Below are 218,863 nucleotides of genomic sequence, written 5' to 3'. Positions count from 1 at the left end.
GGGCGGGGTGGACCCCAAGCGCTACCTGCGAGAGGCCGCGCTGGCGGCCCTGCGCGGGGAAGCGATTCCCCTGCCCAACCAGCTCGCGCAGTCCGCTGCGGGCTGACTCGCCACGGCACTCATTCCCACCTGTCTTGAGCTGACCGGGCGCCGCGCTGGCTGTCGCACCGCGGTGAGCGCTCCCTCATGCCCCGCGCTCGTCGTCAAGCTCCTCGACCACGGGGCTCGGCGAGCATTTACGCCCATCTCAGCTCTTCCAGCCTCGCCGCCAGGTACGCCTCCAGGATTCGTGCATTTCGGAATGCCTCTCCGTTCAGGTTGACCAAGGCGAAGGCGTCCCGAATCTCCTGCTCGAGCGTCCCGCAGTTGTCGCTCCTGGTTCTTGAAAGAATTCCATCCACGCGACCATTGAAGGCGTCTATAACGAATCGGATTGCGGCCTCCTTCCGTTTGGCTTCCGCATAGTCACACTCCGCGGCGTGGCCTTCCTCCACCATTCGCCGGGACTGCTCCCGGGCCGACTTCAACTTGACTCCTGCCTCCAGATGGCCGAAGTCCGAAGCCAGCTCATCGAGAAGGCTTCGCGTCGGAACGACGTACTTGTCTCCATAGCCGTCGATCACGTTGCGGATCGCGCGAATGGCCTGCTCCAACGCATCCTTCTCTCGCAGGGCAATGTATGCATTTCCCGCAATCCGCTCAGCGCCCTTGTGAGCTTCGTCCAGGATTCTCCGCGCATCCTGGGTTGCCTTGCCGAGGATGGAGTCCGCTTCTGACCGCAGTTCCTTGAGCTTGTTGCTTGCCTCACGAAGTTCGATTTCGCTTCGGGCTCTGGATGCCGCGGAAAAGGTCTCGGCTTGCTGTTTGAGCGCACTTGCCAGCTTGATCGCCTCGTCGAGAGCTCGTTTGGTGTCCTGTTCCGCGTTCGCGAGCCCTTGGAACCTCAACAGTGGTTCGAAGGTCGCCATCGCCTTTTTGAATTCCTCTTCAAAATGGGCGCGTACCCTCTCTGCTTCGGCCTGCGCGTTTCCCCGCTCGCGCGACAACTCCGCGTCCACGTCCTCGAGTCTTTTGCTGACCTCCTGCCTGAGACGCTCCCGTTCGGCAAGGGAGTCGGCCCGCACCTTCGTGAGTTCCTGCTCGACTTCCGATAGTGACCGCTGGGTCTTTTGCCACCGCGCGCGCAGCACGAACGCCCAAATCGCGACCGGGATGAATCCGAAACCGCATGCGAAGAATATCAATCCCAATAGGATTTCCATGATGAGCCTCTCCGAAGGTGTCTACTCGAGTTCCTCGAGGAGCCGATTCGCGGTTTCGATGACCGACTGAAGCGAACTGGCGGGTTCGGTGAAGAGAACGTCTGAAGGAGTGAAGGCGATGATGGGTTGGAATGCGCCGGTGCGGCGAGAGGCCTTGAAATTCGTTCGAGTTTGCAGTCCGTCCAACGCATCCGATGGATCGAGGGTGTCGAACGGTAGACGCTCCATCTGCTTTCGATGAATGATCGTGGAGAGTACGGGGGAAAGCGCCGGGAGCCCGTCAGCCGAATACGCCGTCACGAGGACTGCCTTCACCGGCAGGAGCGCATGAACCTCACGAGCCACTCGCAAGACCAATGAGCACACGTAGTCCTGGTAGAGCTCGACGAATTGGATGCGGGGCATGGCCTTCGTCGACAGCTTGCCGGTCGAGGTCAATGTTTGAACCTCAGGAGGTAGAATGGCCGAACCCTGGGCCGTAATCCTTGCCTCCACCAGATGGGGCGAGTGGATGTCGAAATCCACTGCAATTCCGCCAGGAGGTGCCATGGAGTGATAGGAAATCTCCCGTAGGACGCGCCGGTAACTTTGAGAGTCCCCCTGAAGGATACCTTGCGCCAATGCAACGGAATCGGCCTGCTCCAGGGCTTCCTCCTGGAATGCCCGTTGTGCGGAATGGAACCGGTCTGAATCCTCCGCCACGGCAGACCCCATGTTCGGCAATTGTGCCGAGGGGACCTCAAACAGGGTGAGTAGACGGGTTCGACGGTCGGCTGAGCGTTCCGCCCAGTGGGTGAGGGTCACCGGTGCAGGAGGCAGACTGGCCGCGAGCGCTCGCCAATCGATAGGAGCGCTACATGCCTTGTGCGCCGACTTCAGTTCCTCGATCCGCGTCTTGCTCTCCTCCGCGGATTCGCGCGCAAGGCGCAGCTGATTCTGTCGCTCTTGTTCCTTTGCCTCCCTCTTTCGCGTCGACGCGTAGGAATAGCGGCCCATCATTTCCCCCTTCGGTCGCCAATCGGCTGATGCACCCTCAGGCTCCAGGCTACCTCTCCACCGGACCAGCGCACAGCCCGGGCCAGCCCGTGGATGCCGTCCGAGCTGTAAAAAATGCAGGCGGCCGAGGGGCGAACGCGTCCAGACGATTTCGAACGACCGGCCGATGATTCTGGCGGCCGGAGGCAGTCCATGAGGCAAAACAGCGCAGCCTGGACTGAACCCCTTTCGAAGGAGCAATTCCATGCGAAGAGTCGTGGCCGGAGCTTTCGTCAGTCTCGATGGCGTGATGCAGGCGCCGGGTGGTCCAGAGGAGGATCCGACCGGTGGCTTCAAGTTCGGCGGCTGGGTGGTGCCGTATTGGGATGACGCCATTGATGCGTCGCTCGGCGAAGGCTTTTCACAGCCCTTCGACCTTCTTCTCGGCCGGCGCACCTACGACATCTTCGCGGCGCATTGGCCCTACATCGAGACCGATCCCACGAAGAGCACCTTCGACGCGGGGAACGCCCAGGTCGCGGAGACGTTCAACCGCGTGACCAAGTACGTGGCCACCCACTCTCCCGAGACGCTCACCTGGAAGAACACGCAGTGGCTCGGCAAGGACGTCGCGGACGCGGTGCACGCGCTCAAGAAGCAGGAGGGTCCGGTGTTGCTCGTTCAGGGCAGCAGCGAGCTGCTCCAGACGTTGCTCGCCCATCAGCTCGTCGATGAGCTGCGTCTCCTCATCTACCCGGTGCTGCTGGGCCGAGGGAAACGGCTGTTCGGGCCCGGCATCGCCCCCGGCGCCCTGAAGCTCACCAGGTCCGCGGTCGCCCCCACGGGCGTCGTCATCGCGACGTACGAACGTGCCGGGGAGGTGAAGAGCGGGTCATTCGCGTTGGACAAGCCGACCGAAGCGGAGCTTGCCCGGCGCAAGACGCTCACTTCCGGCGGGTAGCGCGTCGAGCCGATTCAGAAGGTGGATGCGCCGGGCTCCGCGACCGGAGCGCGCTGACGGCGTAGCTGTGGTTGGGGCCGCACGTTTCTCCGGCGGCCCCTCGCGTTCATACCGCGCCGCGGCACGTCTCAGTTGGACTCGGGCTCCGGAGCGAAGCGGTCACAACTGACGCGCACCGCGTCGAGGCGCCCGTAGAGACCATGCGCCCCGTCCTCGGGACCCGCGGTGAAGAAGAGCGTATCGGTGGGCTGGTTCGCCACGCCACTGCCGAAGGCCAGTCCCCACAGACCATCGATCTTGATCGTATTGCCATCGGGCCCCTCCAACCGGCCCTCGCAGTGACCGGTCTGCGGATCATAGACGTTGATGATGCCGTCGCCGGAGTTGGCCACCAGGAGCTTGCTGCCGAACTTGCCGAAGCTGGCCGGAGCCAACGCCAGACCCCAGGGAGCGTTCAACTTGCCGCGCGAGATGAGGCGCCGGACGAAGCGGCCATTGGCATCGAAGATGCTGACGTAACCCAGCCCCTTGCCGGTGAGCTCCTCATCCCGGGTCCGGTCCTGTTTGGCGTAGGTGACGTAGAGGTTGCCATTGATGTTCTGGATGCCGAAGGGCGCGAAGCCCGAGGGAATGAAGGGGTCCGTGAAGGAGCCCGGCAGCGTGGCGGGCGCGAAGGTGCTGTCGAAGACGTCGATCTTCCCGTTGCGGAAGTCCGTCGCGTACAGGAAGAACCCCGTGCCATTGGGCGCGAGGGCGAGGCCCTTGTAGTTGGCGCCGGTGCTGGAGTTGTCCACGACGGTGAAGGAGTTCGTGAGATTGATGGCCGGAGCCCAGGCGGTGATGGAGCCCTGCTCGGTGGCGAAGATGAAGAAGCTGGTAGCCGAGACGTCACCCTGGGTGACAGCGAACTGGCCGGTGCCATTGAAGACGATGCCGGTGGGCCTGCCCGGTCCGGTGTCTCCCGGAGGAGGCGGGACGGTCACCACGAGCGGGTTGGGCACTCCGTCGCCGTCATAGAGCGTGGAGAGGCCGGTCCCGTTGTCGTTGACCCAGACGAGACCGAACGGGTTGAACGCGATGCCCCACGCGTTGACCAGGTTGGGATCGGTGTTCGCCGCGAACCCATCCCTGTCGGCGACGAGGTTGCGTTGCTCATAGGCATTGGGTTGCTTGCACGAATCGTGGGCGGAACTGGCCGCGGGTGCCAGGGAAGCGGCGAGCGCGAGTGCCAGCACAGGGCTCCGCCAGGAGCCCGGAAGAAATGAAGCATTCATTGTGTGTCCCCCCTCCACGAGGCCGCCAGGACAGCGGCCTCGTCGGACGGGAACGTGGGAGCCGATGCGAGGAGCGACAACCCACCCCGGCGGCCGTGAAAGCCGAGCACTACTGTCCCCCTCTCCCCTCGCCCCCCTGCCCCACCCCGTGCCCTCCCGCCCACCAGGCACACGAACGAGCGAACGGAGGCCCGTGCTTGTTGCCCTGTCCCCGAGTGCACATCTCCGAGGCGTTGACGGCTGCGTGAAAGCAACGGGTCCTGGATCCGCCCGCGGCCCGTACAAGGGAGCAACGAGCGATGCGACGAGCAATCGTTAGCGCTGGACTGCTGTTCGGACTGGCCGGCTGCGCGGGAGTGCAGCAGGCACCGCCCACCAGGCAACTGGTGGACTCCGAGGTCTCCATCCGCCAGGCGGAGGCAGCGGGGGCCGAGTCGGTAGCGGATGCGGCGCAGCACCTGCAGTGGGCGCGGGAGCAGGCGAGCGAGGCGCGCCGGCTGCTCGAGCGCAACGAGCGGGACAAGGCGGCGCTCTTCCTGAAGCGCGCCGAGGCGGACGCGGAGCTGGCCCTGGCCCTGGCGCGTGAGGCACCGGCCCGGGCCGAGGCCGATCGGTTGCTCCAGCAGGTCCAGCAACTCCAGGGCACGGTGCAGTGACAGCCACACGTAAGGAGAAGGTCATGCGGGGATGGAAACATCTGACGTGGGGCGTGCTGGGTGCCGCCGTGTTCGCGGGGTGCGCGGCGAGCACGCCCCGAGAGCTGCTGGATGCGCGCTATGCCTATCAACGGGCCTCCACGGGGCCGGCGGCGCAGTACAGCCCGGATGCCCTCGTCGAGGCGCGCGAGGCGCTCAACGAGGCCAACCGCTCCTTCGAGCGGGAGCGGGACTCGGAGAACACACGCACGCTGGCGTATGTGGCGCTGCGCAAGGCGCAGATCGCCGAGTCGCAAGCCCGGGCCGTGGTAGCCGAGCAGGAGCGTGTGGCGGCGGAGCAGCAGCTCGCCATGGCCCAGACATCGGATGCAGAAAGGACGCGGCAGGAGCTGGACAAGGCCCGCGCGGAGCTCGCCGAGGCCCAGCGCCTGCGCACGGAGGCGGAGCAGCGGCAGGCCCAGCTGCAGCAACAGCAACAGCAGGAGGCCCAGGCGCAGGCCCAGCGCAAGCAACAGCAACAGCAGGAGGCCCAGGCGCAGGCCGAGCAACAGCGGCTGGAGCAAGCCCGGCGTGAGGAGCAGGAGCGCCAGGCGCGGCTCGACGAGGCCCAGGCGAAGATGGATCAACTCAACGCCCAGCTCGAGCAGGAGCGCCAGGCGCGCCTCCAGGCCGAGCAGCGCGCCGCCCAGGCCGAAGCCGAGGCCCGCGCCCAGGCGCAGGTGGCCAGCGAGCTGCGCAACATCCGGCAGGTGCAGGTGAAGGAGGAAGCCCGCGGGCTGGTGCTCACCCTCTCCGGCAGCGTGCTCTTCCGCTCGGGGAGCGCGGATCTCCTGCCCGCGGCCAAGCGCAGGCTGGACGAGGTGGCCGAGGCGCTGAAGAAGACGCAGAGCCCGCTCCTCATCGAGGGCCACACCGACAGCCAGGGCCCCACGGATCTCAACGAGGAGCTGTCCTACGAGCGCGCGGGAGCGGTGAGGGACTACCTCGTGGAGCGCGGCGTGGACAGCGCGCGTGTCCGCACCGACGGGCGCGGCGAGGAGCAACCCGTCGCCTCCAACAAGAACGCCGAGGGCCGCGCGAACAACCGCCGGGTGGAGATCGTCATCGAGCGCGGTATCGGCGGAGGCGGTGAGCAGCAACAGCAACAGCAGCAGCAGCAGCCCACTCCGGAGCGCTGAGCCGGGAAGAAACACCCGCCGGACATGACAAGGCCCCGTTGCCTCCTGGAGGCAGCGGGGCCTGGTGCTTCCCGCCGGGCGCGCGTTACGGCTTCGCCGGAGCGGCCGTCAGCTGCGACGGGTGGGTGGGCACCTGGATTTCACCGGAGACGACCTTGGCGCGCAGCTCCTCCACCTTCTGGAGGGCCTCGGCCTTGCCCGGGAAGTCCACGCGGACGGGAGCGTAGGTGACACCGCCCTCCTTGAGGCCCAGCGTCACGTCACCGCCCTCCAGCTTGCCCTGGGACAGGTCGCGCACGGCCTCGTAGACGCCCAGGTCCACGCGCTTGAGCATGGAGGTCAGCACGGCCTCCGGGGCCAGGTGCGACTGGTCCGAGTCCACGCCGATGACGAACACCTGCTTGCCGGCGGCGCGCGCCTCCTTCACCGCCTGGATGACGCCGAGGCCGTCCGAGCCGGCCGCGTGGTAGACGACGTCCGCGCCCTTGTTGACGAGGTCCTGGCCCACCTGCTTGCCGGCGGCCACGTTGTCGAAGGTGCCCGTGTAGTTCACCAGCACGGTGGCCTGGGGCTTCACCGCGGCCACACCAGCGCGGAAGCCCGCCTCGAACTTCTTGATGAGGGGCACCTCCATGCCGCCCACGAAGCCCACCTTGTCGTTCTTGGAGGCCAGGGCCGCCAGCGCGCCCACCAGGAAGCTGCCCTGCTCCTCGCGGTACATCACCGTGCGTACGTTGGGCAGCGTGTAGACCTTGCCGTCCGCGGACACCAGCGGGCTGTCGATGAGGAGGAACTTCGCGTCCGGGTTGCGCTTCGCCACCGTCTCCACGGCGTTCTCGAGCATGAAGCCCACGCCGATGGACAGGGACACGCCCTCGTCCACCAGCGTCTGGAGGTTGGGCTCATAGTCCTCGGCAACCTTGCTCTGCAGCACCACCGGAGCGACACCCACCGGGGCGATGCCGCGCGTGGCCAGGTCCTGCTGGAGCGTCTCCTTCAACTCGTCCGGGGTGGCGTCCTTGTAGCTGCCCCCTTCCATCTTCTTGCCCGCGCCCCACAGTTCCAGCCCGCGCAGCGCCGAGTCATTGAAGGAGTGGTCACCGCGGCCGCCCACGTCCGTCACCAGGCCCACCTTCAGCGTCTTCGCCTTCGGCGCGGTGGCGGCCGGAGCATTGCCGGGAGCGCCCTCCGGCTTCGCCGCCTCCTGCTTCTTGCAGGCGGACACGAGCACCAGGGCGGACAGCAGGGACAGTCGCAGGAAGGGGCGGGAAGTGGCCATGGCGCGGGCTGTAGCAGAGCCGCGCCCGCCCCTCAAGTCACGCCCCGGGAGACGTCAGGCCAGCAGGGCCGCGCCGATCAGCCCGCTGTCGTCACCCAGCTCGGCGTCGGAGATGAGCAGCCCCTCGCGCGAGGTGGTGGAAGCGAACGCCTGCACGCCCTCCACCACGCGCCGCCGGATGCCGGGGCAGTGCGTCAACACGCCACCGCCCAGGATGAGCCGCGCCGGGTTGAGCACCGTCACCTGGTTGGCGACGGCGATGGCCAGCATGAGGCTGGCGCGCTCGTAGATTTCACGCGCCTCGGCGTCGCCCGCGTCCGCCGCCTGCTCCAGCGTCACCGGCGTCACCCGGGCCGGGTCTCCGCCCGTCAGCTCCATCAGCACGTGCGAGCGGCCCGTGGCCAGCAACTCGCGCGTCTGCGCGATGAGGTTGTGGCCACCCGCGTACGCCTCCAGGCAGCCCAGCTCGCCGCAGCCACACCGCCGCCCGTTGGGCACCACCTTGATGTGGCCCAGCTCGCCGGCCACACCGCCGCCGCCGGTCACCAGCTTGTTCCCGGCGATGATGGCGCTGCCCACGCCCGAGCCCACGAACACCGTGTACATGTCATGCGAGCCGCGGCCCGCTCCGGCGTTGAGCTCACCCCAGGCGGCGGCCGACAAGTCATTCACCACCCGGACGGGGTAGCCCAGGCGCGTGCGGAGCAGCTCCCCCAGCGGCACGTTGCGCCAGCCGAGGTTGGGCGCCACGGCCAGCACGCCCGACTCCCCATGAATCTGTCCGGCCGCGCCCACGCCACACCCCTGCACGGGCATGCCCGCAGCGTCCACCGCGGCCTTGGCGGCGTGGGCAATGGACTCCACCACCGCCGAGGGGCTTCGCTCGCCGAGCGCCATCTTGGCGGAGGCGATGATGTTGCCCTTCGCATCCACCACCGCCGCGCGGGCGAAGGTGCCTCCCAGGTCGATTCCCAGTGTGGGCATGCATGTCCTCCGGTCGGGCAATCAGCCCTTGAGCTTGGAAACGAGCGACGAGACGAGCGCGGCCACTTCCTTGCGCCGGGCCTCGTCCTTGAAACTCCCGTCCGCGTTGAAGGCCTCCGTGGCCCGCGGCAGGTGCACCTGGGTGGGCAGCACGTGCGCACCCGTGGAGGCCAGCACCTGCCTCAGGTGCGGCTGCATGCGTGCGGTGCCGAAAACGCCCGGCGTCGCCCCCATCACCGCCGCCCACTTCTCCGTGAAGAGGCGCTCGGGCGGACGCGACACCCAGTCGATGAGGTTCTTCAACCCGCCCGGGATGGAGGAGTTGTACTCGGGGCTGGCGATGAGCAGCCCGTTGGCGCGGGCCAGCCGGTCCCTCAGTTCCTTCACCAGCGGCGGCCAGCCCTTCGCCTCCACATCCTGGTCATAGATGGGAAGCTGCGCGAGCACCTTGGGGTCCACGACATCGACCTCGGCGCCCTGCGCGCGGGCTTCCGCTACCGCCAGGTCCAACAGCTTCTTGTTGAAACCCCCCGTGCGCGCGCTGCCGCACAGGGCCAGGATATGGGGAGTCGCCATGGGGGGCCTCTCTAACTCAGGCGACCTCGCGCTGCACCTTCTCCACCGTGCCCTCGATGAGCTGGCGGATCTCCTCCAGCCGCTCGGCCGTCTTCGCCTCGAAGCGCAGCACCAGGATGGGCTGGGTGTTGGAGGCGCGGATGAGGCCCCACCCGTCCGGGAAGGTCACCCGCACACCGTCCACGTCCACCAGCGAGTGGCCCGCCTTGCGCAGCGTCTCGGTGGCGCGCTTGACGATCTCGAACTTCTTCTCCTCCACCGTGTCCACGCGCAGCTCGGGCGTGGCGAACGTCCTGGGCACGTCCCCGAGCAGCTCGGACAGCTTCGCCTTCTCGTGGGTGAGGATCTCCAGCAGGCGCGCCGAGGAATAGATGGCGTCGTCGAAGCCGAAGTAGCGGTTCTTGAAGAAGATGTGGCCGCTCATCTCGCCGGCCAGCTCCGCGTGCTCCTCCTTCATCTTCGCCTTGATGAGCGAGTGGCCCGCCTTCCACATCACCGGCTTGCCGCCGTGCTTCGCGATGTCGTCGTACAGGGTGTACGAGCACTTCACCTCGCCGACGATGGCGGCGCCCGGGCTCTCCTTCAGCACGTAGCGGCTGAAGAGGATCATGATCTGATCGCCCCAGAGGATGTTGCCCTGGTCATCCACCACGCCGATGCGGTCGCTGTCGCCGTCATAGGCGATGCCCACCTCGGCCTTCTCGCGCTTCACCGCCGCGATGAGGTCCTGCATGTTCTCCACCACGGTGGGATCCGGGTGGTGGTTGGGGAAGGTGGCGTCCATGTCGCAGAAGAGCGGCACCACCTCGAAGCCCATGCTCTCGAAGAGCGGCACGCCCACGGCGCCACCGGTGCCATTGCCCGCGTCGATGACGATCTTCATCCCCTTGCGGCCCACCTTCACCGTCTGACGGACGAAGTGGTAGTAGGGCGTGTGGATGTCGAAGGGGCTGACGGCGCCCGGCGTGGCGGCCGTCTCGAAGTCGCGCGCCTCGATGAGCTTGCGCAGCGCCTGGATTTCAGGGCCGTGGAAGGTCGTCTTGCCCGCGCCAATCTTGAAGCCGTTGTACTCGGGCGGGTTGTGGCTGCCGGTGATCATCGCCAGGCCGTCCACCGGCAGGGTGTTGGCGGCGAAGTAGGTCAGCGGCGTGGGCACCACGCCCACGTCGAGCACGTTCAACCCGGTGGAGGTGAGGCCACGGCAGAGGGCGTCGCGGAAGCGTGTGGAGGACTCGCGGCAATCGCGGCCCACCACGATGGAGCGACCACCCTTGCGCCGCACCACGGTGCCGAGTCCCTTGCCCAGCAGTTCCACCACCTCGACGGTGAGGTCCTTGTCCACCAGGCCACGGATGTCGTACTCGCGGAAGATATGCGCGTTCATGAGGCTGTTTCCTGATGCCCTCGAAGGGGGAGGCGGGGTCGAGGGCGGCGCACTGTATACACAAGCCCGGGGCGGGGGGGTATTCAAGCGGAGCCCCTGCCCACCGCTGAAAGCTTCCCTCCCCGGGCGCCCGGGGAGGAGCGGGCCTCCCCGCCCGGGTGCACCCTCCGTGTAACCCCTCGTGACTTCAGGAGGGCCGGGGAGAGGAACCGGCCCGCCCGAGCGCTGCTACGGCCTGCTCCTCGGGTCCGCCGGATCGCTCCCGGCGTCCCGCTCGTCCCCGTCCAGGAAGCCGTCCCCGTCCCGGTCGATGCCCATCCGCTCGCCCGCGCCCGGGGGCGTGCAGGTGTACGTCAGCTCCAGCCCACCGAGGATCGCCAGCTGCCGCAGCGCCGCCTCCGGCACCGCCGGGAGCCTCCTCCGGTCCGGCACGAACCTGCCCGAGCCGGCGTAGAAGAAGCCCTGCTCGCGCTGATTCAGCGATGTCTTGGCGATCAGCTCGCACTCCCCCGCGTTCGCGCGGGCCAGGAGGAGATTCAACCGGGGGTTCACCGCCGCGGCGTTGGCGCGGGTGAGCGTCACCTGCTGGCCCACGATGGGCGCCAGGTTGCTGTCGAAGGCGAGCATGAAGCTCTCGAGCTTGCGGCGCATGGCATCACCCTCGGCGTTGGCCGGGAGGCCCGTGACGTTGTCCGGCCCCTGCGTGAAGGCCATGACGCGGTTGAAGCGGAACATGGTGTCCACGCTGCCGTCATGGATGAAGCCAAAGCCTCGCACCTGGTCACCCATGAACTCGTTGTCGCCCGGGTTGAAGATGGGCGTCTGCGGCATGCCGAACATGCCGACCTTCTGGTACATGTTGCGCAGGTGCGGCACCTTGAGCACCTGGGCCGCGAAGGGGAACGCGCTCCGGCCGTCCGCTCCGAAGAAGCCGGGAATCTTCGCGCCCGGGTTCGCGCCGGGCTTGATGACGTGGCACGACTCGCACGTGATGTGGAAGACGATGTTGGAGGGCACGTCGAAGAAGAAGCCGCGTGCTTCCCGCTGCTCGGGCGTCAGGGAATTGTCGAGCGCGCGGACGGGGTTGGGCGGATACATCACCTGCAGCATGAAGTCCGTGAAGGCCTGCATGTCGGCCTCGGGGATGGGCGCGTGGCGCCCGAGCAGATCCTCGAACGCGCCGTTGAACTTCTTGAATGCGGCCTCTTCGTTGAAGGAGCCGCTGTCCGGCTGGGCGCTGGGCTCGTCGTTGCCGCCGGTGCGGTCGCCGCGCCAGTGCATGGGCCCGTGGTTGGCCATGCCGCGCAGGCTCTGGGTGGCCATGGGCCCCTTCAGGGGATGGAAGTCGGGGTTGATGATGGGGCTGCCCACGAAGGGGCCGGGGTTGGTCTCCACGCCGTTGTCCGGGTTGCCCAGGTCCCATGCCAGGCTGTCGAAGTCACCGAAGACGTGGCACGTCGCGCACGACGAGTCACCGTGGCTGGAGCTGAAGGACGCGTCGTACAGGAAGCGCCGCCCCTTCACGATGCTCGCCGGCTCGGGGTTGTACATTCCCACGTGGCCGATCTCCGCGCGACGGCGGGTGTCGACCACCGAGATGGAGTTGTCGAACCGCGTCATCACATACAAGCGGCCGTGGCGCTCATCGAGCACCAGCCCCGTGGGGCCACCGCCGGTGAGCCGGATGTGGTGGGCAGCGTTGGGGACGAAGGTGTCGTTCTCCAGTTCCGCCGTGTTGAAGATGCCGACCTTGTTGGAGCCCAGCGCGGCGACGAAGAGCGTCCTGCCATCGCCGGAGACCACCATTCCCGTGGGCAGGGCCAGGCTCTTCTTGTTCTCGTCGTTCGGGAGGGGCGCGCAGCAGGCATCGTAGTTGATGTGCTTGTTGAGGTGGCGCGGCGTGACGCCGGCGCGGCTCAGCACGGTGATGCGGTTCTCGTGGAAGCGCCCCTTCACCGAGTGGCCCGAGAATTCGCCATTGCCCTCGAAGCGCTTCTCGTTGAAGGCCTCCGTGTTGGAGACGTAGACCTTCCCGCTCACCGGGTTGACGGCCATGTTGTAGAGGATGGTGCCCACCCCGGCGAAGAAGCCGGACGGGCCCGGGAGCTGCGCCGGGGGGTTGGCCATCGCGTCGATGACGAAGACATCCTTGTCCGGCAGCGAGAACCGCACGGAGTTGTCCCAGATGCGCTCCAGCTCATCCACCCAGTGGGCCCCGTTGTATTTGACGATGAGCCCCACCTCGGGCTGCGGCCGCCCGTCCACGCTGGTGTTGGGCGCGGGCAGACCGCCATTCGCCTGACCCCCATCCGGCACGAGGATATGGGAGAGCGTCGTCGTCCGGTTGCCGGAGTGGAAGCCGGCGGCGTAGACGCGCGAGCCATCCGGTGTCACCGCCAGCGAGCGGGGCGTATCGCTGAAGAGCGTCAGGATGGTGCTCGGCATGCCGCTGGCCGGGCTCGCGTTGAATACCCAGACATCGGCACGGCCGATACCGGGCGTGGTGAGCTGGGGATCGTACGGGACGTTCTGGCCACGGTGCGCCGTGGTGATGAAGGCGCGGCTCCGGCCCGGCCCCGCGAAGACGATGTCTCGCGGCTCGTCACCCACGAGCAGGGTGCGGGTGACGCGCCCGGCGTTTCCATTGCCGCTCAGCTCGACGACGCTCACGCTGTCCGAGAGGTGGTTCACCACCCAGACCTCGGTGTTGCTGCGCGCCGCCACGGCGACGGGCTCCAGCCCGACGGGCACCGAGGCGCGGTGCGTCAGGCCACCGCCATGGACGCGGAAGATCTCCAGCCGGTTGTCCGGGGTGTTGACGGCGAAGAGCAGCTTTCCGTCCGGTGACAGCTCCAGGGGACGCACCTGTCCACTCTCGAAGAGGGCGAACGAGGACTCCGCATGCGCGAGGCCCGCCGTGAAGAGACAGACGGCCATGGCCGCGGCGGAAAACCAGGAAGCCACTGGGAAATACGTTGCGTGATGCCGTTCCATCAGGATCACCTGCACGAATGTGAGTGAATGGAGGTCCAACCCACCCGTGGAACGGGCCCCCCCTCACCGTGCAGTGAATCACTATTTCAACATTTGAACCATGTGAGGAAAAGCCCCTACGCGACCTTGGAGTCCGCCCCCGTGGAGGGGAACTTGAAGGTGGCGGTGGCGCCCAATCCCAGCCCCTCGCTTTCCAGCGTCAGCTTGCCGCCCATGAGCTGCGCCGCGAGCGCGCTGGAGTGCAAGCCGATGCCATGGCCTTCCTTGCGGGTGGTGAACCCCTGGGTGAAGAGCCGCCCGTGCACCTCGGGGGCGATGCCCCTGCCATTGTCGATGACCTGGAAGAACACCCACTCCCCTTCCGCATACAGCCGGACGTGGAGCAGGCGTTCCCCCGGGAGCACCTGCTCCATGGCCTGCCGGGCGTTGCTGATGAGGTTGAGGAGGATCTGCAGCAGCCGGTGCCTGTCCACCTTCATCCTGGGCAGCGGCGCCAGCTCCTTCGTCACCCGTACGCTCCACTGTTGCAGGACGCCCGCCTGCAGACGCAGGACCTCTTCCATCACCTCGGCCAGGTCGCACTCCTCCACCAGCAGCGTGGCCTTCGCGTAGGCCTGCTGCATCTGGATGATGGTGCGCACCCGATCGACGTTCTTCGCCAGATCCTCCATGCCCCGCTGCAGGGAGACACGCTCCTGGGTCAGCTCGCCCGCGAGGCCGGAGAGGTAGGTGAACAGCTGGAGACCGCGGGGATCCTTCGTCAGGAAACCCGCGAGGTCGTCGCGGTGCTGAGACAGGAGGCCGACCACCTGCTCGACACGGCCCATGCGCGAGGCCTCGACCGTGCGGCGCAGGGCATCGCTGTCCACCACGAGGCTCGTCAGGGCGTTGCCCACGTCATGCAGCACGCTGGAGGCGACCTCGGCCTTGCCCACCATGCGCGCCGTCTCCACCAGGTTCGCCTGGGCCAGCTTCAGCTCGCGCGTGCGCTCCTCCACGCGGGACTCCAACTCCTCGTTGGCCTGGCGCAGGGCGGTCTCGGCCTGCCGCACCTCGGAGTAGAGCCGCGCGTTCTCCATGGAGATGGAGGCCTGGGAGGCCAGGTGCTGCAACAAGGTGATGCGGCTGGGATTGAAGGCCTCGGCCGTGAGGGCGTTCTCCAGGTACAGCACGCCGTAGAACACCTCCCCCCGATTCAATGGCAGACACAGCACGGAGCCGGCCTGGCTGGAGGTGCCGGCCGGGCTGGAGGAAAAGGCGTGGGGTTGGGAGGCGTCCTCGAGGAGCACATGCTCCCCGGTGCGCCGCACATAGGTGATCAACGTCCAGGGCAGCCGCCAGGAAGCCTGCTCCGGGGACACCGCGCGCACCTCGCCCTCGAAGGACTCCACCTGCGCCGCCACCGTCAACGTCTCGCCTTGCAGCAGCAGGAGGGCGCCCCGCTGGGCTCCCGCGTTCTCCATCGCCACGCGCATGAGGGTGCCCACCAGCCGCTCCAGGTCCATCTCACTGGAGAGCGCCTGCTGCGCCTTGACGAGGCTGAGCGCGTCCAACAGCTTGGAGCCCGTGTCATAGCTGGTGGTGCCCTGGCCACTCAGGACGAGCCGGGAGATGTCCGGCCACTGCTCGTCCAGGTGCCGTACTTTTCCCTCGGCGCCCCACTGGAGATAGGCGTCGCGCGCCTGGCGGGCATAGGCCAGGGCGATGAGAGAGATTCCCGCATCCTTCCAGAAGCGCGAGGCCAGCTCGCTCGCCACGGCGACATCGTGGATGAGGCCATGCTCGCGGGCGGCGTCGATGGCCTCCTCGTAGCCGCGCAGGGCCAGCTCGAGTCTGCCGTGCAGGCGGTGCAGCTCCGCCGCCACCATCCGCTCGGCCGCCCGGAACGTCTCCGGACAGCTCGTGGCCCACTCCTCCAATTGCCGCCGGTGCTGTTGGATGTCCTTGAGGTATTGCTCCCGCAGCGGCGGCGCGGCGTCCCGGCAGCACGCCGCCAGCGTCAGGGCCCTGTAGAGGTGATGGTCCAGCAGTTGGATGCGGCCGAGCACCGCCCAGAGCAGCCCCTGGGCCTTGTCCGCCGCCTGGCGCGCCTCCTCGTAGGCACCCGCCATGAAGCGGGAGCGCGTCTTGATGACGGGATACGAGCACTTCAGCGGGGCCATGCCGGAGAGCAGCAGGCGCTCGATCTCCTCCTCCTGGAATCCCTCCCCGTTCAGGGTGCCGAAGGACTCGGTGAGCCCCCGCATCTGCCGCGAGAAGGCCCCGAGCAGCCCGGTGATGTTCGACGCGTCCCGGAAACCGGCCCTGCGCGCGAATTCGGCATGCGTGACGGCCTCGCGCTCCACCTCGGCCAGCTCGGCGCCCATGGAGAGCTGGAGCCAGGCGATGAAGATGCAGCAGTAACCGGCGATCTGCAGGTCCCCCGACAGGAGCGCCTGCTGGAAGGCCTTCTGGTAGAGCTCCTTCGCCTCCCGCAGCGGCCGGACCCAGAGACTCACGTGTCCCTGGGTGAAGAGGACCCGGGCCCGGTAGGCGGAGATGTCGTTGCGCTCGACGAACTCACACGCCAGCCTGCCAAAGGCATATCCCCGATGGGGGTCCTTGAAGAGGCAGCTCGTCACGAAGCCATACCAGACATAGGCGGAAGCGGACTCGTCGGTGCTGCCATGGCGTAGCGTCAGCGCCACCATGTGGCACAGGTGCAGGGCCAGGAGCGTCTCGCTGGTGAAGAAGGCCGGCGCGAACAGGGCCCCGAGCAGCCCCATCACCGTCTTCACCTCCGGGTCCGTCATGTGGGGCAGCTCGACGAGGCCCTCGATGGAGCGGCCGCCCAGCAGCGACTCCACCTCCTGCCTGGCGGCGTTGACCTCGTCCCAGGTGGGCCGCGCGGGGATGCGGAGCCCGAAGCGCTCCAGACACTCCAGCAGACAGACGGCGGCGGCCTCGGGCTGATTGGAGATGAGGAGGATGTTGCTCTCGAGCCGGTAGACCGCCGCCAGCTCCTGGTGCGAGAGCGGCCTCGCGCGAAGCTCCGAGACGATGCGGCGGGCCTCGGGGCCATTGCCGCACAGCAGCTCGCTGCTGGCCTGTCCCAGGCGCAGCTTGAAGGCCAGCTCGGGCGCCGTCTCCCACAGGTCCCCGGGCATCAGGCGCAGGGCCATGGCGAAGTAGCCGATGGCCGAGCGGTGGGCGGAGGAGGACTGGGCACGGAAGCCCGCCTCGGCATTGAGCCGCGCCAGCCGGGTACGCTCCTCCTCGTCCCCCATCAACTCCACGCCCGCGTTGAGCTGCCCCACCACGTCGAAGAGGCGCTCGCGCAGCTCGCCGGGCGGGAGACGGCCCCACAGCAGCCTGCCAATCTCCAGGTGGACGGCCTTGCGCTCCGGCTCGGCCAGCAGGGCGTAGGCGGCCTGCTGGATGCGATCGTGCAGGAAGCGGTAGTGCTGGGCGCCACTCTGCATCACCAGCTCTTCCTGGAGCGCCGGCTCCAGGCCGAGCTCCACCTCGGAGACGTCCTGCCAGGTGAGGAGGGCCAGCATCTCCAGCGGGAAGGTGTTGCCCACGCACGCGGCCAGACAGAGCAGACGCTGGACCGGAGCGGGCAGTTTGCGCAACCGGCCGGCCATGAAGTCCACCACGTTGTCCGCGTAGGCCATGGCCCGCACGGCGTCCGCGTTCCAGAGCCAGCCGCCTCGCGGCACCCGCTCCACCAGCCCATCCTGATAGAGCGTCTGCAGGAACTGGAGGAGGAAGAAGGGGTTGCCTCCCGTCCTGGCCTGGAGGAGCTCCGACAGCGGCTCGAGCACCTCCTGGCCCGCGCCGGGCAGGGCATCCGCCACCAGTTGGCGCGTCTGCCCGGGCGAGAGCGGCCCCAGCTGAAGGTCCGAGAACCGGGCGCCCTCCTTGCGCGCCTCCTCCAGCACCAGCGCCAGCGGATGCGAGGGGCCCACCTCGTTGTCCCGGTATGCGCCAATCAGCAGCAGGGGCGGCGTGTCCGGGTGGGTGACCAGGAACTTCAGCAGTTGGAGGCTGGCGAAGTCCGCCCACTGCAGGTCGTCCAGGAAGAGCACCAGCGGCCGCCCCGAGGAGGCGAACACCCCGAGGAAGCGCTGGAAGAGGCGGTTGAAGCGGTTGCGCGTCTCGGCGGGTGGCAACTGCGGCGCGGCGGGTTGCTTGCCCACCACCATCTCCAGCTGGGGCACCACGTCCACCAGCACCTGGCCGTTGCCCTCGAAGGCCTCCGCCAACCGCTGACGCCAGGCCGCCACCTCCTCGTCACTGCCCGCCAGCACCTGCTGCACGAGCGCCCGCGTGGCCTGGGCCAGCGTGTCGTAGGGCACGTCGCGTTGCAGCGCGTTGAACTTGCCGCGAAGGAAGAAGCCCCGGCGCTCCAGCACGGGCCTGTGCAGCTCCTGGACGATGGAGGACTTGCCGATGCCCGAGTAACCCCGCACCAGCACCCACCCGGGCCGTCCATCCCGCACCACGTTCTCGAAGGCCCCCAGCAGCGTCCGCACCTCCGCTTCGCGGCCGTAGAGCTGTTGCGGAAGCTGGAAGCGGGCGGGGAAGTCCTGGAGGCCGAGCGGGAAGTCCTCGCTCACGCCCCGCCGCAACGCCTCCTGGCACCGCTCCAGGTCCGCCTTCAGTCCCTCGGCGCTCTGGTAGCGCTCGTCCGCGGCCTTGGCCAGCAGCTTGAGCACCACCGCCGAGAGCATGGCCGGAATCGTGGACACCCACTGGCTCGGGGACACGGGCGTCTGGGAGATGTGCGCGTGGAGCCACTCCAGGGGATCCTTCCCCCGGAAGGGCAGGCGCCCCGTGAGGAGCTGGTAGAGCGTCACTCCCAACGAATAGAAGTCCGTGCGGTAGTCCACCGCCCGGTTGATGCGCCCCGACTGCTCCGGGGACATGTACGGCAGCGTGCCTTCCACGAGGGAGACGGTGGAGCCCTCCACGTGCTCCACCTGTCGCAACGAGGCGAGGCCGAAGTCGATGAGCCACACCTCCCCTCCCGGTGACAGGAGGATGTTGGCGGGTTTGATGTCCTTGTGGATGACGCCGCGGCGGTGCATCTCCGCCAGCGTGGCGGCCAGGGGAATCGCGATGGAGAAGAAAGCGGAGAGCTCCAGGGGCTGACCCAGCTGCTCCGAGAGGGCCTTTCCCCCCACGTCCTCCAGCAGCAACACCGGCCGCTCCCGGAGCACCTCACAGCCCCGGGCGGCGAGCACCCCGGGCGTCCCCCGCAGGCGCTGCAACACGTCGTACTCACGCTGGTAGCGCGCACGCTCGCGGGGGCCGAGGTGCTCGTTGCGCGGAGTCTTGACGATGACGGGTACCGCGTCAGCCTCGCGCAACGCCTGGAACAGCAGGCTGCTGCTCGTCATCTGGAAGAGGCCGAGGAGCTTGTACCCGGGGATATCCATCATGGTGGTGCGGCGGGTTTTTAACACCTCGACTGAACCGCCCAAAGACGGACCCACCCGCCGTCGCTCGCTCGACAGCGCATGGCCTACTCAGTGTAGGAGTACATCCCCCCGCACCGTATGGCTTCAGCCTACGGGGAAGTCCCTAGCCGGCGCGCTCGCGGGCCTCCTGCTCGCGATCGAAATCCACGAGGGCCTGGATGATGCGCTCGCGGGAGTCGGTGAGCAGCAGGTAGCGCGCGTAGTCATGGCCCCGGGCGAGGTGCTCCAGGACCGGGTAGACGGGCCGCGTGCGCGTCCAGAAGTCCTGGCCCAGGAAGATCATCGGGCTGATGACTCCCACGGTGTTGTAGTGGTTCTGGCAGGCGTCCTGGAAGATCTCCTGGATGGTGCCGGCACTGCCCGGGGAGTAGACGACGCCGCCCCTGGCGATGGTGAGCAGACCATCCTCGCGCACGCTGTTGGCGAAGTACTTGGCGATGTGCGTGGCGAAGGGATTGGGCGGCTCGTGGCCGTAGTGCCAGGTGGGAATGCCCAGGCTCTCGCTGACGACACGGTCCGCGTCCCGGAGGGGCCAGGTGGCGCGCACCTCGAAGGCACGCGAGAGCCACTCGCGGTCCTTGTAGCTCGGGGCCTTGGCGAGGAGCTCGAGGGCGGCGGACAGCTCGGCGTCGGTGCGCCGGGCGAACCAGGCGCCCACGTGCGTGGCCTCCATGGCGCCCGGGCCGCCGCCGCTCACCAGGAAGAAGCCGAGGCGCGCCAGCTCACGGGCCAGCTCCACGACCGCTCGGTAGTCTGGCTGGCCCCGGAGCATGGAGTGGCCGCCCATGATGGCCACCACCCTGCGCGGCCGGCCCTGGCTGTGCTGCGCGAGCACCTCCTCCATGGCATCGGTGATGGCATGGTCGTGGAGCCGCTGCGCCAGCGTCTCCAGCAGCGAGGGGGAGTTGGCCGCGCCGCGCGAGTTCCAGTGGGCATAGATGCGGGCGTCCGGTGTGTCGGCGTAGCTCTCGGGATGCGTGGGGTCGAAACCGGCGTACAGCTCCTCGGGAGAGTAGAGGCCGCCCCGGTAGGGCGAGTAGGGCAGCCCCGAGAAGGGCGGGAAGACCATGGCCCCGTGGGCAATCACGGCCTGCAGCGCCTGCGTCTCGAGCTGGCAGCCCAGGAAGACGGTGCCCGTGAGGTCCGCGCCCAGCAGCACCCGTGACTGTTTTGTCAGGTCCAGCCCTTGAAGGATGACGTTGGCGAGGCTCTTGCCGCCCGACAGGTGCTGCTCGAATGCCACCAGGGTTTCAATCTCGACCACGAGGAACTCCCGAAGATGAAGGGGGACTCGAAGATAGCAAGTCCGAGCTTCTGGCAGACTCGAACCATGCCGAGAATGCTCTCCGTCTGGGTTCCGCTCGCCCTGGTGCTCACACTCGCCTGCGCGACAGTCCCGCGCCCCGCTCCACCCGTCGCCAGGCAACAGCCCCACGCCATCACCCTGCACGGTGACACGCGCCAGGATGAGTACGACTGGCTGCGCGAGAAGGACAACCCCGAGGTGCACGCCCACCTCGAGGCCGAGTCGGCCCATGCCCGGGCCTTCATGCAACCCACCGCGGACCTCCAGGAGCGGCTCTACCAGGAGATGCTCGGGCGCATCCAGCAGACGGATGCCAGCGTCCCCTACTCCAAGGACGGCTACCTCTATTACTCGCGCTCCGAGCAGGGAAAGTCCTATGCCATCCACTGCCGCAGGCATGCCAGCCCCGGCAGCCCCGAGGAGGTGCTGCTCGATCTCAACGTGATCGCCGAGGGGCACCGCTACTTCAAGCTCAAGGAGTTCCAGGTCAGTGACGATGGCCAGCGGCTGGCCTTCTCCGTCGATACCAGCGGAGCGCGTGATTACACGCTCTACATCAAGGACCTACGCTCCGGCGCGCTCCTGCCCGAGCGGCGCGAGCACGTCGATGACGTGGCCTGGGCCGCCGACAACCGCACCCTCCTCTACACCACCGAGAATGCCGCGAAGCGCTCCCACCAGCTCTGGCGCCATGTACTCGGCGAGGAGCGGGACGCCCTCGTCCACGAGGACACCGATGAGCGATTCAACGTGTACCTGTGGCGCTCGCGCTCGCGCGAATACTTCATCATCCTGAGCCGCAGCCGCGACACGAGCGAGGTGCGGGTGCTGCCCGCCCATGCCCCCGATGCCCCGCCACGCGTGGTGGCGCCTCGCGAGCAGGGCCACAAATACTCCGTGGACCACCGGGGCGGGCTCTTCTACATCCGCACCAACGCCGGAGCCCCCAACTACCGGCTCGTCACCGCCCCGGTGGACGCTCCCGGGCCAGAGAACTGGAAGGAGTTCCTGCCCCACCGCGACGCGGTGATGGTCGTACAGTTGGAGGTCTTCTCCAGCCACCTCGTCACCCGCGAGCGCGAGGGAGGCCTGGAGCACCTGACGGTGACCGACCTCGCCTCGGGGGAGCGCCACCGGGTGGCCATGCCCGAGCAGGTGTACGAGGTGGAGTTCGCCCAGAACGAGGAATGGAACACCCGGAGCCTGCGCTTCCGCTACGAGTCCCCCATCACGCCGGCCTCGACCTTCGACTACGACATGGCGACGCGCGAGCGGGTGCTCCTCAAGCAGGAGACGGTCCTCGGAGGGTACGAGCCCTCGCGCTACACCACCGAGCGCCTGCACGTGACGGCGGCGGACGGCACGGGCATCCCGGTCAGCCTCGTCTACCGCAAGGATTTGAAGAAGAACGGCAGCGCGCCCATGTACCTCAAGGGCTACGGCGCCTACGGAGCCACGCCCTCCCTGGGCTTCTTCGCCAATGACCTGTCCATGCTCGACCGGGGAATGGTGGTGGCCACCGCCCACGTGCGCGGTGGCGGGGAGTTGGGCGAGGCCTGGCACGACGGTGGCCGCCTGCACCGGAAGATGAACACCTTCACCGACTTCATCTCGGTGGCCGAGGCGCTCATCGCCCGGGGCTACACCTCGAAGGAGCGGCTGGCCATCTGGGGCGGCAGTGCCGGGGGGTTGCTGGTGGGGGCCGTGCTCAACCTGCGCCCGGACCTCTTCCGGGTGGCCCTCGTGCACGCACCCTTCGTGGACGTGCTCACCACGATGCTCGACCCGTCACTGCCGCTCACCGTCCCCGAGTACGAGGAGTGGGGCAACCCCACGCTACCCGAGGACTACGCGTACATCCGGCAGTACTGCCCCTATACCAACGTGAAGGCACAGCCCTACCCGGCGCTTCTGGTGATGGCGGCGCTGAACGACAGCCAGGTGATGTACTGGGGGCCCGCCAAATGGGTGGCCCGGCTGCGGGCCCACAAGACGGACTCCCATCCCGTGCTCCTCCAGATGGACATGGCCGCGGGACACACGGGAGCCTCCAGCCGCTACGACCAGCTGCGTGAGACGGCCTTCACCTTCGCCTTCGTCTTCACACAGCTGGGACTGGAGCGCTGACGGCTTCCAGCAGCTACTGCTCAGCCCACCTGAGCGGATAGAGGGCTCGATGATTCACGCGTTCCTGACACACCGCCAGGTGATACTTGCCGCCGATGGTGATGAAGGCATGCCTGGTGGAGAAAGGAGTATTCGCGAGCCATGACTCCGCATCTTCCTTCGTATTGAATGCGGCCACGGGTGGGGGCAGTCCCTCCTCCAGATGACTTCCGATGAACTCCTCAAGGGTTGGAATCGGAAGAAAGCCAGGCTCCCTCCGCTCGCGGCTCCGCTTGACGGAGTAGTACTGATTCCCGATCAGCACCCTGGCGCCATAAGGTGGGACAGGTTGCTCGTCCAGCCATGTCTCCGCTTCGGAATCCGTTTTGAAAGCAGCGATGACGGGCGGGAGGGTGTCGGCCTCCCAGTAACGAAGATACTCTTCGAGGCCCTTCTTCTGGCCGGAACTCTCGATGAACGAGAGTGCATCCATGACCGCGAGGAGAATCTCCTTCTCCTCGGTGGAGGAGGACTCCCTTCGGATGCGTTCGAGGAGTTCTAGGACCTGAACGAACAAAGGAGCAGGTGGATGGACGGAGGGTCTGCTCGTGCGGAATTCGTCGAAGCGATAGAGCTGGCCGGTGAAGTAGACGAAGGCAACCGCGCCATTCGCAACATCGAGGAGCTCGCGCTCCTCCTCGGACGGACTGTCCTCCTGATACCTGCCGAGCAGCGGCATCGCGTCGCCCGGGAAGTATTCGATGATCATGGGATGGACTCCTCGAAATCAAACGCCGAGGGAGCATCGGAGGATGCGACGAGGAGGATGGGCGCGAGGATGATGACGCTTCCGCCAGAGAAGGCCACGGCGAAAGCCACTCCAGCGATGACGACAACGGAACCGGCCAGAAGTTCCGCCCTGTGGCGCTTCACCCAGTCGACGGCGGCATCAATGGAAACGAACCTGTGAACGCTTGCTCCCTTGCGTTTGGCTTCATCCCAACAAGCGTTCCGCTGTGCGGCGCATGTGTCACCGCAGTATCTGACCTTCCCCTGCTTCTCGCCGTACTGGTCGATGTAATGCTCCCAGTCTGGGGGAATTGAGCTCCTCATGCACAACTCCCAGCACTTGTCATAAACAGCCTGACATTTATCGCCCGTCACGCTGTTGCCAGCACGTCGGCCCGCGAGCACGACCATGCCGTCGAGGTCAGCGCTGCTCGCCGCACTCGAGTATTCTGGCAGCTCAAAACTGGATGCTGGCCTCCAGGAATGCGTCACCTGCCCGTCAGGTGCCTCCTGGATGACGAGTACGTATCTGGCCAGAGCCTCAGGGCCCACGGGCCCTGGGTTCATGGGCCGGGTCACACTGCAAGAGACAAGGAGAAGGCTGAGGCTCGATGCGACGAGCCTCTGATGTGCTGTGACCTGGGTGCTCATGTGGAGTAGCCGCCCGTCATCGGCGTGGAGGCCACTACCACGGCCGGGTAACACCGGCCACCGCTTTCCCCCGGACGGATTTACGGTCCGGATTGAGGGCCGAAGGACTCGGCGCCGCGAGGCTGTCGTCCGTAGGCCTCGCCCGGATTCAGCGGCGCCAGCCAGAGCAGGTCGATGGCCGACTTCCCATCCTCCGCGAAGAGGGACACCTCGGGCCGCTGTGGATCCATCGTCGCACCCAGGTGCCCCGTCCCCGGAGCCCCCTGGCGGAAGGTGACGGCCTGTCCAGGCGCGACGGTGAGCGCGGGCAGCGTCCACTGTCCGGGCACCCGCGTGAAGCCCGAGAGGTACAGGCCCCCCACGGACACCGGCGCGGAGCCCCGGTTGTAGAGCTGCACCCAGAAGGCACCCGACGCGTCCCGGCCCACCCGGTCGATGACCAGCGCACCACTCCCGAGCGACTCGATGTCATGGATGTGCTGGAGCAGCCACTTGCGGCGCTCACGCACGAAACGGTGGAGGTGTTCGGAGCTGCGCGCGACGTGGGGAGGACTGACGTACGGGTCCACCGTCTTGCCGTCCGGCCCGGGCACGATGAACGGAGCGAGCAGCGTGTGCATGGCGTCCACGCGTGGACCGATGTTCTCCTCGGTGAACCACGTGTCGAGCAGCTTGCGCAGCCGCTCCACGTACCGGGCCCGCAACCCCGGATCATCGTAGATGCGCGTGGAGAGCGTGCTCCAGGCCGGCTTCATGTCCTGCATGTCCGGGAAGGTCCGGCGGAAATCGGCCAGCTCGTACACGTGCGGATCATAGGCGGTGAAGCTGAAGAGCGGATGATCCTCCTTCACTCCCTGGCGCTCGGGGTTGGTGCGGTTGTAGAGCGACAGCGCGTTGTTCAGGTCCCACGGCACGTACGTCCACTTCCCCATCTCGCGGTCGTAGATGAGATAGCTGCGCGAGTCGCCCTGCAGGTCGTTATTGATGAACGTCTCCAGCGCCAGCCAGGTGAGGTAGTCCTCCAGCTCCAGCCGCTCCTGGGCGAAGGCCGCGAAGCGGTGCGGCGGCGTGCGGTTGATGCCCTCGAGGAAGCTCCACAGCCGGTCCCACGGCTCCTTCTCGTTCGTCTTCTTGTCCCAGCGCTCCTGGTACTGCTCCTGCGGCGGCGGGCGCATCTCGCAGTCGTGCATGCCGCAGCGGTAGAGGTCCCCGTCGTCATCGAAGTCGTGGGCCTCGAGGAAGTCCTTGTTGATGGACTCCAGCTCGGTGAAGACGCCCTCGTACTTCGTGATGACGCGCCCATCGCCCTGGACGAGGTGCAGCGTCACGTGGACGTAGCGCGCCCGAGGCACACGCAAGCCCACGCTCGCCGCCAGGTCGTACCAGAGCTTCTCGGTGAGGTAGCCGCCGTCCTTCCACGTCGCCAGCAGCTCGATGTTCTTCTTCCCCTCGAAGCGCGCCTCCTTCTGCTCGAAACGCACGTCCCAGGACTTCTTCACGACGCGCGCGTCCGTCTTCGTGGAGCGCCCACGGAAGCTCAGCAACGCCGGGTACTCGCGGCCCTCGTGGGTGAAGCGGCCCTCCACCTGGAACTTCTGTGACGGAGGATCCGGAATGCGAGCCCACAGGGCATCATAGTCCCGCTGCGACAACGTCAGCTCATAGGTGGAGATGGACGTCTGCAGCGCCGGCCACCGGGGCTTCGTGGGAGAGGGCCTCGAGCCCGTCTGGCTCCCCCCGTCCGGAGTGCCCGCGTCCGGTGGAGTCCCGGCATCCGGCGTTCCCGCATCCGGTGGAGTGCCCGCATCGGGGCGGCCCGCGTCCGGCACCCCGGCGTCGGGCTGTCCGGCGTCGGGCTGCCCGGTATCATCGATGATGCCGGTGGGGTCCTTGCGCGCGTCAGTTGAGGGCTCGGTCGAGCCACAGGCGCCCAGAAGGAAGAGAAGTCCGGTGAGCAGCGCGATTCTCATGCGCTCCACCCCAGAGCAAGTGATGCGCCAGGGCAGAAGTCCTGTCCGCGACAGGAATCAGGGCCCCCCGCGGGTGGGACCTGGGAAGTGGACTACCCAGGGCGGGTGGAGCGCAGGCCCTGGAGAGCACTCACGGAGACGCGGAGTGACGCGCCGGTTCCCTCGCCTCCATGCGCATGCGCTGGATGAGCGATTGGTAGTACCGGTGCAGCGAGACGTTGAGCGGATCCACGCGGAGCGCCTCGGCGTAGCGCGCCAATGCGCCATCGAGCACGTTCTGCGCCTCCAGGAGGATTCCCTCATCGAAGATCGCACGCGCGCGGGACTCGGCGTCCGGACGAGCCGCGAGGAAGGCCTGGCGCAGACGCTCCACGGCATTCAGTTGCACTCCGGCGGCGATGCAGCGGGCTACGCCGTAGAAGTTGCCTCGCGAGGCATCGAAGCGTGCGCGGGCCAGGGGCTCGCCGAGCGTCTTCCGGGCGGTGTCCACCTTCTCCCGGAGGGCCGCGAGCGCCTGGCGCTGTCCGGCCGGCAGGGGCCGCTGCCAGAAGGGCTCCAGCCGGCGCTCGGCCTGGACCACGCGCCGCATCACCTCGGCGAAGTCCGCATGCGGGTGGACGGCCAGCAGGGTGTACGGATCCTGGCTGCACGTGGCGGCACGCGACAACAGTTGGGCGAGCTCCGGATCCGGCGTGGGCTCCGCGGGAGGCGGGGCCAGCGCCTGGGCGATCAGCCGGCGCACGTCGTCCGAGGGCGCGGAGAACTGGAGGATGTAGCCCTGGCGGCCGCCCCAGGTGCGCGCCTCCTCCGCGGGAAGCAGGCGCACCACGTCGCAGGCGCAGGCGAGCACCCAGCCATTGAGCGAGAGCTCCACCTCGATGCGAGCCCCGAGCCGCGGCAGCGGCCCGTCACAGGCGATGCGCAGCCCCTCCTGGCTCACGTCGTTCACGAACACCGGATGAAGCCCCCCGCCCTCGGGGTCCTCGACCCGCACGTGGAAGGCGGGCGGAGCCAGACAGCCGAAGGCGGGCCGCCGCATGGCCTCGCGCAGGGCGGAGCGGAAGGCGCGGGCGGTGGTGAAGCGCTCGTCCGGACGCAGGGACATGGCCTGCATCAACACCGCGGACAGCGCCGGCGGCACGCGCGACTCGAGGATGTGCGGCGGCAACGGCTTCGTGGGCTTGTGGACGAGGAGCATCTCGCCCATGCGCCCACCACCGCCGAAGGGCAACCGTCCGGTGAGCAGCCGGTAGCCCAGCACCGCGAGCGCGTACAGGTCCGCGCGGCCATCCGGCTCGGCGCGCACCCACAGCTCGGGCGCGAGGTAGCCCGGGCTGCCCACGACCATGCCCGCGGCGAGCTCTTCCTCGGAGAAGGCGGCGGCCAGGGTGGCGGACATGCCGAAGTCGAGCAGCTTCACGCGCCGCTCACCATCGCGGCCGGTGGTGAGGATGAGGTTCTCCGGCTTGACGTCGCGGTGGACGACACCGGACGCGTGCGCGGCCTCCAGGCCCTCGAGCACCTGCGAGAGGAGGAACACGACCTCGGCGGAGGGCAGCGGCAGCGGCAGTTGCGACAGGGCCGTGCCATTGACGTACTCCATGAGGAGGCAGTGGTGGCCGTTGGGCGCCTGGCGCACGTCGAGCACCCGGGCCACGTTCGGATGGATGATGTGCTGGGCGGAGCGGGCCTCCGCGTAGAAGCGGGCGAGCACCGCGGGATTGCTGGCCAGGTGCGGGTGAAGCACCTTCAGCGCGAAGTGCGCACCGCTGGAGGGGTGTTCTGCGAGGAACACGGTCCCGAGCGCCCCGGTGCCCAACTTGCGCACGAGGACGAGGGGCCCGTAGCCCATCCCGGACAGCGCCTCGCCGTCACTCGGAGGACCCTCGGGCCGGATGCATGAAACAGTCGTTGGATGATCATTGAAGCAGTGGTTGCAACCCATCGCCGCCCCCCAGCGGCGCTCGCCTGAACGGCTGCGCCTCCTGGAGTGTTGCAACCTGCATGCACCCTTGATTCGTCACGCAATCAACGTGACAAGCGCCGGAAGTACCGTGGCGCGCGGTTGGAAAGACGGAGTCGTCCGGTAATTCCTGCAAACGCGGCCCTGAAAGAACGGGGGTCCCTCCTCACTCTCGAGAGAGGAGAGCGAGGCACGGGACCACAGGACCGGATTTCAATGGATGACTGTGGAGAGGGACTCGAGGGCAGGTAGGCGGGTGGGAGGCGTGTGGTGCACGTGGTCGTAGAAGCACCCGGGCCCGAGCTGTTCAATCAGCTCGCGCTCCCGCGCATCTCCCTGCTCGGTACCGGAGTCGGAGGGCAGTTCGTATGGCTGGACGAGGACGAGTGCCTCACCGAGCGGCTTACGGCAGTCCTCGGGCAGTGAAGCAAGGCGTTCGCCGAACATGCGCACGAACGGAGGACCGAAGAAGTTGCGCCAGAAGAGGCCGGAGAGACCCGCGCTGTAGTTGCGGACGGTGAATGTCGCGGTCGAACCAAAGCCGTCCTCGTCGGGGACCAGACGCCGGGTCTTGCGCTCGACGTCCTCGCCCAAGGAGGACTGCGCCACAGGGGACTCCACGAGGCGCATGATTTCGGCGACCTGCTCTGCATGACCGGTACGCCAGGAGGGCTTGGACGCCAACTTCGCGGAGGCACGCCACAGGATACTCCCGTTGTAGCAATAAGGCCGGGAATCATCAGTCGCGGGAAAGATGCAGATGAAATCACTATCCGTCTGGGCAGCGACACAGAGGGACTGATGCTCTTCGTAGGTGGCGATGAGCACGTCGTAGTCGATGCGGTCGGGGTCAAGCGTCTTCTCAAACGATGGGAGGTGCTCATACCGCCTGGGTACGAACCACTGGTACTTCTCGAAAACGAGCTGGAGAAACTCCCGGATCACCGCACTCGACGGGCAGCCCGGCGGAAGGTCGATATTCGACTTGAGATAGCGAAAACGAGGCATGGAATGGATCTCAAGGGAAAAATTTCACGCGCGCCTTACCACCACTCTCCAGCTTCTGGAGGATAGAGAGGAGAGGCTCTGTCAAATGTGTCTTCCCCGAGGGGTGCTTCGCGGAACGACCCCACAACTCGAGGTGCCCTCCGTATTTCGTCACGTATTCGATCATGGCCTTGAGATTCCCCGTGTAGGCCAGTTCCTGGCGGCCCTTCGCCTCGATGAACTCGTAGGGCTGGCCCCACACCATCTCGCTGGGGTTGCCGCGCACGGAGTCCGGGATGAAGCCCACGGCTCCTTTTCCCGGTGGAGGCATCATCACCGCCGTGTTCTTCGCGTAGCCCTTCGCCTTGAGGATGCCATCCTCGAAGACGTTACCCGCCTGTTTGTTCGCGAGAATGGAGCGATAGAGCCGCTCCCACTCAGGGTCCACGGTGGAGGAGAAGCTCCGGTATTTGCGCGGGTGTCGGAACTGGTAGTCCACCCAGCACTGGGCCATGTGCTGGGGCGTCCCTGGGAACAGCCGCGTCCCATCCGGAAGCGTGCGCATCCCCAGCACGGGCAACACCTGCCCATGCCCCAGCGCATTCGCGGCCATGCGAAGGGGCTGCTCCAGCGTCCCAGCCACCCGCTGGAGGAAGGCCAGCTCCGCGTCGGTCAGCGTTCCGCCCCTGTCCGCGGCCCGCTGGAGGACGCGCTCGATCTCCTTCACGTCCTCGGGGTTCAGGTGAGAAGCAACACGAGAGAGCGCCCGCACCTCGTCCAGGCTCCTCCCCGTGACGAGCGCCACCCGCTGGAGCGCGGCCTCTCCTCCCTGCTTCAACAGCTTGCCGTTGGCGAACGGCAGCAACACCCCCAGCAGATGGATGAAGCGCTCGGGATTGCTGAGCGGATGCCCGGTGAGGCTGTAGCCGGACATGGCCGCCGACAGGTCCGTCACCTCTCCCAGGATGGGCGTGAGGCCAACGGCCAGCTCCACCACCAGTTCCTCCGCCGTGTACACATCCCCGGGCGGCGGCGTGTAGTCGAGGTGAGGAGGAGCCCTCTTGCCCAGCTCGATGGCGGTGGCCAGGGCGGAGCGGCTGGCCAGCAGGTAGAGCGCGACTTCCGAGGGGCTTCGCCGCAAGAAGTCCGGGTCCTGCGTATGGCTGTAAGCCCAGGCGAGTGTGGCCCGAACGAGCGCATCCAGGGACTTCTCGCGCAGCGGATGCTCGGTGAGAAGGTGGCCGGGAGCGATGCGCCGCAGGTGCGTGGCATGCGTCTCCATCAGACGCATTCCCCACTGCAGGTACTCCTCCAGCTTCTCCTCCACCGCCTTCCAGCGTGCTTCCTCCTCCTCGGGGCTCAGGAAGCCAGGAGAAGGGACTCGCGATGCGGGCAGCGGCTCCGGGCGGCTCCAGTCGCCGCCAATGGCAGGCCCCGGAGCCGAAGTCAGGGCCCACGCACGAGCGCGCGGAACCTGCCCGGCGCGAGGCCCCGTGCAGGCCAACAACAGGAGCAGCAGGACGCTCGCCCATCTCCACCCAGGTGCGTCCCGTCTCCCGCGCATCACGGCCGTCCTACAGGTACTTCTCGCGCTTGCGGGCCTTGAGGGCCTCGACCACCTTGCGCACGTCCTGGCTCTTGTCCTTGGGCACCACCAGCACCGCGTCGCCCGAGTCCACCACCACCATGTCCGTGAGGCCCACCACCGTCAGCGGACGCTTGTCGGCCAGCACCACGCAGCCCTTGCAGTCCACCACCACCGCCTCGCCACCCGAGATGACGTTGCCGTGCTCGTCCGCGGGCCGCACCTCGGGGATCGCCGCGAAGGAGCCCACGTCGCTCCAGCCGAAGTCTCCCGGCAGCACCGCGATGTTGCTCGCCTTCTCCATCACCCCGTAGTCGATGGAGATGGAAGGCAGCTTCGGGAACACGCGCTTGAGCACCGCCGCGAAGGTACGCTTGCCGGCCGCTTTGCGCAGCGCGTCCAGCCCCTTCTGCATCTCCGGCATGTGCTTCGCGAAGGCCTCCAGGATGACGTCCGCCCGGAAGACGAAGATGCCCGCGTTCCACAGGTACTCGCCCGACTCCACGTAGCGCCGCGCCGTCTCCGTGTCCGGCTTCTCACGGAAGGCCTTCACCTGGCGGCCACCCCCCTCCAACCCGCCGCCCACCTGGATGTAGCCGTAGCCCGTTTCCGGACGGTTCGGCTTGATGCCCAGCGTGACGAGGTGGCCCTTCGCCGCCACCCGCGCCGCCTCGGCGATGGTCTTCTTGAAGCCGGCCACGTCCGCCACGTGGTGGTCCGAGGGCAACACCACCAGGATGCCCTCCGGGTCCTTCGCCGCCACCTGCACCGCCGCCAGGGCGATGGCCGGCGCCGTGTTGCGCGCCACCGGTTCCACCAGGAGGTTCTTCTTGGGCAGGCCCTTCACCAGCTTCGCCGCCTGCTTCGCGTGCAGGGGACCGCAGACGATGAGGGTGTCCTTCACCGACGCCAGGCCCTTGAGCCGGACGGCGGTGTCGGTGATGAGCGGATTCTTCGAAGCCAGGGGAAGGAACTGCTTGGGACGCGCCTTGCGCGACAGGGGCCAGAAGCGGGTACCAGAGCCGCCGGCCATGATGACGGGATGGAGGGTCATGGGCGGCGCACCATAGCGTTTCGCCCGCCGCTCGCCAGGGGCTCGCTCGCCCGGCTGCCCCACGAACGTCGGCAGGAGTTTTGACCCCGCCCCGAAAAGCCAGTCTCATGCCGGGCGCGTTGGAGTCCAAGCACACATCGGTCGGTTTGACGCTCGCCCTCACCCTGGCGCTCGCGGTTGGGCTGTCGCTCGCCCCGCTCCCCGAGGCGTGGCGGCCCATCCCCAGCCTCTCCCAGGGGCCGGTGGTGCCGCAACTCATCGCGCTCGTCACCACCTCCAGCGCCGCCGCCAAGCGCAAGGCCATCGGCGTCGAGCCCGACACCGGCCCCGCCCCCGAGGTGCCCGAGCTTCCCGAGGAGGAAGAGGAGACAGAGATCGTCGAGGCCGACACCACCTCCGGCTCCGATGGCGGTACGCCGGCTCCCCCGCCCGTCGTCGCCGACGCCTCCGACACGCTGGGGCTGGCGAACCTGGGCCCCGCCACGCTCACCAAGGCCACGCGCATGGAGGCCCTGCGCGAGAAGATGGGCTCCAAGCACGTGGACCTCGACCCGGGCTGCCGCCGCATGGGCGCCTCCGGGTGCGAGGAGAGCGGGCTGGAGCCCTTCTTCAAGGCCCTGCGCGCGCTGCGCAACGGCAGCCGCACCCAGCCCGTGCGCGTGGAGCACCTGGGTGACTCGCTCATCGCCTCGGACCACATCAACGACGTGGTGCGCCAGCGGTTGCAGGAGCGCCACGGCTCGGGCGGCAAGGGCTTCCTCTACATCGACCGCCCCACCCGCTCCGGCCGCGGGGTGCGCGCCGGCCAGGCCTCCGAGGGCTGGGAGTTCATCCGCATCATCGACCGCTCGCCGCCCCGGGACCGGCTCCCCTTCACCGGCGTGGCCTTCACCGCGGGCGCCAAGAGCTCCCAGGACGTGCGCTTCGACATCGGCGATGCGCGCACGGCCGAAATCTTCTTCCTGGCCCAGCCGATGGGTGGCTCCGTGCAGGTGCTCGTCGACGGCAAGCAGTTGCAGCGCCTGCAGACGCGCTGGACTCCGGCCGAGGTGGCCAACGCCCGGGTGAAACTGCCCGAGGGCGCCAAGACGCTGACGCTCAAGACGCGCGGCAAGGTGGAGCTGCACGGCGTCTCGCTGGAGAACGGCGAGCCGGGCGTGGTGTACGACACCCTCGGCCTGCCGGGTGCCTACGCGGGCGTGTTCCTGCGCACCCACCCGCCCTACTTCCGCGCGCAGATGCGCCAGCGCAAGCCCTCGCTGGTGGTGCTCATGTTCGGCGGCAACGAGGCCTTCCGCCTCTCGCGCGACTGGACGAAGCCCGAGGAAATCAAACAGGAGGCCGAGCAGCTGGTGAAGCTGGTGCGCGAGTCCGTGCCGGATGCCGCGTGCCTCGTCTGGTCTCCCATCGACGCGGCCGTGCGCACCATGGGCGGAGAGCTGATTCCGCGCCGGGGCTCGCGCATGGTGGCGGACATCTTCCGCGACGCGGCCAAGGAAGGCGGCTGCGCCTACTGGGACGCGCTCGAGGCCATGGGCGGCGAGGGCTCCGCCATCCGCTGGCTGTCCGCGGGCCTGCTCAACGAGGACCTCATCCACCCGCGCGCCCGGGGCTCGGACCTGCTGGGCCACCTCTTCGACCTGTCCATCCAGCGCGCCTACGCCGCGAGCAGCCCGCCCCGCCTCGCCGCCGAGCCCTCGGGCCTGCAGAACGGCGAGAAGTCCCTCACCGCCACCTTCCGGCGGCTGGGCAAGCTGGAGAAGGGCGAGGACGCGCGGCTGGGCATCCTCCAGATCGGGGCCTCGCACACGGCCTCGCACTACTTCACGGACGAGATGCGCAACGCGCTGGCGAAGCGTTTCGGCGACGCCGGGCGCGGCTTCATCTCCGCGGGCAAGCCGTCGGACCGGCTGAAGCCCGCGGGCATCTCGCGCGAGCTGACGGGCGAGTGGACGGTGGAGGACGCGCTGCAGGCCACCCCTCCCGGACAGGCCTGGGGCCTCGGTGGCACCCGGGCGGTGGGCGCTCCGGGCGCCTCGCTGCGCATCCGCTTCTGCGAGGGCTGCACCGCGGCCACCACGCCTCCCGCGCGGCTCTCGCTGTACTGGCTGGACGGTCCCGGCAGCGGGCGCATGGAGGTGAAGGTGGACGGCAGCGCCATGCCTCCCGAGCCCGCTCCGCCCGAGCCCTTCACCGCGCCCACGGTGCGCGTCCGCTCCTTCCCCGTCACCGGCCCGGCTCACGACATTGAAGTGCTCAACCAGGGTGGTGGCCCGCTCACCGTGCTCGGCGCGGCGCTGGACCTGGAGCAGAAGGGCATCGCCTATGACGCGGTGGGCCTGCCGGGCTCCACCGCCTCCACGCTGGCCGGCATGGACCCGCAGGCGCTCTCCGCGCAGCTCTCCTCGCGCAAGCCCCAGCTGCTCGTCTTCTGGTACGGCACCAACGAGAGCGGCCAGAGGGAGCTGGACGCGGAGAAGCTGCGCACCGAGTACGGCGCCCTCATCTCCCGGCTGCGCAAGGACGCGGGCGGCGCCGAGTGCCTCGTCATCGGCACCACGGACCGGCTGCAGCCGGGCGCTGACGGCAGCTGGGAGGAAGCGCCCGCCCTGGCCCGCGTGGTGACGGCCCTTCCCGAGATGGCGCGTGCCCAGGGCTGCGCGTACTGGTCCCCCCGGGCCGCCATGGGTGGGGACTGGAGCATGCTGCGCTGGCAGCGCGAGGGCCTGGGCCACTCGGACGGCATCCACCTGACACCCGAGGGCTACGAGAAGCTCGCGGGCTCGTTCCTCTCCGACCTGCTCGCGGCCTACGAGGTCTTCAAGACCCAGCCGCCAGCGCTCGCCGCGGAGGGCGGCTGACGTGTATTTCCACAGCCTCCAGTTCCTCTTCTTCCTCACCCTCACCTTCAGCCTCTACTGGGCGCTGCACCGCTACAAGTGGCCGCGCCTGGGCGTGCTGATGGTGGCGAGCGTCTACTTCTATTCGATGTGGACGCCGTGGCCCCTGGTGCTCTTCCTCGGGGCCACCGCCATCAACCACCTGTGCATCAAGGGCTTCCGGCGCTCGCAGTCGCCCGGAGTGCGCAAGGCGCTGTTGACGTTGTCCATCGTCAGCACGCTCGGGGTGCTGTGCACCTTCAAGTACGCGGACATGTTCCGCGAGACGGCGGTGGCGCTGCTCGGTCCGCTGGGCATCCACGTGCGCACCCAGCCCTTCAGCCTGCTGCTGCCCGTGGGCCTCTCCTTCTTCACCTTCCAGGCCCTCAGCTACGTGGTGGACCAGTACCGGGGTGAAATCCAGAAGGAGCACTCGTTCTTCGAGCACCTGCTCTACCTGCTCTTCTTCCCCCACCTGGTGGCCGGCCCCATCGTCCGCGCCTCGCACCTCATCGAGCGCTTCGACGACACGCCGTCGCTCACGGCCGACGAGGGAGGCCGCGGCCTGTATCGCATCGCCGTGGGCCTGGCCAAGAAGCTCATCATCGCGGACGTGCTGGGCTCGGGCCTGGTGGACCCCGTCTTCGCCTCGCCCGAGGCCTATACGTCCGCCGAGTGCTTCGTCGCGGCGGTGGCCTACAGCTTCGAGCTCTACTTCGACTTCTCGGCGTACTCGGACATCGCCATCGGCACGGCGGCGCTCTTCGGCTTCAAGTTCGCGGAGAACTTCAACCGCCCCTACCTGGCGACGAACCTCTTCGACTTCTGGGCCCGTTGGCACATCAGCCTGTCCAACTGGCTGCGCGACTACCTCTACCGGCCGCTGGGTGGCAACCGCGTCTCCAAGCCGCGCGCGCTGCTCAACCTGATGATCACGATGGGCCTGGGCGGCCTGTGGCACGGAGCGGACTGGCGCTTCGCCATCTGGGGCCTCGCGCACGGCGCCATGGAGTGTGTCATCCGCGTGTGGTGGTGGATGACGGGCAAGCCGCCGAAGGAAGGCAAGATGGCGGTGGTGCGCGCGGGGCTCGGCTGGGTGGCCACGTTCAACGTGGTGGTGCTCACGCGCATCGTCTTCCGCTCGCCGAGCCTGGCGCACGCGGGGGAGATGTACCTGCGCCTGTTCGAGGGCAGCCTGGGCCTGGCCAACGTGAGCACGCTGGTGTGGACGATGCTGGCGGTGGCGGCGGTGAGCCACGTGACGCCGCTGAGCCTCTTCCACAAGGCTGGAGACCTGTTCGTGCGGATGCCCGTACCCGTGCGCGCGGTGGTGCTGGTGCTCGTGGGCCTGGGCGTGCGGCACCTGACGTCCGTCGAGACGCGCCCGTACGTCTACTTCCAGTTCTGAGGTGCGCCCGGGGCCCCACGGGGCGGCGCACCTGCTCGTGTCACCGCTGTGACTCTCGTGACGCAGTCCGCGCCAGGGCGCTGCCCGGGAACGGATTTTCCATGGAGTTCACGGTCAATCTGTTTACTGTCAACAATAGGTAGGTTAACCAGTGAGCACATGCACCTACCTGCCACTGGAACAATCCTCCTCTGGTGTCTCCTCCTGGCAACACCGGCAGCAGCCGAGACACCGGACAGACACGAGCTGGCGCTGGGTGGCGTGCTGTTCACCCAGCTGTCCTTCGCCCGGCTCAACTCGCCCTATGTCGGCCTGGAGGCGGCCTACCGCACTCCGCTGGCCACGGAGGGGAGATGGAACCACGTGCTCGTGGGAGGTGGGCTCCGGGTAGCGCGCAAGCCCGCGCTGCCGGAGTTCACGGACATCACCCTGCCGCTGGAAGTGTTCCTCCAGGCGCGGCTCCGGGCCCGCGTGGGCCCCTGGGAGCCCTCGGTAGGACCCGAGTTGGGACTGAGCGGAATGTCCGTGCTCTACCGCCGCATCATCCCCGCCGAAGGTGAGGACCCCCAGGAGCAGTCGCGGCTCAGCCCGTTCTACTTCGCGATCGGCGCGGCCCCCCTGCGCTTCCACTTCGGGCGCTTCACCGTCAGCGCCCTCGAGTTCCACGTGGGCACCGTCTCCTTCCCACACAACTCGGCGGTCCGCCTGCAGCTCGGTCTGCTCCATGGAGGAATCCAGCTATGAGCATGTACCCTCACGGCAGGTGGGCGTGGCTGCCCCTGCTGTTCGTCCTGACCTCCTGCACCGAGAGCTCCGTCCTCGCCGACCCGAAGCTCCAGGAGCTCCGCGCCATGACGGAGCAGGTGGATGGCGAGCGCCTCATGGGCGACGTGCGGGCGCTCCACGCGGCCCACCTGTCGGACACGCCCCTGGACCACACCGTGTGGAAGAACCAGGAGCTGCTGGCCCCCCACTGGCACAGCCATACCCGGCTCAAGAGCGGCGAGCTCATGGAGTCGCGCCTGCGCGGACTCGACCTCACGGTGTCGCGGCAGAACACCCCTCACGAGCGTCTGCCCACCTCGAACGTGATCGCCCGGCTGCCGGGAGTGACCCGGCCGGAGGAAGTCGTGCTGGTGGGCGCCCACTTCGATGCCTTCCACGGCGGCGCGGATGACAACAGCACCGGAGTGGCCGGCATCCTGGAGCTGGCCCGCATCCTCTCCCAGTACCGGTTCGACCGGACGATCCTCTTCGTGGGCTTCGATCTCGAGGAGATAGGGGGCTACGGCAGCTACCGGCTCCTGAGCAGCAGGACGGGCAGCTCGGAGAAGCTGGTGGCCAGTCTGGTGCTCGACTGCATCGGCTACTACGACACCACCCCGGGCTCCCAGGCCACCCTGCCCGGATTCCCCTCGCCGCGCAGCGCCGACTTCCTCGCCGTCATCGGCAACGACTCCTCGAGCCGCATGGCCTCCGAGTTCTACGCGCTCAGCCGGGAGCTCTCGCTCATCCACACCGTGCCGATGCTCGCCACCGGCAACGGGCTCAATCCCCTGAGCGAGCCCCTGCTGCGCAGTGATCACGCGCTCCTGTGGCTCGCCGGCGAGCGCGCGCTCTTCGTCACCGACACCGCCGTGTTCCGCAATCGCCACTACCACCAGGTCACGGACACGCCCGAGACGCTGCACCCCGAGCTGTTCCGCAAGGCGGTCCAGAGCACCCTCGCCGCCGTCGCCTATTGGGCAGGAGGCCCCCGATGAGCCGCACGCACAGCCGCGCCCTCCTGCTGGTGCTGGGGCTGGTGGGCCTGATGGGGTGGCCGGCGGGCGCCCGCGCCGAACAGCCGGCGCGCGAGCTCCCCCTCCACGTCTACTTCACCACCGGCGCGACGGTGTACCTGTCCGACGCTCGCACCATGGGCGGCGTGGGAGGCGGCTTCGGTATCCGCGGCACGCTGAACGAGCGATTCTTCCTGCAGGCCGAGCTGAGCTCCCTCCTGATCGCGGGGACCGTGACGAATCTCCGGGTGGGCGCGGGCCTCCAGCGTCCCGGCCTCTACACCCCCGCCGTGCTGCTCACGCTCGGTGCGCTCTTCGGGGACCGGATGGCGTTCCTGACGCCCTCCCACCCCACGCCGGTGCGGGGCCCCGCGGTGACGCTGGGCGTGACGGTGGCACCGTTGCGTTTCACCCACGGCTGGGCCCAGGTCTCCCTGCTCCAGCTCGGAGTGGGCGTTGGCAGTGATTTTCCCGGACTGGGGCTCTCCTACCACCTCGGGCTCGCCGAGGTGGGCCTGTCCTTCTGAGCCAGACCGTCCCCCCTTTTCACCCTTTCATTGGGAACACGAGCGATGGAGCGAGGCAACAAGGCCCTCCCCGAGTATTGCGACAACCTGGTGGACATCCTCCAGGAGCGGACCCGGCAGCGGGGAGACGCGCTGCTCTACCGCTTCCTGGAAACAGGTGACCTGGATGGCTCCATCGAGGAGTGGAGCTACCGCCGGCTGGACACCCACGCGCGCGCGGTGGCCGCCCAGCTTCAGGCGAAGGGCGCCGCTGGCGAGCGTGCCCTGCTGCTCTACCCGCCCGGCATGGAGTTCGTCGCGGCCTTCATGGGCTGCCTCTACGCGGGCGTCATCGCCGTGCCCAGCTACCCGCCGGATCCCACCCGCCTGGAGCGCACGCTGCCCCGCCTGCGCGCCATCGCCGAGGACAGCGGCTCGCGCTTCGTCCTCACCACCTCCGGCATCCTCGACATGGCCGGCTTCATGCTGCCCCAGGCCCCGGAGCTCGCCGCCCTCGAGTGGGTGGCCACCGACGCGCCCTCCGAGGCGCTCGCCTCCGCCTGGAAGCGGCCCGAGCTGTCCGGTGGCCTGCTCGCCTTCCTCCAGTACACCTCGGGCTCGACTGGCAACCCCAAGGGGGTGATGGTCACCCACGCCAACATCCTCCACAACGAGGCGCTCATCACCCGGTGCTTCGGCATCGATCCGGCGGTGAGCTCGGGCATGGGCTGGCTGCCCATGTTCCATGACATGGGGCTCATCGGGAAGGTGCTCCAGCCGCTCTACATGGGCTTCCCCTGCACGCTCATGTCGCCGCTGGCCTTCCTCCAGCGCCCCATGCGCTGGCTCGAGGCCATCTCCCACTTCCGCGCCACGTGCAGCGGCGGCCCCAACTTCGCCTACGAGCTGTGCGCGCGGAAGGCCACCGCCGAGGACAAGGCCCGGCTCGACCTGAGCAGCTGGGACCTGGCCTTCAACGGCGCCGAGCCCGTGCGCCGCGAGACGCTGGAGCGCTTCGCCGAGACCTTCGGTCCCAGCGGCTTCCGGCGCGAGGCCTTCTATCCGTGCTACGGCCTGGCCGAGGCCACCCTCATCGTCACCGGCGGAACCAAGGGCCAGCCGCTCGTCCACCGCGGCCTGGACACCGGCAAGGGAACCCCGCCCATGCAGCAGGTGTCCTCGGGCCAGAGCGCGCCGGATCAGCGCGTCCTCATCGTGGACCCGGACACCCGCACCGTCCGCGGCCCGGACGAGGAGGGAGAGATCTGGGTCTCCGGGCCCAGCGTGGCGCGCGGCTACTGGGGCCGGCCCGAGGAGACCGAGCGGGCCTTCGGAGGCCAGCTGACCTCGGGTGAGGGCCCGTTCCTGCGCACCGGGGACCTGGGCATGCTCTCGCCCGAGGGCGAGTTGTACGTCACCGGCCGGTTGAAGGATCTGATCATCCTGCGCGGCCGCAACCTGCACCCGCAGGACCTGGAGCTGAGCGCCGAGCGCGCCCACCGCGCCGTGCGTGCCGGCTGCTGCGCCGCCTTCGCGGTGGACGTTCAGGGCGAGGAGCGGCCCGTGCTGGCCGCCGAGGTGGATGCGCGCGACGGCCTCGATGCCACCGCGGTGGTGGAGGCCATCCGCCGCGCCGTGTCCGAGGAGCACGCGGTGCACCTGCACGCCGTGGTGCTGCTGCGGGCGCGCACCATCCCCAAGACGTCCAGCGGTAAAATTCAGCGCCGCGCCTGCCGCGAGGGCTACCTCGCGGGCGAGCTGGAGGTGGTGGCCGACTCGGTGGCGAGCGAGCCCGCGGCCGCCCCCTCCGCGCCCACCCTCCCCATCCGGGAGCTGCTGACCTCCGCCGAGGAGCATGAGCGCCTCCCGCACCTGGAGCGCTTCCTGCGCGACGAGGTGGCGCGCGTGCTGCGCATGGATCCGTCCACGCTCGCGGGCGGCACGTCGCTGGCGGCGCTGGGCCTGGACTCGCTGATGGTGATGGAGCTGCAGGACAGGCTGGAGAAGGAGCTGGCCATGTCCCTGCCCGCCGCCTTCCTCTGGCAGCACCCCACCCTGTCCGCCACCGCCGCGCACCTGCTCGAGGCCTGGAAGGGCGTCCCTCCCTCGGCGACGGCGCCCGTCACCCCGCCGCCGCGGCCCGTCCCGCGGGGCACCGCGCCGCGGCTCTCCTCGGGCCAGCTCCGGCTGTGGTTCCTGGATCGCCTGGCCCCGGGAACTCCGCTCTACAACGTCCACTTCGGCCTGTGGCTGTCGGGCCCGCTGGACGAGGCCGCCCTGCGCCGCAGCCTGGACGCGCTGCTGGAGCGCCACGAGGCGCTGCGCGCCACCTTCCCCGAGGTGGACGGCCAGCCTCAGCTCGTCCTCCAGCCGCCCACGTCCCTCCAGGTGCCCCGTGTGGACCTGCGCTCCCTGCCGGCCGCCGAGCGCCAGGCCGAGCTGCACCGCGTGGGCCTGGAGCAGGCCCGGGCTCCCTTCGAGCTGGCCCGTGGACCGCTCGTGCGCGCCACCCTGGTGTCGCTCGGTGACGAGGAGCACGTGCTGCTGATGACGCAGCACCACATCATCACCGACGGCTGGTCCATTGGCGTGCTGGCCCGGGAGCTGGCCGCCCTCTACCGCGCCGGAACGGGCGCCTCCCCCGCGCCCCTCGCGCCGCCCGCCCTGCGCTACACGGACTGGGCGCACTGGCAGCGCGAGCTCGGGCCGCAACTGGACGGACAGCGCGCCTATTGGGGGCGGAAGCTGGCCGGCCTGCCTCGGCTGGAGCTCACCACGGATCGCCCGCGTCCGCGCGAGCCCTCCTTCCAGGGCGCCGTGCACGCCTTCACCCTGCCGCGCGAGCTGGTGGACGGCCTCAAGGCCCTGGGCCGGCGCGAGGGCTGCACCCTCTTCGTCACCCTCGCCTCCGCCTGGGCCTGCCTCCTCCACCGCTACAGCGGGCAGGAGGACTTCGGCGTGGGCACCGTGGTGGCCCACCGTGAGCGGCCCGAGGTGCGCGACGTGGTGGGCTTCTTCGCCAACACCCTCGTGCTGCGCTGCGACGTGGCCGGCGCCCCCTCCTTCCGCGAGCTGCTGACCCGCACCCGCGAGACGTTCCACGAGGCGCTCGCCCACGGGGACCTGCCCTTCGAGGAGGTGGTGGGCGCGGCCCGTGCCAGCCACGGCGCGGACAATCCGCTCTTCCAGACGTGCCTCATGTTGGAGAGCCTGCCGCCCACGGACCTGAGTGTCCCGGGCATGACGTGGCGGCCCGTGCTGCCCACCCCGGATGGCGCGGTGGAGGGCACCTCGAAGTTCGATCTCCAGCTCGCCCTCGCCGAGGGCCCCGAGGGGCTGTCCGGCGCGCTGGAGTACCGGGTGGATCTCTTCGACACGGCCACCGTGGCCCGGCTCGCCGGCCACTTCGAGCGGCTGCTGCGCGGCGTGCTCGAGGCCCCGGAGCGGCGCGTGGCCGAGCTGCCCCTGCTGTCCTCCGAGGAGCGGCGTCGTCTGCTGGTGGAGTGGAACGAGAACTCCCCGGCCGGCGCACCCGCGCCCTGCATCCACGAGCAGTTCTCCGCCCAGGCCGCCCGCACGCCGGACGCCGTGGCGGCCGTTTTCGAGGACGAGTCCCTCACCTACGCGGAGCTGGAGCGGCGCGCCAACCGGCTCGCCTGGCACCTGCGCTCGCTGGGCGTGGGCCCCGAGACGCGCGTGGGCCTGAGCGTGGAGCGCTCGGTGGAGATGGTGGTGGGCATGCTCGGCATCCTCAAGGCCGGCGGCGCCTACGTCCCGTTGGATCCGGACTACCCGCGCGAGCGGCTGGCCTTCATGCTGGAGGACTCGGGGGCGAAGGTGCTCGTCACCCAGCGGCATCTGGCCGGCACCCTGCCCGCGCGCGACGTCCAGACGGTGGCGGTGGACGAGCCCGGCACCTTCACCTCCGGAAGCGACGCGCCCCCCGCCCCGGGCACCGGGCCCGAGGGGCTCGCCTACGTCATCTACACCTCCGGATCCACCGGCCGGCCCAAGGGCGTCATGGTGCCCCACGGCACCGTGGCCAACTTCTTCTCCGCCATGGACACGCGCCTGGGCGGCCCGCGTCCGGGTGCCTGGCTGGCGCTCACCAGCATCTCCTTCGACATCTCCGTGCTGGAGCTGCTGTGGACGCTCACCCGCGGCTTCAAGGTGGTGGTGCAGGGCGAGACGATGAAGGCCCCGCGCCCGCGCGCGCACGCCAGCTCGCGCCCGCTGGACTTCAGCCTCTTCTACTTCGCGGACGACTCGGAGCAGGCCGGGGGTGATAGGTACCGGCTGCTGCTGGAGGGCGCGAAGTTCGCGGACCGCCACGGCTTCGCCGCGGTGTGGACGCCGGAGCGGCACTTCCACGCCTTCGGCGGCCTGTACCCCAACCCCTCGGTGGCCGGTGCCGCCATCGCCGCCGTCACCGAACGGGTGGGCATCCGCGCCGGCAGCGTGGTGCTGCCCCTGCACCACCCGGTGCGCGTGGCCGAGGAGTGGGCCCTGGTGGACAACATCTCCCGCGGCCGCGTGGGCATCTCCGTGGCCTCCGGCTGGCACGCCAACGACTTCGTCTTCGCCCCCGAGCGCTACGAGAAGCGCAAGGACCTGATGCTCGAGGGACTGGAGCAGGTTCGCCGGCTGTGGCGCGGGGAGACGCTGCGCTTCAACGGCGGCGCCGGCACCCCGGTGGAGGTGAAGCTGCGCCCCACCCCCGTGCAGCGCGAGCTGCCCTTCTGGCTCACCGCCGCCGGCAACCCGGAGACGTTCCGCGCCGCGGGCCGGCTGGGGGCCAACGTCCTCACCCACCTGCTGGGACAGACGCCGGAGGACCTGGCGCGCAACCTCGGCATCTACCGCGAGGCCTGGCGCGAGGCGGGCCACGCGGGCGAGGGCCATGTCACGTTGATGCTCCACACCTACGTGGACACCGACGCCGCCCGGGTGCGCGCCCGGGTGGACGCCCCCTTCCGCCAGTACCTGAAGAGCTCGTTGGACCTGATGCGCGGGCTGGGACGCACGCTGGGCATCGACATCGACGCGGCCAGCTTCCAGGAGGCGGAGCTCGACCGGCTGGTGGCGCACGCCTTCGAGCGGTACTTCGAGTCCAGCGGCCTGTTCGGCACGCCGCGGGCCCTGCGCGAGCGGGTGGCCCAGCTGCGCGAGCTGGGCGTGGATGAGATCGGCTGCCTCATCGACTTCGGCATCCCCGCGGACCAGGTGCTGGAGAGCCTGCCCCACCTGGACGAGCTGCGGCGGCTGGTGGAGCGGGACGAGCGCCGCGGCGGCCGCGCGAGCGCCCCGGTGGCCGCGCAGCTGCGTGCCCATGGCATCACCCACATGCAGTGCACGCCCTCCTTCGCGCGGGCGCTGTCGCTGGACGCGGAGGCGGTGGCGTCGCTCGGCCTGCTCAACAGTCTGATGGTGGGCGGCGAGGCCCTGCCGTCCGCGCTGGCCGGGGCGCTGACGCAGGCGGTGTCTGGCGGCGAGGTGCTCAACATGTACGGGCCCACGGAGACGACCATCTGGTCCTCCACCCACCGCGTGGGCGCCACGGACGCGGCGGTGGTGCCCATCGGCACGCCGCTGCTGCGCACGCAGCTCTACGTGCTGGACGCGCTCCTGCAACCGGCGCCCGTGGGCGTGCCGGGCGAGCTGTACATCAGCGGCGCCGGCGTGGTGCGCGGCTACCTGGCGCGGCCCGAGCTGTCCGCCGAGCGCTTCCTGCCGGATCCATTCAGCACCGAGCCGGGGACGCGCATGTACCGCACTGGCGACCGGGCGCGTTGGCGCGCGGATGGCACGGTGGAGTTCCTCGGCCGCGTGGACCACCAGCTCAAGGTGCGCGGCTTCCGCATCGAGGCCGGTGAAATCGAGGCCGCCCTGGAGGCACACCCGGCGGTGCGTCAGGCCGTGGTGGTGGCGCGCGAGGACGAGCCGGGCGACGTGCGCCTGGTGGCGTACGTGGTGCCGGCCGAGGCACAGGCCGCGGAGGCCGGAGCGCTGCGCGACTTCGTCCAGCAGCGGCTGCCCGAGTACATGGTGCCCTCGGCCTTCGTGGAGCTGGCCACCCTGCCGCTCACCCCCAACGGGAAGGTGGACCGCAAGGCACTGCCCGCGCCCTCGACGGCCCGCGCCGCGCGCACCGCGTACGTCGCGCCCCAGGGCCAGTTGGAGCAGCAGGTGGCCACCGTCTGGCAGGAAGTCCTCAAGGTGGGCCAGGTGGGTGTGCACGACAACTTCTTCGACCTGGGCGGCCACTCGCTGCTGCTCGTCCAGGTGCACGCGAAGCTGCGCACGCTGCTCGGCCGGGACATCCCCCTGCTCAAGCTGCTGGAGCACCCCACCGTCAGTGCCCTCGCGCGCTTCCTGCGTGAGGACACGGGCGGCCAGGAGACGGTGGACGCCGCACAGGATCGGGCGAAACGGCAGCTGGAGAGCCTCAAGCGCCAGCGCCAGCGTCAGAAGGGACGGGGTTGAGAGACATGGACAACGACACACTGCCCGCCGGCGAGGACACCCTCGCCGTGGCGATCATCGGGATGGCCGTGCGCGTCCCGGGTGCTTCCGATGTGGACGGCTTCTGGCGCAACCTGCGCGAGGGCGTGGAGTCCATCCGCTTCTTCTCCGACGAGGAGCTGAAGGCGCTCGGGGTGGACCCCGCCTCGGTGCACAGCCCGAGCTTCGTCAAGGCCGCCCCCGTCCTGGACGACGTGGGCCGTTTCGACGCGGCCTTCTTCGGCTACTCGCCCCGCGAGGCGGAGCTGATGGACCCGCAGCACCGCCTCTTCCTGGAGTGCGCGTGGAAGGCGCTGGAGCACGCGGGTGAGCACCCCACGCGGCACCCGGGCGCCACCGGCATCTTCGCCGGCTCCAGCCTCAGCACCTACCTGCTCTTCAACCTCGCCACCCGGCCGGACCTGGTCCAGGCCGAGGACACCTTCCCGGTGATGGTGGGCAACGACAAGGACTTCCTCGCCACCCGCGTCGCCTACCACCTGGGCGCCAAGGGGCCCGCCGTCACCGTGCAGACGGGCTGCTCCACCTCGCTGGTGGCCACCCACCTCGCCTGCCAGGCGCTGCTGGGCTTCCAGTGTGACGTGGCGCTCGCGGGCGGCGTCTCCGTGCACGTGCCCCAGCGCACCGGCTACCACCACCAGGAAGGCGGCATCACCTCGCCGGACGGGCACTGCCGCGCCTTCGACGAGAAGGGCCAGGGCACCCTCTTCGGCAGCGGCCTGGGCATCGTCGTCCTCAAGCGCCTGGAGGACGCGATCGCCGACGGCAACACCGTCCACGCCATCATCCGCGGCTCGGCCATCAACAACGACGGCGCCATGAAGGTGGGCTACACCGCCCCCGGCATCGAGGGCCAGGCCGAGGTCATCGCCCGCGCCCAGGCCGTGGCCGAGGTGTCCCCGGACTCCATCTCCTACGTGGAGGCCCACGGCACCGCCACCCAGCTCGGAGATCCCGTGGAGGCCGAGGCGCTCACCCAGGCCTTCCGCGCCGGCACGCAGCGCAAGGGCTTCTGCGGGCTCGGCTCGGTGAAGACGAACATCGGCCACCTGGACGCCGCCGCGGGCGTGGCCGGCCTCATCAAGACGACGCTGGCCCTGGAGCACCGGGAGCTGCCGCCCAGCCTGCACTTCCAGAAGCCCAACCCGCGCATCGACTTCGCCAACAGCCCCTTCTACGTCAACGCCACCCTCCAGCCGTGGCCCGCGGGTGGGACGCCCCGGCGCGCCGGAGTCAGCTCGTTCGGCATCGGCGGCACCAACGCCCACGTCGTCCTCGAGGAGGCCTCCGCGCCGCGCCCCGGCTCCCCCGCGCGCCCCTGGCAGCTCCTCCCGCTGTCAGCGAAGACGCCCTCCGCGCTGGAGTCCCTCACGGCCTCGCTGGCCGCACACCTGAAGGCGCACCCGGAGCAGGACCTGGCCGACGTGGCCTTCACGCTCCAGGTGGCGCGCAAGGAGCAGGAGTACCGCCGCGTCCTGGTGTGCACGGACCGCGAGGATTCCCTGCGCGTGCTGGAGACGAAGGATCCCCAGCGCACCTTCTCGCTGTCCCCGGGAGCGCGGCCGGCCCCGGTGGCCTTCCTCTTCGCCGGTGGCGGAGCCCAGTACGTGGACATGGGCCGCGGCCTCTACCAGTCCGAGCCCGCCTTCCGCGAGGTGGTGGACCGCTGCGCCGAGCTGCTGCGGCCCCGGCTGGGCTTCGACCCACGCACGGCCATGTACCCGGATGCGAGCAAGCAGGAAGAGGCGCAGCAGCGGATGAAGCGGCCCTCGGTGGGGCTGCCCGCGCTCTTCACCATCGAGTACGCCATGGCCCGGCTGTGGGCCTCCTGGGGCGTGGAGCCCGAGGCCATGCTGGGCCACAGCATGGGCGAGTACGTTGCCGCGTGCCTGGCGGGGGTGTTCTCCCTGGAGGACGCGCTCGCGCTGGTGGTGCTGCGCGGCCAGCTCTTCGAGCAGCTCCCCGGCGGCGGCATGTTGAGCGTGCCCCTGCCCGAGGAGGAGGTGCGCGCGCTGCTCGGCCCGGAGTTGTCCATCGCCGCCATCAACGGGCCCTCGCAGTGCGCCATCGCCGGCACCACGGCGGCCATCGACGCGCTGGCCGAGGAGCTCACCCGCCGCGAGGTGGAGTTCCGGCGGATTCAGATCGACGTGGCGGCGCACTCGCACCTGGTGGAGCCCATCCTCCCGCGCTTCCAGGCCTTCGTGGCCTCGTTGAAGCTCCAGGCGCCCTCGGTGCCCTTCGTCTCCAACGTCACCGGGACGTGGATTTCACCCGAGGAGGCGACGAGCGCCTCGTACTGGGCGAGGCACCTGCGGCACACGGTGCGCTTCGGCGAGGGCCTGCGCGCGCTGCGCGAGCAGTCCGCGGAGCGCGTCCTGCTGGAGGTGGGCCCCGGACGCACGCTGAGCACGCTGGCGAAGCTCCAGACTTCCGGAGGCAAGCCCGCCATGGCGCTGGCCTCCATGCGCCACCCGCAGGACGCCCAGGGCGACGCCGAGCACCTGTGCACCACCCTGGGCCGGCTGTGGCTGGCCGGGGTGGAGGTGGACTGGGCGAAGGTGCACCAGGGCGAGCGGCGCCGCCGCGTGCCGCTGCCCACCTACCCCTTCGAGGGCGCGCACTACTGGCTCCAGCCCGAGGCCCCCAGCACCCGCCGCCGGGGCACCGCGAAGAAGAGCGCGGACGTGGCGAGCTGGTTCCACCAGCCCACCTGGCAGCGCGCCGCGCTGCGCGGGGAGGCGCCGGCCACCGCGGAGACGAAGCAGGGCTGGCTGGTGTTCCTCGACAGCGGCGGCGTGGGCACGGCCCTGTGCGAGCGGCTCGCCGGCCAGGGACACGCGCTCACCACCGTGCAGCCCGGCCCGGGCCTCGGCCAGGAGAGGCAGGGGCACTACACGCTGGAGCCCCGCCGCCGCGAGGACTACGTGGCGCTGCTGCGCGAGCTGAAGGAGCAGGGCCGCAAGGTGGAGCGCATCGTCCACCTGTGGGCGCTGGACGCGCCGCCGGACTCCGGGCCCGAGCGGCTCGACGACGCCCGGGTGAAGGGCTTCGACAGCCTGGTGCTGCTGGCGCAGGCGCTCGCCGAGGTGGAGGTGCCGGGCCCCGTGGTGCTGGACGTGGTGGGCCGCGGCGCGCTGGAGGTGGAGAGCGCCGACGAGGGCTCGCCGGAGAAGGCGCTGGCCCTGGCCGTCTGCAAGGTCATCCCCCAGGAGAATGACACGGTGGCGTGCCGCTACGTGGACCTGGGAGGCCCGGGGCCACGCGCGGCCGGAGCGCTACACCGGGAGCTGACGGTGGGCTCGCGGGAGCCGGTGGTGGCCCTGCGCGGGCCGCATCGCTACGTGCAGGCGTACGAGCCGGTGCGCCTGGAGAAGAGTGAGGCGCCGGCCCGGGTGCTGAAGCAGCGGGGCGTGTACCTCGTCACGGGCGGCCTGGGCGGCGTGGGCTTGATGCTCGCCGGACACCTGGCGCGCACGTACCAGGCGCGGCTGGTGCTGGTGGGCCGCACCGCCCTGCCGCCGCGCGAGGAGTGGCCGCAGTGGCTGGCCCGCGACGAGAAGGACGCCACCCGGCGCCGCGTGCGGGCCGTGCAGGAGCTGGAGGCCGCGGGCGCGGAGGTGTGGGTGGCCCGCGCGGATGTGGCGGACGAGGCCAACCTGCGGGCGGTGGTGGACGAGGCCCAGGCGCGCTTCGGCCGGCTGGACGGCGTCATCCACGCGGCGGGCCTCGCCGGACAGAAGGCGGTGGCCCTCCTCTCCAGCATCACCCCGGAGCTGAGCGAGGAGCACTTCCACGCGAAGGTGCGCGGTGTGCTGGCGCTGGAGCGGGTGGTGAGGGACCGGGCGCTGGACTTCTGCCTGCTCATCTCCTCCAACGCCTCCGTGCTGGGCGGCCTCGGCCTCACCGCCTACGCCGCGGCCAACGGCTTCCTGGACGCCTTCGCCTCCAGCGGCGCGCGCGAGGGACACACCCGCTGGGTGAGCACCAACTGGGACGGATGGCCCTCGGCGACGGACGAGGGGCCCGCGGTGCGCACGAGCATCGACCAGTTCGCCATGTCCGCCCCCGAGGCCCTGGACGCCTTCCAGCGCGTGGTGGAGTCGTCCCTGTCCGGCCAGGTCGTCGTGTCCACGGGAGACCTGGAGGCGCGGCTGGCGCAGTGGGTGCGCCGAGAGGGCGCCTCGGCCGCGGGCGCGCAGACACAGGGCACGCTGCACGCGCGGCCCGCGCTCGGCACCGAGTACGTGGCGCCGGGCTCGGAGCTGGAGGGCACCCTGGTGCGCATCTGGCAGGAGACGCTGGGCCTGGAGCAGCTCGGCGTCCACGACAACTTCTTCGACCTGGGTGGCAGCTCGCTCATCTGGCTCAAGGTGGTGGGCCGGCTGAAGAAGGAGCTGGGCCGGGAGGTACCGCTCACCTCCGTCTTCGAGGCTCCCTCCGTGGCCGCGCTGGCGAAGCTGCTCGGCGAGGGACCCGCGGAGCCCCAGACGTACGACGCCCAACAGAGCCGCGGCGCCGCCCGCCGCGAACGCCGCAACCGGCGGGGCTGAGTCCCCCCGGAGCCGCACCCCCTTCACACACTTCAAGCAGCCGCGGAGCAGACGCAGGTGGAAAAGTTCTCCTCAGGGAATTTCGACGACGCGGACATCGCCATCATCGGCATGGCGGGCCGCTTCCCGGGCGCGGGTAACGTGGAGCAGTTCTGGGCCAACCTCCGCGACGGGGTGGAGTCCATCCGCTTCCTCACCGAGGAGGAGTGCCGGGCCGGCGGCGTGGAGGAGTCCCTGCTGAAGGAGCCCTCCTACGTCCGCGCCTCCGCGTTCCTCGACGAGCCGGAGGGCTTCGACGCGCCCTTCTTCGACATGCCCCCGCGCGAGGCGGAGATCACCGACCCGCAGCACCGCGCCTTCCTGGAGTGCGCCTGGGAGGCCCTGGAGCATGCGGGGTACGCGGCCCGGGAGTACCCGGGGTCCATCGGCGTCTACGGCGGCGCCACCCTCAACACGTACCTGCTGCTCAATCTGGCGCGCAATCCCCAGGTGCTGCGCTCGCTGGAGCCGGTGCAGCTCAACATCGGCAATGGCGGCGACTTCCTCACCACGCGGGTGGCCTACAAGCTGAACCTCAAGGGGCCGTCGCACGCCGTGCAGAGCGCGTGCAGCACCTCGCTGGTGGCCGTCCACGTGGCCTGCCAGAGCCTGCTCAACGAGGAGTGTGACATCGCCCTGGCCGGCGGCGTCTCCATCAACCTCACCCAGCGCTACGGCTACCGCCATGTGGAGGGAGGCATGGCCTCGCCGGACGGGCACTGCCGTCCCTTCGAGGCGAAGGCCCGGGGGACCCTCTTCGGCAGCGGCGTGGGCATGGTGGTGCTCAAGCGCCTGCGCGCCGCGGTGGAGGATGGAGACACCATCCACGCCATCATCAAGGGCTCGGCCATCAACAACGATGGCTCGCTCAAGGCGGGCTACACCGCGCCGGGCCTGGAGGGACAGGCCCAGGTCATCACCGAGGCCCTGGGCGCCTCCGGCCTGCGCGCCGAGGACATCTCCTACGTCGAGGCCCACGGCACGGCCACGCCGCTGGGAGATCCCATCGAGGTGCAGGCCCTCACCCGCGCCTTCCGCGCCACCTCCCGGCGCACGCGGCACTGCGCGCTGGGCTCGGTGAAGAGCAACATCGGCCACCTGGACGCGGCCGCGGGCGTCACCGGCCTCATCAAGGTGGTGCTCTCGCTGCGGAACCAGCAGCTTCCGCCCACCCTGCACTTCGAGCAGCCCAACCCCGCGCTCGAGCTCGACGGCAGCCCCTTCTACGTCAACGCCACCCTCCAGCCGTGGCCGTCCGGAAGCACGCCCCGGCGCGCGGGCGTCAGCTCCTTCGGCGTGGGCGGCACCAACGCCCACGCCGTCCTCGAGGAGGCACCGCGGCCCCAGCCCGGCTCGGGCGGCCGCGAGTGGAAGCTGCTGCCCCTGTCCGCCCGGACGCGCACCGCCCTGGACGCCGCCACGGAGCGGCTCGCCACGTGGCTGGAGCACAACCCCACGTGCGACCTCCAGGACGTGGCCTGGACCCTCCAGGCCGGCCGCGAGCGCTTCGAGCACCGCCGCTTCCTGCTCGCCCGCGACGTGGCCGAGGCGGTGTCCGGCCTGCGCCACCCGGAGCAGTCTCCCGCCACGGCGCACGCCCGGGGCGAGCGCTCCGCCGTCTTCCTCTTCCCCGGCCAGGGCACCCAGCACGTGAACATGGGGCTCGCGCTCTACCGCGCCGAGCCGCTCTTCCGCGCCGAGGTGGACCGGTGCGCCACGCTGCTCACCCCGCACCTGGGGCTGGACCTGCGCACGCTGTTGTACCCCGCGCGGCCCGAGGACACCGAGGAGTGCGGGAAGAAGCTGGCGCAGACGGCCCTCACCCAGCCCGCACTCTTCACCATCGAGTACGCGATGGCGAAGCTGTGGATGAGCTGGGGCGTGGAGCCCGAGGCGATGATCGGCCACAGCATCGGCGAGTACGTGGCGGCGTGCCTGGCGGGCGTCTTCACGCTGGAGGACGCGCTGCGGCTGGTGGCGGCGCGCGGGCGGCTGATGCAGGGGCTGCCCTCGGGCGCCATGCTCGCGGTGCCGATGGCCGAGGAGGAGGTGCAGCCCTACCTCCATGCCGAGCTGTCGCTGGCGGCCGTCAACGCGCCCATGCAGTGCGTCCTGTCCGGCACGCACGCGGCGGTGGAGAAGGTGCAGCGGCAGCTGTCGCTGGCGGGCGTGCGCTGCCAGCCGCTCGTCACCTCCCATGCCTTCCACTCCTCGATGATGGAGCCCATCCTCCCGGAGTTCATGGCGCAGGTGGCGTCCGCCAGGCCCCGCGCGCCGGAGCGGCCCTTCATCTCCAACCTCACCGGCACGTGGGTGACGCCGGAGCAGGCGCGCAGCCCCGAGTACTGGGCGCAGCACCTGCGCCGCGCGGTGCGCTTCGAGGCCGGACTGCGCGCGCTGCTGGCCGAGCCGAAGCGGGTGCTGCTGGAGGTGGGCCCGGCCCAGGTGCTGACCCGCCTGGCGCGCCGCCACCCCGCCCACGACGCCTCGCGCGTGGTGGTGCCCTCCATGCCCTCGCCCCAGGACACGCCTCCCGCCGCGCCGCTCGCCTACGAGGCGCTGGGACGGCTGTGGCAGGCCGGGGTGACACTGGACTGGGAGGGCTTCCACACGGGCGAGCGCCGCCGCCGCGTCGCCCTGCCCACCTACCCCCTCGAGCGCCAGCGCTACTGGGTGGAGCCCACCACCTCGCCCGCTCCGCTGCTGGACGCCGCTCCCCAGGCCCCGGCCCATCCGGAAGCCCCGGCGCCCGCGGACCCCGCGCCCCAGCGGACGCTTCACCCCCGCCCGGAGCTGCGCACCCCATTCGTCGCCGCGGGCAATGAGCTGGAGCGCAAGCTCGCCACCGTCTGGCAGGAGGTGCTGGGCGTGTCCTCCATCGGCGTGGAGGACAACTTCTTCGACCTGGGCGGTGACTCGCTCCTGGCCATTCAGATCAGCGAGCGGCTGAAGAAGGACCTGGGCGCCGACGTGGCCGTCTCCGGGCTCTACGAGGGTGTCACGGTGCGGGCCCTGGCGAAGCTGCTCAACCCGGAGCCGGCCACCCCGGCCGAGGACTCCGAGTCCGACGAGCGCCAGCAGCGCCGCAAGCAGAACCTGGAGCGTCAGCGCTCGCGCCGCCGTAGCGATGACGAGGACGAGGGCTGAGCACCATGAAGGCCATCCTGACGAACTTCGGCAGCACCGGAGACATCCAGCCCTTCGTGGCCCTGGCCCTGGAGTTGCGGCGCCATGGCCACCACCCCGTGCTCGCCCTGTCCCCCGCCTTCGCGGACCACGTGCGCCGCCAGGGGCTGGACTTCGCGCCCATCGGGCCGGACCTGCGCACGGTGCAGGACTCCATCAACCATTCGATGATTTCCAGCCCCTCCGTCACCGGCTCCGCCTCGCGGCTGCTCGGCCTCTTCGGGCCCCTGGCCGAGGCGCTGCCGCGGATGTTCGAGGAGCTGCGCGAGGTGAGCCGGGGCGCGGACGTGCTCATCAGCGGCCGCATGCAGCCGGCGGCGCGCATGGTGCACGACCTGACGCAGGTGCCCTTCGTCTCCATCCACGTCGAGCACAGCGGCGGCACGGAAGGCGGCAGCGGAGGCAGCCCGGCCTTCCAGGAGGCGGTGCGCGCCACCATCAACCCGCTGCGCGCCCGGCTGGGACTGCCGCCCTTCCCCAACCCGCTGGTGGACGGCAACTCGCCCCAGCTCGTGCTGTACGCCAACAGCCGTCACGTGCGCCAGGTGCCCGCTGGCCTTCCCTCGCACTTCCACTTCACCGGCTACTTCTTCCTGGAGGACGAGGCGTTCACGCCGGAGCCCGCGCTCGCCGACTTCCTGGCCGCGGGCGAGCCCCCCGTCGTCATGACCTTCGGCAGCATGCCGTACGAAGACCCCGAGGCGATGACGGACATCTTCCTGGGCGCCGCCGAGCGCGCCGGACGCCGCGCCATCATCCAGCAGGGCTGGGCGAGCCTGGCCCGGCGCACCCTGCCTCCCACGGTGCTCACCGCGGGCGTGGTTCCCCACTCGTGGCTCTTCCCGCGCGCGGCGGCCGTGGTGCACCACGGCGGCGCGGGCACCACCGCCTCCGCCTTCCGAGCCGGCGTGCCCCAGGTGCTGGTGCCCCACGCGTATGATCAATTCGTCTGGGCGGACATCGCCCACCAGCTCGGGTGCGCCGCGCCACCGCTGCCGCTGCCCCAGCTCTCCGCCCAGAGCCTGGGAGAGGCCCTCCGCGCCCTGCTCGCCTCGCCGCGAGCGCGCGAGACGGCCACCACGCTCGGAGAGCGCATCCGCGCCGAGCAGGGCGTGCTGAAGGCCCGCCAACTCATCGAGGCCCTCGTGGAACGGGTGGGACTGTCCTCCCCGGCGCGCGCGGACCTCTCCACCGACGACGATTCCGCCGAGGACGCCTCCGGGCAGGCCCTGCGGCGCAAGAACCTTCTCCAGAGACAACGAGCGAGACGACAGGATGACTGAGCGAACGGAGCAGAACGTGGACACCGCTGGCACGACGGGCCTGGAGATCGCCATCGTGGGCCTGGCCTGCCGCTTCCCGGGAGCCGGGGACGCGGAGTCCTTCTGGCGCAACCTCCGCGAGGGCGTGGAGTCCATCACCCCGCTGAAGGACGAGGAGCTGGAGGCATCCGCCATCGACTCCTCCGTGAAGACGGACCCGAACTACGTCAAGGCCGCCGCCTTCATCGAGGGCGCGGACGAGTTCGACGCCGCCTTCTTCGGCTTCACCCCCAAGGAAGCGGAGGTGATGGACCCGCAGCACCGCGTCTTCCTGGAGTGCACCTGGGAGGCGCTGGAGGACGCGGGCTATGACCCCGAGCGCCACAAGGGTGGCATCGGCGTGTACGCCGGCTCGAGGACGAACACCTACGTCTTCAACCTCTTCTCCAACCCCGCGGCCACCGGGGGGCTGAATCCCTTCGAGCTCGGCCTGGGCAACGACCTGGGCTTCCTCACCACACGCGCCTCGTACCGGCTGAACCTGCGCGGCCCGGCCTACTCGCTGCACACGGCGTGCTCCACGGCGCTGGTGTCGGTGCACCTGGCCATCCAGGGCCTGCTGGCCAATGAGTGCAACCTGGCCGTCGCGGGCGGCGTGGCCATCAACGTCCCGCAGAAGGCCGGCTACCTCTACCAGTTCGGCGGCATCACCTCGCCGGACGGCCACTGCCGCGCCTTCGACGCGAAGGCCCAGGGCACCGTCTTCGGCAGCGGCATCGGTCTGGTGGTCCTCAAGCGCCTGGAGGACGCGCTGCGCGACGGGGACACCATCCGCGCCGTCATCAAGGGCTCGGCCATCAACAACGACGGCTCGGCCAAGGCCAGCTTCACCGCGCCGGGCGTCAACGGGCAGAGCAAGGTCATCAAGGACGCGCTCGCCGCCGCCGAGGTGGACGCGCGCTCCATCTCCTACGTGGAGGCGCACGGCACCGGCACGGCGCTCGGAGACCCGATTGAAATCCGCGCCCTCACCAAGGCCTTCCGCGCGGACACCGGCGACAACGGCTTCTGCGCCATCGGCTCGGTGAAGACGAACGTGGGCCACCTGGACGCGGCGGCGGGCGCGGCCAGCCTCATCAAGGTGGTGCTGTCCATGCAGCACCGCGAGCTGGCGCCCAGCCTGCACTTCGAGAAGCCCAACCCGCAGATCGACTTCGAGAGCAGCCCCTTCTTCGTCAACACGGCGCTGCGGCCGTGGGCCCGGGGCGAGACGCCCCGGCGCGCGGGCGTGAGCTCCTTCGGCGTGGGCGGCACCAACGCCCACCTGGTGCTGGAGGAGGCACCGGCCGCGAAGGCCACCGCCCCCGGCCGGCCGTGGCAGCTCCTCGTGCTCTCCGCCAAGTCGCCCGCCGCGCTGGAGGCCGCCACCACCCGGCTGGCGGACCACCTGGAGAAGCACCCGGAGCAGGAGCTCGCGGACGTGGCCCACACGCTGCAAGTGGGCCGCCAGGGCTTCAAGCACCGGCGCGTGTTGCTGAGCCAGAACCGGGAGGACGCGGTGCGCGCGCTGCGCTCGGGTGACGCCGGACGGCTGCTCACCGGCGTGCAGGAGACGAGCAACCGTCCCGTGGCCTTCCTCTTCCCCGACTCGGACGCCCGGCTCGCGGAAGCCGCCGCGGAGCTGCACCGCGCCGAGCCGGCCTTCCGCTCCGCGTACGACACGTGCGCCGAGCGGCTCGCCACCGGACTGGGCGTGGCCCCCGGCGCGCTGCTCACGTCCGCGCAGACTTCCGAGCTGGCGCTGCCGGCCCTCTTCGCCTTCGAGTACGCGCTGGCGAAGCTGTGGATGGCCTGGGGCCTGAAGCCCGAGGTGCTGCTGGCCCACGGCGCCGGTGAGTACGCGGCGGCGTGCGTGGCCGGAGTGCTGTCGTTGGAGGACGCGGCCGCGCTGGTGGTGGCCCGGGCGAAGTCCGCGGCGGCCCCGGCGGTGAAGACCCAGGCGCCCACCGTGCGCTACGTCACCAGCGCCACCGGCACCTGGGTGGAGGCGGCGGACGTGTCGCGCCCCGGCTACTGGAGCACGCCGCGCGGCACCTCCCGTCTCGCCGAGGCCCTGAGCGAGCTGCGCAAGGAGCCCGCCCGCGTCCTGCTGGAGGTGGGCTCGGGACAGACGCTCGCCGCCCAGGAGCCGCGGGCCGCGCGGACGCTCGCGGGAGCCGCCTTCCTGTACGAGACGCTCGGCCACCTATGGCTGAGCGGCGTGGAGGTGGCATGGAGCGTCCTGTACTCGGGCGCCCGGCGCCGGCGCGTGTCCCTGCCCACCTACCCCTTCGAGCGCCAGCGCTACTGGATTGGCCCGGGCGAGAAGAGCAACGCCCAGGCCGCCTCGGGCCCGAGCGGCAAGCAGCAGGACGTGGCCAACTGGTTCCACGTCCCCACCTGGCGCCGCACCGCGCTGCCCGCGCTCCGGCGTGAGTCGCTCGCCGGCCAGCGCCACTGGCTCCTCTTCACCGACTCCCTGGGCGTGGGCGCCGCACTGGCCTCGGCCCTGGAGAAGGAGGGGCAGCAGGTCATCCGCGTGAGCCCCGGCACCGCGCTGCGCCGCGAGTCCGAGAACGCCTATACGATCGACCCCCGCGATGCCGCGCAGTACGTGGCCCTGCTGGAGGACCTGGCAGCGCGCGAGGTGCGCCCCGCGGTGTTCGTCCACCTGTGGAGCCTCACCGCGGACAGCGCCGCCTCCTCCGGACCGGCGTTCTTCCGGGAGCTGCAGTCGCTCGGCTACTACAGCCTCCTCTTCCTCGGCCAGGCCATGGCCAAGGTGCTGCCGGAGCAGGTGGTGCGGCTGGAGGTCATCTCCAACCGCCTGCACGACCTGGACGGTGAGCGGCACGCGCTGCCGGAGAAGGCCACGCTGCTGGGCCCCTGCAAGGTGATTCCGCAGGAGCAGCAGAACGTGACGAGCCGCTGCCTGGACGTGGAGCTTCCCGCTCGCGGCAACGAGGCCGTGCTGGCCGGGAAGCTGCTGGCCGAGCTGTGCACGCCCCCCACGCACCTGGTGGTGGCGTGGCGTGACACCCGCCGCTACGCCCAGGCGTACGAGCCGGTGCGGCTGGAGTCGGGAGAGCCGGCCTTCCCGCTGCGCGAGCGCGGGGTGTACCTCCTCACGGGCGGCCTGGGCGGCGTGGGTCTGCTGCTCGGCGAGCACCTGGCGGAGACGCAGAAGGCCCGGCTGGTGCTGGTGGGCCGCACCGCCCTGCCCGAGCGCGCCACCTGGGACGCGTACCTGTCCAGCCATGGCGAGAAGGACCGGCTGTCCCAGCGCATCCGCCGCGTCCAGGCGCTGGAGGCCAAGGGCGCCGAGGTGCTGGTCGTCACCGCGGACGTGTCCGACGCGGGCCAGCTCCGCGCGGCCGTGAAGCAGGCCGAGCAGCACTTCGGCGCGCTGCACGGCGTGCTGCACGCCGCGGGTATCACCAGCGGCCCGTCGCTCTACAACCCCTTCACCGACGTGGGCCCCACCGAGTCCGAGACGCAGTTCGGCCCCAAGGTGTACGGCACCTACGCCCTGGAGGAGGCCCTGCGCGGCCTGCAGCTGGACTTCGTCCTGCTCTTCTCCTCCAACGCCTCGGTGCTCGGCGGCCTCGGCTACCTCACCTACGCCGCCGCCAACGCCTTCATGGACGCGTTCGCCTCGCACCTGCGCACTCGCGGCTCCACCCGCTGGCTCAGCGCCTCGTGGGACCCCTGGCCCGAGGAGACGAAGCACTACAACGCCCGCACCAGCATGGACCAGTACGCCATGACGGTGCAGGAGAGCGCCGAGGCCTTCCGCCGCCTCGCCACCCACGGCCTGGATGGCCACGTGTCCGTCCCCACCGGTGACCTGACGCACCGGCTCGGGCTGTGGATCAACCGCGGCGCGGCCTCCCGGCAGGCGGCGTCTGGCTCCCGCGCCCGCCGCGCCAAGGGCGTCTACAAGGCCCCCACCAACGAGACGGAGCGCCTGGTGGCCGGCATCTGGCAGGAGGTGCTCGGCGTGGACCAGGTGGGCGTCCACGACGACTTCTTCGAGCTGGGTGGCCACTCGCTGCTCGCCACGCGCGTGGCCGGACGGCTGAGGACCTCGCTGGGCGTGGACCTGCCGCTGTCCAAGATGTTCGAGGTCTCCACCGTGGCCGGCCTCTCCGAGCTGGTGGCCAAGCTCCAGGCCCAGCAGGAAGACGAGCGCATGCGCGAGCTGCTCGAGCAGGTGTCCGGCCTCTCCGACGAAGAGCTCGAGCAGGAACTGGCCCGGCGCGCCGCCTCGGCCTCGGAAGACTGAGCCCCGCCCCCCTCCCCTTCGTCACCTCCTCGCCTCTCCTCCGCGTTCCATTTTATGAGCGACATCCTCAAGGACCTCAGCAAGCTCACTCCCAAGCAGCGTGCTCTCTTCGAGCTCATGCTGAAGGAGAAGCGCCGTCCGCGGCAGAGCATCGCCCGCCGCCAGGACACGGGTCCGGCCCCTGCCTCGTTCTCGCAGCAGCGGCTGTGGTTGTTGGATCAGCTCGAGGAGAGCAGCTCCTTCGCCTACAACGTGCACATCACGGTGCTGTTCTCCGGGCCGTTGGACGTGGGGGTGCTGGAGCGGGCGATCAACGAAGTGGTGCACAGGCACGAGGCCCTGCGCACCGTCTTCGCCGTGGTGGAGGGGGCCCCGGTGCAGCGCGTGCGGCCCGCCGAGCCGGTGACGATCCCCATCGACGACCTGACGGCCCTGTCCGGCGCGGAGCAGGACGCCGAGGTGGAACGCCGCACGAGCGAGGAGTCACAGAAGCTCTTCGACCTCTCGCGCGGGCCGCTGCTGCGGGGCAAGGTGCTGCGGCTGGCCGGGCAGAAGCACGTGGTGCTGGTGACGATGCACCACATGGTGACGGACCGCTGGTCGCTCGGCGTGCTGGTGCGCGAGCTGATGGCGCTCTACGAGGCGTACGCGCTCGGGCGGCCCTCGCCGCTGCCGGAGCTGCCCATCCAGTACGCCGATTACGCCGTCTGGCAGCGGGAGCAGTTCCAGGGTGAGGCCCAGCAGCGAGAGCTGGCCTACTGGAAGAAGCAGCTCACGCCGCTGCCGCCCCCGCTGGAGCTGCCCACGGACCGGCCCCGGCCGCCGCTGAAGAGCTACCGGGGCGCGCGCGCGTTCGTGAAGCTGCCGGCGAGTCTCACCCGCGCCCTCAAGGCGATGAGCCAGCAGGAAGAGGCCACGCTGTACATGCTGCTGCTCTCGGCCTTCCAGTCCGTGCTGCACCGCTACACGGGGCAGACGGACCTGTCGGTGGGCTCGCCCATCGCCAACCGCAAGCTGCCGGAGCTGGAGCTGCTCATCGGCTTCTTCGTCAACACGCTGGTGATGAGGACGGAGCTGTCGGGCAACCCCACCTTCCGCACGCTGCTCCAGCGGGTGCGCAAGACGTGCATGGAGGCCTACGCCCACCAGGACGTGCCCTTCGAGAAGCTGGTGGAGGCGCTCCAGCCAGAGCGCCACCTGAGCCGCAACCCGCTCTTCCAGGTGATGTTCTCCTTCCAGAACACGCCCCGGCAGGACCTGGCGGTGCACGGGCTGAGCTCGCAGTACCTGCTGGTGGAGCCGGGCTCGTCCAAGTTCGACCTCCTGCTGGAGCTGCGCGAGGAGACGGAGGACGAGATCACCGGCTGGTTCGAGTACGACACGGACCTGTTCGAGACGGCCACCATCCACCGGCTGCGCGAGCACTTCCTCCACGTGCTGGAGCGGGTGGCGGTGAGCATGGAGGACCGGCTCTCGGAGCTGCCGCTCATGGGCTCGCAGGAGCGCCAGCAGGTGCTGGAGGGGTGGAACGGCGCGCGCGAGGAGTACCCGCCGCGGGCCTGCATCCACACGCTCATCGAGGAGCAGGTGGAGCGGACTCCGGACGCGGTGGCGCTCACCTTCGAGGGGCGGAGTCTCACGTACCGGGAGCTGGACGCGCGCGCCAACCAGCTCGCCTGGCACCTGCGCTCGTTGGGCGTGGGGCCCGAGGTGCGCGTGGGCCTGTGCGCGGAGCGCTCGCTGGAGATGGTGGTGGGCCTGTTGGGCACGCTGAAGGCCGGCGGCGCCTACGTGCCTTTGGATCCCGGCTACCCGCTGGAGCGGCTGACGTGGATGCTCGAGGACGCGCGGCCCGCCGTGCTGCTGGCCCAGGAGCACCTGCTGCCGAAGCTGCCCGCGCATGAGGCCCGGGTGGTGTGTCTGGACAGCGATTGGGCCCGGGTGGCCGAGCAGCCCGTGGAGCGGCCTCCCGCGCTGGCCACCGCCAGCAACCTCGCCTACGTCATCTTCACCTCCGGCAGCACCGGCCGCCCCAAGGGCGCCATGAACGAGCACCACCCCGTGTGCAACCGCCTGCTGTGGATGCAGCAGGAGTACCAGCTGGGCGCCGGGGACACCGTCCTGCAGAAGACGCCCTTCAGCTTCGACGTGTCGGTGTGGGAGTTCTTCTGGCCACTGATGGTGGGCGCGCGCCTGGTGCTGGCGCGGCCGGGCGGACACCAGGAGCCCGCGTACCTGGTGGACCTCATCTCCCGGGAGGGCATCACCACGCTGCACTTCGTGCCCTCGATGTTGCAGGCCTTCCTGGAGGAGCCCCGCCTGGAGCGGTGCGCCAGCCTGCGTCGGGTGATGTGCAGCGGCGAGGCCCTGCCCGTGGACCTCGAGGAGCGCTGCCTGCAGCGGCTGTCCTGGGCGGGGCTGCACAACCTCTACGGCCCCACCGAGGCGGCCGTGGACGTGACGTACCACGCCTGCGAGCGCGGACATGGCAGGCGCTCGGTGCCCATCGGGCGCCCGGTGGCCAACACGCAGATGCGCGTGCTGGACGCGAACCTCCAGCCGGTCCCGATGGGCGTGGCGGGAGAGCTGTACATCGGCGGAGTGCAGGTGGGGCGCGGCTACCTCCGGCGCCCGGAGCTGACGGCCGAGCGGTTCATCCCGGACCCCTTCAGCCAGACGCCCGGAGCACGGCTCTACCGCACCGGAGACCTGGGCCGCTGGCTGTCCAATGGCGAGCTCGAGTACATCGGCCGCGCCGACTTCCAGGTGAAGGTGCGTGGCTTCCGCATCGAGCTGGGAGAGATCGAAGCCGTCCTGGAGCAGGACGCGAGCGTGCAGCAGGCCGTGGTGGTGGCGCGCGAGGACGTGCCCGGCAACAAGCGGCTGGTGGCCTATGTCATGGGACGCTTGGGCCAGAAGGTGGACGTCCGCGCGCTGCGCGAGCACGCCCAGGGGAAGCTGCCCGAGTACATGGTGCCTCCCGTCATCATGGTGTTGGAGGCGCTCCCGCTGAGCCCCAACGGCAAGGTGGACAGGAAGGCGCTCCCGGCCCCCTCGTTCGAGCGCGCGGAGCGCCGGTACGTGGCCCCGTCCACGCCCACCCAGCAGCTCCTCGCCACCATCTGGGCCGAGGTGCTGCGCGTGGAGAAGGTGGGAACGGAGGATGACTTCTTCGCCCTCGGAGGCCACTCGCTGCTGGCCACCCAGGTCGTCTCCCGCGTGCGCTCCGCCCTCGGCGTGGAGCTGCCCCTGCGCGCCATCTTCGAGGCCCCCACCGTGGCCGGCCTCTCCCGCCGGCTCCCGGCGACGGGCCGCACCCAGGCACCGCCCCTGGTGTCCGTGTCCCGTGACGGAGCGCTGCCCCTCTCCTTCTCCCAGCAACGTCTGTGGTTCCTCGATCAGCTCGAGCCGGCCAGCGCCACCTACAACATTCCCTCCGCCTTCCTCGTCTCCGGACAGCTGGACGTGGAGGCCCTGCGGCGCGCCGTCGAGACGCTCGTCGCCCGTCACGAGTCGCTGCGCACCACCTTCCACACGGGTGAAGAACAGCCGCTCCAGCGCATCCACGCGCCCTCTTCGTGGACCCTGCCCGTGGTGGATCTCCGCTCGCTCGCCGAACCCGAGCGTCAGGCAGAGGCGCGTCGGCGCTCCGAGCAGGAGGCCCAGCGCGGCTTCTCGCTAGAGCACGGTCCGCTGCTGCGCACCACGCTGCTGAAGCTCGCTGAGCAGGAGCACCTGCTGCTGGTGACGATGCACCACATCGTCTCCGACGGCTGGTCCATGGGTGTGCTGGTGCGTGAGGTGGCTTCCTTCTACGAGGCCTTCTCCTCCGGCCGCACGCCTCAGCTGCCCCAGCTGCCCGTGCAGTACGCCGACTACGCCTCCTGGCAGCGCCAGTGGCTGCGTGACGAGGCTCTCCAGTCCCAGCTCTCCTACTGGCGTCAGCAGCTTGCCGGTGCGCCTCCCGCCCTGGAGCTGCCCACCGACAGGCCTCGCCCCTCCGTCCAGTCCTACCGCGGTGCTCAGCTGCCCATTCAGCTGCCCCGCCCCCTTTCCGACTCCCTCCTGGCCCTCTGCCAGCGCGAGTCCACCACCCCCTTCATGGTGCTGCTGGCTTCCTTCCAGCTGCTCCTCTCTCGCTACTCCGGCCAGGACGACATCTGCGTCGGTACCCCCATCGCCGGCCGCGACCGCTCCGAGCTCGAGGGCCTCATCGGCTTCTTCGTCAACACCCTCGTCCTGCGCTCTCGCGTGCAACCTCGTGCTTCCTTCCGCTCGCTGCTGGCCCAGGTGCGCTCCTCCACCCTGGCCGCCTATGAGCACCAGCACCTGCCCTTCGAGAAGCTCGTCGAGGAGCTGCTTCCCGCTCGTGACCTCAGCCGCAGCCCTCTCTTCCAGGCCCTCTTCACCCTTCAGAACGCTCCTCTCGACGCTCTGCAGTTGCCTGGCCTGAGCTTCCAGCCGCTGCCCGCCGACAGCGCCACCTCCAAGTTCGACCTCTCCCTCTCCCTCACCGAGTCCCCCGAGGGCTTCTCCGGCGTCTTCGAGTACAACACCGACCTCTTCGACTCCTCCACGCTCCAGCGCATGGCCGGCCACTTCCAGGTGCTGCTGGAGTCGGTGCTCACCAACCCCGACGCGCCCCTGGCGTCCGCTGCCATCCTCTCCTCGTCCGAGCGTCACCAGCTCCTCGTGGACTGGAATGCCACCGGCGCGGACTTCCCCCAGGATGAGTGCCTGCACCACCTCTTCGAGGCCCAGGTGCGGCGTACCCCCGAGGCCACCGCCGTCATCTCCGAGCACGGCCGCCTCACCTACCGGGAGTTGGAAGCTCGCTCCAACCAGCTCGCCCGGCGTCTGCGTGCCATGGGCGTCGGCCCCGAGTCCCGCGTCGGCCTGTGCGTCGAGCGCAACCCCGACATGCTCGTGGCCCTCCTCGCCATCCTCAAGGCCGGTGGTGCCTACGTCCCGCTGGACCCCACCTACCCCAAGGAGCGCCTCGCCTGGCTCCTCGAGGACGCCCAGGGCCCCGCCCTCCTCGCCCACTCCCACCTGCTGTCCGCGCTCCCTCCGCACTCCATCCCCACCGTGTGCCTGGACTCCGATGCGGACGCGCTCTCCCGTGAGTCCACGCAGCCCCTGGCCGACTCGCCCCTGCCCGGCAACCTCGCCTACCTCATCTACACCTCCGGCAGCACCGGCAGGCCCAAGGGCGTGAGCATCTCCCACCGCAACGCCGTCGCCTTCCTGCACTGGGCCCTCTCCGTCTTCCAGCCCCAGGAGTTGCGCGGTGTGCTCGCCTCCACCTCGCTCAACTTCGACCTCTCCGTCTTCGAGCTCTTCGCTCCCCTGGCTTGCGGCGGTGGCGTGGTGCTCGCTCGCAACGCCCTGCACCTGGCCGAGCTGTCCACCGCCTCCGCGGTGACGCTTCTCAACACCGTCCCCTCCGCCATGGAGCAACTGCTGCGCATGGGCGCGGTGCCTCCCTCCGTGTGCACCGTCAACCTCGCCGGTGAGGCCCTGCCCCAGACGCTCGCCTCTCGCGTCTACCAGGTGCCCACCATCCGCCGTCTCTACAACCTCTACGGCCCCTCCGAGGACACCACCTACTCCACCTTCACCCTGGTGCGTCCCGGTGAGGTGCCCCCCATCGGCCGTCCCATCTCCAACTCCCAGGCCTACGTCCTCGACGCCCACCTGCACCCGGTGCCCGTGGGCGTGCTGGGCGAGCTGTACCTGGCCGGCGAGGGCCTGTCCCGCGGCTACCTGCACCGTCCGGAGCTCACCGCCGAGCGCTTCCTGCCCAACCCCTTCGGCCCCCAGGGCAGCCGCATGTACCGCACCGGCGACAGGGTGCGTCTGCGTCCCGACGGCGTGCTGGAGTACTTCGGCCGCGTCGACTTCCAGGTGAAGGTGCGTGGCTTCCGCATCGAGCTGGGTGAAGTCGAGTCCTCCCTGCGTCTGCACCCCTCCGTGCGCGACTGCGTCCTGCTGGCGCGCGAGGACTCCCCCGGTGACAAGCGTCTGGTCGCCTACGTGACGGGCCGTGATTCCCAGCCACTCAGCCCCGCTCCCCTGCGCGACTTCCTGCGCCAGCGGCTGCCCGAGTACATGGTGCCCTCGGCCTTCGTGGTGCTGGCGGCCCTGCCCCTCACTTCCAACGGCAAGGTGGACCGCAAGGCCCTGCCCCCGCCCGAGGCGTCCACGGAGACCCACGACTTCATCGCGCCGAGGGATACGCTGGAGCTGGAGCTGGCCCGGATCTTCGAGGAGCTGCTGGGCGTGCATCCCGTGGGAGCGCGCGGCGACTTCTTCGCACTCGGTGGCCACTCGCTGCTGGCGGTACGGCTTCAGGCGCTCGTCCAGGAGCGGACGGGCCACGCCCTGCCCCTGGCCTCGCTCTTCCAAGCGCCCACGGTGGAGCAGCTCGCCACGCGGCTGCGGCGGGGTGAGGCGGGCCCGTGGTCGCCGCTGGTTCCCATCCAGCCCAGGGGCTCGCGGCGTCCCTTCTTCTGCGTGCACCCGGTGGGCGGCAACGTCCTGTGCTACGCGGAACTGGCGCGCCAGCTCGGGCCGGATCGGCCCTTCTACGGGCTCCAGTCCCAGGGGCTGGTGTCCTCGAGCCCGCCCCCGTTGGAGCGCATCGAGGAGATGGCCGCGCTCTACGTGGAGGCCGTGCGCACCGTGCAGCCCGAGGGCCCCTATCTGCTGGGTGGCTGGTCCCTGGGTGGCGTGGTGGCCTTCGAGATGGCGCGGCAGCTCGAGCAGCGCGGTGAGCGCGTGGAGGTGCTCGCGCTCATCGATCCCAGCCCCGCCATGGCCTCCGCGACACCAGTCCCCGAGGACACCGGAGCCCAGGTGGCCTCGCTGTTCGCCATGGACCTGGGGCAGCTCGGGCGCATGGAGCTCCCCGCGGAGCTGCTGGCCCAGGGCGACTCCGAGGCCCTGTTGCGGCACCTGCTCGAGGAGGGCCGGAAGGCTGGGCTGCTGGTGCCGGAGGTGGGGCTCGAGCAGCTCCGGGCACTGCGGGACGTCTTCACCCACAACCTCCGCGCGCTCCACCAGTACGTGCCGCGCCCCATCGGAAGCGGGCTCACCGTGCTGCGCGCGAGCGAGTCCCCAGATGGGGACAGCCAGGATCGGGGTTGGGGAACACTCGCCCGGTCCGGCGCGCAGGTGCTGGAAGTACCCGGAGACCACTACGCCCTGCTGCGCGCGCCACACGTCCAAGTGCTCGCGGAGAGACTGGCCGGGCTGCTCGCACGAGCCGACGCGCTCCCGGGCGCCACGCGGGAGGAGCGGGGCTGAGTCCCTGACGAGGCGAGGATGGGGGTGCCGCGGCCCCTCCGAGGAACCGCGCCGGCTACGCCGCCCAGCGGCGCACGATGCGGTCCGTGGCCTCGGCCTGGGCCGCATCCGCCAGCAGCTCCATGCCCATGCCGCGTGCCCCCAGCCGGACGCGCCCACTGCCGGCGGCGGGTCCCGAGCGCACCTCGTCCGCGTGCCACAGCTCTCCCCCGCTGGCGAGCACCACCTGCCGCATGCGCACGTCGAACTCCGGCTCCGACAGCAGCCGCATCTGCTCCACGAGCAGCTCCACCGTCACGTCCGCCTCGGGCTTCCGCGTCCCCGGACCCGTGAGGACACGGAAGACCTCGGCATAGCGCTCGGCCGGGAGGAACGCGGCGTAACCGGGCCGGAGCACCGCCACCCCGGGCTCGGCCTTCTGAGTGGAACGCGTGCGCTCCGGGGCACGCCAGGCCGGGAGCACCGACACCTCGTGCACCCGCGGCGTGCCGTCCACCGAGCCCGCGAAGGGCGACTGCCGGTGCAGGTCCAACAGCGAGGCGAGCAGGCCCGCGCGGCCCGCGTGGCGCACGGTGAAGGCGCGGTCGCCCTCGACGCGCACCTCGCCCCAGGCCGGCAGCGCGGAGATGCCCTTGGAGCCAATGGACGCCAGCGACACCTGCACTGGCTCGCCGAAGCGCGGCTGCCACATCAGCCGCTTCGCGGTGAGCCAGAAGCGCCCCGTGCACCGCAGGTAGTAGTAGAGGACGAGCGCCCCGCCCGCGAAGAGCATGGGCGCGGGCCTGCCGAACCGCTCCAGCCCGTAGCGGTTGGTGATGGCCAGCAGCGCGAACACCCACGTGCCGGGCCAGGAGAGCAGATTCCTCAATCCCTGCCGGCCCTCGAGCAGCACCGGCTCGTCACCCCCGGGCGCCTCGGGACGCGGCTCGCTCAGCAACGTCTCCAGGCGGCCGAGCACCTCGCCCAGCGATGCCCCACCCCGCCGGGTGAAGTGGGAGAGCCGCTTGCGCGCGAGCACCTCCAGCCGCTCGCGCTGCCGCAGCAGTCCCGGAGAGCCGCCGGCGTCCCGGGCCAGCAGCTCACGCAGGGACGGCTCCAGCCGCAACGCCTCACGCAGCCAGTCCGGTTGCGCGCGCATCAGGCGCTTCCAACGCGGCGAACGCATCACCCGCAGCAGCCCGGTGTAGCAAGCACCCCCCTGGGCCATGAGCTCCCCGGTCTCGCGTACGCCGGACCCGGAATCGTCCTCGAAGAGAGTGCCGGTATCGGAGTGGGCGACGACGTTAGGGGATGCCTGGAGCATGCCGTGAGTCCTCTCGACAGTTCCCCTACCCAACGGCCTGGACCCGGGGTTTCCATCCAGGTCACGAATCCTTGACAGCGGTGCCGCGCCTGGGGGGCGAACAGCCAAGCATAACGCCCCCTCCTGACCGCCCGCCAACCCGAGCGACCGTGACGCACGGCGTCAACCGTCAGCCCCCGCGGCGCCGCATGCCCCCGTCCGTGGACGGCTCGTACTGAAGGAGCGGCGGCACCAGCGGCAGGCGGAGCTTGAAGCAGGTGCCCTTCCCCTCCTCGCTCTCCACCTCGATGCGGCCCCCGTGCGACTTCACGATGCCGTGCACCACCGACAGCCCCAGCCCCGTCCCCTCGCCGGCGGGCTTGGTGGTGAAGAAGGGCTCGAAGAGGTGGCGCTTCGTCTCCTCGGACATGCCCGTGCCGGTGTCGCTCACCTCCACGTGGAGGGAGTCCCCATCGCGGCGCGTGCGGATGCGCACCTCTCCACCAGAGGCCGTGGCCTGCCCGGCGTTCACCAGCAGGTTCACCAGCACCTGGACGATCTGCCTCGGCCGGCCCACCGAGTGGCCCACGCCTCCCAGTTCCTTCTCCACCCGCACATGGCTCAGCTGGCCGTGGGCGATCCGCAGCGCCGTCTCCACCTCGGTGTCGAGCTCGTACGAGGTGTGGGCCTCCGGATCTCCCCGCGCGAAGCGGCGCAGGTCCCCGACGATGGTGTTCACCCGCTTGATGCCGTCCAGCGTGGCCGGGAGCACGTCGTCCACGTACTCCTTCATCACCTCGGGCAGGTCCGGCTCGTCGCGCAGGTCCCGGAGCATCGAGTGGACGTTGCTCGTCACGAAGCTCATCGGGTTGTTGATTTCATGCGCCACGCCCGCCGCCAGCATGCCCAGGCTGGACAGCCGCTCCTGCTCCAGCGCCCGCTGATGCAGTTGCTGCAACTCCTGGTGCGCGGCCTCCAGCTCGCCGTGGGTCCGCGCCAACGCCTGGTGGGTCTTCTCCAGCTCCTCGCGCTGCCGCAGCACCTGCTCCAGCACCCCGCGCAGCGCGGTGATCCGCTTCTCCGACACCAGGAAGCCGAAGACGGCCAGCAGGAGGAACGCCGCGGACGTGCCCGGCTCGGCGCCCGAGCCCAGCGCCACCCCGGCCACCCCGGCCAGGTAGATGACCGTGCGAAGGCGGACCCACCGGTCCATCCCGGAGAACAGCAGCAGGCTGTAGGGCACGAACACCCACGCCAGCGGATGCCAATGCGTCGCGGTGCCCCCCACCAGGCTCCCCGCCAGATTGGCGAGCATCCGCACCGTCTCCGCCATGGCCCGGCCGCCGCGCCGGGACACCCACTCGACGAGCCACACGTTGACGAAGCCGAGCACCACCCACACGCCCGCCAGCGCGAGGAGCACGGGCCACTGGCCCCAGAACCAGATGAACAGCGCCACGTTGAACACGACCGGCCCCAGGCCCGCGACGAGCTGGCTGCCCCGGTCGAATGGCTCCGTATCCGCGTCCACCGAGGCCTGCTTCGCGTGGGCGTCCATGGGTGCCGCGGAACGGCTCAGGGTCCCGACGAGGTGGCCGGTCCCGGGCCCTGTCCCTGTCCGCCTAGCAGGGCACGCACGTCGGCCACCAGGCGATCGTCGTCCCAGGGCTTGCTGATGAAGTGGGAGATGACCCCGGACTCGGACCCACCCGACAGGTCCGCGTGCCCGGAGATGAGGATGCGCGCGGCCCGGGGCGCGATGCGCAGCACCTGCCCGAGCAGTTCCAGCCCGTTCATCCCCCGCATGCGGAAGTCGGAGATGACGACGTCCGCCTCGAAGGTGGCCAGCTTCTCGATGGCCTCCTGGCCATTGAGCGCCACCTCGATGGAGAAGCCCTCGCGCCTCAGCAGGCGGCGGAGGGCTCCAACGACATGCACTTCATCATCGACGATGAGAATCCTGGCCATGGGGGCTCCGAGCCGCACCGGCACGTGCCTGCACCCTACACCAGATGCGGGAAGTGCTCGTGCCGGGACACTGGGTGGACAGGACGGCGGACGCTCGAGTGCCGGCATGCCGCAAGAGCGGCCAGCCGGAGGGCTTCAGGGAGACAACATGGGGCGTGAGAAGGGCAGGCATGGGACAGCGGCCACGAAGACAGGGAAATCCTGATGTCAGGAACTCCTCCGGGTCCCGATGATTCCTGGCCCGGCCCTCAAACAAGGAGACTCCCGAAAGAATAACAGAGACCGTCCCGCGCGGCGCGAGATCAACGTGTTTTCGGAGTGGGGCCACCGGACAGTTGGGAGGCCAGCCGCAGCAAGTCCCTCAGGATGCGGCCGGTGGCCCCCCAGATGACGTGGGTGCCATAGGTATAGAAGTCCACGTCGTACTCCACGCCACGCACATGGCGGCGCTCGGTGCGGCGGATGGCCGGGTCGAGGAGGACCTCCAGGGGCACCTCGACGATGAACTCCACCTCGTCCGGGTTGGGCCGGTACTCCAGGCCGTGGGGGATGACGCCCACGAAGGGCTGGATGCGGAACTCGGTGAGGGTGGGCACCTCGTCCAGGGGGCCGAGCACGCGCACCCCGGACACGTCGATGCCCAGCTCCTCGCGCGTCTCGCGCAGGGCGGTGTGCAGGGGGGAGGGGTCCTCGGGATCCCTCGAGCCACCGGGGAAGGAGTACTGGCCGGCGTGGTGGCGCAGCGTGGTGGGGCGCTTGGTGAAGAGGACGTGGGGGGCACCGTCGCGCACGAGGAGGGGCACCAGCACCGCGGCCTCGCGCATCACGACCCCGGGCAGGTTCAGGGCCCGGGGGGCCCGGGTGGCCAGGTGAGTCTCCAGCGCGTCGAAGAGTGCGTCCACGGCTCAGTCCGTTCCCTGCCTCTCCACGGGGACCGTCAGAGGCTTGTTGGGGGTATCCACATTCTCCACTCCGGACAAGGGGCGGAGGATGCCCTGGTTGAGCAGCACCAGCAGCACCACGCCCAGCACCACCCGGTAGACGATGAAGACGAGGGTGGAGCGCTTGCGCAGGTAGCTCAACAACCAGGCGATGGCGGCCCATCCCGAGGCGAAGGCCACCAGCGTGCCCGTCACCAGGGCCATGGTGGAGGGGCGCTCGGTGGCCTCCAGCAGGTGCTTGAGCTCGAAGATGCCGGCCAGGGAGGTGGCGGGGATGGAAAGCAGGAAGGAATAGCGCGCCGCGTCCTCGCGCCGCAGGCCCAGGGACAGGGCGCCGGTGATGGTGGTGCCCGAGCGCGAGGCGCCGGGAATGAGAGCGAGTGCCTGCCACAGCCCGACGATGAGGCCATCGCGCCAGCGCATGTCGTCCAGGGTGCGCTTGTGGGAGGCCATCCGCTCCACGACGAAGAGGATGAGGGCGAGGACGATGAGGCTGCCGGAGATGACGTAGAGGGAGCGGAGGGAGCCCTCGATGGTCTTCTTGAAGGCCAGGCCGCAGATGCCGATGGGCAGGGTGCCGATGAGGACGAACCAGGCCAGGCGCGAGTCGGTGGTGCCGAAGGGCTCGCGCCGCGCGAGGCCCTGGAAGAAGGCGCGCAGGAGGGTGACGATGTCCTTGCGGAAGTAGATGAGGACGGCGGCCACGGTGCCGAGCTGGATGACGGCGGAGTAGGCGGCGCCGGGGTCGGGCCAGCCGAGGAGCTCCGGGACGATGCGCAGGTGCGCGGTGGAGCTGATGGGGAGGAACTCGGTCAGTCCCTGGACCAGCCCGAGGACGATGGCTTGAAGGAGGCTCATACGTGTGGGGAAGTGGATGTATGCGCTACCCTGCGGGGCAGCAAGAGCCTTCGTCGCTGGCTGTCGTCCGGGAACGTCCATGCCCCCTGCCCCCCCCTGTCCCTGCACCTCCGGCCTGCGCTACCGCGAGTGTTGTGCGCGTTACCATCGAGGAGAAGCGGAGGCACCGGACGCCGAGGCGCTGATGCGCTCGCGTTACAGCGCCTTCGCGCTGAAGGAGGTGGAGTACCTGTGGCGCACGCTGCACCCGGAGCATCCGGACCGGGCGAGGCCGAAGGAGGAGATGCTGCGCGAGCTGCGGGCGGTGGCGAGCGGGCACAAGTACCCGAGGTTGCAGGTGCTGGACCGCCAGCCGCCGGACGAGACGGGGAAGGCGGTGGTGCTCTTCTACGCGCGCATCTTCGAGAAGGGGAAGGACCGCTCGTTCGTGGAGCGGTCGGAGTTCCGTCACGATGGGACGGGGTGGCGCTATCTGTCGGGAGACGGCTTCCCGGCGAGCGAAAGCCCCCGGCCCCCCGAGACCCTCACCCTGGCCAATTTCCCCTCTCCCACCGGGAGAGGGACGGGGTGAGGGTATCAAGGACCCCGGGTTGCCCCCGTGCCCCTACTCGGCGGGAATCGGGAGGGCCCGAAGCACGCGGTTCTCGCCCACCTGGATGCGCAGCAGCAGCACGGAACCGGGCTTCTGGGCCCTGACGATCTGCGCGAACTCACGCGGGTTGCGAACCTGTTTGGCGGCGGCCTCGACGATGACCATGCCGGGCTGGAGGCCGGCGCGGTCCGCGGGAGAGCCCGGGTCCACGGCGACGACCATGGCGCCCTGCCGGACGCCCGGGGCCATGCGCGGATCCACCTCCTGGAGCCGCAGGCCCAGCTTGCGGCCGGTGTCCTCCTCGCGGCCCTGCTCGGGGCTGACGTCATTGCCCTCGAGGTCCGGGCGCTCGCCGAGCTTCACCGGCACCTCCTGCTGCTTGCCGTTGCGGAAGACGGTGAGCTTCACGGTCTCGCCGGGCGCGCGGAAGCCGATGTCCCGGGTAAGGCCGCGCGAGGACTCGACGGGCGTGCCGTTGATGGAGGTGATGACGTCATCCTGCTTGATGCCGGCCTTCTCGGAGGGAGTGTCCTCCTGTATGCCGGTGACGATGGCGCCCTTGCGTGCCGGCACGTTGAGCGCCTGGGCGAGCTCCGGCGTCAGGTCCTGCACCGACACGCCCAGCCAGCCGCGGCGGATCTTCCCCTTCTGCAACTGGGGCAGGAGCGCCTTGGCCATGTTGGCGGGGACGGCGAAGCCGATGCCCGAGCCGCCACCGACGATGGCGGTGTTGATGCCGACGACCTCGCCCTTCATGTTGAAGAGAGGCCCGCCCGAGTTGCCCGGGTTGATGGCGGCATCCGTCTGCAGGAAGTTGTCATAGGGGCCGGCCTGGATGTCGCGCGCGCGGGCCGAGAGGATGCCGGCGCTGACGCTGGAGGTGAGGCCGAACGGGTTGCCGATGGCCACCACCCCGTCACCCACGCGGATGTCATCCGAGTTGCCGAGCCGGGCCACCGGCAGGTTGCGGACGTTGCCCTGGAGTTGGATGAGGGCCAGGTCGGTGAGCGGATCCCTCCCGAGCACCTTGGCGTCGAACTCGCGGCCATCGGTGAGGCGCACGCGGATGTCGATGGCGTTCTCCACCACGTGGTTGTTGGTGAGGATGAGCCCGTTGGAGTCGATGATGAAACCCGAGCCCTCGCCCTGCTGGACGCGCTCCTCGGGGACGCCGCCGGGCGGCATGCCCTGGCCTCCGGGGGCGCCGAAGAAGCGCTCGAACAGGTCGCCCGGGATGCCCTCCATGGCGGGGGCGCGCGCCTGGACCTGCACGTTGACGACGGTGTCATTCACGGCCTCGACCAGGTCCGCGATGGACTGCATGGGCCCCGAGCCGCCCACCGCAGCGGGTTGTTTGGGAGCAGGCTGGGGCTGTTGCGCCTGCTGAGCCTGGCCGGCGCCTCCCGTAGCCGGAGCCTGGTCCTCGGAAGGAGACGCGGGAGCTCGGGCCTCGGGTTGCTCCGCCGCGGGCCGCGCGGGCGCGGGTTCCCGGGTGCGCGCCTCACACCCGGTGGCGACCACCAGCATGAGGGCATTGAACAGGACGAATTGCTGCCAGAAGGCCGAGCGGGCGTACTTCATCGAAGGGCATCCTCCCTTCGAGGGAAGATGAGGACCCCCCGCCGACTGACAACCACACGGCACGAAGGAGCGGACGGGCCGGGCAACCCTCGGCCGCTCCCTCCCTACAGCCCCTGCATGTCGTAGCTGGAGGGCACGTCCACGTGGAAGGCGAGGTCCACGGAGCGCTGCTCCGAGGGGGCCAGCGTCAGCTTCCAGGTGACGATGCCATCCATCTCCGCTACCGCGTGGCCGGGCGTCGTCTTCTTGGCGTCCAGCGCCACCGTGACGTCATCGAGCTCGGAGACGGGGATGTGCTCGGCCACCTCCACCACCTCGGGGCGCTGGCGGTAGTTGGCCAGGTTGAAGCGGTAGGCATAGTGGAAGCGGCGCCGGCCGCCGAAGAGTCCCTCGTCGCGGGCGATCTCCTGCACCACCACGCGCTCCACACGCAGCGACTCCTCGAGGCCGAAGGTGAGCTGGAAGGCACCGCCCTGGGGCACCTGCTCCAACTGCTGGCGGCCGATGAAGCCGGAAGCACGGAACATGTCCACGGGGCCCGGCAGCAACGGGAAGGGCGCGCCGTTGAAGAGGCTGGCCACGCGGAACACCACCGGGTGCAGCTTGGGCACGGTGCGCCAGGTGAAGGAGGACTTCAGCTTCGTGCGCGCCACGCGCAGCCGCACGGCCGCGCCCTCTCCGGGCACCTGGGCCAGCTCGGGCACCAGCAGTTGCACGGAGATGCCCTGCGAGGCCGCCTGGAGCGCACCGTCCGTCTCCCCCGGCGTCTGTCCACCGGCCTGGGCGTGCTGCTGCACCTCTTCGCGGCGGACCAGCACCTTCTTCTCGGCGCGGCGCTCCCAGGCCTTCAACGTGAGGGGCTTCAACTCAGGCGGCGTCGCGTTGTCCCGGGGCCGGGCGGTGGAGAGCGACAACCGCACCCCGCGCCAGTCCTCGCCAGTGGACTGGCTCACGGTGGCGAAGGTGGAGAGCTCCACCTGGCCCGCGGCCTCGTCGGCGCGCGCCTCGTAGGAGGGCGTCCAGCCCGCGCCGCCCACCACGTACTGCAGTTCCACACGGGCACGGCCCTCGGAGGGACAGGCCAGCCGCACCTCCACCCGGCGCTCCATGCGCGCGGCCGAGGCGGAGAGGAACGACTCCCGGCCCCGCAACGAGTCCAACTCCCGCTGCACCTCGCGCATGCGGGCGGCCCGGGCGGACAGCTCGGAGGCGGCGCGCAACCGGGCGTCCAGCGCGGTGTCGAAGGCCTGGGTCCACGCACGGGAATCCGGTTTCGGCTCGGTGAGCTCGCGCGTCACCCGCTTCACCGTCACCTCGGTGAGGCTCTCACCGAGCTGCTGCAGCGACTGGGCACGGGCGCGGGCGTCCACCAATTCCGACATCTCGCGCTCCAGCGTCTCGCGCTTCTTGCGCAGGGCTTCCAGCTCCGGGCCGAACTCCTCCTGGCGCGTGCGCTCCTCGGCCACGAGGCTCTCCACGGTGGCGTCCTCGGAGCGGGCGCGGAAGCTGGAGGGGTCCGCGGCGGGCGGCACGGACTCGAAGACGGCGAGCGGGCGGCCGGTGCAGGCCACCGTCTCCACGCGCGTCACCAGGGCGCGGTCCGGGTAGACGACGACGGAGGACACCTTCGCGGGGGCGGCGAGCGCCAGCATCATCAAGGGCAGGGTGTGCATGGTGGCTCCTCGCTACTGGGACTGCTCCAGGCGCCAGCCCTTGGGGTGGCGGACGGTGTACAGGAAGGACACCACCTTCTTCTCCGAGGGCGGCACCGACAGGCGCCACACCAGCGTTCCCTTCGCCGGGTCCTGCTCGGCGTAGGGCTCGGTGCGCACCAGCTTCACTTCCACGTCCTCACTGCGCGACAGCGGCCACTGGTCATGGAGCTGCACCGGCAGGGGGAAGGGGTACGGGTTGGCCACCTCGAGGGTGACGAGGTACTCGGTGACGTCGTCCTTGCCGATGAGGCCCTTCTCGCTCGTCATGAGCTTCACGTTGCGCACGGGGCGCACCGCGGAGTCGATGCCCAGGGGCAGGGTGAAGGGCTCGCCCGGAGACACCAGGGTGAGCCGGGCCTGGCCCGCGGGGTCCGCTCCGACGAAGAGCTGCGCGTCCCCACCGGGCATCACCTGGCGCGAAGGGCTGCTCAGCTCCGCCACGAGGAAGGCATTGGGGGTGAGGGCGGGGTACAGCTTGCGCTCCACCTGCACGGGCCACGTCTCGGTGAAGAGGGGCACGCGCCGCTCGCCCTTGCCGCTGAGCACCGTCTCGCGGCGCTGCGAGGGGAAGGCCAGCGCATAGCCGCCCGCGAGCGAGGCCGGCAGACGCGGATCCACCACGGGCCGCCGCCAGCCCTCCGGGGGCGCGAGGCCCACGGGGACATTCTCCGCCACCGCGCCAGGAGCGGACCCGGCGAGACTCTCGAAGGACCGCGAGGCACCGCCCTTGCCCCCGGGCCGGTTCGTCGCGATGCGCCGGACGTAGTCCTGATCGACGTTGACACCGGTGCTGGTGGAGCCGACGTCGATCGTCGGCGGCGCGCCGGAGATCGTGATCACCTCGGACATGCTCTCGGGCAGGAGCTCCGCGTTCACCCGGATGATGCGATCCTGCCGCAGCTGGATCTCCGAGCGCGTGAGCGGCTTGAACGACTCCTTGTCGAACCGCAGGGCATAGACTCCCGGCGGGAGCTGGGGGATGCGGTATTGGCCCTGGGCATCCGTCACGACGATCTGCTCGCCCACGAGATTGGGCGAGACGGCCGTGATGACCACATCCGCCACGGGCCGCTTCGTGTCCGCGGCCACGACGATACCGGTGATGGTGCTGTTTCCCGACGAGGCCTGGGCCCGCGACCGCTCGTCCGCGGAGGACTGCGGCGCCGGTGCGGGAGCCGGCTGCGCGGGCGGAGTGGTCCCGGAACCGGCATTGCCGATGAGCGAGAGGAGGCGGGCGCGCATCCGCAGGTCTTCGTTGGGCGCCTCGGGCGGCTTGGGAGGAGCGGGCGGCGGGGGGCGCCAGGAGTCGGGAACGGAAGCGGGCGTGGGGATGAAGCGCTCGCGCTGGCCGATCTTCCAGGTGGCGAGCTCCGGCGCGGTGGTGGCGGTGGCGGGCAGGGCGGTGCTGAGCGTGAGCGCCGCGTCCTCCCAGTCCTCACCGGACTCCTGGCTGACACGTCCGGAGAAGGCCACCTGCACGCGGTTGGACTCCGGCTCGAGCCTCAGCTCGTAGGCGGGGTACCAGCGCGCGTTGCTGGTGACATAGGTGAGGGTGAGGGTCGCGGAGCCCTGGCCCGAGACGGTGGGAGCGACCTCCAGACCCTGGCGCCGGGGCTCGCCGCCGAGCCGCCGCGCTTCCTGGACATGGCGGGACAGCTCGCGATCCAACGCCTCCTCGCGCTGGGACACCTCGCGCAGCTTCGCCTGGAGGCGGGCGGTGGTCTCCACCACGAAGTCGGTGGCGGCGCGCCAGCCGGAGGCATCGAGCCGGGAGGGGCCCTGCGGTGCGCCCTTGGCGTTGGGAGGCGGAACGGTGGACAGCTCCTCGTCCGTGACGGAGGGGCGCACCTGGCCGAGCGCGGTGAGCTGGGCGGTATACGCCTCGCGCTCGGCGCGGACCTGGGCGAGCTGATCATCGAGCCGCTCCAGCTCGGTGACGAGCTTGCTGGCCGCGGTGGCGGGGAGCGCCTCGGACTCGACGGAGCGGATGTCCACCCGTGTCACCTCGGCGCCCTGGGCCTCCACGCGGATGGAGGCCGGGTCCACCGAGCCATACAGCAGGGGCAGCTCCACGCGCTGGGTGCCGGAGAGGGCCACCCGGGCCGTGCGCACCACCCGGGCCCGATCGCTATAGACGGTGACCGAGGTGACGGGCGCATCCACCGCCGTGAGCCACAGCGAGCTCAGGACGGACAGTCCAATAACGGGCATTCACCCGTTGTAGCGCCCCCGCCTCGGTGCCGTCACCTGCTCGCGGCCCGCCTCACGCGGAGTGCGGGTCGCAGCGTCTTAGAGGGCGGCGGAGGAAGTGGCCACGGCCGCCATGGGCTCCTCGGACTTCGAGGGCTCGAGCACGCGCCCCGGCTCCACGAGCACGCCGCTCTGGGCCACGCGGCGGAAGTAGTGGCAGGCCGGAGTGGCCCGGCGCTCGAGCGTCTCGAAGTCCACCGAGTAGAGGCCGAAGCGGGGCCCCCAGCCCTCGAGCCACTCGAAGTTGTCCATGAGGGACCAGTAGAGGTAGCCGCGCACGTCGGCGCCCTGGCGGACGGCGCTGAGCATCTGGCTCCAGTGGTTGTAGAGGTACTGGGGCCGCCGGTCGCCCTGACGGTCGTCGATGCCGTTCTCGGTGACCCAGATGGGCTTGCCGTACTTCTGGTGCAGCTCGACGAGCAGGTGGGAGAAGCCCTCGGAGTAGTCCTCCCAGCCGATATCGGTCAGGCCGCGGTTGTGGACGTCGCGGTACTGGAACTGGAGGAAGGGAGGCTTGGGGACGAAGCGCAGGTGGGCACGCGTGTAGTAGTTGATGCCCATGAAGTCCACGCTGTCGCGGCCGCCTTCGATGCGCTGGCGCGTGGAGGCGAGACCGGGCATCTGGATGCGCAGCTCGCCATCGGTCAGGGCGCGGTGGAAGGCGTGGTTGTAGTTGTCGAAGGCCAGCCGGGTGAGGGCTCGGTCCAGCGGGTGCCACCAGCGGTCCGGCCGGAAGGCGAGCATGTTCTGCGAGATGCCGACCTCACACCGGCCGCACTCGCGGAGGATCTCCTCGCGGGCGGCGACATGCGAGCGCGCGATGTTGCCGAGCGCGAGCATGGACTTGTGCCCATCCGTGAGGCCGGGGGGGATGACGCCCTGGATGTAGCCGCCGAGCAGCAGCACCATGGGCTCATTGAAGGTGATGACGAGGGCGTCGAGGCCCTTGAGGATGCGCGCGCAGATGCGGGCGTAGCGGCGGAACTCGACGACGGAGGAGGGCTCGTGCCAGGGGGTTTCCCGGTGGAACCACTGGGGATGGGTGAAGTGGTGGAGGGTGACGACGGGCCGGATGCCGGCGTCCTTCATGCGCAGCAGGCGCTGGCGGTACTGGTCGACGGCGGCCTCATCCACCTGGCCGCGGACGGGCTCGATGCGGGCCCATTCCAGCGAGATGCGGAACGCCCCGCTGCCCACCTCCTTGGCGAGCTGGACGTCATGGTCGAAGAGGTTCCAGTGGTCCACGCCGCGGCCGCAGCGGTGGTTGGGGTCCTTGCACTTGCCCTGACGTTCCCACTCGGACCAGTCGTTCTCGATGTGCCCTTCGACCTGATAAGCGGCGGTGGCCACCCCGAAGGTGAAGCCGCGAGGAAATTCATTGGTGCCCATGAAACACAAGGTATGGGCCCGACTGACGAGCGGGAAGTGATTCCCCGGTTTTGGAATCACGACACGCGGGTGAGACGAGCCCGCTGCGTTGACTGGTGGGAAGGCGCGGACGCGGACGGGTCAGGTCCGGAAGTCTATCCAACAATTCCAGCGCCTGAGAAACCACGCGGGCGGGAAGCCACCGCGCCGTGGCCCCGGGACCACACTCCGCCCCCTCCAACCCCACTGCGCCCCCTGCCCCTCGCCCTCCGGGAGAGGGACGGGGTGAGGGTGCCCGTCTCCGTGCTCCCACCTGTGCCCCAAGAAACGACTCTGGCCCACACCTTGCTTCAGGGCCGAGCACCCAACCCTCCACCCTGGAGACACCATGATCCGAGCCCTCCTCCCCGCGCTGTTGCTCCTGACCGCCCCCGCCCTGGCCCAGCCATCCGAGCCTGCATCGAAACACCCGGGCTGTTTCGTGCTGCTGGACCTGAAGACGGGGGAGCTGAAGCGCAATGACGCGAAGCGCTGCGAGAAGCGCACGTCACCGGCGTCGACCTTCAAGGTGCCGCACGCGCTCATCGCGCTGGAGACGGGGGTGGTGAAGGACCCGGCGGCGATGCGCAAGTGGGACGGACAGAAGCGCTCCATCGCCGACTGGAACCGGGACCACTCGTTGGAGTCCGCCATCCGCTACTCGGCGGTGTGGTTCTTCCAGGGGACGGCGAAGGAGATTGGCCGCGAGCGGATGAAGGACTGGCTGCACCGCTTCAACTACGGCAACGAGGACGTCTCCGGTGAGCTCACGGCCTTCTGGCTGGAAAAACCCCTGCGCATCTCCCCCGAGGAGCAGGTGCGATTCCTCGCGAAGCTGTACCGGAACGAGCTGCCGGTGAGCGAGCGGACGCGGGAAACAGTGAAGCGGATGCTGGAGTACACGCCGAAGACGGTGACGGAGAGGACGAAGCGGATGGCGGGCCCGTGGAGCACGGGGGCGGTGGTGAGCGGAAAAACAGGCGCCACGCACACGAAGGAGGACGGGGACGTGAGCTGGCTGGTGGGGCACGTGCGCTCACCGAAAGGCGAGTACGTCTTCGCGAGCCTCGTCACGGGCGAGCACCTCGAGGGCCCCGTGGCGCTGCACGCGGCCGCGGACGAGCTGCAACGGCTCGGCGTCCTCGAGGAACAGGACCACCCCTACTGAGCGGCGAGTCACCCATACGCGAAGCACGGCGGCGGGCCGTCTCCTGAACGGGAGGCGGCCCGGCCGAGCACAGAACCCTTCCGCCCCACCGGACGGCTCGCGTAGGGTCCGAGCCATGGCGGATTTCGACCTCGTGGTGATCGGCTCCGGCCCCGCTGGCGAGAAGGGCGCGGTGCACGCGGCGCTGCACGGCAAGCGGGTGGCGGTGGTGGAGCGCGAGCCGGTGCCCGGCGGCACGGCGGCCAACACGGGCACCCTGCCCTCCAAGACGCTGCGCGAGACGTCGCTGTACCTCTCGGGCTTCCGCCAGCGCGGCCTGTACGGGGTGGATGCGCAACTGCCGCACGAGACCACGGTCTCGGACTTCCTCTACCGGGAGCGTAGGGTGAAGGGCAGTGAGCGCCACCGAATCCTCGAGGACTTGAAGCGCCACGGGGTGGAGCTGGTGTACGGCAAGGGCACGCTGGCGGACGCGCACACGGTGGTGGTGAGCCGCGAGGGCCAGCCGGAGCGGCGGCTGACGGCGGACGTCATCCTGGTGGCCACGGGCTCCTCGCCCTACCGCCCGCCGCTGTACCCGTTTGGCGATCCGCGCGTGCACGACTCGGACGAGCTGCTCGACATCCAGGTGCTGCCGCGCGCGCTGGTGGTGGTGGGCGCGGGCGTCATCGGCTCCGAGTACGCGTGCATGTTCGCCGCGCTGGGCATTGCGGTGACGCTGGTGGACCCCAAGCCCGAGCTGCTGCCCTTCCTGGACGATGAGCTCTCCGCGCTGCTGAAGAAGCGGATGGAGTCGCTCGGGGTGAAGATGCGGCTGGGGCACACGGTGGAGGCGGTGGAGGTGCCACCGGACCTGAAGGCGCCCATCCGGCTGACGCTGAAGGACGGCGAGCAACTGGAGGTGGACCAGGTGCTGGTGGCCTCGGGGCGCTCGGCGAACACGGCGGGGCTGGGGCTGGAGGCGGTGGGCGTGAAGCTGGGCGCGCGAGGCCAGGTGGAGGTGGGGCCCGAGTACCAGACGGCGGTGCCCGGCATCTACGCGGTGGGGGACGTCATCGGCTTCCCGGCGCTGGCGTCCACGTCCATGGAGCAGGCGCGCATCGCGGTGATGCACGCGTTCGGGCTCGAGGCGAACCGGATGGCGTCGGTGCTGCCCTACGGCATCTACACCATCCCCGAGGTATCCATGGCGGGCGAGACGGAGGAAGCGCTCCGGGCCAGGGACATCCCCTACGTGGTGGGCCGGGCCGCCTTCTCCACCAACCCGCGCGGTCAAATCATCGGCGAGAACCACGGGCTGCTGAAGCTGCTCTTCCGCCGCGAGGACCTGCGGTTGCTGGGGGTGCACGTGCTGGGTGAGCAGGCCTCGGAGCTGGTGCACGTGGGGCTGCTGGCGCTGATGACGGGCGCCAGCGCCCGGCTCTTCGTGGAGACGTGCTTCAACTACCCCACGCTCTCCGAGGCCTACAAGACGGCCACCTACGACGCGCTGGACAAGGTCAGGTCCCTTCTTGCCAGGAGCCCAGGTACTTGACCTGCGCGGGGGTGAGCTTGTCGATCTTCACCCCCATGGCATTGAGCTTCAGCCGGGCGATCTCCTGGTCCAGGTGCTCCGGCACCGCGTAGACCTTCTTCTCCAGCTTGCGGTGGTTCTTCACCATGAACTCGCTGGCGAGCGCCTGGTTGGCGAAGGACATGTCCATCACGCTGGAGGGGTGGCCCTCGGCGGAGGCGAGGTTGATGAGACGGCCCTCGCCCAGGACGATGATGCGCTTGCCGTTCTTGAGGGTGAACTCCTCCACGAACTCGCGGAGGATGGCGCGTCCCTTCGCCATCTTGTGCAGCGTCTTCAGGTCGATCTCCACGTTGAAGTGGCCCGAGTTGGAGACGATGGCGCCGTCCTTCATCTTCTCGAAGTGCTCCTGGCGGATGACGTCGATGTTGCCCGTCACCGTGCAGAAGAAGTCGCCGATGCGGCACGCCTCGCTCATGGGCATGACGCGGAAACCGTCCATGACCGCCTCGAGCGCGGTGGTGGGGTCCACCTCGGTGACGACCACGTCGGCGCCCATGCCGCGGGCGCGCATGGCCAGACCCCGGCCGCACCAGCCGTAGCCGGCCACCACGAAGACGCTGCCGGCCAGCAACCGGTTGGTGGCGCGGATGATGCCGTCGATGGTGGACTGGCCCGTGCCGTAGCGGTTGTCGAAGAGGTGCTTCGTCTTCGCGTCGTTGACGGCGATGATCGGGTACTTCAGCACGCCCTCCTTCGCCATGGCGCGCAGGCGCACCACGCCCGTGGTGGTCTCCTCGGTGCCACCGATGACGTGCTCCAGCAGCTCCGTGCGCTCGTTGTGCAGCACGCCCACCACGTCCGCCCCGTCATCCATGGTGAGCTGGGGCCGGGTGTTCAGCGCCTCGTGGATGTGGCGGTAGTAGGTGTCGTTGTCCTCGCCCTTGATGGCGAAGACGGAGATGGCGTGGTCCACCACCAGCGAGGCCGCCACGTCGTCCTGGGTGGACAGCGGGTTGGAGGCGCACAGGGCCACCTCCGCGCCGCCCTCCTTCAGGGCGATCACCAGGTTGGCCGTCTCCGCCGTCACGTGCAGACACGCCGCCAGACGCACGCCCTTCAGGGGCTTCTGCTTCGCGAAGCGCTCGCGGATCCGGCTCAGCACCGGCATCGTGCGGCCGGCCCACTCGATGCGGCCACGGCCCTTCCCGGCCAGGAGGGGGTCCTTGATGTCCGCGTGCACCGGCGCCTGGTTGACCTTCGCCCGCTTCTTGAGGCTCACGACCTTCGCCATGGGAATCCTTCCGGGGTGGAGAAAATGAAAACGCGCGTGAGCCTTACCGGGGCTCACGCGCGTTTCAACCACTAGGGACGTTCAGCGTCGACTCAGACGGCCTTCAGCCGGGAGGTACCGGCCGGGCCCGCCACGGCCTCGCGCAGGGCGTCCTTCTTGTCGGTGCGCTCCCAGGAGAACTCCTTCTCGGAGCGGCCGAAGTGACCGTACGCGGCGGTCTTCTGGTAGATGGGCCGCAGCAGGTCCAGGTACTCGGTGATTTCCCGCGGCTTGAGGCCGAACGTGCGGCGGATGGCCTGCTGGATGCGCTCCTCGGGCACGGTGGCCGTGCCGAAGGTGTCCACCAGCACGCTCACGGGGTCCGCCACGCCGATGGCGTAGGAGACCTGCACCTCGCAGCGGTGAGCCAGGCCCGCGGCTACCACCGTCTTGGCGATGTGCCGGCCCATGTACGCCGCCGAGCGGTCCACCTTGGACGGGTCCTTGCCCGAGAAGGCGCCGCCACCGTGACGGCCCATGCCGCCGTAGGTGTCCACGATGATCTTCCGGCCCGTCACGCCCGAGTCGCCCATGGGGCCGCCGATGACGAAACGGCCGGTGGGGTTGATGTAGATCTTCGTCTTGGCGTCGATGAGCTTCTTGGGCAGCGCCTTGGCGATGACGTCCTCGCGGATGGCCTCGTGGATGCGCTTGTTGGAGACGTCATCCGAGTGCTGCGTGGACACCACCACCGCGTCGATGCGGGCCGGGCGGCCGTTGCGGTACTCGACGGTGACCTGGCTCTTGCCGTCCGGGCGCAGCCAGTCGTGCGTCTTGCGGCGCACGTCCGCCAGGCGCTTGGTGAGCGCGTGGGCGTAGTGGATGGGGGCCGGCATGAGCTCCGGCGTCTCGTCGCAGGCGAAACCGAACATCATGCCCTGGTCGCCGGCGCCCTGCTCCTTCTTGTTGTCCACGCCCCGGGCGATGTCCTGGCTCTGGCCCTCGATGGCCACCATGACGCCGCAGGTGTTGCCGTCATAGCCCATGGAGCTGTCGGTGTAACCGATGCGGCAGATCGTGCTGCGGACGATCTTCGGGATGTCGACGTAACAGTTGGTGGTCACCTCGCCGGCGACGATGGCCAGGCCCGTCTTCACCAGGGTCTCCACGGCCACGCGGCCCTGGGGATCCTTGGAGAGGATGGCGTCCAGCACGCCGTCGGAGATCTGATCGGCGATCTTGTCCGGGTGCCCTTCAGTGACGGATTCAGAGGTGAACAGGTAGTCGGTCGGCATGTCGTCTTCGGCTTCGGAGGGGGTACGGCCCACGTCAACGGCTTAGAAGAGCAGGGACACTAGACGTTGGGCTCCAGGAGAGTCAAACCCGGAAGACAGGGGGAAAATTCGCCTGAAAGGGGTGTTTCGAGCACACCGTGCAGGCGGCCTGGCCCCCGGGCCCCGCGCCGGGCGCCGCGTGAATTTCGCGCGCTCCCAACCGTTCCATTGCGCTACAGAGGCAGCCCTCTGAAGGAAGGACTTGAATGAACGCCCGTCTCCGCTCCCTGACCCTGCTGGCCACCCTCGCTTTTGCCCTCCCCGCGCTCGCCGCGCCCAACGAGCCCGTGGCCAAGCCGGTGAAGACCGTCGTGCAGTCCGTGCGCTACAGCAAGGACGACACCGCCCTCAAGCAGCTCGCCAACGAGGAGCAGGGCCGCTTCCTGCTCGGCGAGGACTGGGAGAAGGGCACCGACGCCCAGCGCAAGGAGTTCACCAAACTCTTCCACAGCCTCTTCGCGAAGATCGCCTTCCCCAAGGTGCGCGAGAACTTCAAGAACCTCGCCTCCATCACCTATGACGACCCCGCCGTGGAGGGCGACAAGGCGAGCGTGAAGTCCACCGTCGTCATCGAGCACCCGCTGAAGAAGCAGGAGATGAAGCTCCAGTACATCGTGGTGAAGAGCCAGGGCGGCTGGAAGGTGCTGGACGTGGCGGTGCTCGGCGACTCCATGCTCACTGGCATCCGCGACGACCAGGTGCGCCCCATCTTCCAGCAGGGCGGCTGGGACAAGCTGCTGGAGCTGATGCGCGCGAAGGAAGCCGAGCTGAGCAAGAAGTAGCCGTATTCCACCTCCGGGAGCCGGGCAGACGGGCGCCCGGAGGTGAAGCCGGTTGTACTCGGGAACAGGTGAAGTAGAGAGGACGGACCGATGTCCCGTCCCCTGCCCCAGCCCGTCCCCGTGCGAGAAGGACGCTCCTCCCGCGAGGTGGACGCCTTCTGTGTGGAGTTCGCCCCACGTGCCCCGGGCCACCCCGCCGTGAGGGACCTCCAGCACCTGCTGGCCGATGTGCCCTCGGAGGGCCTGGAGGCCCGCCTGGAGTGGGTGGAGCGCTGGGTCGCCTGGCTGAGGGACCCCATGCCCGCGCTCGGCTTGATGGAGCCCATCGAGCCCGAGGCGCCCGCGGCGGTGACACGCCTGGCCCTGTGGGTCCGTGTGTTGGAGGCGAGAGCCTCGGCCCGCGAGCCCGTGGCCGTGCTGGTGCGCGAGGTGACGTCCGCGACGAGCGGATTGAAGCTCTTCTCCCAGGTGGGCCTGCCCACCGGACTGGGTTTCCTCGACGAGGTCTCGGACCGGCTCGCCCGCCGCTTGTTGCCCCCGCCGCCCGAGAACCACCAGCTCTCGGAGCTGCTGCTGCGGCTGTTCCCCGACCCTGGAGACGCGGACTGGCTGGAGGGCCTGCCGCCGGAGCTGCTGGCGCGGCTCTCCGCCCTGTTGCAGAGCGGCACCCAGCCTCCCGTGCGGGGGCCACTGATGATGGTGCGCACCTCGCTGGTGGATGCGCTGGGCCTGCTCGCCGTGCAGACAGCGGCCCTGGGGCTGGCCGAGGACGTGAGGGACCGTTGTCCGGAGGTGTCCTTCCGCTCCTCGCCCTTCCTGAAGCTGCGCCGCGTGTGCGAGGGCGTGCTGGCACGCGACGCCGCCCCGGACTCGCTGCGGGAGCTCGGGGACGTGGTCGAGGAGTGCCGGCAGGTGGTGGACATCGTCTCCAGCCACCTCGAGCAGTACGGGGTGAGCGTGGACCTGGTGTACCGGCTGGAGCGCATCCGCCGGAGCCTGGAGCGGATGGAGGCCATCGCCCGGGTACTGGGCGCGGAGCCGGGTGAGGCGCGCTGGCGCGAGGGGCTCGTGCTGATGACGGACCTGCTGCGCCGGGCGCACACGGACCGCTCGGTGCGGGCGGTGGTGGCGGGCAACGCACGGCTGCTGGCTCGCAAGGTCATCGAGCGCGCGGGCCACTCGGGCGAGCACTACATCACCACCACGCGGGACGAGTACCACCACATGGTGCACTCGGCGGCGGGGGGCGGGCTCATCACCGCCGTCACGGCCATCCTCAAGCTGTACGCGGCCACGCTCGCGCTGGCGCCCTTCTTCTACGGGCTGGTGCTGGCGGGCACCTACGTGGGCAGCTTCCTGATGATGCAGGTGACGGGCTCCACGCTGGCCACCAAGCAGCCGTCCATGACGGCGGCCGCGTTGGGGAGCGCCATCGGCCAGACCGGCTCGGGCGGGCGGCTGTCGCACCTGATGGAGCTGATTCCCCGCATCACCCGCTCGCAGATCGCCACGGCGCTGGCGAACATGGGTACCGTGCTGCCGGCGGCGGTGGGGCTGTCGATGCTCTTCGCCTGGTGGAAGGGGCACCCGCTGCTCAACACGGCACAGGCCCACTACGTGGTGGACGCACTCCACCCGTGGCGCAGCGGCACCATCTTCTACGCGGCGCTGACGGGGGTGCTGCTGTGGCTGTCCAGCCTCGTGGCCGGGTGGCTGGAGAACTGGGCGGTGTACCGGCGCATCCCCGAGGCGCTCGCGCACCACCGGACGCTGCGGCGGGTACTGGGCGACGCGGGGGCGAAGAAACTGGCGGGCCTCTTCTCGCGGAACATCGCCGGGTTGGGGGGCAACGTGAGCATTGGCATCCTGCTGGCACTGCCCCCGGTGGTGGGCCACTTCTTCGGGCTGCCCCTGGACGTGCGGCACGTGACGCTGTCCTTCGGGCAGCTGTGCCTGGCCGGCTACGCGCTGGGGCCCACGGCGGTGCTACAGCCGGACTTCCTCGCGGCCCTGGGGGGCATCGGAGTCACCCTGGCCATCAACTTCGCGGTGTCCTTCTCGCTGGCCCTCGGCGTGGCCCTGCGGGCGCGGGACGTGCCGGTGAGGGACGTGGTGCGGCTGGTGCGGCTGATGAGCGCGCGCTTCCTGCGTGAGCCCCGCGCCTTCCTGTTACCCCCCAGGGCCTGATCGCGGGCCGGAGTGAGGGATTTCCACGTGCACCCTGGCTGAAATCCCGGTCCCAGAATCCGGGAATATTTCGACCCTCAGCCCAAGCCCCTCCGAGAGGGAAAGGGGGGTGCGGCAGCCGGGCAGCCGAGGGATGTCAGCGTGCTTCTGATGCGGTCGGTTCTCCGGTAGGGTCCGCGACCGCATGAGTGACTCGACCCACAAGACGCCCCGCTTTGCTCTCGCCTACGCCAGGATGCTGGTGCGCAGGCCCGGGCTCGTCATCCTCGCGATCCTCGCGCTGACCGGCGCGGCATTGTGGGGAACCACGAAGCTGACCATCAATTCGAACCAGCTCGACCTCATCTCGCAGGATCTGCCCGAGGTGAAGGACGTCAAGCGCGTCATCGACATGGTCGGTGGCAGCGGCTACCTCATCATGGGCCTGCGCGCCGACGACGAGGCCACGCTCAAGAAGGCCGCCGACGACATCGCGGCCGGGCTGCTGGCGGACAAGGAGAACGTCCGCTTCATCACCTACAAGGTGCCCGTCGAGTTCGTGCAGCAGCAGATGGGCCTCTTCATCAAGACGGAGGACCTGGCCGAGGGCAAGCGCCGCATCATGGCGTACCTCAAGGATCAGCTGCGCCGGAACAACCCCTTCTTCATCGAGATCCAGAAGACCGAGCCGGTGAAGCTCGAGATGCAGGACCTCGTCGACAAGTACAGCAGCGTCGGCAAGAAGAGCATCCGGGATGACTACTACATCTCCAAGGACCGGAAGATGATGCTCATCCTCATCAAGCCGATGTGGGACTCCAACCAGCTCGGCAAGACGAAGGTCTACGTCGAGAAGCTGCGCAAGGACCTCGCGGCCTACTCCAAGAGCGAGAAGGCCGGCGGCGTGGAGCTCGTCGAGGACTACGACAAGATGGGCGACAAGACGCTGGTGGCCTACGGCTTCACCGGCTCCTACAAGACGGCGGTGGACGACTCGTACGCCATCGAGGAGTCGCTCGAGCCGGTGTCGCTGCTGGCGTTCGCGGCCATCTTCTTCATCACCATCCTGGCCTTCCGCAAGATCGTGCCCACGCTCATCGTGTCCATCGGCACGGTGATTGGCACCATCATCACCATGGGCTTCACCTACGTCACCGTGGGCGAGCTCAACATGATCACCAGCATCCTCGGCGCGCTGCTGCTGGGGTTTGGCATCGACTACGGTCTGCACTTCATCTTCCGCACGCGGTTGGAGCTGGGCCAGGGCAAGCCGTATGACCAGGCCATCCAGGACGCGGTGGTGAACGCGGGCCGGCCGGCGCTGGTGTCCGCGGTGGTGACGGCGGGCTCGTTCTTCGTGCTGATGGTCAGCGAGTTCCGCGGCTTCAGCCAGTTCGGTTTCCTGGCCGGTTGCGGCACCTTCATCATCGGCGTGCTGCTCTTCGCCTGGAGCCCGGCGCTGCTGGCGCTGGCGGGCCGCATCAACCCCGAGCTGCCCAAGAAGCTCATCGGCGAGATGAAGCCGCCGGCCACCCAGAACGCCACCACGGGCAAGGAGCTGCGCATTCCCAAGCCGGGCCTGATGCTCGCCATCAGCACCGTCATCGTGGCCATCCTGTGCGTCTTCGCCGTCCCGTGGAGCGACGTGGACGTGCCCACGGACAAGCCCGCCTCCTTCGCGGACCGCATCAAGGCCGGCATCCGCTTCAACTACAACAGCCGCGCCCTCATCCCCGAGGGCCAGTCGTCGGTGAAGCTGCAGGATGAGATCAGCCAGCGCTTCGACATGTCCGCCGATCCCATCGCCGTCTACAGCAAGACGCTGGAGGAGGCGAAGGCCATCTACGACGAGCTCGAGGATCCGGAGAAGCGCAAGACGAAGTACTCGGCCGTCGATCAGGTGGTGAGCATCTACACCTTCGTGCCGCCCCCGGAGCGCGCCGCGGCCAACACGAAGATCCTCCAGGAGTGGCAGGAGGAGCTGAAGGACATCGACGTGGCGGCGCTGCCTCCCGAGGTGCAGGACAAGGCGGCCCTCTTCATGAAGATGCTGGAGGCCCGGCCGTATGACGTGCACGGGGTGCCGGAGATCTACGCCTCGCAGTTCCGCCACCTGCCGGAGACGAAGCCGGAGAACCACGGCTACCTCACGTTCATCTACCCGAGCGTGGACCTGTGGGACGGCAAGAAGATGCTCACGTTCGTGGACCAGACGAACCACATCCCCACCCCCGAGGTGAAGGACGCGCAGGGCAACGTCATCGCCGAGGCGCAGGTGCGCCGGGCCGCGGGCGCCGCCCAGCTCTTCGCGCGGCTGGCGCGCATCGTGCTCGGCGACGGTCAGCTCACCGTGCTCCTGGTGACGCTCTGGATTCTGGTCATGCACTACCTGGACTTCCGCAACGTGAAGCTGGCGCTGGCCTCCGTCATCCCGCTCACGGTGGGTCTGGCGATGATGCTGGGCTTGATGACGATGTTCGATCTGCACCTGAACTTCATGAACATCATCATCCTGCCCATCCTCCTGGGCTTCGGCGTGAGTCACGGCCTCTACCTGCTGCACCGCTTCCTGGAGGGCACCTCGCCCGTGGTGGCGCTGCGCAGCGTGGGCGCCGCGGTGGCCTCGTCCACGCTGACGACGGCCGCCGGCTTCGCCGCCCTGATGGTGGCCAGCCACAACGGCCTGAAGTCCATGGGCGTCGTGGCGTGCATCGGCCTCATCACCACGCTGGTGGTGTCCTTCACGGTGCTCGCCGCCGTGATGCAGGTGCTGTGGGACCGCCTGCCGCCCAAGCTGAAGAACGGCGTGGTGCACACCCCCGGCGGGCAGCCCTCCGGCCAGGACAAGTCCGAGGCGGCCTGAAGCACTCCCGCTGAGACAGGGACCCGGAAACAACCGGGTCTCGTGAAGTGAGAAAGAGCCCGGGTTCCGGAGAAGGTGACACGAATTGTCCCTTCCTGGCCCGGGCTCGCTACATTACCGGCGTGCCCACTTCCGGTAACCCTTCCATCCTGGCCATTGATCTCGGGACATCGGCCGTGAAGCTGGCGGCCGTCACCCTCCGCGGAACCATCCTCGGCGGAGAGGTGGAGCCACAAGCAGTCCAGTTGCTCCCCGAGGGTGGCGCCGAGCAGGACCCCGAGGCGTGGTGGTCCGCCATCGTGCGTGCCACCCGCCGCCTGCTGGACAAGGGAATCGTCTCCGCGGACGACATCGTCGGCATCAACATCAGCTCCCAGTGGTCCGGCACCGTCGCCGTCGACGAGCGCGGCAAGCCCCTGCATCCCGCCATCATCTGGATGGACTCGCGCGGCGCCCCCCACGTGCGGCGCGCCGTCCACGGCTTCATGCCCGTCGAGGGTTTCGGCATCTCCCGCCTGGTCACCTGGGTGCGGCTGACCGGTGGTGCGCCCACCCTCTCGGGGAAGGACCCGTTCGGCCACATCCTCTACCTGAAGAGCGAGCACCCGGAGCTCTACCGGAACACCTACAAGTTCCTGGAGCCCAAGGACTGGCTCAACCTGCGGCTGAGCGGCCGCTTCGCCTCCTCCTACGACACCATCACCCTGCACTGGGTCACCGACAACCGGGACCTCCAGCGCATCCACTACGCCGAGCAGTTGCTCCAGCTCGCGGGCCTGCCGCGCGAGAAGCTGCCAGACCTGGTGCCCGCCGCCAGCGTGCTCGGCCCGCTCCAGCCCGAGGCCGCCCGCGCCCTGGGATTGAGCGAGAAGGTCCAGGTCATCACCGGGGCCCCGGACATCCTCGCCGCCGCCGTGGGCTCGGGCGCGGTGCGCGATTTCGAGGCCCACCTGTGCGTTGGCACCTCCGCGTGGATCGCCTGCCACCTGCCCTTCAAGAAGACGGACGTCTTCCACCAGATGGGCACCCTGCCCTCCGCGCTCCCGGGACGCTACATCCTCACCAACGAGCAGGAGTCCGCCGGCCTCTGTCTGTCCTTCCTCAAGGACAACATCCTCTTCGGCCACGAGGAGCTCGCCCGGTACGGCGATGCCAGCCACCCGGGCCAGGCCCCGGCGGACCTCTACAAGTTGCTCGAGAAGGCGGCCGCGAGTGTCCCCGCGGGCAGCGACCAGCTCATCTTCATGCCCTGGCTCAACGGCGAGCGCAGCCCCGTGGATGATCACCACCTGCGCGGCGGCTTCTTCAACCAGTCCCTCAAGACGACGCGCGGACACATGGTGCGCGCCGTGCTCGAGGGCGTGGCCTACAACTCCCGCTGGCTCTTCAGCTACGTGGAGAAGTTCGTCGGCCGCAGGCTGGACTCCCTCCGCCTCATCGGTGGCGGGGCGCGCTCCCGGCTGTGGTGTCAGATCATCGCCGACGTGCTGGACCGGCGCATCCAACAGGTGGACGAGCCCGTGCTCGCCAACGCACGCGGCGCGGCCTTCCAGGCGGCACTGGCGCTCGGGCACCTCACGGTGGACGAGATTCCCTCGCTCGTCCCCGTGGCGAACACCTTCGAACCCAATCCCCAGAACCGGGGGCTCTATGACGAGCTCTTCGGCGAATTCGTGAACCTCTACAAGTCCAACAAGGCCATCTTCGCACGGCTCAACCGCGCCCGGAGCGCCTGAGCCGACCACGGGAGCACACCAACCATGGATCTGCCCGAGCTCGGAAACAACCTCCTCAACCGTGTCCCGCCCCGGCTGCTGTCGACGGCGGAGCGGTACCTCAAGAACATCCCCCTGCTGCGCGAGCGGCTGGAGAAGGAAACGGACTCGATGCTGGCCGGGATGGAGGGCGGACTGAAGCCCTACCGCGGCCAGACGCCCACCTTCGACACGCTTCCCTCCAAGGGCCTCTCGCGCGAGGACGTGCTGAAGCAGATGGAGGAGCTGCGCGCGAAGGAGGAGGACCGCTGGAAGGACGGCTACGTGTCGGGCGCCGTGTACCACGGGGACTCCGGGCACATCGACTTCCTCAACCGCGTGTATGCCATCAACTCGCAGGCCAACCCGCTGCACGCGGACCTCTGGCCGAGCGCCACCAAGTTCGAGGCCGAGGTGGTGGCCATGACGGCCCACATGCTCGGCGCCGCCGAGGCCAACGCGGGCCGGGCTCCCGAGGAGCACATCTGCGGCGCGCTCTCCTCGGGCGGCACCGAGAGCATCATGCTCGCGATGAAGACGTACCGGGATTGGGCGCACGACACGAAGGGCATCACCCGGCCCGAGATGGTGGCTCCCTCCAGCGCGCACCCGGCCTTCGACAAGGCGGCGCACTACTTCGGTATCAAGATGGTGCGCGTGCCCGTGGGGCCGGACTACCGCGCGGACGTGAGGGCCACGCGCAAGGCCATCACCCGCAACACCATCGTGCTCATCGGCTCGGCGCCGGGGTTCCCGCATGGGGTCATCGATCCCATCGAGGAGCTTTCGGAGCTGGCGCGCAAGCGGGGCATCGGCTTCCACACCGACGCGTGCCTGGGCGGCTTCGTGCTGCCGTGGGCGCGCAAGCTGGGCTACCCGGTGCCGGAGTTCGACTTCCGGCTGCCCGGCGTGACGACCATGTCCGCGGACACGCACAAGTTCGGCTACGCGGCCAAGGGCACGTCCGTGGTGTTGTACCGGGGCACCGCACTGCGCTCGTTCCAGTACTTCACCGCCACCGAGTGGCCCGGCGGCATCTACTTCTCCCCCACCTTCTCCGGCAGCCGGCCCGGGGCCCTCATCGCGGCCGCCTGGGCTTCACTGGTATCCACCGGTGAGGAGGGCTACCTGGATGCCACCCGGCGCATCCTCGATGCGGCGGACGTCATCAAGCGCGGCATCCGCGCCATCCCGGGCATGCACGTGCTCGGCGAGCCGCTCTTCGTCATCGCCTTCGGCTCGGACGACGTGAACATCTACAAGGTGATGGAGCACATGGGTGAGAAGGGCTGGAGCCTCAACGGGCTGCACAAGCCCGCCGCGGTGCACCTGTGCGTCACCCAGCGGCACACGCAGCCCGGGGTGGCCGAGCGCTTCCTCGAGGACCTGAAGGCCGCCGTCGAGCACGTGCGCGCCCACCCGGAGGAGAAGGGCACCATGGCCCCCGTCTACGGCATGGCGGGCACCGTGCCCTTCCGCGGCCTCTTGAGCGACCTGCTCAAGAAGTACATGGACCTCATCTACAAGGTCTGAGCGCTCGCGGTAGTGTTGCGCTCATGCGGAAACTGCTCCTTGTCATGGCCCTGGGGGCCACGGGTTGTGTGGCCCCCCACGCGCAGTACGCCTCCACGAATCTCGAGCGTCAGGCGCCGTTCGGGGTCGTCGAGCTCGATTCAAGCCACCGGTACATCATCGACCCTCGCACGGAGAGCTGTTTCCTCCGTGTCGCCGGTGCGAATTCCAATTTCGCGCTGGTTCCCGTCTCGTGCGCGAAGCTGAAGAAGAACGTGCCCGAGGCGGTGGCCTACATCACCTGGGAGCCGTCGGACGCGGCGACGCCGTGACCTCGGGCCCAGCTGTCACAGAAGTGTCACGAGCGCGTGAAGCCGGAGCCCCTACAGTCCGCGCATGCCGCACATCCTGATCGTCGATGACGAACCGGACCTGGCGGGGCTGTTGGCGTACAACCTCGGGCGGGCGGGCTTCACCACCACCCAGGCGCATACAGGAGCGGAAGCCCTGGCGCGGGTGCGCGAGGGCCTCCCGGACCTGGTCTTGCTGGACCTGATGCTGCCCGACATGGATGGAGCGGAGCTGTACCGCCAGCTCCGGGCGGACCCGGCCACGCACTCCCTGCGCGTCCTGGTGCTCTCCGCCCGTCCGGATGCCCACGCCCGTGTCCAGGGGGTGGAGGTCATCCTCAAGCCCTTCAAGGTGCAGGAGGTGGTGGCGCGGGTAACAGCGCTGCTACGAGCTCCCTGAAGCCTAAACACATCTTTCATGCTGGTACTTATGCGCAGGTGTTGTAGTCACGCCCTCGCAACGGATGGGTGACGGGACGCGTCAAGTCCGGCCCAGGAGAAGCGCGATGCTCGAGAAGCTGATGCCCAAGTCGGACGAGTTCTTCGACGACTTCGATGCCCAGTGTGCTGTCACGGTGGAAGGCGCCCGCATGCTGCATGCCCTGCTGAGCGACTTCCGGGACGTGGGCGCCCGGGTGCAGGCCCTGAAGGACATAGAGCACAAGGGCGACGAGGTGACACACACCGCCTTCAACCGGCTGCACAAGCAGTTCATCACCCCGTTCGACCGTGCGCAGATCCACACCCTGCTGTCGCGCATCGACGACGTGCTGGACCTGGCCAACGCGGCGGCGAGCCGCATCCACTACTACGAGATCCAGTCGAGCCTGCCGGACGCCACCGAGCTGGCGCGGCTGCTGGTGATCAGCGCCGAGAAGGTGCAGGAGGTGGTGGCGGCGCTGCGGCTCATCAAGAAGCCCGAGCAGATCCTCGCCGGCTGCAAGGAGATCAAACGGCTGGAGACGCAGGCGGACGAGGTCCTGCGCGCGGGGCTGGGCCGGCTCTTCAAGAGCGGCGCGGACCCGCTGACGATCATCAAGTGGAAGGAGATCTACGACCTCATCGAGACGGCCACGGACAAGTGCCAGGGTGTGGCGAACGTCATCGAAGGCGTGGTCCTGGAGCACTCGTAATGCTGCTCACGGCTGTCGTTCTCATCGTCGCGGTCGCGCTCATCTTCGATTTCATCAACGGCTTCCACGACGCGGCCAATTCCATTGCAACAGTGGTGTCCACGCGCGTGCTGTCGCCGAACCTGGCGGTGGCGTGGGCGGCCTTCTTCAACTTCATCGCCGCGTTCGGCGGTGGGGTGCAGGTGGCCAACACCATGGGTAAGGGCATCATCGACTTCGACATGCTGCGGGCCGCGGGCTCGGAAGCGGTGCTGCTGGTCATCTTCTCCTCGCTGATGGGCGCCATCGCGTGGAACCTGCTGACGTGGTGGTGGGGCCTGCCATCCTCGTCCTCGCACGCGCTCGCGGGGGGAATGATTGGCGCCACGCTGCCGGTGCTCGGCATGAGGGGGCTGGTGGGCGCGGGCATCGCGAAGATCGCCGCCTTCATCGTGCTCTCGCCGCTCATCGGCATGATTCTGGGCACGGCGCTGATGGTGGTGAGCACGTGGACGGTGCACAAACAGACGCCGCTGAAGGTGGACACGTGGTTCCGGCGCCTGCAGCTCGTGTCGTCGGGCATCTTCTCCTACAGCCACGGCACCAATGACGCGCAGAAGGTGATGGGCATCATCGCGGTGGTGCTCTTCGGCACCATCTGGAAGGACCGGCCCTTCCACATCGACTGGTGGATGATCATCTCGTGCCACGCGGCCATCGCGCTGGGCACCTTCTTCGGAGGGTGGCGCATCGTGAAGACGATGGGTCACAGCCTCACGAAGCTGGCGCCCATTGGCGGCTTCGCGGCGGAGACGGGTGGAGGTGTCACCATCATCGCGCTGGCGAAGCTGGGCATCCCGGTGTCCACCACACACACCATCACGGGCGCCATCACGGGCGTGGGCTCCACCAAGGGCTGGCGCGCGGTGAAGTGGGGCACGGCCGGCCGCATCATCTGGGCGTGGGTGTTCACCATCCCCGCCTCGGCGCTCATGGCTGTGCTCGTCTATGGACTGTCCCGGCTGGTGGTGATGGCGGTGGGGTGAGCTCCCCGAGAGGCGGGAGGCACCGTCCTCCCGCTTCCCGAAGTCACGCCCCAGCTCAGCTCGCCACGACCTCGGTCGAAGAGTCGCCCCCGTCGGGCACCGGCGAGCTCTGACGCTTCACTTCATCCTCGTACGCAACGAGCACGAGCGCCCGCAGCTTCTCGATATCGCTCGGGGCGTTGAAGTACACGCGGCTCTTGCCGATGCTTTCGGGAGTGGCTTCCACCTCGAAGCCCTTCGCCAGCATCAAGGCCTGCTCGAGGGGAACACGAGACACAAGGGACTTCTTCTTGCCATTGGTGAAGGCACGCAAGAACCAGGAAGTCACCTTGCCCAAGTTGATGCCGAAATAGCTCGCCGAGTCCTTGTAGCCAACGGTCTGCTTGATGGGCGATTCCGCGCAGATCCGCTGGACGATCCGGAAGATCTCCAGTTCCACCTCGGTCGTCTCGATCTGAGCACCGGAGGACGGTTCGACCGCACTGGCAGCCGCCTGGAGCGATTCCGCGGCGGACGGTGGAGCGGGCGGAGCAGCAACAGGCGTAACCACCTGGACATTGGGCAGAGCGATCTCCTGCTGAATCGACTTCGTCATCATGTCGAGCAGGGTCGTCTGGATGGCCTTCTTGACGATGGGGATGAACCGCTCCACCACATTCTTCGTCACACGGCCCGAAACGAGCTCCACCTCGGCGAGCAGGAACCGGACGAAGCTCTCGGAAGGATTGCGCAGCAGCTCATTGATGAGTGCCGTCACCTTGCCCACGAAGATGATCTCCTCCGCATGCCCCTGGATGGACTCGGAGTTGAATGCCTCCTTCGTGAAAGGCCGGAGGAGTTCGACCTCCCGCTCGGTGAACGAGAGGATGTTGAACTCCATGAACGGCACGGAGTCCATCATGTTCTGCGCCTGGAGGTCCGTGAAGAACCGGTAGCGAATGCCATTCGTCACGACACCGATTCGCACCGACGGCGTGGCGTTGAAGTACCGCGAGAGCTGTCCATCATGGTCCTCGGGTGCAGCATCCGCGGCCTTGCACTCGATGAAGAGCGCGGGCTGCCCCTTGAGGTGGAGCGCGTAATCGACCTTTTCGAGCACCCCACCCCGCTTCTTGGCGAAGTCCGCCACGTATTCTGGCTGGGTCTCCGTGGGATCGTAGACGTCGTAACCGAGCACCTGGAGGAAAGGCAGGATGAGGGCCTGTTTCGTGGCTTCTTCGCCCTTGATGAAGGCCTGCCGCTTCTTCACCTGCTCCGAGAGCTGCCTCAAATCCTCACTGAGTCCCATTCGTTCCCCCTCACGCCTTGGTGCAGGCGCAAACGTGTCACAGCGAACACTCGGGACCTTACTGCACCAGACTCCAGGCCCCAAATGACGCCAGTCGCAATGAGGGCGATGAGGGGTCTAAGGTTGCAGCCCCGAGAATCGCAGCACCGCCGCGAGGAACTCGCTCAAGCGCGAGAGGTCATTGGCCGCCGAATGGACACGACCCCAATCCACCTCGGCGTATTCGTGCACCAACAGGTTGCGCAATCCCACCGCTTGACGCATGCGGCGGGCGAGTGCCGTGTCGATGACCCCCTTCTGGGCGAGCAACTCGAACTCCTCGCCCGCCGACTCCGGTGCGCCCCAGGCGTTCTCGGCAATCAGGTGTTCCGCCAGGTCCCGGCACTCCTCGACGGCGAGGATCAAATAGAAGGCACAGAGGTCGCGCCTCGGCCGCTCCGCCATGAAAACCTCGGGAGTGACCGTGGCCAGCGGAGCGATGAGCGACAGGCGCTCGCGCAAGCGCTCGGCTTTCTTCAGAACGACCGCTTTCATCGGCGCTGCCCCGATTGTTCTCCCTGCTCCCTCAGGAATTTCCGGAGTCCTGCCTCCGTGTAGCGGCGGAACCTCGGCTCGAAGTCACGCCACTCCCGCATGGCTTGCTGCCGAAACTCAATCCATTCGTCCTTATCCCCCAAGAGGAGCACCCCCTTGGAGATCTCATGACGCAACAAGGCGGAGCGCACCTGGGGCAACAGCACCACGTCTACCCGGCGCCCTGTCGCCTTCATCAGGTCCGCTACGAGGCCGCCCAGTTCCCAGGCATCCGGCGCCGGCTCCAGCCGAAGTGCCAGATCCAGGTCACTCGACGGCTTCAGCGCCCCCCGGGCTCCCGAGCCAAAAAGCACGGCGAACGCAACATCCCCCCGGACCGCGAGGCTTTCGCGAAGTTTCTGGAGCAGGGCGTCCATGATTCCCAAGGATAAGGATACCGTCTCCCATCTTCCACCTCCTCCTCTCCTCAGGCCCCTCCCATTCTCATTCCGCACGCCCCATCCAAGGCGTGGTGTAGAAACGGGCGCCCCTCTGGAGAGGAAACCGACGATGAATCGACTCGCGCTCGTTCTGGGACTCGTGCTGCTCGCCGGCTGTGCCACCGTGAAGAGCAGCCGCGTCCGCCCCGACTACGAGACCGTGGACAAAACCCAGGTCAAGCGGCTGGCCGTGGTCACCCAGCCGCTCCCCGACGGCAAGCAGGAGGTCGGCGAGCTGTGGAGCCTCATCGCCCGCCGCTACGTCAACCAGAACCGCGACTTCATCGCCAAGGCCAACCTCGCCCTCGCCGGTAACCCCGAGGACACCTCCCACAAGGGGCTGTGCGTCGAGGGCGTCGAGGGCATCCTCTGGCTCGCCCCCAACGTGAAGCGCTCCGGCAATGGCGTGGAGGCCGACGTGAAGGCCCAGTTGCTGCGCTGCCGTGACGGCCAGGAGGTCTGGGCCGCCGAAGCCGCCGGAAGCTGGCCCTCCGAGGACGAGCGCTACAAGGAGCTCACCGCCCAGTACACCAACGAGCTCGGCGCCGAGGTCGCCCCCTACGTCGGCCCCACCTTCCGCCTCCTCAGCGCCACCCTCGACACCCTCCCCCGCCCCACCCTCAATGACGCGGATGTCGATGAGAAGATCGAGCTCGGGGAGTAACCCTCCATGGTGGACCAGGACACCGCTCTCCTCCGGCTCGGCATCTCCTTCGGGCTCGGCTTCGCGCTCGGCTTCGAGCGCGAGGTCCGCGGGCAGAGCGCGGGTCTGCGCACCCATATCCTCGTCTGCCTCGGCTCCTGTCTCTTCACCCTGACGAGCTTCTTCGCCGAGCAGTCCCTCGGAGCAGACACGCACCAGGAGGTCCGGGCCGACGTCACCCGCATCGCCAGTCAGATTGTCGTCGGCATCGGATTTCTCGGTGGCGGCGCCATCCTCCGCCATGGCGCCAGCATCCGCGGACTCACCACCGCCGCCAACCTCTGGCTCACCGCCTCCGTGGGCCTCGCCGCCGGCATGGGCGCCCCCGTGCTCGCCCTCGCCACCACCGGGCTCGCCCTCTTCGCCCTCGTCGGCCTGCGCTTCCTCGAGCACGCCATCCACCGCTTCCGCAAGCGGCATGGGCTCCTCGCCGATCATGATCTGGCCGCGGAGGACAGTCCAAACCCGGAGAAGCCACGGAAGTAGACCCTCACCCCAGCCCTCTCCCAGAGGGAGAGGGGGCTTCACGCGGATTCAACCTGGGGGGCTCGATACCCTCACCCCGACCCTCTCCCGAGGGGAGAGGGGTGGAGTCTCAGGGGTGGGTATTCACGGCTGCTCGCCCAGGCGACGGTCCATCTCCGTGCGGATGAAACGCTCGATCTCCTCCGCCGTCGTCAGCTCCATCGCCGTCTCGAGCAACTGCTCCGCATCCGCACGGCTCGACTCCCGGATGATGCCCTTCACCGTGGGAATCTGCCCCGCCGTCATCGACAGCTCGTCGAAGCCCAGCGCCAGCAGCACCAGCGCGTAGATGGGGTCGCCCGCCATCTCGCCGCACATGGCCACCGGAATGCCCGCGCCCTTCGCCGCCGACACGATGTTCTTCAGCGAGCGCAACACCGACAGGTGCAGGGGCTTGTACAGGTACGCCACGTCCCGGTTCTGCCGGTCGATCGCCAGCGAGTACTGGATGAGGTCGTTCGTCCCCACCGAGAAGAAGTCCGCCTCCTGCGCCAGCCGGTCCGCTATCAGCGCCGCGCTGGGCGTCTCCACCATGATGCCCACCTGGAAGCGCTTGCCGAGTGGAACGCCCGCACGCCCCAGCTCCGTGCGGCAGGCCTCCAGCTCGCTCCGGGCCTCGCGCAGCTCGCTCATCCCGCAGATGAGCGGGAACATCATCCGCATGTTCCCGTGCACGCTCGCCCGCAGCAGCGCGCGCAGCTGTACCCGGAACAACTCCCGGTTGGCCAGGCAGTAGCGGATGGCCCGCAGCCCCATGGCCGGGTTGGGCTCCTTCTCGTGCTTCGTCTTCCCCGGCACCTTGTCCCCGCCCAGGTCCAGCGTGCGGATGGTGACGGGCCTGCCGCCCATCGCCTCCAGCACCTGCCGGTAGGCCCGGTACTGCTCCTCCTCCGTCGGCGGGCTCTTGCGGTCCAGGAACATGAACTCGGTGCGGTACAGGCCGATGCCCTCCGCCCCGTGCGACAACAGCGAGGAGATCTCCTCCGGGAACTCGATGTTCCCCACCAGCCGGATGCGGAAGCCATCCGTGCTCTGCGCCGGCAGATCCTTGGCCTCCAACGCCCGGGCCTCCATCTCCGCGTGGCGGCGCATCGTCTCGTGGAAGAGCGCCAACTGCTCTTCCGTGGGGTTCACCAGGACGAGGCCACGCGAGCCATCCAGCGCCACCAGGTCTCCTGGCGAAATCTGCTCGCTGGCCCGGCCCGCGCCCACCACCGCCGGCGTGGAGCGGGCGCGCGCCACAATCGCCGTGTGGCTCGTCTGGCCGCCCAGGTCCGTGACGAAGCCCGCCACCCGCCCGCTGCGCGCCATCATCGCCGTGTCCGCGGGCGACAGGTCATGCGCCACCACCACCGCGTGGTCCGGCAGCGATACCTCCTCGTCCACCACCTGCCCCATCAGGTTGCGCACCACCCGGTCCGCCACGTACTCCACGTCCGAGCGCCGCTCCCGGAAGTACTCGTCCGGAATGTTGTCGAAGAGGTGCTTGAGCTTGCGTGCCACCCGCCGCACCGCCCACTCCGCGTTGATGCGGTCCTCCACAATCAGCCGGTTCACCTCGTCCACGAACATGGGATCGTGGAGCATCAACCGGTGCGCCTCGATGATGAGGCCGTGCTCGGGACCCTCGGAGCGCGTTATCTGCTCCTTGAGCTCGGAGAGCTGGCGGTCGGACAGGTCCAACGCCGTCTTCATCCGCATGCGCTCGGGATCGACCTCGGCCTCGGCCAGCCGCAGCTTGGGGGTGCGCACCCGCTTGCGGTCCAGGATGTAGGCGTGGCCCACCGCCACGCCCGGAGAGGCGCCGATGCCCTTCAGACTCAACGTGGGGGTGGCCTGGCTGCTCACGGTCCCTTCTTCGTCTGCGGCGGCTCGCCGCGTACCTGGCTTCACTGCGACTCGCCGAACCTGTTGGCGATGAGCTTCTGGATGTCCTGGAGACACGCCTCGGCGTCGTCTCCCTTGCACGTCACCGTCACTTCCATGCCCTGGGCCGCCGCCAGCATCAGCACGCCCATGATGGACTTGGCGTTGGCTTTCTGGCCCTCGCACAGGAGCGTCACCTCGCTCTTGTAGCGGTTGGCCACCTGGACCAGCTGCGCCGCCGCCCGGGCATGCAACCCCAGGGCGTTGATGATCTCGAATGTCCCTTCGGCCACGCTCGACATTGCCAGTCCCTGTTCTCCTCTTCCTCTACAAAAAGGCACCCGCCACACAGGCCAGTCCCGCGGCGAGATAGAGCACCACGTAGTTCGGAACCCGCCGGGCAACCAGGAGGTAGGACACCACCCCCAGGGCCAGGCAGCCCGCGGACAGCAGGGGCGCGAAGCGGCCGCCCGCGTTGGCCCCGAAGGTGACGGCCAGCCAGGCCGCCAGCCCCCCCGCGCACGCCGCCGCCACCGCCCGCAGCTTCGCTCCCCGGGTGGGAAGATTCGCCCTCGCCACCGCCTCCACCAGCCTGTCCCCCAACGTCAATCCCAGCAAGTACAACCGGGCCCGGAGCGTCAGGTGGACGAGGTTGTAGAGGACGAGGAAGAGCACCGCCGCCCACGCCGCCAGAATCGGCACCAGCGCCGCGCACACCGCCCCGGTGGCCGGTTTGAGCGACAGCCAGAAGAAACCATCCCCCAGCGCCGCCAGGGGCCCCATGAGGGCCGCCTTGAAGGCCACCACCCGGTCCGGCGGCTCCTCGCCCCGGGCAATCCGCTGCTCGTGGTAGAGGACGCCCCCCACGATGGCCGCCGCCACGTACGGGTGGGTGTTGAAGAAGACGAGGTGGCGGCGCACCGCCTCCTCGAGTGCCTGCTTGTCCGGGTAGAGCCGCTCCAGCGCCGGGTAGATGGCGTAGGCCAGCCCCAGGTTCTGCATGCCCTGGGGATTCCACGAGGCCTGCAGGAAGAGCGAGCGCAGGAAGACGCGCAGCAGCACTCCTCGGGTGAGGGGCGGGCTGACGACGCTCACAGGCACCCCCGGAGCAGGACGAGCAGCACGGCCAGGGTGACGAGCCCCGCGCCCAGGCCCGCGAAGAGGGGGGCCCGCCGGGCATGGCTGCCCCGCGCGGCGATGGAGGCCGCCACCGAGGCCATGGCCGGGTAGGCCCACGCCAGGCCCCGCAGCGCCGGCAACGGCAGCCGCTCCAGCAGCGGCCCGAGGAAGAAGCCCACCAGCGCGCACGCGGCGGTGATCGCCCCGAAGAGGACGAAGTGCGGCCACATGCCCCAGAGGTTCTGCTGCATGGCCCGGGTGAGCTGGCCCGCCTCGGCCGAGGCCATGGCCTTGCGCGCCAGGCGCGACGAGTAGCGCTCCAGCACCCGGTCCACCAGCAGGCCCACCCGCGCCAGCCCGATGAAGAGCAGGATGGCGATGGACCAGAGGGCCGGCGTGGAACCGGCGCCGGTGGCCGCCGCCATGGTGGCCGCGGCGGCGGAAGTACCGGTGGCCGACAGCGTGTCGTTGTCCGGCAACGAGGCGCCCAGGTTGGCCGTGCCCAGGTGGAAGAGCTCCAACAACATGCCGATGAAGAGGCCGGAGGGCACGTCGTTGAGCAGCAGCCCCATGGCGGTGGCCGCCACCAGCGGGCGGGAGAACATGGCCTGCAGGAAGGCCTTGCGCTCCACCGCGACGAGGCCGCCCCAGACGCCGGCGAGCGCGACCTGGGTCCAGCCCACGCTCACGGCCTCACCCCGCCTTTCCCCAACGCTCTTTGAGGTCCGCCAGCTCCACCGGCTTCTCCGCCGGCACCGCCCGCGCCTCCACCTTCACGCCCTCGTCCGCCAGCCGCTGCAGCGCCTGCAGCTCCGACTCGGCCAGGAAGACGGAGGGCGACACCTGCCGCCGGCCCGTCCCGAAGTGCACGTTGCCCAGGTTGAGCTGCTCCACCTTCAGCCCGTGCGCCTGCGCGAAGGGCACCGCCGCCACGTCGCGCAGCAGCACCAGCGTCTTGACGGAGTCCTTGGAGAGGCCGGCGAAGTCCACTTGCGCCAGCGGGAAGATCTGCACCTCGATGGCGCTCTGCACCGCCAGGGCCATGGCGGCGCGCACCAACGGGCTGCTGGCCGCCTCGTCGTCAGCCACGACGACGCGAGAAACCTTCAAATGCGGGAGCCAGGCCTCGACGACCTGTCCATGAATGAGGCGGTTGTCGACGCGGACCAGGGTGATCACAGCAGTCTCGAATCGCCCACCCTCGGGGGGCCGTCAAGTTCGCGGCGCGGGAGGTTGCGGCTGACGCTGCTGGGCCTCGCGCAACAGGGCTGAAGCACAGGTGATGTTGCGCTGTCCATAGGACGCCAGCTGGCTGGCCATCTCCGCCAGGGGCAGGTCCTCGGAGCGCAGGGAATTGGCCTTGAGGAGCATGGGGAGGTTCACGCCCGCGAGCACCTCCAGCTTGCCCGACTGACAGCGCTCCGAGCACATCATCAGCGACTCCTTGCACGGAGTACCGCCGAAGAGGTCCGCCATGACGATGACGCCGTCGCCCTGATCCAAGGCGGCCACCGCCTGCCGCATCTTCGCCCGGAGCTCCTCGACCGAGGTTCCAGGCTCGATGTTGCAGGTCGCCACCGCGGGCAGCTTGCCCACGATCTGCTCAGCGGTCGCTACCAGCTCGTCCGCCAGACGTCCGTGCGATGCCACTACGAGGCCGACCATGATCACCTCTCACCAGCCCCCCCAGGGCTGGACCTGACTACGCCTGAATGGTGCGATGCGCAACCCCCACCGAAAGTTTCCGTTGGCACCCAAGCCACCACCCCACTCCCACCCACCTTCCCTTGCAGAAGGAAGGTAAGTCAGCTTCCGGCCCCCCGCCCGCAATTTCACCTTCTTTCGGACGAGCCGCTGTCGTCTGCCAGACGAGGAGGCAGGGACAGGCGGGAGGAGCGCCGGGCCGCTCGCGCATCTTGCCACCCATCAGGAGGAGATGCGCGGGAGGGGGTGTGAGCGCGCGGAGGCTCAATCCTCACCCGGCCCTCTCCTGGCGGGAGAGGGAGGAGTCAGCCGACGGGGAACCACCCGCTCAGCTTGAGGGCAAAGGTGTGCCCACCGGGTGAAGTGAGCGCATCACCGAGGAACCGGTGCGACAGCGGATTGCTGCGAGCCAGGGGGTTGGAGCGGTCCTGCTGCCACACGAGGAAGAGGGTGCTGCCCGGCAGCCACTCCCAGCGCAGCACCACGTTGCTGCGGAAGGAGCGCAGGTTGAAGTCCGGGTCGCCCAGGCGGAAGGTGGAGCCGCCGTCCACCAGCTCCACGCCCCCGTCCGCCAGGCGCGAGAAGGAGCCGTAGCGGCGCAGGGTGCCACCGGCCCGCTCCAGCTCGCCGAAGCCGCTGAAGACGCCGCTGGAGGCGAAGGGCTCGGCGTAGGCCTCGATGCTCAGGTCCGGGGAGAGGAAGAGGTTGGCGCGCAGCCGCAGCGCCACCTCGCGACGCTGCACGGAGCCGAAGACATAGCGCTTGCCGAACGTCTCGGCGCCGCCTCCCTCCAGCGTGTCCACGTACTGCATCCCCTCGGTGTAGAGGGAGACGACGGGCTCGAGGCCCAGGCGCAGGCGCTGGTGAGGCTGCAGGGTGAGCGAGGCGGACACGGAGCCGCCCTGGCTGCCCTGCTCGAACGCCCAGAGCGCGCCGGTCACGCTCCAACGCGTGGTGTCATTGAAGCTGTTCTCGAGGGTGAGCTCCCCGTCCACGCCCTGCGCCGTCCGCATGAGCGGCCCGCCCCGGGTGAGAGAGTCCGAGAAGGCCCGCGGCAGGTACGTCACCCGGAACTCGCCCGCCCAGAAGTTGGGGAAGGTGGCCGCACCGGTCAGCACCAGCTCGCTGGACTGGCGGGTGAGGCCGTAGTTCCAGTTGGAGACGGCGGACAGTCCCAGCTCCCAGTTGCGCAGCAGGCGGCCCGGGTTCGTCTCCCGGTACGTCAGGCCCAGGCTGGCGTCGAGGTCGTCCGCGGTGTTGAGCCGGCCCAGGTCGTTGAGCTCGAAGCCCGGGGAGAGCGCGTTGGCGCTGGCGTTCCACAGCCAGTGCTCGCCACTCACCCGCTCCACCTTCGCGCCGAGCGTATAGCCGGACAGCGCGGTGGCCTCGGGGTCCACGCTCACGTACGACTGGTCCGGCCGTTGGAAGAAGCGGGCGCTGGACTCCTGGAGCCGGGTGATGGCGGCGGCGTCTCCGCGCACCAGGCTGCCGCCCGCGTAGCCGGAGACGAAGTACTCGCTGCCCACGCGCAGCCGGAAGTCCGCGCCTCCCGAATACGCCTCGCGGGCCAGCTGCCGCGTGAGGCCCTGACCGCCACCGATGTGCCGGTACATCGTGGTGGCGGTGGCCCCCACCACCGAGCCGCCAGGGCCCAACTCCTGCTGCGCGCGCAGCACGCCGAAGCCAGTGCGCGAATCGAGCTTCACCCGGCCCTGCGCTCCGGTGGCGAAGTCATAGGTGTCCGCGAACGCGTCCCCGGTGAAGGCCCCCAACGCCCCCAGCGACAGGCCCGAGGACAGCCGCCCGGTGAGCTTCGCCGCACCCCAGATGGTGCTGGTACGCGGGGACTCGACGAAGTCCGCGGACGCCGAGAGCCGCGGCGCGCCCCCCACGCGGCGCGAGTAGAAGTAGGCGGGCCCGTAGCCGCTGCTGTTGTTGAGGAGCTGGCCCCCCTCGGTGAAGAAGGGGCGGCGCTCCTCGAAGAAGTTCTCGAAGGCGGTGAGGTTCACCTGGGCCGGGTCCGCCTCCACCTGCCCGAAGTCCGGGTTCACCGTGGCGTCCAGCGTGAGGTTGGGCCCGAGACCGATCTTCGCGTCCAGGCCCACGCGGCCCGAGTAGGGAGGGCGCTTGTCGAAGGGCGTGCCAGCGCGCGGGTTGGCGCCCGAGGCCGCCTGGAGATCCCCCGCGAGGTAGGGCACCACCTCGATGCGGCGAGAGGGCGCCACGCCCCGGATGCCCGTGAGCTCGCCGAAGTGGGAGGACCAGGCGGTGACGTCGCGCGGCACCACCACCCAGAAGGCGTCCTCGTTGCGGCGGGGGATGTAGCGGTTGATGTTGAGGCCCCACACCTGTTCCTCGGCGGCGTTGAAGCGCAGCTGCGAGAAGGGGATGCGCAGCTCGGCCACCCAGCCCCCGGACGTCTGCGTGGTGCGGGCCTCCCAGACGGGGCTGTAGGAGGCGTCGCGGACGTACTCGTGGTCCTGCGGGTGGTACCAGTCCACACGCACCCCGGCGGCGGTGACGGCGAAGCTGTAGGCGGTGCGCCGGTCCCGGTACGTGTCCAGCGAGATGATGAGGCGCTCGGCCGAGCCGCTCTCGTCGCGCCGGGTCATCACCGTCTCGATGTCCTCGGGCTTGTCGCTGGCCATGCGCGCGCCCACATAGAGGGCCTCGGCGTCGTAGACGAAGGCCACCTCGGTGCGCAGCGTGGACGGCTTGCCCAGCTCGGGCTCCTTCTGCATGAAGTCGCTGGTGAAGGGGATGCGGCGCCAGATGCCGTCATCCAGCACACCGTCCACGCGCGGGCCCTGCTCCACGCGCACGGCCTCCAGGCGCCGCCCTTCCCCGGCCGTGGAGGGCTGGGCCCGGGCGGAGAGGCTCTCAAGGAGCAGGACGGAGAGTGCGGCGAGCGCGAGGACGGAGCGCGGCATGGCGCGCCCTACTCCTTCTCGACGTCGCGATCCCACAGCTGCACGCGGGGATGGTCCCCCACGAGGCGCTTGCGCAGCTCCTCGGCGATGGCCACCGAGCGGTGCTTGCCGCCCGTACACCCCAGCGCCACCGTCAGGTACGCCTTGCCTTCCTTCTGGTAGCGCGGGAAGAGGAAGCGGCAGAGGTCCACCACCTTCTCCACGAACTGCTGCGTCTCCTCGCGGTCCAGCACGTACGACGCCACCCGCGGATCCTTGCCCGTGAGCCCCTTGAGCTCCGGAACGAAGTACGGGTTGGGCAGGAAGCGCACGTCGAACACCAGGTCCGCCTGCGGCGGCACCCCGTGCCGGAAACCGAAGGACATCACGGACAGGGACGGCCCGCTCGCCGGCTCCGGGTTGAAGCGCGCCTGCACCATGCGCTTCAGGTCGTGCACGTTGAGCACCGACGAGTCGATGACCTGATCCGCCAGCTCGCGCAGATCCTTGAGGGCCTCGCGCTCGGCTTGAATGCCCTCGGACACGCTGCCGGTGGGCGCCAGGGGGTGACGGCGGCGCGTCTCGCTGAAGCGGCGGATGAGGCTCTCGTCGCTGGCGTCCAGGAAGAGCACCTCCACGTGGTGCCCCGCCCGGCGCGCCTCGTCGAGCACCCGGGGCGCCTCGTGCAGGAAGATGCCCTCGCGCGCGTCCACCACCAGCGCCAGGTGGGAGAACTGCCCGCCTCCGGCCAGTTCCGTCAGCTTGGGCAGGAGCAGCACCGGCAGGTTGTCGATGCAGAAGAAGCCGACATCCTCCAGCGCACGGATGGCGGTGGACTTGCCCGAGCCGGACATGCCCGAAATGATGACGATGTGCTTGGCGGGGGCCGTGTTCACTCGACTTCCTCACCCATGGAGCGGCGCATCGCCCCTTCGGCGATGGCGCGGTTGAGACGCTCGGCGAACTCCCTCGCCGAGTGGTGACCCTGCTGCTTGAGCAACTGGTTGCGCGCGGCCACCTCGATGATGGTGGTCATGTTGCGGCCGGGGCGCACCGGCACCACCGACAGCGGGATGTCCACGCCCACGATGTTCATGAAGCGGTCCTCCACGCCCAACCGGTCATACTCCTGTTGCGGGTCCCACTCGTGCAACTCGATGACGAGCTCTATCTTCTTGCGCTCGCGCACCGAGGCCACGCCGAACAGGTCCTTGATGTTGATGATGCCCAGGCCGCGGATCTCCATGTGGTGGCGGATGACGGGGTTGCCCGCGCCGTACACCACGCCGGGCCGGCGCCGCGTCACGTCCACGATGTCGTCCGCCACCAGCCGGTGGCCCCGCATCACCAGGTCCAGGGCGATCTCACTCTTGCCGATGCCGCTCTTGCCCAGCAGCAGGATGCCCACGCCGAACACGTCCATCAACACGCCGTGCAGGCTGCTGGCCTCGGTGAGGGCCTCCTCCAGGAAGGCCTGCACCTGCTGGATGAACTGGCTGGAGAGCAGCGGGGTGCGCATCAACGACAGCCCGGCCTTCTCGCACGCCTCCCGCAGGGCCGGCGGTGGGTCGATGTCCTTGGTCACCACCACGCAGGCCAGCTCCTCCTGGAAGAGCGAGTCCAGCACCTCGCGCTGCCGCTCCTCGGGGAGGGTGAGCAGGTAGGACACCTCCGTGTTGCCGAACACCTGCACCCGGTGTGGATGGAGGTGCTCGGTGAAGCCCGTGAGCGCCAGCCCCGGCTTCTGGATGCGCGAGGAGTTGATACGGTGTTGCACCCCGCGCTCGCCCGCGACCAGGGTGAGCCGGAGGTCGTACTCGCGATCCTCGAGAAGCTGTGAGACCCGGATTGAGTTCATCGGCACGTGTGGAATATCACCCCCGCCGGACTTTTTGCGTGGTGATCCCTCATGTCCGCCTCCCCGTCCCCCCCTGAAACGCCCGCCGAGCGGCTCCTCGCCCGGGCCGTCCTCGTCCTGCTGCTGGGGGTGGGAGCCACACTGCGAGTGTGGCTGGCGCTCGGGGATGATGGCGTGGCCTGGCCGGATGAAATCTACCAGAGCCTGGAGCCGGCCCACCGGCTCGTCTTCGGCTACGGGATGCAGGCCTGGGAGTTCCTCGAGGGGGCCCGCAACTGGACCCTGCCGGGGCTGGTGGCCGCCCTGTTCAAGCTGTCCGGCCTGCTGGGCCTGGAGGAGCCGCGAGGGTACCTGGGCCTGACGAAAGGGGTCTTCGGGCTGGTGGGGGCCGCCACGGCCTGGGGGAGCTGGAAGCTGGCCCGGGCGTATGGTGCCTCGCCGCTGGCGGCCAGCGCGGGGGCCTCGCTCTTCGCGCTGGCGGCCGTGCCGCTCTACTTCGCCCCCCGGGCCATGAGCGAGAACGCCTCCGCGCTACCGGCGGTGCTGGGGCTGGCGCTCGCGCTCGCGCCGGGAGCCTCGCGCCGCGCGGGGATGGTGGGGGCCTCGCTGCTGGGGCTGGCCGTGTTGCTGCGCCTGCAGAATGGCATCTTCTGCGTGGGCCTGCTGGCGGTGCTGGCGGCACGGCGCGATTGGCGGGCCGCACGGGACGCGCTGGCCGTGCTCGCCGGGTGGGCCTTCCTCTTCGGACTGCTCGACAAGCTCACCTGGGGCCGCTGGTTCCACTCGGCCCTGGTGTACCTGGACTTCAACATCGTGAAGGGCGGGGCCGCTGTCTGGGGCACCGAGCCCTTCAGCTTCTACAACCGCGTCCTGTTCCGGGCCATGGGCGGCGTCACCCTGGTGATGGCGGGACTGGCGCTGTTCGCGGCACGGAGGGCCCCGGGCCTGTTCGGGGTGGCCGCCGCCTTCTACCTGCTCCACGCGCTGCAACCCCACAAGGAGCTGCGCTTCCTGCTGCCCGTGCTGCCCGTGTTCGCCGCGCTCGCCGGCGTGGGGCTGGACACGGTGCTGCGCCACCTGCCGCCCTCCCCCGTCCGGATCGCCCTGCCGCTGGCGGTGGTGGCGATGGCGGGCGTCTCTGGCCTGCGCGTGGGAGGGCTCACCTTCCAGGACATCGGGCAGTACCCGGGGCCGAAGTCCCTCCAGAACGCCTGGGATGACTTCGGCCCCGCCAACCGCCTGCTCATCACCGCCGGCAAGCTCCCGGACGTGTGCGGTCTGAAGGTGGAGGCGGCACACCTGGCCTGGACGGGTGGCTACAGCTACTTCCACCGCGACGTGCCGCTCTACACGCACCTGGGGCCCGGGCGCGAGTCCCAGCTCTACAGCCACGTGCTCACCGGGTCCGGCGCCGTGGCCAATGGCGAGGTGGTGGCCTCCGAGGGCCCCTTCGTCCTGGTGCGTCTGCCGCACGGCCGCTGCACGCCGGATCCGGCCTGGTCCTCGCGCCTTCCGTGAGCCAACGTTTTCCCACCGGGAGCATTTCCCCCCGGACACGGCGCTGCTAAGCCGGGCCGCCTATGTCCGACTGCATCTTCTGCAAGATTCGCGACGGTCACATCCCCGCGAGGCTCGTCCACCGGGATGACCACTGTCTGGCCATCGAGGACATCAACCCCCAGGCCCCCACGCACCTGCTCATCATCCCGCTCGAGCACATTCCCACGATGAATGACGTCACCGTGGAGCATCGCGAGATGGTGGGCCACCTGCACCTCACCGCCGCGAAGCTGGCGCGCCAGCGAGGCCTCGCCGACAGCGGCTACCGGCTCGTCTTCAACACCCGCCGCGACGCCGGCCAGACGGTGTTCCACATCCACCTGCACCTGCTCGGTGGACGCCCCATGGAGTGGCCTCCCGGGTAGTGGCGTTGGCCCCGGGTATCAGCGCGTGCCTCAAATATCCGGGTCACACGTCCAGGGCTCTTTCTCGGAGTAGCGGTGACACTTGTAATGGGGTCCGCAGTCATCGGGGACGGCCGGGTCACAGGATTTCCTGCACGCCCCCACGTCGCAGACGAAGCCTTCGGGACAGGCGGAGGGGTTCGCCTCGTCACAGTAGAGAATGCATGTCCCCCAGGCTTCGTGCGGGTGGCTGAAAGTATTGCGGATGGAGCACTTCTGCCCCTCGGGACAGGGCGTCTCCTGGCAGTTCTGGCCATGCACCTGCGCGCACACCGACACGCCCTCCTTGAGTCGGATGCAGTCCTGCCCCTCGGGACACGCGCGGCCCTCACACGTGGGTAGACAAGAAGGACCATCAAGGCCATCGCGGCAGAAGAAGCCCACCGGACAGCTCCCGGGCTCTTCCACCCGGCACGGCCGTCCGCAGTGGTCCGCCTGACACAAGAGCCCCCGTTCACATGCCGCTTCACGCGAAGTCATCATATCCGCGCAGGGCTCGCCCTCCTTGCGCACCCCCACCAGCGTGCACTGACGAAGCCGGGGTCCGCCCTTCACCGTCTCCACCGTGCGGCACACCATGTCCTCCGTGCAGTGCTGGTCCGTCATGCACCGGCTATCGGTGCAGTACATCCACATCGAGCGTGGGTTGAAGAAGCAGGCGAGTGGTTGCTCACAATCCTTGCGGCCCTTGCAGGGACGCTCGTAGCTCAGCAGGCTCTGGCGCTCTCCTGGAGAGAGCATCGGGACGGCCTTTGCTTCGGGTGCCGGACGCAATCCTCTCAGCATGGCCGTATGGAGGGCCCAGGCCAGCGGCAGGAGCAGGATGAGGCCCAGCAGCGGGGCCAGGAGCGCACGCCAACGCATCACGGCTCGGCCCTGAACTGACATGCATGGGGGCACCTTTGCAGCTCCCACTCAACAGGATCTCGGCACTTGCGCACCCACTCCTCCTTACTCAAGAGGCAGTCGTGCCGGTGCAGTTCCTCCGCGAGGTCCTTCGCCATCGCCCGGTCGATGGTGCCCCCTTCCCTCCAGGTCTCCGGGCACCCCGCCCCCACCGCCAGCACCACCGTGAACGCGAACACCCGTTGCCAGCGCATGTGTCCTTCCCATGGAGGAGGTATCGGTCCCACGCGCCGGCAGCATAGCCCTTCGCTACACCCCTAACGCGGAATCTCCGTCGCGGAGACAGGGGGCTCGACCTGGAGCTTGCGCTGCTCCCTCCGCAGGAAACGCTCGAGCCCCACGCGCGTCACCACCCCCACCTGCCCGTCTCCCCGCACCGGCAACGCGTCCACCAACTGGATGTCCATGGCCGCGAGCGCCTCGCCCACCGTCGTGTCCACGGACACCGCGGGTGCCTGGTCCGCCAGCGACGCCACCGTGGACTCGTCCCCCAACTGCCGCCAGCGCTCGCCCAGCGTGCTCGCCGTCACCACGCCCACCAGCTGCCCTCCCTCGTCCCGCACCGGCAAGGCCGCCACGGGCGCCGTGAGCAACCGCTCACGCAACGCCGAGGCTCCCAACTCCGGCCCCACCGGCTCCATCCACACCACCAGCGCCCTCACCGGCGCTCGCCGCAGCGTGTGCGGATCCACTCCCGCCTTCCGCTCCACCAGCGTGTGGCACAACGCCGAGGCCAGCGTGCACGTCACCATCAGCGGCAGGATGATCGCGTAGTTGCCGCTCAGCTCGTACACCATCATCAACCCCGTGAGCGGCCCACGCGTGAGCGCCGCCACCGCCCCGCCCATGCCCACCATCGCGTAGGCCCCGCTCGGCGCGGTGATGCCCGGCATGGCCGCGTGCAGCACCTCCCCGAACGCGCCTCCCGCCAGCGCCCCCATCACCGTCATGGGGAAGAACGTCCCTCCCGAGCCTCCCGAGCCCAACGTGAGCGCCGTGGCCACCAGCTTGAGCGCGAAGCCCGAGGCCAGCATCACCAGCGGCAGCACCCGCAACGCCGCCTCGTTGATGGACTCGTGCCCCGTCCCCCACACCACCGGATGCACCAGCGCCAGGCACCCCACCAGCAGTCCGCCCAGTGCCGCCCTCAAGGGGAGCGGCTGCCGTCCCAGGAAGGCGCTCACCCGTCCCGGCTTCTTCCCATGGAAGAAGTCCTCCACCCCGTGCAGCAGCCGGATGAAGACGTACGCCAGCAGCCCCGTCACCAGCCCCAGCACCGCGTAGAAGACGATCTCCCAACCACTCACCATGCTGTAGGACACGCGTTGAATCATCGCCGCGTTGCCCATGACGCCCCGGCCCACCATGGTCGCCGTGACGCTGGCGAGGATGATGGGAGAGAAGACGCGCAGCTGGAACTCGCGCAGGATGATCTCCATCGCGAAGATGGCGCCGGCGATGGGCGCGTTGAAGGAGGCGGCGATACCCGCGCCCGCTCCACTCGCCAGCAGGATGGCCAGCTCGCGCCGGGTGAAGCCCAGCGTACGCCCCACCGTCGAGCCGAACGCCGCGCCTCCAAACACGATGGGCCCCTCGCGTCCGGCCGAGCCGCCCGTTCCGATGGTGATGGCGCTCGCCACCAGCTTCAGCACCCCGTCCCGCCCGGACAGCCACCCCTCGCGCTCCACCGCCTTCACCACCTCGGGCACGCCGTGGCCATGGGTCTCGGGCCGGTTGCGCAGCACGTGCCCCACCACCAGCCCTCCCACCATGGGCAGCAGCGGCACCAGCCATGGCTGCACATGCATGAAGCCGAACTCCCCACCCCGCATGTGGCCCACCACCGAGTTCACCGCCGCCACCGCCACCAGCGGGTAGTAGAGCGACAACGCCCCCAGCACCAGCAGCCCCAGCACCTTCAACCGCCGCTTCACCTCGTCCCGAGGGCCCCCGGGCAGGATGAGCCGCGCGAGCACCAGCGCTCCCATCCCCAGGGGGACGCCCACGATGAGGTACTCGAAATGCCAGCGCGCCTCGGAGAAGGCCCGGGCCAGCGCCTCGCGCGTGCCGGACTCCGGCAGGAACGCGTTCAGCACCCGGGGGAAGCCCAGGGCCACCCCGCTGACGAGCGCGATGAGGTTGGCGAAGAGGCCCGCGGCCAGTCCGCTGTAGAGGCCCACCACCGCGCCCGCCACGGGCAGCACTGAGGGCCCCGGCAACCGGAGGCGGTTGGTGATCGCCAACAGCCTCAACACCTGGCGCTCCAGCCCGCCGCGCACCGTCCTGCCCGACTGCGTAGAAGAGTCCATCTCCGCGACGCCCACCTTCGAGTCAAAGCCGTCAGCGTCGCACGCGCCCTCGCCTCGGACACCTGTTCTGGCGTCCCGGTGTGGAGTCTTCGACGCAGGACAGAACGGCCGGGCGGGCGGGCGTGCCCTCCTGCCCGGTGTGCTCGCTCCCCTCCCCATCCCTACCTTCGAGGGACAACAGGACACGCATGTCCGTCAGGAGGGTGACGATGAAGCGCTGGGGATGGACGATCGTTCTGGGGCTCGGTGGAGCGCTCGCCACGGGTTGCGTCTCCCGTCAGGAGGAGAACGCGCAGCAGGTGAGCAAGCCCTACGAGCCCATCAATCAAAAATACAAGAGCCCCTCCGCCTCGGAGGCCGAGAACGCCCCGGGAGGGACGGGTGGAGCGGGTGACCAGGGCGTCGCCATGCCCGAGAACTGGCGGGACCACCCGGCCAGCATGGACAGCGAGGACCGGGGGCCCTACCAGCTCGGCGGTCCGCAGCCGGTTCCCCGTGAGCGCAGGCCCGCTCCCCTCGGCGTGGGTGGAGGCCCGGACAACGCCCGGAGGCTGGCGCAGGAGCAGCTCAAGACCCAGTGAGGTCCTAACGCCCCTCGGCCGTCCACCGCGCACGCGGGGCGAACAGGCGCGCTCCCGAGGGCGCGCTCGCCATCTCCATGGGCACACCATAGAGGGCCTCGAGCCGCTCGCGCTGGAGCACCTCCGGCGCGGGCCCCCGGGCCAGCACGTGCCCATCGCGCAGCAGCAACACGTGCGTGGCGAAGGCCGCCGCCAGGTTGACGTCGTGGAGCACCGCCACCGCGCCCAGGCCCGCGTCCACCCGCGCACGCACCCGCTCCAACGCCCCCACCTGGTGCGCCACGTCCAGGAACGCCGTGGGCTCGTCCAGCAGCAACAGCTTCGGTTGCTGGACCAGCCCGCGCGCCAGCAGCAGCATCCGGCGCTCTCCTCCCGACATCGCCTCGCAGGAGCGCTCCGCCAGGTACGCCACCCCGAGTTCCTCCAACACCTCGCGCGCCACCGCCTCGTCGCTCGCCGAGGTGAGGCCCCACAGGCCCAGGTGCGGACTGCGCCCCATCAACACCAGCTCCAGTCCGCTGAAGCCCTCGGCGGGCTCGAAGCCCTGCGGCACCCACGCCACGTTCCGGGCGAGCGCCCGCGCCTCCCACTCGCTCCGCTCGCGCTCCAGCAGGCGGATGCGGCCGCGCGTCCAGGGCATGGCCCCCAACACACTCTTCAGAAGCGTGCTCTTGCCGGTACCGTTGGGCCCGAGCACCACCCACAGCTCTCCCGCCCGCACCGCGCAGTCCACGTCGCGCAGCACCGGAGCCGGCCCATAACCGGCGCTCAAACCCTGGATGTCGAGGAGCGTGTCCACGGCGCGTCGGAAGGGCCCCGCCTCAGGAGCCCTTCTTCCTTCTCTGGATTTCCCGCTGCAATGCCCGCACCTTGCCGAGCAGCTCGGCGCTCTCGACGTCCCCCATGCCCACCACCTCGGACTCGAGGTCATCGTAGCGGCTGCACAGCAGATCGAGGCTCTCGCACGCGTAGACGCGGGTGAGCGCCTTGTAGGCCGTGCGCGTGCGGGCCCACTCCTTCTGCAGCAAGGACTGGCGCGAGGACGGACGCTTGCGCTGGACCTGACGCTTGCTCGAAGCCGAAACCGTGGCGTTGGACGGAGCGAGCGGAGCGAGCAGCGCCTCGTCCGCGGACAGCTCGATCTCGGGAGAACCCGTGTCCCCCGTGGGAGCCGCGCTGGGAGCCGCGGCGAGCGCCTCCACCGGAACAGCGGCCGGAGCCGGAGCGGGAGCAGCCGTGCCAGGGTTCTCCGTGTTCGCGGAAGCCGTCCGCGCGGAATCCGTCGCGGCGGCGGGCTCCCCGGCCGCGGGAGCCGGAGCGGACGAAGGCTCGGAAGGTGCCGGGGTCTGGGCCTGCTTCTTCCCCTGGAAGAGCGGACGCGCGGGCGGAGGTTCCACCGGCACTTCTTGGCGAGGCGGCTCCAGGAAGACGGCGGCGCTCAGGCCACCGCCCAGCAGCAGGAGCACCACCACGGCGAGCCACCCCCACGGGAATGGCCGTGCCGGCACGGACGTGCGGCGGGTGATTTCCGGCCGCGCTGGCGGCTCCGCCTCGTCGCGTCGGCCGCTCGAGTCCTCGCGCTCCTCCTGATTCCGGGCGGTGACGGCCATCATCCTCGACGTGGAGGTGGTCGGGCGCGGGGGCACCACGGGAGTGCCCGTCGACGTCACGCGCCGCCGGGGCCGCCGCGTCTTGCCCCCTTGGGACACCTCGTCGTCCGGGTCGCGGGTCAGCGACTCATCGAGCACCACGCGCGGCTGGGTGTCCTGGCGATACACGTCCTGCAGGACCACGCGCGGCTGGGTGTCCTCGTGACCCGAGGGCATCTGCATGCGCGGATTCGTGTCCGCCAGGCCCACGTCCACCTCGTCCCCGAGCGCAGCTCCGGTCTCGGAGGCGGAGGCGCCCTCCTCCTCCTGCTCGCCCGTCTCGTAGGACAAGGGAGGCGCCGGGCGGGAGTCCTGTGACTCCTCGATGGCGCTCAGGTCCTCATCCGAGCGGAGCGGCTCGGACCACATGGGCGTATCCTCGATGGGCACCGGCGCGAGGTCCTCCGGAGGCGCCTGCTCCAGCATCGGCACGGCATGCGGTGCGCCCGGCGCGGAGGACACCACCAGCTCGCGCGTCGGGGCCATGGACCCGGAGACCGGGATGGCCGGTGTGAGCGGGACACGTGGCGAGGACGGCACCGCTCCCATCTGAACGGAAGGCCGGAGAGCCGGGCCCGTGGCCCGGGCCGCACCCGAGCCGGGCTCCTGGGAAAGCACCGGAGGAGCGGCGGAAGCACGGACGGGAAGCGGAGCGGGCGCGGGACTCCTGGGCACGGCCGGCGCCGTGAGCCCCGAGATGTCCACCGTGGGCGAGCCTCCCGGTGGCGAGTGCCGATCCTTCCGCGACTCCTCGATGGCCTCCACGGCGACGGCGGGCCGGGTGGGCTCGTCCATGGCCGAGGCGGGCACGGCCGGGCGCGTCTCGCCGTCATCGCGCACCGGAGCCCCCTCGCGCGTGCGCGGCGTGGGACGGAAGGAGAGCGGCTCGAAGGAGCCCTCCGGCCGGCCCGACTTCGACGACGGCTCGGCCGAGAGCCTCGGCGCGGCACCCTCGGGCGCGCCCACCCCTCCGGACTCCGGCTCGAGCGGACGCGCCGCTTCCCGGAGACTCGCCAGCAGCCGCCGCTCGCCCTGGTACTCCGGGCCGAACAGCTCGTGCATGTACCGGCTGACGTTCTCCGGACCCGAGGAGGGATCCAACTCCAGCAGGCACGCGTTCAGCTTGCCGCGCAGCTCCTCCGCCGATTGGAAGCGCTGGGCCGGATCCACCGCGAGCGCCTTCATCACCAACTGCGTCACCGCGGGCGGCGCGGACGGCACCACCTCGCCCAGCGGCTGCACCTCGGGCTGGGCCACCGCGGACATCAGCTCGCCCGGAGGCAGCAAGTCGAAGGGGTTCTTCCCCGCGATGAGCTCGTACAGACACAGGCCCACCGCGTACAGATCGCTGCGGCGATCCACCGGCTGGTGCCGCGCCTGCTCCGGCGACATGTAGAGGAACTTGCCGAGGATGATGCTCGGGTTCGTCTTCGCCGCGCTCAGCCGGCTCTTGGCCAGGCCGAAGTCGATGACCTTCACCTCCCCCTCGTAGGAGATGAGGATGTTCTGCGGCGAGATGTCCCGGTGCACGAGGTTCAGCTCGCCCTCGTCATCTCCCTTCTTGCGGTGCGCGTAGGCGAGCGCGTCCAGCACCCGGCCCATCACGAACAGCACGAAGGTGAGCGGCAGCGGCTTCTGCCTGTCCCTCGCCCGCGCCGCCACCTTGCGCAGATCCTTGCCGTCCACGTACTCGAGGGCCATGTACGCATCGCCCTCGTGCAGCCCCATGTCCAGCACCTGCGCGATGGAGCCGTGTGACAGCTTCACCAGCGTGCGCGCCTCGCCCACGAAGCGCTCGACGAACTCCGGATCCTCCGCCAGCTGCGGCAGTATCTTCTTGATGACGCACAGCTTCTCGAAGCCCTGGGCGCCCTCCAGCCGTGCGAGGAAGATTTCTCCCATGCCGCCGGTGGACAGCTGGGTCAGCAGCGTGTAGCGGCCGAACGGCACGGGCCGGAACGGACGCAGTCGAGCGGTCGAGGACGACGGGTTCATGCCGGACGCTGGGCGCTATGCTCGCAAGGGGGGCGCCCATGCTCGCATTGTTCCGGGTCCGAGTGCGAGTCTCCGCCGAACCATCCCCACTACATTTCCCTACCTCAGCCCACACCGGGATTGGTGAGCTGGGGGATGTCCTCGTCCACGACCTCGAAGGCGGCGACCTTGTCGCGGGGGGAGCGGATGAGGCGCTCGCCGAGGGGGACGACGTCGAAGCGGGCGCCGATCACCGCGAGCGTCTTGCCGGTGATGAGCACCTGGCCGGGCGAGGCGGTGGAGGCCAGCCACGAGGCCACGTTCACCCCGTCGCCCACGGCGGAGAAGGAGGGGCGGGACTCGGGGCCCACGAAGCCCGCCAGGACGCGGGCGGTGTTGATGCCGATGCGCAGCTCGCAGCGCTCCTCCGCGGGGCGGCGGGCCATGTGGCGCTCCCAGTCCTCGCGAAGGGCGAGCGCGGCCCGTACGGCGCGCACGGCGTCGTCCGGCTTGGAGGCGGGAGTGCCGAAGAGGGCGCGCAGCGACTCACCGAAGAAGGTCTCCAGGACACCCTCGAAGCTGAAGACGAGCCCACCCAGGCGCGAGTGGAAGTCGTTGAGCAACTCGGTGGTGCGCAGGGCACCGAGTTTCGCGCCCAGCGCGCCGAAGCCGACGAGCTCGGCGTGGACGATGGTGAGGTTGCATTCCGCCAGCGCGGGCAGCCTGCCACCGGAGCGCTGGACCTCGGGCGTGCGCCGCTCGGCCACCTCGGGCCCGAGGAAGCGCTCCAGGTGGTGACGCAGCGGAGAGGCCCCACTGCCCGAGGCGGCGGAGAACTTCTGCACGCCGGTGGCCACCAGGTGCGCCACGGCGGTGCAGGTGTCGAGCATGATTTCCAGCTCGGTGTCGTTCGCCGCGGAGGTGTTGACGTAGAGGACGCCGGAGAAGGGAGGCTCGAGCCCGATGGGGATGCAGAGCACCCGGTCCACACCATAGAGGATGACGCTCTCGCGGCTGGCGAAGCGGCGGTCATCGCGCACGTCGCCCACCACGAGCGCGCGGCCCTCGCTGAGGGCCTGCTCGATGATGCCATCGGAGACGGGCACCTCGCCCTTGGCGAGCTTGCCGCGGTGGCGCACGGCGGCGGGCACGAAGACGCCGGTGGGGTGGCGCAGCAGCACCACGGCGGTGGTGGCGTCGATGCGCTCGAGCACCCGGTCCATGGTGGCCTCGAGGAAGGCCGTCAGGGTGGCGGAGGTGGCGAGCGCCTCGGCGGTGTGGAAGAGGAGGAGGAGCGTCTCGTAGGCTCCCCGGGGGGCGGTGGGCGCCGCCGGGAGGATGGGAGCGGCGGTGGCGGGAGCAGTGTCGAAGGGGCTGGAGAAGTTGTCGAGCGCCCGCAACAGGTCCACGTTCTTGATGTTCTTGGCGAAGATGACGGAGGGCCCCACGTCATCGCCATGGCCGAAGCGGCGCACGCCTCCGGCGCCCAGGTCCACCATCTCGGTGGCGGCGTTCTCCACCTGGTTGGGCTGGCGCACCGAGAGGGTGTTCTCGCCCAGGGAGATGGTGTCGCCGGGGAGCAGGGCGATGCTGCCTTGCAGGGGCGTGCCGTTGACGCGGCTGCCGTTGCGGCTGCCGAGGTCCTCGATGCGCAGGGTGTCGCCCTCGGCCACGAGCCTGGCGTGCCGTCGTGACACGAGATCCCCGCCGAGGACGATGTCGTTCTCATCCGCGCGGCCGAGGTGCGTGACGCCCTCGGGAAGCTCGTAGGCAGTGTCGAAGTAACCCGGGCCGTTGATGATGATCTGCCACATCGCGGCGGGGAGATTACACGACCCGGGCGCGCCATTCGCCTGGAGGCGGCGATTGACACCCGGAGTCAAATCCGCCCCAGGGTGGGTGGAGCCACGCCGTCAGCGGGGCCGGTGGATCCACACCGAGTCATCCACCCGCGCCACCCGGAAGCTCTGTAACGGACGGGTGGCGGGACCGAGCAGGACCCGGCCATCCTCGCCGAAGCGCGAGCCGTGGCAGGGGCACTCCAGGAGGGCCTGCCCGGGGACGTGGGTGACGTGGCAGTCCCCGTGCGTGCAGATGTGCCAGACGGCGGAGAAGCAGCCCGACGCGGTGTGGATGACCACCACGTCGAGCAGGGCCTCGGGGACGCGCACCACCGCCGAGCCCCCCGGACGCCTCAGCGCCGGGTACTCGGTCAGCTTCACCTCCACCCAGCCCTCCTCGGGACGGCCGGGGGTGACGCCGCAGGCCTCCGCGTCGGAGAACGGGAGGACGGTGGCCTCCCGCCACTCGGGACCACAGCCGGAACAGAGCGCGGCGAGGGCACAGGTGCCGTGCAGCAGCGAGCCGAGCACGGCTCGCCGGTCCATTCCGGGGGTCTCGGGAGGCGGGGGCGCGTCCATCACTTCCACTCGCAGATGGGAGAGCCGTTCACCACCGCGACGGCGTCCAGGTCGAACCCGCCGGAGGTGAAGCCGTAGCCATTCAGCCCACTGTCCCGGATGCGGATGAAGCGGGCCCGGGCCACACCGAGGGTGGACAGGTCGAAGCCGTCCCCTCCCGCCACGGACGGATCCGTGGGGCTGATGCCGTTGTCCGGCGTGGAGAACACGGGCTTCACGCCCGCGCAGCCGGGGTAGCCCTGGGTCCCATCCGAGGGGTCACAGGGGAACTCCCGCCACGTCTTGCCGTCCTCGCTCACCGCCACGAAGGCCGTCTCCGCGTAGTTGCTGAAGGCGTTCTCGAAGACGAGCAGGTCCACGCCGGGCCCGTCCACCACGCCGATGTCGGTGAACTCGAGGACGATCTCCCCCCGCTCGCCGAGCGAGAGCACGTCCAGCGAGCCCATGCCGGAGCCGCCACCACGGGGCGGTCCGAGCACGATGGTGGGGTAGCCGTCCTGGCCGAAGCCGGCGGAATCACCGGGTGAGAAGGAGAACACCTTGTCGGCGAACGGGTTGTTCTCACTCGCGCAGACCACCGGGGCCGGGGGGTCCTTCTCCTCCTCGGAGGGACCCCCGCAGCCCGCGGCGAGCAGGCACATGGAGAGACAGGCGCGCCAGCGCGCCAGGGTGCCGTGCATCCTCATGGCCCTTAGCGCTGCTGCAGACGGACGAGCCGGCGGCCGTTCTTGTCCTTCACGCCGACGAGCAGATCCTCGCCCATGGGAGCCATCGTCACCACGTTGGTGCAGGTGTTGCTGGTGGTGAGGACGGGCGTGAGGTCACCCGCGGTCACGGTGCTGGGGGTGATGCCGCCCACCGTCAGCTCGATGCGCGAGACCTCCTGGGTGGCGGTGAAGGTGCCACGGTGCAGAGCCACACCCTTGCCGAACCCCGCGACGCCCTGGAGATCGCTTTTCGCGTAGATCTCGATCGCGTTGGGGTTGGTGAGCGCGAAGGCCGTCCCGCCCGAGATGGCAGGCGAGTACACCGCGGGAGCCACGGCGGTCAGGTAGTTGATGCTGTCCCACGGATCAGACGTCGAGGTATCGGAGGCCGCGTAGCCGAGCACGGCCACGTTGTCGCTCGTGACGGCCGAGTAACCACTGAAGGCACCCGAGACCGGGAAGGTCGCCAGCTTCGAGCCCTGGAAGGGCTTGGTGTCCGTCCGCAGCGCGTAGATGGCGGTGTCACTCCCGGCCACGCCCTCGATGCCCACGCCGTTGATGAGGAAGGCACCGGGAACGGCGGCGGCGGAGAAGTTGCCCGCGGCGGAGACGTAGCTGGTCTCGGCCGGAGTGACCGTGTCGTAGACGAGGACCTTGCCCGGGAAGCCGGCCTCGCCCTTGGTGTAGCCGGTCAGCAGCCGGGTGCCATCATTGGTGAGATAGCCGCTCGGGAACGCGCCCATCTCCGTCTCGGGGATGACGGCCTGGAGGGGCGTGGTGCTGGAAGCGATGGCCGGCCAGGTGCCAAGCGCGTAGAGGCTGTCGTCGGCGCCATTGAAGCCGTACAGCTTGAAGTCGCTGCCATTCTTCACGGCGGTCACCGCGCCGATACCATCGGGGAGCGTCACGGACTCGGCGATGGCGAAGCCCGCCTGGAGCTGCAGCGTGCCGAGCTTCGCGTCATGCACCAGGTCCGCGCACGTGCCCGCATCGGTACCTGCGTCCGTCCCCGCATCGGTGCCCGCATCCGTTCCCGCGTCAGTGCCGGCATCAGTGCCCGCGTCGGAGATGTCCCGCTGCACACAGCGGTTGTCCACGCACTCGTAGCGCTTGCCCTCTGCGGGAGCGCCCTGCTTGTTCGCGCAGTCGGTCTGGTCGACGCACTCCTCTTCGCAGCCCGTGACCAGCAGCCCCAGCGACAGGGTGCCCAGCACCACCACGAAGCGGCCGAACCGGCCCGAACCCATCGTTCCCATCTTCATTCGCGTCCTGCTCCTCGCCCCCTCGGGCGGAATGCCTTCGAGAGGAGTGGGAGCGGGATGCGAACCGGACACGGCCTGACAGAGGACGCACACGGCGGCGCACCCGCTGCCTCCCCTCGGAGGCCTCGGTGTTGTCCGTGCCACCGGCACGGGTCCTCGGCAGGTTTTCGGACTCACGGGCAGCGAGGCCTCGCGAGGAAGCCACCTTGTCTACTGGCCGTCGCTTCCCAGGCCTCGGGAGAGGACCAGTGCATCCTGACGGTTTTCGTTCCCGTTCACCGCTGCGGGGCAGTCCCGGACTCACACCGGGTTCCCTCGAGTCCCCACCGGCAGGTGGAGGAACCGAAGACGGTGGGCGGGATATGGCGGCGGGGCATCTCTTGTCAACTGCGAGTACCGCGGGCGGGATTCGAACCCGCAACCTCTGCGTTCTGAGCGCAGCACCTCTACCAGGTTGGGCTACCGCGGCATGTGCTTCCACTGCTGGGACTGCGAAGAGCGGTCGGCGGGAGTCGAACCCGCGTTCTCCTGAGTGGCGCTCAGGGGCCTCACCTCTCGGCCACGGCCGCATGTTGCGCTCCAATCGCATCCAAGAGCGTGTGCTGCTGCGTGTACCCCGTACGGGAGTCGAACCCGTCTTTCCGCATTGAGAGCGCGGTGTCCTCGCCGATAGACGAACGGGGCAGGAGAGCAGGACCCGGAACGACAAGAGGCCGGGTCCCTTTCTGGGAGCCCGGCCTCTGAGTCCCACGCCTCGTCTGGTGGGACGAGGTCGCGGAAGCTTCAGAGTCCGGGCGGTAGACCACCCTCCAGCTCCAGGCCGGAGAGGTCCAGAGCGGTATCCAGACCGGGACGCGTCAGCGCGTCGATGCCAGCGTCAGTGTCGTTGAGGTGCTTGAGGTTCATCGGGCTGTTCTTCGTCACCGTCGTCATGGTCACCGCTCCTTTCACCTAGAAAAGACGCTGCACGAATCCATTCCTGACAACGCCCGCTCGCGCCTGGAGCGATTGACAAAACGGCCTGCCCCCACTACCGCTCGCGAGCAGGGAGCTCTCTTGACGCAGCGTTCGCAGCACTTCGCCGTTCTTGCTTCTCCAGGGTGGGTTGCCCTGCTCGTCGCGTGGTCGATCCTCGACGGCACGGCGTGGGCGCAGGCCACCGTCGTGCAGGCGCCCATCGGGGGCCACTCCCTGCTCCTTCCCAACCGGGTCGTCTGCGGCCCGGCGTCGGAGGGCTGGACGGTGGGCGAGGATTCACGCTCCGTCCGCCCACCCCGGGCAGGCAGTGAACGCGTGGGCCAACCGGTGACGCTCCAGGTGGCGCCCGCCGCGAGCGGCTGCTCGGGCACCCAGGAGACGCTCACGCTCGTGGCGACAGGGGCCTTCCCGGAAGTCGAGCCGGCGAGCGTACTGCTGGCCGCGGACGAGGGGCGGCTCGAGCTGCGCGGGCGAGGGCTGGCGGGAGCGCAGGTGTTCTGGCCGGGCCCCACTCGCGACGCGCGAATGGAACACGAGACCTGCCTCAACACCGGGCCCTCGGAGACTCCGCAACCCTGCGTGTTGCCGGTGCGCCGCGGTGTGCCGGCGGACGTGCCACTCTTCCTGCTGCCGGCGGGGGCGCGCTTCGGTGAAGGCGTCCTCACGTTCAATGCCTCGGGCCGGCGGCTCGAATCCTCGGAGCTGCAATTGCGCCCGAGCCGCGTCATCCTGTCCTCGGTCCTGCCGGGAGTGCCCGCCCTGGATCTCTCCACGGGAGAAGGCCGTCTGGCGCTGCCACACCCCGAGGCCATCTCGTCCGTCGACTGTGGCCCCGCCCGCTGCGAGCTGAACGAGGGCGGCGTCTCCGTGCGCGCCGTGCCGGGCCTCGTCACGAGTCTGGGCCTCCGGGTACGCCTGGTGCCCCGGGTGTTCGTCGCGCGGGGCGAGGCACTCGACAGCAGCGCCTCCACGGTGCTGCAACTCCTGCACTGCCCGGTGGAGCTCGTGTCGGGACCGCCGCTGAGAAGCGCGGAGGACATGCGGGTGGTGGTGCGGGTGGACCCGCGCTGCGCGTCCGAGGCGCGGACCTTCCACTGGCGCGCCAACGGCGAGCCCGCCGGGGTGACCCAGGTGGTCCGGGAGGAAGAGGCGACCTTCGTGTTGCTGCGGGTGGGGCGCCTGGGCGCGGACCGGTTGACCCTCACGGCCACCCGCTCCGAGGTGGACCCGACCGTGATCGCCACCACCGCGGCGGACACCGTCACGGCGCCCTACCCTCGCGCGAGTCTTCAGCTTCCCGGTTTCGGCAAGATCGACTTCATTCCCACCAACCGGGAGGCGGACCTCTCGGTGGCGTCTCCGGGTGAGCGCGCGAGGCTCGTGCCGCTGTCCGTCGAGGGGGCCTACTCGGTGCGGAACGACCAGGGGCGCTTCCGGGTGCGAGGGGATGAGAACAACAGCGGCTTCGTCCCGCTGCGCTTCGGCTACCGCGTCGAGGGGTTGCCGCAGGCCTTGCGCTCGGTGGACCTCGCCGTCGTGTACGAGCGGACCCAACGGGCGCTGCGGGAAGCCTCGGTGCCCGCGCAGCTCAGCGCGTCGGCCGAGTCCGAGGAGCCACTCATCGAGTTCCTGTGTGCCGACAAGGACGGGAATCCCCAGCGCATCCATCCTGGCAAGCCGACGCGCATCCCCTTCGACGCGCGTGACAGTTGCCGCATCATCATCCACCGGGAGCGGCTGAAGCCCGAGGATGGCTTGCAGGAGATCATCCTCGAGGTGGAGGTCACTTCCGCCAGCGGCTCGGCGCGAGAGGCCGCGCGGGTGAACGAGCGCATGGTGCTCCAGCCAGGCGGCGAGCCCCGGACGTTCTGGCTCAAGAACGTGCTCGAGCAGTTCGACCGCATCGTCGTACGCGTCAGCCACATCGTGGACGAGTCGCGCTACCTGCTGGCGGCGCCCTCGTCACGGGCCAGCATGCCCTCGGTGCAGTGGTCGGCGACCGTCGAGGGCTCGCGGCTGCGCCTGTACGCCACCGCCACCATCCCCAGCGGCCTCTACCGGCTGAATCAGCCGACGGGGCAGCTCACGCTGAACTTCGGCCTGCTGTCCCGGCTCACGTTGTTGGACGAGCATGGCAAGGAGGGACTGCTCGGACTGGAGTTGGGGCTGATGGGCGTGGGGCTCGTGCAGACGGGAGGACTGCTGAACGACTATCCCCCCACGCTGGCCGCCGTCGCGGGATTGGGTATCCGCGTCCCGCTGGGAGGAGGCTCCACGGGTGGGCAGGCCGCCTTGAGCATCCACGCCTGGGGAGCCTACGAGTTCCGCGAGGCCTACTTCATCAAGCTCCCGGACGGCTCCATCGGAAGGGAAGTGGGCCGATGGGCCCTCATCTTCGGACCCAGCATCTCGCTGGGAAACATCGGCATGAACCTCTGAGTACCGCGGGCGGGAGTCGAACCCGCAACCTCTGCGTTCTGAACACAGCGCCTCTACCAGGTTGGGCTACCGCGGCATGTGCTTCCACTGCTGGACTGCGTGTGCCGGAAGCGGGAGTCGAACCCGCAACCTCCAGACTCTCGATCTGGCGCCTCTACCAGGTTGGGCTACTCCGGCATGGGACTGCTGGGACTGCGAAGAGCGGTCGGCGGGATTCGAACCCGCGTTCTCCTGAGTGGCGCTCAGGGGCCTCACCTCTCGGCCACGGCCGCATGTTTCGTGGAGCGCTCCTGCAGGGAATCGAACCCTGTTCACACGGTAGACGGCCGTGCTGCGATCCAATCGCATCCAAGAGCTTGTGCTGCTGCGTGTACCCCGTACGGGAGTCGAACCCGTCTCTCCGCGGTGAGAACGCGGTATCCTGAGCCAGTAGACGAACGGGGCAGGAGAGCAGGACCCGGAACGACAAGAGGCCGGGTCCCTTTCTGGGAGCCCGGCCTCTGAGTCCCTCGCCTCGTCTGGGACGAGGTCGCGGAAGCTTCAGAGTCCGGGCGGTAGACCACCCTCCAGCTCGAGGCCAGAGAGGTCCAGAGCGGCATCCAGACCGGGACGCGTCAGCGCGTCGATGCCAGCGTCAGTGTCGTTGAGGTGCTTGAGGTTCATCGGGCTATTCTTCGTCACCGTCGTCATGGTCACCGCTCCTTTCATCGAGAAAAGACGCGGCATGAATTCGTTCCTGACAACGTTCGCGCACTCGCCTCGCCAGCCCCTCAGCCCGCCGTGAGCCGCCCGCTGCGGTACAGGAGCGCCAGGAAAAGCGGTCCGCCGAGCAGCGCCGTGACAGCGCCCACGGGAATGGACTGGTTGAACACGGGGTAGAGCAGCCGCGCCAGCAGGTCCGCGAGCGTGAGAAACGCCGCGCCCCCGAGTGCCGAGAGCGGCACGAGCAGACGCTGGTCGGGCCCGAGGGTGAGCCGGAGCAGGTGGGGCACGAGCAGCCCCACGAAGCCGACGAGCCCCGAGAGCGTCACGACCCCCGCCACGCTTGCGCTCGCCGCGAGGAGCAACCACCGCCGGGTCCGGACCACGGGCACTCCGAGCGAGGCCGCGTCCTCGTCCCCCAGGGTCAGCAGGTTGAGCCGTCCCGAGAGCGCGATCATCACCCCGATGGCCACGGCCTGGAGGAGCGCGGACAGCACGAGCGTCCCGGGCTCCTCCGAGCCGAGGTCACCGGCGAGCCAGGAGAGGATCGCCTCCAGCCTGTCCCGGCCGGCGAGCGTCTTGATGAGGGTGATGGCCGCCGCGGCGAAGGTGTTGAAGATGACGCCCGTGAGGAGCACCGCATGGGGAGCCCGGCCACCGTGCCCCCGGCTGATGGCGAGCACGAAGAGCATGGCCGCCACGGCTCCGAGAAAGGCGAACAGGGCGGGCGCGGAGAGGCGGGTCAGTCCCCCACCCAGCCCCGGGGCCACATCCTCCACGCTGGCCAGACCCAGGGCCAGGGCCAGGGTGGCCCCGAGCGCCGCGCCCCCCGAGACGCCGAGGATGAAGGGATCCGCCAGGGGATTGCGCAGCACGCCCTGTAGCGTGGAGCCGGAGGCGGCGAGCCCCGCCCCGACGATGGCCGCCAGCAGGACATGCGGCAGCCGGACGGACCAGAAGACATGGCTATCCGTGGAACCAGGGTGGGCGAAGACCTCGAAGAGAGACACGGGCCACTCCCCGAAGGAGACGGCCGGCACGAACGAGGCGAGCAACAGGACGAGGAATGCACCGCACAGCCCGAGCACCCGGGCGGGAGTGAATCCCTTTCTCATGATGTGACGCGGGCCCATCCCTCGTGCTCCACGTTCAGCGCGGGGTGCCCGCGTCGGGCTTCTTCGCCGCCGGATGCAGCAGCGCGAACAACTCCTCCAGCCCACGCCCCAGTGAGGGACCCGGCTGCAGCAGCGCCATGGACGGCACCTCCACCCACCGGGCTTGGGAGAGAGACGGGAGCGCGGCCACCTTGTCCTTGCCCACGTCTACATCCGCGGCATCCACCACCACCTCTGGCCGCGAGCCCACCGCGCGCTCGAGCGAATAAACGGCGTACGCCGAGCCCGCTTCGGAGGCGACGTTGATGGCTCCGGCATCGCGCAACAGTTCATCCGCGAAGGAGCCCGGCCCTGCGACGACGAGCGGCTCGAAGCCATAGACGAACAGGACTCGGGGCGCCCGGGAGCCCTTCGCCCGTTCACGGATGCGGGCACGGGTGGACTCGATGCCCTGGACGAGGGCCTCAGCCTCCTTCTGCTTCCCCAGCGCCTTGCCCACCGCGCGCATCGCCTCCAGCGTGTCCGCGACGGTATGGAGCGGCAACAGCAGGATGGGCACTCCCACCCGGGCCATCGTCTCCACGGCGCGCTGATTGCCAGGACCGGGCTGGACGAGCACGAGGTCCGGCTCGAGACCCACCACCCGCTCGATGGATGGGTTCACGAAGCCTCCCACCCGGGGAAGGCCGGCGACCTCCTTCGCCTCATCGAAGGTCGAAACGCCCACCAACGTGCTCCCGGCGCCCAGGGCGATCACCGTCTCCGTGAGCGACGGAACGAGCGTCACCACGCGCTTCACCTTCTCGGGGGGCTTGGGGCCCAGGAAGCGAGGCCCTCCCTGGGGAGGAGCCGCGTGCACGGCGGTGACGAGGCACAGCGCGGCGAGCAGGACGAACGGAGCGAGACGGGTCTTCATGAGAGGCTCAAGGAATCGCGACGACATCACCGACGAGGGAGGGCCCACGGCTGCGCGGACAAGCGAGGATGGGGGGCTCGGCACCGGGGCCCAGCCCGCGCCGCTCCACGAGCGAGTCACCCACCACCTCGACGACGAAGACGCGGCCGCCGTTGTTATCGCCCACGTAGGCGCGGCTGCCCACCACGGAGAAACGGCCCGCGGACGGGAGCGGGCACGAGGTCCCCGCCGGGCACCGCAGCGCGAGCGAGGCCACCACGCGGCCGTCCGTGCCGAGCAACACCAGGCCCGTGCCCTGAACGTCGATGAGGTTGAAGTTGCGGTCATAGACGCCCGCGCCGCCGCAGCTCACGAGCAGCCGCTCGCCCACGGGGACGAGCCAGAACGGGTTGAGGCAGTCCGTGCCGAGCTCGATGGGCTCCACCACTCCGGTGGCGGGGTCGATGCGGGCCAGGAACCCGGGGCCTCCGACGGAGAAGTCCCGGGTGTCCAGGTTGCCGAGCGCGGCGTACACCCGGCCCTGGTGCACGGCGATGCCCGCGGGCGAGGGAGCGGTGGTGCGGCCCGGGAAGGGCTTCAGGGCCTCGCCCGTGGGCAACTGGAAGGTGTTCGTGATGGTGGGCGCGGTGGGGTCGGCCACCGAGACCCGGACCACCTTGCCACCCGCGGACGCATCCGTCTGCAGGTTGCCCAGCAGCGTGACATAGACGTCCGAGCCCTCCAGCACGAAGCCATACGGGTTGGTGTTCGCGCCGAAGTTCACGCTGCCCACGTCGGTGAGCGGGATGCCGTTGGGGAAGCGAGGGCCCGTACCACCGGCGGGCTCCCCATCGCGCCGGAGCACCTGCAACGTGTTGCTGGTGGAGTTGAGGACGAAGACGTAGGGCTCGCGCACGAGGAGGTGGTTGGGAACCAGACCCGTGGCGTTCCAGGCGGGCAGCTCACCATAGCCGGAGAGCCAGGCCTGGCGCAGCCGCATGGACGCATCCAGAACCAGCAACACGTCCTGCATGCGCGCGACGGTCTGGGGACTGGTCCCCACCGCCACCGAGGGCCCCTTCACGTCCGGCCCGGCCTGGATGCCCACCACCTGCCCGGTGTTGAAGCACGCGGCGATGACGTCATAGGTGCAGGTGCCGCCCCGGCAGCTCCGCGAGTCCGCGCACACGTTGCCGCAGGCACCGCAGTGGAAGGCATCCGTGTCCAGGTCCACGCACGAGCGGTCACAGCGCTCGGAAGCCGCCAGCGAACAGGCCGCCTTGCACTGCCCCTGCTCGCACACCTGGTCCGGAGCGCAGGCCGTGCCCCCCTCACCCGCGCAGCCGCCACAATGAGCGGGGTCCGACGCGGTGACGACACACTCGCCTCCGCACGACGTAGCGCCCGAGCGGCACTGACAGCCGCCCTCGACACACACTTCCGTGGAGGAGCAGGCCACGCCACAGGCTCCACAATGAGACGAGGTGCTGGAGAGGTCCACGCACGTATCGCCGCAGCGCGTCTGCCCCTCGGAACACAAAGCCCCTTCGTCCGGACACCCCATCAACAACAGGGACAGTGTCACCAGGAGCAGCGCCGTGGATGCCCCCTCTCCCCCTGGGAGAGGGCTGGGGTGAGGGTCTTTGATCATGGTGTCTCCGTCCCAGAGAAGTTCCCGGCCACCGACAGGTACACGGCGCGGCCGGGGAGCGGGTAGCCGACGAAGTCCTCGGCGCGTGCGTCGAAGAGGTTCTTCACCTCGCAGGAGACCGTGAGCTCCGGGCGCGAGCCGAAGGTGCTGGCCAATCCGGCATGGACGAAGGCGCGCCCGGGCAGCGACATCGAGCCATCCCGGGTGAGCGCATGGGCCGACTGGGCCACCACCTCCATGCGCCCCGTGAGCCACCGGGGCCCGCCCATCACCCGGGCCGCCAGCTTGTGCCGGGGCCGGTAGGGCAGCTCGCGCAGGTAGAAGCGCTCATCCCGCTGCAGGTCACTCGACACGGTGAGCGTGTAGCTGAAGGCGCCGGAGAGCAACGGATGCGGACGCCACTCGCCCTCGGCCTCGAGCCCCACCACCCGCGCGCTGGCGAAGTTGTACGGCCTGGCGGCGCCGGGCGGGTAGGCCTCGTAGGAGATGAGATCCTCGTAGAGGCTCGCGAAGCCGCCCACCGAGGCGAAGGACTCGTCCGAGCGGTGCACCACCGCCGCGTCCGCGTACAGGGCGCTCTCGGGGCGCAGGTCCGGGTTGGGCAGCAGCGTGCCCTGACGCACGTACAGCTCCAGGAACGAGGGAGCACGGTGGGCCCGTCCGGCGTTGGCGCGCAGCTCGAAGTCCGCGGGCAGCTCCACGGTGACCCCCACCTTCGGGGACAGCAGCGTGTACGGGCCCGCACGATCCACGCGCAGCGAGGGCGCGATGGTGAGCTGCCCGTCCCACAGCAGCACCTCGTCCATCGCCATCACACTCGCGCGCAGCCACGACGGGTCACCCCCGGAGGCCTCGTTCGTGTCGGCGGCGGTCACGGACTCACCGCCCACGCTCAGCACCGCGGACAGCGCGTGCCACCCGCCCAGCAGCACCTGCCCCTCCAGCTCCACCCCGCCCAGCTGCTGCACCTGCGGCTCCGACTGGCTCCACGAGCCACCCGCCAACGCGATCCGGTCCCGGCGGTAGTACGCACGCGCGTTCGTCCGCACGCCACCCGGCAACGTGCCCATCACCCGCAGGCTCGCCGAGCCACGTCCTCCCGACTGCCGCGCATCCACGCTCGGGTTCTGCGAGGTGCCCGCGAGGCCCCGCTCGTCGAAGGACAGCTCCCCCAACAGGTCCGCGGAGAACCCTCCGCCCAGCTCGCGCCGCAGCCGCAGCAGGCCCCCTGCCCCGCGTGCGTCGTTGTTGGTGCGCCGCTCCTCGACGAGCGCATCACCGGGCAGCGTGGGGCTCGGATCGAAGAGGTACGGGAAGCGCCCGCTGGAAGTGCCTCCGTGGACGAGCACCAGCGCCTCGCCGCCCGCCAGCGGCCCCGAGGCGGACAGCCACCCGAGCGCCGTGTCCCAGCTCCCGTACGAGAGCTCACCCGCCACGCGTGCCTCCGCACCGGGACGGCGGGTGATGATGTTGACGACGCCGCCCAGGCCTCCCGAGCCGTAGCGTGCCCCCGCGCCGCCGCGCAGTACCTCGAAGCGCTCGGCCATGGCCGCGGGCACGCGCGACAGGTCCGCGATGCCCCCGGGCCCATTGAGCGGAACACCATCGAGCAGCACCAGCGTCGCGTTGGAGGACGCACCCCGCACCACGAGGCTCTTGCTCTGCCCGTAGCCGCCCACGTCCTGCAGCGTGACGCCTGGAGCGGTGGACAGCATCGCCGCGGTGTCCCGGGCCGCGCCGCCGAACTCGTCCACCTGAATGACGGTGAGGGCACCGCTCGGGTCCCTCCGTGACGCAGAGTCCGGGGACGCGGGAGCCTCGGACGTCTCCACCACCTGCACGGTGGGAACGCGGAAGGGCTCGCCCCCGGGCGCGTCCGGGGCCGGAGTGGCCGGAGTCTCCTGGGGAGGCGGCGCCGCCTGCTGCGCAAGCGCGGAACCGCTCGTGCTGAGCGCCAGGCAGAGCAACCGCCCGGCGAGGTGCGACCGCCGCATGACCCCGCCTTCCGCTCTCTCCGTCGAAGAGAGAAGGCCAACGCGGGCAGCTCGCGCCCACACCCCTGGGCAGGTCTCCTGGCTTCCGGGCTCTGGCCGAGACGCACGCCGCGTCTCCCAGAAGGGCTCCTCCACCTTCCCCTGGCCCCAAGGCCGGAGTGGCGACTGCCGAGGACCCCTGCCCTGACCTCAGGGCTGCCCGATCACAGTGGCGGGACCGCGCCGGACTCGCACCGGCTTCCCTCTTGAAGGCCCGGCATGGGCACCCAAGGGCAGGCCCTTCCTAGGGGCTCAACCCCCGCGCGTCAAGCCACCCTCGGTGACGTGCGGGGTCGCCCGGGCTCCGCGGGAGTGGCGCGCCAGCCAGTCGAGGATGAACTGATTGAAGGCGGAGAAGTCGACGAAGGTGGCCAGCACGTCGCCGAAGCGCAGCGAGGCCCGGTCGAACAACGGCGTGGGCCGGCCAGGAATCAACAGCGTGCCGTTGTGCCAGGTGCCGTTGTGGCTCCCGTCATCGGCGACGTACCAGACGCCCGTGTGCTTCTCCTCGCTGAAGGTGGCGTGTACCCGCGAGACCGTGGGGTCCTCGACGACGATGTCGTTGTCCGGTGTACGTCCCAGCGTGATGCCCGGAACCGGCGAGGTGAGGCCCTGTGGACGCTTGCGCACCTCGAGCACGAGGGGCTCGGCGAGCGTGGGCCGGCGCAGCGAGAGGCCCGTCATGGTGCTTCGGGTGAACAGGGGACGCACTCCCATGGGAGGCGCCTCCCACACCAGCACCGGCCAGCGCACGGCGTGTCGCACCGAGTGCGGGTCATCGAGGAACTGAGAAGCGAGGGCGGAGAACTTCAGATGCACGGGACTGCCCTCCAGCACGCGAGGGGATACGGGAGAGGGTGTGCATGGAGGGTGATCCGAGCCAGTCCCCCCTCGGCCGGTGAACACGAGCGGGACAGTCACGCTGGAAGTGCGCGCCCGTCCCGTACTTCGGACACATGAGGCGTTGCTGTACGCCTCGCGCGAGCGCGCTCCGAGGAAAACACCGCTGGCACGGCATCTGCTCTGTGCAGCGGACAACCGCGCCATGGAGGCGCGAAGGAGAAGGACAAAGGTGGTCGAGATGCTGACGGCGGGGAAGCGGTTGGCGGTGTTCTCCATCCGCGAGGGCAAGGGCGGGAGCATCTGGGTGCGGGCGGGGAGCGCGTTCGTGAACAAGGACGGCTCGCTCAACGTGCTGCTGGATGTGTTGCCGCTGGACGGGAAGCTGCACGTGCGCGAGGCGGGGGACAAGAAGGACACGATGCAGGCGGGGGGTGGTGGGCGCTACGGCCTGGACGGCGGGCTGGACTCGCTGCCGGTGGGAGGCCACTCGTGAGCGGACGGGTGATGTGGGTGGCCGCGGTGCTCGGGCTGTTGTGGCTGGGGCCCGGGAGCGCGCAGGCCGCTCAGGCGAAGACACGGACGCAGTACACGGGGGTGGTGAACCTCAACGAGGCGACGGTGGCGCAGTTGGATCTGCTGCCGGGCGTGGGCGAGAAGGCCGCGCAGCGCATCGTCACCTGGCGCGGGAAGCGGGCGTTCAAGCGCATCGAGGAACTGGTGCGGGTGAAGGGCTTCGGCAAGAAGCAGTTCCTGAAGCTCAAGCCGTACCTGACGCTGCAGGGCCCGACGACGCTGAAGGTGGAGAAGGTGCCGGTGCGGGCCGACGAGGTCCGCATCACCGGCTCCGTGGCGAAGCACTGAGGGTACGGAGAGAGAGGGTGCCCGTCCCCCGGGCATCCTCCCTCCCGTGCGTTGCTCACCGGCCGGAGGCGCGGGGCAGCGAGATGACGTCGGCCTTCTCGGTGAGGGCCATCCCGGGCGTGAGCTGCAGGGGTTGGACGGGCGCGGAGGTCAGGGTGGTGGCCTCGCGCATGGCCTCGATGAGCTGCTGCCGGCCATGGGGATAGGGCGCTTCCGGGCCGGTGAGGGACATCAACTGCCCCTGCAGCACCTCGCCCGAGGGCGTGCGCAGCTCCCGGTCATGCTGGAGCAGTCCCATGATGATGGCGTCCAACGCGGGCGAGATGCCGGGCACGGAGTGGGAGGGCGGCAGCAACTGCTGCCGGGTGGAGGCGAGCATCAGCTCCGCCTCGTTCTCTCCCTGCAGGACGCGCTGGCCGGTGAGGGCCTCGTGGAGGGTGAGGCCGAGGGCGAAGAGGTCCGTCCGGCCATCCAGGGGCTTGCCGTAGGCCTGCTCCGGCGCCATGTAGCCCGCCTTGCCGCGCACCGTCTGCGCCTGCGTGAGGGCGAGCTGGTTGGCCGCGCGCGCGATGCCGAAGTCCGACACCTTCACCTCGCCGATGCGCGAGAGCAGGATGTTGGGCGGGTTGAGGTCGCGGTGCACCAGGCCGAGCGGCTCGCCCTTGGGGCCGGTGCGGCCGTGCATGTACATCAGCGCGGCGGCGACCTCCACGCCGACATAGGCCACCGCCGCTGGGGACAGCCGCTTCCAGTACACGCGCCGCAAGAGCGAGCTGAGCGGCATGCCGTCCACGAACTCCATGGCCAGGAAGACGGTGCCCTGGTGCCGTCCCAGGTCGAGCACCTGGACGATGTTGGGGTGGATGAGCAGCGAGCCCAGCTCGGCCTCGCGCCGGAAGAGGCCGAGGAACTCCTCGTTGTCCGCGTACGCCGGGAGGACGCGCTTGATGGCCACCTGCTTCTCGAAGCCGCCCTCGGGGCTGTAGGTGGCGCGAAACACCTCGGCCATGCCGCCCACGCCGAGCCGCTCGTGGAGGAAGTACTTCCCCATCACGTCCTTCTCACGGATGGCGCGCAGCGCGTCCTCGGCCTTGCCCACGATGACGCTGGCCAGCGTCGCCGCCAGCGGCCCGTAGCAGAAGAGGAACACGCAGCGCAGCAGCACCATGGGGAACGTCAGGGTGTTCAGGGGCTCGGGAGGGAGCCGGGGCAGGGCCACGAACAGGTACAGCACCATGTACTCCAGTGCCACCAGTGCCGCCGCCGCGTAGGCCAGCTTCCGTCCCGCGCGGAGCGCACACACCACGATGAGCGCGCCCCAGGCCGCCAGCGGTGGCGCGGTGAGCGCGTACACTGCGCCATGGGAGTACACGTCCATGACGAATACCGCCGCCGGAATGGACACGGTGATGGCGCTGTCCACCCACTGCATCGCCGGGTGGAAGCCGCCCCGCCGCAGCTCCCGCAGCATGAACGTGTAGTAGAGGCTCAGCCCACCCGTCAGGCCCGCGATGCCCAGCGCCAGCCTCCAGCCGATCACCGGGACGAGCAGCACCGCGGCCACACAGCTCAGCAGGGTCATCGCCCGCATGAAGCGCGCGATGGACATCTCGCGGGGGACGACGTCCTGATCCAGGTACTCCTGCAGCAGGCGTGCGGAGTGCGATGCGCGGGGGGCGGCGGCGTCCATTGAATGCCAGTCTAGCGGACCTGTGAGGTGCGTGCCCGGACCCCACTCCGCCCGCCACGCTCAGCGATTGCGCCAGTAGCCCGGCCGGCGCCGCATGTGCGCGAAGGCGAGAATGCGCAGCTCCTCACCCAGCTCCAGGTAGATGACCGTATAGGGGAATCGCCTCAACGAAACCCTGCGAGCCCCCACGGACTCAGCAACCCCCGGGACGGAGCTGCCCACGCCAGGATGCTGGTGGATGAGGCGGAAGCATTCACGCGCCTCGTCGAGCAGTTGCCGGCCGAGCCCCGGGCTTCTCTCCTCGTACCAGGTCATCGCCGCACGCAGCTCTTCTCGTGCGTCGGCGGAGAACGTGAGGGGTCTGCTCACCGTCGCTGGAGCTCCGCCTCGAGCTCATCGCAGACCGTCTCCCAGCCTCCAGCCGATGGAGCCCCGGCACGCGCCTCGCCCGCCCGCCGCTCGATCTCCCGGGCCCACTCAGTCTCGGCGTCGGCGTCGGGCCCTCCCTCCAGATGGGCCAGCAGCTCACGGAGCACGAGCGCCTGCTCCTCGGGGGAGAGTCGGAGAGCTTCCTCGATTACCCGCTGGGCCCCGTGCGTCATGCTTGAACAATAGTGCTGGCCTCGCGCCGGGTCGAGGTGTCCAGGGCATGGACACACGGGACACCTCTCCTGGGAGAGGTGTCCTCCGCCACGGCTCAGCCGAACGTCACGTTCATCAGCTTCACGATGGGCTCATCCCCATAGAAGTCGATGATGTTCACCGACGCGTATCCCTGCTCCATCCGGAACAGGTTGGCGTCCGGCATGCCCAGCGCCTCGGCCAGCAGCGTCCGGTTCACCCCGCCGTGCGACACCAGCACGAACGTCTCGCCCGCGTGCCGCGTCCGCAGCTCCCGGCCCGCCGCCAGCACCCGCTCACGCATCTCCGGGTAGCTCTCCCCTCCCGGGAAGCGCACCCGCGTCGGATGCGCCATCCACTCCGCGTACACCTGGGGGTAGCGCTGCTCCGCCTCCTCGTAGCTGAGCCCCTCGAAGAGACCGAAGTCGATCTCCCGGAACGCCGCCTCCGTGTCCACCGTCATCCCCTTCAGCTCCGCCAGCGGCGCCGCGCTCTCCCGGGCCCGCTGCCGGGGGCTCGTGTAGATGCGCAACAGGGGCGCCTCGGCCAGGAACCGCGCGGCGCGCTCGGCCTGCAACCGGCCCGCGGACGACAACCCCACGTCCAGCCGCCCGTAGCACCGGCCCCGCATCTCCTCCACGGGCTGCCCGTGGCGCACCAGCACCATCCGCGTCATCCCCTTCGGAAGCCGCCAGTCCATCACCCCTCCCCCCGCCCGAGCAGCACCACGAACACCCACGTCCCACATACCTCCGTGTTCGCTCCCATCTTCTCTCCCGTCATCCCCCCATCCGTTGCATGCACCAGGCGCCTTGGCTCGCCCACACCACTGTCACCCCACCCAGTATCACGCCTGCCCGCCCTCCGGGCACACCCACCGCCCATGCGAGGCTCACTCCGCGGGCGTCGCACCTACCCGCGCCGACACGTCCGTCCAGGCGGCGACCGCCCCCCGCACCACGGCCATCAGGGCCGAATCCACCCCGCCCCAGGGCACCAGCCTCCCCGCCACCAGCCCCAGCACGAACGTCAGCGCCAGCATGCGGCTCCCCCACGCACGGCGCCCCCGGGCCTTCGGCGCCGGACCGCTTCCCTCCACCGCCCGCTTCAGCGCGGCGCCCTCCTCGTCCAGCACCAGCACGCGGACCTTGATGCCGCCAGAGAGCAACGTCTCCACCAGGGTCTCCAGGAAGCCCTCGTAGTGCTCCGGCGACAGGTCCAACGCCATGCCATGGTGGGACGCGTAGCGCAGGGCCACCGACTCGTAGCAGCGCAGCTGCGCCTCCTGCTTCGCGGTGTCCACCCAGCCGCAGACGATGGAAGGCGCTGACCCCTCTCGCGCCACGAGGGAAATGGACTGCCGGGCCAGGAGTCCTCCCGCCGTGCTGGGCCCCTCGGGCTCGTCCACCCGGAGCACCCGGTAGGGCGCGCGGCCGAAGAACCGCCGGGAGAATGTGTCCCGCAGCAGGTCCGCGATGAGCACCGCCTTCGTCGAGAACACCGTGCGCAGCTCCGGCTCCTCGTCCACCGGGGCGATCAGCTTGCCCGTCGTGTCCTCATCGACCACGGGCGGAGCCGTGCGCGTCGCGTCCGTCAGCTCCAGCTCCGGATAGCGCCAGGGCGCCTCCCCCGTCTGCTCCAGCATGGAGAAGTCGAGCTTCCGCTCACGTCCGAGGTTCATCTTCCTGTCCGCCATGGGCTACCCCCTTGCTGTCCCTGGAGTCCGGGCGCGGCAGGATACGAGGAAGACCCACCTTTGGGTACCCACCGGGCCTCCATCCGCTATAACGGATACACTGCTTGACAAACGGAGGGGCGCCGGGCACTTTGTGAATCGTTCATGCCCGCCCCCCGAGCCCCGCACATGAAGGTGTGTTGCCGCCGGTCCATGGGGGTGGGTGCTCGCCCGCCGGAAGCCTGAAGGCCGCCGGTCACGAGTTCTTGGAGAGCCCACCACCCCGCGAGGGACGGTGGGCTTTTGAGTTTGTGGGGCCGCCGTCCTCGCCCGCACCGAGGTACCTCATGAAGCCGCCGTCCACCCGCAGGCTCACCGCCGCCCTGCTGTCGCTGCTGCTGTCCGCCGTGCCCGCACTGGGAGGCTGCTCGAAGCCGGGGGCCGCGCAGGGCGAGCCCATCACCCTGCTCAACGTCTCGTATGATCCCACGCGCGAGCTCTACACGGAGCTCAACGCCGCCTTCGCGAAGCAGTGGGAGGCGAAGCACGGGACGAAGCTCGTCATCAAGCAGTCCCACGGCGGCTCCGGCAAGCAGGCGCGCGCCGTCATCGACGGGCTGGACGCGGACGTGGTGACGCTGGCGCTCGCGTACGACATCGACATGCTGCACGACAAGGCGCAGCTCATCCCAGCGGACTGGCAGAAGCGGCTGCCGAGCAACAGCTCGCCGTACACGTCCACCATCGTCTTCGTGGTGCGCAAGGGCAACCCCAAGGCCATCCGCGACTGGGAGGATCTGCTGCGCGAGGGCGTGAGCGTCATCACCCCCAACCCGAAGACGTCCGGGGGCGCGCGCTGGAACTACCTGGCGGCGTGGGGCTACGCGCAGCGCAAGGCCGGCGGTGACGAAGCGAAGGCGCGGGAGTTCATCTCGAGGCTCTTCAAGAACGTGCCGGTGCTGGACTCGGGGGCGCGCGGCGCCACCACCACCTTCGCCGAGCGTGAGCTCGGGGACGTCCTCATCGCATGGGAGAACGAGGCGTTCCTGCTCACCGAGGAGGTGGGCAAGGACAAGTTCGAGATCATCGTCCCCTCGGTGAGCATCCTCGCCGAGCCGCCGGTGGCGCTGGTGGAGAAGAACGTGGACCGCAAGGGCACGCGCGCCGCGGCCGAGGCCTATCTGCAGTACCTCTACACGGACGAGGGCCAGGAGCTGGCCGCGAAGCACCACTTCCGGCCCCGCTCGCAGACGGTGGGCGCGAAGTACGCCCACCGCTTCCCCGCCGTGAGCCTCTTCACCATCGACGAGGTGTTCGGCGGCTGGAAGCAGTCGCAGAAGCAGCACTTCGACGATGGCGGGTCGTTCGATCAGCTCTACGTCCCCCAGGCGAAGTAGTCCGGAGCCGCGCACGCCATGCACAGCAGCGCACGACGCCGCGTCCTGCCAGGCTTCGGGCTGACCCTGGGGCTCAGCTGGTTGTACCTGGGCCTCATCGTCCTCCTTCCGCTGTCCGGACTCTTCCTCAAGACGTTCTCCCTCTCCTGGGCGCAGTTCTGGGACACGGTGGCCTCGCCCCGGGTGCTGGCCGCGTACCAGCTCAGCTTCGGGGCGGCCTTCGCCGCCGCCCTGCTCAACGCCGTCTTCGGCCTGCTGGTGGCCTGGGTGCTGGTGCGCTACCGCTTCCCGGGCAAGGCGCTCGTGGACGCGCTGGTGGACCTGCCCTTCGCCCTGCCCACCGCCGTGGCCGGGCTGACGCTCACCACCCTCTACTCGCGCAATGGCTGGTACGGGCAGCACCTGGAGGCGCTCGGCTTCCAGGTGGCCTTCACGCCGGTGGGCATCGTCATCGCACTCACCTTCATCGGGCTGCCCTTCGTGGTGCGCACCGTGCAGCCGGTGCTGGAGGACATCGACGCGGACGTGGAGGAGGCCGCCGCCACGCTCGGCGCCACGCCCTGGCAGGTGTTCACCCGCGTCCTCTTCCCCAGCGTGATGCCCGCCCTGCTCAGCGGCTTCACCCTCGCCTTCGCCCGCGCCATCGGCGAGTACGGCTCCGTCGTCTTCATCTCCGGCAACATGCCCATGAAGACGGAAATAGCGCCGCTGCTCATCATCACCCGGCTCGAGCAGTACGACTACGCGGGCGCCACGGCCATCGCCGGGGTGATGCTGGCGGTGTCGTTCGCGATGCTGCTCGCCGTCAACCTGCTGCAACGCTGGACCCATCGCCGGTTCGAAACCCGGCCCGGGACTGGATAGACGCGCTCCATGCACCCCACCTCGCACGCTCCCCGCCGCAACCGGCGCCTCGTCTCGGGGCCAGCCCCCGTGCGCTGGCTGCTCATCGCCGTGGCGCTCGCGTTCCTCGGCTTCTTCCTCGTCGTGCCGCTGGTGGCCGTCTTCACCTACGCCCTGCAGAAGGGCGTGGGCGCCTACTTCGACGCCATCCTGGAGCCCGAGTCCTGGAGCGCCATCCGCCTCACGCTGCTGGCCGCCGCCATCGCCGTGCCGCTCAACCTGGTGTTCGGGCTGGCCGCCGCGTGGCTCATCGCCCGCTTCCGCTTCCCCGGCCGGGACGTGCTCCTCACGCTCATCGACCTGCCCTTCAGCGTCTCGCCCGTCATCGCGGGGCTCATCTTCGTGCTGCTCTTCGGCAGGCAGGGGTGGCTGGGGCCGTGGCTGGCCGAGCACGACATCCACATCATCTTCGCCGTGCCGGGCATCGTGCTGGCCACGGTGTTCGTGACGTTCCCCTTCGTGGTGCGCGAGGTGCTGCCCATCATGCAGGCGCAGGGGCATGACGAGGAGGAGGCGGCCCTGTCGCTGGGCGCGAGCGGCTGGCGCACCTTCCTGCACGTGACGCTGCCCAAGGTGAAGTGGGGCGTGCTCTACGGCGTGCTGCTGTGCAACGCACGGGCGATGGGCGAGTTCGGCGCCGTGTCCGTCGTGTCCGGGCACGTGCGCGGGGTGACCAACACCCTGCCGCTGCACGCGGAGATTCTCTACAACGAGTACAACCTCGCCGGTGCCTTCGCCGTGGCCTCGCTGCTCACGGTGCTCGCGCTGGTGACCCTGGCCGTCAAGAAGTACGTCGAGTGGAAGGCGGAGTCCGCATGAGCGTCGTCGTCGAGCAACTCACCAAGCGCTTCACCGCCGGGGGCACGCCCGCCGTCTCGGACGTGTCCTTCCACGCTCCGTCCGCGGCCATCACCACCCTGCTCGGGCCCTCGGGCGCGGGCAAGTCCACGCTGCTGCGCCTCATCGCCGGGCTGGAGCTGCCGGACTCTGGCTCCGTGAGCATCGAGGGCGTGGAGTGTACGCACCTGCCCGTGCAGAAGCGCGGCATCGGCGTCGTCTTCCAGAGCTATGCGCTCTTCAAGCACATGACGGTGCGGCAGAACATCGCCTTCGGGCTGGAGACGCGCAAGCTGCCGCGCGGGGAAACCGAAGCGCGCGTGGACGAGATGCTGAAGCTCGTGCAGTTGGAGGAGCTGGGCAAGCGCTACCCGGGACAGCTCTCGGGAGGACAGCGGCAGCGCGTGGCCTTCGCGCGGGCGCTCGCCATCCAGCCCAAGCTGCTGCTGCTGGACGAGCCCTTTGGCGCGCTCGACAGCCGCGTGCGCGTCGAGCTGCGCGAGTGGCTCCAGTCCCTGCACGAGCAGACGGGGGTCACCACCCTGCTCGTCACGCATGACCAGGAAGAGGCGCTGGAGATCTCCCAGCACGTGGTGGTGCTCTCGGATGGGCGGGTGGCCCAGGCGGGGCCGCCGGAGGAGATCTACGACCGGCCGGCGACCCCGTTCGTCGCCTCGTTCGTAGGAGGAACCAGCGTCCTGCGCGGGCGTGTGCGCGCGGGCCGGGCCGAGGTGGGCACGCTCGTGGTGGAGGCGCCCCAGAGCGCCCGCGAGGGCGAGACGGTCCAGGCCTTCGTCCGTCCGCATGACATCAAGATCGCCAAACCCGCGAACGGGAGCAACGAACTCACCACGGGCCGGGTGGAGCGGCTGAAGTCCGTGGGCGGCTACGTGAAGGTGCTGCTGAAGCTGCCCTCGGGAGAGACGGTCACCGTCGAGGTGCCGCGTGCCGAGTTCGACGACCTGGGCGTCGTCGAGGGAGACCACGTCCACGCGGACGTACGCATGGCCAAGGTGTTCCTCGGCGACTTCGCCATCTGAGCCTCAGTTCGCGGCGGGCGCCGTGGCCGGCTGCTCCTCACGGCGCAGCCGCGCGTCGAGCACGAACGTCCCGAAGGGTACCAGAGACGCGAGGAACGCGCCCAGGATGCGCACGAGCGGCCAGCGATGCACCACGGCCACCTCCACGAGGAACAGGAGGTAGAGCACGAACAGCATTCCGTGCGCCCAGCCGGCCATCTTCACTCCCAGGGGCATGCCGGCGAGGTACTTCAGCGGCATGGCGATGAAGAGGAGCAGGACGAAGGAAAGTCCCTCGAGCAGGGCGATGGCGCGGAAACGGCCGAGGGAAGTGTTCTTCAGCATGGGGGCCTCGTTCTTTCATCCCTCGCTTCGCATCCCTTTGAGCCAGGGTCAACGCGGCAACGTGTCGCACCTCCGTCGCCTCGACGTACGCTCAGCGGGCAGGGGCCCTACGGCTCACCAGCGATTCGGCGTGAAGAGGCAGTCGATGAGCTGCGCTTCACCGATACTGAAGTTGGCCATCCGTGGCACGAGGTCCGGCACAGAAGTGAAGAGGACCTCATTGGACAGGCGGGTGTAACCGAAGGTCGACTCGATGAGCCGGGCGAGGCGTGTCTCGCGCGACTGGTACTCGGGAGGAAAAGGCGGAAAGCACAGCCAGTGGTCCCGCGGAAGACCGGAGCCCTTTTCCTCCAAGTGGGCCGCGTAGATGGCGTACACCGGCGCGAGCTGACTCAACAGACACACGACACTGTCGTAACGGGGATCGCCCGGGAAGAATCCTGGTTGGGATACACGGCAACCGTAACAAGGATCATTCAGGGGCACTGTTGTGTCCCAGAGAGAGCAGTCAGGGAACTCCCCGCGCACCCGCTGATAGAAATCCTTCCAGGTCTGGGAACCCGCCGCATTGGCCTCGAGTAGCCGGGTGAGGCGCTGGGCCTCTTCCGTGACGTTGTAGCCAGGATCCGCAGTGTGGAGACCAACGGGGTAGTAGCGGTGAACGAGTTGGACGAGCGCGTCGGCCGTCAATTCCGGCTTCATGAAGGGGATCGCCTCGATTCGAACCCACGGGAGAGAACAACCTGCCTTACCTTCATTGGAGACGTTCGGGAGCGTCCATGGTCAGGGGAACGACCTCCTGGAGACGATGACCCGCTGGAACTTGGTGACCGTGGCGCCAGGAATGGGGCCGTATACTAGGTCTCTCAGAATGCTCTGCATGTGAACCCTGAACTGCTGGCAGGCCAGAGCGGTCGGTTGCTGCTCCCGCAGGACGCTGCGTGCGGCCTGGTCCGCCGCCTTGGCGGCCTCCACCTGTGCGAATTCATCCAGGACCCACCCCTTCACATTCCTTTCTGGGACACCCACCTCGATGTCGCAGGTGGCGGCTGCGGAGAACATGGGGGAGATCTTGCCCAGCAGGACGAGCACCTGGGCGACCTTCCACCCTCCTGTTTCAAGGCCGTCACCGGTGTAGCGCACGACGTTTTCAAACTGGAAGGTGGATGGCGGGATATGGCCGCCGACGCACGCGAGTTGTACGGCACCGAGAACGCTTAGTACCCACGAGATGCCACGTACGGCGACCGAGAGCCGGATGTGCATGAGCGTTCCTTTGCCGCCGCAGTGTATGCCGTCGGCCTCGCACTCACTCCCCCAACCTCAGCCCCCAACTCCAGCAGCAGTCGCGGCCCCAACAGCTCCAGCACCCGCGCGCGGCCCGCCGCCATCTCCCCATGGTCCGCCATCACCGCCGCCACCCAGCAGCGGCGGCACCCGCCTGCCCGTCAGTGCGGCGAACCGGCGGCCAGCCCCTCCAACCTCCCCAGGCCCCCCTCCCGGCTCCGGTTTTTCGTCCAGAACCGCCTGACACCGTTCCGCCGCCCTGGTATCCGGCTCGGGGATGACGGAAAGTATGGCGTCAAACGAAGGCATGGCGTCTCCCCTGGTGGGAGCGCGCACGCCCTGGCCCGCCCAAGCTCGCCGGGCAATGGATTTTCCAGGCAGGTAAGGCCTGGATGTACTACCTGTCCAGGATGGAGTACACGACAGGAAGGTAGAATTTGGGGGACACTGTAGACATGAAGCCCACTGAAGAGGCCACCGACCCAACCCACGCGGACAAGTCCAAAGGCCCTCCACTTGGAGAAGTGCTGGAATTCATGCGCCTGCTGTGGGCGGTGGATCACGGCCTGCAGTCCACGTCGAAGCGCATGGAGTCCACGCTCGGACTGACCGGTCCGCAGCGGCTGGTGCTCCGGCTGGTGGGGCGTTTCCCCGGCATCACCGCGGGCCGGCTCGCGCAGATCATGCACGTCCACCCGAGCACGCTGACGGGGGTGCTCAAGCGGATGGAGAAGCGCGGGTTGATCGAGCGCAAGTCGGATCCGCTCGACGGGCGCAAGGCGCTCTTCGCCCTCACCGATGCGGGCCGCGGGATGGACGTGCCCTCCGAGGGCACCGTGGAGAGCGCCGTGGAGCGGGCCATCTCCCGCATGCCGCGCCCCCGCCTGCAGAACGCCCAGGAGGTGCTGATGGCGCTCGCCCAGGAGCTGGGCGCCGGTGAGCCCCAGCCGGACAACCCCAACGGCGGCATGGCCCGGGACCACGAGCACGTGGCGGCGGGCGGCGAGGGGGAGACGGCCTCTCCGAAGACCGCCAGCCGCTGAACCCCGCGGCCTCCTGGTAAGCCGTCAAGCTTCCACCGGCGGACACCCGGCACCGGAAGCACCCCCCCCGGAAACCGGGGGGACGCGCCGCGCGCTCGGGCCTGCTACAGATTTGGGAAATAGGCGGCCCGGCCATGGGTTGCCACGCGACCGAGCGGACGTGACAGCGTGAACCTCGAATCCCCGCAAACCCCAGGCGCGGAGCTCCCGCCTCCGCCTCCCCCGCAGCCCCCTGCTCCGCCTCCGGCGCCCGAGGCGGAGCCGCGCTCGCCGGGCGTGGAGCGGTTGCTCGCCGCGGTGCGTGCCCGCCAACGCCGCCAGCTCTGGCTGCGAGGCGCGTTGCTGGGCACCGCCACCGTGCTCGTCCTGGCCGTGGCCGGTGGCTTCCTGGCCCTCGCCGCCCCGGCGGCCGGCCGCTGGGTGCTGCTGTTGTCCCCGGTGGCGGGCGCGCTCGTGGCGTGTGCCTTCGGCGTGTGGCTCTCCCTGCGCACCGTGGGCGATGACCAGCGCACCGCGCGCCTCATCGGCGAGCGCCAGCCGCAGCTCTCCCTGGACGTGCTCGCCGCGGTGGAGCTGTCGCGCGAGCGGGGCCCGCAGCCCCAGCACTCGGCGGTGCTCGCCGAGGCCTTCCTCCGGCAGATGGATCTGCGCGCCGCCCAGGTGGACCCGGGCACGGTGGTGGACTCCACCCGCCTCAAGCACACGGCCCTCGCGGTGGGCGGCGTGGCGCTCGCGCTGGTGGTGGTGCTGGGCCTGGCCGGCTCCTCCTGGCGCGCCGGGTTGGACAAGGCGCTCGCGTCCGCGCGGCAGATGGTGCAGGCCGAGCAGCGCGAGCCCATCACCGGCGACATCGAGCTGACGTACCGCTACCCGGCCTACACGGGGCTCGCCCCGCGCACCGTGCCGGGCACCAATGGGGAAATCAGCGCCCCGGCCGGCACCGAGGTGCAGCTCAAGACGCGCTCGGACCGCGAGGTGGAGCGCGCGGAGATCACCGTCAATGGCGAGACGCTCCCGCTCACCGTCAACGACAAGCGCGAGCTCACCGGCAGCTTCGTGACGAAGAAGGGCGGCAACTACCACTTCGTCTTCTACGGCACGGGCCGCAAGGCCATCGCCACCGGCCCGGACATCCCGCTCAACGTGGAGGCGGACACCCCGCCCCAGGTGACGCTGCTCACGCCCGCGGCGGAAATCGAGATCGACCCGGGCCAGCAGGTGACGCTCAAGTACGAGGCCAGCGACGACTACGGCCTCAATGGCCTGTCGCTCGTCTTCCGCACGCCGGGGGCGAAGGAGGAGACGCGCCTGCCGCTGCCCCGCGAGGATGGCCGGCGCGACAAGGGCACCTATACGTGGGACCTGAGCTCGCTGAAGGTGGAGGCGGGAGACCGCATCTCCTACTACGTGGAGGCCAGGGACAACGACGCGGTGGAAGGCCCGAAGCGGGGCGTGAGCCGCACGCAGGTGCTGCGCGTCTACAGCGCCGCCGAGCACCGCCGCGCCGCCCTGCAGAAGGCCGAGGCGCTCTGGGGCCGCATGGTGGACCACCTGGCGGACCGGATGGAGGGCCCGGACCGGGACAAGACGAAGGACGTGCAGAAGGTGACGGCGGCGCAGACGGTGGACACCAGTGGCCAGACGCTGGTGTCGGACATGCGCGCGCTCGCCCAGGAGCTGGCCCGCGAGCGGGACAACCCCGCCGAGCTCGTCGCCGCGCTCTCCAACGTGGCGCAGACGCTGGGCCCCAAGGTGCGCGCCACGGCGGACCTGCGCCGCATCTACCTGCGCACCCAGCAGCGCCGGACGGGCGGCGATGACTTCGGCACCGGGGCCCGCCTGGGCGTGCTGGTGGAGGAGGAAATCGCCGAGCTGGAGAAGGACATCCTCTACCTGGAGTCGCTGCTGGACCGGCAGAAGCTGGAGGCGCTGCAGGAGCTGGCCAAACAGCTGGCCTCCGAGCGGCGCGAGCTGGCCAACCTCATCGAGCAGTACAAGCAGAACCCGGATGAGCAGGTGCGCGAGCAGGTGATGGAGCAGATTCAGCAGGTGCGCAAGCGCATCGACGAGCTGATGCAGCGCATGGCGGAGATGCGCCAGGGCATCCGCGACGAGCACCTCAACGCCGAGGCCCTTCAGGAGATGATGAAGGACCAGGACATGCAGAGCGCGCTCGACGAGGTGGAGCGGCTGATGCGCGAGGGCAAGACGGACGAGGCGCTCGCGAAGCTGCAGGAGCTGTCCATGCAGATGGACGAGATGCTCAACGGCCTGAACGACGCGCAGGACGAGTTCGGCAACGAGCAGTACCCGGAGCTGGCCAAGAAGTTCGGCGAGTTCATGGACGAGCTGCAGAAGACGGCGCAGGAGCAGCAGCGCGTGGCGGACGCCACCAAGGCGCTGCGCGACCAGGCGCGGCAGCAGAACAAGGACCGGCTGGCGGAGAAGGGCCGGGCGATGAAGGAGGACCTGCAGCGCCAGCTGGAGCAGGTGCAGAAGGACTACCAGGAGCTGCGGCCGGACGAGCTCAACAGCCGGGCGTCGCGTCCGCTGGAGGAGGCGCAGGCGGAGCTGGAGAACGCGAAGAACGCGCTGAAGGTGGACGACTTCGACCTGGCGGCGGAGGCGGCACAGCGGGCGTCGGAAGCGGCGCAGCAACTGGCCAGCTACGGGGAGCAGCAGCGCGCGCTGGACGAGCTGTACGGCAACCCGGACGACGTGCGCCAGCAGTCGGCGAAGCTGGCCGAGCAGTTGGAGAAGGACGCGAAGACGGTGGAGGACGTGAACCGCAAGCTGCAGTCGCTCTTCCCGTCGCCGGGCTCGCAGATGGGGCCGCAGGAGAAGCAGCAGCTGCAACAGCTGGCCCAGCAGCAGCAGTCGCTGGAGCAGAAAGCGCGGGAGCTGCGCCAGCAGATGCAGGACATGGAGCAGATGGCGCCCGTCTTCGGCCAGGAGGCGGGTGACCAGATGGACGAGATTGGCCGGCGGATGGGCGAGGCGACGCAGCGGATGCAGGGTAAGGACGCGAACCGGGGCTACGGCGAGCAGCAGGCGGCGCTGGAGGGGCTGAAGCAATTCCAGCAGCAGATGAAGGAGAGCCAGCGGGGCCGGGGCAAGGGACGCGGACTGCCGTTGCCGATGGGCATGGGCCGCCAGCAGGGCAACGGGAGGGACCCGCGCGACAAGGTGGAGATTCCGGACGAGGAGGCCTACCAGGCGCCGAAGGAGTTCCGGAAGGATCTGCTGGACGCGATGAAGGAAGGGACGCCGGAGAAGTACCAGGACCAGGTGAAGCGCTACTACGAGGAGCTGGTGAAGTGAGGAACGAGAGCTCCAACCACTCCCTCTCCCGCCGGGAGAGGGTCGGGGTGAGGGTATCGAGCGCCCTGGGCTTCCGCCCCGTGCTGCTGGCACTCACCGTACTGCTCACCGCGGTCCCCACGTGGGCCCAGGACGCCCTGAAGGCGGAAGCCAAGGAGCGGCTGGGGAAGGTGGAGGCGGCGCTGGACGCCTGGGACGTGCCGGGAGCGCGCCGGGAGCTCCAGGCGCTGGAGGGAATCGTCCCGGAGGACGTCGAGCCGCTCAAATACTTCCAGGGCCGTGTGGCCTTCGAGGAGGGCCGCTACGACGAGGCCATCGAGCTGTTGCAGGCGGCGAACATCGAGGACAAGCCGGGCAGCTACCTGCGGCTGGCGAAGGACACGCGGGCGATCGTGAAGGACTACGCGCGCGCGGAGAGCGAGCACTTCATCTTCTTCTACCCGAAGGGGAAGGACGAGGTGCTGGTGCCGTACGCGCTGGAGACGCTGGAGTCCATCCACCGCGCCCTGGCCGAGGACCTGGGGCACCGGCCGCCGGGAGGCAAGATTCGCGTCGAGGTCGTCAACAACGCGCGCGAGCTCTCCAAGGTCAGCACGCTCACGTACCAGCAGATTCAGACGACGGGCACCATCGCCATCTGCAAGTTCAACAAGCTGATGGTGACGAGCCCCAAGGCGGTGGCGCGGGGTTACGACTGGCAGGACACGCTGTCGCACGAGTACATCCACCTGGTGGTGAGTCAGATGAGCCGCAACACGGTGCCCATCTGGCTGCACGAGGGACTGGCCAAGTTCCTCGAGTCGCGCTGGCGGGGCGCGCCGGGGCTGGCGATGACGCCCTCGACGCAGGCGCTGCTGGGGCGGCGGGTGAAGGAGGACAAGCTCATCCCCTTCGAGAAGATGCACCCGTCCATCGCGATGCTGCCCACGGCGGAGGACGCGGCCACGGCCTTCGCCGAGGTCTACTACGCCATCGACTACGTGCACGAGACGCAGGGCAACAAGGGCCTGCGGGAGATCATCCTCGGCCTGCGCGATGGGAAGGCGGACCGCAAGGCGGTGGAATCCGCCACGGGGATGCCCTTCGCGCTGTTCGAGAAGAACTGGCTGGCGCACATCAAGAAGCAACCGTTCCCCCAGGAGCTGCTGCCGCGCGAGGAAGTGGTGCTGAAGGAGAACGCGAAGGACCAGGACGAGAAGAAGAAGGGGCGGGAGATCTCCTTCGGGGACTTCGCGGAGGTGACGGAGGTGCCGGCGCGCAAGTTCGCGCACCTGGGCGAGCTGATGCGCGAGCGCAACCGCATCAAGGCGGCGGCGGAGGAGTACTCCAAGGCGCACCGGCTGGTGGGCGACAAGTACGAGTCCGTGTCCAACAAGTACGCGCTGGCGCTGCTGGAGCTGCGGCGGCTGGACGAGGCGGAGAAGGTGCTGCGGGGCTCGCTGCGCGTGCACCCGGGCTCGCCGAGCACCAACGTGCACCTGGGCCGCATCCTGCTGTTCCGCAAGGACTACCCGAAGGCCAGGCAGGCCTACCTGGAGGCGCTGGCGGCGGACCCGTTCGACCCGGAAATCCACATCGCGCTCATGCGCATCCACGGGGCCCTGGGCGAGACGGCGCTCGTCACGCGAACCAAGGCGGCCAGCGTGGTGCTCACCGGCCTCAAGCCCGAGGACGTGGAGCAGGTGTCCCGCGAGTTCATGCGCGAGGACAAGGAGCTCGTCGAGACGGGAGACGTGGGTGCCTCGGCGGGCAAGAACACCGCCCCCGCGCCCGCCTCCCCCGCGAAGGACGGCGGCAGGTAGCCGACATCGGACCACGAAGAAGCACGAAACCGTTCCTCCATACGTGCGGGTCCTCTAGTGTCCCGCCGCATGAATACCCGGCCCTCGACCTTCGCCCTCGCCGCCGCCGTGTTCCTCCTCGCCTCCAGCGTGGAGGCCAAACCCTACCGGGCCATGGTGACCCGCACCGCCGAGACGACGCGGAGCGGGAACCTGGAGCTCGGCCTGCGCTACCAGGGCTTCTTCGCCCTCGAGTCCGAGCGCTCCCTGCCCTACCAGCAGCTCTCCCCGAGCATCCGCTGGGGCATCCTCGACAACCTCGAGGCCAACGTCTACTTCGAGGTCCTCGGGCTCGGCCTGCCCGGCGACAGCGACTTCCAGCTGGCCTTCGGTGACATCCCGCTCGGCCTGCAGTGGACGTTCCTGGAGACGCGCCCCTTCGCCCTCGCCGCCTACGCGCGCGTCACCTTCCCCACCGGTCCGAGCACCGAGGACGCCATTCCCCCCAGCCTGTCCGACGGCACCTGGGACTACGAGGGAACGCTCGTGGGCGAGCTGCGGGTGAGCAAGGATCTGCGCTTCATGCTCAACGCGAGCTACCTGCACCAGGGAACGCGCGACCGGGGCGCGCTCGCGGACTTCGATGTCCCGGATGCCGTCCAGCTGGGCCTTGCGGGCACGTACAACATCGACAACTTCACCCTGGTGGGCCTGGAGGTCATCGGCCGCGTCTACTTCGAGCGCGCCATCACCCCGGTGTGGACGGACAACGCCAACCAGGTGGAGATCATCCCCGTGGTGCGCCGCGAGGTCTACCCGGGACTCGTGCTGGAGGCCGTGGCCGGCATCGCGGTGACTCCGGACCTCTCCGACATCTACCGCTTCCGCGCGCTGATTGGCGGCACCTACGAGTTCGACCTCGCCTCGGGCCCGCGCCTGCCCAAGGACGATGACAAGAACGACAAGAAGCCCGCGCCGAAGAAGAAGCCCTCGACGCGCAAGCGCTGACTCAGGCCTCGACGCCCACGCCCACCAGCGAGCCCGGCTTGGGCGCGGCCCCCTGCGGAGCCCGGACACGGCGCGGCTCCGGAGCACGCTGAGGCTCGCGCCAGTCGAAGCGGCCCTTGAGCTTGATGAACCAGCTCTCGAAGTAGCGGTGGCTCAGCGTGGCGGCCACCACGCTCGCCGCCAGCGTCAGCACGAAGTAGACGGCCACGCCCTGCCCCGGCAGCGCCTTGCGCACCACGTTGAGGGCCAGCATGTGCAGCAGGTAGACGCCGTAGCTGACCGTGCCCACGTAACGCACCCAGGCGTGGCCCAGCACCGGCGCCAGCGGATGCTGCTCGCGGATGCAGGTGGCCACCACCAGCGCCGTCATCACCAGCGAGACGAGCCAGTTGGGCGCCTCGTGCCACACCACGACGCCGGCCAGCAGCACCACCATGAGCGGCACGCTCCACACCTGACCCAGCACCCGCGACACCCAGGCGAACCCCTTGGGCGAGTGCGTCAGGTGCGCGGCCAGGCACCCCATGCAGATGGACGCCGAGATGCTGGTGAGCACGCGCCCGCCCAGGTGGCTCGCGTCCAGCAGCCCCGCGGAGACGGCCCACGGCGCGCCCATCGCCACCACGAGCAGCCCTCCCATGAAGAGCACCGGCGTCCACGTGCGCCGCGACAGCGCCATCACCAGCGGCCACAGCAGGTAGAACTGCTCCTCGGTGGCCAGCGACCAGGCGAAATAGAAGATGACCCGCTTGTCCGCGGCCGGCGGGACGAACCAGTTGGACGTGTACGTGAGGAAGGCCGGCAGGTTGGCGAAGAAGTCCCCGCGCACCACCGCGTCCTTCTCCGACACGAACACCAGCGCCGCGTACAGGCCGAGCACCGTGTAGTACAGCGGGAAGATGCGCAACGCGCGCCGGGCGAAGAACCCGCGCAGCGAGATGTGCCCCGCCTTGTCACGCTCGCGCAGCAGCAGCGTGGTGATGAGGAAGCCGCTGATGGCGAAGAAGAGCGAAACGCCCAGGTAGCCCCGGCCCACCAACCCCTGGTGGCTCCCCGCCACGTGGTAGGCCACCACCGCCACGATGCTCAAACACCGCAGTCCGTCCAGTCCGGCGAAGAAGCGGGCGTTCAGGAAGTCGTTATGGGCGGTTCGCATGGAGTTCCTGTTTCGTTGGTTCTCCTTGTTTAGCAGCATTGCCAGATTCTGGAAGAGTGGAACTTAAGCCCAGGTGCGAAATTTCAACTGAAATACATAGGTGTACATACGACACCGGCTCCGATGCACCGACTCAGGGCTTCGAGGCACCTACCTGGAGCCGCTGGCCGGAGGCGAAGGTGCTCCAGTCCGGGCAGTGCACCTGCCGGGGCGCATAGCGCTCGTGCCGGGGGCCCTGGGGGGAGTGGTACGCGAGCTGCGCCTCGAGCTGGGCCGTCAGCACCTGGAGCAGCGCGGCCGGAATGGGGGCCTCCGGCGAGTAGAGGTCGCGCACCTCGCCCGGGTCCTCCTCGAGGTTGTAGAGCTCATAGTGGTGGGAGGACCGGTCCAGCGTGAGTTTCCACGGCCAGCACACCACCCCATCCCCGAGCCGCAGCCCATGCAGGGTGAAGAAGATGCCCGGGTGCGGGGCGCCCGGACGCTCCAGCTCCGTCAGCGGCCGGCCCTGGAAGGACGGGTGCGGCTCGAGGCCGAGCAGCTCCAGCACCGTGGGCATGACGTCCAACTGGGAGAGCGGCACGTCCACGTCCCGGCTCGCGACGCGCCGGGGCCAGTGGATGAGCAGCGGCACGCGCAGCTGGATGTCCGTCAGGGACTTGCCGTGGGTGATGCGGCCACCCTCATAGAAGTGCTCGCCGTGGTCCGAGGAGAGGATGATGAGCGTGTCGTCCAACTGTCCGCTGGCCTCGAGGTGGCTCAGCAGACGGCCCACCTGCGCGTCCACGTACTCCAGGGCGTTGTCGTAGCGATTGAGCACCACTTCGAGCTCCTCGCGCGGGTAGTGCAGGAAGCCGAAGGTGCTGGGGTTGGGCTCGGAGGGCTGATGGCGTCCGGTGAAGCCCGGCGGAAGCGCGTACGGGAAATGGGTCCGCTGGAAGTTCACGTACGCGGCCCAGGGCGCCTTCGACTGCTCGCGCAGCCACTCGAGGAAGACATCCACCGTGAGGTGATCCGGAAGCTTGCGCTCATCGCCCTCGCCCATGTGCGGGCCGGGGTGGTCGTTGGAGTCCCGGTAGAAGGTGGGCGTCCCCGTGTTCTGGAAGCGGCGCATGCCCTGCCAGTTCTCGTTCTGACTGGAGACGGTGGCCGTGCCGTAACCGAGCGAGTGGAAGGTGTCGTGGAAGAGCATCCGTGGGTAGTTGATCTGCTCGTACTGCTCCAGCCATGGCCGGCGGCGCGGGAGCAGCGAGGACAGCAGCGCCATCTGCGAGTAGCTGGACGCGGGGGCGGTGCTCCACACGTGACGGAAGCGCAGGCTCCGGCTGGCGAGGCGATCGATGTTCGGCGTGGCGGCCCGCGAGTAGCCGGCGTAGCCCAGGTGATGGGCCGGCACGGACTCCAGGAGGATGAGGAGGACGTTGGGCCGGGGTCCCTTCCACGCCCGGGCGGACGCGAGCCACGCCTCGCCCGCGGAGAGCGGCGGACCGGGCGGCACGGACGGAGGAGGCCGCGCGCCCTTCCGCGCGGAGGCACTGGTGTCCCCTCCGAACGAGCTCAGGAGCGTCAACTCCGGACAGGAGTCCCCCACGGACCGGAAGCCCGGCGTGGTGGCGAGGACGAACAGGACGGCACCGCCGCCCAGGCCCACGGCCGCGAGCAGCGCGGGCGGGTACGGCCGCTGCGTCGCGGAGCGCCGGATGAGGAGCAGGAACAGGAGCGCCGCCACCACGAGGGCGGACATGCCGAGGGAGTAGACCTCGGCCCGGTGTCCCACCAGCGCGGCGTGGAAGAACTGCGAGGGACTGGCGAGGAACATCTCCAGGCCGGAGAACGTCGGCAGCGCGCCCGTCAGGACACGCACGCCCGTGGCCATCACGTGGTGCGCGGCGGTGAGCGTGAGCCCCGCCGTCACGAGCCCCGCGGCCACCGGGCGGCCGCCCCGCAGGTGGAGCCAGGGAGACGTGAGCACTCCACCCAGCAGACCCACCAGCGCGAAGACGCCCGTGGACACCAGTACGGCCGCGGCCCCCGCATCCTGGCCCATCCACGCCACGATTCCCTGCCCCAGCACCGCCAGCACCAGCCCCAAGCCGGCCCCGACCTGGAACGAGCGCGTACACCACACCGCCCGGGAGGGCCTCTCGGATGCGAAAACCGTCGGGGTCGTCATCGCGTGGAAACCAGACCAGTATGGCCCATGGGCACGTCGGATACCATCCGCGCCCATGACCGAGCGAGTCCTCAAATGCCCGCAGTGCAATGCGCCGATCGCACCTGCCCGCTTCGCTCGCTCGGTTGTCTGCTCCTTCTGCGGCGCCACGGTGCAGGTGGACCCCACGGCGGTCTCCACCGCGCGATTCCGGGAGACCCTCCAGGCGTGGAACCAACCGTCCAACCATGGCTACACGGCCTGGTGGACCCTCGGTGACAGCCATTGGGCGCCCGGACAGCTCATCGCACGCGGTGAGATTTCGACGGTCTATGTCGCGGAGAGGGCTCGCTGGCCCACCGAGCGGGTTCTGCTGAAGGTGCTGCGCGACCAGGACGACGCGCCCTTCTTCGACCACGAGTGGGACATCCTCGAGGAGCTTCAGCGGAGCACCGCGGCGGGTGCCTCGACCTTCACCACCCGCCTCCCACAACCGGTGGCCCGGGGAGTGCTGCGCGATGGGCCGCACGCCGGATCGCGCGCCATGGCCCTGCGATGGCATGGGAGCTTCGTCCACACCTTCGCGGCCGTGCGAAACGTGTACCCGGGAGGTGTCGACCCGCGCGTGTCCGTGTGGATGTGGCGCCGGATTCTCGAGACGCTCTCGTTCCTCCACAGCTCGGGAATCGTGCACGGCGCGGTGCTCCCGCAGCACCTGCTGGTCGAGCACGGAGAGCATGGGGTACGGCTCGTGGGGTTCAGCTGCGCGGGCCGCGCTGGGGGGCAGCTGCGCGGGGTGTGCACCCGCTTCAAGGACTACTACCCCGCGGACCTGCTGCGCTCGGAGACGCTCACGCCCGCGGCCGACCTGAAGATGAGCGCGCGATGCATCGCCGCGGTCCTCGGGGGAGATCCCTCGCGAGGCTCGGTACCGGGCTCGGTGCCGGGTGCGCTGGCGGCGCTCATCCGGCGCGTCGCCGCGGGGGACGGGGCCGGGGAAACAGGGGAGGACGCCTGGACACTTCGCGAGCGCGTTGGTGAAGTGGGACACGCGGTCTTTGGCCGCCCGAGCTTCAATCCGCTCGTGATGCCGTGAGGGCGAGGCCGCTCGCGGAGACGAAGGGGCACAGACGATGGGACACGGCAATTACAGCAGCGAGGCACACGAGGCACTCCTTCGCGGGCGCGCCCAGCTTCCGGCGCAGCAGGTCTTCCAGCAGAAGTCCTGCCACCCGCTGATGAACCCGAAGGGGGTCCGCATCCGTGAGAGCCGCGACAGCGCCGAGCATCCCAACTCGCTGGGCATCGTCTTCGCGCTGGATGTCACGGGCTCGATGGGGACGATTCCCAAGCTGCTGGCCACGCAGCTGCTGCCGAAGTTCATGAAGGTGCTCACGGACTGCCGGGTGCCGGATCCGCAGCTGCTCTTCATGGCCGTGGGCGATGCGACGAGCGACAACGCGCCGCTCCAGGTGGGCCAGTTCGAGTCCACCGCCGAGCTGATGGACCAGTGGCTGACGTGGAGCTTCCTCGAGGGAGGTGGTGGAGGAACGGGCCACGAGACGTATGAGCTCGGCCTGTACTTCCTGGCCCAGCACACGGAGATGGACTGCTGGGTGAAGCGGAAGAAGAAGGGCTACCTCTTCATGACGGGCGACGAGCTGCCGTACCCGCACCTGTCCAAGCACATCGTCGAGGGAATCGTCGGAGACAGGATGGACGATGACCTGAAGACGGAGGCGATCGTCGCCGAGCTGCAGAAGACGTTCGTGCCGTTCTTCGTCATCCCGGACCTGGAGCGCCGCAACAAGTGTGAGCGGCGGTGGAGGGACCTGCTCGGAGACCACGTGCTGTGCATGGAGTCGCCGCAGGACATCTGCTTCGTGACGGCGGGAGCCATCTGCCTCTACGAGGGGTTGGTGAAGGACGTGGACGGGCTGAGCGACGTCCTGCGGGAGGCGAACGTGCCCGGAGACCGGCTGGCGGCGACCATCCGGGCGCTGACGCCCCTGGCCGAGGCGATGGGACGCACCGGGGGCCCCGCCCTGTCCGGCACTCCGTCGGAGGGAGGGGGCCTGCAGAAGCTCATCCGTAGCGTCTTCGAATGAAGGCGCCGAGCGGGCGGCGGGCCTCCATCGTCATCGACCTGGGTTTCGGTGACTGCGGGAAGGGGCTGCTGACCGACTTCCTGGTGCGACGGACGGGAGCATCCGTCGTGGTGCGGTACAACGGCGGCGCGCAGGCGGGACACAACGTCGTCACGCCTGACGGCCGGCACCACACCTTCGCGCAATTCGGTGCGGGGACGTTCGTTCCGGGTGTCCGGACGTTCCTGTCCCGGCACGTCATCATCCACCCCACGGCCCTGCTCGTGGAGGGCGAGGCGTTGCGTACCAAGGGCGTGGGAGATGTGTTCTCGCGCATCCGCATCAGCGAGCGCGCACGCGTCATCACGCCCTTCCATCAATCCGCCAACCGCCTGCGCGAGCTCGCCCGGGGTGAATCGAGGCACGGCAGTTGCGGTGTCGGCGTCGGGGAGACCGTCCAGGATGCGCTGGAGCATCCGGAGGAGACGCTCCACGCGGAGGACCTCCGCGATGCGGCACGGTCGCGGAGAAAGCTCCAACGCATCCGCGAGCGCAAGAACGAGGAGCTGCGCGCGCTGTGGAGCGCCCTTCCCGCCCAAGGACCGGCCGGGCGCGAGCGCGCCATCTTCGAGCACGAGGGCGTCATCGACGCGTGGCTCGAGCAGGCGATGCACCTGGTGAAACTCGGCATGGTGGTGCCTGATTCGACGCTGAGGGACTGGATGACGGAGTCTCCGGCCACGGTGTTCGAGGGGGCACAGGGCGTGCTGCTCGACGAGTGGCACGGCTTCCATCCGTTCACGACGTGGTCGGACTGCACCGCCGCGAACGCGCTGGCCCTGATTGCCGAGAGTGGGCTGGACATCGAGGTGGAACGGCTCGGAGTCCTGCGCAGCCACATGGCCCGGCATGGCGCGGGGCCATTGCCGACGGAGACGGAGTTCCTGCGGCCCGTGCTGTCCGAGCACAACGCCCACAATGCATGGCAGGGGAACGTCCGCTACGGCTGGTTCGACGCGGTGCTGGCCCGGTACGCGCTCGACGTGGTGGGCGGAGTGGATGCACTGGCCCTCACCCACATGGACCTGCTGAAACAGCTGCGCACCTGGAAGGCCTGTGCTGGCTATCAGCGGGAGCCGATGCCCGGAGACTCCGAGCTCATCGCGCACCGTGGCGGGGCCGGGCTCGTCACGCGGCTGGCCGTTGCCCCAACCCCCGCACTCGACAGACAAGCGCGGCTGGCCGGGTGGCTGAGGGACGTGAGGCCATCAATCGAGGAATGTGCCGCGAACGAGGACGCCGTCCTGGAGCACCTCGAGCGGCTCCTGGGCAGAACCGTGGACCTCAAATCGCACGGCCCCCGGGCCAGCGACGTCTCGCTTCGAAGCCGAAGCTCCGCCTGAGAATAAAGTGAGCGGGCTACACCTATTATGAATAAAGCGTTCATCGTTCTCGCTGTTCTGCTCTGGCCTCCGGCCGCGCATGCGCAACCCCAACTCTCTTGGGGCGGGCAGCACGCTGGCGCGCGCACCCAGTTCAACCAATCATGTGGCGCGGCCTGTAGCGCTCCGGTCAATGCGAGTACCGGGGAGATCCTCGCGCCGGGTGCGGTCCGGGCTGGACAGGTACTCGAGAAAGTCATTCGAGCCACCGAGGCCATCCAAGGCTTCATCACCGTGAGCAGGTTCCTCGACGAGGCCCAGAAGAAAGCCGTCGAGGAGATCCTGGTCGCGTGCGTCAAGGAGGCCAACACCCAGGTGGATGATGAGCTCTTCGGAAAAGGGCGCTCCCTGCCTGATTCCGAGTGCAGCAAGGAACCCACTGTCCGAGAGAAGCTCGCCCCCACCTGGCGAAGACATCTCGGAAAGCTCAAGCACGCCGCAGCTTTCGAGTGCATCCAACGCCGGCTCTCGGAAAAGTTCCCCGACAACTTCTCCATCGAGCCGCGTCTTCGGAAAGACGATCTCACCAAGGAGGTACTGCTGACGGACAGGTGGGACGGCTCGTTGCTACCGGACATCGTCATCCATTTCACCCGGAATATCACCCGGATTCAGTGCATCTACGATCTCAAGTTCCCCTGCGGCTACGATGTGGGTGCCAATCCATGGACCGCTGAAGTCGTGGCACAGATGACGTCATATGCACGCCTCGGCGGTGAGTGCCTTCCCGCGCTCATCACTCCTCAGCGCGCCATCGTTCGCCAGTAGATGAGCCCATGACATCCATTCGCCCACGAGTCCGAATCCCAGGACCCATCCCCTATACGTCTTGGGCGCCCGAGACAGGAGAGGTCACGAACCATTGGGACCGCCTCATCGCCCGTGATGTCGTGCGCCTCGTCTTCTTCGTGCCCCGCGACCACTTCGACATCGCCGCTGGGGTGTCCCACGCGCTCGACAGCTACCTGCACGCTGTCAGCGCCTCCCCGGCTGCTCTGTCGCAATACACCTGCTGTGACTGGGAACCCAGCGAGCTCGATGAACGAGGCTTGGAGCTCATCCGGGCCACCCTGAACCCGAAGGAGCGCCGATACGCGGAGGACTACACGCGCGACGAGTCCTCCCAGGCCTTGAAGGACGGTGCGGATCCCTACTTCAGCATCTACGGCACGCAAGACAGCGGCTTCTCCCTCGAGTACCACGCCCGCGTTCCCTGGCGACAAGCTTCACCCGATAGAGCAAGCGTCCTCCGCGTCACCCTGCCCACGGAGTACCTCGAGGAGCGCGGTGCCAACTCCGTACGGGAACTCGCCCTCGAGCTGGCCTCTCGCCTTCCCTTCGCTTCCGGGCATGCCGGGCTCGCGCTGGACGTCGCGTATCCCAGACTCGGCCGGCTCGACGCCCTGCGCCCGCTGATCTTCCGGCACCCCGGCTTCGACATTCGCGACGCTGGCATTCGCGACGAGCTGGGCGTGAAGGTGGATGGCGTCCACTGGATGAATTTCCTCGGAGAACCAGTGCTTGGCGCACTGGGAGGAGCCCCGGGCCTTCGCGCCCGGCTCCACTCCCCTTCCACGGATGTGCAGGCGTTGAACAGCCAGCGAGTCCTCGTGACCCTGGGGCCAGAGCCTGAAGCGGGGGACACCGCTCACGGTCAGTCGCTCCCCGCCTATCGCGAGCTCGCATGGGTGTTGGAGCCCTGGCAGGAGCCATTTCCCTGGGACCACCTCGGCAATCAGGGCAAAGCCGCTGATGAAGAGGAGTGGCGCCGTTGGTGGCGCCGGTTCCTCGACTGAGACGCCCGCCCACACCCGGGAACGCTCGTGTACAGTGCGCGCCATGCGCTCCGCACCACAGCCCACCGACCTGATTGGCCTCATCGGAAACACCCCCATGGTGAGGGTGACCCAGCTCGATACCGGCCCGTGTGAGCTCTACCTCAAGCTGGAGAACCACAACCCCGGCGGCTCCATCAAGGACCGCATCGGCCTGTCCATGGTGACGGCCGCCGAGCAGGCCGGCCAGCTCGGTCCCCACCAGAAGCACCTCGTCGAGGCCACCGCCGGCAACACCGGCCTGGGCCTCGCGCTCGTCGCCGCCCAGAAGGGCTACCGGCTCACCCTGGTGATTCCGGACAAGATGAGTCAGGAGAAGGTCCTCCACCTCAAGTCGCTCGGCGCCGAGGTGGTCATGACCCGCTCGGACGTGGAGAAGGGCCACCCGGACTACTACCAGGACATGGCCGAGCGCATCGCCCGCGAGCTGGGAGGCTTCTACGTCAACCAGTTCGCCAACCCCGCAAACCCCCTCGCCCACGAGACCACCACGGGCCCGGAGATCGCCGCCCAGCTCGACAACCGCCTGGATGCCATGGTGTGCGGCGTCGGCTCCGGCGGCACCATCGCGGGCCTCTCGCGCTACTTCGCCAAGGCCATCCCCTCGTGCGAGATGGTGCTCGCGGACCCCGAGGGCTCCGTGCTCACCGAGTACGTGCAGACGGGCAAGATGGGCAAGGCGGGTTCCTGGGTCGTCGAGGGCATTGGCGAGGATTTCCTCCCGCCCAACGCGGACCTCACCCGCGTGAAGAAGGCCTACACCATCTCCGACAAGGAGAGCCTCGAGACGGCGCGCCTGGTGCTCAAGAAGGCCGGCATCCTCGCGGGCTCCTCTTCCGGCACGCTCATCGCCGCGGCGCTGCGCTACTGCCGTGAGCAGACCACGCCCAAGCGCGTGTGCACCTTCGTCTGCGACAGCGGCAACAAGTACCTCTCCAAGATGTTCAACGACTTCTGGATGGCGGACCAGGGCTTCCTTCCCCGCCAGGCCCACGGCGACCTGCGCGACGTCATCACCCGCCGCTACGCCGAGCGGGCCGTCGTCACGCTGACTCCCAATGACACGCTGCTCGTCGCCTACGGGCGCATGAAGCTCTACGAGGTCTCCCAACTGCCGGTGCTCGAGGGCAACAAGGTCGTGGGGATGATCGACGAGTCGGATCTGCTGCTCGCGGCCATCGACGACGAGACGCGTCTGCGCCTGCCGGTGCGCGACATCATGACCACGCGCCTGCAGACCGTGGATGTCCGCACGCCGGTGCGCGAGCTGCTCCCGCTGCTCGACAAGGGCTTCGTGCCCATCGTCGTGGATGGCGAGGAGTTCGTGGGCCTCATCACCCGCATCGACCTGCTCAACCACCTGCGGCGCAAGCTGCGCTGAGCGGGCCGTACGAGGTACCTCGTACACGGCGTAAACCCTGGCGGAGAAGGAGCCCGCTCTCACGGAGAGCGGGTGGTCCTCCTCGGCGCGTGGGTGGTATGTGCTCCGCCCTTTTCTGGAGGAGACACCCCATGCGAACCCTGAGCATCGCCCTGCTCGCCCTGGCCATCACCGGCTGCGAGACGACGTCGGGCACTGGCCGGAAGACCGCCGCCGAGCGTGCCGCGGAGCTCCAGCGCTATCGCGAGCAGAAGGCCGCCGAGGAAGAGGCCCGTCAGAAGGCCATCGCCGAGGGCCGTGATCCGGAAGAGGCCGTCAAGGCGATGAGGGCCGCCCAGGCTCCGGCCACCCCAGAGACGCCCGCCTCCCCCGAGACGCCCGCCTCTCCGGCCATTGCCGGGATGCCCGCCACTCCAGCCGTGGCGCCCGCGGCTCCCGCGCTGCCGGTGGGGCCGCGCATGGGTCTGTTCGGCCTCCGCGCTTCGCTGTTCGGCAGCACCCTGGCCACGGGCGACTCCGCGGGCACCAGCTCCACCGTGGGCGTCCGGTACTTCTTCACCGAGACGGTGGGCGTCGACCTGGATGCGGGTTTCGCCTACGCCTCCGCGGGGGAGACGTCCGTCACGGGCCTGTCGCTGGGCCTCGGGCTGAACGCCTATGGCGGCGCCCCGGGCTCGGCGCTCCGTCCCTTCTTCTCGCTGGCGGGCTCGCTCAACCAGGTGGGTGCCGCGAACACGAGCACCAGCGTGCTGACGCTCGCGGCCGGTGGCGGCCTGGAGTACTGGATCGCGCCGCAGCTCTCCGTGAGCACCAGCCTGATGCTGGGTCTGGCCGTCGTGCCCAACGCGGAAACCCTCGCCATCGGCACTTTCCGGCCCGGGCTCGGTGTGACGCTGTATACCGAGTAAGGCGTGTCATACTGACCGCCCCCCATGCTCTCCCGGCCGCTCGAGAATGGAACCCGGACGTGGACGTCCCCCAACGGGGAGCTGCGTCAGTGGAACCCCGCTCCCCATGTCCTCGTGTTGAGGTTCCGCGGCGCCCTGTTCGACGCGGAGTTCTGCCGGGTCGCCGTGGCGGTCATCAATGAGTTCGCCGCCAGCAACCTGGGGAAGATGGACATCTTCCACGACTGGGAGGGCATGGTGCTCTACACCACCGATGCGCGGACCGAGCTGACCGAGCTGGGCCTGCGCCTCATGCCGCGGCTCAACTCCCTCAATGTGCTGTTCAGCACGAGCTTCGTCGAGATGGGCGTGACGATGGCCAACATCACGTTGGGGGGCATCCGCATGTTCGCCCAACGCGAGGAGTTCGAGCGGGCCATCCGCCAGGCCGTGGAGTCCCGGGGCGGTACGTACACGCCGCTGCCGCCCGGGTGACTCACCGCGGCCGATGCCGGGATGCCGTGCAGAGGAGAACGCCATCGCCGCCGTCCGCCGTCCGCGGCCCTCGTGGCATGTCGGGCAATCAACCCTCACATCCCCGGCATGTGCGGCCACCGCTCCCTGGAAGCCACGTGCGGCACCAGCCTCCCGCGCATGAATCGAATCCTCGGGAAGCGGGCCGTCGTGTTGGGGGGAGCGGGATTCCTCGGATCGCACCTGTGCGAGCGGCTGCTCGCGGATGGCGCCTCCGAGGTCATCAGTCTGGACAACTTCGTCACCGGTGATGAACGCAACCTCGCCGGGCTGCGGATGAACAAGCGCTTCATCTCGTTGCACCACGACATCACCGAGCCATTCAGCTTCCACGGGCCGGTGCACTACGTCTTCAACATGGCCTCGCCGGCCTCGCCCATCGACTACGCGCGGTTGCCCATCGAGACGCTGCGCGTGGGCGCGCTCGGCACGGAGAATGGTCTGCGGCTGGCGCACCAGCAGGACGCGGTGTTCCTCCAGGCCTCCACGTCGGAAATCTACGGGGACCCGCTGGTCCACCCGCAGCGCGAGGAGTACTGGGGCAATGTGAATCCCATCGGCCCGCGCTCCTGCTACGACGAGGCCAGGCGCTACGGCGAGGCCCTCGTGGCGGCGTACCGCCGCGTGCACCAGGTGCGGACCCGCATCATGCGTATCTTCGACACGTATGGGCCGCGCATGCGGCTCGATGATGAACGCGTGGTGCCCGCCTTCGTGGGGCAGGCGCTCCGGGGCGAGGACTTCACCCTCTTCGGAGATGGGAGCCAGACACGCTCGTTCTGCTACGTGTCGGATCTCATCGACGGCATCGTGCGGCTGGCGATGTCGGACGTGGAGGAGCCGGTGAACATCGGCAACCCGCGCGAGATGACCCTCCTCCAGTTCGCCGAGGCGGTGCGCGATGCCATGGGTGGAAACAGCCGCATCACCTTCGAGCCGCTGCCCAAGGACGGTCCGAAGCAGCTCCAGCCGGACATCACCCGGGCGCGAAAGCTGCTCGGCTGGGAGCCACGGGTGCGGCTGGAGGATGGCCTGAGGGAGACGATCCGGTACTTCCGAGACCTTGCGGAGCGTCCGAGTGCTCCGTACACGTCCCATTCCCTGTCGGACGCGGGTTCGCCCGAGCATGACCTCTTCGCGCAGAACATGAGGCTCTAGAACGCGCTACGCTCGCTCCTGGGGTACGAACCGGGCGGCCCTCCGGGCACCGAGAGCTACGACTGAAAGGCGGGCATGGACTTCAAGGCGTGGGTGTCACTCTCGGCGCGCCTCTTCGAGGGCGCGGGCGTGGCGGTGATGGTGGTGGGCACGCTCGTGTCCATCGTGCTGGTGCTCGCCCAGTACCGCCGCGGGGGCGGTGAACACGCCTTCCGCACCATCCGGGAGAAGGTCGGCCGCTCCATCCTGCTCGGGCTGGAGCTGCTCGTCGCCGCCGACATCATCCGCACCGTGAGCGAGGAGCCCACGTTGCGCGGCGTCATCGTGCTCGGGCTCATCGTGCTCATCCGCACCTTCCTGAGCTTCACCCTCGCCGTGGAGCTCGAGGGGCACTGGCCGTGGAAGAGCGCGGAGCTCCGCGCGATGCAGCAGCAGGGACGGCTCACGCCTTCCGGCGCACAGCCCCACTCCGGGCAGGAGGCCCGGACTTCCGAGCCACGGCCTCCCCAGGAGCCCTGAGTTCTCCGGGCGTCAGGCCGCGGACCGGGCGGCCGAGGCGCGAGCGGCGGCCACGGCGGCCTCGAGGTCCAGCTTGCCGCTGGTGCTCACCTTCCCCTTCAGGTCCGGATCCACCTCCACCGTCTTCACCAGCAGGTCACGCACCTCGGCGGCCGTGAGCTTCGGGTTCTCCGCGAACATCAGCGCCGCGGCGGCCGCCACGCGCGGGGTGGCCATGGAGGTGCCGCTCATCTCCTCCCAGCCGTTGCCAGGCACGGTGCTCAGCACGTCCTCGCCCACCGCGGCCAGCTCCACCACCTTGTCGCCATGCGACGAGTAGCTCGCGAGCTTGTCGTTGTTCTTGTCCATGGACGCCACGGTGATGACGTTGGGCAGGTCCACGTTGGCCGGGAAGTCCGCCACCTTGTTCATGTTGCTGCCGTGGCCGTTGGCGGTGGCCGCCACCAGCAGGATGTCCGCGTCCGCCAGCTTCTGCACCGAGCTCTTCCAGCGCTCCTGCGAGGCCACGTCCCGGAACTCGTCACCGAAGCTCGCGTTCACCGCGCGGATGTTGGCGCCCTTGGACTTCATGTCCACCACGTAGTCCACCGCGCGCTCGAAGTTCGTCAGCAGATCCTCTCCGTCGTAGAGGCCTCCCACCGACAGGATCTGCGCCTTGCCCGCGGCCACGCCGGTGTTGCCCTCGCCGTTGTCCTCGGCGGCGATGATGCCCGCCACGTGCGTGCCGTGATCCGTGCCCGCGCCCTCCATCGGATCTCCCGAGCCGAAACCCACGTTGAACCCGTGGATGTCGTCCTCGATGCCGTTGCCATCATTGTCGAGGCCGTCCCCCGCCACCTCGCCCGGGTTGGTCCACATGGAGCCGTCCAGGTCCGTGTGCTTCGTATCCACGCCTCCGTCGAACACGGCGATGACGGGCGCGCCCGTCGGCGTGGGCCTGGGCTCCACCGGGCCGGTGGGCTCCGTCTTGCGCGCGGTGGACGCAGGCGCCACGAGCGCGTCCCCCAGCAAGGGGAGCTGCTGCGGGCCCGGGCGCTGCCCAGTGGGACGGTCCACGAAGTTCGAGCGGGCAGGTGCCGGATCGAATCCATCCACCGGGCGGTGCACCTCCGCGCGCGCGGCCACGGGCGCCGCCGGGGCGGCCTGGGGAGACGTCACCTCGGAGGAACGCGAGGCCTTCACTGGAACGGACGGGCTGGAGATCTTGGAGAGCGTGGTCATGGCGTGTAGGCCTTTCTGCTGAATTATCGGCGCATGACGCAGGGTGTTGCTTTTCTCCCTACGAATTCTCCGCCCCCACCACACTGCTGATCCAAGAAAAACAGGGAGCTTCTCAATACTTGGGACTTCAAGGAAGGCGTACTGTCTAGAGCCGGAAACTTCCGCTCGACAGAGGCCGCCTCATGCCGTTCTCCCTCCGTCCCTCTTCCTCCCTGTCGCGCTCGACGCTCCTGCAGATGGGGGCGCGAATCGCGGGAGTGGTCGCCCTGGCCACGCTCTTCAGCTACCTGCACGTGCTGCAATCGGTGCGGGCCGAGAACCTCGCGAGGCTGGAGCGGTACGTGGTGGAGCGCAGCCAGCGCGAGCAGGGCATCTTCGTGCTGGCGCAGGACAACCACGCCGTCCTGCAGAAAGCCTTGGAGGAGAGGCTGCGCGCCCTGTCTCCCGAGGAGGTGGGCGCGCGTTTCGACAACCTCTTCGTCCGGCTGTCCGACGGCAGCGTCCGCAACCGCCCCGAGCTCTTCGACGGTACGAGGATGCCGGGCCTCATGGTTCCCCAGGGGGTCGTGCTCGACGAGGGGCTGCGCCGGAGCATCCTGGCCGCATATGACGTGCTCGCCCAATACGGGCCCGCCCTGCACACGCGCTTCACCAACACCTACGTCGTGCTGCCGCAGAACGCGCTGGTGCTCTACTGGCCGGAGCGCCCCACGTGGACCCAGGATGCCAGGAGCACCATGTCGTTCCTCGGGCTCGAGCTCTTCGGGATGAGCCAGCCCGGGAAGAATCCCCAGCGGAAGACGGTCTGGAGCGGCATCTACTCGGATCCGGTGGACCGGAGCTGGATGGTCTCTGTCTCCACGCCGCTGGACCTGGAGGGCCGGCACGTCGCGACGATCGGCCACGACGTACTCATCCAGGAGTTGATGACGCGCACCATCAACGACCATCTCCCGGGCGCGTACAACCTGCTCTTCCGCGACGACGGTCAGCTCATCGCCCACCCTCGGTTCACCCGGGAAGGCGACACGGGCGTCTATTACATCCCGGGCAGCGCCGGGCGGAACGGCGAGAAAGCCCCCAGCGTCACCGAGGAGCAGCAGCGCGACCTGCGGAGCATCTTCGAGCGGGTACGCCACGGTCCGGCCGGACAGACGGTATCGGAGCTGCCGGAGCATGAAGCGTACATCGGAATGTCACGGCTCTCGGGTCCCAGCTGGAACTTCGTCACGGTGCTGCCCGAGCGCGTGGTGTCCCAACCCGCGCTCCGCGCCGCGCGCCAGGTGCTGGTGGTGGGCCTCGTGGCATTGGTGGCGGAGCTCGCCATCATGTCCTGGGTGCTCCGGCGGCACGTCACCCGCCCGCTGCTTGCATTCACCCAGGCCGCGGAGCGGGTGGCCGCCGGCGACTTCCACGTGGAGCTGGACACCTCGCGCGAGGACGAGCTGGGGCAACTGGCGCGGGCCATCCGGTCCATGGCCGACAAGGTCCAGCATCGCGAGGAGGCGCTGCGCCAGGCCAATGAGCACCTGGAGCAGCGGGTGGAGGAGCGCACGCGAGAGCTCCAGGACGTGCATGACCGGCTGGTGCTGACGGCCCGGCGCGCGGGCATGGCGGAGATCGCCACCAACGTGCTGCACAACGTGGGCAACGTGCTCAACAGCGTCTACACCGCGGCGCAGCTCGCCCGGGAGCGGATGGGCCAGATGCGGCTCGAGCAGGTGGGACGGGTGGCGGGCATGCTCCAGGAGCACCAGGCCGAGGTTGGCACCTTCCTCACGCAGGACGAGCGCGGCCGGCATGTGACGCCCTTCCTGAGCAAGCTGGGAGAGACGCTGCTGAGCGACCGCAAGGAGCTGCTCACGCTGCTCGAGGACGTGGGCCGGTTCACCGAGCACATTGGCGACATCGTCAAGGTGCAGCAGAACTACGCGCGGACGCCCCGCATGCACGAGCCCGTGCACCTGGAGGAATTGCTGGAGGATGCGCTGCGCATCAACACGGCCGGTCTCAACCGGCAGGGAGCCCGGGTGGAGCGGCACCTGACCGCCCTGCCGCCAGTGCTGACGGACAAGCACAAGCTGTTGATGATCCTCGTCAATCTGATCAGCAATGCCACCCATGCCCTGGAAAGGGGGACCCCGGGCGAGAGGCGATTGATCGTGACGTTGGAGCGCAGCCCCGGCGACTACGTCCGCATCGAGGTGCGGGACACGGGCATGGGCATCCCGCCGGAGATGCTGGTGCGCATCTTCCAGTACGGCTTCACCACCCGGGAGGAGGGGCACGGTTTCGGACTGCACTCCAGTGCCCTGGCGGCGCAGGAGCTGGGGGGCTCGCTGAAGGTGCACAGTGAGGGGCCGGGACGAGGGGCCACGTTCACGCTGGAGATTCCCTGCCCCCTGGCCGAGGCTCAGGGAGGCGCGGCCTGAGGGGACTCCAACCCCGCGTCCATGGCATCAGGGAAGGTTGCCCAGATCGCTATCGAGGAGCACATCGAGTAACGAAGGTTCTCCTCCTTTGAGGTAGTAGTAGACGCATCGGCCGGGGACAGGCTCGTTGGCCAGCTCGAGCGGGAATGGCTGGTAGCCGAGCGCCCGCTCCAGGTGCTGCACGAGCAGCTCCGCGTGTTGCCTGATGTCGTCTGGTGGCTGCAAGAAGAACTGCGGCCGGGTCCATGTGTCATCGGCCCGGATGTGCTGCACCGTGACGTAGACGAGATAGAAGGGAGCGAGCACGCTCACAGCACCCGCCAGACGGGTCAGAATCCGCCCTCCCTCTGGTAGAGGGCGCTCCAGATACACACAACACCGGCGACAGGCGGACATACCAGGTTGCGTCACGTCCCCGACGGGACGGCCGGGAAATGCAGCCATGAGCTCACTGAGAAGAGAGTCCCAGCGCTCCCAGGCCAGCGCCGTCTTCCAGGACTTGGACCAACGCTGGAATTCGGGAGTGGATCTGTCGATGTCGACGAAGACGGTGCTTCCGGGAGGATAGTTCTGGTGCGCGATGCGGATGAGCTCCGCTTTCGTGAATGCCCTCATGGCCTGGAAGGTTTCGGAATGTCGAAGGGAACGGTTTCGATGCCCTCGGAGACACAGGCGCTCACCTTGGCGCCTATATGCTTCGCATTGAGCATCGAGCCATAGAGGGTTTTGAAATCGTTGCACAGCGTGAACATCATTTCTCCACGCGGAGCACTGGAGAGGACCTTATACGCAGCACGATTGGCCATCTCGGCCGCGTCCTGCCGAGCCACCCAAAGGGGGATTTCATTCTGACCGTTTCGCAGAGGGAGCCCGACCTCGAACTTGCAGACCGTCGTCGCCCCCGAGTCGCCCTCCGTGATGCGCGCATGAATGCAGACGGCTTGCCATCCGCCCGGTTGCGCATCGGAGCTCTCGACGGTCGTCTTGAACCAGAAGTGCTCAGGAGTGATGCGCCCGACCACGCTGTTGCGGTCGGTGCATCCTGTCTGACCGCTGGCCCCCCACAGCACGAAGCCAACGAGCAACCACGCGCGTGGAAGCCAGTAGCGCCGTGGGAGCACCATGGACTCCCTCAGGCCTTGCCCACGACCTTCTTCAGGAAGCCCCAGAAGCGGCCCGAGCGCTCCTTCAAATCCTGGCCACGCCGCTCCTCCGCCGCACGCGCCGCGTCCGAGGCCACGCCCAGCCGCTGCCGCAGTTCCTCCGGCGTGTAGCGCGTCGCCAGGGTCGCCTTCATCTCCTTGCGCGTCGAGTACTCCTGTGCCGTCACGTGCAGCACGCACTCGGAATCCAGCCGCAGCGTCACCGCCACCCGCACCGAGCCCTTCGGGCCCTTCGGCAGCCCCTCCAGCCGCACCGTCCCCAGGTACTCGTTCGCGGAGATGTGCGTGTCCTCTCCCTGGAAGATGGACAGCTCCATCACCTCTTCGTTGTCCCGCGTCGTGGAGATCGCGAACGAACGCTGCGCCGGCAACGGCGTGTTGCGCTCGATGACCCGCGTGAACGCTCCCCCGGGCATCGCCACGCCAATCGTCATCGGCAGCACGTCGATGAGCACCACACTGCTCACCTTGTCCACCGCGTTCGAGTACAACGCCGCGCCCAACGCCACCGCCTCGTCCGTGTTCACTCCCGCGTGCGGCGGCTTGCCGAACACTTCCTTCAGCTTCTCGCGCACCAGCGGCATGCGCGCCTGTCCGCCCACCATGAGGATGTCGTCGATCTCCCCCGGCCTCATCTTCGCGTCCAGCAGCACGTCCCGCACCACGTCCAGCGTGCGCATCACCATCGGCACGCACGCCCTCTCCATCTCCGCCCGCGTCAGCGTGACGTGCAGGTCCCTCGGCTGCCCCGACTCGTCCATCATCAACATCGGGATGTGGACCTCGTAGGTGTTGGCTTCCGACAGCGCCACCTTCGCCCGCTCGGCCGCGTCCGTCACCCGCGACAGCGCGATCCGGTCTCCCTGGAAGCTCACCTTCTCCTGCTGCTGGAAGCGCTCCAGCAACAGGTCCACCAGCACGTTGTCGAAGTCCATGCCGCCCAGGAAGATGTCTCCTCCCGTGGCCAGCACCTCGAACACGTTCCGGTCGATGCGCAGGATGGTCGCGTCGAAGGTACCGCCGCCCAGGTCATAGACGAGCACCTTCTTCGTCACCTCGCGGTTCAGCCCGTACGCCAGCGCCGCCGAGGTGGGCTCATTGAGAATCCGCTCCACCTTCAGCCCCGCCATCCACCCCGCCCGGCGCACCGCCTCGCGCTGCGGCTCCGAGTAGTACGCCGGCACCGTCACCACCGCCCGCTCCACCTTCTGCCCCAGGTGCTGCTCCGCCAGCTCCTTGCACTCGCGCAGGATGATGCCCTGCACCTCTTCCAGCGACAGCACGTGCTCGCCCATCCGCACCGCCGCCCGGCCTCGCGCGTCGGGGATGATCTCGTAGTGGAAGCGCTCGCGTACCTGGTTCACCACCGCGCTGTCGAAGGGACGCCCCACCAGGCGCTTGGCGCCGTAGATGGTCTGCTCGGGACGCAGCAACACCTGGCTCTTCGCGCGGTGGCTCACCAGCAGCTTGCCCTGCGACGAGAGCGACACCACCGAGGGGATGGTGTTGTAGCCCTCGCGCGAGCGCAGCACCATGGGCTTGTTGTTCGTCACCACCGCCACGCACGAGTTGGAAGTGCCCAGGTCGATGCCGATCACCGGGCCCTTGCTCTCGAGGTTCGCAGGCGGCGTGAGGAAGACGGTACGCACCTGCCCCGGTGAGCTCTTGGGCTCGGGAGGCAGCGGGGCCGCCGGTTTCGCCGCCACCGGCGCGAGCTGCGGTGCCGCCTGCTGCGTCTGCGGAGGAGCCCTCTGCGGTGCGGGAGCGGGCGGGGCCACGGGGGCCGCCGGAGCCGCGGGGCGGGCAACGGGCGGCGGCGCGGGCTTCCTCGCCGGAGGCCGGAAGCCCTGGCCCGCGACGGGCCGCGCGAACTCGAGCGGCTCGTCATCGTCGGACGACTCCAGCTCCAGCTCCACCGCACTGCTGTTCTGGCCCGTGCGCACCGGTGGGGGCGGCGCGGCGGGTCCGGACGTGGCCGCCGCCGAGAGGTCCGCCAGATCGAACTCCTGCATGCTGTTGCCCTGGCGCGCGGGAGGCTTCGCGGCGGGCGGCGGCTCGGCCCGCTGCCTCTCCGGAGGGAGCGTGGCGGCAATGAGCTCGTCGAGCGGAATGTCGACGGCGGTGATGGGCGGCGGGGGAGGCGGAGCGAAGGGCTCGGGCGGGCGTGCCACGGGAGCGGGCCGCGAGCCGGGAGCGACAGGCGCCACGGAGGGAACCCCCTGCACCGGCGCCACCCCAGGAGCGGCCGGCGGCCTCGCGGCTGGCGGAGCGCTCACGGGTGCCGCCGGGGCGAGCCCCCCCTTGCGCTGCAGCATCCTGTCCACGAGGGACTGGGAGGGCGCGTCCAGCTCCGTGAACTGGATGCCCATGCCGGGAGGCCCGGACAGGTCCTCGGGCGGCCGCACCCAGCGCACCACCGCCGAGCCCTTCATCACCCGAAGGCCATCGGCGATGCGCACCTCGAACTTCACCGGGGTGCCCACCGGCTGCGGCTCGCGCGAACGGATGAACATGCCCCCGGGGCTGATGTTGACGGCGAACTCCTCGACAAAGCTGCCGATGTCCGTGTGCTTGAGCTTTACCAGCAGACCCACGGCCTTGCGGTCCGCGGCGCGCCGTCCCTGATCCATAGCGTCTGACTGTCGCGGGTAAGACCGGCCCGCTCAAGTCTTTCTCTCCGCCTCCGCTCCCCTGCCTGCCGCCCTCCCGCTCCAGGTGCGGTCATGGACGACCCCCGCCCACGCCTCCCACCCGCGCGAGACGCACCGGGTAGGGCCTCCAGACGGGAGACCCGCCAGGTTCTTTCCGTTTTCTGGGGAAACAGGGGACGAAGGACGGCTCACGGAGCGAGCAGCCGCAGGAAGGCGTCCTGGTCCCACGCGCTCCCCGCGCTCGAGCCGCCGTGGCGCTGATGTCCCACGAGGGTGAAGCCCTGCCCCGGGACGAAGTCCAGCGTGGTGCCCGCCACCGGGCAGCCGCCCTCGGGGCACTCGCCGGGAGACAGCGTGCGCTGGTCCCGCTGCGCGCCCTCCGGTTCGTACGCGCTCAGCGTGCCGCCACAGACGGCCACCACCTGCCCCGCGTCATCCAGTGCCACCGCGGGCGAGGCCGGCCGCGTGTCGCAGGCGAGCGATTGGGCCCAGCGCTCGGCGCCGTCCGGGCCCGCCGCGAGGACGAAGGCCTCGGAGCCCGAGAGCCGCGAGCCGCCCCAGACGAGGGGACCGCGCAGCTCGCCCACCAGCACCACGCCCCCGTCGCGCTCCGGCCTCAGGCCGGTGACGTCGCCGTCCACGCCCCGCAGCTCCTTGCCCCACGCGAGCCGCCCATCCCGCTCGAAGGCGAGCAGCAGCAGGGCCCGGCCCCCGGCGCTCCCGAAGGCCCGTCCATCCACCGTGAGCGCCCCCACGAGGCGGCCGGCGAGCAGCGTCCGGCCCGAGGGCGCGAGCGCCAGCGCGTGCAACCGCGAACCCGGGTCCACCCGATCCAGCTGCCGCGTCCAGAGGAAGGCCCCCTGCGCGTCATGGTGGGCGAGCACCGGCACGGGGCCCTCCGGCGTCCACTCCTCGGCCGTGACGAGCACCCCGCCCTCGCCATCCGCCGCCATGCCGTACACCTTCTGCCCCGCGCGCCGCTGCCAGAGGGGCTGGCCCTCTCCGGAGAACTTCACGAGGAAGCCATCGGTGGCCGCGCCCAGGCCGAAGTCCAACGGGTACAGGAAGGCATTGCCGGAGAGGAACACCTCCCCCGAGGGCGAGGCCGCCAGGCGCGGCGAGGCCACGCGCATCCGCGAGAAGTCCCGGGCCCAGCGCTCCGCCCCATCCGGGCCGTACTTCGCCAGCGTGAGGCCCCGGCGCTGACCGGGCACGGACTCGCGCTCCTCGTCCTCGCGCGGCGTGGAGAGCCACACCATGGCGATGTCCCCCCGCCCATCCACGGCGAGCCCCGTCCCGGTGTCGTCCTGCGGCCCGCCGAGCCGGTGGAACCAGGGCCGAGCGCGAGGCGGCTCCCCCGCCTCCGGCTGGAGCGGCGTGGAAGGCGGCTCGGAGGGCGTCGAGGCAACCGGACTGGTACCGCTCCCTTCCCCACCCGCCGGGGTCTCCTCCACCCCAGCGCCTCCACAGCCCGTGGCCAGCGCCATCAGCGCGGTGGGGACGAACCAGGTCCAAGCACGGTGGGTGTGAACTCCTGACTCTCGGTGCATGCGCTTCTCCCCCGTCCTTCCTTCCGGCCGGAGCGGCCCGGAGTGACGAACCGGGGGAAGGTAATGGGGCTGTTCCCTCTGGCATCCCCCCGGCCTCGGGTCCGCCGGAACCCCCCTGGGGGGTAGGGAACCGGACTCAGGGTGTCCTGGAGCGGACGAACGTCCTGTGGCAGGAATACCCGCCCTCTGGAACGGTTGGCATCCCACGTTCGCGCCGTGGTCCCCCTGAGAACCCCTTGGACCGCGCGCCGCCGGAGATTAAGAGAACCCTTCTCATGGAAAACGCCGCCCCCATCGCCCCGACACCACCGGAAGCCACCAGCGAGGACCTTCAGGCCGTCGAGGAGCTCGCCCGGGCCAAAGCCCAGATTCTCGGGCAGATCGAAAAGCGTGTCGTGGGGCAGCGCGACGTGGTGGAGCACCTGCTCATCGCGCTCTTCGCCCGCGGCCACTGCCTCTTCGTGGGTGTGCCCGGCCTGGCCAAGACGCTGCTCATCTCCACCCTCGCGGACGTCCTCAACCTGTCCTTCAACCGCATCCAGTTCACCCCGGACCTGATGCCCTCGGACATCACCGGCACGGACATCCTGGAGGAGGACAAGGCCACCGGGCACCGCGCCTTCCGGTTCCTCAAGGGGCCGCTGTTCGCCAACATCATCCTCGCGGACGAGGTGAACCGCACCCCGCCCAAGACGCAGGCCGCCCTGCTGCAGGCCATGCAGGAGTACCGCGTCACCGCCGGCGGCCGCACCTACCCGCTGGAGCTGCCCTTCCTCGTCTTCGCCACGCAGAACCCCATCGAGCAGGAGGGCACCTACCCGCTGCCCGAGGCGCAGCTGGACCGCTTCATGTTCCTGGTGGACGTGGGCTACCCCACCGCCGAGGAGGAGGTGGAGATCGTCAAGTCCACCACGGGCGGCTCGCAGCCCAAGCTGGAGAAGATCCTCTCGCCCGAGCGGATCCTGGCGCTGCAGGAGCTGGTGCGCCGGGTGCCGGTGCCCGACCACGTGGTGCGGTACGCGGTGGAGCTGGTGCGGCACACGCGGCCCAAGGAGCCGGGAGTGCCGGAGTTCATTGCGAAGAACGTCTCGTGGGGCGCGGGGCCTCGCGCGAGCCAGTACCTGGTGCTGGCGGCCAAGGCACGGGCCATCCTGAATGGACGCTTCGTGGCCTCGGTGGAGGACGTGAAGGCGGTGGCCCGCCCGGTGCTGCGCCACCGCGTGCTGCCCAACTTCACCGCCGAGAGCGAGGGCACCACCTCGGTGAAGCTGGTGGACCAGCTCGTCGCACTGGTGAAGGGATAGCGCCCGCGCATGCTGCTGGACGCCCAGACACTGGCCCGGCTGCAGGGCGTGAAGCTGCGCGCCCGCGCGGTGATGGAGGGGGTGCTGTCCGGCCTCCACAAGAGCCCCCACCAGGGCCAGAGCGTGGAGTTCGCCGAGCACAAGGAGTACGCGCCCGGCGATGAGCTGCGCCACCTGGACTGGAAGGCCTACGGCAAGTTCGACAAGTACTACGTCAAGCGCTTCGAGCACGAGACGAACCTGCGCGCGGTGATGGTGGTGGATGCATCCGCCTCCATGGGCTACCGCAGCGGCGCGCTCTCCAAGCTGGAGGCCGCCACCACCCTGGCCGGTGCGCTGTGCTACCTGCTGGTGCGCCAGCAGGACGCCGCCGGCCTCGCGGTGATGACGAATGGCCGTTTCCAGGACGTGCCCCCGCGCGCCTCGGCCGGCCACCTCAACGTGTTGCTGGACGCGCTCGAGAACACCGCGCCCCACGGCGGCACGAATCTGCTCTCCGCCGCGGACCACCTCGCCGAGGTGCTCCCGCGCCGCTCCTCCGTCGTCGTGCTGTCGGATTTCCTCGACGAGAACCAGGACGCGCTCAAGCGGATATTGGCGCTGCGGCAGCGCAAGAACGACGTATCGGTGTTCCACCTGGTGGACCCGGCCGAGCTGACCTTCCCCTTCGATGACCCCACGCTCTTCCTGGACATGGAGGGCGAGGGCCGCATCGAGGTGAACCCGCGCGAAATCAAGGAGAGCTACCTGGAGGAGTTCGGAGCCTTCCTGACGAACGTGAAGTCGGCCTGCGCGGAGGCGGACGTGGACTACGAGCTGGTGCGCACCGACGAGCGGCTGGACGAGGTGCTGTTGCGCTTCCTGGGCAAGAGAGGGAGACGCCGGTGACGTTCGCACACCCGTGGATGCTGCTGGGCGCGCTGGCGGCCTTCATTCCGCTGCTCATCCATCTCTTCGACCGGCGGCGGCCGAGGCCCCACCCCTTCGGGCCCCTGGCCTTCGTGCTGCGCAGCCAGAAGCGCACCGCGAGCCGGCTCAAGCTCAAGCGGCTGCTCCTGTACGCGCTGCGCACGTTGATTCTGCTCGCGCTGCCGGTGGCGCTGGCGCGGCCGGAGCTGAAGCAGGACGCCGAGGCAGCCGCGGTGGTGAAGGGCCCGGCGGCCACGGCCATCGTGCTGGATGCCTCGCTGTCCATGCGCTGGTCGGACGGGACGTCGCTCTTCGAGCGCGGCCGGGACGAGGCGCGTGACGCGCTGGCGGACCTGCGGCCCGAGGAGCCGGCGACGGTACTGGTGTGCACGGGCTCGCCCCTGCCGCCCGCGGCGCCGAACTTCGACCGCTCGAAGCTGCGCCAGATGATTGACGAGGCGCAGCCGACGTACGGGGCGGCGGATTTGTCGCGATGCCTGGACCTGGCGGCGCGCTCGCTGGAGGAGAGTCCGGTGGCGGGCAAGCGCCTGGTGGTGGTGTCGGACCTGACGGCCGGCTCCATGCGCCTGGAGGCGCCGGTGCCCACGGTGAAGGGCCCCACGGGCGAGGCGGTGCGGCCCGAGGTGGTGCTGCGCGACGCGGCCAACGGAAAGGATGCCCTGCCCAACCACGCGCTGGTGGACCTGAAGGTGGAGCCCGCGCTGCAGGCCGGCCCGCGCGCCTTCCTCTTCACCTTCACGGTGAAGAACTTCTCGGACCAGCCACTGAAGGACCTGGAGGCGGCGGTGCGGGTGGGCGAGAGCACGGTGGGCAAGGGCTTCGTGGACGTGCCGGCGAATGGCACGGCGCAGAAGTCGCTGACGGTGCGCTTCCAGCAGGGAGGCACCGTGGTGGGCCAGGGGACGCTGACGCCGGACGGGCTGGCCGAGGACGACCGGCGGGCCTTCGTGCTGGCGGTGCCGAGGCCGTTGAAGGCGCTGGTGGTGAACGGCGCTCCTCATGCGACGCGCTACCGGGACGAGGCCTTCTTCATGGAGGCGGCGTTGTCGGCGCCGGGCTCGCCGGTGCAGGTGGCGTTGCGGGACGCGGCGGCCGGGTGGCGCGAGGATCTCTCGGGCTACGACCTGGTGTACCTGCTGAACGTGACGGCGCCGGAGGAGTCGGACGCGGAGAAGCTGCGCGCCTTCGTGGAGAACGGTGGAGGCCTCTTCGTCAGCGTGGGAGACCACGTGGACCCGGAGGCGTACAACACGAGGCTGGGCGCGCTGCTGCCGCGCAACCTGCGGTTGGTGCGCACCAGCGTGGAGCGTGACGACCCGGACGCGGAGGGCAAGGCGGCGAAACTGGCGCAGGTGAAGGTGGAGCACCCGCTCTTCGCGCCGTTCACGGGCCGCGCCGAGGAGGGCCTCGTGGGGGCCCGCTTCTACCGGTACATGCTGCTGGAGGCGGACGGGAGCGGAGCGGAGCAGGGCGCGAGCCAGGTGCTGGCCACGTATGAGGACGGTGCTCCGGCGGTGGCGGTGGCGCGGAGGGGCAAGGGCCGGGTGGCGCTGTTCACGAGCACGGTGGACCGGGACTGGAGCGACTTCCCCATCCGCACCAGCTTCCTGCCGCTGATGCAGCGGTTCGCGGCGTACCTTGCGGGCTCGCTGGAGGAGCGCGAGGAGCAGAAGGTGCGCGTGGGCGAGACGCTCTCACTGCGGCCCGAGGGCACGCAGACGGTGTCGGCGGTGAAGGCACCGGACGGCAAGGAAGTGCCACACAAGGCGCAGCCGGACGGCACGGTGCTGGTGGGTCCGGTGGAGCAGCCGGGGACGTTCTCGGTGTTGGGGGCGGACGGCAACGCGGTGCCCGCGCTGGCCTTCGCGGCGACGCTCGACCCGGCCGAGAGTGACTTGAGCCGGCTGCCGCAGGACACGCTGTCCGCGCACTTCGGCGAGGAGACGGTGAAGGCGTCGAGCTCGGACTCGGAGCGCCCGCCCGTGCCGCTGTGGACGTGGCTCATCGTGGCCGCGGCCCTGGCCTTCTTCTTCGAGGGCACACTGCTGCGCAAGTAGCTCCCTCTCCTTCTGGGAGAGGGTTGGGGTGAGGGTCTACCGCACTCCGAATCACGGGACCCGTTACAGTTCCGGGCTCCCGTGACCAGACCGCACCTGCGCCCATCACTCCTTGCTGCCGCCCTGCTGCTGTCCGCGTGCACCGCTACGTCCCCAGCGGTGCACCCGAGGGAAGGCGCGGAGCAAGCCGACCCCATCGCGTGCGAAGCCCCGAGCGCTGACCAGTGTGTCGTGCTCGCCTGCGATGAGGGCGAATGCGGCATCTTCAGCTGCGAAGACGTGGACCCGGAGGCCGTGGCGCATGCTCCGCTGGCACATGGTGCGGAGTTGGCACGCTATCGCCCTCCCATGCGCAGTCCCAGCACACATCGCAACTGGAGACGCGCGGGGCTGCGAGAGGATGCTCGGCCCCGGCTGACGTTCCATTTCCGTTACCGGCAGGGCTTCCTCCCGGCCTTTCCCCGGCTCGAAGGAACGCTGATCAAGCACCACCTGTTCCCCCAGGCACAGGAGTTCAGGCAATGGTTCAAGAACAGTGGCATTGACGTCCACGCATGGACGATGGCCATCCCGGAGCAGGTACACCTGCGCATTCATCGTGGCGCGAACGGCGGCCTGTGGAACACGGCATGGCGACAGTACATGAACGCGAACTTCGGCCTCAGAGTGCCTCGGGAGGAGATGATGCGCAAAGCCTTCGATCTGGCCTATCGCTTCGACATCGTTGGTCCCATCGTGCCTTATGGTCACCAGGTTGTATCGCCGGGCCCCCAGCTCTTCGCGGACTGACTGCTAAACGGGTTGGAGGAAGAGACACTTGAAGTTCTACGGAGTCACAGGCGACGAAGCTGCTCGCTACACGGGAAACCTGAACGCCGGACACAAGTGGAGCCTGCCCGGCGTGGACTGGGCCCACCCATGTCCGATCTGCCGCTTGGGGGGCGGTTTGGGTGGGCTTCACTATCCCTGCGTGGATATCTCCGCTCTCCCGGAGCGAGAGAAATTTCATGAACCCGAGCCGGTACCCTACGAAGAGTTCGTCCGGCTGCGTGAACTGGTGCGTCCACTCGCTCCCACGTGGGCCAGGCTGGAGCCGGGGGCGGCTTTTGGCCCGGTGGAAGGCTCAGGGCTGGGGTATTTTGGCCAGCTCTTCATGCAAAACCCCTGGACACTCTACGTGCGCCGCGAGGCACTGGAGCATTTGCATGCTGCTGGCATCCGCAGACTCCAGGGCTGCCCCGTCAAGGTCCGATTCCGGCAGAAGAACCATCCGGACCTACTGGAACTGCAACTGGAGTTGCACGGCCAGTTCCATCCCGAATGCATTCCGCCAACGCACAAGCCCCCCTGCCCCACCTGCGGTAGCCACCAGAACCCCCTCCCGAAGAAGTTCTGGCTCGACGCCTCCTCTCTCCCTCAGGACGTCGATGTCTTCCGCTTCCGCGATGCGCCGGGCTTCATCTTCGCCAGCGAGCGCCTGGTGGAAGCGGTGAAGCGCCTGGAACTCGACGGCGTGGTGTTCCGCGAAGCCGAGCTCCGCTGAGCAGGCCGCTCGAATCAGTGATGAGCCCCCAAGGAACTCTCCATGGGCTCGGGGGAAGGCACCGCCTCGCCGGTGCTCTCGTCGATTACCTGGGCCACGGCATCCTCGAACTCGTTCAACGGGCAGCTCTTGGAAAGCGTCATGCGGACACCGGGAAGCCGGGGGGCTCGCCGGGAACTGTGAAGGATGATGGGCACATCCTCGAGCCCCGGCTCGTGGAGCAGGCGCTGGCAGAGCTCGACGCCATCCATGCGAGGCATCATCCAGTCCGTTACGACCAGGTCCGGCCGCTGCTGGCGGGCCTTCTCCAGGGCCTCCAGGCCATCGTGCGCATGGATGACCTGGTACCCCATCACCTCCAATACGTCGGTATAGAGCTCTTGGAGATCTGGTTCGTCGTCGACCAGGAGAATCGTGCTCACGGTGGCATCCTCTCTTTCCGGAGCGGCTGATCTGGATGTCAATCTCGCGCCCCTCACTAGAGAGGAGTCGCCCTCATTTCAGGTGTGATGCGTCCAGGGCCGAGGTGCAATCATGAGCGGCCATGACCCTCGCCAGCCGCTTCCTCGCGCGTCTCCTCGCATTCCCTCCCGCGGACACCCATGACGTCCTCGTCGAGCGGGATGTCGAAGTGCCCATGCCCGATGGAGTCAAGCTGCTCGCCGACCGCTACGCCCCCCGCCAGGGCGGCAGGCTTCCGACGATCCTCGTCCGCTCGCCCTACGGCCGGCGCGGCTTCTTCGGTCTCCAGTACGGCCGGATCTTCGCCGAGCGCGGCTTCCAGGTGCTCGTCCAGAGCGTGCGCGGCACCTTCGGCTCGGGCGGTCAGCTCGACCCGTTCCGCAACGAGCGGGACGATGGGCTCGCCACCGTCGAGTGGATGAAGCAGCAGCCGTGGTTCTCGGGCGAGTTCGCCATGCATGGACCCAGCTACCTGGGCCTCGTGCAGTGGGCGGTGGCCCGTGAGGCGGGCTCCGGATTGAAGGCCCTGGTGGCCCACGAGACCGCGTCCGAGTTCCAAAGCCAGACCTACGCCGGTGGCGCCTACTCGCTCGACACCACGCTGTCGTGGGTCCATCTCGTCCGCACCCAGGAGAAGAAGGGACTGGGCGGCCTCATGGCCCGGCTCGGCGCGGCCCGCCAGCTCAAGCCGCTCTTCCAGCACCTGCCGTTGAACGAAGTGGACGCGCTGGCCACGGGCGAGCGGGTGCCCTTCTTCCAGGACTGGCTCGAGCACAGCGCACCAGACGACCCGTGGTGGAACCGCGCCAACTTCAGCGGCGCGCTCTCCGAGGTCTCCGCCCCGGTCCATCTGATTGGCGGCTGGTACGACATCTTCCTGCCCTGGCAGGTGAAGGACTACGCCGCGCTCCACAAGGCCGGGCGCGCTCCCTACCTGACCATCGGGCCCTGGACCCACGTCTCCGTCGAGGGCATGGCGGTCGCCGCGCGCGAGTCGCTGATCTGGCTCAAGGCCCACCTCCAGGGCGACCGGAGCCACCTGCGCGAAGCTCCCGTCCGCGTCTTCGTCATGGGCGCCAACACCTGGCGCGACTTCTCCGAGTGGCCTCCGCCAGGCATCCAGACGCAGCGCTGGCACCTGCAAACGGACCGGGGCCTCTCACCCGCCACACCCGCGGCCTCGGGGCCTTCTCGTTACCGTTATGACCCCGCCAACCCCACGCCTTCCCTCGGAGGCGCGCTCCTGACGAAGGAGGCGGGACCGCGCGACAACCGTGAGTTGGAGTCGAGGCCAGACGTCCTCACGTACACCAGCGCGCCCCTGGAGAAGGACCTGGAGGTCATCGGCCCCGTGCAAGCCGAGCTCTTCGTCCGCTCCAGCCTCCCGCACACCGACTTCTTCGCCCGGCTGTGCGACGTGGAGCCCTCGGGCAGATCCGTGAACCTCTGCGACGGGCTGCTGCGCCTCACCCCCGGCAAGCCCGCTCCCGATGCCGATGGCACCCTGCGCATCACCATCGACCTGTGGCCCACCGCCCACCGCTTCCTCAAGGGCCACCGCATCCGGCTCCAGGTCTCCAGCGGGGCGCATCCCCGGTTCGCCCGCAACCCCGGCACTGGCGAGCCGCTCGGCACCGCGAAGACGCTCGCCGCCGCCGACCAGGCCGTCTTCCACGACCCTTCACATCCCTCTGCCCTCCTGCTTCCCATCATGGGCGGGTGAGGGTGTCCCCCTCTTGTTGAGTTCCGGCCTCCACTCAACATCTTCCCGCCACGGTGGTTGCCGGAGCTCCAGGCAGGAGAAAAAGCTCCTGCCCCCATGAGGCGACGAGCCTCCAGGCAGGCCCTCCCTTTCCGGAGGCTTTCAGCAATGTGTTTCCTCCTCGCCAGACGAACGGCGTGAGAAGGTACGGCCCTATGAGCAACGCTCTCTACCGGGATTGTGCCCGGCTCTTCATGGTGGGCTTCCCCGGCCCCCGCATCGACGACGACTTCGCCGCGCTGATGAAGGACGGCATCTACGGCGCCATCCTCTTCAAGCGGAACGTGGGCACCGCCCAGGAGACGGCCGCCCTGTGCCGCGACATCAAGACGCGCGCGGGCCGGCCCTTCATCCTCTCGGTGGACCAGGAGGGCGGACGCGTGGCGCGGCTGCGCGGCGAGCCCTACACCGCCCTGCCCCCCATGCGCGAGCTCGGCCAGCGCGGCGACGTGGCCCTCGTGGAGCGCGTGGGCCGGCTGCTCGCGCACGAGCTGCGCGCCATCGGCTTCGACTGGGACTTCGCGCCCGTGCTCGACGTGGACACCAACGCCGCCAACCCCGTCATCGGCGACCGCAGCTTCAGCCGCGATCCGGACGAGGTGGCCCGCCTGGGTGTGGCCCTGGCTCGCGGCCTGGAAGCGGGCGGCGTGGCCTCGTGCGGCAAGCACTTCCCCGGACATGGCGACACCACCACGGACAGCCACCTGACGCTGCCCCGGCTGCCCCATGACATGGAGCGTCTGCGCCGCGTGGAACTGGTGCCCTTCCGCGCCTTCGCCCAGGCCGGGCTCGCCTCGCTCATGACGGCGCACGTGCTCTTCGACGCGCTCGACCCGAAGGTGCCCGCCACCATGAGCCACCGCGTGCTCGACGGCGTGCTGCGCAAGGAGATGGGCTTCGACGGCGTGCTGGTGAGCGATGACCTGGAGATGAAGGCCATCGCCGCCCACTACTCGGTGGAAGAGGCCACGGTGCAGGGCACGCTCGCCGGCGTGGACCTCTTCCTCGTCTGCCATCAGGTGGATGTGCAGCGGCGGTGCATCGAGGCACTGGTGCGCGCGGTGGAGTCCGGCCGCGTGCCCCGCTCGCGCATCGAGGAGGCCCACCGCCGCCTCGCCCGCCTCGAGGCGCGCTTCGCCCACGGTCCCGAGGACCGGCTGGCCACCCTCGGCGACGCCGAGCACCGGTCGCTCGCCGAGGGGCTCGCCAGCGGCTTCAATGGGAAGGACCCCACCGAGGTCATGCTGGCGTCCCGGTAGTTCCCTCCCGGGCCTTCCGCCTACTTCGTGGGGACGTCTCCGGACGCGTCATCCACGTCCATGCCGGCGCCACCCGTGCCCGCGTCCGCCGGGCCCGGCGTTCCCGCATCGCGGGCCATGGTTCCGCCCTTGGCGCCATGGGTTCCGCCGGTCCCGGAGCCGCCCATGCCTTCCTGGCCCTCCATGCCCGCGCTGCCCGCGCCACCGGTCCCCATCTGCTCCTGGGTGCCGGTGTCCGCCCCCTGATTCGTGTCCGCGCACGCCGGGAACAGCAGCGACGCCGAGGCCAGGGTCCCCACCACCAACCACTTGCGAATGCTTCCGCGCATGTTCGTTCCTCACTCACGGGCGAACGTCACCGCCGGCCCGGGGTCCATGAATGAATGGGTTGTGAAGCCAATGCTCGCGGCAGGGCGCTCCTGAGGTGCCGCTCCCATCCGGCACCGCGAGGATGCTCCTGACGCGAGATGGTCTACTTGCCGCGCGAGTCGCGTCTGGCGGGGGGCGTGTTGGGGTCCGTCGGCCGGTCATTGCCCACGTTGCCCTGCGAGGCGGGAAGCTCGCGCGACGGAGCGATGACGCTGCCCTCCGTTCCCAGCTCCTCGTACAGCGGACCGCCCTCGGGGCCCTGGGCGGGCGGAGTGGAGCCGCTGCCGCCCACGGCGCCTCCCTGCGTCTCGAGCAGGGCCCGCTCTCCGGGGTCCAGCAGGAGGGACCGGCCCTGGGTGCCCTGCGCCTCGGGCGTCCGGGGATCGATGCTGGTGGGGATGTCCTGGATGGTGCCGTTGTAGCCACTCTGCGCCGGGCTCCGCGCGAAGCCGGGAGCGACCTCGTAGGTCCCCTGCTGCGGAAGAGAGCCACACGCCGAAACCAGCCACGAAGCCGAGGCCAGCACCCCCAACACCATCCACCGCTTGAAACCGCTGTCGTGCATGTCCGTCTCCCGGGAACACGTCTGGCGCTCGCGCCGCTCGCGAGGTGCGAGGGCGGAGCAGCCGCGCCTTCAGGGATGGGCACCCGGAGGCTTCCGGGCTACCAAGCGGGTCTCTGTCGAGCGCCCGCCCGCCCGGCTGCTCTCCAGCGTGGGTACCGGGCCCGCGCTACTGGTCATCCGGAGCCGGAGGCTGCCCGATCTGCCCCTTGGGGGACTGCTGGCCTTCGCTCGCGGGCTCGTTGGGGAGTGACGGAGCGGACCCTGGCCGCTCCTGTGGCGCGAAGGAGCTCGACGCGGTGGAGACGGACGTGGCGCGGCCGGAGCCCAGCTCCACGCTCTGGATGCCCTGAACCCAGACACCGCGGACGGCTTGCAGCGGCTTGCCCGTCCCGAGCTCCATCGCCACCTGCGCATCGAGCCGGGGCGGAGGATAGGGGACGCGCATGTCCTGCTTCAGCCAGAGGTTCTCCTGCCCCTGGATGGCTGGCTGCTCGTTGTCTCCGGACCGGGCATCCGCTTCACCGGCTCCGCCCGTGCCCCGCGCCTGCTCGGTGGTCTCGAACAGCGTGGCGCTCGTGCCGATGTTGGAATGCTCCCGGGCCGCCGCGTCCTGGTCCTGCGCCTGCTTGGAGTAGTAGTCCTCCTGGGCCGTCAAGGACCACACGCGTCCGTAGTCGTAGGGGTTGTTCCCGCACCCGGCGAGCAGCGCCACCCCGGAGAACCCGCCGAGCAGCGCCAGCTTCATCCCCGTCTTCCGCATGACCGCCTCCCTGTCGTCGTGCCTTGCCTAGGACAGGGGTGGGCATGCACGGGAAGGACGGGTAGCCGCGAGCAGGCCGCCGAGGGCTGCTTGCTCGCGTGCACACGGACGGAGGCACCGGCTTGAACTCGGGGAGCGTGGCACCCTCACCCCGTCCCTCTCCCGGAGGGCGAGGGGAAATATGCTCGCTCCGTCGCCAGGGGACTACCGGCGCGCGGCGGTCTTCTTGGCCGCGGTCTTCTTCGTCACGGCCTTGCCCGCGGGCGCCGCCTTCTTCGCCACGACCTTCTTCGCGGCACTCTTCGATGCCGCCTTCTTCGCCGGCGCCTTCTCGCCTGCATCCGGCTCCCCGGAGCCGCCACCCTTCAGCGACTGGAGGATGTCCTTCACGTGGCCATCCACCTTCACCTTGGGCCACACCCGGGCCACCTTGCCCTCGGTGTCGATGAGGAAGGTGGCGCGCGTCACGCCCAGGAACTTCCGGCCGTACAACGACTTCTCGCCCCACACGCCGTAGGCGTCGCACACCTGGCGCTCGGTGTCCGCCAGCAACGGGAAGGGCAGCGAGAACTTCGTGGCGAACTTCTGGTGGCTCTTCGTGTCGTCCGGCGACACGCCCAGCACCACCGCCCCGGCCGCCTCCAGCGCCGAGTGCTCGTCACGGAAGTCGCACGCCTCCCGCGTGCAGCCCGGGGTGTCATCCTTCGGGTAGAAGTAGAGGACGACGTTCTTGCCCCGCAGCCGCGAGAGCTTCACGTCGTTGCCGTTCTGATCCTTCAGCTGGAAATCGGGAGCCGGGTGGCCTGTCTGGGGAATGGGCATGGGTGCCCGCTTGGATAACCCATCCATCCATCTTCGCAAGCCCCACTTTTCCGGTCACCTTCCTCCGTCCGTCTCCCCAGGGTGTCCGGAGTGGTCGTGCGGGTCGAGACCCTGCTCGTCCAACGAGTGGGACCCTCCGTCTGGCACGCCGGGCCTCGACAACGGCCGGCGCGGCAACGGGGTGGTCCGCAGTTCCTTCAGCCAGGACAGCCGCCGCTGGGCCTCGGCGTAGGCCTTGGAGCCCGGTGGTATCAATTCCAGTTCGCCGATGACGGCGTCCCAGGCCATGTCCTTCGGGGGAACGCCGCGCTCGACCAACTCGGCCTGCTTCCTCTCGGCGCTCGCGAGCAGCCCCGGCCCCGCGTCCCGGTTCCAGGGGTTGCAGGCCCCCAGGGTCAGCAGGACGCCCAACACCAGGGGAACCACGGCTCGGCGGCTTCGGTAGATGGGAGACACGTGCAACCCTCCTCCTGCTGGCCTCGGACACGAAGGGGGGCTAGGGTGCTCCCCCGTGTCGCCCCTCTTCTTCGCATTCCTGTTCGGTCTGGGCCAGGGCCTGCTCCACGCGGTGGGGCCGGACCACTGCGCCGCCATGGCCACGCTCGGCACCCTGGGCCCCTCCCGGCGCCGTGCCACCTTCCTCATCGCGCTGCGCTTCGCCATCGGCCACGCGGCCGTGCTCGGCGGCATCGCCACCTTCTGCCTCCTGGCCGGCGTGGGCCTCTCCGAGACCTTCGAGCGCTGGGCGGAGATCTTCGGCGGCGCCGTGCTGGTGGCCCTCGCCGTCACCGCCTTCCTCTTCCCCAACGTGCTGCGCCACGGCCACCCCCACCTGCCCGGCCACACGCATGAGCCCCACTCCCACATGCACGACCAGGTGAGCACCGCCGCCGGTGCCCTCATGGCCGTCAGTGGTGTGCGCTCGCTGCTGCTCGCCCTGCCTCCCCTGCTCGTGGGCGGCAGCATGCAGTCCTCCGGGTGGACATACCTCCCCGGCTTCGCGCTCGGTATCCTCGTGGGCATGGGCGCGGTGGGCCTCGTCTTCGCCGAGGGCCTCTCCCGCATGGGCACCACCGTGGCCGAGCGCCTCCAGCGCTTCGTGGCCGGCGCCTCCGCTGTGCTCGGCATGTTCTGGATCGTCAGCCGCCTCTGAGGCGGGCGACGACCCTCACCCCCCGCCCTCTCCCAGGGGGAGAGGGGGCATGCGCGACCCTACTGCTGGGTGCGGGGCTCGAGGATGCCCAGCGACATCATCGACACCAGGAAGCCATAGACGATCTGCTCGGGACGGTTGGCGTACGCCAGCAGCTCGCCCACGGTGCGGTTGCCGTCGATCTTCGGCAGCAGCTCCGCTTCCCACCGCTCCAGCTCCACCTCGTGCAGCTGGTAGGCCGGGGCCACCGCGGGGATGAGCCGATCCTCGGGCCGCAGCATCCGCCGCAGGCGCTCGGGCTTGTAGAGCTTCTTGATGCCGCGGACGATGAGGTTCGCCGGGTGCACGTCCAACTTGATGGACTCGGCGGCGGCCTTCTCCTTGAAGCTCATCACGTAGGTGCCGTCTTCCCACGAGAAGAGCGAGTAGATGATGGCCTTCACCTGCTGGCCCACGTAGTACAGGCGCTCGGTGTCCTTGAGCAGGCTGCGCTCCACCAGGATGTCGCCGGTGCGCCGGTTGTTCGCCGCGGCCACCGCCGCCGCGTCCTCGAGCTGCTCGGGTTTGATCTTCCCCACGCGCACGAGGAACTGGCCGAAGCGGTCCGCCAGCAGGTTGGAGAGGGCGAACACCGGGGTGCCGCGCTCGAAGTAGACGACCTTGCGCACCTTGCCGCGCTGCACGCCCAGCTCTCCCGTCTCGCGCGACAGGTAGAAGGCGGTGAGGAGCGAGGGCAGGTTGTCCTTGAGCTCGCCGCGGCGCTGGCCGGGACCTCCGGCGCCCACGGGCAGCGGATCCGGCGGACGGCCCGGCACGGGCGGGCGCACCAGGGTGGCCGCCACCTTGTGCAGCGGGGTGGCCGTGAGGTTGGCGCCGCGGATTTCGGCGGTGAGGTTGTCGCCGCCCGTCACCTTGATGCGGCCCGTCAGCTCCAGCGCGTCCTGGGGACCCTCCTCCTCGACGTCGATGTCGAGCTCCACGTCGAAGGAGTCCTCCAGGGAGGAGGCGGTGGGGGCCTGCTTCTGGACGGGCACCAGCTTCTGCACCGCCTCCAGCAGCTTGGCGGCCTCGAAGGGCTTCTCGAAGTAGCCGGCGGCCGCGTACTTCTGCCGGGCCTCCATGGCGTGCTTGCCGCCCTTGAAGACGCCGGTGATGAAGATGAGCGGGAGCTGGGGCTGATCCTTCCGGAGCGCGTCCGCCAGGTGGTAGCCCATCATGTCGGGCAGAAGGATGTCGAGCACGGCCACCGCGGGGGGTTGGGCGCGCGAGACCTCGACTGCCTGCTTGCCCTTGGTCGCGCCCACCACCTCGTAACCCGCATCTTCGAAGAGCTGGGTGAGGAGCGTGAGGAGCTCCTGATTGTCATCGACGACGAGGATTCGGGGAGCCATCGCGCGCACACCCTAGCCAAAAGCCCGCCACTTCGTAAGAGCTTGATGAAGCGGAGGATGCATCCCGGCGTCCGGGCGGATAGGTTGGAGCGCCCCCTCCGTGCCGGAATGCACCCCATGAAGTCCTCCCATCCCACCCGCCGCATCGTGTCGTGCCTCGCCCTCTCCCTGGCCCTGCTCGTTCCCCTGGGAGTCCACGCCCAGCAGGACGCGGGCACCCGGGACGCGGGCAGCGTGTATGACGTCCCGGACGCCTCGGTGGGAGGAGGTGGCGCGGACCGGGACAACCCGGAGGAGGATGACTCCACGGGCCGGCCGGGAGGCGCCTGCCGCAGCGGCAATGACTGCGCGGCGCGCTTCAGTTGCACCCAGGGTATGTGCCGCTACACGGGCATCCGTCAGGCGGACCGGGTGGGCTGCCTGTTGGGCCCCGAGGACTCCCTGGCGGTGGCGGGCCTGGGGTTCGGACTGGTGCTGGTGGCGCGGCGGCGCCGCCGGGAGGGACGATGAGGCTCGGACTCAAGGCGGACAACCTGCTGGAGCGGGTGGCGGACTGGTTCAACCTGGCGCCCCAGCCGCTGGCGCACGCCTTCTTCGGGATGATGGCCTCGCGCACGCTGATGGCCGGGGAACGGCTGGGCGTGTTCGCGGCGTTGGCGGAGGGCTCGGCCACGGTGGAGGAGCTGGCGGCGCGGCTGAAGCTGTCGCCCGAGGGCACGCGCGCGCTGCTGGAGGCGCTGGAGGCGTGCGACGCGGTGGAGCGCAAGAAGGGCCGCTACCGGATGGCGGACCGGGCCCGGCGCTGGCTGGACCCGCGCTCGCCGCAGTACGTGGGCGGCTTCCTGGACTTCAACTACACCCAATGGGAGTGGTGGAGCCACATGGAGGAGGCCGTGCGCACGGGCGAGTCGGTGGACATCCACCGCTTCGCCCCGGATGACCCGCGCTGGAAGGCCTACATCCATGCCATGCACCAGATGGCGCGGCTGTCGGCGCCCGAGGTGGTGCGCTCCATTCCCCTGCCCCGGGGCGCGCGGCACGTGCTGGACCTCGGAGGGGCTCACGGATGGTTCGCCGCGGAGCTGTGCCGCCGCAACCGGGGGGTGAAGGCCACGGTGCTGGACCTGGAGGGCAGCGTGCGGGTGGGGCGCGAGCTCATCGCCCAGGCCGGCCTGTCGCACCTGGTGACGCACCAGGAGGGGGACATCCTCACCTCGGAGCTGGGGGGGCCCTATGACGGGGTGCTCCTCTTCCAGGTGATGCACCACCTGTCGCCCGCGCAGAACGTGGCGCTGCTGCGCCGGGTGCGCACCGCGCTCACGCACAAGGGGACGCTGGCCGTGCTGGAGTACCTGCGCGAGGACGAGGAAACGCCGCCGAGCGCCGCCCCGCTCATCGGCCTGCACTACTTCCTCACCTCGAAGGCGGCGGCGTATACCCCGGCGGAGATGGAGGGCTTCCTGGACGACGCGGGCTTCCGCATCGAGAGCACCCGGCCCATGCGCCACGTGCCGCTGCAGACGCTGGTCATCGCCCGTCCCGAGTGAGCATGGCCTCGTCCACCCCTTCCCCGGACATGCGCCCCATTGCCGTCGAGCTGGATGGGGTGCTGGTGCGCACGGACACGCTGCACGAGGGCCTGCTGCGGCTGCTCAAACTCCAGCCGTACCTGGCCCCGGCGGTGCTGGCGTGGAGCCTGCGGGGCCCCTCCTTCCTCCGGGCCGAGGTGGCGCGGCGGGTGGAGCTGGACGTGGCGCTGCTGCCCTATGACGAGGTGCTGCTGTCGCACCTCTCCGAGGAGAAGGCGCGGGGCCGCCGGGTGGTGCTGGCCACGTCCGCGGACCGGAAGGTGGCGGAGGCGGTGGCCGCGCACCTGGGCCTCTTCGACGCCGTCCACGCCCGGGGCGAGCCCTTCACCGAGCCCCACGAGGAGGCACGCCGCACCGCGCCCTCCAAGCCGCTCGGGCGCACGCTGCTCAAGGCGCTGCGGGTGCACCAGTGGGCCAAGAACATCCTCCTCTTCGTCCCGCTGCTGGCCGCGCACAAGGCGCTCGACGCGCCGCTGCTGGTGCAGGCCGTGCTGGGCTTCGTCTCCTTCAGCCTGTGCGCCTCGAGCGTGTACGTGCTGAACGATCTGTTGGACCTGGACTCGGACCGCAAGCACCCCACCAAGCGGCGGCGGCCCTTCGCCTCGGGAGACCTGCCGGTGAGCGCGGGCCTGTGGCTGGCGCCCCTGCTGCTGGGCTCCGGCGCGGCGGTGGCGCTGCTGCTGCCGCGTGCCTTCCTGGCCCTGCTCGCCACCTACTACGCGGTGACGCTGGCGTACTCGTTCCACCTCAAGCAGGTGATGATGCTGGACGTGCTGGTGCTCGCCGGTCTGTACACGGTGCGCATCTTCGGCGGCTCGCTGGCGGTGGGCGTCCCCACCTCGAGCTGGCTCTTCTCCTTCTCCATGTTCCTCTTCCTCTCGCTCGCGCTGGTGAAGCGGCTGAGCGAGGTGCGGCGGCTGCGGCAATCCAACGAGTCCGCCGCGCCGGGCCGGGGATACGTGGCCGGGGACTACGAGCAGCTCGCCATCCTCGGGGTGTCCAGTGGCTACCTGTCCGTGCTGGTGCTCGCGCTCTACATCACCAGCAAGGAAGTGACGGTGCTCTACCTGTCCCCGGAACGGCTGTGGCTGCTGTGCCCGGTGATGCTGTATTGGGTGGGCCGGGTGTGGCTGCTGGCCCACCGCGGCCTGGTGAATGAAGACCCGTTGGTCTTCGCGTTGAAGGACAAGGTGAGCTACGTGGTGGGGCTCATCGCCATGGGCGTGCTGCTGGCCGCGACATGAGGGAGTCCATGAAGAAGGTCATCGTCCTCGGCGCCACGAGCGCCATTGCTCAATCCACGGTGCAGCTGCTGGCGGCCCGGGGTGCGTCCCTCTACCTGGTGGGCCGCAATCCCGAGCGGTTGCAGGCCACCGCCAACGAGGCGCGCGCGAAGGGCGCCGCCAGTGTGCACACCGAGGCGCTGGACCTGGACGACCTCGCCCAGCACGAGGCGCTGGTGGAGCGCGCGGCCACGGCGCTCGGAGGCCTGGACGGGGCACTGCTCGCCCATGGGATTCTCGGCAACCAGGAGGCCGCCCAGCGCTCGTACGCGGAGGCGGAGAAGGTGCTGCGCACCAACTTCCTGAGCGCGGTGTCCCTGCTGACGCCGCTGGCCAACCGCTTCGAGGCGCAGAAGGCGGGCACCCTGGTGGTCATCTCCTCGGTCGCCGGAGACCGGGGGCGGCAGAGCAACTACGTGTACGGCGCCTCCAAGGGCGCGCTGAGCGTGTTCCTCCAAGGGCTGCGCAACCGGCTGGCGCGCTCGGGCGTGGCGGTGGTGACGGTGAAGCCGGGTTTCGTGGACACGCCCATGACGGCGGACATGAAGAAGAACGCCCTCTTCGCCACCCCGGACAAGGTGGCCCGGGGCATCGTCCGCGCGGCCGACGCGCGCAAGGACGAGGTGTACCTGCCCGGCTTCTGGGCCCCCATCATGTTCGCCATCCGCGGCATCCCCGAGCGCGTCTTCAAGCGCATGAAACTGTGACGCCCGGTATGGCCTCCCGGTCCGGGTAACGGGCGGGCAGGCAGCCACCCTACCTGTCACGGCGGGCCGGCACCTCCACCTCCGGCCCTCCTCCCGGGCCCTTCGCGCCACGGGGGGGTGGAAAGGTGATAGCGTCCAGGTCTCGAACATGGCGATCTTCAAGTCGTCGAGCAACAGCTCCCTGCCCAGCCGCATCGACGCGCTCATGCGCGCCTGCGCACTGCCCCTGGCCCCCTTCGTGGCCTACCTGCTGGGCATGGTGCTTGGACTCGAGGGCGATCAGGTCTCGCGCGCGCTCCTCTGGCTGCTGCCGCCGACGCTGCTCCTCTTCGCCGTCCTCTGCCCGCTGATCATCATCAACACCTTCGTCGGCACCGCACTGCGCGTGAACCCCGGGGAGCGGCCCGGGCTGCGGCTGGTGCGCATCCTCAAGCTGCCCTGGCGCCTGGCCTTCTACAACCTGGTGGGCACCTACGCCGCCGGCGCCGCCTTCTTCAGCACCGGCGTCTGCCTGTGGTTCGGCAAGGATCTCAAGCTGGCCGTCTGGGGTGGCCTCGTCGGCCTCGCCGTCGGCGTCCTGCTGGCCTTCCCCGCCGGCATCGTCATCGAACGCTGGGTGCAGCCGCTGGCCCTCGAGGAGCAACAGCGCCACCCCCACCTGCGCGTCATCAGCGGCGGCTTCTTCTGGGTGCGCCAGTCCTGGTTCCTCCCCTACGCCTTCGCCGTCTGCGTGCTCTCGCTCATCGTCCTGGGCGGCGTGGCCGTGGCCGTGCAGTCCAACAACGTGCAGCGCCGCTACATCGAGGACCTCCAGGCCGCCGGCCAGCACCAGGCCGCCCTGATGATGGAGGGCATGTCCTCCTCGCTCCTCGAGGAGCTGAGCGTGCCCGTCGCGGTGCTCGCCCTCCTGTTGCTCACCATCCCCACCGTCTCCGCGTGGATGCTGGCCCGCCGCCAGGAGCGCGGCTCCCTCTCCGTGCTGGAGGCCATCGAAGGCCTCTCCGTGGGCAAGGTGCGTCCGCCCCAGTGGGTGTCCACCGATGAGATCGGCGACCTCGCCTTCGGCCTCAATTCCATCGTCCTGCAACTGAGCGCCCTGCCCCGCAACCTCCAGCAGTCCGCCAACCAGCTCGTGGAGGCCGGCGCCACCCTGCGCCACGCCAACGAGGCCCAGCGCCGCGCCCTCACCACCCAGGCCACCGCCATCCAGGAAACCAACGTCACCGCCCAGGAGATCAAACAGACCTCCGACCTCACCGCCCAGCGCGCCCAGGCGGTGCTCAACGTGGTGCGTCACGCCGAGGAGCTCAGCCGCGCCGGCACCCAGGCCATCGAACAGACCATCGCCGGCTTCAGCGCCATCCGCGACTCGGTGTTCGCCATCCGCGGCAAGATGGAGCGCCTGCAGGCCAGCGCCGTGCAGATCGGCGAAATCACCCAGACGGTGAAGGACCTGGCCGACCAGTCCAACATGCTCGCGCTCAACGCCGCCATCGAGGCCGTGCGCTCTGGCGAGCACGGCAAGGGCTTCGGCGTGGTGGCCCGTGAAATCCGCAACCTCGCGGATCAATCCATCCGCTCCACCACCCGCATCAGCAACATCCTCGACGAGGTGGGCAACGCCATCGGCGACGCCGTGGCCATGACGGACGTGAGCGCCGCCCAGGTCGAGGGCGGCCTCGGCAAGGTCAAAACCTCAGGCGACAGCCTCCGCCAGCTCTCCCTCATGGTGAACGAGAGCGCCTCGGCCGTGACTCAAATCACCGTCGCCGTGAGCCAGCAGAACGCCGGCTTCGCTCAAATCTTCAACGCCATCGCCGACCTGTCGCGCAGCATGGACCAGGCCATGGAGCGGCTGGAGTCCACCCAGGAGGCCGCGGACACCCTCCAGAAGGTCTCCAACCAGGTCAGCCAGGTCGCCGGCCAGTACCACGTCGAATAGCCCCCTCCCCGGAGTACAGGTCTTCCCGGGCTTTTCGTTCTTTCCCGTGATGTACAGGATGCATCTGTCTACACCGGACTACCCCCGCCGTCGGGGCTCCGAGGGTGACACGTCGCGTCAGATTTTCTTATTCCAGGCGTGCACGAAAATTACAGGTTGACCAAATACCGTAGCACCCTGTAATCTGCAGTCATCGTCGCAAGGGGGGCCACCAGCTGACTCGCCCCGAGCGGGAGGTCCACATGCACCGGCAGGAGATTCTCGACCACGTCCGCAACATCATCCTGGCGACCAACCAGGGCCTGTTCCCGGACGACGTGAGCGAGTTCGCATCCATGACGTATGATCTGGGCATGGATTCCTTCCATCTCGAGTCGATGATCTCCCGGCTCAAGGACGAAGTGGCCGACATCGAGTTCACCCCCTGGTACATCAAGGCGTCGCGCCGTGGGCATGACACGGTGGGCAGCATGGTGGACTTCATCGACGAGCGGATGGTGCGCGACGTCCCCGCCGAGCTGCCCGAGGGCCGCGCCACGCACCTCTCCAACTCCGGGCCGGCCGGGCTGGACGTGGAGGTAGCATGAGCCGGGCAGCGCCCCTGCGTCCCACGCTGCTGTCCATCGCCTCGGCCACGCCGCCGCTCTCCCTCACCCAGGAGGAGATGTACGAAGGGCTGCTCAAGCACTGGTACAAGGACCTGCCCAACTCCGAGCGGATGATCAAGAACACGGGCGTGCGCCGGCGCCACTTCGCGTGGGACCCGCGCGTGGAGTTCAAGGACGGCAACCGCGGCATCAGTGACCGCGTGCGCGTCTTCGAGCGCGTGGGCCTGGAGATCACCAGCCAGTCCGTGGAGAAGGCCCTTGGGAACCTGGACCGTTCCAAGGTGGGCGCCTTCACCATGACCACCAACTCGGGCTACTCGGGCCCGGGGTTGGATCTCTTCACCGCGAAGAAGCTGGGGCTCAAGTCCAGCATCCGCCGCACCTTCGTGGGCCACATGGGCTGCTTCGCGGCCTTCCCGGTGCTGCGCACGGCCATGGACAGCATCGCCGCGCGCCCGGACGAGTACGTCATCGCCAACGCCTCCGAGTTCAGCTCGCTGCAGTTCCGCAATGACGCGGACCCGGAGCAGGCCGTCATCATGGGCCTGTTCGGGGACGCGGTGTGCTCGCTGGTGATGGGCAGCGCCCCGGACGGCGAGGGCGTCCAGTTCATCCGCTCCCACACCGAGCAGCTCTACGAGACGAACGAGCTGATGGGCTGGCACATGTACACCGACGGGTTCAAGATGACCCTGTCGCCGTACGTGCCCTTCGTGCTGGCCGAGCACATCGACGCCTTCCTGGAGAAGCTGCTGGGCCCGGAGAAGCTGGGCAAGGCGGACATCAAGCACTGGCTCATCCACCCGGGCGGGCCCAAGATTCTCGAGGCGATTGCCCGGCAGCTGAAGCTGGACAAGTCGGCCATGCGCGCGAGCTGGCACGTGCTGAGCGAGTACGGCAACTGCGGCTGCGTCACGGCGCTGCTGGTGCTGGAAGAGGCGTTGAAGACGGACAAGCCCCAGCGCGGCGAGTACGGCGTGATGATGGGCTTTGGCCCCGGCCTCACCGTCGAGGGCATGCTGGTCCGTTTCTGAGTCCAGGCAGGATCTCCACCGCCGGTTCTTCACCGCCGGTTCTTACCGGGAGTCAGACAGCGATGAGCCAGGAACCGCTGCGCCGCCAGACGGGGTCCGTGCAACTGGGCCCCGGCGTGGGGCGCCACCCCAGCCGTGAGATTTCCCAGCGGGGGCCCACCCGTGCCCACGTGGCGCCGGTGCAAACGCTCGGCGAGGCCGTGGCGCACTGGGCGCGCACCCGCCCCTCGCAGCCCCTCTTCTACTTCGCGGACCTGGAGGAGAAGCTCACCGTCCTCACCGCGGCGGACCTGCACCACAACGCACTGCGCATCGCCGCCAACCTGCACGCGCGCGGCGTGCGGCAGGGCGACAAGGTGGTGCTCTCCTTCGACACCAGCCCCGAGTTCCTCGAGAGCTTCTTCGCTTGCGGCCTGGTGGGCGCCACGCCCTGCCTCATCGAGCTGCCCTCCTCCAAGGTGTCCGTGCGCGCCTGGGGCGAGCGGCTGCGGGTGAAGCTGCGCCTGCTGGAGGCGCGGGCCATGCTCATCGACCCGGACTTCGCGGACCTGGCACACGAGGCCCTGTTGGATCCGGCGTCCGACGGAGCCCTCTTCGTGGCCACCGTGAAGGAGCTGTCCGGCGAGGCCGCGCCCTTCGAGCCGCCCACCTCCAACGCCGACGACACCGCCTTCATCCAGTTCACCTCGGGCACCACGGACGCGCCTAAGGGCATCCAAATCTCCCACCGCGCCCTGTTCGCCAACTGCGCGGCCATGGGGGAGATCAGCCAGTGGGACTCGGATGACCTGATGGTGTGCTGGCTGCCGCTGTTCCATGACATGGGACTGGTGGCCTCCACCCTGGCCTCCTTCGTCCACGGGATTCCCACGGCGCTGCTGCCGCCCTTCGGCTTCCTGCTCAAGCCGGCGCGCTGGCTGTGGACCATCCACTACTTCCGCGCCACCTCGTCCTTCGCGCCCAACTTCGCCTACCAGCTGTGCGTCAAACGCATCAAGGACGCGGAGCTGGAGGGTCTGGACCTCAGTGCCTGGGAGCGGGCCTACAACGCCGCCGAGTTCATCCACGCCGACACCGTGCGCCACTTCACCGAGCGCTTCCAGCCCCACGGCTTCGAGCCGGACACCTGGCGGCCCGCCTACGGCATGGCGGAGATGGTGGTGGGCATCTCCATCCGCGACCGGAACGATCCCGTCCGCCTGGAGACCATCTCCCGCTCGGCGCTGGCCTCACGGCGGCAGGCCGTGCCCGTGCACGAGAGCGGCCCGGACGCGCTCACCGTGCTCAGCGTGGGCCGGGTGCTGCGCGGCATCGACATCCGCATCGTCGACGACGAGGGCCGCGCCCTGGGCGAGCGCCACGAGGGCGAAATCCTCCTGCGTGGCACGTCCCTCTTCGGCGGCTACTTCAAGAACCCGGAGGCCACTGACGCCGTGCTGCGCGACGGCTGGCTGCACACCGGGGACCTGGGCTACCTCGCCGACGGCCAGCTCTTCATCTGCGGGCGCAGCAAGGATCTCATCATCAAGGCGGGCGAGAACCACCACCCGTACACCATGGAGAGCGCCGCCGCCCAGGTGACCGGGGTGCGCGCCGGCTGCGTGGCCGCCGTGGGCGTCAACAACCTCCAGACGGGCACCGAGGACATCGTCATCCTCTGCGAGACCACCGAGACCAAGCCCGAGGTGCTGCGCCAGCAGTGCAAGCACGTGGAGGAGATGGTCTACCAGGGCTCCGGCGTACGCCCCAACCGCGTCGTCCCCGTGGCCCCCCACACCATCCCCAAGACGACCAGCGGCAAAATCAAACGCGCCTACATCCGGCAGAACATCGAGGCCTTCGACAACCTCTCCCTGCTGGTGACGCCGCCCGCCCGTCAGTCCATCGTCCACTGACCCCCACCCCAGCTTCCCGATGGGCCAACGCCGGTGCGCCTCGAGCGCTCCGGCGTTTCGCTTTTCGTGCGTCCTCCTTCACCCCAGGTCTCGCGTCTCCCCCGAATTACGCCTTCCTCCCGGTTCGCGGACACCTCCCCACATCCATGGAACTAGAACATTCCAGAAAAGTCGCCTGCCCCCTTGCTTGTCTCTTTTTCTTGGAATATAAAACTGGAGAACTTTTCCCGAGGAGCTGGAAATGTCCCGTAGCGTCATCTCGATGGGTGGCAAGTTCGCGGTCGTCGTGGGTGCGGTCCTCGCCCTGGGTGGTTGCACCAGCGCCGAGCAGAAGCCGGCCGAGGAGCAGCAGCCCACGGAGCAGGCCACCAAGAGCGGCTGCGCTACCGTGGACCTCACGGAGGCCGAAAAGGCCACGGTGGAGCAGGCGATTTCCGGCCGCGTGAAGGCCGCCGCCCGCGCCAACGGCTCGGTGAACATCAAGGTCTACTGGCACGTCATCAACAACGGCACGGGCATCGCCAACGGTGACATTCCCCAGACGCAGATCGACTCGTCGATCGCCGTGCTGAACGACGCCTACCGCAACACCCCGTTCACCTTCACCCTCGCGGGCGTGGACCGGACCACCAACTCCACCTGGTACGGCTGCGCCGGTGGCGGCTGCGAGACGAAGATGAAGAACGCGCTGCGCATTGGCGGCGCGGGCGACCTGAACGTCTACTCCAACAACATGGGCCGCGGCCTGCTGGGCTGGGCGACCTTCCCCTCCAGCTACGCTTCCAGCCCGAAGATGGACGGCGTGGTCATCCTCTACAGCTCCGTGCCCGGCGGCACCGCGGCCCCCTACAACCAGGGCGACACCCTCACCCACGAGGTCGGTCACTGGGTGGGCCTGTATCACACCTTCCAGGGTGGCTGCGCCGAGCCGGGTGACTACGTGAGCGACACCGCAGCCGAGGGCTCCGCCGCCTATGGCTGCCCGACGGGCCGCGACACCTGCTCCACCGCCGGTCTGGACCCCGTCACCAACTTCATGGACTACACGGACGACGCCTGCATGAACACGTTCTCCGCTGGCCAGGCCAACCGCGCCGACTCGCTGGTCGCCCAGTACCGCGGCCTGTGATTCACGCCTGAAGTCCTGAGTCCCGAAGTCCAACGCCGGAGCGCCTCCAAGCGCTCCGGCGTTTTGCTTTTCGTGCGGCTCGCTTCACGCGGGGTCCCGGATTTCACCCGGATTCCCCGCCCGGCACGGCTCGCTCTCATTTCCTCATTTCCTAATAACCAGAATATTTCAGTAAAAACGCAGGGCCCCTTGCTTGGTCCTTATTCTTGAGATAGAAGAAGTAGCAACTATTTCCAAGGAGATGGAAATGTCCCGTAGCGTTATCTCGAAGGGTGGCAAGTTCGCGGTGGTCCTGGGTGCCGTCGTCGCGCTGGGAGGTTGCACCAGCGCCGAGCAGAAGCCGGCCGAGGAGCAGCAGCCCGCGCAGCAGGCGACGCGTGATGCCCACGGCTGCGCCACGCCGACCCCGTCCGAGAGCGAGACCGAGTCCGTGCAGGCGATGCTCAGCCAGTATCGCGGTGCGATGGCGGCCGTCGGCTCCATCACCATCAACACCTACGCCCACGTCATCAACAAGGGCACGGGCATCTCCAACGGCGACATCCCGGACACGATGATCGCCAACCAGATGGCGGTGCTCAACGCGGCCTACGCCAACACCCCGTTCCGCTTCAACCTGGTGGCCACGACCCGCACCACCAACAGCACCTGGTACACCGCCGGTCCGGACACCACGGCCGAGGCGGCCATGAAGAACGCGCTGCGCCAGGGCACCGCGGATGACCTGAACATGTACTTCAGCAGCCCCGGTGGCGGCCTGCTCGGCTGGGCGACCTTCCCCAACTGGTACGCGGGCGCCCCCAAGGATGACGGCGTGGTCATCCTCAACAGCTCGCTGCCCGGCGGCTCCGCGGCTCCGTACAACCTGGGCGACACGGGCACCCACGAGGTGGGTCACTGGCTGGGCCTGTACCACACGTTCCAGGGCGGCTGCGCCAAGTCGACCACCAACGGTGGCGACTACGTGAGCGACACCCCGGCGGAGAAGTCCGCGGCCTTCGGCTGCCCCACCGGCCGCGACACCTGCAACACGACCGGCCTGGACCCCATCACCAACTTCATGGACTACACCGACGACGCCTGCATGGACCGGTTCTCCGCCGGCCAGATCGCCCGCATGGACTCGTTCTGGTCGACCTACCGCGCTGGCAAGTAGTCCGCGCTTGAAGTCCTGAAGTTCCTGACGCCGGAGCGCCTCGAGCGCTCCGGCGTCTTGCTTTTGCGGGGTCCGCTCGATGCACCCTCTCCCCCTGGGAGAGGGCGGGGGGGTGAGGGTCTTCATCCGCGCGTTCCTCGCCCACGTGCTCCCCGCCCCTGCCCGCATCGCGGCACGCCACTGACTCCGCGCCGCCCGCCAGGCGCGAGCTCCCGTGCGAGCTCGCGGGCCAGACAGGGGAAGACCCTCACCCCAACCCTCTCCCAGGGGGAGAGGGGGCATCCACGAGTCCACGGCCACTCCACAGGCGACACCTTCGCCCGCAAAGACAAACAGCGGGTCCCCACTCGCGTGGGAGACCCGCTGCTCGAGTCCGGGACGAGAGCCGTCTCGGAAGGGGGCGGACTACCGGCCCGCGCGGTACGAGGTCCACATGCTGTTCATGCGGGCGTTCTGGCCCGCGGTGAACTTGTTCATGCAGGCGTCGTCGCTGTAGTCCATGAAGTTGTCGATGGGGTCGTTGCCGGCCGTGGAGCAGGTGTTGCGGCCCGTCGGGCAGCCGGAAGCAGGCGAGGCCTCATCCGGGGTGTCGCTCACGCTGTCGCCAGGGGCCGCGCAGCCGCCCTGGAACGTGTGGTACAGGCCCATCCAGTGGCCAACCTCGTGCGTGCCCGTGTCACCCAGGTTGAAGGGGGACGCGGAGCCGCCGGGCAGCGAGCTCTGGAGCACCACCACGCCGTCCATCTTGTTGGTGGCGTTGTAGCTCCAGGGGAAGGTGGCCCAGCCCAGCAGGCCGCCGCCCATGTTGTTGGTGTAGAAGTTGAGGGCGGTCGCCGTGCCCTTGCGCAGCGCGGCCTTCATCTGCGACTCACACGTGCCACCGGTACAGGTGTACCAGGTGCCGTTGTTCGTGGTGTCCGTGCCGGCCAGATAGAAGCTGAAGCCAGCCGCCGCGTAGGCGTTGTTGAGGATGGTGATCTGCTGGTTGATCTGCGTGGACGTCACACCGCCGGCGCCCGTGCCGCTCTTGATGATGTGGAAGTACACGGGGATGGAGACGGCCTGGGCGTGCACCGTGCCGCCCATCGCCTGGCGGGCCTTCAGGGCCTCAAAGCGGGCCTCGATCTGCGCCACCTGCTCGGAGTCGAACTCCTCGGCGCCGCACTGACGGCCAGCGGGAACCGCCTGGGTGTCCACGCCCTCGGCGGCCACCTGCGCCGCCTCATCCACGGGGCCGCAACCCGTCATCGCCGCGATCGCGCCAAACGCCAGAACCGTCTTGATCATCCGCATGTGAATCCACCTTTCCCAACCGGGGGTGCCAATTGAAGGGGACTCGTCTTTTAAAGTGATCCGATAAAATGATCAAACCCTTTATTCTTTTTTAAGCCGGTTTTACTTGACTATGCGCGGCATTTGTTGAAGCCACAACCACTACCTTCCGCGTCAAAATTTGTATGCCCAATAAATTACCCGTCGCGTCAATAGTTGCGCTCGCAACTAATTGCATTCCATCCGGGTGCTGGGAGGAAGGGGCAGGGCCCGAGCCCGGATGCGGAAGAGTCTGGCGTAGCATTCGAGGTGACACTGCAGAGGAGAAGAAGTGAAGGCGCGACTCTCATGGATGGTGATGGCCGTGGTGCTGCTGATGCCCCTGGGGGCGATGGCGGCACCCAAGCGATTGGTGCTGCTCTTCACCGGAGACAACCGGGGAGAGATCGCCCCGTGCGGCTGCAAGGAGGAGCCGCAGGGAGGGCTGTCCCGGAGGAAGACGGCCATCGCGGGGGAGCGGGCCCGGGGCCTGCCCACGGTGCTGATGGACTCGGGCAACGCGCTGTTCCGCGACACCACCCGCCGGGCGGATGATCTGCTCGAGCAGCGGGCGGAGCTGGTGCTCGAGCAGATGGAGGCGCAGGGCACGGTGGCCATGGCGGTGGGGGAACGCGATCTGTCGCATGGCCTGCCCTACCTCCAGAAGGCCACGAAGGGACGCAAGATGAAGCTGCTGTCCGCCAACCTGGTGGACAAGGCCGGCAAGGCGCCCTTCCCGGCCACCCTGGTGCTGGAAGCCGGGGGACTGAAGGTGGGCGTGGTGGGCGTGTCCCCCGAGGGCACGCTGGCCGGAGAGCCCGGGTTGAAGGGCAAGCCTCCCGTGGAGACCGCGCTGGCCGAGGCCCGCAAGCTGCGCAAGACGAAGAAGGTGGACGTGGTGGTGGTGCTGGCGGCGGTGCCCTACCAGGAGGCCGTGAAGATGGCCCTGCTGGCCGAGGACGCGGTGGACTTCGTGGTGCAGTCCCACGACGCCAAGGGCATCGGCATTGGCGAACCGGTGGGCAGCCACGCCGCCGTCTTCCCCGCGGGAGGGCTCGGGCGGCAGCTCACCCGGCTGGAGCTGAGCGTGGAGGGGCCGGGGCCCTCGAAGGACCTGGGCTCGGGCTCGCGGGCGCGCCAGCAGTTGGTGGTGGTGGAGGGCAACCTCCTCAAGGCGCACGAGAAGCTGACCAGCGCGAAGGACGAGCAGACGCGCGGCGAGCTCACCCAGACCATCGTGGAGCTGGAGGGCCGGATGCGGCAGCTCGAGTCGGAGCTGGACGTGAAGCCGCCCGCCGGTGGGCGCGCCCACCAGCTCTCCTACATCACCCTGGGCCAGGCGGTGGCGGATGATCCGGTGCTGAAGCGGCGCGTGGAGCAGATCGAGCCGAGCGGCTCGGCCAACGCCGCGCACTGACGAGCGAACCGCGCTCGAAGTCCGAAGCTGGAAATGAAAAAAGCGGGTGCCCGTCTCCGGACACCCGCTCGGGTCTTCAACGAAGGATGCCGGGCGTTACGGGCAATCCGACGGCTTCACGAAGGACTCGGTGACCGACGGCACCGTCGAGCCCTTGGAGCGAACGAGGGTCGCCTTCGCACCGACGCCGACGCCGTACTTCGCGAACGCGCTCCACACCAGGCAGCGGTGCGCATTGCCCGCGTTGGCCACCGACTGCAGGATGCCATCACGCATGTGCTCGTAGTACGGAGCGGCCGGCGTGTAGTTCATGCCGTCCACCAGGTACGCCATCAGCGTGTCCTTGGACACGCCCGCGGCCTGGAAGTTGAGCCACAGCTGCCAGCCAATCGCACCGTACACCTCGCCATCGAAGTGCACGCCGCTGCCCGTCACGGCACCATAGGTGCGCGGGTAGTTGGTGTACGGCGCGCTGCGGATGCCCAGGTCGCTCGAGGCCGAGTACTCACCCACGCGGTCGTTGTCGTTGAGGATCACCGCCAGCACGTCGCTCATGCCCTCGCCGATGGCACCGGAGATGGGGCCGCTCATCGAGCCGATCATGCGCCAGGTCAGGCCGTGCCCGTACTCGTGGTAGACGACGTCGGAGTCCACCGACGAGTCACGCTGCAGCGGCGCCGACAGCGACTTGCGGATGGTGCCGTACACGCCGGTGACCGAGCGCAGCGTCGCGCCCGTGGTCTGTCCGACGAACAAGGACGGGATGGTGATGCTGGTGTCCGCGCCACCCATCGTCATCACGCCATCGCCCTGGTTGTTGGCGATGATCGCTCCCTTGGCGCCCGCGAGCTGCGCGTTCTTCACCTTCACCGAGAAGCCGCAGACACCACGGTCGATCAGCGCGATCTTCCCGGTGAGCGAGCCGGCCGGACTGGCCTCGCAGCCGTCGCTGGTGGTGCCCACACCGTCATTGACGAGCACGATGTCACCGGTGACGCCGGTGGTAGTGAGCGCCGGGCCAAACTCACCGTCGCCCTGCGCCACGAAGTTGCCGGCGATGGACGTCGGCAGCTGCACGTTGACCTGGTGGGTGCCCACACCCGTCCACAGGTACATCTGCATGCGCGGGTTGGAGCCGTCGGCCGGCGTCGAGAAGTTCGCGTTGTCGGTTCCGCTGCCGTCCTGCGCCTCGGCGTCCACGGAGTCGCTGCCCGCGCCGCCCTTGCCGAAGTTGTTCTCCTGGAAGTTCAGCGCCGCCTCGTTGAAGCCGTAGCGGTAGAGCGTGTCGTGGATGACGTTGTTCAAGTAGAACAGGTTCTGCACGGACACGTCGCGGTTGAGGCTGGTGGTCGGCGCCTGCGTCAGGCTCGCCACGGCGAGGAAGTCCCCGTTCGTCACCGCGGTGCCACCCGTGTCCGGGGCGTTGTTCGCGTCCACGTCCAGGTAGGCCCGGACGTTGTTGCCGGAGATCAGCCGCGTGGTGAGGCCGGAGGTGTTGAGCCAGCCGAGCGGCGACTGCGTGTTGCCCGTGCCCGCGCCGGTCACGATGGCCTGCGGGGTCTTCATTGGATCATTCGTGAAGACGTTGTACCGGTCGTTGGCGGTGCGCGACTCGGTGGAGAGCACCCGGCCCTCGCCGCTGACCAGCGTGTGCGTGAGCTGGTTGCTCTTGGCCGTCCAGGTCTCCACCAGGAAGCCCGTGCGCAGAGCCCCGTTGGCCGCCGCGTAGGCGACGCGCTCGGCCGTCGGGTTGCGGTGGAAGAAGGCGCCACCGGCGAAGGAGACGGTGTTGCCCTCGCGCGACTGCTCCGCCGGCTGCGAGTCACGCAGCTCGGGGTAGAGGTGGCGCAGCGCGCTCCCCACCGCGTCGGACTCGGACACGCGCGCCGAGACCACCTGGCCCGCGGCCGCCGTGCCGTCGATGAAGTGGATCAGCTCGCCCTGGCCGTTCACCGCCGCCTTGGCGTAGGCGCCGTGAACGCGCAGGCCCCCCACGTACTGCTCGAAACGGACGTGGGTGATGTCACCATTGCGCGCCTCGGTCGCGCGCAGGGAGCCAACGGTCACCTCGGAGGCCCCCCGCGAGCGCATGAAGCCGGCCGCGATCGCGCTCGCCCCGGAGCGCGAGGGCGCCGTCAGGGCGCGCTCCGACTGGAACACCCGCGCCCGCGTCTCCGCGACCTCATCACCCGAGACGGAGGCGGCGCTGGCCACACCTGAAAACGTCACAAGTCCAATCACTGCGTTGCGAAGACGCATCTCTTCTCCCGATGAGCACCACGTGGTGGAAAACGTGAGCTGTTCTCAATCTATAAGAAATAGGGAAAACAAAAGAAAGCCGCATTGCGTCAGATTCGTATCTTTTCTGCGGGACTGGAAATTCGACGCAGCGGGCAAAGGGCAAGACCCTGCCCCGCCGACACCGGCCACGGCGTTGAGCAGGTGGATTTGGAGCGCTCGCGAGCCGGACGCACCTACACGATGGCGTGGGCGAGGAGCTGCTCGAAGACCCGCGGATTCGTGCCCAGCCAGCGCACCAGGGGACGGCGCAGCGCGGGCCTGCGCGCCAGCATCAACATGGCCCCCGTCAGCCACGCGTACTTGCGGAACGCGCGCTGGAAGACCCGCTCATAGGGCAGCAGGGACTCGCGCGTTCCGCCCTTCGCCAACGCGTCCGGCAGCAGGTTCCCCAATGCCTCCGCGCACGTGAAGGCCAGGGACAGCCCCTCCCCGGTCACCGCGTCCACGTACCCCGCCGCGTCTCCCACCAGCGCGAAACGGTCCGCCACCCGTGCCCGCGCCGCCCTCGCCAGCGGCCCCGCGCCCCGAGCCTTCGAGTCCGGCTCCGCGCCCACCACCCGCTCCGCCAGCGAGGGAAAGCGCGTGAGCAGCGAATCGAAGCCGATGCGCCCCGGCAGCCCATCCGTCCACAGGAAGGCCACGCCCACCCGCTCCTCACCGGCCGGCGTCACGTACGCCTCCACGCCGTCCGACAGGTGCACCTCCACGAAGGGCGCCCACGGCTTCATCCGGAAGTGCCGCCGCAACCCGAAGCGTCTCGGCCCCGTCACCTGCAACTCCAGCCCCTCGGCGCGCCGCAGCGGCGAGGCCAGCCCGTCCGCCGCCACCAACATCCGCGCCCGAAGCGGCCCGGCCGCCGTCTCCACCTCCCACCCGTCCATCGTGCGCCGCTGGCCCACCACCGCGCAGTGCTCGCGCAGCTCCACGCCAAGCGTCCGGGCCCTCGCGGCCATCGCCGTCACCAGCGCCACCCGCCGCACCCCCAGGCCCCCGGGCTCCGGCAACCGCCCTTCCGCGCCGCTCCCGTCCTCTTGCACGTAGCGGATGCCCACGAACGGGGCACACTCACGCCGGTCCAGCAGCGCGAGCGCCCCGAAGCGCTCCAGCGCCGCCACCCCCGAGGGCATCAACCCCTCGCCACACGCCTTGTCCGGCGGCACGGCGGCACGCTCCAGCACCACCGTGTTCAGGCCCCGCTTCGCCGTGGTGAGCGCCACCGCCAGCCCCGCGGGCCCTCCTCCCACCACCGCCACGTCCCAGGCACTCACCCGTCGCGCCCCGAGCGGGCGAAGGCCCACGCGCTCTTCGCCATCTCCACCACCAACCCCACCGTCCCCACCTTCTTCGGCGCCGTCAGCTCCTCCGCCAGGTAGCGCCGCAACGCCTCGCTCCGGCGCAGCTTCCCGCTCGAGGTGCGCGGCAGCGTCCCCGGCTCCACCACCCGCACCGTGTGCGCCTTCACACCCGTGCCCGCCAGCACCGCCTCGCGAATCCTCTCCTCCAGGCCCTCCACCGCCGCGCCCGGCGCGTGCTCGGCCAGTATCAACAGCGCCTCGTCGTTCTCCCCCTCGGGCGTGAAGCCCAACGCCACCGCGCAGCCCGTGCGCAGGCCCTCCACCGCCTCCAGGCACTCCTCGAACTCCTGCGGCGCGTGGTTGGCCCCCCGGATGATGACCAGGTCCTTCGCGCGGCCCGTGAGGAACAGCTCCCCATCCGCCTCGAAGCCCAGGTCTCCCGTGTCCAGCCAGCCCTCGGCGTCCAGCGCGCGCGCCGTCGCCTCCGGGTGGCCCACGTACTCCGCCATCACCGACGGCCCTCGCGCGAACACCCGCCCTACCCGCCGCTCATCCAGCACGTGGCCCAGCTCGTCCCGCACCTGCACCTCGAAGCCCGGCACCGGACGCCCCACGGACACCACCTCGCGCGAGCCGTCCACCACGCGCCGCTCCGTGGCCAGCACCCGAGCGTCCACCCCCAGCGCATGCGGCCCCCGCCCCGCTGGCGGGAAGGTGACGGCCAGCGTGGCCTCGCTCAGCCCGTAGACCGGCCGCAACGCCCCGGGCTGGAAGCCCCACCGGGAGAAGCGCTCGGAAAAGAGCCGCAGCGTCTCCACCGACACCGGCTCCGCACCGTTGAGCGCGTGCGTCCAGCCCGAGAGGTCCACCCCCTCCATGTCCGCGTCCTTCACCCGCTTGAGGCACAGCCCATAGGCGAAGTTGGGCGCGGGCGAGACGAAGCCCCGGTGCCTCGACAGCGCGCGCAACCACAGCGCGGGCCTCGCGAGGAACACCTCGGGGGGAATCAGCACCATGCCGCCCGGGTAGTACACCGCCGACAGCAGACAGCCGATGAGGCCCATGTCGTGGTACAGCGGCAGCCAGGACACGCCCACCGGCGCCCGATCCACCGGTGGCGGCAACTCCGCCTCCAATGCGGCGAGCTGCGCCATCAACTGGCCCTGCAGCAGCCCCACCGGCTTCGGGTCCACCGTCGAGCCCGAGGAGAACTGGATGAGCGCGAGCGACTCCGGAGAAACGCGCTCGGCCAGGTCCCCGTCCTCGCGCGACACCTCCTCCACCGTGTGGCAGCCGAGCCTCGGGCGCGCCGCCGCCACGGACTCGCCCAGCAGCAGCCGCACCTTCGCGTCCGTGAGCACCACCGCCGCGGCCGACACCTCCAGCATGCGCGCGGTGGAGCGGTGGTACTCCTCCAGCCGTCCCAACCGCACCGGCGGGTAGAGCGGCACCGGCACCGCGCCCGCCAGCAGCGCGCCGAAGAAGGCATCCATGAAGCCCGGCGAGGTGGGCAGCAACAACGCCACGCGCTCCCCCGGAGCCACGCCCAGGCGCCTCAGGCCCGCGGCGAAGCGGCGCGCCCGCCCATACACCTGCGCCCAGGGCAGGTGCGTCTCGCGCTCGCTGGTGTCCACGAAGACGAGCCCCTGCTGCGTCCGGGCCGCGGCGGCGAGCGCCTCGTTGACGGTGGCATGCTTCAGCGCCGGCAACGCCGGGCCCTTCATGAGACACCTCCCGCGGCCGCCTGGGGCTCTCCGGCGGCCCGCGTGGCCACCAGTCGCATCAGGTCCCCCACGGTGCTCACCCCCACCGAGTCCTCCGCGGACAGACGGATGCGGAAGTGGTTCTCCAGCTCCACCGCCAGCACCGTCAGCCCCATGCTGTCCAGTTGCAGGTCCTTCATCAGGTGGTGCGTGGGCTCCACCTCCCCCTCCCACTCCAACTCCTGGGAGACGATGCGGCGGATCTCCCGAAGCACGGCGAGCTCGTTCTCAACCACGGGGCACCTCCGGAATGAAGCGCGGCTTGTCGGCGAAAGCCTCGGCATACAGTGCGCCCATCGCCTCCTCCTCGGCGCGGATGCGCACGCGGAGCAGCAGGGCGTTGGCCAGCGAGAAGACGAGGGCCGTCACCCAGGCCCCGTGGATGAGCGGCACCGCGGCCAGCTCCAGCACCACCGCCACGTAGTTGGGGTGGCGCAGGAAGCGGTACGGCCCGCGCGTCACCGGCTCCAGGCCGGGCACCACGATGATGCGCGTGTTCCAGCGGTCTCCCAGCGAGGCGATGGCCCAGTAACGCAACGCCTGCGCCACCAGCGCCACGCCGAGCGCCCCGAAGCCGAGCGCCCCCGGGAACGGACGGGAGAGCCCCACCACCTCGGCCACACACGCCACGAGAAAGAGCGAGTGGAGCACCACCATCACCCGGTAGTGGCGCTGTCCCGTCTCCACCCCGCCGCGCGCGAAGGCCCGCGCCGCGTTGCGCTTGGAAATGACGAGCTCCACCAGGCGCTCGGCGCCGAGCAGACCCAGGAAGCCGAGATATCCCCCGAGTGTGGTCACCATCGCAGCAGCACCAGCTCGGCGCAGAAGCCCGGGCCCATGGCCATCATCACACCCCAGTCCCCGGGCTGGGCCTCGCCCGACTCGAGCATCTCGCCCAGCACGAAGAGCACCGAGGCCGAGGACAGATTGCCCACCTCGCGCAACGAGGCCCACGAGCGCGCGAGTGCTTCCGGCGGCAGCTCCAGCGCCTCCTCGAAGGACTGCAACACCTTGGGGCCACCGGTGTGCGCCACCCAGTGCTTCACGTCCTTGCGCGTGAGGCCGTGCTCGGCGAGGAAGCCGTCCACGTCCCGGCGGATGAACTCGCGCGCCAGTTGTGGCACCTTCGCCGACAGCACCACCTTGAAGCCCGTGTCCACCACGTCCCAGCCCATGATGCGCTCGGTGTTGGGGTACATCACCGAACGCGTGGCCACGACGCGCGGGCCGGCGTCCGGGCACTCCCCGCCCCGCAGCACCACGCACGCCGCCCCATCCCCGAAGAGTCCCGAGGCGATGATGTTGGGAATGGACAGGTCCTCGCGTTGCAGCGTCAGCGAGCACAGCTCCACGGAGATGAGCAGCGCCGTGTGGCCCTTCCACGCCCGGAGGTAGTCCGAGGCCCGCGCCGTGCCCGCCGCACCCGCCACGCAGCCGAGTCCGAAGATGGGCGTGCGCTTCATGTCCGGGCGCATGCCCAGCCGGTTCATCAACCGTGCCTCGATGCTCGGCGTGGCGATGCCCGTCACGGTGACGAAGAAGACGTGGTCCACGTCCTGGGGAGTGAGCCCCGCGCGGTCCAACGCCTTGCGCACCACCTGCTCGCCCAGGTCCGTGGCGACCTGGATCCACGCGTCGTTGCGCTGCTGGAACGTGACGAGCCCGGGGTATCGCTCGATGGGCAGCGCGAGGAAGCGCCCGTCCACCTGCACCGAACGGTGCAACTCCTCCAGCCGCTCGAGGTTGTAGTGGCGGGTGGCCCAGAGCTCCCGCAGGGCGCCGATGATCTGGTCCTGGCGGGCGTAGTGGGGAGGAAGCATTCGCTCCACCGCGCGGATGACGGGAAGAGAGTCCTGACCTGATGCGGGGTTCATCGGCGCCGTCCCTGTAGGGGTAGAGAGCGACGGTTGCTCACCCACGAGGTTGCGAGCAATGGGGAAAAGCTCGAAAGCAGCGAGGGCTCCTGTCGTCTGGTTCACAACACCTCGCCCCGAACAGGAGGAAAGCTCAGCCCACCTCCCGGGCGCGCTCTTCACGAACTTGTCCAACTGTTGGACAAGTTTTAGAAGACCGCGCCCGGAGGAGCCCCTCCTGCTCTCGAGCGGAGGACAGACCCCTGCACGGACTTTCTTCAGATGGCTTGGGTGCACACGAACTTCATCCGCTGGAGAAAGCGATGAGCGACGGACGTGCCTGGGAGGGCAACTGGAAGACTCGCCTGTATGAGCGGATCCGCGACCTTGGTTACGAGTCGCTCACCGCCTTCGCGAGCGCCCATCCCACCGACTCACTGGTGGCTTTGGCCGAGAAGTTGGGTGAACACGCGGAACGGAGCAAGCAGGTCACCCGCTTCGTGCGCGATGTGTTCGTGCGCATGTTGTCCCAGAGCCTCCCCGAGGGCTGGCCAGCCGTAATGGATGACGCCAACCGGTTCAAGGTGGCCAAGGCAATCGGCCGATGGTCTGCCTACACCCCAGAGACCCATGAGAAGCACGTCGAGCAGGCCAGGGCGGCACTTCGCGCTTCTCCGCCTCCCGCCGGTTGGAGGCCACTCGGCCCCGACGACGAATTGCTGCTCACCCTCCTGCCCGACGAGGAAGTCTGAGCCCGGGAAACAGTCTGGGTAAGAATCTTCCCCGTACAGGACACTGCACCGGGTCAGGTCCGTCTCCGGGTGGACAGCACCCCCCTCAAATGCCGGAGGCACGCCGGTTGCTGAGGTGCCTCGGGCATGCACCGTGCCTTCCTGCTGTGTGCCTTGATGGGTGTCATGCTCTGGGGAACCGATTCCGAGGCCGCGCGCCGCGCCACCTCGAACCGGAGCACCCACAACGCCTCCGGCACGCTCGCGCGCCGCGCCGCCTCCCGCGCCTCCCTTTGGGTCGGACTCTCCTCCCTGCGCAGGGTGAGCCACTCGGTGAACGATGACTGCTCCGGCCTGGCCAACCTCGCCTACCGCAAACGCGGTCTGAGCCTCATGCCCGAGCGCACCCTCCCCGGCGAAAACGGCGTCGCCGCCATCTACCGCAAGGCCCGGAGCCTCGGCTCGCTCCACAAAACCCCTCGCCCGGGTGACCTCGTCTTCTTCCGCGAGACGTATGACCGCAACCGCGACGGCCGGCGCAACGACGGGCTCACGCACATCGGCGTCGTCGAGCGCGTGGACCGGGACGGCACCGTGACCTTCGTGCACCGCGCGGGCGGAGGTGTGAAACGCGCGAAGCTGCACCTGCGCCAACCCGCCCTCCGCCGGGATGCGAAGGGCCGGGTGCTCAACGACTACCTGCGCCGCCCCGAGAAGGCCACCTACCCCCGGCTCGCCGGAGAGCTGCTCGCGGGCTTCGCCACCGTGGACCAGCGGTGGTTCACATCACCTTGACGACGCACGCCCCGTGGAAACCTCCACGGGGCGCGTCCAGCCCGGGTACTACCGGGTCATCTCACGGGCCATTACTGCGGCAGCGGCGCCGCCTCGTCCGTCTCGCGAGGCACCAGCATGCGCGGCTGGGTCTGGATGACCTCGTTGAACATGACCTCCATCTGCTCACCCAGGACGGCCAGCTCCTCCTTGGTCATGAGCTTCTTCACGCTCTTGAAGAGCTGCTTCTCCTCCTCCTCCACGTGGTGCTCCACCATCTCCTGGAGCACCTTCATCTTGGCCTTGAACTGCGCGTCGAAGGGGTCCATGTCGAGCAGGTCCGCGATCACCCGCTTCACCGCCAGGTGCTCCTCCACGGCCTCCTGGAGCTTGTCCGCCGTGGGGCCCACGTAGACGCTGGGATAGAAGATCTTCTCCTCGATGGTCGCATGCGCCGCGAGGTTGTCCGCGATGCGCGCGAACAGGTCCATCAACACCTGCTCGCTCTTGCCCTCGCTGGCCTTCTCGAACTTCTCGAAGAGCTCGTCCACCTCGCGGTGCTGCTTCTTCAACAACTCGATGGCGTCCACCATGGCTGTCTCCACTCCTGCATGGGTTGCGTAGGCTTTCTCAGACGGGCCTAAATTCGGCACGGCGCCTGGAGACGCCAATTGGAAGCTCCTCCCAGGGAAGCGCCTCCCCACGCCCGCCCTCCTGCTCTCCGGCCGGACGGAAGCCCTCCGAAACCGTGGACGGTTGCACCCGGTCCGGGGTTCACTGAAAGCGATGACTCCTCACGATGCAGAGAAGGCCCTGGCGGACGCGGAAGTGGTGCCGTGCGTGGAGGCGACCCTGGCGGACGCCCGGAGACTGGTGGAGGCGTGCCTGGCCGAGGGCGTGCCCGCGCTCGTCCACCGCGAGGCGTGCAGCAAGCCCTCGTGCTCGCCGAAGTTCCAGGTGCTCGTGCGCCCCGAGGACACACCCCGCGTCGCGAGCCTCCTCCAGCAACGCTGGGCGGACAGCCTCCAGCGCGAGGGGCTCGTCCCCGAGGGACAGGCCATGCAGGCGGTGCCCGAGGACGGCGAGCTTCCCTGCCCCGCATGCGGTACGGCGGCGCCCCTCGTCCGGGGCGCGTGCAGCGACTGCGGCCTCCAGCTCGAGTGAGCCGGCGGCCCGGAGTCCCTACGGGCTGCTGGCGGAAGCCGCCTCGTGCGGACGCTCGACCACCTCGGCGGTGGGCGCCTTCATGGGCTCGAGCAGCGTGAGGTCCGCCACCACCGGGTAGTGGTCGGACGCATTCACGCGCAACACCTTGCTGTGCCGGGGCATGAAGCTGTCGCTCGCCAGCACGTAGTCGATGCGCAGGTTGGGGATGACGGGCAGCGGGTAGGTGTCCGCGCGCCCCTCGCCCCGCAGGTCGAACGCGTCCGCCAGCTCGCGCTTGAAGAGCCGCAGCGAGCCCGAGTCGGGCGTGTCGTTCATGTCCCCCATCAACAGCTTGGGCCGCGGGTCCGCCGCCATCAGCTTCATGATGGCCGCGCTCTGGCGCACGCGGATGCCGCCGTTGAAGGGCCGCCGGGTGAGGTGGGTGACGTAGACGCTCACCTCCTGCCCGTGCACCTTCATGTGGACGCGCGCCACGGTGCGCGGCTCGGTGCCCGTCTCCACCGGCAGCGGGTGCTGCTCCACCGACTCCAGCGGGAAGCGCGAGAGGATGGCCACGCCGTAGTCGCCGCCGAACAGCGAGGTGGTGCGGAAGTGGGCGAAGTACTTCAGGCCGGTGCGCCGGGCCAGCTCGGCGGGCTGATCCAACCCGTTGGCGCGCCGCGAGCCGACGTCCACCTCTTGCAGCGCGACGATGTCGGGCGAGGCGGAGCGGATGACCTCGGACACCTTGTCCAGGCCACGAATGGCGGACTGGATGTTGAAGGTCATCACCCGCAGACCGCCCTCGGACTCGGGAGCCGGGAGCGTCACCGGCTCCGCGTCAGCGCGGAGGGTCGAGGGGGAGGAGGCACACGCGAGAGAGCTCGCGAGGAACAGGCCGGCCAGGAGTCGGTCGATTCGCATTGAAGGGGGGCGATGATGTCAGCAATCCCCTGGACCGTCTTCCCTACCCCTCCGAGCCAGGCCGGAGGGCAGCCGGGCTCAGCCCTCCAGCCTCGCGCGGCGCAGCAGCAGGCAGGCCTCGTCCCGTAGCTGGGTGAGCGTGTGCCGCGTGGCCCCTCCCACCTGCTGCATGCCCGCCACCAGGGACAGCAGCCCGTGGGCGGTGATCCACACCAGGTTGGCGAGCCGCCGGGGCTCGAAGCCGGGCGCGAGCCGGCCCTCACGGGCGTCCACCTTCAGGCGTGCCTCGAGGGCCTCGCTCACCCGCTGGCTCGCGGGGTACACGCGCTCGCGCAACACCTCGGGCGGAATCCCGATGAGCTGCGGCCAGAGGTACGCCACCCGGAAGGCATCCAGATCATCCGCGTAGAAATCCACCTTCGCCCGCAGCAGTGCCACGAGCGCCTCCACCCCGTCCGGCGCCGCGGCGATGGCCCGCAGCAGCACCTCCACCTCCGCCTCGAGCTGCCCGGCGGCGAGCGCCCCCATCAGCTCCTCCTTGGTGCGGAAGTAGTAGAAGACGGCCGGCTTGCTGACGTCCGCCGCGGCGGCCACCGCCTCCATCGTCAGCCCGCCCACTCCCTTCTGGGTGAGCACCTCGCGAGCGGCCTCCAGCAGCGCCGCGCGCCGATCCTCCTGCCGCCGGGCCTTGCGCTCCTCGCGCTTCGCCTCGGACGACTCCGTGCCGGTCCTCGCCCCCTTGGAGGCCGGACGCCTAGGCCCACGCGAAGGCATCGCGCATCGCCTCCTTGCCACCCTTCTCCAGCACCTGGCCATGGCACGGCACCACGCGCTCGAAGTCCCAGCCGAGCACGCGCTCCCTCCAGGCGCGCAGCGCCGCCTTGTCCTTCACCATGGACTTGAGCAGCCAGGTGGCGCCCAGCTTCCCGTACGCCCCACACAGCTTCAGGTACGTGCGCGTCAGCCACGAGGGGGTCTCGTGGATGTTGAAGGCCAGGTCCGTGAGCAGCAACGTGCGGCTGGGCCGGTGGAAGAAGGCGAACTCCTCGAGCTTGGGGATGCCGTGCGCCAGCAGCAGCTCGATGGTGGGCGACTGGCCCACGTCCATCACGTCCGACAGCTCCACGTCGATGCGCAGGTCCGGCCGCTTCGCGCGCAGCCCCGCGGGTGCGAGCACCTTCGCCTCCGGGTACGCGGCGGCCCAGTCTCCCAGGGACAGGTGGTGCATGGTGTTGGGCGCCACCAGGAAGCGCACCGGCCCCAGCGCGTCCACCGCGCTCTTCTTCTCCGCGTCCAGCTTCACCGGCGAGTGCAGCCACAGGCCTCCATCCGGCAGGCGGATCACCGTCATCCGCCCCCCCAGGGCCATCGCCCCCACGCTGAAGGGCACATCCAGGACGAAGAGATCTTCGGACAGCGGGCGCAGCATGGCGTGGCTCCTTTTCTCGACCGGCACATCAAATTCTAACCAACGGTCAGAAAAAGCGCCAGTCTTCCTCCTGGCGGCGGTCCGGGAGGGGGGGCCGGGGAATGGAAAGAAGACGTCCCCCGGGGTGTTTGACGCATGATGCGCCCCATGTCGCGACCACCGCCCCTGCCGGGTCCCTCCCTGTCCTCCGCCCTCGGGGAACTCGCGCGTACCCAGCAGCGCGCCGGACGCTCCGCCACGGTGGGACTGGCGCTGCTCGGCGTGGTGGCGCTGGCCAGCCCCCTGCTGGGCTACCGGGAGGATCTCCAGAACGCCCGCGACGAGGAGCTCGCCAGCCTCTCCAGCCAGGCCCAGGTGCAGGCCGAGGCGCTGGGCGTGCACCTGGGGCTGCTGGAGGCGGAGCTGCGCCGGCTCGCCGAGCACCCCCAGCTCATCCCCGAGGACGGCCCCTCCGGCCAGGAGCAGGCCATGCTGGACAACGCCTTCCGCCACTCGCCCCTCTTCTCCGAGGGCGTGGCCCTGCTCACCGCCTCGGGGCGGCGCGTGTGGAGCGACCCGCCCCAGATGCCACTGGGGGCCTCGCCGCTGACCTCCCGCCCCTGGTTCCGCCGGGCGATGGAAGAGGGCGTCTCGGACATCAGCCTGCTGGAGGGGACGGAGGGGCCGCTGGTGGTGGCGGTGCCCGTGCGGCATGGGGAAAAGGTGACGGGCCTGCTGGTGGGGGAGCTGCGCGCGGGGGCCCGTCCGCTGCCGGGCGTGCGCTCGGGAGGCCCGGACATGTCCCTGCTGGTGGACGAGAAGGGACAGCTCCTGCTGCCCGCGCCGCCGCAGCGCTTCGCCTGGACCGCCGAGCGCTCCGCGCTCGTGAGGGCCCTGGCGGATGCCCCCGGCCCCATCGTGATGAACAACTCGCGGATGCTGGGCGCGGCGGCCCGGGTCCCCTTCCCGGGCGGCAGCGGCCTGCTGCTGGCCGTAGTGGAGGACGAGGAGCGGGACATCGCGCGGCTGCGGCGCCGCTTCCTCGGGCAGCTGTTCTTCCACATGGCCCTGCTGGGCAGCACCCTGCTGCTCTTCACCTTCCTGCTGCGGCGCTCGTACCGCTCGCTGCTGGCCGCCGAGGAGCGGCTGCGCCACCAGGAGACGATGGCCGCGCTGGGCGCCGCCAGCCAGCTCATCGCCCACGAGGTGAAGAACGCCCTCAACGGCATCCAGGCGGCCCTCTCCTTGATGAAACCCGCCGCCTCCGCGGGAGAGGTGGCCCTGCCCGCGCTGCGCTCGCAGATACAACGGCTGGGGCACCTGGCCCGCTCGCTGCTGTCCTTCGGTGCCCCGCGCGCCGCCCCCGCGCGCCGCTCCTGCGAGCTGCGCCTGCTGGCGGAGGAGGCCCTCCAGACCGTGCGCCTGCTGCCGGAGGCCGAGGACGTGCCCGTGGAGGTGACCCTGGCGGAGGGCCTCAACGTGCACGCGGACCCCGCGCTGCTGGTGTCCGCCATCGACAACCTGGTGCGCAACGCCGTGGAGGCGGGCGCGGTGGCGCGCGACACGGGCCTGCGTCCCTCCCCGTGGGTGCGGGTGAGCCTCGCGCGCGAGGACAACGAGGCCGTCCTGCGCGTGGAGGACAACGCCGGCGGCGTGGACCCCGACCTGGAGCCGCGCCTGTGGGAGCCCTTCGCCACCGCGCGCGCCAAGGGCGTGGGCCTGGGACTGCCCATGGCCCGCACCGCCGTGGAGTCCCATGGGGGCCACCTCACCTATACCCGTCTGCCCGACGGCAGCCGCTTCACCCTTCGCCTGCCCCTGGAGAGCACCGCATGAGTACCGCCCTATGAGTACCTCCCTGCTCCTGGTGGATGACGACCGCAGCTTCTCCTCGCTGGCCGCCTCCGTGCTCACCCAGGAGGGCTTCCGCGTCCGCATCGCGCGCTCGCTGCACGAGACACGCGCCGCCCTCGCCCGCGAGGCGCCCGACCTCGTCATCCTCGACCGCCGGCTGCCGGATGGGGACGGGCTCGCCTTCCTGCCGGAGCTGCGCACCCTCGTCCCCGGCGCCGTGGTGCTCATGGCGACAGCGCACGGAGACATCGCCAGCGCGGTGGAGGCCATCAAGGCCGGGGCGCGCGACTACCTCTCCAAGCCCGTGGAGCTGGATGACCTGGTGCTGCGCGCGCGCCGCGCCGCCGAGGACATGCGGTTGCAGGAGCGCCTGCGCCGGGCCGAGAGCGCGCTGGGAGGCCGGCACCGGATGCTGGTGCCGCGCTCGCCCGCCATGCGCCACACGCTGCAGATGCTCGAGCGCATCGCCACCTCGCCCCGCAGCCCCGTGCTGCTGCTGGGGGAGACGGGCGTGGGCAAGGAGGTGCTCGCCCGCCACCTGCACGCGCTGCGCGAGGAGCAGGGGCCCTTCGTCCACGTCAACTGCGCCGCGCTGCCGGACACCATGGTGGAGAGCGAGCTGTTCGGCCACGAGCGCGGCGCCTTCACCGACGCGCGCACCGCCCGGCGCGGCCTGGTGGAGGTGGCCAACGGCGGCCTGCTCTTCCTCGACGAGGTGGGCGAGCTGCCGCTGCCCCTGCAGGCCAAGCTGCTCACCTTCCTGGACAAGGGCGCCTTCCGGCGGCTGGGCGGCAGCACCGAGCTGAGCAGCACCGCGCGCGTGGTGGCCGCCACCAACCGCGACCTCAACCAGGAGGTGGCCGATGGCCGTTTCCGCGAGGACCTCTACTTCCGCCTGAGCGTCTTCAAGGTGGACATCCCCCCGCTGCGCGAGCGCCGCGAGGACGTGCTGCCCCTGGCCGAGTCGCTGGTGGCCGAGCTGTGCGCCGAGTTGGGCCGCCGCCCGGTGGGCTTCTCCGCCGCCGCGCACGAGCGGCTCGAGCGCTACCCCTTCCCCGGCAACGTGCGCGAGCTGCGCAACGTGCTCGAGCGCGCCCTGGTGCTCGAGCCCGGCCCCAACCTGGAGCTGGAGGCACTCGCTCCCCGCCCTGGAGGCCCCACGCAGCTGTCGGACCCACATGCCTTCGTCGTGGCCGGCCCCCCGCCTCCCCTGGAGGAGGTCGAGCGTCAATACGTCCGCCATGTCCTCGAGCGCATGGAAGGCCGCCGCATGGATGCCGCCCGCGCGCTCGGCATCTCCTATCCCACCTTCCTGCGGAAGCTCGGCGAGGAGTAGTCCGAGGTGGGCAGTTCAAGATTCTTGTTCAAGGTTCTTTCATCGCCCCCGGCCCCACTTCAAATTTCTTGAAGTCCCCCGGGGTTCCCCTCGCGTTCCCTCCGAGGGAAGTCCCTTCCACACCCGTGGCACGGTCCTTGCCCTGTCTGGGCGGACACGCGCCGTGCTCCTCCGAGGAGCACGACGCCTTCTTTCTGGTGTGGAGGCTGAGAGACATGAAGTCCAACGAGCAGAAGGCCGGTGACTCCGGCTCTCTCCGGTCGGTGCTGGCCAGTGACGTGCCCGCCTCCCTGGTGGTCTTCCTGGTGGCCCTGCCGCTGTGCATGGGAATCGCCCTGGCCTCGGGCGCCCCCATCATGTCCGGGCTCATCGCCGGAGTGGTGGGCGGCCTGGTGGTGGGTCTCTTCGGTGGCGTGCCGCTGCTGGTGAGCGGCCCGGCGGCCGGCCTGGCGGTGATGGTGTTCGGCTTCATCCAGGAGCTGGGCTTCGCGGCCACGTGCGCCGCGGTGGCCGCCGCGGGCATCATCCAGATGGTGCTCGGCGGCGTGAAGGTGGCGCGCGCCGCGCTGGGCATCTCCCCGGCCGTCATCCACGGCATGCTCGCGGGCATCGGCATCCTGATCGTGCTGGGCCAGCTGCACATCGTGCTGGGTGGCGCTCCCCAGTCCAACGCCTGGGCCAACCTGCGCGAGCTGCCCGGGCAGATCGCCGACCTGCACGGCCCCGCCACCATCCTGGGCCTGGTCACCATCGGCATCCTGGTGCTGTGGCAGCTGATGCCCAACAACCCGCTCAAGAAGGTGCCCGGCCCGCTGGTCGCGGTGGTGGCCGGCTCGGTGGCCGCGGCGGTGTGGGGCACGGACGTGAAGCGGGTGGAGCTGGCTGGCAGCCTCTTCGAGAGCATCCAGCTGCCCACGCTGCCCACCAACTGGGGCGCCTTCGCGGCGGCGGTGTTCTCCCTGGCCCTGGTGGCCAGCGCCGAGTCGCTGCTGAGCGCGGTGGCCACGGACAAGCTGCACACCGGCCCGCGCGCCAACCTGGACAAGGAGCTGTTCGCCCAGGGCATGGCCAACACCCTGTCCGGTCTGATGGGCGGCCTGCCCATCACCGGCGTCATCGTGCGCAGCGCCGCCAACATCGCCGCGGGCGCCAAGACGCGCATGTCCGCCATCCTGCACGGCGTGTGGATGCTGCTCTTCGTCTCCCTGCTGGGCGCGCACCTCGGGCTGGTGCCCCTCACCGTGCTGGCCGGCCTGCTCGTCCACGTGGGCGCCAAGCTGGTCAACATGCACCACATCCAGGAGCTGCGCCGGCGCGGCGAGCTGTCCGTGTACGTGGTGACGGTGGCCGGCGTGGTGGGCATCAACCTGCTGGCCGGTATCGGCCTGGGCTTCGCGGTGGCGGTGGCGCGGCTGCTGTGGCGGCTGGGCCGCGTGCAGGTGCAGGTGAAGAAGGAGGGTGAGGTGCACCAGGTGCGCGTGAGCGGCGCCCTCACCTTCGTGGGCGTGCCCCAGCTGTCCGCCGCGCTCGCCGCGGTGCCCAACGGCTCCCAGGTGGAGCTGGACCTCGCGGTCGATACGCTGGACCACTCCGGCTACGAGGCCCTCGAGAGCTGGTGTCAGAACCATCGCAAGACGGGCGGCAAGGTGTGGATGGAGCCGCTCGAGGACGTGTGGACCCGCAAGGGCTCCACCCCCGCCAACAAGTCCCCTGTTTCCGTTTCCTCGACTCTCTCCTCGGAAGGTGCTGCCTAATGAAGAAGCTCGTTCAGGGTCTCCTCGACTTCCAGCGTCACAGCCTCCCCGCCTACCGCTCCACCTTCGCGCGGCTGGCCAATGGACAGACTCCCGACTGTCTGTTCATCGCCTGCTCCGACAGCCGGGTGGTGCCCAACCTCTTCGCGTCCACCAACCCGGGTGACCTCTTCGTCATGCGGAACGTGGGCAACATGGTGCCTCCCTCGGACTCCACGGGCCTGTCCCTGAGCGACCGCTCCGAGGCCGCGGCCCTGGAGTTCTCCCTGCTCACCCTGCCGGTGAAGGACATCGTGGTGTGCGGCCACTCCAGCTGCGGCGCCATGAAGGCCATCCTCTCGGGGTACAACGACCAGAAGACGCCCAACCTCAGCAGCTGGCTGGACGTGGGCCGCCCCGCCCTGGCCGCCTACGAGCGCGGTGGCAAGGTCGGCGAGGGGCTCGCCCCGTATGACCGGCTCAGCCAGTACAGCGTGCTGCAGCAGCTCGAGCACCTGAAGACCTACCCCCTGGTGCGCGAGCGTCTGGCGGCCGGCACGCTGCGGCTGCACGGCTGGTGGTTCGACATCGGCCAGGCGCGGGTGCACGCCTACCGCCCGGACCTCGAGCGCTTCACCCCCATCGACGAGCTCGAGGGGGAGCGGATGCTCCGGGAGCTGGAGGCGTCGAACGGCGCCGCCGAGACGTCCCACTCGGCCGCCTGAGCGCATCCAGCGCTTGGAAAAACCGCCGCCCTTCCTAGGATGGGCGGCATGGATGCACAAAGACTCGCCCGGGAGGACTTCTTCGAGAACGAGACGTTCACCGACCTGGACCTCCAGCGCGGTGACCTCGGCCAGAAGGAGTTCTACCGGTGCACCTTCCAGCGGTGCCAGTTGCAGGAGAGCCGCTGGAAGGAGAGCAAGCTCGAATCCTGCGTCTTCAGCGATTGTGACCTCAGCCGCGCCCAGCTCCCGTCCACGGGACTGAGGGGCGTGCGCTTCGAGGGCTCGAAGCTGATGGGCATCGACTGGACGCCGGTATCGTCCAACCCCGAGGTCGAGTTCGACAACTGCGTCCTGCGCTACACGTCCTTCGTGGGCCTCAGCTTGCGCAAGACGTCCTTCCTGCGCTGCTCGGCCCTGGAGGCGAACTTCTTCGACCTCGACCTGACGGAAGCGGACTTCTCCGGGACGGACCTCACGGGCAGCAACTTCCGGGGCTGCAACCTCACCAAGGCGGACTTCTCCACCGCCGTGGGCGCGTTCCTGGACCCCGCCCAGAACCGCCTCAAGGG

At 69.4% G+C, this 218,863-nt stretch carries 170 protein-coding genes, 7 tRNA genes and 2 riboswitches (1 of these 179 running past the window's edge); of the genes, 81 read left to right on the top strand and 96 right to left on the bottom strand.

The window, feature by feature from the left end:
* Window positions 1-236: 236 nt before the first annotated feature.
* Together BO221_RS36770 and BO221_RS36765 are read right to left on the bottom strand one after the other, a co-directional pair.
* Window positions 237-1,262 carry a DUF4041 domain-containing protein gene (locus tag BO221_RS36770; protein WP_073565500.1) on the bottom strand — a complete coding sequence of 342 codons (1,026 nt, stop codon included), beginning with the start codon at window positions 1,260-1,262 and terminating at the stop codon, window positions 237-239.
* 21 nt (window positions 1,263-1,283) lie between these two features.
* Window positions 1,284-2,261 (bottom strand): hypothetical protein, encoded by a 978-nt coding sequence (locus BO221_RS36765; RefSeq protein ID WP_143195892.1) that lies wholly within the window; start codon window positions 2,259-2,261, stop codon window positions 1,284-1,286.
* A gap of 241 nt (window positions 2,262-2,502) precedes the next feature.
* On the opposite strand from BO221_RS36765, the gene BO221_RS36760 reads away from it, so the two are divergent.
* Window positions 2,503-3,198 carry a dihydrofolate reductase family protein gene (locus BO221_RS36760; protein WP_073565498.1) on the top strand — a complete coding sequence of 232 codons (696 nt, stop codon included), beginning with the start codon at window positions 2,503-2,505 and terminating at the stop codon, window positions 3,196-3,198.
* A 128-nt stretch (window positions 3,199-3,326) separates the two neighbouring features.
* Here the strand turns inward: BO221_RS36760 and BO221_RS36755 are convergent, their stop codons facing one another.
* The gene (locus tag BO221_RS36755; protein ID WP_073565497.1) at window positions 3,327-4,472 is read right to left on the bottom strand and encodes a TIGR03118 family protein; all 1,146 of its coding nucleotides are present in this window, start codon (window positions 4,470-4,472) and stop codon (window positions 3,327-3,329) included.
* Window positions 4,473-4,771: 299 nt separating this feature from the next.
* Here BO221_RS36755 and BO221_RS36750 point away from each other — a divergent pair, with 299 nt between their 5' ends.
* Both BO221_RS36750 and BO221_RS36745 read left to right on the top strand, forming a co-directional pair.
* Complete coding sequence (locus tag BO221_RS36750; protein ID WP_073565496.1) at window positions 4,772-5,128, top strand: DUF4398 domain-containing protein; 357 nt, start codon at window positions 4,772-4,774, stop codon at window positions 5,126-5,128.
* A gap of 23 nt (window positions 5,129-5,151) precedes the next feature.
* A complete protein-coding gene (locus BO221_RS36745; RefSeq protein ID WP_073565495.1) occupies window positions 5,152-6,306 on the top strand; it encodes an OmpA family protein in 1,155 nt (384 codons plus the stop codon).
* Window positions 6,307-6,391: 85 nt separating this feature from the next.
* On the opposite strand, the gene BO221_RS36740 is transcribed toward BO221_RS36745, so the two are convergent.
* The 7 genes from BO221_RS36740 to BO221_RS36710 form a co-directional block, all read right to left on the bottom strand.
* The gene (locus BO221_RS36740) at window positions 6,392-7,585 is read right to left on the bottom strand and encodes a BMP family protein (RefSeq protein WP_073565494.1); all 1,194 of its coding nucleotides are present in this window, start codon (window positions 7,583-7,585) and stop codon (window positions 6,392-6,394) included.
* Window positions 7,586-7,639: 54 nt separating this feature from the next.
* The gene (locus BO221_RS36735; protein ID WP_073565493.1) at window positions 7,640-8,569 is read right to left on the bottom strand and encodes an ROK family protein; all 930 of its coding nucleotides are present in this window, start codon (window positions 8,567-8,569) and stop codon (window positions 7,640-7,642) included.
* 21 nt (window positions 8,570-8,590) lie between these two features.
* Window positions 8,591-9,145 carry an NADPH-dependent FMN reductase gene (locus BO221_RS36730; protein WP_073565492.1) on the bottom strand — a complete coding sequence of 185 codons (555 nt, stop codon included), beginning with the start codon at window positions 9,143-9,145 and terminating at the stop codon, window positions 8,591-8,593.
* A gap of 16 nt (window positions 9,146-9,161) precedes the next feature.
* Window positions 9,162-10,529, bottom strand: coding sequence for a phosphomannomutase/phosphoglucomutase (locus tag BO221_RS36725; RefSeq protein WP_073565491.1), 1,368 nt, complete (start codon window positions 10,527-10,529; stop codon window positions 9,162-9,164).
* 228 nt (window positions 10,530-10,757) lie between these two features.
* Window positions 10,758-13,466, bottom strand: a complete 2,709-nt coding sequence (locus BO221_RS36720; protein ID WP_143195897.1) for a hypothetical protein — start codon at window positions 13,464-13,466, stop codon at window positions 10,758-10,760.
* 173 nt (window positions 13,467-13,639) lie between these two features.
* Complete coding sequence (locus tag BO221_RS36715; protein ID WP_073565490.1) at window positions 13,640-18,949, bottom strand: ATP-binding sensor histidine kinase; 5,310 nt, start codon at window positions 18,947-18,949, stop codon at window positions 13,640-13,642.
* Window positions 18,950-19,091: 142 nt separating this feature from the next.
* Complete coding sequence (locus BO221_RS36710; protein WP_073565489.1) at window positions 19,092-20,252, bottom strand: LOG family protein; 1,161 nt, start codon at window positions 20,250-20,252, stop codon at window positions 19,092-19,094.
* A 66-nt stretch (window positions 20,253-20,318) separates the two neighbouring features.
* Between BO221_RS36710 and BO221_RS36705 the strand changes: the two genes are divergently transcribed.
* Window positions 20,319-22,421 (top strand): S9 family peptidase, encoded by a 2,103-nt coding sequence (locus BO221_RS36705; protein WP_198956258.1) that lies wholly within the window; start codon window positions 20,319-20,321, stop codon window positions 22,419-22,421.
* A gap of 13 nt (window positions 22,422-22,434) precedes the next feature.
* Here BO221_RS36705 and BO221_RS36700 read toward each other — a convergent pair whose 3' ends face one another.
* The 7 genes from BO221_RS36700 to BO221_RS36670 form a co-directional block, all read right to left on the bottom strand.
* The gene (locus BO221_RS36700) at window positions 22,435-23,169 is read right to left on the bottom strand and encodes a hypothetical protein (RefSeq protein WP_083681920.1); all 735 of its coding nucleotides are present in this window, start codon (window positions 23,167-23,169) and stop codon (window positions 22,435-22,437) included.
* On the bottom strand, window positions 23,166-23,840 hold the full coding sequence (locus tag BO221_RS56620) for a hypothetical protein (RefSeq protein WP_233166414.1): 675 nt from the start codon (window positions 23,838-23,840) through the stop codon (window positions 23,166-23,168). Before BO221_RS56620 ends, BO221_RS36700 begins: the two co-directional genes overlap by 4 nt.
* Window positions 23,841-23,920: 80 nt before the next feature.
* The gene (locus tag BO221_RS36690; protein ID WP_073565487.1) at window positions 23,921-25,810 is read right to left on the bottom strand and encodes a CotH kinase family protein; all 1,890 of its coding nucleotides are present in this window, start codon (window positions 25,808-25,810) and stop codon (window positions 23,921-23,923) included.
* Window positions 25,811-25,940: 130 nt separating this feature from the next.
* Entirely contained in the window at window positions 25,941-27,662 is a 1,722-nt protein-coding gene (locus BO221_RS36685; RefSeq protein WP_233166413.1) for a serine/threonine-protein kinase, read from the bottom strand.
* Window positions 27,663-27,986: 324 nt separating this feature from the next.
* Window positions 27,987-28,781 (bottom strand): hypothetical protein, encoded by a 795-nt coding sequence (locus BO221_RS36680; protein WP_143195891.1) that lies wholly within the window; start codon window positions 28,779-28,781, stop codon window positions 27,987-27,989.
* A 10-nt stretch (window positions 28,782-28,791) separates the two neighbouring features.
* Window positions 28,792-30,324 (bottom strand): hypothetical protein, encoded by a 1,533-nt coding sequence (locus BO221_RS36675; protein WP_143195890.1) that lies wholly within the window; start codon window positions 30,322-30,324, stop codon window positions 28,792-28,794.
* A gap of 10 nt (window positions 30,325-30,334) precedes the next feature.
* On the bottom strand, window positions 30,335-31,399 hold the full coding sequence (locus BO221_RS36670) for a mannose-1-phosphate guanylyltransferase (protein WP_073565483.1): 1,065 nt from the start codon (window positions 31,397-31,399) through the stop codon (window positions 30,335-30,337).
* A gap of 107 nt (window positions 31,400-31,506) precedes the next feature.
* On the opposite strand from BO221_RS36670, the gene BO221_RS36665 reads away from it, so the two are divergent.
* The 11 genes from BO221_RS36665 to BO221_RS36615 all read left to right on the top strand — a co-directional run bounded on the left by BO221_RS36665 (window position 31,507) and on the right by BO221_RS36615 (window position 65,167).
* Complete coding sequence (locus BO221_RS36665; protein WP_073565482.1) at window positions 31,507-34,260, top strand: GDSL-type esterase/lipase family protein; 2,754 nt, start codon at window positions 31,507-31,509, stop codon at window positions 34,258-34,260.
* 1 nt (window position 34,261) lies between these two features.
* Window positions 34,262-35,686 carry an MBOAT family protein gene (locus BO221_RS36660; protein WP_073565481.1) on the top strand — a complete coding sequence of 475 codons (1,425 nt, stop codon included), beginning with the start codon at window positions 34,262-34,264 and terminating at the stop codon, window positions 35,684-35,686.
* 261 nt (window positions 35,687-35,947) lie between these two features.
* Window positions 35,948-36,430 (top strand): hypothetical protein, encoded by a 483-nt coding sequence (locus BO221_RS36655; protein WP_073565480.1) that lies wholly within the window; start codon window positions 35,948-35,950, stop codon window positions 36,428-36,430.
* A complete protein-coding gene (locus BO221_RS36650; RefSeq protein ID WP_073565479.1) occupies window positions 36,427-37,449 on the top strand; it encodes a M28 family peptidase in 1,023 nt (340 codons plus the stop codon). Before BO221_RS36655 ends, BO221_RS36650 begins: the two co-directional genes overlap by 4 nt.
* Window positions 37,446-37,994, top strand: coding sequence for a hypothetical protein (locus tag BO221_RS36645; RefSeq protein WP_073565478.1), 549 nt, complete (start codon window positions 37,446-37,448; stop codon window positions 37,992-37,994). Before BO221_RS36650 ends, BO221_RS36645 begins: the two co-directional genes overlap by 4 nt.
* Before the next feature lie 45 nt (window positions 37,995-38,039).
* Window positions 38,040-44,456 carry a MupA/Atu3671 family FMN-dependent luciferase-like monooxygenase gene (locus tag BO221_RS36640; protein ID WP_073565477.1) on the top strand — a complete coding sequence of 2,139 codons (6,417 nt, stop codon included), beginning with the start codon at window positions 38,040-38,042 and terminating at the stop codon, window positions 44,454-44,456.
* A gap of 5 nt (window positions 44,457-44,461) precedes the next feature.
* Window positions 44,462-49,048 carry a type I polyketide synthase gene (locus BO221_RS36635; RefSeq protein ID WP_073565476.1) on the top strand — a complete coding sequence of 1,529 codons (4,587 nt, stop codon included), beginning with the start codon at window positions 44,462-44,464 and terminating at the stop codon, window positions 49,046-49,048.
* Window positions 49,049-49,105: 57 nt separating this feature from the next.
* On the top strand, window positions 49,106-52,234 hold the full coding sequence (locus BO221_RS36630; protein ID WP_233166412.1) for a type I polyketide synthase: 3,129 nt from the start codon (window positions 49,106-49,108) through the stop codon (window positions 52,232-52,234).
* Window positions 52,235-52,239: 5 nt separating this feature from the next.
* Window positions 52,240-53,556: a glycosyltransferase gene (locus BO221_RS36625; protein ID WP_073565475.1), complete on the top strand. Its 1,317-nt coding sequence runs from the start codon at window positions 52,240-52,242 to the stop codon at window positions 53,554-53,556.
* Window positions 53,549-57,859: a type I polyketide synthase gene (locus tag BO221_RS36620; RefSeq protein ID WP_073565474.1), complete on the top strand. Its 4,311-nt coding sequence runs from the start codon at window positions 53,549-53,551 to the stop codon at window positions 57,857-57,859. Before BO221_RS36625 ends, BO221_RS36620 begins: the two co-directional genes overlap by 8 nt.
* 54 nt (window positions 57,860-57,913) lie before the next feature.
* Complete coding sequence (locus BO221_RS36615; RefSeq protein ID WP_073565473.1) at window positions 57,914-65,167, top strand: non-ribosomal peptide synthetase; 7,254 nt, start codon at window positions 57,914-57,916, stop codon at window positions 65,165-65,167.
* Window positions 65,168-65,222: 55 nt separating this feature from the next.
* Here the strand turns inward: BO221_RS36615 and BO221_RS36610 are convergent, their stop codons facing one another.
* The 5 genes from BO221_RS36610 to BO221_RS36590 all read right to left on the bottom strand — a co-directional run bounded on the left by BO221_RS36610 (window position 65,223) and on the right by BO221_RS36590 (window position 70,216).
* Window positions 65,223-66,470 (bottom strand): hypothetical protein, encoded by a 1,248-nt coding sequence (locus BO221_RS36610; RefSeq protein ID WP_073565472.1) that lies wholly within the window; start codon window positions 66,468-66,470, stop codon window positions 65,223-65,225.
* A 169-nt stretch (window positions 66,471-66,639) separates the two neighbouring features.
* On the bottom strand, window positions 66,640-68,007 hold the full coding sequence (locus tag BO221_RS36605; RefSeq protein WP_073565471.1) for an ATP-binding protein: 1,368 nt from the start codon (window positions 68,005-68,007) through the stop codon (window positions 66,640-66,642).
* Window positions 68,008-68,024: 17 nt separating this feature from the next.
* The gene (locus BO221_RS36600; RefSeq protein WP_043413474.1) at window positions 68,025-68,417 is read right to left on the bottom strand and encodes a response regulator; all 393 of its coding nucleotides are present in this window, start codon (window positions 68,415-68,417) and stop codon (window positions 68,025-68,027) included.
* Between the two features lie 302 nt (window positions 68,418-68,719).
* The gene (locus BO221_RS36595; RefSeq protein WP_073565470.1) at window positions 68,720-69,319 is read right to left on the bottom strand and encodes a CoA pyrophosphatase; all 600 of its coding nucleotides are present in this window, start codon (window positions 69,317-69,319) and stop codon (window positions 68,720-68,722) included.
* A 3-nt stretch (window positions 69,320-69,322) separates the two neighbouring features.
* Complete coding sequence (locus tag BO221_RS36590; RefSeq protein WP_073565469.1) at window positions 69,323-70,216, bottom strand: undecaprenyl-diphosphate phosphatase; 894 nt, start codon at window positions 70,214-70,216, stop codon at window positions 69,323-69,325.
* Window positions 70,217-70,295: 79 nt separating this feature from the next.
* On the opposite strand from BO221_RS36590, the gene BO221_RS36585 reads away from it, so the two are divergent.
* Entirely contained in the window at window positions 70,296-70,787 is a 492-nt protein-coding gene (locus BO221_RS36585) for a YchJ family protein (RefSeq protein WP_073565468.1), read from the top strand.
* Window positions 70,788-70,820: 33 nt separating this feature from the next.
* On the opposite strand, the gene BO221_RS36580 is transcribed toward BO221_RS36585, so the two are convergent.
* The 4 genes from BO221_RS36580 to BO221_RS36565 form a co-directional block, all read right to left on the bottom strand.
* A complete protein-coding gene (locus BO221_RS36580; RefSeq protein WP_073565467.1) occupies window positions 70,821-72,389 on the bottom strand; it encodes a Do family serine endopeptidase in 1,569 nt (522 codons plus the stop codon).
* A gap of 104 nt (window positions 72,390-72,493) precedes the next feature.
* Window positions 72,494-74,062, bottom strand: coding sequence for a mucoidy inhibitor MuiA family protein (locus BO221_RS36575; RefSeq protein WP_073565466.1), 1,569 nt, complete (start codon window positions 74,060-74,062; stop codon window positions 72,494-72,496).
* A gap of 12 nt (window positions 74,063-74,074) precedes the next feature.
* Window positions 74,075-76,315 carry a mucoidy inhibitor MuiA family protein gene (locus BO221_RS36570; RefSeq protein ID WP_073565465.1) on the bottom strand — a complete coding sequence of 747 codons (2,241 nt, stop codon included), beginning with the start codon at window positions 76,313-76,315 and terminating at the stop codon, window positions 74,075-74,077.
* A gap of 78 nt (window positions 76,316-76,393) precedes the next feature.
* The gene (locus BO221_RS36565; protein WP_073565551.1) at window positions 76,394-77,743 is read right to left on the bottom strand and encodes a glycoside hydrolase family 1 protein; all 1,350 of its coding nucleotides are present in this window, start codon (window positions 77,741-77,743) and stop codon (window positions 76,394-76,396) included.
* A 367-nt stretch (window positions 77,744-78,110) separates the two neighbouring features.
* Here BO221_RS36565 and BO221_RS36560 point away from each other — a divergent pair, with 367 nt between their 5' ends.
* Window positions 78,111-78,929: a penicillin-binding transpeptidase domain-containing protein gene (locus BO221_RS36560; protein WP_073565464.1), complete on the top strand. Its 819-nt coding sequence runs from the start codon at window positions 78,111-78,113 to the stop codon at window positions 78,927-78,929.
* A gap of 115 nt (window positions 78,930-79,044) precedes the next feature.
* Window positions 79,045-80,463, top strand: coding sequence for a Si-specific NAD(P)(+) transhydrogenase (sthA, locus tag BO221_RS36555; RefSeq protein ID WP_073565463.1), 1,419 nt, complete (start codon window positions 79,045-79,047; stop codon window positions 80,461-80,463).
* On the opposite strand, the gene ahcY is transcribed toward sthA, so the two are convergent.
* Both ahcY and metK read right to left on the bottom strand, forming a co-directional pair.
* Window positions 80,429-81,736: an adenosylhomocysteinase gene (ahcY, locus tag BO221_RS36550; protein ID WP_083681918.1), complete on the bottom strand. Its 1,308-nt coding sequence runs from the start codon at window positions 81,734-81,736 to the stop codon at window positions 80,429-80,431. The genes sthA and ahcY overlap by 35 nt on opposite strands.
* Window positions 81,737-81,828: 92 nt before the next feature.
* Complete coding sequence (gene metK, locus BO221_RS36545; protein ID WP_073565462.1) at window positions 81,829-83,010, bottom strand: methionine adenosyltransferase; 1,182 nt, start codon at window positions 83,008-83,010, stop codon at window positions 81,829-81,831.
* Between the two features lie 245 nt (window positions 83,011-83,255).
* Here metK and BO221_RS36540 point away from each other — a divergent pair, with 245 nt between their 5' ends.
* The 9 genes from BO221_RS36540 (at window position 83,256) to BO221_RS36500 (ending at window position 94,634) form a co-directional block, all read left to right on the top strand.
* The gene (locus BO221_RS36540; RefSeq protein ID WP_073565461.1) at window positions 83,256-83,831 is read left to right on the top strand and encodes an ABC transporter substrate-binding protein; all 576 of its coding nucleotides are present in this window, start codon (window positions 83,256-83,258) and stop codon (window positions 83,829-83,831) included.
* 90 nt (window positions 83,832-83,921) lie between these two features.
* Window positions 83,922-86,018: a site-specific recombinase gene (locus BO221_RS36535; protein ID WP_073565460.1), complete on the top strand. Its 2,097-nt coding sequence runs from the start codon at window positions 83,922-83,924 to the stop codon at window positions 86,016-86,018.
* A gap of 184 nt (window positions 86,019-86,202) precedes the next feature.
* The gene (locus tag BO221_RS36530; protein WP_073565459.1) at window positions 86,203-88,860 is read left to right on the top strand and encodes an RND family transporter; all 2,658 of its coding nucleotides are present in this window, start codon (window positions 86,203-86,205) and stop codon (window positions 88,858-88,860) included.
* A 122-nt stretch (window positions 88,861-88,982) separates the two neighbouring features.
* The gene (locus BO221_RS36525) at window positions 88,983-90,596 is read left to right on the top strand and encodes an FGGY-family carbohydrate kinase (RefSeq protein ID WP_143195889.1); all 1,614 of its coding nucleotides are present in this window, start codon (window positions 88,983-88,985) and stop codon (window positions 90,594-90,596) included.
* A gap of 24 nt (window positions 90,597-90,620) precedes the next feature.
* Entirely contained in the window at window positions 90,621-92,147 is a 1,527-nt protein-coding gene (locus BO221_RS36520) for an aminotransferase class V-fold PLP-dependent enzyme (protein WP_073565458.1), read from the top strand.
* Window positions 92,148-92,170: 23 nt separating this feature from the next.
* Window positions 92,171-92,458 (top strand): hypothetical protein, encoded by a 288-nt coding sequence (locus BO221_RS36515; RefSeq protein WP_073565457.1) that lies wholly within the window; start codon window positions 92,171-92,173, stop codon window positions 92,456-92,458.
* A 64-nt stretch (window positions 92,459-92,522) separates the two neighbouring features.
* A complete protein-coding gene (locus BO221_RS36510) occupies window positions 92,523-92,876 on the top strand; it encodes a response regulator transcription factor (protein ID WP_073565456.1) in 354 nt (117 codons plus the stop codon).
* Between the two features lie 106 nt (window positions 92,877-92,982).
* Complete coding sequence (locus tag BO221_RS36505; protein WP_073565455.1) at window positions 92,983-93,609, top strand: DUF47 domain-containing protein; 627 nt, start codon at window positions 92,983-92,985, stop codon at window positions 93,607-93,609.
* Window positions 93,609-94,634, top strand: a complete 1,026-nt coding sequence (locus BO221_RS36500; RefSeq protein ID WP_073565454.1) for an inorganic phosphate transporter — start codon at window positions 93,609-93,611, stop codon at window positions 94,632-94,634. Before BO221_RS36505 ends, BO221_RS36500 begins: the two co-directional genes overlap by 1 nt.
* 55 nt (window positions 94,635-94,689) lie before the next feature.
* Here BO221_RS36500 and BO221_RS36495 read toward each other — a convergent pair whose 3' ends face one another.
* The 3 genes from BO221_RS36495 to BO221_RS36485 all read right to left on the bottom strand — a co-directional run bounded on the left by BO221_RS36495 (window position 94,690) and on the right by BO221_RS36485 (window position 96,872).
* Entirely contained in the window at window positions 94,690-95,922 is a 1,233-nt protein-coding gene (locus tag BO221_RS36495; protein ID WP_073565453.1) for a type I restriction enzyme HsdR N-terminal domain-containing protein, read from the bottom strand.
* A gap of 117 nt (window positions 95,923-96,039) precedes the next feature.
* Window positions 96,040-96,456, bottom strand: coding sequence for a DUF86 domain-containing protein (locus BO221_RS36490; protein WP_073565452.1), 417 nt, complete (start codon window positions 96,454-96,456; stop codon window positions 96,040-96,042).
* On the bottom strand, window positions 96,453-96,872 hold the full coding sequence (locus tag BO221_RS36485; protein WP_073565451.1) for a nucleotidyltransferase family protein: 420 nt from the start codon (window positions 96,870-96,872) through the stop codon (window positions 96,453-96,455). Before BO221_RS36485 ends, BO221_RS36490 begins: the two co-directional genes overlap by 4 nt.
* Window positions 96,873-97,005: 133 nt before the next feature.
* Between BO221_RS36485 and BO221_RS36480 the strand changes: the two genes are divergently transcribed.
* Window positions 97,006-97,599 carry an MXAN_6521/LA_1396 family lipoprotein gene (locus tag BO221_RS36480; RefSeq protein ID WP_073565450.1) on the top strand — a complete coding sequence of 198 codons (594 nt, stop codon included), beginning with the start codon at window positions 97,006-97,008 and terminating at the stop codon, window positions 97,597-97,599.
* 6 nt (window positions 97,600-97,605) lie between these two features.
* Entirely contained in the window at window positions 97,606-98,124 is a 519-nt protein-coding gene (locus BO221_RS36475; RefSeq protein ID WP_198956257.1) for an MgtC/SapB family protein, read from the top strand.
* A 123-nt stretch (window positions 98,125-98,247) separates the two neighbouring features.
* Here BO221_RS36475 and ptsP read toward each other — a convergent pair whose 3' ends face one another.
* The 9 genes from ptsP to hprK form a co-directional block, all read right to left on the bottom strand.
* Window positions 98,248-100,011 carry a phosphoenolpyruvate--protein phosphotransferase gene (gene ptsP / locus BO221_RS36470; protein ID WP_073565449.1) on the bottom strand — a complete coding sequence of 588 codons (1,764 nt, stop codon included), beginning with the start codon at window positions 100,009-100,011 and terminating at the stop codon, window positions 98,248-98,250.
* Between the two features lie 41 nt (window positions 100,012-100,052).
* The gene (locus tag BO221_RS36465; RefSeq protein WP_073565448.1) at window positions 100,053-100,331 is read right to left on the bottom strand and encodes an HPr family phosphocarrier protein; all 279 of its coding nucleotides are present in this window, start codon (window positions 100,329-100,331) and stop codon (window positions 100,053-100,055) included.
* Between the two features lie 25 nt (window positions 100,332-100,356).
* Window positions 100,357-101,124, bottom strand: a complete 768-nt coding sequence (locus BO221_RS36460; protein ID WP_143195888.1) for a PTS system mannose/fructose/sorbose family transporter subunit IID — start codon at window positions 101,122-101,124, stop codon at window positions 100,357-100,359.
* Window positions 101,121-101,837 carry a PTS sugar transporter subunit IIC gene (locus BO221_RS36455; protein WP_073565446.1) on the bottom strand — a complete coding sequence of 239 codons (717 nt, stop codon included), beginning with the start codon at window positions 101,835-101,837 and terminating at the stop codon, window positions 101,121-101,123. Before BO221_RS36455 ends, BO221_RS36460 begins: the two co-directional genes overlap by 4 nt.
* A gap of 4 nt (window positions 101,838-101,841) precedes the next feature.
* Window positions 101,842-102,327: a PTS sugar transporter subunit IIB gene (locus BO221_RS36450; RefSeq protein WP_073565445.1), complete on the bottom strand. Its 486-nt coding sequence runs from the start codon at window positions 102,325-102,327 to the stop codon at window positions 101,842-101,844.
* Between the two features lie 33 nt (window positions 102,328-102,360).
* Window positions 102,361-102,813, bottom strand: coding sequence for a PTS sugar transporter subunit IIA (locus BO221_RS36445; RefSeq protein WP_073565444.1), 453 nt, complete (start codon window positions 102,811-102,813; stop codon window positions 102,361-102,363).
* Between the two features lie 344 nt (window positions 102,814-103,157).
* On the bottom strand, window positions 103,158-105,782 hold the full coding sequence (locus BO221_RS36440) for a DUF5916 domain-containing protein (protein ID WP_073565443.1): 2,625 nt from the start codon (window positions 105,780-105,782) through the stop codon (window positions 103,158-103,160).
* Between the two features lie 8 nt (window positions 105,783-105,790).
* A complete protein-coding gene (rapZ, locus tag BO221_RS36435) occupies window positions 105,791-106,657 on the bottom strand; it encodes an RNase adapter RapZ (protein WP_073565442.1) in 867 nt (288 codons plus the stop codon).
* Window positions 106,654-107,619: an HPr(Ser) kinase/phosphatase gene (hprK, locus tag BO221_RS36430; RefSeq protein ID WP_073565441.1), complete on the bottom strand. Its 966-nt coding sequence runs from the start codon at window positions 107,617-107,619 to the stop codon at window positions 106,654-106,656. Before hprK ends, rapZ begins: the two co-directional genes overlap by 4 nt.
* A 51-nt stretch (window positions 107,620-107,670) precedes the next feature.
* Here hprK and BO221_RS36425 point away from each other — a divergent pair, with 51 nt between their 5' ends.
* Together BO221_RS36425 and BO221_RS36420 are read left to right on the top strand one after the other, a co-directional pair.
* Window positions 107,671-109,137, top strand: coding sequence for a hypothetical protein (locus BO221_RS36425; RefSeq protein WP_073565440.1), 1,467 nt, complete (start codon window positions 107,671-107,673; stop codon window positions 109,135-109,137).
* A gap of 62 nt (window positions 109,138-109,199) precedes the next feature.
* The gene (locus BO221_RS36420) at window positions 109,200-109,544 is read left to right on the top strand and encodes a histidine triad nucleotide-binding protein (protein ID WP_073565439.1); all 345 of its coding nucleotides are present in this window, start codon (window positions 109,200-109,202) and stop codon (window positions 109,542-109,544) included.
* A gap of 30 nt (window positions 109,545-109,574) precedes the next feature.
* Here BO221_RS36420 and BO221_RS36415 read toward each other — a convergent pair whose 3' ends face one another.
* From BO221_RS36415 to BO221_RS36405, 3 genes are all read right to left on the bottom strand, one after another.
* Complete coding sequence (locus BO221_RS36415; protein ID WP_073565438.1) at window positions 109,575-110,447, bottom strand: hypothetical protein; 873 nt, start codon at window positions 110,445-110,447, stop codon at window positions 109,575-109,577.
* A complete protein-coding gene (locus BO221_RS36410; protein WP_073565437.1) occupies window positions 110,447-110,683 on the bottom strand; it encodes a hypothetical protein in 237 nt (78 codons plus the stop codon). The genes BO221_RS36415 and BO221_RS36410 overlap by 1 nt, the downstream gene beginning before the upstream one ends.
* 63 nt (window positions 110,684-110,746) lie before the next feature.
* Window positions 110,747-112,798 (bottom strand): chloride channel protein, encoded by a 2,052-nt coding sequence (locus BO221_RS36405; protein WP_083681916.1) that lies wholly within the window; start codon window positions 112,796-112,798, stop codon window positions 110,747-110,749.
* A 209-nt stretch (window positions 112,799-113,007) separates the two neighbouring features.
* On the opposite strand from BO221_RS36405, the gene BO221_RS36400 reads away from it, so the two are divergent.
* Complete coding sequence (locus BO221_RS36400) at window positions 113,008-113,379, top strand: hypothetical protein (protein WP_073565435.1); 372 nt, start codon at window positions 113,008-113,010, stop codon at window positions 113,377-113,379.
* 4 nt (window positions 113,380-113,383) lie between these two features.
* Here BO221_RS36400 and BO221_RS36395 read toward each other — a convergent pair whose 3' ends face one another.
* The 10 genes from BO221_RS36395 to BO221_RS55080 form a co-directional block, all read right to left on the bottom strand.
* Entirely contained in the window at window positions 113,384-114,178 is a 795-nt protein-coding gene (locus BO221_RS36395; RefSeq protein WP_073565434.1) for an ABC transporter ATP-binding protein, read from the bottom strand.
* A 22-nt stretch (window positions 114,179-114,200) separates the two neighbouring features.
* Entirely contained in the window at window positions 114,201-116,930 is a 2,730-nt protein-coding gene (locus tag BO221_RS36390; RefSeq protein ID WP_369865929.1) for a protein kinase, read from the bottom strand.
* Window positions 116,931-117,127: 197 nt separating this feature from the next.
* Window positions 117,128-118,816 (bottom strand): adenylate/guanylate cyclase domain-containing protein, encoded by a 1,689-nt coding sequence (locus BO221_RS36385; protein WP_073565432.1) that lies wholly within the window; start codon window positions 118,814-118,816, stop codon window positions 117,128-117,130.
* Window positions 118,817-118,915: 99 nt separating this feature from the next.
* Window positions 118,916-119,389, bottom strand: coding sequence for a ubiquinol-cytochrome c reductase iron-sulfur subunit (locus BO221_RS36380; RefSeq protein WP_083681951.1), 474 nt, complete (start codon window positions 119,387-119,389; stop codon window positions 118,916-118,918).
* A 32-nt stretch (window positions 119,390-119,421) separates the two neighbouring features.
* The gene (locus BO221_RS36375; protein WP_369865928.1) at window positions 119,422-120,102 is read right to left on the bottom strand and encodes a cell surface protein; all 681 of its coding nucleotides are present in this window, start codon (window positions 120,100-120,102) and stop codon (window positions 119,422-119,424) included.
* Between the two features lie 11 nt (window positions 120,103-120,113).
* On the bottom strand, window positions 120,114-121,391 hold the full coding sequence (locus tag BO221_RS36370; RefSeq protein WP_073565430.1) for a hypothetical protein: 1,278 nt from the start codon (window positions 121,389-121,391) through the stop codon (window positions 120,114-120,116).
* Between the two features lie 140 nt (window positions 121,392-121,531).
* Window positions 121,532-121,753, bottom strand: a riboswitch (cobalamin riboswitch).
* Between the two features lie 32 nt (window positions 121,754-121,785).
* Window positions 121,786-121,860: transfer RNA gene (locus tag BO221_RS36365), tRNA-Leu, on the bottom strand.
* 28 nt (window positions 121,861-121,888) lie between these two features.
* Window positions 121,889-121,960: transfer RNA gene (locus BO221_RS36360), tRNA-Gly, on the bottom strand.
* Between the two features lie 43 nt (window positions 121,961-122,003).
* A tRNA-Glu gene (locus tag BO221_RS36355) sits at window positions 122,004-122,075 on the bottom strand.
* Between the two features lie 99 nt (window positions 122,076-122,174).
* Entirely contained in the window at window positions 122,175-122,324 is a 150-nt protein-coding gene (locus tag BO221_RS55080; RefSeq protein ID WP_158079975.1) for a hypothetical protein, read from the bottom strand.
* Between the two features lie 123 nt (window positions 122,325-122,447).
* On the opposite strand from BO221_RS55080, the gene BO221_RS36350 reads away from it, so the two are divergent.
* Window positions 122,448-124,808 (top strand): hypothetical protein, encoded by a 2,361-nt coding sequence (locus tag BO221_RS36350; protein ID WP_083681915.1) that lies wholly within the window; start codon window positions 122,448-122,450, stop codon window positions 124,806-124,808.
* Between the two features lies 1 nt (window position 124,809).
* Here BO221_RS36350 and BO221_RS36345 read toward each other — a convergent pair.
* The 10 genes from BO221_RS36345 to BO221_RS55075 form a co-directional block, all read right to left on the bottom strand.
* Window positions 124,810-124,884 (bottom strand) — tRNA-Leu (locus tag BO221_RS36345).
* A 26-nt stretch (window positions 124,885-124,910) separates the two neighbouring features.
* Window positions 124,911-124,985 (bottom strand) — tRNA-Leu (locus BO221_RS36340).
* A 23-nt stretch (window positions 124,986-125,008) separates the two neighbouring features.
* Window positions 125,009-125,080 (bottom strand) — tRNA-Gly (locus tag BO221_RS36335).
* A 99-nt stretch (window positions 125,081-125,179) separates the two neighbouring features.
* Window positions 125,180-125,252: transfer RNA gene (locus tag BO221_RS36330), tRNA-Glu, on the bottom strand.
* A 96-nt stretch (window positions 125,253-125,348) separates the two neighbouring features.
* Window positions 125,349-125,534 (bottom strand): hypothetical protein, encoded by a 186-nt coding sequence (locus tag BO221_RS36325; protein WP_073565429.1) that lies wholly within the window; start codon window positions 125,532-125,534, stop codon window positions 125,349-125,351.
* A gap of 44 nt (window positions 125,535-125,578) precedes the next feature.
* Complete coding sequence (locus tag BO221_RS36320; RefSeq protein WP_073565545.1) at window positions 125,579-126,625, bottom strand: iron ABC transporter permease; 1,047 nt, start codon at window positions 126,623-126,625, stop codon at window positions 125,579-125,581.
* A gap of 34 nt (window positions 126,626-126,659) precedes the next feature.
* Window positions 126,660-127,541 (bottom strand): ABC transporter substrate-binding protein, encoded by an 882-nt coding sequence (locus BO221_RS36315; RefSeq protein WP_073565428.1) that lies wholly within the window; start codon window positions 127,539-127,541, stop codon window positions 126,660-126,662.
* 7 nt (window positions 127,542-127,548) lie between these two features.
* Window positions 127,549-129,171, bottom strand: coding sequence for an MXAN_6577-like cysteine-rich protein (locus BO221_RS36310; protein WP_073565427.1), 1,623 nt, complete (start codon window positions 129,169-129,171; stop codon window positions 127,549-127,551).
* The gene (locus BO221_RS36305) at window positions 129,168-131,165 is read right to left on the bottom strand and encodes a TonB-dependent siderophore receptor (protein ID WP_073565426.1); all 1,998 of its coding nucleotides are present in this window, start codon (window positions 131,163-131,165) and stop codon (window positions 129,168-129,170) included. The genes BO221_RS36310 and BO221_RS36305 overlap by 4 nt, the downstream gene beginning before the upstream one ends.
* 50 nt (window positions 131,166-131,215) lie before the next feature.
* A riboswitch (cobalamin riboswitch) is annotated at window positions 131,216-131,450 on the bottom strand.
* Between the two features lie 6 nt (window positions 131,451-131,456).
* Window positions 131,457-132,023, bottom strand: a complete 567-nt coding sequence (locus tag BO221_RS55075; protein ID WP_158079974.1) for an FHA domain-containing protein — start codon at window positions 132,021-132,023, stop codon at window positions 131,457-131,459.
* Window positions 132,024-132,285: 262 nt separating this feature from the next.
* On the opposite strand from BO221_RS55075, the gene BO221_RS36295 reads away from it, so the two are divergent.
* Complete coding sequence (locus tag BO221_RS36295) at window positions 132,286-132,540, top strand: hypothetical protein (protein ID WP_043413331.1); 255 nt, start codon at window positions 132,286-132,288, stop codon at window positions 132,538-132,540.
* Window positions 132,537-132,908, top strand: a complete 372-nt coding sequence (locus tag BO221_RS36290) for a helix-hairpin-helix domain-containing protein (protein WP_233166410.1) — start codon at window positions 132,537-132,539, stop codon at window positions 132,906-132,908. Before BO221_RS36295 ends, BO221_RS36290 begins: the two co-directional genes overlap by 4 nt.
* A gap of 55 nt (window positions 132,909-132,963) precedes the next feature.
* Here the strand turns inward: BO221_RS36290 and BO221_RS36285 are convergent, their stop codons facing one another.
* The 5 genes from BO221_RS36285 to BO221_RS36265 all read right to left on the bottom strand — a co-directional run bounded on the left by BO221_RS36285 (window position 132,964) and on the right by BO221_RS36265 (window position 136,915).
* Window positions 132,964-134,598: a serine/threonine-protein kinase gene (locus BO221_RS36285; RefSeq protein ID WP_073565424.1), complete on the bottom strand. Its 1,635-nt coding sequence runs from the start codon at window positions 134,596-134,598 to the stop codon at window positions 132,964-132,966.
* Between the two features lie 60 nt (window positions 134,599-134,658).
* Entirely contained in the window at window positions 134,659-134,967 is a 309-nt protein-coding gene (locus BO221_RS36280; protein WP_143195886.1) for a type II toxin-antitoxin system RelE/ParE family toxin, read from the bottom strand.
* Window positions 134,964-135,200 (bottom strand): addiction module protein, encoded by a 237-nt coding sequence (locus BO221_RS36275; RefSeq protein WP_073565422.1) that lies wholly within the window; start codon window positions 135,198-135,200, stop codon window positions 134,964-134,966. Before BO221_RS36275 ends, BO221_RS36280 begins: the two co-directional genes overlap by 4 nt.
* A gap of 95 nt (window positions 135,201-135,295) precedes the next feature.
* Window positions 135,296-135,919: a histidine phosphatase family protein gene (locus tag BO221_RS36270; RefSeq protein WP_073565421.1), complete on the bottom strand. Its 624-nt coding sequence runs from the start codon at window positions 135,917-135,919 to the stop codon at window positions 135,296-135,298.
* 192 nt (window positions 135,920-136,111) lie between these two features.
* A complete protein-coding gene (locus tag BO221_RS36265) occupies window positions 136,112-136,915 on the bottom strand; it encodes a hypothetical protein (RefSeq protein WP_073565420.1) in 804 nt (267 codons plus the stop codon).
* Between the two features lie 326 nt (window positions 136,916-137,241).
* On the opposite strand from BO221_RS36265, the gene BO221_RS36260 reads away from it, so the two are divergent.
* The 4 genes from BO221_RS36260 to BO221_RS36245 are packed head-to-tail and all read left to right on the top strand — an operon-like array spanning window position 137,242 to window position 141,071.
* Window positions 137,242-138,291, top strand: a complete 1,050-nt coding sequence (locus BO221_RS36260; RefSeq protein ID WP_073565419.1) for a sulfate ABC transporter substrate-binding protein — start codon at window positions 137,242-137,244, stop codon at window positions 138,289-138,291.
* A gap of 18 nt (window positions 138,292-138,309) precedes the next feature.
* Window positions 138,310-139,155: a sulfate ABC transporter permease subunit CysT gene (gene cysT / locus BO221_RS36255; protein ID WP_073565418.1), complete on the top strand. Its 846-nt coding sequence runs from the start codon at window positions 138,310-138,312 to the stop codon at window positions 139,153-139,155.
* A gap of 9 nt (window positions 139,156-139,164) precedes the next feature.
* Window positions 139,165-140,013: a sulfate ABC transporter permease subunit CysW gene (gene cysW / locus BO221_RS36250; RefSeq protein ID WP_073565417.1), complete on the top strand. Its 849-nt coding sequence runs from the start codon at window positions 139,165-139,167 to the stop codon at window positions 140,011-140,013.
* On the top strand, window positions 140,010-141,071 hold the full coding sequence (locus tag BO221_RS36245) for a sulfate/molybdate ABC transporter ATP-binding protein (protein WP_073565416.1): 1,062 nt from the start codon (window positions 140,010-140,012) through the stop codon (window positions 141,069-141,071). The genes cysW and BO221_RS36245 overlap by 4 nt, the downstream gene beginning before the upstream one ends.
* Window positions 141,072-141,074: 3 nt before the next feature.
* Here the strand turns inward: BO221_RS36245 and BO221_RS36240 are convergent, their stop codons facing one another.
* From BO221_RS36240 to BO221_RS36230, 3 genes are all read right to left on the bottom strand, one after another.
* A complete protein-coding gene (locus BO221_RS36240) occupies window positions 141,075-141,395 on the bottom strand; it encodes a DUF3817 domain-containing protein (protein ID WP_083681912.1) in 321 nt (106 codons plus the stop codon).
* A gap of 114 nt (window positions 141,396-141,509) precedes the next feature.
* The gene (locus BO221_RS36235) at window positions 141,510-142,097 is read right to left on the bottom strand and encodes a hypothetical protein (RefSeq protein ID WP_073565415.1); all 588 of its coding nucleotides are present in this window, start codon (window positions 142,095-142,097) and stop codon (window positions 141,510-141,512) included.
* An 81-nt stretch (window positions 142,098-142,178) separates the two neighbouring features.
* On the bottom strand, window positions 142,179-142,661 hold the full coding sequence (locus BO221_RS36230) for a hypothetical protein (protein WP_073565414.1): 483 nt from the start codon (window positions 142,659-142,661) through the stop codon (window positions 142,179-142,181).
* A gap of 476 nt (window positions 142,662-143,137) precedes the next feature.
* On the opposite strand from BO221_RS36230, the gene BO221_RS36225 reads away from it, so the two are divergent.
* From BO221_RS36225 to BO221_RS36210, 4 genes are all read left to right on the top strand, one after another.
* Window positions 143,138-143,725 carry a MarR family winged helix-turn-helix transcriptional regulator gene (locus BO221_RS36225; RefSeq protein ID WP_083681895.1) on the top strand — a complete coding sequence of 196 codons (588 nt, stop codon included), beginning with the start codon at window positions 143,138-143,140 and terminating at the stop codon, window positions 143,723-143,725.
* 168 nt (window positions 143,726-143,893) lie between these two features.
* Window positions 143,894-147,046 carry a DUF4175 family protein gene (locus tag BO221_RS36220; RefSeq protein WP_083681893.1) on the top strand — a complete coding sequence of 1,051 codons (3,153 nt, stop codon included), beginning with the start codon at window positions 143,894-143,896 and terminating at the stop codon, window positions 147,044-147,046.
* Window positions 147,047-147,111: 65 nt separating this feature from the next.
* A complete protein-coding gene (locus BO221_RS36215) occupies window positions 147,112-148,848 on the top strand; it encodes a tetratricopeptide repeat protein (RefSeq protein WP_369865927.1) in 1,737 nt (578 codons plus the stop codon).
* A 69-nt stretch (window positions 148,849-148,917) separates the two neighbouring features.
* Complete coding sequence (locus tag BO221_RS36210) at window positions 148,918-149,835, top strand: transporter (protein WP_143195885.1); 918 nt, start codon at window positions 148,918-148,920, stop codon at window positions 149,833-149,835.
* 1 nt (window position 149,836) lies between these two features.
* On the opposite strand, the gene BO221_RS36205 is transcribed toward BO221_RS36210, so the two are convergent.
* Both BO221_RS36205 and BO221_RS36200 read right to left on the bottom strand, forming a co-directional pair.
* Window positions 149,837-150,991, bottom strand: a complete 1,155-nt coding sequence (locus tag BO221_RS36205; RefSeq protein WP_073565411.1) for an acyltransferase — start codon at window positions 150,989-150,991, stop codon at window positions 149,837-149,839.
* 133 nt (window positions 150,992-151,124) lie between these two features.
* The gene (locus BO221_RS36200) at window positions 151,125-153,161 is read right to left on the bottom strand and encodes a sulfatase (RefSeq protein WP_143195884.1); all 2,037 of its coding nucleotides are present in this window, start codon (window positions 153,159-153,161) and stop codon (window positions 151,125-151,127) included.
* Between the two features lie 55 nt (window positions 153,162-153,216).
* Between BO221_RS36200 and BO221_RS54240 the strand changes: the two genes are divergently transcribed.
* From BO221_RS54240 to BO221_RS36150, 10 genes are all read left to right on the top strand, one after another.
* Window positions 153,217-154,236, top strand: a complete 1,020-nt coding sequence (locus BO221_RS54240; RefSeq protein WP_073565409.1) for a serine/threonine-protein kinase — start codon at window positions 153,217-153,219, stop codon at window positions 154,234-154,236.
* Between the two features lie 37 nt (window positions 154,237-154,273).
* Window positions 154,274-155,248, top strand: coding sequence for a hypothetical protein (locus BO221_RS36190; RefSeq protein ID WP_073565408.1), 975 nt, complete (start codon window positions 154,274-154,276; stop codon window positions 155,246-155,248).
* Window positions 155,245-156,630, top strand: a complete 1,386-nt coding sequence (locus BO221_RS36185; RefSeq protein WP_073565407.1) for an adenylosuccinate synthetase — start codon at window positions 155,245-155,247, stop codon at window positions 156,628-156,630. Before BO221_RS36190 ends, BO221_RS36185 begins: the two co-directional genes overlap by 4 nt.
* A gap of 27 nt (window positions 156,631-156,657) precedes the next feature.
* Entirely contained in the window at window positions 156,658-157,437 is a 780-nt protein-coding gene (locus tag BO221_RS36180; protein WP_083681888.1) for a hypothetical protein, read from the top strand.
* Window positions 157,438-157,445: 8 nt separating this feature from the next.
* Window positions 157,446-158,465 (top strand): type VI immunity family protein, encoded by a 1,020-nt coding sequence (locus tag BO221_RS36175; RefSeq protein WP_083681879.1) that lies wholly within the window; start codon window positions 157,446-157,448, stop codon window positions 158,463-158,465.
* 43 nt (window positions 158,466-158,508) lie between these two features.
* A complete protein-coding gene (locus BO221_RS36170) occupies window positions 158,509-159,885 on the top strand; it encodes a cystathionine beta-synthase (protein WP_073565539.1) in 1,377 nt (458 codons plus the stop codon).
* A 131-nt stretch (window positions 159,886-160,016) separates the two neighbouring features.
* Window positions 160,017-160,793 carry a hypothetical protein gene (locus BO221_RS36165; RefSeq protein WP_073565406.1) on the top strand — a complete coding sequence of 259 codons (777 nt, stop codon included), beginning with the start codon at window positions 160,017-160,019 and terminating at the stop codon, window positions 160,791-160,793.
* A gap of 24 nt (window positions 160,794-160,817) precedes the next feature.
* Window positions 160,818-161,267, top strand: a complete 450-nt coding sequence (locus BO221_RS36160) for a hypothetical protein (protein ID WP_073565405.1) — start codon at window positions 160,818-160,820, stop codon at window positions 161,265-161,267.
* Between the two features lie 159 nt (window positions 161,268-161,426).
* A complete protein-coding gene (locus BO221_RS36155; RefSeq protein ID WP_198956256.1) occupies window positions 161,427-162,464 on the top strand; it encodes a UDP-glucuronic acid decarboxylase family protein in 1,038 nt (345 codons plus the stop codon).
* A gap of 75 nt (window positions 162,465-162,539) precedes the next feature.
* Complete coding sequence (locus tag BO221_RS36150) at window positions 162,540-162,983, top strand: DUF1622 domain-containing protein (protein WP_073565404.1); 444 nt, start codon at window positions 162,540-162,542, stop codon at window positions 162,981-162,983.
* 12 nt (window positions 162,984-162,995) lie between these two features.
* Here the strand turns inward: BO221_RS36150 and BO221_RS36145 are convergent, their stop codons facing one another.
* On the bottom strand, window positions 162,996-164,204 hold the full coding sequence (locus tag BO221_RS36145; RefSeq protein ID WP_073565403.1) for a S8 family peptidase: 1,209 nt from the start codon (window positions 164,202-164,204) through the stop codon (window positions 162,996-162,998).
* A 182-nt stretch (window positions 164,205-164,386) separates the two neighbouring features.
* Here BO221_RS36145 and BO221_RS36140 point away from each other — a divergent pair, with 182 nt between their 5' ends.
* Window positions 164,387-166,636 carry an ATP-binding protein gene (locus tag BO221_RS36140; protein ID WP_233166409.1) on the top strand — a complete coding sequence of 750 codons (2,250 nt, stop codon included), beginning with the start codon at window positions 164,387-164,389 and terminating at the stop codon, window positions 166,634-166,636.
* 27 nt (window positions 166,637-166,663) lie between these two features.
* On the opposite strand, the gene BO221_RS36135 is transcribed toward BO221_RS36140, so the two are convergent.
* From BO221_RS36135 to BO221_RS36120, 4 genes are all read right to left on the bottom strand, one after another.
* The gene (locus BO221_RS36135; protein ID WP_073565402.1) at window positions 166,664-167,251 is read right to left on the bottom strand and encodes a hypothetical protein; all 588 of its coding nucleotides are present in this window, start codon (window positions 167,249-167,251) and stop codon (window positions 166,664-166,666) included.
* On the bottom strand, window positions 167,248-167,760 hold the full coding sequence (locus tag BO221_RS36130; RefSeq protein WP_073565401.1) for a hypothetical protein: 513 nt from the start codon (window positions 167,758-167,760) through the stop codon (window positions 167,248-167,250). Before BO221_RS36130 ends, BO221_RS36135 begins: the two co-directional genes overlap by 4 nt.
* Window positions 167,761-167,768: 8 nt before the next feature.
* A complete protein-coding gene (locus BO221_RS36125) occupies window positions 167,769-170,429 on the bottom strand; it encodes a TIGR02266 family protein (protein ID WP_073565400.1) in 2,661 nt (886 codons plus the stop codon).
* A 209-nt stretch (window positions 170,430-170,638) separates the two neighbouring features.
* Complete coding sequence (locus BO221_RS36120) at window positions 170,639-172,000, bottom strand: hypothetical protein (RefSeq protein ID WP_073565399.1); 1,362 nt, start codon at window positions 171,998-172,000, stop codon at window positions 170,639-170,641.
* A 275-nt stretch (window positions 172,001-172,275) separates the two neighbouring features.
* On the opposite strand from BO221_RS36120, the gene BO221_RS36115 reads away from it, so the two are divergent.
* The 5 genes from BO221_RS36115 to BO221_RS36095 all read left to right on the top strand — a co-directional run bounded on the left by BO221_RS36115 (window position 172,276) and on the right by BO221_RS36095 (window position 177,834).
* The gene (locus tag BO221_RS36115) at window positions 172,276-173,304 is read left to right on the top strand and encodes a MoxR family ATPase (RefSeq protein WP_043413179.1); all 1,029 of its coding nucleotides are present in this window, start codon (window positions 172,276-172,278) and stop codon (window positions 173,302-173,304) included.
* Window positions 173,305-173,313: 9 nt separating this feature from the next.
* Window positions 173,314-174,192 (top strand): DUF58 domain-containing protein, encoded by an 879-nt coding sequence (locus tag BO221_RS36110; RefSeq protein WP_043413176.1) that lies wholly within the window; start codon window positions 173,314-173,316, stop codon window positions 174,190-174,192.
* Entirely contained in the window at window positions 174,189-176,291 is a 2,103-nt protein-coding gene (locus BO221_RS36105) for a BatA domain-containing protein (protein ID WP_073565398.1), read from the top strand. Before BO221_RS36110 ends, BO221_RS36105 begins: the two co-directional genes overlap by 4 nt.
* 81 nt (window positions 176,292-176,372) lie before the next feature.
* Window positions 176,373-177,080 carry a TIGR02269 family lipoprotein gene (locus BO221_RS36100; protein ID WP_158079972.1) on the top strand — a complete coding sequence of 236 codons (708 nt, stop codon included), beginning with the start codon at window positions 176,373-176,375 and terminating at the stop codon, window positions 177,078-177,080.
* Window positions 177,081-177,108: 28 nt separating this feature from the next.
* Window positions 177,109-177,834, top strand: coding sequence for a double-CXXCG motif protein (locus tag BO221_RS36095; protein ID WP_073565397.1), 726 nt, complete (start codon window positions 177,109-177,111; stop codon window positions 177,832-177,834).
* Between the two features lie 14 nt (window positions 177,835-177,848).
* On the opposite strand, the gene BO221_RS36090 is transcribed toward BO221_RS36095, so the two are convergent.
* Window positions 177,849-178,256: a PleD family two-component system response regulator gene (locus tag BO221_RS36090; protein WP_073565396.1), complete on the bottom strand. Its 408-nt coding sequence runs from the start codon at window positions 178,254-178,256 to the stop codon at window positions 177,849-177,851.
* A gap of 122 nt (window positions 178,257-178,378) precedes the next feature.
* On the opposite strand from BO221_RS36090, the gene BO221_RS36085 reads away from it, so the two are divergent.
* Together BO221_RS36085 and nagZ are read left to right on the top strand one after the other, a co-directional pair.
* Window positions 178,379-180,019: a CocE/NonD family hydrolase gene (locus tag BO221_RS36085; RefSeq protein ID WP_073565395.1), complete on the top strand. Its 1,641-nt coding sequence runs from the start codon at window positions 178,379-178,381 to the stop codon at window positions 180,017-180,019.
* Between the two features lie 194 nt (window positions 180,020-180,213).
* Entirely contained in the window at window positions 180,214-181,317 is a 1,104-nt protein-coding gene (gene nagZ / locus BO221_RS36080) for a beta-N-acetylhexosaminidase (protein ID WP_073565394.1), read from the top strand.
* A 20-nt stretch (window positions 181,318-181,337) separates the two neighbouring features.
* On the opposite strand, the gene BO221_RS36075 is transcribed toward nagZ, so the two are convergent.
* From BO221_RS36075 to BO221_RS36055, 5 genes are all read right to left on the bottom strand, one after another.
* Window positions 181,338-181,646, bottom strand: coding sequence for a hypothetical protein (locus BO221_RS36075; protein WP_073565393.1), 309 nt, complete (start codon window positions 181,644-181,646; stop codon window positions 181,338-181,340).
* A gap of 143 nt (window positions 181,647-181,789) precedes the next feature.
* Window positions 181,790-182,251, bottom strand: coding sequence for a hypothetical protein (locus BO221_RS36070; protein WP_073565392.1), 462 nt, complete (start codon window positions 182,249-182,251; stop codon window positions 181,790-181,792).
* A 166-nt stretch (window positions 182,252-182,417) separates the two neighbouring features.
* Window positions 182,418-183,011: a hypothetical protein gene (locus BO221_RS36065; RefSeq protein ID WP_073565391.1), complete on the bottom strand. Its 594-nt coding sequence runs from the start codon at window positions 183,009-183,011 to the stop codon at window positions 182,418-182,420.
* A gap of 204 nt (window positions 183,012-183,215) precedes the next feature.
* A complete protein-coding gene (gene bcp, locus BO221_RS36060; protein WP_073565390.1) occupies window positions 183,216-183,833 on the bottom strand; it encodes a thioredoxin-dependent thiol peroxidase in 618 nt (205 codons plus the stop codon).
* A 54-nt stretch (window positions 183,834-183,887) separates the two neighbouring features.
* Window positions 183,888-184,289, bottom strand: a complete 402-nt coding sequence (locus BO221_RS36055; RefSeq protein WP_073565389.1) for a hypothetical protein — start codon at window positions 184,287-184,289, stop codon at window positions 183,888-183,890.
* A gap of 55 nt (window positions 184,290-184,344) precedes the next feature.
* Here BO221_RS36055 and BO221_RS36050 point away from each other — a divergent pair, with 55 nt between their 5' ends.
* The gene (locus BO221_RS36050; protein ID WP_073565388.1) at window positions 184,345-184,986 is read left to right on the top strand and encodes a hypothetical protein; all 642 of its coding nucleotides are present in this window, start codon (window positions 184,345-184,347) and stop codon (window positions 184,984-184,986) included.
* 59 nt (window positions 184,987-185,045) lie between these two features.
* Here the strand turns inward: BO221_RS36050 and BO221_RS36045 are convergent, their stop codons facing one another.
* Window positions 185,046-186,377, bottom strand: coding sequence for a response regulator (locus BO221_RS36045; protein ID WP_073565387.1), 1,332 nt, complete (start codon window positions 186,375-186,377; stop codon window positions 185,046-185,048).
* Window positions 186,378-186,494: 117 nt separating this feature from the next.
* On the opposite strand from BO221_RS36045, the gene BO221_RS36040 reads away from it, so the two are divergent.
* The 10 genes from BO221_RS36040 (at window position 186,495) to BO221_RS35995 (ending at window position 197,720) form a co-directional block, all read left to right on the top strand.
* The gene (locus BO221_RS36040) at window positions 186,495-186,887 is read left to right on the top strand and encodes an MXAN_6627.5 family MYXO-CTERM protein (protein ID WP_233166408.1); all 393 of its coding nucleotides are present in this window, start codon (window positions 186,495-186,497) and stop codon (window positions 186,885-186,887) included.
* Window positions 186,884-187,924 (top strand): methyltransferase, encoded by a 1,041-nt coding sequence (locus tag BO221_RS36035; protein ID WP_073565385.1) that lies wholly within the window; start codon window positions 186,884-186,886, stop codon window positions 187,922-187,924. Before BO221_RS36040 ends, BO221_RS36035 begins: the two co-directional genes overlap by 4 nt.
* A 2-nt stretch (window positions 187,925-187,926) precedes the next feature.
* Window positions 187,927-189,210 (top strand): UbiA family prenyltransferase, encoded by a 1,284-nt coding sequence (locus BO221_RS36030; RefSeq protein ID WP_073565384.1) that lies wholly within the window; start codon window positions 187,927-187,929, stop codon window positions 189,208-189,210.
* Between the two features lie 8 nt (window positions 189,211-189,218).
* Window positions 189,219-189,956 carry an SDR family oxidoreductase gene (locus tag BO221_RS36025; protein WP_073565383.1) on the top strand — a complete coding sequence of 246 codons (738 nt, stop codon included), beginning with the start codon at window positions 189,219-189,221 and terminating at the stop codon, window positions 189,954-189,956.
* A 148-nt stretch (window positions 189,957-190,104) separates the two neighbouring features.
* Complete coding sequence (locus BO221_RS36020) at window positions 190,105-191,898, top strand: methyl-accepting chemotaxis protein (protein WP_073565382.1); 1,794 nt, start codon at window positions 190,105-190,107, stop codon at window positions 191,896-191,898.
* 242 nt (window positions 191,899-192,140) lie between these two features.
* Window positions 192,141-192,485: an acyl carrier protein gene (locus BO221_RS36015; protein ID WP_073565381.1), complete on the top strand. Its 345-nt coding sequence runs from the start codon at window positions 192,141-192,143 to the stop codon at window positions 192,483-192,485.
* Window positions 192,482-193,540, top strand: coding sequence for a type III polyketide synthase (locus BO221_RS36010; RefSeq protein ID WP_073565380.1), 1,059 nt, complete (start codon window positions 192,482-192,484; stop codon window positions 193,538-193,540). Before BO221_RS36015 ends, BO221_RS36010 begins: the two co-directional genes overlap by 4 nt.
* Window positions 193,541-193,602: 62 nt before the next feature.
* Window positions 193,603-195,435, top strand: coding sequence for a fatty acyl-AMP ligase (locus BO221_RS36005; RefSeq protein ID WP_073565379.1), 1,833 nt, complete (start codon window positions 193,603-193,605; stop codon window positions 195,433-195,435).
* Between the two features lie 241 nt (window positions 195,436-195,676).
* Window positions 195,677-196,564, top strand: coding sequence for a zinc metalloprotease (locus BO221_RS36000; RefSeq protein WP_073565378.1), 888 nt, complete (start codon window positions 195,677-195,679; stop codon window positions 196,562-196,564).
* 247 nt (window positions 196,565-196,811) lie between these two features.
* Window positions 196,812-197,720 (top strand): zinc metalloprotease, encoded by a 909-nt coding sequence (locus BO221_RS35995; protein WP_073565377.1) that lies wholly within the window; start codon window positions 196,812-196,814, stop codon window positions 197,718-197,720.
* Window positions 197,721-198,125: 405 nt separating this feature from the next.
* On the opposite strand, the gene BO221_RS35990 is transcribed toward BO221_RS35995, so the two are convergent.
* Complete coding sequence (locus BO221_RS35990) at window positions 198,126-199,013, bottom strand: zinc metalloprotease (protein ID WP_073565376.1); 888 nt, start codon at window positions 199,011-199,013, stop codon at window positions 198,126-198,128.
* Between the two features lie 310 nt (window positions 199,014-199,323).
* Here BO221_RS35990 and BO221_RS35985 point away from each other — a divergent pair, with 310 nt between their 5' ends.
* On the top strand, window positions 199,324-200,448 hold the full coding sequence (locus BO221_RS35985) for a 5'-nucleotidase (protein ID WP_233166407.1): 1,125 nt from the start codon (window positions 199,324-199,326) through the stop codon (window positions 200,446-200,448).
* A 96-nt stretch (window positions 200,449-200,544) separates the two neighbouring features.
* Here the strand turns inward: BO221_RS35985 and BO221_RS35980 are convergent, their stop codons facing one another.
* The 6 genes from BO221_RS35980 to BO221_RS35955 all read right to left on the bottom strand — a co-directional run bounded on the left by BO221_RS35980 (window position 200,545) and on the right by BO221_RS35955 (window position 207,681).
* Entirely contained in the window at window positions 200,545-202,707 is a 2,163-nt protein-coding gene (locus BO221_RS35980) for a M36 family metallopeptidase (RefSeq protein WP_083681873.1), read from the bottom strand.
* Window positions 202,708-202,922: 215 nt separating this feature from the next.
* Window positions 202,923-204,017 (bottom strand): NAD(P)/FAD-dependent oxidoreductase, encoded by a 1,095-nt coding sequence (locus tag BO221_RS35975; RefSeq protein ID WP_073565535.1) that lies wholly within the window; start codon window positions 204,015-204,017, stop codon window positions 202,923-202,925.
* Window positions 204,014-205,768, bottom strand: coding sequence for a fatty acyl-AMP ligase (locus tag BO221_RS35970; RefSeq protein WP_073565374.1), 1,755 nt, complete (start codon window positions 205,766-205,768; stop codon window positions 204,014-204,016). Before BO221_RS35970 ends, BO221_RS35975 begins: the two co-directional genes overlap by 4 nt.
* Window positions 205,765-206,043: an acyl carrier protein gene (locus BO221_RS35965; protein ID WP_073565373.1), complete on the bottom strand. Its 279-nt coding sequence runs from the start codon at window positions 206,041-206,043 to the stop codon at window positions 205,765-205,767. Before BO221_RS35965 ends, BO221_RS35970 begins: the two co-directional genes overlap by 4 nt.
* Complete coding sequence (locus tag BO221_RS35960) at window positions 206,036-206,608, bottom strand: isoprenylcysteine carboxyl methyltransferase family protein (protein ID WP_073565372.1); 573 nt, start codon at window positions 206,606-206,608, stop codon at window positions 206,036-206,038. The genes BO221_RS35965 and BO221_RS35960 overlap by 8 nt, the downstream gene beginning before the upstream one ends.
* A complete protein-coding gene (locus BO221_RS35955; protein WP_073565371.1) occupies window positions 206,602-207,681 on the bottom strand; it encodes a type III polyketide synthase in 1,080 nt (359 codons plus the stop codon). Before BO221_RS35955 ends, BO221_RS35960 begins: the two co-directional genes overlap by 7 nt.
* Before the next feature lie 302 nt (window positions 207,682-207,983).
* On the opposite strand from BO221_RS35955, the gene BO221_RS35950 reads away from it, so the two are divergent.
* Together BO221_RS35950 and BO221_RS35945 are read left to right on the top strand one after the other, a co-directional pair.
* Window positions 207,984-208,412 carry an NUDIX hydrolase gene (locus BO221_RS35950; protein WP_073565370.1) on the top strand — a complete coding sequence of 143 codons (429 nt, stop codon included), beginning with the start codon at window positions 207,984-207,986 and terminating at the stop codon, window positions 208,410-208,412.
* 126 nt (window positions 208,413-208,538) lie between these two features.
* Window positions 208,539-209,186, top strand: a complete 648-nt coding sequence (locus tag BO221_RS35945; RefSeq protein ID WP_233166406.1) for a CHAP domain-containing protein — start codon at window positions 208,539-208,541, stop codon at window positions 209,184-209,186.
* Window positions 209,187-209,257: 71 nt separating this feature from the next.
* On the opposite strand, the gene BO221_RS35940 is transcribed toward BO221_RS35945, so the two are convergent.
* The gene (locus BO221_RS35940) at window positions 209,258-209,755 is read right to left on the bottom strand and encodes a hemerythrin domain-containing protein (RefSeq protein WP_073565533.1); all 498 of its coding nucleotides are present in this window, start codon (window positions 209,753-209,755) and stop codon (window positions 209,258-209,260) included.
* Window positions 209,756-209,951: 196 nt separating this feature from the next.
* On the opposite strand from BO221_RS35940, the gene BO221_RS35935 reads away from it, so the two are divergent.
* Window positions 209,952-210,329: a hypothetical protein gene (locus tag BO221_RS35935; RefSeq protein ID WP_073565369.1), complete on the top strand. Its 378-nt coding sequence runs from the start codon at window positions 209,952-209,954 to the stop codon at window positions 210,327-210,329.
* An 18-nt stretch (window positions 210,330-210,347) separates the two neighbouring features.
* On the opposite strand, the gene BO221_RS35930 is transcribed toward BO221_RS35935, so the two are convergent.
* From BO221_RS35930 to BO221_RS35920, 3 genes are all read right to left on the bottom strand, one after another.
* Window positions 210,348-211,235, bottom strand: coding sequence for an endonuclease/exonuclease/phosphatase family protein (locus BO221_RS35930; RefSeq protein WP_073565368.1), 888 nt, complete (start codon window positions 211,233-211,235; stop codon window positions 210,348-210,350).
* Between the two features lie 78 nt (window positions 211,236-211,313).
* Window positions 211,314-212,009: a TetR/AcrR family transcriptional regulator gene (locus BO221_RS35925; protein WP_233166405.1), complete on the bottom strand. Its 696-nt coding sequence runs from the start codon at window positions 212,007-212,009 to the stop codon at window positions 211,314-211,316.
* On the bottom strand, window positions 211,990-212,664 hold the full coding sequence (locus BO221_RS35920) for a DUF4336 domain-containing protein (RefSeq protein ID WP_073565367.1): 675 nt from the start codon (window positions 212,662-212,664) through the stop codon (window positions 211,990-211,992). Before BO221_RS35920 ends, BO221_RS35925 begins: the two co-directional genes overlap by 20 nt.
* Before the next feature lie 147 nt (window positions 212,665-212,811).
* Here BO221_RS35920 and BO221_RS35915 point away from each other — a divergent pair, with 147 nt between their 5' ends.
* From BO221_RS35915 to BO221_RS35895, 5 genes are all read left to right on the top strand, one after another.
* Window positions 212,812-214,479, top strand: a complete 1,668-nt coding sequence (locus BO221_RS35915) for a sensor histidine kinase (protein WP_083681943.1) — start codon at window positions 212,812-212,814, stop codon at window positions 214,477-214,479.
* 10 nt (window positions 214,480-214,489) lie between these two features.
* Entirely contained in the window at window positions 214,490-215,833 is a 1,344-nt protein-coding gene (locus BO221_RS35910) for a sigma-54 dependent transcriptional regulator (RefSeq protein WP_073565365.1), read from the top strand.
* A 215-nt stretch (window positions 215,834-216,048) separates the two neighbouring features.
* Window positions 216,049-217,587, top strand: a complete 1,539-nt coding sequence (locus tag BO221_RS35905) for a SulP family inorganic anion transporter (protein WP_073565364.1) — start codon at window positions 216,049-216,051, stop codon at window positions 217,585-217,587.
* The gene (locus BO221_RS35900) at window positions 217,587-218,291 is read left to right on the top strand and encodes a carbonic anhydrase (protein ID WP_073565363.1); all 705 of its coding nucleotides are present in this window, start codon (window positions 217,587-217,589) and stop codon (window positions 218,289-218,291) included. The genes BO221_RS35905 and BO221_RS35900 overlap by 1 nt, the downstream gene beginning before the upstream one ends.
* A 48-nt stretch (window positions 218,292-218,339) precedes the next feature.
* On the top strand, window positions 218,340-218,863 hold the 5' portion of the coding sequence (locus BO221_RS35895) for a pentapeptide repeat-containing protein (RefSeq protein WP_073565531.1). 112 nt of this gene lie beyond the right edge of the window; only the first 524 of its 636 coding nucleotides appear in the window; it begins with the start codon at window positions 218,340-218,342; the stop codon falls past the right edge of the window.

Origin of the sequence: Archangium sp. Cb G35 (genome assembly GCF_001896145.1) — a bacterium.
In the GTDB taxonomy this organism is placed as follows: domain Bacteria; phylum Myxococcota; class Myxococcia; order Myxococcales; family Myxococcaceae; genus Archangium; species Archangium violaceum.
This window is presented reverse-complemented; position numbering and strand designations above follow the sequence as displayed.

What these genes read in the sequence shown, in the direction of transcription:
- BO221_RS36770 (WP_073565500.1), bottom strand. Translation starts at nt 1,262, where the DNA reads ATGGAAATCCTATTGGGATTGATATTCTTCGCATGCGGTTTCGGATTC.
- BO221_RS36765 (WP_143195892.1), bottom strand. Translation starts at nt 2,261, where the DNA reads ATGATGGGCCGCTATTCCTACGCGTCGACGCGAAAGAGGGAGGCAAAG.
- BO221_RS36760 (WP_073565498.1), top strand. Translation starts at nt 2,503, where the DNA reads ATGCGAAGAGTCGTGGCCGGAGCTTTCGTCAGTCTCGATGGCGTGATG.
- BO221_RS36755 (WP_073565497.1), bottom strand. Translation starts at nt 4,472, where the DNA reads ATGAATGCTTCATTTCTTCCGGGCTCCTGGCGGAGCCCTGTGCTGGCA.
- BO221_RS36750 (WP_073565496.1), top strand. Translation starts at nt 4,772, where the DNA reads ATGCGACGAGCAATCGTTAGCGCTGGACTGCTGTTCGGACTGGCCGGC.
- BO221_RS36745 (WP_073565495.1), top strand. Translation starts at nt 5,152, where the DNA reads ATGCGGGGATGGAAACATCTGACGTGGGGCGTGCTGGGTGCCGCCGTG.
- BO221_RS36740 (WP_073565494.1), bottom strand. Translation starts at nt 7,585, where the DNA reads ATGGCCACTTCCCGCCCCTTCCTGCGACTGTCCCTGCTGTCCGCCCTG.
- BO221_RS36735 (WP_073565493.1), bottom strand. Translation starts at nt 8,569, where the DNA reads ATGCCCACACTGGGAATCGACCTGGGAGGCACCTTCGCCCGCGCGGCG.
- BO221_RS36730 (WP_073565492.1), bottom strand. Translation starts at nt 9,145, where the DNA reads ATGGCGACTCCCCATATCCTGGCCCTGTGCGGCAGCGCGCGCACGGGG.
- BO221_RS36725 (WP_073565491.1), bottom strand. Translation starts at nt 10,529, where the DNA reads ATGAACGCGCATATCTTCCGCGAGTACGACATCCGTGGCCTGGTGGAC.
- BO221_RS36720 (WP_143195897.1), bottom strand. Translation starts at nt 13,466, where the DNA reads ATGGCCGTCTGTCTCTTCACGGCGGGCCTCGCGCATGCGGAGTCCTCG.
- BO221_RS36715 (WP_073565490.1), bottom strand. Translation starts at nt 18,949, where the DNA reads ATGATGGATATCCCCGGGTACAAGCTCCTCGGCCTCTTCCAGATGACG.
- BO221_RS36705 (WP_198956258.1), top strand. Translation starts at nt 20,319, where the DNA reads ATGCCGAGAATGCTCTCCGTCTGGGTTCCGCTCGCCCTGGTGCTCACA.
- BO221_RS36700 (WP_083681920.1), bottom strand. Translation starts at nt 23,169, where the DNA reads ATGATCATCGAATACTTCCCGGGCGACGCGATGCCGCTGCTCGGCAGG.
- BO221_RS56620 (WP_233166414.1), bottom strand. Translation starts at nt 23,840, where the DNA reads ATGAGCACCCAGGTCACAGCACATCAGAGGCTCGTCGCATCGAGCCTC.
- BO221_RS36690 (WP_073565487.1), bottom strand. Translation starts at nt 25,810, where the DNA reads ATGAGAATCGCGCTGCTCACCGGACTTCTCTTCCTTCTGGGCGCCTGT.
- BO221_RS36685 (WP_233166413.1), bottom strand. Translation starts at nt 27,662, where the DNA reads ATGGGCTACGGGCCCCTCGTCCTCGTGCGCAAGTTGGGCACCGGGGCG.
- BO221_RS36680 (WP_143195891.1), bottom strand. Translation starts at nt 28,781, where the DNA reads ATGCCTCGTTTTCGCTATCTCAAGTCGAATATCGACCTTCCGCCGGGC.
- BO221_RS36675 (WP_143195890.1), bottom strand. Translation starts at nt 30,324, where the DNA reads ATGCGCGGGAGACGGGACGCACCTGGGTGGAGATGGGCGAGCGTCCTG.
- BO221_RS36670 (WP_073565483.1), bottom strand. Translation starts at nt 31,399, where the DNA reads ATGACCCTCCATCCCGTCATCATGGCCGGCGGCTCTGGTACCCGCTTC.
- BO221_RS36665 (WP_073565482.1), top strand. Translation starts at nt 31,507, where the DNA reads ATGCCGGGCGCGTTGGAGTCCAAGCACACATCGGTCGGTTTGACGCTC.
- BO221_RS36650 (WP_073565479.1), top strand. Translation starts at nt 36,427, where the DNA reads ATGAGCATGTACCCTCACGGCAGGTGGGCGTGGCTGCCCCTGCTGTTC.
- BO221_RS36645 (WP_073565478.1), top strand. Translation starts at nt 37,446, where the DNA reads ATGAGCCGCACGCACAGCCGCGCCCTCCTGCTGGTGCTGGGGCTGGTG.
- BO221_RS36640 (WP_073565477.1), top strand. Translation starts at nt 38,040, where the DNA reads ATGGAGCGAGGCAACAAGGCCCTCCCCGAGTATTGCGACAACCTGGTG.
- BO221_RS36635 (WP_073565476.1), top strand. Translation starts at nt 44,462, where the DNA reads ATGGACAACGACACACTGCCCGCCGGCGAGGACACCCTCGCCGTGGCG.
- BO221_RS36625 (WP_073565475.1), top strand. Translation starts at nt 52,240, where the DNA reads ATGAAGGCCATCCTGACGAACTTCGGCAGCACCGGAGACATCCAGCCC.
- BO221_RS36620 (WP_073565474.1), top strand. Translation starts at nt 53,549, where the DNA reads ATGACTGAGCGAACGGAGCAGAACGTGGACACCGCTGGCACGACGGGC.
- BO221_RS36615 (WP_073565473.1), top strand. Translation starts at nt 57,914, where the DNA reads ATGAGCGACATCCTCAAGGACCTCAGCAAGCTCACTCCCAAGCAGCGT.
- BO221_RS36610 (WP_073565472.1), bottom strand. Translation starts at nt 66,470, where the DNA reads ATGCTCCAGGCATCCCCTAACGTCGTCGCCCACTCCGATACCGGCACT.
- BO221_RS36605 (WP_073565471.1), bottom strand. Translation starts at nt 68,007, where the DNA reads ATGGACGCCCACGCGAAGCAGGCCTCGGTGGACGCGGATACGGAGCCA.
- BO221_RS36600 (WP_043413474.1), bottom strand. Translation starts at nt 68,417, where the DNA reads ATGGCCAGGATTCTCATCGTCGATGATGAAGTGCATGTCGTTGGAGCC.
- BO221_RS36590 (WP_073565469.1), bottom strand. Translation starts at nt 70,216, where the DNA reads ATGAGCCTCCTTCAAGCCATCGTCCTCGGGCTGGTCCAGGGACTGACC.
- BO221_RS36585 (WP_073565468.1), top strand. Translation starts at nt 70,296, where the DNA reads ATGCCCCCTGCCCCCCCCTGTCCCTGCACCTCCGGCCTGCGCTACCGC.
- BO221_RS36580 (WP_073565467.1), bottom strand. Translation starts at nt 72,389, where the DNA reads ATGAAGTACGCCCGCTCGGCCTTCTGGCAGCAATTCGTCCTGTTCAAT.
- BO221_RS36575 (WP_073565466.1), bottom strand. Translation starts at nt 74,062, where the DNA reads ATGCACACCCTGCCCTTGATGATGCTGGCGCTCGCCGCCCCCGCGAAG.
- BO221_RS36570 (WP_073565465.1), bottom strand. Translation starts at nt 76,315, where the DNA reads ATGCCCGTTATTGGACTGTCCGTCCTGAGCTCGCTGTGGCTCACGGCG.
- BO221_RS36565 (WP_073565551.1), bottom strand. Translation starts at nt 77,743, where the DNA reads ATGGGCACCAATGAATTTCCTCGCGGCTTCACCTTCGGGGTGGCCACC.
- BO221_RS36560 (WP_073565464.1), top strand. Translation starts at nt 78,111, where the DNA reads ATGATCCGAGCCCTCCTCCCCGCGCTGTTGCTCCTGACCGCCCCCGCC.
- sthA (WP_073565463.1), top strand. Translation starts at nt 79,045, where the DNA reads ATGGCGGATTTCGACCTCGTGGTGATCGGCTCCGGCCCCGCTGGCGAG.
- ahcY (WP_083681918.1), bottom strand. Translation starts at nt 81,736, where the DNA reads ATGGCGAAGGTCGTGAGCCTCAAGAAGCGGGCGAAGGTCAACCAGGCG.
- metK (WP_073565462.1), bottom strand. Translation starts at nt 83,010, where the DNA reads ATGCCGACCGACTACCTGTTCACCTCTGAATCCGTCACTGAAGGGCAC.
- BO221_RS36540 (WP_073565461.1), top strand. Translation starts at nt 83,256, where the DNA reads ATGAACGCCCGTCTCCGCTCCCTGACCCTGCTGGCCACCCTCGCTTTT.
- BO221_RS36535 (WP_073565460.1), top strand. Translation starts at nt 83,922, where the DNA reads ATGTCCCGTCCCCTGCCCCAGCCCGTCCCCGTGCGAGAAGGACGCTCC.
- BO221_RS36530 (WP_073565459.1), top strand. Translation starts at nt 86,203, where the DNA reads ATGAGTGACTCGACCCACAAGACGCCCCGCTTTGCTCTCGCCTACGCC.
- BO221_RS36520 (WP_073565458.1), top strand. Translation starts at nt 90,621, where the DNA reads ATGGATCTGCCCGAGCTCGGAAACAACCTCCTCAACCGTGTCCCGCCC.
- BO221_RS36515 (WP_073565457.1), top strand. Translation starts at nt 92,171, where the DNA reads ATGCGGAAACTGCTCCTTGTCATGGCCCTGGGGGCCACGGGTTGTGTG.
- BO221_RS36510 (WP_073565456.1), top strand. Translation starts at nt 92,523, where the DNA reads ATGCCGCACATCCTGATCGTCGATGACGAACCGGACCTGGCGGGGCTG.
- BO221_RS36505 (WP_073565455.1), top strand. Translation starts at nt 92,983, where the DNA reads ATGCTCGAGAAGCTGATGCCCAAGTCGGACGAGTTCTTCGACGACTTC.
- BO221_RS36500 (WP_073565454.1), top strand. Translation starts at nt 93,609, where the DNA reads ATGCTGCTCACGGCTGTCGTTCTCATCGTCGCGGTCGCGCTCATCTTC.
- BO221_RS36495 (WP_073565453.1), bottom strand. Translation starts at nt 95,922, where the DNA reads ATGGGACTCAGTGAGGATTTGAGGCAGCTCTCGGAGCAGGTGAAGAAG.
- BO221_RS36490 (WP_073565452.1), bottom strand. Translation starts at nt 96,456, where the DNA reads ATGAAAGCGGTCGTTCTGAAGAAAGCCGAGCGCTTGCGCGAGCGCCTG.
- BO221_RS36485 (WP_073565451.1), bottom strand. Translation starts at nt 96,872, where the DNA reads ATGGACGCCCTGCTCCAGAAACTTCGCGAAAGCCTCGCGGTCCGGGGG.
- BO221_RS36480 (WP_073565450.1), top strand. Translation starts at nt 97,006, where the DNA reads ATGAATCGACTCGCGCTCGTTCTGGGACTCGTGCTGCTCGCCGGCTGT.
- BO221_RS36475 (WP_198956257.1), top strand. Translation starts at nt 97,606, where the DNA reads ATGGTGGACCAGGACACCGCTCTCCTCCGGCTCGGCATCTCCTTCGGG.
- BO221_RS36465 (WP_073565448.1), bottom strand. Translation starts at nt 100,331, where the DNA reads ATGTCGAGCGTGGCCGAAGGGACATTCGAGATCATCAACGCCCTGGGG.
- BO221_RS36445 (WP_073565444.1), bottom strand. Translation starts at nt 102,813, where the DNA reads ATGGTCGGCCTCGTAGTGGCATCGCACGGACGTCTGGCGGACGAGCTG.
- BO221_RS36440 (WP_073565443.1), bottom strand. Translation starts at nt 105,782, where the DNA reads ATGCCGCGCTCCGTCCTCGCGCTCGCCGCACTCTCCGTCCTGCTCCTT.
- hprK (WP_073565441.1), bottom strand. Translation starts at nt 107,619, where the DNA reads ATGAACTCAATCCGGGTCTCACAGCTTCTCGAGGATCGCGAGTACGAC.
- BO221_RS36425 (WP_073565440.1), top strand. Translation starts at nt 107,671, where the DNA reads ATGTCCGCCTCCCCGTCCCCCCCTGAAACGCCCGCCGAGCGGCTCCTC.
- BO221_RS36420 (WP_073565439.1), top strand. Translation starts at nt 109,200, where the DNA reads ATGTCCGACTGCATCTTCTGCAAGATTCGCGACGGTCACATCCCCGCG.
- BO221_RS36415 (WP_073565438.1), bottom strand. Translation starts at nt 110,447, where the DNA reads ATGCGTTGGCGTGCGCTCCTGGCCCCGCTGCTGGGCCTCATCCTGCTC.
- BO221_RS36410 (WP_073565437.1), bottom strand. Translation starts at nt 110,683, where the DNA reads ATGCGCTGGCAACGGGTGTTCGCGTTCACGGTGGTGCTGGCGGTGGGG.
- BO221_RS36405 (WP_083681916.1), bottom strand. Translation starts at nt 112,798, where the DNA reads ATGGACTCTTCTACGCAGTCGGGCAGGACGGTGCGCGGCGGGCTGGAG.
- BO221_RS36400 (WP_073565435.1), top strand. Translation starts at nt 113,008, where the DNA reads ATGAAGCGCTGGGGATGGACGATCGTTCTGGGGCTCGGTGGAGCGCTC.
- BO221_RS36390 (WP_369865929.1), bottom strand. Translation starts at nt 116,930, where the DNA reads ATGGGAGAAATCTTCCTCGCACGGCTGGAGGGCGCCCAGGGCTTCGAG.
- BO221_RS36385 (WP_073565432.1), bottom strand. Translation starts at nt 118,816, where the DNA reads ATGTGGCAGATCATCATCAACGGCCCGGGTTACTTCGACACTGCCTAC.
- BO221_RS36380 (WP_083681951.1), bottom strand. Translation starts at nt 119,389, where the DNA reads ATGGACCGGCGAGCCGTGCTCGGCTCGCTGCTGCACGGCACCTGTGCC.
- BO221_RS36375 (WP_369865928.1), bottom strand. Translation starts at nt 120,102, where the DNA reads ATGCACGGCACCCTGGCGCGCTGGCGCGCCTGTCTCTCCATGTGCCTG.
- BO221_RS36370 (WP_073565430.1), bottom strand. Translation starts at nt 121,391, where the DNA reads ATGAAGATGGGAACGATGGGTTCGGGCCGGTTCGGCCGCTTCGTGGTG.
- BO221_RS55080 (WP_158079975.1), bottom strand. Translation starts at nt 122,324, where the DNA reads ATGACGACGGTGACGAAGAACAGCCCGATGAACCTCAAGCACCTCAAC.
- BO221_RS36325 (WP_073565429.1), bottom strand. Translation starts at nt 125,534, where the DNA reads ATGCCGCGTCTTTTCTCGATGAAAGGAGCGGTGACCATGACGACGGTG.
- BO221_RS36320 (WP_073565545.1), bottom strand. Translation starts at nt 126,625, where the DNA reads ATGAGAAAGGGATTCACTCCCGCCCGGGTGCTCGGGCTGTGCGGTGCA.
- BO221_RS36315 (WP_073565428.1), bottom strand. Translation starts at nt 127,541, where the DNA reads ATGAAGACCCGTCTCGCTCCGTTCGTCCTGCTCGCCGCGCTGTGCCTC.
- BO221_RS36310 (WP_073565427.1), bottom strand. Translation starts at nt 129,171, where the DNA reads ATGATCAAAGACCCTCACCCCAGCCCTCTCCCAGGGGGAGAGGGGGCA.
- BO221_RS36305 (WP_073565426.1), bottom strand. Translation starts at nt 131,165, where the DNA reads ATGCGGCGGTCGCACCTCGCCGGGCGGTTGCTCTGCCTGGCGCTCAGC.
- BO221_RS36295 (WP_043413331.1), top strand. Translation starts at nt 132,286, where the DNA reads ATGCTGACGGCGGGGAAGCGGTTGGCGGTGTTCTCCATCCGCGAGGGC.
- BO221_RS36285 (WP_073565424.1), bottom strand. Translation starts at nt 134,598, where the DNA reads ATGGACGCCGCCGCCCCCCGCGCATCGCACTCCGCACGCCTGCTGCAG.
- BO221_RS36275 (WP_073565422.1), bottom strand. Translation starts at nt 135,200, where the DNA reads ATGACGCACGGGGCCCAGCGGGTAATCGAGGAAGCTCTCCGACTCTCC.
- BO221_RS36270 (WP_073565421.1), bottom strand. Translation starts at nt 135,919, where the DNA reads ATGGACTGGCGGCTTCCGAAGGGGATGACGCGGATGGTGCTGGTGCGC.
- BO221_RS36265 (WP_073565420.1), bottom strand. Translation starts at nt 136,915, where the DNA reads ATGGCGGACAGGAAGATGAACCTCGGACGTGAGCGGAAGCTCGACTTC.
- BO221_RS36260 (WP_073565419.1), top strand. Translation starts at nt 137,242, where the DNA reads ATGAAGCCGCCGTCCACCCGCAGGCTCACCGCCGCCCTGCTGTCGCTG.
- cysT (WP_073565418.1), top strand. Translation starts at nt 138,310, where the DNA reads ATGCACAGCAGCGCACGACGCCGCGTCCTGCCAGGCTTCGGGCTGACC.
- cysW (WP_073565417.1), top strand. Translation starts at nt 139,165, where the DNA reads ATGCACCCCACCTCGCACGCTCCCCGCCGCAACCGGCGCCTCGTCTCG.
- BO221_RS36245 (WP_073565416.1), top strand. Translation starts at nt 140,010, where the DNA reads ATGAGCGTCGTCGTCGAGCAACTCACCAAGCGCTTCACCGCCGGGGGC.
- BO221_RS36240 (WP_083681912.1), bottom strand. Translation starts at nt 141,395, where the DNA reads ATGCTGAAGAACACTTCCCTCGGCCGTTTCCGCGCCATCGCCCTGCTC.
- BO221_RS36235 (WP_073565415.1), bottom strand. Translation starts at nt 142,097, where the DNA reads ATGAAGCCGGAATTGACGGCCGACGCGCTCGTCCAACTCGTTCACCGC.
- BO221_RS36230 (WP_073565414.1), bottom strand. Translation starts at nt 142,661, where the DNA reads ATGCACATCCGGCTCTCGGTCGCCGTACGTGGCATCTCGTGGGTACTA.
- BO221_RS36225 (WP_083681895.1), top strand. Translation starts at nt 143,138, where the DNA reads ATGAAGCCCACTGAAGAGGCCACCGACCCAACCCACGCGGACAAGTCC.
- BO221_RS36210 (WP_143195885.1), top strand. Translation starts at nt 148,918, where the DNA reads ATGAATACCCGGCCCTCGACCTTCGCCCTCGCCGCCGCCGTGTTCCTC.
- BO221_RS36205 (WP_073565411.1), bottom strand. Translation starts at nt 150,991, where the DNA reads ATGCGAACCGCCCATAACGACTTCCTGAACGCCCGCTTCTTCGCCGGA.
- BO221_RS36200 (WP_143195884.1), bottom strand. Translation starts at nt 153,161, where the DNA reads ATGACGACCCCGACGGTTTTCGCATCCGAGAGGCCCTCCCGGGCGGTG.
- BO221_RS54240 (WP_073565409.1), top strand. Translation starts at nt 153,217, where the DNA reads ATGACCGAGCGAGTCCTCAAATGCCCGCAGTGCAATGCGCCGATCGCA.
- BO221_RS36190 (WP_073565408.1), top strand. Translation starts at nt 154,274, where the DNA reads ATGGGACACGGCAATTACAGCAGCGAGGCACACGAGGCACTCCTTCGC.
- BO221_RS36185 (WP_073565407.1), top strand. Translation starts at nt 155,245, where the DNA reads ATGAAGGCGCCGAGCGGGCGGCGGGCCTCCATCGTCATCGACCTGGGT.
- BO221_RS36180 (WP_083681888.1), top strand. Translation starts at nt 156,658, where the DNA reads ATGAATAAAGCGTTCATCGTTCTCGCTGTTCTGCTCTGGCCTCCGGCC.
- BO221_RS36175 (WP_083681879.1), top strand. Translation starts at nt 157,446, where the DNA reads ATGACATCCATTCGCCCACGAGTCCGAATCCCAGGACCCATCCCCTAT.
- BO221_RS36170 (WP_073565539.1), top strand. Translation starts at nt 158,509, where the DNA reads ATGCGCTCCGCACCACAGCCCACCGACCTGATTGGCCTCATCGGAAAC.
- BO221_RS36165 (WP_073565406.1), top strand. Translation starts at nt 160,017, where the DNA reads ATGCGAACCCTGAGCATCGCCCTGCTCGCCCTGGCCATCACCGGCTGC.
- BO221_RS36160 (WP_073565405.1), top strand. Translation starts at nt 160,818, where the DNA reads ATGCTCTCCCGGCCGCTCGAGAATGGAACCCGGACGTGGACGTCCCCC.
- BO221_RS36155 (WP_198956256.1), top strand. Translation starts at nt 161,427, where the DNA reads ATGAATCGAATCCTCGGGAAGCGGGCCGTCGTGTTGGGGGGAGCGGGA.
- BO221_RS36150 (WP_073565404.1), top strand. Translation starts at nt 162,540, where the DNA reads ATGGACTTCAAGGCGTGGGTGTCACTCTCGGCGCGCCTCTTCGAGGGC.
- BO221_RS36145 (WP_073565403.1), bottom strand. Translation starts at nt 164,204, where the DNA reads ATGACCACGCTCTCCAAGATCTCCAGCCCGTCCGTTCCAGTGAAGGCC.
- BO221_RS36140 (WP_233166409.1), top strand. Translation starts at nt 164,387, where the DNA reads ATGCCGTTCTCCCTCCGTCCCTCTTCCTCCCTGTCGCGCTCGACGCTC.
- BO221_RS36135 (WP_073565402.1), bottom strand. Translation starts at nt 167,251, where the DNA reads ATGAGGGCATTCACGAAAGCGGAGCTCATCCGCATCGCGCACCAGAAC.
- BO221_RS36130 (WP_073565401.1), bottom strand. Translation starts at nt 167,760, where the DNA reads ATGGTGCTCCCACGGCGCTACTGGCTTCCACGCGCGTGGTTGCTCGTT.
- BO221_RS36125 (WP_073565400.1), bottom strand. Translation starts at nt 170,429, where the DNA reads ATGGATCAGGGACGGCGCGCCGCGGACCGCAAGGCCGTGGGTCTGCTG.
- BO221_RS36120 (WP_073565399.1), bottom strand. Translation starts at nt 172,000, where the DNA reads ATGCACCGAGAGTCAGGAGTTCACACCCACCGTGCTTGGACCTGGTTC.
- BO221_RS36115 (WP_043413179.1), top strand. Translation starts at nt 172,276, where the DNA reads ATGGAAAACGCCGCCCCCATCGCCCCGACACCACCGGAAGCCACCAGC.
- BO221_RS36110 (WP_043413176.1), top strand. Translation starts at nt 173,314, where the DNA reads ATGCTGCTGGACGCCCAGACACTGGCCCGGCTGCAGGGCGTGAAGCTG.
- BO221_RS36085 (WP_073565395.1), top strand. Translation starts at nt 178,379, where the DNA reads ATGACCCTCGCCAGCCGCTTCCTCGCGCGTCTCCTCGCATTCCCTCCC.
- nagZ (WP_073565394.1), top strand. Translation starts at nt 180,214, where the DNA reads ATGAGCAACGCTCTCTACCGGGATTGTGCCCGGCTCTTCATGGTGGGC.
- BO221_RS36075 (WP_073565393.1), bottom strand. Translation starts at nt 181,646, where the DNA reads ATGCGCGGAAGCATTCGCAAGTGGTTGGTGGTGGGGACCCTGGCCTCG.
- BO221_RS36070 (WP_073565392.1), bottom strand. Translation starts at nt 182,251, where the DNA reads ATGCACGACAGCGGTTTCAAGCGGTGGATGGTGTTGGGGGTGCTGGCC.
- BO221_RS36065 (WP_073565391.1), bottom strand. Translation starts at nt 183,011, where the DNA reads ATGCGGAAGACGGGGATGAAGCTGGCGCTGCTCGGCGGGTTCTCCGGG.
- bcp (WP_073565390.1), bottom strand. Translation starts at nt 183,833, where the DNA reads ATGCCCATTCCCCAGACAGGCCACCCGGCTCCCGATTTCCAGCTGAAG.
- BO221_RS36045 (WP_073565387.1), bottom strand. Translation starts at nt 186,377, where the DNA reads ATGGCTCCCCGAATCCTCGTCGTCGATGACAATCAGGAGCTCCTCACG.
- BO221_RS36040 (WP_233166408.1), top strand. Translation starts at nt 186,495, where the DNA reads ATGAAGTCCTCCCATCCCACCCGCCGCATCGTGTCGTGCCTCGCCCTC.
- BO221_RS36035 (WP_073565385.1), top strand. Translation starts at nt 186,884, where the DNA reads ATGAGGCTCGGACTCAAGGCGGACAACCTGCTGGAGCGGGTGGCGGAC.
- BO221_RS36030 (WP_073565384.1), top strand. Translation starts at nt 187,927, where the DNA reads ATGGCCTCGTCCACCCCTTCCCCGGACATGCGCCCCATTGCCGTCGAG.
- BO221_RS36025 (WP_073565383.1), top strand. Translation starts at nt 189,219, where the DNA reads ATGAAGAAGGTCATCGTCCTCGGCGCCACGAGCGCCATTGCTCAATCC.
- BO221_RS36020 (WP_073565382.1), top strand. Translation starts at nt 190,105, where the DNA reads ATGGCGATCTTCAAGTCGTCGAGCAACAGCTCCCTGCCCAGCCGCATC.
- BO221_RS36015 (WP_073565381.1), top strand. Translation starts at nt 192,141, where the DNA reads ATGCACCGGCAGGAGATTCTCGACCACGTCCGCAACATCATCCTGGCG.
- BO221_RS36010 (WP_073565380.1), top strand. Translation starts at nt 192,482, where the DNA reads ATGAGCCGGGCAGCGCCCCTGCGTCCCACGCTGCTGTCCATCGCCTCG.
- BO221_RS36005 (WP_073565379.1), top strand. Translation starts at nt 193,603, where the DNA reads ATGAGCCAGGAACCGCTGCGCCGCCAGACGGGGTCCGTGCAACTGGGC.
- BO221_RS36000 (WP_073565378.1), top strand. Translation starts at nt 195,677, where the DNA reads ATGTCCCGTAGCGTCATCTCGATGGGTGGCAAGTTCGCGGTCGTCGTG.
- BO221_RS35995 (WP_073565377.1), top strand. Translation starts at nt 196,812, where the DNA reads ATGTCCCGTAGCGTTATCTCGAAGGGTGGCAAGTTCGCGGTGGTCCTG.
- BO221_RS35990 (WP_073565376.1), bottom strand. Translation starts at nt 199,013, where the DNA reads ATGCGGATGATCAAGACGGTTCTGGCGTTTGGCGCGATCGCGGCGATG.
- BO221_RS35980 (WP_083681873.1), bottom strand. Translation starts at nt 202,707, where the DNA reads ATGCGTCTTCGCAACGCAGTGATTGGACTTGTGACGTTTTCAGGTGTG.
- BO221_RS35970 (WP_073565374.1), bottom strand. Translation starts at nt 205,768, where the DNA reads ATGAAGGGCCCGGCGTTGCCGGCGCTGAAGCATGCCACCGTCAACGAG.
- BO221_RS35960 (WP_073565372.1), bottom strand. Translation starts at nt 206,608, where the DNA reads ATGGTGACCACACTCGGGGGATATCTCGGCTTCCTGGGTCTGCTCGGC.
- BO221_RS35955 (WP_073565371.1), bottom strand. Translation starts at nt 207,681, where the DNA reads ATGAACCCCGCATCAGGTCAGGACTCTCTTCCCGTCATCCGCGCGGTG.
- BO221_RS35950 (WP_073565370.1), top strand. Translation starts at nt 207,984, where the DNA reads ATGAGCGACGGACGTGCCTGGGAGGGCAACTGGAAGACTCGCCTGTAT.
- BO221_RS35945 (WP_233166406.1), top strand. Translation starts at nt 208,539, where the DNA reads ATGCACCGTGCCTTCCTGCTGTGTGCCTTGATGGGTGTCATGCTCTGG.
- BO221_RS35935 (WP_073565369.1), top strand. Translation starts at nt 209,952, where the DNA reads ATGACTCCTCACGATGCAGAGAAGGCCCTGGCGGACGCGGAAGTGGTG.
- BO221_RS35930 (WP_073565368.1), bottom strand. Translation starts at nt 211,235, where the DNA reads ATGCGAATCGACCGACTCCTGGCCGGCCTGTTCCTCGCGAGCTCTCTC.
- BO221_RS35925 (WP_233166405.1), bottom strand. Translation starts at nt 212,009, where the DNA reads ATGCCTTCGCGTGGGCCTAGGCGTCCGGCCTCCAAGGGGGCGAGGACC.
- BO221_RS35920 (WP_073565367.1), bottom strand. Translation starts at nt 212,664, where the DNA reads ATGCTGCGCCCGCTGTCCGAAGATCTCTTCGTCCTGGATGTGCCCTTC.
- BO221_RS35915 (WP_083681943.1), top strand. Translation starts at nt 212,812, where the DNA reads ATGTCGCGACCACCGCCCCTGCCGGGTCCCTCCCTGTCCTCCGCCCTC.
- BO221_RS35910 (WP_073565365.1), top strand. Translation starts at nt 214,490, where the DNA reads ATGAGTACCTCCCTGCTCCTGGTGGATGACGACCGCAGCTTCTCCTCG.
- BO221_RS35905 (WP_073565364.1), top strand. Translation starts at nt 216,049, where the DNA reads ATGAAGTCCAACGAGCAGAAGGCCGGTGACTCCGGCTCTCTCCGGTCG.
- BO221_RS35900 (WP_073565363.1), top strand. Translation starts at nt 217,587, where the DNA reads ATGAAGAAGCTCGTTCAGGGTCTCCTCGACTTCCAGCGTCACAGCCTC.